Source organism: Treponema sp. B152, assembly GCF_024181665.1.
Lineage (GTDB): Bacteria > Spirochaetota > Spirochaetia > Treponematales > Treponemataceae > Treponema_B > Treponema_B denticola.
The window spans coordinates 1787565-2018250 of sequence record NZ_CP058668.1; the positions used below are offsets into that span (position 1 = coordinate 1787565).

224 protein-coding genes, 1 tRNA gene, 3 pseudogenes and 1 riboswitch (1 of these 229 running past the window's edge) are annotated in these 230686 nt (G+C 38.7%); of the genes and pseudogenes, 81 read left to right on the forward strand and 147 right to left on the reverse strand.

Features of this window, described 5'->3' with window-relative positions:
- From HYB91_RS08280 to eno, 4 genes are all read right to left on the reverse strand, one after another.
- A protein-coding gene (locus tag HYB91_RS08280; protein ID WP_002677386.1) for an ATP-binding cassette domain-containing protein crosses the window boundary here: on the reverse strand, window positions 1-1393 show its 5' portion. Its footprint begins 152 nt before the window's first position; 1393 of the gene's 1545 nt are visible here — the first part of the coding sequence; its start codon is at window positions 1391-1393; its stop codon lies beyond the left edge, outside the window.
- Between the two features lie 23 nt (window positions 1394-1416).
- On the reverse strand, window positions 1417-2454 hold the full coding sequence (locus tag HYB91_RS08285; protein WP_002677384.1) for a BMP family ABC transporter substrate-binding protein: 1038 nt from the start codon (window positions 2452-2454) through the stop codon (window positions 1417-1419).
- 327 nt (window positions 2455-2781) lie between these two features.
- A complete protein-coding gene (locus HYB91_RS08290; protein WP_002677382.1) occupies window positions 2782-3273 on the reverse strand; it encodes a hypothetical protein in 492 nt (163 codons plus the stop codon).
- Between the two features lie 84 nt (window positions 3274-3357).
- On the reverse strand, window positions 3358-4659 hold the full coding sequence (eno, locus tag HYB91_RS08295; protein ID WP_002670350.1) for a phosphopyruvate hydratase: 1302 nt from the start codon (window positions 4657-4659) through the stop codon (window positions 3358-3360).
- A 222-nt stretch (window positions 4660-4881) separates the two neighbouring features.
- Here eno and HYB91_RS13005 point away from each other — a divergent pair.
- Window positions 4882-5671, forward strand: a pseudogene (locus HYB91_RS13005) (hypothetical protein).
- Window positions 5672-5837: 166 nt separating this feature from the next.
- Window positions 5838-7916 carry an elongation factor G gene (gene fusA / locus HYB91_RS08310; RefSeq protein ID WP_002677376.1) on the forward strand — a complete coding sequence of 693 codons (2079 nt, stop codon included), beginning with the start codon at window positions 5838-5840 and terminating at the stop codon, window positions 7914-7916.
- 427 nt (window positions 7917-8343) lie between these two features.
- On the opposite strand, the gene HYB91_RS08315 is transcribed toward fusA, so the two are convergent.
- From HYB91_RS08315 to HYB91_RS08325, 3 genes are all read right to left on the reverse strand, one after another.
- On the reverse strand, window positions 8344-9432 hold the full coding sequence (locus HYB91_RS08315) for a formylglycine-generating enzyme family protein (protein WP_002670346.1): 1089 nt from the start codon (window positions 9430-9432) through the stop codon (window positions 8344-8346).
- A 170-nt stretch (window positions 9433-9602) separates the two neighbouring features.
- Entirely contained in the window at window positions 9603-10313 is a 711-nt protein-coding gene (locus HYB91_RS08320; RefSeq protein ID WP_002677374.1) for a DUF4469 domain-containing protein, read from the reverse strand.
- A 387-nt stretch (window positions 10314-10700) separates the two neighbouring features.
- Complete coding sequence (locus tag HYB91_RS08325) at window positions 10701-12428, reverse strand: AMP-dependent synthetase/ligase (RefSeq protein ID WP_002677373.1); 1728 nt, start codon at window positions 12426-12428, stop codon at window positions 10701-10703.
- Between the two features lie 79 nt (window positions 12429-12507).
- On the opposite strand from HYB91_RS08325, the gene HYB91_RS08330 reads away from it, so the two are divergent.
- Window positions 12508-12987, forward strand: a complete 480-nt coding sequence (locus tag HYB91_RS08330) for a C40 family peptidase (RefSeq protein ID WP_002670337.1) — start codon at window positions 12508-12510, stop codon at window positions 12985-12987.
- Window positions 12988-13004: 17 nt separating this feature from the next.
- Here the strand turns inward: HYB91_RS08330 and HYB91_RS08335 are convergent, their stop codons facing one another.
- Window positions 13005-13424, reverse strand: a complete 420-nt coding sequence (locus tag HYB91_RS08335; protein ID WP_002677371.1) for a hypothetical protein — start codon at window positions 13422-13424, stop codon at window positions 13005-13007.
- Window position 13425: 1 nt separating this feature from the next.
- Entirely contained in the window at window positions 13426-14361 is a 936-nt protein-coding gene (locus HYB91_RS08340; RefSeq protein ID WP_002677369.1) for a TraB/GumN family protein, read from the reverse strand.
- A 95-nt stretch (window positions 14362-14456) separates the two neighbouring features.
- Between HYB91_RS08340 and HYB91_RS08345 the strand changes: the two genes are divergently transcribed.
- Window positions 14457-15647 (forward strand): THUMP domain-containing class I SAM-dependent RNA methyltransferase, encoded by a 1191-nt coding sequence (locus HYB91_RS08345; protein ID WP_253680527.1) that lies wholly within the window; start codon window positions 14457-14459, stop codon window positions 15645-15647.
- A 101-nt stretch (window positions 15648-15748) separates the two neighbouring features.
- Here the strand turns inward: HYB91_RS08345 and HYB91_RS08350 are convergent, their stop codons facing one another.
- The gene (locus HYB91_RS08350) at window positions 15749-16609 is read right to left on the reverse strand and encodes a sigma-70 family RNA polymerase sigma factor (protein ID WP_002670326.1); all 861 of its coding nucleotides are present in this window, start codon (window positions 16607-16609) and stop codon (window positions 15749-15751) included.
- Between the two features lie 339 nt (window positions 16610-16948).
- On the opposite strand from HYB91_RS08350, the gene HYB91_RS08355 reads away from it, so the two are divergent.
- Window positions 16949-17215 carry a co-chaperone GroES gene (locus HYB91_RS08355; protein ID WP_002670325.1) on the forward strand — a complete coding sequence of 89 codons (267 nt, stop codon included), beginning with the start codon at window positions 16949-16951 and terminating at the stop codon, window positions 17213-17215.
- Between the two features lie 88 nt (window positions 17216-17303).
- On the opposite strand, the gene HYB91_RS08360 is transcribed toward HYB91_RS08355, so the two are convergent.
- The gene (locus HYB91_RS08360; protein ID WP_002677358.1) at window positions 17304-18497 is read right to left on the reverse strand and encodes an acetate/propionate family kinase; all 1194 of its coding nucleotides are present in this window, start codon (window positions 18495-18497) and stop codon (window positions 17304-17306) included.
- A 153-nt stretch (window positions 18498-18650) separates the two neighbouring features.
- Between HYB91_RS08360 and HYB91_RS08365 the strand changes: the two genes are divergently transcribed.
- From HYB91_RS08365 to HYB91_RS08390, 6 genes are all read left to right on the forward strand, one after another.
- A complete protein-coding gene (locus HYB91_RS08365; protein WP_002677357.1) occupies window positions 18651-21461 on the forward strand; it encodes a CHASE2 domain-containing protein in 2811 nt (936 codons plus the stop codon).
- A gap of 59 nt (window positions 21462-21520) precedes the next feature.
- Window positions 21521-22366 carry a YitT family protein gene (locus tag HYB91_RS08370; protein WP_044909831.1) on the forward strand — a complete coding sequence of 282 codons (846 nt, stop codon included), beginning with the start codon at window positions 21521-21523 and terminating at the stop codon, window positions 22364-22366.
- Between the two features lie 107 nt (window positions 22367-22473).
- Window positions 22474-23490, forward strand: a complete 1017-nt coding sequence (gene argF / locus HYB91_RS08375) for an ornithine carbamoyltransferase (RefSeq protein ID WP_002677353.1) — start codon at window positions 22474-22476, stop codon at window positions 23488-23490.
- A 78-nt stretch (window positions 23491-23568) separates the two neighbouring features.
- Entirely contained in the window at window positions 23569-24339 is a 771-nt protein-coding gene (gene phnC / locus HYB91_RS08380) for a phosphonate ABC transporter ATP-binding protein (RefSeq protein WP_002677351.1), read from the forward strand.
- Window positions 24336-25205 (forward strand): ABC transporter permease subunit, encoded by an 870-nt coding sequence (locus HYB91_RS08385; RefSeq protein WP_002677349.1) that lies wholly within the window; start codon window positions 24336-24338, stop codon window positions 25203-25205. Before phnC ends, HYB91_RS08385 begins: the two co-directional genes overlap by 4 nt.
- Window positions 25202-26017, forward strand: a complete 816-nt coding sequence (locus HYB91_RS08390; protein WP_002677347.1) for a PhnE/PtxC family ABC transporter permease — start codon at window positions 25202-25204, stop codon at window positions 26015-26017. Before HYB91_RS08385 ends, HYB91_RS08390 begins: the two co-directional genes overlap by 4 nt.
- 89 nt (window positions 26018-26106) lie before the next feature.
- Here HYB91_RS08390 and pepT read toward each other — a convergent pair whose 3' ends face one another.
- Window positions 26107-27312 carry a peptidase T gene (gene pepT / locus HYB91_RS08395; RefSeq protein WP_002677345.1) on the reverse strand — a complete coding sequence of 402 codons (1206 nt, stop codon included), beginning with the start codon at window positions 27310-27312 and terminating at the stop codon, window positions 26107-26109.
- A gap of 263 nt (window positions 27313-27575) precedes the next feature.
- On the opposite strand from pepT, the gene HYB91_RS08400 reads away from it, so the two are divergent.
- From HYB91_RS08400 to HYB91_RS08420, 5 genes are all read left to right on the forward strand, one after another.
- Window positions 27576-29459 carry an ABC transporter ATP-binding protein gene (locus HYB91_RS08400; protein ID WP_002677339.1) on the forward strand — a complete coding sequence of 628 codons (1884 nt, stop codon included), beginning with the start codon at window positions 27576-27578 and terminating at the stop codon, window positions 29457-29459.
- Between the two features lie 19 nt (window positions 29460-29478).
- Window positions 29479-31290: an ABC transporter ATP-binding protein gene (locus HYB91_RS08405; RefSeq protein ID WP_002677337.1), complete on the forward strand. Its 1812-nt coding sequence runs from the start codon at window positions 29479-29481 to the stop codon at window positions 31288-31290.
- A gap of 279 nt (window positions 31291-31569) precedes the next feature.
- A complete protein-coding gene (locus tag HYB91_RS08410) occupies window positions 31570-33363 on the forward strand; it encodes an ABC transporter ATP-binding protein (protein ID WP_002677335.1) in 1794 nt (597 codons plus the stop codon).
- The gene (locus HYB91_RS08415) at window positions 33353-35092 is read left to right on the forward strand and encodes an ABC transporter ATP-binding protein (RefSeq protein WP_002677333.1); all 1740 of its coding nucleotides are present in this window, start codon (window positions 33353-33355) and stop codon (window positions 35090-35092) included. Before HYB91_RS08410 ends, HYB91_RS08415 begins: the two co-directional genes overlap by 11 nt.
- 116 nt (window positions 35093-35208) lie before the next feature.
- The gene (locus tag HYB91_RS08420; protein ID WP_002672003.1) at window positions 35209-36150 is read left to right on the forward strand and encodes a helix-turn-helix domain-containing protein; all 942 of its coding nucleotides are present in this window, start codon (window positions 35209-35211) and stop codon (window positions 36148-36150) included.
- Between the two features lie 77 nt (window positions 36151-36227).
- Here HYB91_RS08420 and HYB91_RS08425 read toward each other — a convergent pair whose 3' ends face one another.
- From HYB91_RS08425 to HYB91_RS08445, 5 genes are all read right to left on the reverse strand, one after another.
- A complete protein-coding gene (locus HYB91_RS08425) occupies window positions 36228-37898 on the reverse strand; it encodes an ATP-binding protein (protein WP_002677332.1) in 1671 nt (556 codons plus the stop codon).
- Window positions 37885-39099 (reverse strand): SIR2 family protein, encoded by a 1215-nt coding sequence (locus tag HYB91_RS08430; RefSeq protein WP_002677329.1) that lies wholly within the window; start codon window positions 39097-39099, stop codon window positions 37885-37887. Before HYB91_RS08430 ends, HYB91_RS08425 begins: the two co-directional genes overlap by 14 nt.
- A 14-nt stretch (window positions 39100-39113) precedes the next feature.
- Window positions 39114-40592, reverse strand: coding sequence for a restriction endonuclease subunit S (locus tag HYB91_RS08435; RefSeq protein ID WP_002677328.1), 1479 nt, complete (start codon window positions 40590-40592; stop codon window positions 39114-39116).
- Window positions 40586-42601 (reverse strand): type I restriction-modification system subunit M, encoded by a 2016-nt coding sequence (locus HYB91_RS08440; protein ID WP_002677327.1) that lies wholly within the window; start codon window positions 42599-42601, stop codon window positions 40586-40588. Before HYB91_RS08440 ends, HYB91_RS08435 begins: the two co-directional genes overlap by 7 nt.
- Window positions 42602-42752: 151 nt before the next feature.
- Window positions 42753-44495 (reverse strand): ABC transporter ATP-binding protein, encoded by a 1743-nt coding sequence (locus tag HYB91_RS08445; protein ID WP_002677326.1) that lies wholly within the window; start codon window positions 44493-44495, stop codon window positions 42753-42755.
- Between the two features lie 660 nt (window positions 44496-45155).
- On the opposite strand from HYB91_RS08445, the gene HYB91_RS08450 reads away from it, so the two are divergent.
- Entirely contained in the window at window positions 45156-45863 is a 708-nt protein-coding gene (locus tag HYB91_RS08450) for a DNA-binding domain-containing protein (RefSeq protein ID WP_002677325.1), read from the forward strand.
- Between the two features lie 317 nt (window positions 45864-46180).
- Window positions 46181-47797, forward strand: a complete 1617-nt coding sequence (locus HYB91_RS08455; RefSeq protein ID WP_002677323.1) for an InlB B-repeat-containing protein — start codon at window positions 46181-46183, stop codon at window positions 47795-47797.
- Window positions 47798-48418: 621 nt separating this feature from the next.
- Here HYB91_RS08455 and HYB91_RS08460 read toward each other — a convergent pair.
- On the reverse strand, window positions 48419-50164 hold the full coding sequence (locus HYB91_RS08460; protein ID WP_002677321.1) for an ABC transporter ATP-binding protein: 1746 nt from the start codon (window positions 50162-50164) through the stop codon (window positions 48419-48421).
- Between the two features lie 186 nt (window positions 50165-50350).
- Between HYB91_RS08460 and HYB91_RS08465 the strand changes: the two genes are divergently transcribed.
- The 3 genes from HYB91_RS08465 to HYB91_RS08475 all read left to right on the forward strand — a co-directional run bounded on the left by HYB91_RS08465 (window position 50351) and on the right by HYB91_RS08475 (window position 54472).
- On the forward strand, window positions 50351-51151 hold the full coding sequence (locus HYB91_RS08465) for an Rpn family recombination-promoting nuclease/putative transposase (protein WP_002677319.1): 801 nt from the start codon (window positions 50351-50353) through the stop codon (window positions 51149-51151).
- A gap of 869 nt (window positions 51152-52020) precedes the next feature.
- Window positions 52021-53412 (forward strand): leucine-rich repeat protein, encoded by a 1392-nt coding sequence (locus HYB91_RS08470; RefSeq protein WP_002677313.1) that lies wholly within the window; start codon window positions 52021-52023, stop codon window positions 53410-53412.
- 349 nt (window positions 53413-53761) lie between these two features.
- Window positions 53762-54472 carry a DNA-binding domain-containing protein gene (locus tag HYB91_RS08475; protein ID WP_002677312.1) on the forward strand — a complete coding sequence of 237 codons (711 nt, stop codon included), beginning with the start codon at window positions 53762-53764 and terminating at the stop codon, window positions 54470-54472.
- Between the two features lie 342 nt (window positions 54473-54814).
- Here HYB91_RS08475 and HYB91_RS08480 read toward each other — a convergent pair whose 3' ends face one another.
- From HYB91_RS08480 to HYB91_RS08495, 4 genes are all read right to left on the reverse strand, one after another.
- Window positions 54815-55408, reverse strand: coding sequence for an MptD family putative ECF transporter S component (locus tag HYB91_RS08480; RefSeq protein WP_002677311.1), 594 nt, complete (start codon window positions 55406-55408; stop codon window positions 54815-54817).
- A gap of 132 nt (window positions 55409-55540) precedes the next feature.
- Window positions 55541-57013 (reverse strand): ABC transporter ATP-binding protein, encoded by a 1473-nt coding sequence (locus HYB91_RS08485; RefSeq protein WP_002677310.1) that lies wholly within the window; start codon window positions 57011-57013, stop codon window positions 55541-55543.
- Between the two features lie 15 nt (window positions 57014-57028).
- Window positions 57029-57745 (reverse strand): energy-coupling factor transporter transmembrane component T, encoded by a 717-nt coding sequence (locus HYB91_RS08490; RefSeq protein WP_002677308.1) that lies wholly within the window; start codon window positions 57743-57745, stop codon window positions 57029-57031.
- A 215-nt stretch (window positions 57746-57960) separates the two neighbouring features.
- The gene (locus tag HYB91_RS08495; RefSeq protein WP_002677306.1) at window positions 57961-59949 is read right to left on the reverse strand and encodes an ATP-dependent helicase; all 1989 of its coding nucleotides are present in this window, start codon (window positions 59947-59949) and stop codon (window positions 57961-57963) included.
- A gap of 145 nt (window positions 59950-60094) precedes the next feature.
- Here HYB91_RS08495 and HYB91_RS08500 point away from each other — a divergent pair, with 145 nt between their 5' ends.
- Entirely contained in the window at window positions 60095-60847 is a 753-nt protein-coding gene (locus tag HYB91_RS08500) for a head GIN domain-containing protein (RefSeq protein WP_002677304.1), read from the forward strand.
- A gap of 65 nt (window positions 60848-60912) precedes the next feature.
- Window positions 60913-61368: an HIT family protein gene (locus HYB91_RS08505; protein ID WP_002677303.1), complete on the forward strand. Its 456-nt coding sequence runs from the start codon at window positions 60913-60915 to the stop codon at window positions 61366-61368.
- A gap of 196 nt (window positions 61369-61564) precedes the next feature.
- Here HYB91_RS08505 and HYB91_RS08510 read toward each other — a convergent pair whose 3' ends face one another.
- The 5 genes from HYB91_RS08510 to HYB91_RS08530 are packed head-to-tail and all read right to left on the reverse strand — an operon-like array spanning window position 61565 to window position 67851.
- Window positions 61565-62989, reverse strand: a complete 1425-nt coding sequence (locus HYB91_RS08510; RefSeq protein ID WP_002677302.1) for an ABC transporter ATP-binding protein — start codon at window positions 62987-62989, stop codon at window positions 61565-61567.
- On the reverse strand, window positions 62980-63696 hold the full coding sequence (locus HYB91_RS08515; RefSeq protein ID WP_002677301.1) for an energy-coupling factor transporter transmembrane component T family protein: 717 nt from the start codon (window positions 63694-63696) through the stop codon (window positions 62980-62982). Before HYB91_RS08515 ends, HYB91_RS08510 begins: the two co-directional genes overlap by 10 nt.
- A 3-nt stretch (window positions 63697-63699) precedes the next feature.
- Entirely contained in the window at window positions 63700-64299 is a 600-nt protein-coding gene (locus HYB91_RS08520) for an MptD family putative ECF transporter S component (RefSeq protein ID WP_002677300.1), read from the reverse strand.
- 19 nt (window positions 64300-64318) lie between these two features.
- Complete coding sequence (locus tag HYB91_RS08525) at window positions 64319-66064, reverse strand: ABC transporter ATP-binding protein (protein WP_002677299.1); 1746 nt, start codon at window positions 66062-66064, stop codon at window positions 64319-64321.
- Window positions 66064-67851, reverse strand: a complete 1788-nt coding sequence (locus HYB91_RS08530) for an ABC transporter ATP-binding protein (protein ID WP_002677297.1) — start codon at window positions 67849-67851, stop codon at window positions 66064-66066. The genes HYB91_RS08525 and HYB91_RS08530 overlap by 1 nt, the downstream gene beginning before the upstream one ends.
- Window positions 67852-68050: 199 nt before the next feature.
- Between HYB91_RS08530 and HYB91_RS08535 the strand changes: the two genes are divergently transcribed.
- Window positions 68051-68998: a helix-turn-helix domain-containing protein gene (locus HYB91_RS08535; RefSeq protein ID WP_002677295.1), complete on the forward strand. Its 948-nt coding sequence runs from the start codon at window positions 68051-68053 to the stop codon at window positions 68996-68998.
- Window positions 68999-69015: 17 nt separating this feature from the next.
- Here HYB91_RS08535 and HYB91_RS08540 read toward each other — a convergent pair whose 3' ends face one another.
- The 14 genes from HYB91_RS08540 to HYB91_RS08605 all read right to left on the reverse strand — a co-directional run bounded on the left by HYB91_RS08540 (window position 69016) and on the right by HYB91_RS08605 (window position 80596).
- Window positions 69016-69807, reverse strand: a complete 792-nt coding sequence (locus HYB91_RS08540; protein WP_002677291.1) for an ABC transporter permease — start codon at window positions 69805-69807, stop codon at window positions 69016-69018.
- Window positions 69804-70835, reverse strand: a complete 1032-nt coding sequence (locus HYB91_RS08545) for an ABC transporter ATP-binding protein (protein ID WP_002677290.1) — start codon at window positions 70833-70835, stop codon at window positions 69804-69806. Before HYB91_RS08545 ends, HYB91_RS08540 begins: the two co-directional genes overlap by 4 nt.
- On the reverse strand, window positions 70816-71604 hold the full coding sequence (locus HYB91_RS08550) for an ABC transporter permease (protein ID WP_002677289.1): 789 nt from the start codon (window positions 71602-71604) through the stop codon (window positions 70816-70818). The genes HYB91_RS08545 and HYB91_RS08550 overlap by 20 nt, the downstream gene beginning before the upstream one ends.
- Window positions 71605-71663: 59 nt before the next feature.
- Window positions 71664-72584 (reverse strand): helix-turn-helix transcriptional regulator, encoded by a 921-nt coding sequence (locus HYB91_RS08555; RefSeq protein WP_002677288.1) that lies wholly within the window; start codon window positions 72582-72584, stop codon window positions 71664-71666.
- A 67-nt stretch (window positions 72585-72651) separates the two neighbouring features.
- A complete protein-coding gene (locus HYB91_RS08560; protein WP_002677287.1) occupies window positions 72652-74286 on the reverse strand; it encodes a hypothetical protein in 1635 nt (544 codons plus the stop codon).
- A gap of 155 nt (window positions 74287-74441) precedes the next feature.
- Complete coding sequence (locus tag HYB91_RS08565) at window positions 74442-75086, reverse strand: P13 family porin (protein WP_002670231.1); 645 nt, start codon at window positions 75084-75086, stop codon at window positions 74442-74444.
- Window positions 75087-75287: 201 nt separating this feature from the next.
- Entirely contained in the window at window positions 75288-76241 is a 954-nt protein-coding gene (locus HYB91_RS08570) for a hypothetical protein (RefSeq protein ID WP_002677278.1), read from the reverse strand.
- A gap of 36 nt (window positions 76242-76277) precedes the next feature.
- Entirely contained in the window at window positions 76278-76637 is a 360-nt protein-coding gene (gene rplS / locus HYB91_RS08575; RefSeq protein WP_002670222.1) for a 50S ribosomal protein L19, read from the reverse strand.
- Complete coding sequence (gene trmD / locus HYB91_RS08580) at window positions 76630-77361, reverse strand: tRNA (guanosine(37)-N1)-methyltransferase TrmD (protein ID WP_002677276.1); 732 nt, start codon at window positions 77359-77361, stop codon at window positions 76630-76632. The genes rplS and trmD overlap by 8 nt, the downstream gene beginning before the upstream one ends.
- Window positions 77358-77897, reverse strand: a complete 540-nt coding sequence (gene rimM / locus HYB91_RS08585; RefSeq protein WP_002670218.1) for a ribosome maturation factor RimM — start codon at window positions 77895-77897, stop codon at window positions 77358-77360. Before rimM ends, trmD begins: the two co-directional genes overlap by 4 nt.
- Before the next feature lie 2 nt (window positions 77898-77899).
- On the reverse strand, window positions 77900-78133 hold the full coding sequence (locus HYB91_RS08590; protein WP_002670215.1) for a KH domain-containing protein: 234 nt from the start codon (window positions 78131-78133) through the stop codon (window positions 77900-77902).
- A gap of 36 nt (window positions 78134-78169) precedes the next feature.
- The gene (gene rpsP, locus HYB91_RS08595; protein ID WP_002670213.1) at window positions 78170-78415 is read right to left on the reverse strand and encodes a 30S ribosomal protein S16; all 246 of its coding nucleotides are present in this window, start codon (window positions 78413-78415) and stop codon (window positions 78170-78172) included.
- 110 nt (window positions 78416-78525) lie between these two features.
- The gene (cobT, locus tag HYB91_RS08600) at window positions 78526-79608 is read right to left on the reverse strand and encodes a nicotinate-nucleotide--dimethylbenzimidazole phosphoribosyltransferase (RefSeq protein ID WP_002677274.1); all 1083 of its coding nucleotides are present in this window, start codon (window positions 79606-79608) and stop codon (window positions 78526-78528) included.
- A 37-nt stretch (window positions 79609-79645) separates the two neighbouring features.
- Window positions 79646-80596, reverse strand: a complete 951-nt coding sequence (locus HYB91_RS08605) for an alpha/beta hydrolase (RefSeq protein WP_002677272.1) — start codon at window positions 80594-80596, stop codon at window positions 79646-79648.
- A gap of 144 nt (window positions 80597-80740) precedes the next feature.
- On the opposite strand from HYB91_RS08605, the gene HYB91_RS08610 reads away from it, so the two are divergent.
- Window positions 80741-80896: a helix-turn-helix domain-containing protein gene (locus tag HYB91_RS08610; RefSeq protein ID WP_256489127.1), complete on the forward strand. Its 156-nt coding sequence runs from the start codon at window positions 80741-80743 to the stop codon at window positions 80894-80896.
- Here HYB91_RS08610 and HYB91_RS13010 read toward each other — a convergent pair.
- The 16 genes from HYB91_RS13010 to HYB91_RS08685 all read right to left on the reverse strand — a co-directional run bounded on the left by HYB91_RS13010 (window position 80893) and on the right by HYB91_RS08685 (window position 96514).
- The gene (locus HYB91_RS13010) at window positions 80893-80991 is read right to left on the reverse strand and encodes an ATP-binding cassette domain-containing protein (RefSeq protein ID WP_080612193.1); all 99 of its coding nucleotides are present in this window, start codon (window positions 80989-80991) and stop codon (window positions 80893-80895) included. The two genes, HYB91_RS08610 and HYB91_RS13010, sit on opposite strands and share 4 nt — an antisense overlap.
- Window positions 80992-81696 carry a pseudouridine synthase gene (locus tag HYB91_RS08615; protein WP_002677270.1) on the reverse strand — a complete coding sequence of 235 codons (705 nt, stop codon included), beginning with the start codon at window positions 81694-81696 and terminating at the stop codon, window positions 80992-80994.
- Window positions 81697-81730: 34 nt separating this feature from the next.
- The gene (scpB, locus tag HYB91_RS08620) at window positions 81731-82282 is read right to left on the reverse strand and encodes an SMC-Scp complex subunit ScpB (protein WP_002670201.1); all 552 of its coding nucleotides are present in this window, start codon (window positions 82280-82282) and stop codon (window positions 81731-81733) included.
- Window positions 82266-83042 (reverse strand): segregation and condensation protein A, encoded by a 777-nt coding sequence (locus HYB91_RS08625; RefSeq protein ID WP_002677267.1) that lies wholly within the window; start codon window positions 83040-83042, stop codon window positions 82266-82268. The genes scpB and HYB91_RS08625 overlap by 17 nt, the downstream gene beginning before the upstream one ends.
- A 57-nt stretch (window positions 83043-83099) precedes the next feature.
- On the reverse strand, window positions 83100-84344 hold the full coding sequence (recA, locus tag HYB91_RS08630; protein WP_002677266.1) for a recombinase RecA: 1245 nt from the start codon (window positions 84342-84344) through the stop codon (window positions 83100-83102).
- A gap of 242 nt (window positions 84345-84586) precedes the next feature.
- Window positions 84587-86485 carry a bifunctional metallophosphatase/5'-nucleotidase gene (locus tag HYB91_RS08635; RefSeq protein WP_044910017.1) on the reverse strand — a complete coding sequence of 633 codons (1899 nt, stop codon included), beginning with the start codon at window positions 86483-86485 and terminating at the stop codon, window positions 84587-84589.
- A gap of 115 nt (window positions 86486-86600) precedes the next feature.
- A complete protein-coding gene (locus tag HYB91_RS08640) occupies window positions 86601-87713 on the reverse strand; it encodes a YibE/F family protein (protein WP_002672074.1) in 1113 nt (370 codons plus the stop codon).
- A gap of 59 nt (window positions 87714-87772) precedes the next feature.
- Window positions 87773-88780 carry an NADH:flavin oxidoreductase gene (locus tag HYB91_RS08645; RefSeq protein ID WP_002677262.1) on the reverse strand — a complete coding sequence of 336 codons (1008 nt, stop codon included), beginning with the start codon at window positions 88778-88780 and terminating at the stop codon, window positions 87773-87775.
- A gap of 64 nt (window positions 88781-88844) precedes the next feature.
- The gene (locus tag HYB91_RS08650; protein ID WP_002677261.1) at window positions 88845-90623 is read right to left on the reverse strand and encodes a hypothetical protein; all 1779 of its coding nucleotides are present in this window, start codon (window positions 90621-90623) and stop codon (window positions 88845-88847) included.
- The gene (locus HYB91_RS08655; RefSeq protein ID WP_002677260.1) at window positions 90616-91551 is read right to left on the reverse strand and encodes a hypothetical protein; all 936 of its coding nucleotides are present in this window, start codon (window positions 91549-91551) and stop codon (window positions 90616-90618) included. Before HYB91_RS08655 ends, HYB91_RS08650 begins: the two co-directional genes overlap by 8 nt.
- A 94-nt stretch (window positions 91552-91645) precedes the next feature.
- Window positions 91646-92038, reverse strand: a complete 393-nt coding sequence (locus HYB91_RS08660) for a PUR family DNA/RNA-binding protein (RefSeq protein ID WP_002677258.1) — start codon at window positions 92036-92038, stop codon at window positions 91646-91648.
- A 38-nt stretch (window positions 92039-92076) separates the two neighbouring features.
- Entirely contained in the window at window positions 92077-93930 is a 1854-nt protein-coding gene (locus HYB91_RS08665; RefSeq protein WP_002677256.1) for a hypothetical protein, read from the reverse strand.
- Between the two features lie 34 nt (window positions 93931-93964).
- Window positions 93965-94648 carry an MgtC/SapB family protein gene (locus HYB91_RS08670; RefSeq protein WP_002677254.1) on the reverse strand — a complete coding sequence of 228 codons (684 nt, stop codon included), beginning with the start codon at window positions 94646-94648 and terminating at the stop codon, window positions 93965-93967.
- 39 nt (window positions 94649-94687) lie between these two features.
- Window positions 94688-94769: transfer RNA gene (locus tag HYB91_RS08675), tRNA-Leu, on the reverse strand.
- A gap of 61 nt (window positions 94770-94830) precedes the next feature.
- On the reverse strand, window positions 94831-95472 hold the full coding sequence (locus HYB91_RS08680; RefSeq protein WP_002677252.1) for a hypothetical protein: 642 nt from the start codon (window positions 95470-95472) through the stop codon (window positions 94831-94833).
- A gap of 187 nt (window positions 95473-95659) precedes the next feature.
- Entirely contained in the window at window positions 95660-96514 is an 855-nt protein-coding gene (locus HYB91_RS08685) for an Rpn family recombination-promoting nuclease/putative transposase (protein ID WP_002677250.1), read from the reverse strand.
- A 141-nt stretch (window positions 96515-96655) separates the two neighbouring features.
- On the opposite strand from HYB91_RS08685, the gene tyrS reads away from it, so the two are divergent.
- Window positions 96656-97876 (forward strand): tyrosine--tRNA ligase, encoded by a 1221-nt coding sequence (gene tyrS, locus HYB91_RS08690; RefSeq protein ID WP_002677248.1) that lies wholly within the window; start codon window positions 96656-96658, stop codon window positions 97874-97876.
- Between the two features lie 67 nt (window positions 97877-97943).
- On the opposite strand, the gene HYB91_RS08695 is transcribed toward tyrS, so the two are convergent.
- The 10 genes from HYB91_RS08695 to HYB91_RS08740 all read right to left on the reverse strand — a co-directional run bounded on the left by HYB91_RS08695 (window position 97944) and on the right by HYB91_RS08740 (window position 105014).
- Window positions 97944-98681 carry a 16S rRNA pseudouridine(516) synthase gene (locus HYB91_RS08695; RefSeq protein ID WP_002677245.1) on the reverse strand — a complete coding sequence of 246 codons (738 nt, stop codon included), beginning with the start codon at window positions 98679-98681 and terminating at the stop codon, window positions 97944-97946.
- Window positions 98678-99604 (reverse strand): alpha-hydroxy-acid oxidizing protein, encoded by a 927-nt coding sequence (locus tag HYB91_RS08700; protein ID WP_002677243.1) that lies wholly within the window; start codon window positions 99602-99604, stop codon window positions 98678-98680. The genes HYB91_RS08695 and HYB91_RS08700 overlap by 4 nt, the downstream gene beginning before the upstream one ends.
- Before the next feature lie 9 nt (window positions 99605-99613).
- Window positions 99614-100186, reverse strand: coding sequence for a hypothetical protein (locus HYB91_RS08705; protein WP_155116580.1), 573 nt, complete (start codon window positions 100184-100186; stop codon window positions 99614-99616).
- Complete coding sequence (locus HYB91_RS08710; RefSeq protein WP_002677239.1) at window positions 100183-101388, reverse strand: LIC_12708 family protein; 1206 nt, start codon at window positions 101386-101388, stop codon at window positions 100183-100185. The genes HYB91_RS08705 and HYB91_RS08710 overlap by 4 nt, the downstream gene beginning before the upstream one ends.
- A 14-nt stretch (window positions 101389-101402) precedes the next feature.
- On the reverse strand, window positions 101403-102590 hold the full coding sequence (locus HYB91_RS08715; RefSeq protein ID WP_002677238.1) for a class II aldolase/adducin family protein: 1188 nt from the start codon (window positions 102588-102590) through the stop codon (window positions 101403-101405).
- A 5-nt stretch (window positions 102591-102595) separates the two neighbouring features.
- A complete protein-coding gene (locus HYB91_RS08720; protein ID WP_002677237.1) occupies window positions 102596-103165 on the reverse strand; it encodes a response regulator in 570 nt (189 codons plus the stop codon).
- 54 nt (window positions 103166-103219) lie between these two features.
- Window positions 103220-103888, reverse strand: a complete 669-nt coding sequence (gene recX, locus HYB91_RS08725) for a recombination regulator RecX (protein ID WP_002677235.1) — start codon at window positions 103886-103888, stop codon at window positions 103220-103222.
- Window positions 103854-104243, reverse strand: coding sequence for a 30S ribosomal protein S9 (gene rpsI, locus HYB91_RS08730; protein ID WP_002670148.1), 390 nt, complete (start codon window positions 104241-104243; stop codon window positions 103854-103856). The genes recX and rpsI overlap by 35 nt, the downstream gene beginning before the upstream one ends.
- A 10-nt stretch (window positions 104244-104253) precedes the next feature.
- Entirely contained in the window at window positions 104254-104682 is a 429-nt protein-coding gene (gene rplM, locus HYB91_RS08735; protein ID WP_002672109.1) for a 50S ribosomal protein L13, read from the reverse strand.
- A gap of 98 nt (window positions 104683-104780) precedes the next feature.
- Entirely contained in the window at window positions 104781-105014 is a 234-nt protein-coding gene (locus HYB91_RS08740) for a hypothetical protein (RefSeq protein ID WP_002670146.1), read from the reverse strand.
- Between the two features lie 227 nt (window positions 105015-105241).
- On the opposite strand from HYB91_RS08740, the gene HYB91_RS08745 reads away from it, so the two are divergent.
- Window positions 105242-107407 (forward strand): methyl-accepting chemotaxis protein, encoded by a 2166-nt coding sequence (locus HYB91_RS08745; protein ID WP_002677233.1) that lies wholly within the window; start codon window positions 105242-105244, stop codon window positions 107405-107407.
- Window positions 107408-107487: 80 nt separating this feature from the next.
- Here HYB91_RS08745 and HYB91_RS08750 read toward each other — a convergent pair whose 3' ends face one another.
- From HYB91_RS08750 to cfpA, 7 genes are all read right to left on the reverse strand, one after another.
- A complete protein-coding gene (locus tag HYB91_RS08750) occupies window positions 107488-108201 on the reverse strand; it encodes a queuosine precursor transporter (protein ID WP_002670143.1) in 714 nt (237 codons plus the stop codon).
- A gap of 57 nt (window positions 108202-108258) precedes the next feature.
- On the reverse strand, window positions 108259-108945 hold the full coding sequence (locus HYB91_RS08755; protein ID WP_002677231.1) for a YkgJ family cysteine cluster protein: 687 nt from the start codon (window positions 108943-108945) through the stop codon (window positions 108259-108261).
- Window positions 108946-108951: 6 nt separating this feature from the next.
- Window positions 108952-111123 carry a DUF4954 family protein gene (locus HYB91_RS08760; RefSeq protein ID WP_002677227.1) on the reverse strand — a complete coding sequence of 724 codons (2172 nt, stop codon included), beginning with the start codon at window positions 111121-111123 and terminating at the stop codon, window positions 108952-108954.
- A gap of 144 nt (window positions 111124-111267) precedes the next feature.
- Window positions 111268-111942 carry a TIGR00266 family protein gene (locus tag HYB91_RS08765; protein ID WP_002677224.1) on the reverse strand — a complete coding sequence of 225 codons (675 nt, stop codon included), beginning with the start codon at window positions 111940-111942 and terminating at the stop codon, window positions 111268-111270.
- 105 nt (window positions 111943-112047) lie between these two features.
- Window positions 112048-114855 carry a putative PEP-binding protein gene (locus HYB91_RS08770; RefSeq protein ID WP_002677222.1) on the reverse strand — a complete coding sequence of 936 codons (2808 nt, stop codon included), beginning with the start codon at window positions 114853-114855 and terminating at the stop codon, window positions 112048-112050.
- 10 nt (window positions 114856-114865) lie between these two features.
- Window positions 114866-115891, reverse strand: a complete 1026-nt coding sequence (locus HYB91_RS08775; protein ID WP_002677219.1) for a hypothetical protein — start codon at window positions 115889-115891, stop codon at window positions 114866-114868.
- An 86-nt stretch (window positions 115892-115977) separates the two neighbouring features.
- Window positions 115978-118026, reverse strand: a complete 2049-nt coding sequence (gene cfpA / locus HYB91_RS08780) for a cytoplasmic filament protein CfpA (protein ID WP_002672116.1) — start codon at window positions 118024-118026, stop codon at window positions 115978-115980.
- Between the two features lie 166 nt (window positions 118027-118192).
- On the opposite strand from cfpA, the gene HYB91_RS08785 reads away from it, so the two are divergent.
- The 8 genes from HYB91_RS08785 (at window position 118193) to HYB91_RS08820 (ending at window position 125497) form a co-directional block, all read left to right on the forward strand.
- Complete coding sequence (locus HYB91_RS08785) at window positions 118193-118855, forward strand: vWA domain-containing protein (RefSeq protein WP_253719476.1); 663 nt, start codon at window positions 118193-118195, stop codon at window positions 118853-118855.
- Between the two features lie 41 nt (window positions 118856-118896).
- Complete coding sequence (locus tag HYB91_RS08790) at window positions 118897-120372, forward strand: pallilysin-related adhesin (RefSeq protein WP_253719477.1); 1476 nt, start codon at window positions 118897-118899, stop codon at window positions 120370-120372.
- Between the two features lie 77 nt (window positions 120373-120449).
- Complete coding sequence (locus tag HYB91_RS08795; protein WP_002677213.1) at window positions 120450-121154, forward strand: rhodanese-like domain-containing protein; 705 nt, start codon at window positions 120450-120452, stop codon at window positions 121152-121154.
- A gap of 82 nt (window positions 121155-121236) precedes the next feature.
- Window positions 121237-122679 carry an electron transport complex subunit RsxC gene (gene rsxC, locus HYB91_RS08800; protein WP_002677211.1) on the forward strand — a complete coding sequence of 481 codons (1443 nt, stop codon included), beginning with the start codon at window positions 121237-121239 and terminating at the stop codon, window positions 122677-122679.
- Complete coding sequence (locus HYB91_RS08805; RefSeq protein WP_002677210.1) at window positions 122679-123695, forward strand: RnfABCDGE type electron transport complex subunit D; 1017 nt, start codon at window positions 122679-122681, stop codon at window positions 123693-123695. The genes rsxC and HYB91_RS08805 overlap by 1 nt, the downstream gene beginning before the upstream one ends.
- A complete protein-coding gene (locus HYB91_RS08810; RefSeq protein WP_002677209.1) occupies window positions 123692-124261 on the forward strand; it encodes an RnfABCDGE type electron transport complex subunit G in 570 nt (189 codons plus the stop codon). The genes HYB91_RS08805 and HYB91_RS08810 overlap by 4 nt, the downstream gene beginning before the upstream one ends.
- Entirely contained in the window at window positions 124262-124921 is a 660-nt protein-coding gene (gene rsxE / locus HYB91_RS08815) for an electron transport complex subunit RsxE (RefSeq protein ID WP_002677207.1), read from the forward strand.
- Between the two features lie 3 nt (window positions 124922-124924).
- Window positions 124925-125497, forward strand: a complete 573-nt coding sequence (locus HYB91_RS08820; protein WP_002670118.1) for an electron transport complex protein RnfA — start codon at window positions 124925-124927, stop codon at window positions 125495-125497.
- Window positions 125498-125721: 224 nt separating this feature from the next.
- Here the strand turns inward: HYB91_RS08820 and HYB91_RS08825 are convergent, their stop codons facing one another.
- Both HYB91_RS08825 and HYB91_RS08830 read right to left on the reverse strand, forming a co-directional pair.
- The gene (locus tag HYB91_RS08825; RefSeq protein ID WP_002682092.1) at window positions 125722-126747 is read right to left on the reverse strand and encodes a formylglycine-generating enzyme family protein; all 1026 of its coding nucleotides are present in this window, start codon (window positions 126745-126747) and stop codon (window positions 125722-125724) included.
- The gene (locus HYB91_RS08830) at window positions 126744-127283 is read right to left on the reverse strand and encodes a hypothetical protein (protein WP_193328954.1); all 540 of its coding nucleotides are present in this window, start codon (window positions 127281-127283) and stop codon (window positions 126744-126746) included. The genes HYB91_RS08825 and HYB91_RS08830 overlap by 4 nt, the downstream gene beginning before the upstream one ends.
- A 266-nt stretch (window positions 127284-127549) precedes the next feature.
- Between HYB91_RS08830 and HYB91_RS08835 the strand changes: the two are divergent.
- From HYB91_RS08835 to mnmG, 3 genes and pseudogenes are all read left to right on the forward strand, one after another.
- Window positions 127550-127898 (forward strand): annotated as a pseudogene (locus HYB91_RS08835) (hypothetical protein); the annotation flags it as partial.
- A 131-nt stretch (window positions 127899-128029) separates the two neighbouring features.
- Complete coding sequence (locus HYB91_RS08840; RefSeq protein WP_002682090.1) at window positions 128030-129322, forward strand: M18 family aminopeptidase; 1293 nt, start codon at window positions 128030-128032, stop codon at window positions 129320-129322.
- A 15-nt stretch (window positions 129323-129337) separates the two neighbouring features.
- The gene (gene mnmG, locus HYB91_RS08845; RefSeq protein ID WP_253719478.1) at window positions 129338-131224 is read left to right on the forward strand and encodes a tRNA uridine-5-carboxymethylaminomethyl(34) synthesis enzyme MnmG; all 1887 of its coding nucleotides are present in this window, start codon (window positions 129338-129340) and stop codon (window positions 131222-131224) included.
- A gap of 451 nt (window positions 131225-131675) precedes the next feature.
- On the opposite strand, the gene HYB91_RS08850 is transcribed toward mnmG, so the two are convergent.
- Together HYB91_RS08850 and HYB91_RS08855 are read right to left on the reverse strand one after the other, a co-directional pair.
- The gene (locus HYB91_RS08850; RefSeq protein WP_002677201.1) at window positions 131676-131852 is read right to left on the reverse strand and encodes a YegP family protein; all 177 of its coding nucleotides are present in this window, start codon (window positions 131850-131852) and stop codon (window positions 131676-131678) included.
- Window positions 131853-131895: 43 nt separating this feature from the next.
- A complete protein-coding gene (locus HYB91_RS08855; protein ID WP_002677200.1) occupies window positions 131896-133557 on the reverse strand; it encodes a UDP-N-acetylmuramoyl-L-alanyl-D-glutamate--2,6-diaminopimelate ligase in 1662 nt (553 codons plus the stop codon).
- Window positions 133558-133629: 72 nt separating this feature from the next.
- On the opposite strand from HYB91_RS08855, the gene HYB91_RS08860 reads away from it, so the two are divergent.
- The gene (locus HYB91_RS08860) at window positions 133630-134280 is read left to right on the forward strand and encodes a CAP domain-containing protein (RefSeq protein WP_044909823.1); all 651 of its coding nucleotides are present in this window, start codon (window positions 133630-133632) and stop codon (window positions 134278-134280) included.
- A 3-nt stretch (window positions 134281-134283) separates the two neighbouring features.
- Here HYB91_RS08860 and fabZ read toward each other — a convergent pair whose 3' ends face one another.
- Entirely contained in the window at window positions 134284-134715 is a 432-nt protein-coding gene (gene fabZ, locus HYB91_RS08865; RefSeq protein ID WP_002670104.1) for a 3-hydroxyacyl-ACP dehydratase FabZ, read from the reverse strand.
- Window positions 134716-135123: 408 nt separating this feature from the next.
- Between fabZ and HYB91_RS08870 the strand changes: the two genes are divergently transcribed.
- The 3 genes from HYB91_RS08870 to HYB91_RS08880 all read left to right on the forward strand — a co-directional run bounded on the left by HYB91_RS08870 (window position 135124) and on the right by HYB91_RS08880 (window position 139580).
- On the forward strand, window positions 135124-135792 hold the full coding sequence (locus tag HYB91_RS08870; protein WP_002672140.1) for a TetR/AcrR family transcriptional regulator: 669 nt from the start codon (window positions 135124-135126) through the stop codon (window positions 135790-135792).
- Window positions 135793-136120: 328 nt separating this feature from the next.
- The gene (locus tag HYB91_RS08875; protein WP_002677196.1) at window positions 136121-137857 is read left to right on the forward strand and encodes an ABC transporter ATP-binding protein; all 1737 of its coding nucleotides are present in this window, start codon (window positions 136121-136123) and stop codon (window positions 137855-137857) included.
- Window position 137858: 1 nt separating this feature from the next.
- A complete protein-coding gene (locus HYB91_RS08880) occupies window positions 137859-139580 on the forward strand; it encodes an ABC transporter ATP-binding protein (protein ID WP_002694158.1) in 1722 nt (573 codons plus the stop codon).
- Window positions 139581-139650: 70 nt separating this feature from the next.
- Here HYB91_RS08880 and HYB91_RS08885 read toward each other — a convergent pair whose 3' ends face one another.
- Together HYB91_RS08885 and HYB91_RS08890 are read right to left on the reverse strand one after the other, a co-directional pair.
- Window positions 139651-141237, reverse strand: coding sequence for an ABC transporter transmembrane domain-containing protein (locus tag HYB91_RS08885; RefSeq protein WP_002677193.1), 1587 nt, complete (start codon window positions 141235-141237; stop codon window positions 139651-139653).
- Complete coding sequence (locus HYB91_RS08890) at window positions 141221-142834, reverse strand: ABC transporter transmembrane domain-containing protein (RefSeq protein WP_253719479.1); 1614 nt, start codon at window positions 142832-142834, stop codon at window positions 141221-141223. Before HYB91_RS08890 ends, HYB91_RS08885 begins: the two co-directional genes overlap by 17 nt.
- A gap of 145 nt (window positions 142835-142979) precedes the next feature.
- On the opposite strand from HYB91_RS08890, the pseudogene HYB91_RS13015 reads away from it, so the two are divergent.
- From HYB91_RS13015 to HYB91_RS08925, 6 genes and pseudogenes are all read left to right on the forward strand, one after another.
- Window positions 142980-144352: pseudogene (locus tag HYB91_RS13015) on the forward strand (MATE family efflux transporter).
- Complete coding sequence (locus HYB91_RS08905; RefSeq protein WP_002677185.1) at window positions 144331-144516, forward strand: hypothetical protein; 186 nt, start codon at window positions 144331-144333, stop codon at window positions 144514-144516. Before HYB91_RS13015 ends, HYB91_RS08905 begins: the two are co-directional and overlap by 22 nt.
- A gap of 27 nt (window positions 144517-144543) precedes the next feature.
- Complete coding sequence (locus HYB91_RS08910; protein WP_002677183.1) at window positions 144544-145689, forward strand: immunity 26/phosphotriesterase HocA family protein; 1146 nt, start codon at window positions 144544-144546, stop codon at window positions 145687-145689.
- Window positions 145679-146149, forward strand: coding sequence for a GNAT family N-acetyltransferase (locus HYB91_RS08915; RefSeq protein ID WP_002677181.1), 471 nt, complete (start codon window positions 145679-145681; stop codon window positions 146147-146149). The genes HYB91_RS08910 and HYB91_RS08915 overlap by 11 nt, the downstream gene beginning before the upstream one ends.
- A 71-nt stretch (window positions 146150-146220) precedes the next feature.
- Window positions 146221-146406, forward strand: a complete 186-nt coding sequence (locus HYB91_RS08920; protein ID WP_002677179.1) for a hypothetical protein — start codon at window positions 146221-146223, stop codon at window positions 146404-146406.
- A 34-nt stretch (window positions 146407-146440) separates the two neighbouring features.
- On the forward strand, window positions 146441-146989 hold the full coding sequence (locus HYB91_RS08925; protein WP_002677172.1) for a PH domain-containing protein: 549 nt from the start codon (window positions 146441-146443) through the stop codon (window positions 146987-146989).
- Window positions 146990-147228: 239 nt separating this feature from the next.
- Here the strand turns inward: HYB91_RS08925 and HYB91_RS08930 are convergent, their stop codons facing one another.
- Window positions 147229-147636, reverse strand: coding sequence for a hypothetical protein (locus HYB91_RS08930; protein WP_002677176.1), 408 nt, complete (start codon window positions 147634-147636; stop codon window positions 147229-147231).
- Between the two features lie 106 nt (window positions 147637-147742).
- On the opposite strand from HYB91_RS08930, the gene HYB91_RS08935 reads away from it, so the two are divergent.
- Window positions 147743-147928: a hypothetical protein gene (locus HYB91_RS08935; protein WP_002677174.1), complete on the forward strand. Its 186-nt coding sequence runs from the start codon at window positions 147743-147745 to the stop codon at window positions 147926-147928.
- Window positions 147929-147962: 34 nt separating this feature from the next.
- A complete protein-coding gene (locus HYB91_RS08940; RefSeq protein ID WP_002672164.1) occupies window positions 147963-148511 on the forward strand; it encodes a PH domain-containing protein in 549 nt (182 codons plus the stop codon).
- Window positions 148512-148750: 239 nt separating this feature from the next.
- Here the strand turns inward: HYB91_RS08940 and HYB91_RS08945 are convergent, their stop codons facing one another.
- Window positions 148751-149158, reverse strand: coding sequence for a hypothetical protein (locus tag HYB91_RS08945; protein ID WP_002677176.1), 408 nt, complete (start codon window positions 149156-149158; stop codon window positions 148751-148753).
- 106 nt (window positions 149159-149264) lie between these two features.
- On the opposite strand from HYB91_RS08945, the gene HYB91_RS08950 reads away from it, so the two are divergent.
- The 3 genes from HYB91_RS08950 to HYB91_RS08960 all read left to right on the forward strand — a co-directional run bounded on the left by HYB91_RS08950 (window position 149265) and on the right by HYB91_RS08960 (window position 151325).
- Window positions 149265-149450 carry a hypothetical protein gene (locus tag HYB91_RS08950; protein ID WP_002677179.1) on the forward strand — a complete coding sequence of 62 codons (186 nt, stop codon included), beginning with the start codon at window positions 149265-149267 and terminating at the stop codon, window positions 149448-149450.
- A gap of 34 nt (window positions 149451-149484) precedes the next feature.
- Window positions 149485-150033, forward strand: coding sequence for a PH domain-containing protein (locus HYB91_RS08955; RefSeq protein WP_253719480.1), 549 nt, complete (start codon window positions 149485-149487; stop codon window positions 150031-150033).
- Between the two features lie 164 nt (window positions 150034-150197).
- Entirely contained in the window at window positions 150198-151325 is a 1128-nt protein-coding gene (locus HYB91_RS08960; RefSeq protein ID WP_002677170.1) for an RtcB family protein, read from the forward strand.
- Window positions 151326-151352: 27 nt separating this feature from the next.
- On the opposite strand, the gene HYB91_RS08965 is transcribed toward HYB91_RS08960, so the two are convergent.
- A complete protein-coding gene (locus tag HYB91_RS08965; RefSeq protein ID WP_002677169.1) occupies window positions 151353-152831 on the reverse strand; it encodes a hypothetical protein in 1479 nt (492 codons plus the stop codon).
- A 259-nt stretch (window positions 152832-153090) separates the two neighbouring features.
- Between HYB91_RS08965 and HYB91_RS08970 the strand changes: the two genes are divergently transcribed.
- The 3 genes from HYB91_RS08970 to HYB91_RS08980 all read left to right on the forward strand — a co-directional run bounded on the left by HYB91_RS08970 (window position 153091) and on the right by HYB91_RS08980 (window position 154766).
- On the forward strand, window positions 153091-153726 hold the full coding sequence (locus HYB91_RS08970; protein WP_002677168.1) for an SDR family oxidoreductase: 636 nt from the start codon (window positions 153091-153093) through the stop codon (window positions 153724-153726).
- A 112-nt stretch (window positions 153727-153838) separates the two neighbouring features.
- Complete coding sequence (locus HYB91_RS08975) at window positions 153839-154273, forward strand: Rrf2 family transcriptional regulator (protein ID WP_002677166.1); 435 nt, start codon at window positions 153839-153841, stop codon at window positions 154271-154273.
- Between the two features lie 37 nt (window positions 154274-154310).
- Entirely contained in the window at window positions 154311-154766 is a 456-nt protein-coding gene (locus HYB91_RS08980) for a GNAT family N-acetyltransferase (protein ID WP_002677164.1), read from the forward strand.
- 18 nt (window positions 154767-154784) lie between these two features.
- Here the strand turns inward: HYB91_RS08980 and HYB91_RS08985 are convergent, their stop codons facing one another.
- The gene (locus tag HYB91_RS08985; RefSeq protein ID WP_002677158.1) at window positions 154785-155564 is read right to left on the reverse strand and encodes a glycerophosphodiester phosphodiesterase; all 780 of its coding nucleotides are present in this window, start codon (window positions 155562-155564) and stop codon (window positions 154785-154787) included.
- Window positions 155565-155665: 101 nt separating this feature from the next.
- On the opposite strand from HYB91_RS08985, the gene HYB91_RS08990 reads away from it, so the two are divergent.
- Entirely contained in the window at window positions 155666-156994 is a 1329-nt protein-coding gene (locus HYB91_RS08990; RefSeq protein ID WP_002677156.1) for an MFS transporter, read from the forward strand.
- Between the two features lie 31 nt (window positions 156995-157025).
- Here HYB91_RS08990 and HYB91_RS08995 read toward each other — a convergent pair whose 3' ends face one another.
- Complete coding sequence (locus tag HYB91_RS08995; protein WP_253719481.1) at window positions 157026-157310, reverse strand: acylphosphatase; 285 nt, start codon at window positions 157308-157310, stop codon at window positions 157026-157028.
- Window positions 157303-158112: a PHP domain-containing protein gene (locus tag HYB91_RS09000; RefSeq protein ID WP_002677152.1), complete on the reverse strand. Its 810-nt coding sequence runs from the start codon at window positions 158110-158112 to the stop codon at window positions 157303-157305. Before HYB91_RS09000 ends, HYB91_RS08995 begins: the two co-directional genes overlap by 8 nt.
- A 132-nt stretch (window positions 158113-158244) precedes the next feature.
- Here HYB91_RS09000 and HYB91_RS09005 point away from each other — a divergent pair, with 132 nt between their 5' ends.
- Window positions 158245-158631 (forward strand): YbgA family protein, encoded by a 387-nt coding sequence (locus tag HYB91_RS09005; RefSeq protein ID WP_002677150.1) that lies wholly within the window; start codon window positions 158245-158247, stop codon window positions 158629-158631.
- A gap of 1 nt (window position 158632) precedes the next feature.
- The gene (locus tag HYB91_RS09010) at window positions 158633-158995 is read left to right on the forward strand and encodes a TIGR02328 family protein (protein WP_002672197.1); all 363 of its coding nucleotides are present in this window, start codon (window positions 158633-158635) and stop codon (window positions 158993-158995) included.
- 48 nt (window positions 158996-159043) lie between these two features.
- On the opposite strand, the gene HYB91_RS09015 is transcribed toward HYB91_RS09010, so the two are convergent.
- The 29 genes from HYB91_RS09015 to tuf all read right to left on the reverse strand — a co-directional run bounded on the left by HYB91_RS09015 (window position 159044) and on the right by tuf (window position 173437).
- Window positions 159044-159259, reverse strand: a complete 216-nt coding sequence (locus HYB91_RS09015) for a hypothetical protein (protein ID WP_002672198.1) — start codon at window positions 159257-159259, stop codon at window positions 159044-159046.
- A complete protein-coding gene (gene rplQ / locus HYB91_RS09020) occupies window positions 159243-159782 on the reverse strand; it encodes a 50S ribosomal protein L17 (protein WP_002677148.1) in 540 nt (179 codons plus the stop codon). The genes HYB91_RS09015 and rplQ overlap by 17 nt, the downstream gene beginning before the upstream one ends.
- Entirely contained in the window at window positions 159772-160827 is a 1056-nt protein-coding gene (locus HYB91_RS09025) for a DNA-directed RNA polymerase subunit alpha (protein WP_002677147.1), read from the reverse strand. Before HYB91_RS09025 ends, rplQ begins: the two co-directional genes overlap by 11 nt.
- 10 nt (window positions 160828-160837) lie before the next feature.
- Window positions 160838-161218: a 30S ribosomal protein S11 gene (rpsK, locus tag HYB91_RS09030; RefSeq protein WP_002670039.1), complete on the reverse strand. Its 381-nt coding sequence runs from the start codon at window positions 161216-161218 to the stop codon at window positions 160838-160840.
- Window positions 161219-161241: 23 nt separating this feature from the next.
- A complete protein-coding gene (rpsM, locus tag HYB91_RS09035; RefSeq protein WP_002670034.1) occupies window positions 161242-161607 on the reverse strand; it encodes a 30S ribosomal protein S13 in 366 nt (121 codons plus the stop codon).
- 16 nt (window positions 161608-161623) lie between these two features.
- Window positions 161624-161737, reverse strand: a complete 114-nt coding sequence (rpmJ, locus tag HYB91_RS09040) for a 50S ribosomal protein L36 (RefSeq protein WP_002672206.1) — start codon at window positions 161735-161737, stop codon at window positions 161624-161626.
- A gap of 47 nt (window positions 161738-161784) precedes the next feature.
- Window positions 161785-163101, reverse strand: coding sequence for a preprotein translocase subunit SecY (secY, locus tag HYB91_RS09045; RefSeq protein ID WP_002670031.1), 1317 nt, complete (start codon window positions 163099-163101; stop codon window positions 161785-161787).
- Between the two features lie 13 nt (window positions 163102-163114).
- Window positions 163115-163567, reverse strand: coding sequence for a 50S ribosomal protein L15 (rplO, locus tag HYB91_RS09050; RefSeq protein ID WP_002670029.1), 453 nt, complete (start codon window positions 163565-163567; stop codon window positions 163115-163117).
- Window positions 163567-163752 (reverse strand): 50S ribosomal protein L30, encoded by a 186-nt coding sequence (gene rpmD, locus HYB91_RS09055; RefSeq protein ID WP_002670028.1) that lies wholly within the window; start codon window positions 163750-163752, stop codon window positions 163567-163569. The genes rplO and rpmD overlap by 1 nt, the downstream gene beginning before the upstream one ends.
- 4 nt (window positions 163753-163756) lie before the next feature.
- Window positions 163757-164278, reverse strand: a complete 522-nt coding sequence (rpsE, locus tag HYB91_RS09060; protein WP_002670027.1) for a 30S ribosomal protein S5 — start codon at window positions 164276-164278, stop codon at window positions 163757-163759.
- An 8-nt stretch (window positions 164279-164286) separates the two neighbouring features.
- Window positions 164287-164649 carry a 50S ribosomal protein L18 gene (gene rplR, locus HYB91_RS09065; RefSeq protein ID WP_002670026.1) on the reverse strand — a complete coding sequence of 121 codons (363 nt, stop codon included), beginning with the start codon at window positions 164647-164649 and terminating at the stop codon, window positions 164287-164289.
- 10 nt (window positions 164650-164659) lie between these two features.
- Window positions 164660-165199 (reverse strand): 50S ribosomal protein L6, encoded by a 540-nt coding sequence (rplF, locus tag HYB91_RS09070; protein ID WP_002670023.1) that lies wholly within the window; start codon window positions 165197-165199, stop codon window positions 164660-164662.
- Between the two features lie 10 nt (window positions 165200-165209).
- Window positions 165210-165608 carry a 30S ribosomal protein S8 gene (gene rpsH, locus HYB91_RS09075; RefSeq protein ID WP_002670022.1) on the reverse strand — a complete coding sequence of 133 codons (399 nt, stop codon included), beginning with the start codon at window positions 165606-165608 and terminating at the stop codon, window positions 165210-165212.
- An 11-nt stretch (window positions 165609-165619) separates the two neighbouring features.
- The gene (locus HYB91_RS09080) at window positions 165620-165805 is read right to left on the reverse strand and encodes a type Z 30S ribosomal protein S14 (protein WP_002670020.1); all 186 of its coding nucleotides are present in this window, start codon (window positions 165803-165805) and stop codon (window positions 165620-165622) included.
- An 11-nt stretch (window positions 165806-165816) separates the two neighbouring features.
- Window positions 165817-166368 (reverse strand): 50S ribosomal protein L5, encoded by a 552-nt coding sequence (rplE, locus tag HYB91_RS09085; protein WP_002670018.1) that lies wholly within the window; start codon window positions 166366-166368, stop codon window positions 165817-165819.
- Window positions 166368-166682, reverse strand: coding sequence for a 50S ribosomal protein L24 (gene rplX / locus HYB91_RS09090; RefSeq protein ID WP_002672211.1), 315 nt, complete (start codon window positions 166680-166682; stop codon window positions 166368-166370). The genes rplE and rplX overlap by 1 nt, the downstream gene beginning before the upstream one ends.
- A gap of 9 nt (window positions 166683-166691) precedes the next feature.
- Window positions 166692-167060, reverse strand: coding sequence for a 50S ribosomal protein L14 (gene rplN, locus HYB91_RS09095; protein WP_002670011.1), 369 nt, complete (start codon window positions 167058-167060; stop codon window positions 166692-166694).
- A gap of 18 nt (window positions 167061-167078) precedes the next feature.
- Window positions 167079-167351: a 30S ribosomal protein S17 gene (rpsQ, locus tag HYB91_RS09100; RefSeq protein ID WP_002670009.1), complete on the reverse strand. Its 273-nt coding sequence runs from the start codon at window positions 167349-167351 to the stop codon at window positions 167079-167081.
- A gap of 11 nt (window positions 167352-167362) precedes the next feature.
- A complete protein-coding gene (gene rpmC / locus HYB91_RS09105) occupies window positions 167363-167572 on the reverse strand; it encodes a 50S ribosomal protein L29 (RefSeq protein WP_002670007.1) in 210 nt (69 codons plus the stop codon).
- 12 nt (window positions 167573-167584) lie between these two features.
- Entirely contained in the window at window positions 167585-168004 is a 420-nt protein-coding gene (gene rplP, locus HYB91_RS09110) for a 50S ribosomal protein L16 (protein WP_002670003.1), read from the reverse strand.
- 2 nt (window positions 168005-168006) lie between these two features.
- Window positions 168007-168726 (reverse strand): 30S ribosomal protein S3, encoded by a 720-nt coding sequence (rpsC, locus tag HYB91_RS09115; RefSeq protein ID WP_002670002.1) that lies wholly within the window; start codon window positions 168724-168726, stop codon window positions 168007-168009.
- A 2-nt stretch (window positions 168727-168728) separates the two neighbouring features.
- A complete protein-coding gene (gene rplV / locus HYB91_RS09120) occupies window positions 168729-169091 on the reverse strand; it encodes a 50S ribosomal protein L22 (protein ID WP_002677141.1) in 363 nt (120 codons plus the stop codon).
- 4 nt (window positions 169092-169095) lie between these two features.
- Window positions 169096-169374 carry a 30S ribosomal protein S19 gene (rpsS, locus tag HYB91_RS09125; RefSeq protein WP_002669999.1) on the reverse strand — a complete coding sequence of 93 codons (279 nt, stop codon included), beginning with the start codon at window positions 169372-169374 and terminating at the stop codon, window positions 169096-169098.
- A gap of 12 nt (window positions 169375-169386) precedes the next feature.
- The gene (gene rplB, locus HYB91_RS09130; RefSeq protein ID WP_002669998.1) at window positions 169387-170217 is read right to left on the reverse strand and encodes a 50S ribosomal protein L2; all 831 of its coding nucleotides are present in this window, start codon (window positions 170215-170217) and stop codon (window positions 169387-169389) included.
- Window positions 170218-170250: 33 nt separating this feature from the next.
- A complete protein-coding gene (locus HYB91_RS09135) occupies window positions 170251-170535 on the reverse strand; it encodes a 50S ribosomal protein L23 (RefSeq protein WP_002672216.1) in 285 nt (94 codons plus the stop codon).
- Between the two features lie 2 nt (window positions 170536-170537).
- Window positions 170538-171173 (reverse strand): 50S ribosomal protein L4, encoded by a 636-nt coding sequence (rplD, locus tag HYB91_RS09140; protein WP_002677140.1) that lies wholly within the window; start codon window positions 171171-171173, stop codon window positions 170538-170540.
- Between the two features lie 14 nt (window positions 171174-171187).
- Window positions 171188-171814, reverse strand: coding sequence for a 50S ribosomal protein L3 (gene rplC / locus HYB91_RS09145; RefSeq protein WP_002672218.1), 627 nt, complete (start codon window positions 171812-171814; stop codon window positions 171188-171190).
- A 62-nt stretch (window positions 171815-171876) separates the two neighbouring features.
- Window positions 171877-172185, reverse strand: a complete 309-nt coding sequence (rpsJ, locus tag HYB91_RS09150; protein WP_002669994.1) for a 30S ribosomal protein S10 — start codon at window positions 172183-172185, stop codon at window positions 171877-171879.
- Window positions 172186-172249: 64 nt separating this feature from the next.
- On the reverse strand, window positions 172250-173437 hold the full coding sequence (gene tuf, locus HYB91_RS09155) for an elongation factor Tu (RefSeq protein WP_002669993.1): 1188 nt from the start codon (window positions 173435-173437) through the stop codon (window positions 172250-172252).
- Between the two features lie 251 nt (window positions 173438-173688).
- Between tuf and HYB91_RS09160 the strand changes: the two genes are divergently transcribed.
- Complete coding sequence (locus tag HYB91_RS09160) at window positions 173689-173838, forward strand: hypothetical protein (protein ID WP_010956814.1); 150 nt, start codon at window positions 173689-173691, stop codon at window positions 173836-173838.
- 125 nt (window positions 173839-173963) lie between these two features.
- On the opposite strand, the gene prtP is transcribed toward HYB91_RS09160, so the two are convergent.
- Genes prtP through prcB form a run of 3 tightly spaced genes read right to left on the reverse strand, consistent with a single transcriptional unit; the run spans window position 173964 to window position 178847 of the window.
- Window positions 173964-176294 (reverse strand): dentilisin complex serine proteinase subunit PrtP, encoded by a 2331-nt coding sequence (gene prtP, locus HYB91_RS09165; protein WP_002677139.1) that lies wholly within the window; start codon window positions 176292-176294, stop codon window positions 173964-173966.
- Between the two features lie 13 nt (window positions 176295-176307).
- The gene (gene prcA / locus HYB91_RS09170) at window positions 176308-178206 is read right to left on the reverse strand and encodes a dentilisin complex subunit PrcA (protein ID WP_253719482.1); all 1899 of its coding nucleotides are present in this window, start codon (window positions 178204-178206) and stop codon (window positions 176308-176310) included.
- A 35-nt stretch (window positions 178207-178241) separates the two neighbouring features.
- Window positions 178242-178847, reverse strand: coding sequence for a dentilisin complex subunit PrcB (gene prcB, locus HYB91_RS09175; protein ID WP_002677132.1), 606 nt, complete (start codon window positions 178845-178847; stop codon window positions 178242-178244).
- Between the two features lie 109 nt (window positions 178848-178956).
- Window positions 178957-179138, forward strand: a riboswitch (cobalamin riboswitch).
- A gap of 161 nt (window positions 179139-179299) precedes the next feature.
- Here prcB and HYB91_RS09180 point away from each other — a divergent pair.
- The 4 genes from HYB91_RS09180 (at window position 179300) to HYB91_RS09195 (ending at window position 183690) form a co-directional block, all read left to right on the forward strand.
- Window positions 179300-180295 (forward strand): ABC transporter substrate-binding protein, encoded by a 996-nt coding sequence (locus HYB91_RS09180; protein WP_002677126.1) that lies wholly within the window; start codon window positions 179300-179302, stop codon window positions 180293-180295.
- Between the two features lies 1 nt (window position 180296).
- Window positions 180297-181364, forward strand: coding sequence for a FecCD family ABC transporter permease (locus HYB91_RS09185; RefSeq protein WP_002669987.1), 1068 nt, complete (start codon window positions 180297-180299; stop codon window positions 181362-181364).
- Window positions 181364-182125, forward strand: a complete 762-nt coding sequence (locus HYB91_RS09190; protein ID WP_010691505.1) for an ABC transporter ATP-binding protein — start codon at window positions 181364-181366, stop codon at window positions 182123-182125. The genes HYB91_RS09185 and HYB91_RS09190 overlap by 1 nt, the downstream gene beginning before the upstream one ends.
- 89 nt (window positions 182126-182214) lie before the next feature.
- Window positions 182215-183690 (forward strand): Na+/H+ antiporter NhaC family protein, encoded by a 1476-nt coding sequence (locus tag HYB91_RS09195; protein WP_002669985.1) that lies wholly within the window; start codon window positions 182215-182217, stop codon window positions 183688-183690.
- Window positions 183691-183745: 55 nt separating this feature from the next.
- Here HYB91_RS09195 and HYB91_RS09200 read toward each other — a convergent pair whose 3' ends face one another.
- From HYB91_RS09200 to trxB, 6 genes are all read right to left on the reverse strand, one after another.
- Complete coding sequence (locus HYB91_RS09200) at window positions 183746-184351, reverse strand: hypothetical protein (RefSeq protein WP_002677123.1); 606 nt, start codon at window positions 184349-184351, stop codon at window positions 183746-183748.
- Window positions 184335-184973 carry a hypothetical protein gene (locus HYB91_RS09205; protein ID WP_002672235.1) on the reverse strand — a complete coding sequence of 213 codons (639 nt, stop codon included), beginning with the start codon at window positions 184971-184973 and terminating at the stop codon, window positions 184335-184337. The genes HYB91_RS09200 and HYB91_RS09205 overlap by 17 nt, the downstream gene beginning before the upstream one ends.
- 17 nt (window positions 184974-184990) lie before the next feature.
- Window positions 184991-186820, reverse strand: a complete 1830-nt coding sequence (locus HYB91_RS09210) for a S1 family peptidase (RefSeq protein WP_253719483.1) — start codon at window positions 186818-186820, stop codon at window positions 184991-184993.
- 141 nt (window positions 186821-186961) lie between these two features.
- Complete coding sequence (gene grdA / locus HYB91_RS09215) at window positions 186962-187435, reverse strand: glycine/sarcosine/betaine reductase complex selenoprotein A (protein ID WP_080612538.1); 474 nt, start codon at window positions 187433-187435, stop codon at window positions 186962-186964.
- Window positions 187436-187561: 126 nt separating this feature from the next.
- Complete coding sequence (locus tag HYB91_RS09220) at window positions 187562-187879, reverse strand: thioredoxin TrxA (RefSeq protein ID WP_002669980.1); 318 nt, start codon at window positions 187877-187879, stop codon at window positions 187562-187564.
- Window positions 187880-188057: 178 nt separating this feature from the next.
- The gene (gene trxB, locus HYB91_RS09225) at window positions 188058-189011 is read right to left on the reverse strand and encodes a thioredoxin-disulfide reductase (protein WP_253698944.1); all 954 of its coding nucleotides are present in this window, start codon (window positions 189009-189011) and stop codon (window positions 188058-188060) included.
- 191 nt (window positions 189012-189202) lie between these two features.
- Between trxB and HYB91_RS09230 the strand changes: the two genes are divergently transcribed.
- From HYB91_RS09230 to holA, 5 genes are all read left to right on the forward strand, one after another.
- Entirely contained in the window at window positions 189203-190519 is a 1317-nt protein-coding gene (locus HYB91_RS09230; protein WP_253719484.1) for a hypothetical protein, read from the forward strand.
- A 19-nt stretch (window positions 190520-190538) separates the two neighbouring features.
- On the forward strand, window positions 190539-191861 hold the full coding sequence (locus HYB91_RS09235) for an aldehyde dehydrogenase family protein (RefSeq protein WP_253719485.1): 1323 nt from the start codon (window positions 190539-190541) through the stop codon (window positions 191859-191861).
- Window positions 191862-191921: 60 nt separating this feature from the next.
- Window positions 191922-192578 carry a hypothetical protein gene (locus tag HYB91_RS09240; RefSeq protein WP_002677115.1) on the forward strand — a complete coding sequence of 219 codons (657 nt, stop codon included), beginning with the start codon at window positions 191922-191924 and terminating at the stop codon, window positions 192576-192578.
- Window positions 192579-192681: 103 nt separating this feature from the next.
- On the forward strand, window positions 192682-194079 hold the full coding sequence (locus HYB91_RS09245) for a hypothetical protein (protein WP_002677114.1): 1398 nt from the start codon (window positions 192682-192684) through the stop codon (window positions 194077-194079).
- A gap of 72 nt (window positions 194080-194151) precedes the next feature.
- The gene (gene holA, locus HYB91_RS09250) at window positions 194152-195168 is read left to right on the forward strand and encodes a DNA polymerase III subunit delta (RefSeq protein WP_002677113.1); all 1017 of its coding nucleotides are present in this window, start codon (window positions 194152-194154) and stop codon (window positions 195166-195168) included.
- A 5-nt stretch (window positions 195169-195173) separates the two neighbouring features.
- Here holA and HYB91_RS09255 read toward each other — a convergent pair whose 3' ends face one another.
- The 9 genes from HYB91_RS09255 to loaP form a co-directional block, all read right to left on the reverse strand.
- Window positions 195174-196019 (reverse strand): FAD binding domain-containing protein, encoded by an 846-nt coding sequence (locus HYB91_RS09255; RefSeq protein ID WP_002677112.1) that lies wholly within the window; start codon window positions 196017-196019, stop codon window positions 195174-195176.
- A gap of 5 nt (window positions 196020-196024) precedes the next feature.
- On the reverse strand, window positions 196025-196504 hold the full coding sequence (locus HYB91_RS09260; RefSeq protein ID WP_002669971.1) for a (2Fe-2S)-binding protein: 480 nt from the start codon (window positions 196502-196504) through the stop codon (window positions 196025-196027).
- Window positions 196494-198581 carry a xanthine dehydrogenase family protein molybdopterin-binding subunit gene (locus HYB91_RS09265; RefSeq protein ID WP_002677111.1) on the reverse strand — a complete coding sequence of 696 codons (2088 nt, stop codon included), beginning with the start codon at window positions 198579-198581 and terminating at the stop codon, window positions 196494-196496. Before HYB91_RS09265 ends, HYB91_RS09260 begins: the two co-directional genes overlap by 11 nt.
- 3 nt (window positions 198582-198584) lie before the next feature.
- Complete coding sequence (locus HYB91_RS09270) at window positions 198585-199760, reverse strand: DegT/DnrJ/EryC1/StrS family aminotransferase (RefSeq protein WP_002677110.1); 1176 nt, start codon at window positions 199758-199760, stop codon at window positions 198585-198587.
- A gap of 315 nt (window positions 199761-200075) precedes the next feature.
- A complete protein-coding gene (locus tag HYB91_RS09275) occupies window positions 200076-201317 on the reverse strand; it encodes a S41 family peptidase (RefSeq protein ID WP_252508187.1) in 1242 nt (413 codons plus the stop codon).
- A 209-nt stretch (window positions 201318-201526) separates the two neighbouring features.
- Window positions 201527-202855 carry a S41 family peptidase gene (locus tag HYB91_RS09280; protein WP_002677107.1) on the reverse strand — a complete coding sequence of 443 codons (1329 nt, stop codon included), beginning with the start codon at window positions 202853-202855 and terminating at the stop codon, window positions 201527-201529.
- A gap of 322 nt (window positions 202856-203177) precedes the next feature.
- Entirely contained in the window at window positions 203178-204509 is a 1332-nt protein-coding gene (locus HYB91_RS09285; RefSeq protein WP_002677105.1) for a S41 family peptidase, read from the reverse strand.
- Between the two features lie 6 nt (window positions 204510-204515).
- Window positions 204516-206003, reverse strand: a complete 1488-nt coding sequence (locus HYB91_RS09290; protein ID WP_002677103.1) for a polysaccharide biosynthesis protein — start codon at window positions 206001-206003, stop codon at window positions 204516-204518.
- Window positions 206000-206527, reverse strand: coding sequence for an antiterminator LoaP (loaP, locus tag HYB91_RS09295; RefSeq protein WP_002672265.1), 528 nt, complete (start codon window positions 206525-206527; stop codon window positions 206000-206002). The genes HYB91_RS09290 and loaP overlap by 4 nt, the downstream gene beginning before the upstream one ends.
- Before the next feature lie 207 nt (window positions 206528-206734).
- Here loaP and HYB91_RS09300 point away from each other — a divergent pair, with 207 nt between their 5' ends.
- From HYB91_RS09300 to msrB, 3 genes are all read left to right on the forward strand, one after another.
- A complete protein-coding gene (locus tag HYB91_RS09300) occupies window positions 206735-207505 on the forward strand; it encodes a threonine/serine exporter family protein (RefSeq protein WP_002672268.1) in 771 nt (256 codons plus the stop codon).
- Complete coding sequence (locus HYB91_RS09305) at window positions 207505-207957, forward strand: threonine/serine exporter family protein (RefSeq protein WP_002677098.1); 453 nt, start codon at window positions 207505-207507, stop codon at window positions 207955-207957. The genes HYB91_RS09300 and HYB91_RS09305 overlap by 1 nt, the downstream gene beginning before the upstream one ends.
- Before the next feature lie 68 nt (window positions 207958-208025).
- Window positions 208026-209090 carry a peptide-methionine (R)-S-oxide reductase MsrB gene (msrB, locus tag HYB91_RS09310; RefSeq protein ID WP_002677096.1) on the forward strand — a complete coding sequence of 355 codons (1065 nt, stop codon included), beginning with the start codon at window positions 208026-208028 and terminating at the stop codon, window positions 209088-209090.
- A gap of 15 nt (window positions 209091-209105) precedes the next feature.
- Here the strand turns inward: msrB and HYB91_RS09315 are convergent, their stop codons facing one another.
- From HYB91_RS09315 to HYB91_RS09325, 3 genes are read right to left on the reverse strand one after another with little or no spacing between them, the layout of a single operon-like run.
- On the reverse strand, window positions 209106-209621 hold the full coding sequence (locus tag HYB91_RS09315; protein ID WP_010698746.1) for a nitroreductase family protein: 516 nt from the start codon (window positions 209619-209621) through the stop codon (window positions 209106-209108).
- 37 nt (window positions 209622-209658) lie between these two features.
- Window positions 209659-211971 (reverse strand): MFS transporter, encoded by a 2313-nt coding sequence (locus HYB91_RS09320; RefSeq protein ID WP_002677094.1) that lies wholly within the window; start codon window positions 211969-211971, stop codon window positions 209659-209661.
- A 15-nt stretch (window positions 211972-211986) separates the two neighbouring features.
- Window positions 211987-213099, reverse strand: a complete 1113-nt coding sequence (locus HYB91_RS09325) for a DNA adenine methylase (protein WP_002677093.1) — start codon at window positions 213097-213099, stop codon at window positions 211987-211989.
- 200 nt (window positions 213100-213299) lie between these two features.
- Here HYB91_RS09325 and HYB91_RS09330 point away from each other — a divergent pair, with 200 nt between their 5' ends.
- The 9 genes from HYB91_RS09330 to HYB91_RS12965 all read left to right on the forward strand — a co-directional run bounded on the left by HYB91_RS09330 (window position 213300) and on the right by HYB91_RS12965 (window position 219357).
- Entirely contained in the window at window positions 213300-214229 is a 930-nt protein-coding gene (locus HYB91_RS09330; protein ID WP_002669950.1) for an SPFH domain-containing protein, read from the forward strand.
- Window positions 214222-215139 (forward strand): SPFH domain-containing protein, encoded by a 918-nt coding sequence (locus HYB91_RS09335; protein ID WP_002677091.1) that lies wholly within the window; start codon window positions 214222-214224, stop codon window positions 215137-215139. Before HYB91_RS09330 ends, HYB91_RS09335 begins: the two co-directional genes overlap by 8 nt.
- Before the next feature lie 241 nt (window positions 215140-215380).
- Window positions 215381-215605, forward strand: coding sequence for an AbrB/MazE/SpoVT family DNA-binding domain-containing protein (locus HYB91_RS09340; protein ID WP_002672276.1), 225 nt, complete (start codon window positions 215381-215383; stop codon window positions 215603-215605).
- Window positions 215602-216327 (forward strand): ABC transporter ATP-binding protein, encoded by a 726-nt coding sequence (locus HYB91_RS09345; protein WP_002677086.1) that lies wholly within the window; start codon window positions 215602-215604, stop codon window positions 216325-216327. Before HYB91_RS09340 ends, HYB91_RS09345 begins: the two co-directional genes overlap by 4 nt.
- Window positions 216324-217073, forward strand: coding sequence for an ABC transporter permease (locus HYB91_RS09350; RefSeq protein WP_002677084.1), 750 nt, complete (start codon window positions 216324-216326; stop codon window positions 217071-217073). Before HYB91_RS09345 ends, HYB91_RS09350 begins: the two co-directional genes overlap by 4 nt.
- 93 nt (window positions 217074-217166) lie before the next feature.
- Window positions 217167-218234, forward strand: coding sequence for a hypothetical protein (locus tag HYB91_RS09355; RefSeq protein WP_002677082.1), 1068 nt, complete (start codon window positions 217167-217169; stop codon window positions 218232-218234).
- A 78-nt stretch (window positions 218235-218312) separates the two neighbouring features.
- Window positions 218313-218546, forward strand: a complete 234-nt coding sequence (locus HYB91_RS09360; protein WP_002669944.1) for a hypothetical protein — start codon at window positions 218313-218315, stop codon at window positions 218544-218546.
- Complete coding sequence (locus HYB91_RS09365; RefSeq protein ID WP_002669943.1) at window positions 218530-218943, forward strand: PIN domain-containing protein; 414 nt, start codon at window positions 218530-218532, stop codon at window positions 218941-218943. The genes HYB91_RS09360 and HYB91_RS09365 overlap by 17 nt, the downstream gene beginning before the upstream one ends.
- A 132-nt stretch (window positions 218944-219075) precedes the next feature.
- On the forward strand, window positions 219076-219357 hold the full coding sequence (locus HYB91_RS12965; RefSeq protein WP_289779853.1) for a CC/Se motif family (seleno)protein: 282 nt from the start codon (window positions 219076-219078) through the stop codon (window positions 219355-219357).
- Between the two features lie 39 nt (window positions 219358-219396).
- On the opposite strand, the gene HYB91_RS09375 is transcribed toward HYB91_RS12965, so the two are convergent.
- From HYB91_RS09375 to HYB91_RS09420, 10 genes are all read right to left on the reverse strand, one after another.
- Window positions 219397-220563 carry an ABC transporter permease gene (locus tag HYB91_RS09375; RefSeq protein WP_002677078.1) on the reverse strand — a complete coding sequence of 389 codons (1167 nt, stop codon included), beginning with the start codon at window positions 220561-220563 and terminating at the stop codon, window positions 219397-219399.
- On the reverse strand, window positions 220550-221605 hold the full coding sequence (locus tag HYB91_RS09380) for an ABC transporter permease (RefSeq protein ID WP_002677077.1): 1056 nt from the start codon (window positions 221603-221605) through the stop codon (window positions 220550-220552). The genes HYB91_RS09375 and HYB91_RS09380 overlap by 14 nt, the downstream gene beginning before the upstream one ends.
- Window positions 221605-222537, reverse strand: a complete 933-nt coding sequence (locus HYB91_RS09385) for an ABC transporter ATP-binding protein (RefSeq protein ID WP_002677076.1) — start codon at window positions 222535-222537, stop codon at window positions 221605-221607. The genes HYB91_RS09380 and HYB91_RS09385 overlap by 1 nt, the downstream gene beginning before the upstream one ends.
- Before the next feature lie 237 nt (window positions 222538-222774).
- Window positions 222775-223584, reverse strand: coding sequence for a bifunctional hydroxymethylpyrimidine kinase/phosphomethylpyrimidine kinase (gene thiD / locus HYB91_RS09390; RefSeq protein ID WP_002677075.1), 810 nt, complete (start codon window positions 223582-223584; stop codon window positions 222775-222777).
- A gap of 74 nt (window positions 223585-223658) precedes the next feature.
- Window positions 223659-225245, reverse strand: coding sequence for an ABC transporter transmembrane domain-containing protein (locus HYB91_RS09395; RefSeq protein ID WP_002677074.1), 1587 nt, complete (start codon window positions 225243-225245; stop codon window positions 223659-223661).
- Window positions 225246-225297: 52 nt separating this feature from the next.
- Entirely contained in the window at window positions 225298-226398 is a 1101-nt protein-coding gene (mnmA, locus tag HYB91_RS09400; protein ID WP_002677073.1) for a tRNA 2-thiouridine(34) synthase MnmA, read from the reverse strand.
- Between the two features lie 5 nt (window positions 226399-226403).
- Window positions 226404-227606 carry an S-methyl-5-thioribose kinase gene (gene mtnK / locus HYB91_RS09405; protein WP_002677070.1) on the reverse strand — a complete coding sequence of 401 codons (1203 nt, stop codon included), beginning with the start codon at window positions 227604-227606 and terminating at the stop codon, window positions 226404-226406.
- 12 nt (window positions 227607-227618) lie between these two features.
- Entirely contained in the window at window positions 227619-229127 is a 1509-nt protein-coding gene (locus HYB91_RS09410) for a hypothetical protein (protein ID WP_002677069.1), read from the reverse strand.
- Between the two features lie 18 nt (window positions 229128-229145).
- Complete coding sequence (gene purE, locus HYB91_RS09415) at window positions 229146-229625, reverse strand: phosphoribosylaminoimidazole carboxylase (RefSeq protein WP_002672293.1); 480 nt, start codon at window positions 229623-229625, stop codon at window positions 229146-229148.
- A complete protein-coding gene (locus HYB91_RS09420; RefSeq protein WP_002677068.1) occupies window positions 229622-230572 on the reverse strand; it encodes a phosphoribosylaminoimidazolesuccinocarboxamide synthase in 951 nt (316 codons plus the stop codon). The genes purE and HYB91_RS09420 overlap by 4 nt, the downstream gene beginning before the upstream one ends.
- Window positions 230573-230686: the final 114 nt, after the last annotated feature.

The following is a 230686-nucleotide window of genomic DNA, read 5'->3' on the forward strand; positions in this document are numbered from 1 at the left end:
CCCATGCAGGTTCTGCAGCTATTATGATTTCAGGATTTTCAGCAAGACAGCGGGACAATATCAGACGCTGGAGCTGTCCGCCTGAAAGCGTACCCGCTAAACGGTTTTTATCGGCAGCTATATTTTCAGTCTTCAATAACGATAAAATAAATTCATCGGAATTTTTTTTATCAAAAAAATTATTTTTAAAGCGGTAACAATTTAAAACTTCTTCGATTGAAAGATTTACATCAGCACCGCGTAAATTTCTATCCGAGGGAATAAAGCCAATTTTATTTTTTAAAAGAAGGGATGGAGTTATTTTTTCGCAGCTAAAAACTTTTTTTTCCGTTTCAGGATTTTCAATTACTATGTTTCCGGTATGGTACCTTTTATTTATAGCGTTATTCTTACCCATAGCCATTCCTGAAAGAATATCCTCCAAGTATTCGATAGCGCTGTTAGGAAAGCCTACAAGTCCGGTAATCTTTCCGCGTTCAGCTTTAACCTGAAAATTTTTTATTTCGGAACCGAATCCCGAATTAAAAGAAATACAAAATTCAAAACCGCAACCGGAATCCGATTTGTTTTCTTCCATATTCTTATCATGGGATTTTTCTTTTTCGCTCTTTAAAAATTTATCTCCTGAAAATATTTGTTTTTTTATAAAAAGCTCGGCTTCATCATCGGTTCCCAAATCTTCAGTTAAAAAAGAGCCCTGCATTTTTCCGTTTTTTAAAACCGAAATCCTATCTGCAAAGTTTAGGGCTTCTTCGACCTTATGAGTAATTAAAATAATGCCTATTTTTTCTTCCGCACATGTTTTTTTTAATACCGAAAAAAAAGTTTGCCGCTCTTTATCCGTAAAAACGGAAGCAGGTTCATCTAAAATTAAAAATTTCGGATTAGTATAAAGAGCCGAAAACATTGCAGTATAAAATCTTTTATCTGCAGATAGATTTTTTATTTTGGCATTTAAATCCAAATCTAAATTCCATTTGGATTTTAAAGTTTCTATTTTTTGTTTTTCGGAATGAAGATTTATAAGCGATAAGAAACCTCCGTGTTTTGTTCCTATCATTATGTTTTCAAAAACGCTTGCATTTGCGGCAAGGCGGGGACGCTGATGAACAATCGCAACGCCGGCATTTAAAGCATCATTCGGGGAATTAAAATTAAAAACCTTATTCGCTATTTTTATTGAACCCTTTGTCGGAGAAAGAAGCCCCGAAAAAATATTTACCAAAGTAGATTTTCCGGCTCCGTTTTCTCCGAGAAGGGCATGAATTTCGGAAGTGTAAAATTCTATGTTAACATCAGTTAAAGCGGCATTTTTATAGATCTCGCCGGTTTGATTATTTTCCGTTTCATAAATCTTATAAATACCGCTTAACTCGGCCGTAGTCTTTTTCACTTCACAAAATCCGATTTTAAAATTTATTTTACCGACAAGTCCAAAGAACCGTCAACTATTTTCTTTAAAATTTCATCTTGTTGTTTTCTGATTTCTTCGGGAACTGTTTGAATATAAATCTCATCATCCGAAACAAAATTTACATAACCTTCTTTGATACCTAGGGTAGAAGCTGTTCCTTCCTGTAATTTTCCGTCGATGAAGTTTAAAATTTGCTCGTATGCAAGTTTTTTTTGTTTCATTTCGGAACTTGAAATTACATAGCCTTTCGCTTTTGCATAACCGTTATCATCAAACCATGAAACATAAAAGCCCAACTCCTTGGCAGCCGCAAGAACTCCTTGATTTGCACCGCCCGAAATAGGCATAATTACATCCGCCCCGTTTTTATACATTGCACGGGCAAGCTCGGCTCCCTTTGCTGCATCATACCAGTTTCCTACAATTTTAAAATCGACTGTAAATTCGGGATCGACGGCCTTAGCTCCTTCAATAAAAGCAGGCAAAATTATATTCATCATTGCAGGATATTCTTGTCCTGCTATGAGTCCGATTTTCTTTTCGGGATTTGCAAATTCCATCTTGCTTAAACTTACCAAGGCAGAAATATGTCCCGCTATATAAGCTTGCTCTCTTTGATTGTATCTAAAGGTAGTAATCATAGGATTCCCTTCGGCATAGGCATCCAAGAGCAAAAATTTTTGATTGGGGAATTGTTTGGAAATAGGAGCTGCGATGCCGGGCATAGCGGGATTGGAAGAAACAATCAAATCATATTTTCCGTCCACGGCCAGAGAAGTAAGTTTTGTTCCCCATTCCGCCTGATTGGTTCCGGCTTCTAAAATCTTTAAACTTACTTTTTTGCCGTTTCCGATTGCAGAAGCAACGGCTTCTTCTACGCCGGAAGACAACATATCATAGACAGGACTTTCAGCCCTGACACCGGGAACAAAAACCGCAATAGCGATTTCTTTTTCTTTTTGCATATTTTCAGTTTTTGCACATGAAAAAACAGCTAAAAGAAAAGAAACAAATAAAATAAAATTAATAATCTTTCTCATGGCTGACAATATAGCAAAAAAAAGAGGAGAATGCAAGATGGGAAGATTATTTTTATAATCCGTTTACCTACGCCCTCAAATATAAATATAAGATCTTTATCATTGTAAATATCAAAATACACACCTTTCCTATCAGGCATCCGTAAATGCCTTAAAAGTTTTTGACTTGTATGTCCATAGTTCTCCGTAAGGTTTCAATCGCTGTCCGAAAGAGATAGTTGAACTGTGAATAAATGCAAAGTTTTGTTTTCATTTTATCATTTATCTCAACTCAATAATTTTTTGTAAAAATATTGTCAAATTGTATATTCGATTTTATACAACAATTTAATAAAATATTTTACGTGTCTCTTCCTTTATAAAATTACCATTGATATCATATAAGTCAGAAGTATATGTATCAACAACTTCTAACATATAATTTATTTTCATAAAATAATGTCTTTTACCTTCATGCGTTATATGGAACCATATCATAAAATTAGGATCATCAGGTCTGCTTACATCACTTATAAAGTGCAAAGTAATATTATCAACTTCATAGTAATGACAGGATATTACTCCACGTTTTGGAGGTTGTTGATACACAAGATAATATATAGTTTCAAGAATATCACGAAAATCAGGATCATAATTAACTTCTGACCATCCATTCGACTTCATATATTTTTTAAAATTTTCATATTTTTTTCTTTGGGAAAATGTAGAGCATGAAACCATCATAAATCCTAACACAACAATCAATAGTAAACTAATTTTCTTTTTCACTTTTTTATCTCCCATATTATTTATATCTGTAACCATCGATAACACCATCATTATCGATAAAAATATACAATCCCCATATAATAAAAATCCGGCAAGGCTTTGATAAACCGTGCCGGTTAAAAGTCTAGTATCCTTTTATTTTTTTATCAGGTTTGCAAAGGTTGCCATGCCGGCATAGCGGGCGTTGTAGCCGAGCTCATCTTCGATCCTCATAAGCTGGTTATACTTTGCGATGCGGTCACTGCGGCTCATTGAACCGGTTTTAATTTGTCCGGTCTCAAGGGCGACGGCCAAGTCTGCAATAAATGCATCTTCGGTCTCGCCTGAGCGGTGCGAAATAACGGCAGTGTAGCCTGCCTTTTGAGCCATTCTTACGGCATCGATTGTTTCGGTAACGGTTCCGATTTGGTTGAGCTTTATCAAAATAGAATTGCAGGCTCCTTCTTCAATACCGCGGGCAAGCCGTTTTGTGTTTGTTACAAAAAAGTCGTCGCCCACAATCTGAATCTGATTTCCCAATTCCTTTGTCATCTTTGCATAGCCTTCCCAATCGTTTTGATCGAGCGGGTCTTCAATAGAAACAATCGGATATTTGCTTATCCAATCCTTAAAAAGGTCAACCATCTCATCGGCATTTAAAATTTTAGAAGGTGCCGACTTCCAGAACTTGTAGCCCTTTCTATCTCCTGCATCAAAGAGCTCGGAAGAAGCGCAGTCCAAAGCTATCACCACATCCTTTCCGGGTTTGTAGCCTGCTTTTTCGATAGCCTTCATTATATAATCCAAGGCTTGAACATTTTCGATATTGGGAGCAAAACCGCCCTCATCGCCTACAGCCGTAACATGGCCTTCCTTCTTTAGAATATCCTTTAAGGCATGGAAAACCTCGGCAGTCATTCTTATGCCTTCACGGATTGACGGAGCACCGACGGGCATAATCATATACTCCTGAAAATCTATCTTGTTGTCGGAGTGGCGGCCGCCGTTTATGATATTCGCCATGGGAACTGGCATCTGCATTGCATGAACGCCTCCCAAATAGCGGTAAAGCGGCAAACCTAAACTGTCGGCAGCGGCACGGGCTACAGCCATCGAAACACCGAGCATAGCATTTGCTCCGAGCTTGGATTTATTTTCGGTGCCGTCAAGATTTATAAGCATATTATCTATTTCGGCCTGATCCAAAGCATCAGCCCCGTCAAGTTCTTCGGCAATAACCGTATTAACTTGGTCAACAGCCTTTAAAACACCCTTTCCCATGTAGCGGCTTTTATCGCCGTCCCTCATTTCCAAAGCTTCATATTCTCCCGTAGAAGCCCCCGAAGGAACACAGGCCCGGCCGTAGCTAAAATCGCTTAACTGAACCTCAACTTCTACAGTAGGATTTCCCCGCGAATCCAAAATCTCGCGGCCTTCAATATAAATAATATCAGACATATTAACCCCCTTAAGATAAGCCGATATTTAATTTTACTCTTATTCCAAAATAAAATCAAGGTCGAAAATGTTTATTCAAATCCAAGTTTTTTACACACAATTCATGATATCCCTCACCGTTTTCAAAAGAAAAGGGGGTGAAAATCCGAGGTCAAATAAAAAAAATATTCTCTTACAAAATTGCTGCAAGTGTGATATAATACAACCAATGAGGAAACAGTTATGAGTACTTCAAACAGAAAATACAAAGATTCAGTATTTGTAGACCTTTTTAGTGAAGACGAAAGGGCTAAGGAGAATTTTTTATCTCTTTACAATGCTTTGCATGGTACAAATCTACCGATGTCTTGTCCTGTAGAAAATATAAGGCTCGATAATGTTATGTATATGAACATAATAAACGATGTTTCCTGCCTTGTAGATGGTAAAATTATTATTCTTGCTGAACACCAGTCTACAATAAACGAGAATATGCCAAGCCAAGGAATATACTTCCGTGTACATTCCTTGGCTTCGAGTTTTAGGCTTACAGCCTAAAACATCGTGTACTTGCGGCTTCTGCGGTGTCCGTGCCATAGTGCCGTAACCTTAATTAAAGAAGACCGGGTTCTTAGGGCGGAGCCATAAGCAGTGCGGGAAGAAGAGAGAGGGTTTTAGGGAGAGAGAGGAAACCTTGCTCTGAACGAGGTGTCCTCTCTCTCCCTAATAGAACGGCTTTAAAAATGCAATAAAAATATGTATAGAAAAAGGGATCTTAAAAGAATACTTAATGAGAAAATCACGGGAGGTAATAAACATGTTAGTAGCAGAATATGATTATGATACGGACATTGCAGTACAAAGGGAAGAAAGTCTAAGAATTGGTATAGAACAAGGAATACGGCAAGGCTTTTCTGATGGAGCATACCAAAAAGCCATCGAAACAGCTAAGGCTTTTAAGCAGTTTGGATTTGATATTGATAAAATAGCTGAAGGAACCGGCTTAAGCCGTGAAGAAATCGAAAAACTGTAACAAAGTGCAAATGTCAAAGTATGAGGTTCAAATGCTGTGGGCATTTTTTGCAATTTTGCATTCTTAACCTTGCAATTTTTAAAAATATAGTGTATCCTTATTCTGTGATCAAACTTATTCTGTGATCAAATTTAAGCTTTTAGGCTTTATATAAAAAGGAGTTTTTATGGGATTTACAACGGATAAAATCAGAACCATCGCCGTTGCCGGACACGGACAATCGGGCAAAACCAGTCTTGTGGAACACTTGCTCTATGTTTCTGGCCTTATCGCTAAGGCAGAATCGGTAGACTCGGGAAAAACCGTGACGGACTACAGTCAGGAAGAAATCGATCGAAAAATATCTATTTACTCAACCTTAGTTAATTTACAAAAAGACGATAAGCTCATAAATATTTGGGACACTCCCGGAGCTTCTGATTTTATCGGTGAGGTAATAGCTGCTTTCCGCTCATCCGAAGCAGCCCTCATAGTTTTGGACGGAAGATCGGGCGTACAAATTGAAACAATCAAGTACTGGCGCGACCTTGACAGAAGAAACAAGCCCCGCCTTGTTTTTGCAAACAAGATGGACGAAGCCAGAGCCGACTTCGATAACTGTATAGCCGATGTTAAAAAGCAGTTTCAGGTAGATGTCTTCCCTGTAAGCTTTCCCATGGGAACTGGAGATAATTTTAAGGGCGTTGTAGACGTTCTTCACGGCAAGGCCTATAAAATCGAGGGCGAAAAAGAAATCGAAACGGAAATCCCTGCAGAATATCAGGATAAATACAAGGACGCTCTGGAGGTTTTGGCCGGAGCTGCCGCCGAAGGCGATGAAGAACTACTCGTAAAATTTATAGATGAAGGAGAACTCTCTCCTGAAGAAATAAGCCGAGGTCTTACCCTCGCTATGGCCGATAATAGAATTGTTCCTCTTTTTGCAGGCTCTGCAATAAATAATTCAGGCCTTAATTCTCTTTTACGCTTTATAAGCGAAATTCTTCCCTCTCCTGAAGGAGCCCTGGAAAGAGGAGTTACAAAGGAAGGAGAAGAAATTTCCGTTAAACTGGATCCTTCAGCCCCTCTTTCGGCCATTGTAGTAAAAACCTCCAACGACCAATTTTCAGGTAGACTTTCCTATGTGAAAGTTATTACGGGAACTCTCTCAGCCGATTCCGAGGTCTACAATCTTAGAGAAGAAAAAAAGGAAAGAGTCGGTAAAATTTATAAGACATTGGGTAAAAAACTTACGGAAGTAAAAGAAATTGCAGCAGGCGATATAGGCGTTTTGGTAAAGCTTACAAGCACAAAGACAAACGATACCTTAGCAGCCTCAGCCGATGTAATACCCTTTGTAAGGCTTAGAACTCCCGAACCCATCTATTCGTTGGCGGTTTCCGCAATCGACAAAAAGAATGACGATAAGGTCAGCGAGCAGCTGTTTAAGGCCTGTGAAGAAGACATGACTCTCTCCTTTGCCTTCAATGCCGAAACAAAGCAAAACGTTCTATCGGGCATGGGCGATTTACATACAAGCATAGTTTTGGATAAGGTTAAAAATCAATCCAAGATAGAAATTCAAACCTCCATTCCCCGAATTGCCTATAGAGAAACGATTCAGCGTAAATCTCAAGCCGAATACACGCATAAAAAGCAGTCGGGCGGCCACGGACAATTCGGCAGGGTTGTTTTGGCAATCGAACCCCTCCCCAGAGGCGAAAAATACAAATTTACCAATGCGGTTTTCGGAGGAGCTATCTCCAAGGGCTACATACCCGGCGTTGAAAAGGGTGTTATTGAGGCTATGGAAAAAGGCGTTTCTGCAGGCTACCCCGTAGTAGATGTTGCCGTAACCGTTCTTGACGGTAAAGAACACCCCGTAGACTCATCGGAAATGGCCTTTAAGATTGCAGCCCGAAATGCCTTTAAGGATGCAATGAGAAATGCAGGCCCGATCCTTCTTGAGCCCATTATGAACCTAACCGTATTTGTCGAAAACTCATATCTCGGAGATATAATGAGCGACCTTTCTTCACGCCGAGGCAGAATCCTAGGCCAGTCCTCTCCCGCCAGCGGCATTGAAGAAATCAGGGCACAGGTTCCCCACAAAGAGCTTTTGCGCTATGCAATAGACCTCCGCTCGATGACAAGCGGTACGGGTTCTTTTGAAATGTCCTTCGACCACTATGATCCGATTTCCGGTAAGATTGCCGATGAGATAATAGCCGAAGCCAAGGCCTTTATGGAAGAACAAGAAGAATAGGCTAAAGCCTAAATAAAAAAACTCCACGCCGGACAATCCGGTGTGGAGTTTTTTTTTATTTAAATGCGGCATTTTAACTTGCTGCATACCGAAAGCGAAGAGCGGAAACCTGTTGACATGATAGTGGATTGGTAAAGGGAGCACAATCAAATCAACAACTCCAATACTCTGCCTCGAAGTTGTTGATTTGAAAAACTTGATACTGTTTAAAGCCATTGACATTCGGCCGGCAGCATTACCGGCATAAAACTCTATTACAATACGTTCTGCACCACAAAACACATTTTGCCTATTCGGTTTCACCGCTTTACCGCCACGGACGGCGGTGGTTACATTCTTGCGATGTTTTGCCGAAAGGCAAAACTCGAAACTCAAAATCGGACAAGGACGTCCGATTTTGAGTACCTCTCCGGCAAAATGTGTGAACTCAAGGCCGGCAAGCCAAGCGGAAGCCAAGATAGAAGCTCCAGTAGTCAGGACTGTAGTAGCCCCGTACGCCTACAGTGCAGTAGTGCGCGTAGAAGTACCAACTGCCGCCGCGTAGGACGCGGTAAGAACCCGACGCACCACCCTGAGGATCGGTAACTGTGTTAGCCTCTATATCGTCGTACCAATCAAAACACCATTCCCAGACATTACCGCTCATATCGTGTAAACCGAGTGCATTCGCTCTCCTTTCTCCGACCGGATGAGTTTTTCCTCCTGAATTACCACTATACCACGCAACCGCTCCTGTTTCCGCAGCATCATTCCAGTCAGCTTTCGCTCCGCTTGCACTGTTTAATTTGGTAAGGTACACATCGCTGTATTGCACCGCATTTGTTGTATCGCTTCCCTGCCGGCGAGCCGCATATTCCCACTCGGCTTCTGTCGGAAGTCTAAAGCCTTTTTTACCCATCTCAGCATACGCTGCATCACAATCAGCTGTTGCCGTCGCGTCTTTTAATACAACCGTATGATCGTCCTTTTTGCGGTATACGCATTCGGTATCGGCTTTACCTTCAGCCTTCATTTGAGTATACGCATTACACCACACAATGCAGTCCCTCCAGCTTATAGTCGTTACAGGCTCATCGTCAGTTCCGCTTCCGTCTTTACCTTTTACTCCCGGATTGGCAAATGTATATCCATGACCAGTCGCCCAGTCGTAAACTTCTTTCCACAGTTTATAGGTTACCTCTGTTTTGCCGAGCTTGTAGGGGCTTAATTTTACCTTACGGTCTTTAATAAATACGCCTTTCCACCAAGCTTCACTTCCGGGTAAGGCGTAGTTAGGGGCAACGCCTACAATGCCGTTTGCAGGAGGGGTTATTTTTATAAAGCCATCGCCTGTGTCTTCAACAGAACCTACATTGGGCGGCGAACCGCCTCCGCCCGCATTATTCGGGCAGCCGGTCATTCCAAATAGCGCTATAGGCGCCACCAACGCGGCTATGATGAGCGCCGCGGCTCTTTTCAGTGCACAGAGCCTGCCGCTTGAAGCGGCTGAGCTCTTGTTCAAATTTAATTTTATCATATATTTTCTCCTAAAAAATGATATGCTGTTTATAAAGGAAAAATCCATTAATTCTGAATAAGGTCTTCACCGTACAGTAAACCGGTCATTCCCCGCTCGGGGAAGGGGGGCTTCCCTGTACGGGGAATGAACCCTTCCCTTAGCGGGGAAAATGCCTTTCCTAAAACTTCCTATGCCTTTGCCTTGCAAGGATAGCCATATACTATTTCGCGTATTTGCAAAAGAGTTTTATTGCCAGTGCTGAATTTAGTCCGCACCATTACTTCTACCTTTCCTTCCGGTACTTCTTTAGGCACGCGGGCGATGATTTGGCTAGGGTTATTAACCGAAAGCCGGCGGTTAGTCTTGTATTCGGTGCCGTCTGCGGCTTTAAAAAACACGCCTTGAGCCGGATCGGTTTCGTCTACCTTGATTTTGCTTCCCTCGATTATAATATCATCGCCGATTGTGAGAGAACCGTCTTTTAAGCCCGTTGCAGTATCGGTTATTTCGGTAATGCGGGCAGTTTCTTCTTTTGCACCCAGCACTTTAACACCAATTGCATCAAGGGTTGTGCGTAAATCCGCAGTCGGGATTAGGTCGACGGTACGCTTGTGTATTTTTTCATCGTAAGAAGAATTTTCCGTCTCCCATACACCCGATACACGCGGGCTAATTTGTACAAGACCGTCCATAAAACTCAAACCTTCTTGGATAAGGTCTTTTACAGCCTTATCCCTCATGTTGAGAATGTTGATAATTGTTTCCTTGCTGAATTCCGAGCGTTCTTTGGTGATCATTTCCGCAATGTCCTCATTTCTCTGCGTAGCAGCATGTGCATGAACATCCGCTATGCAGTCCCTGTCGTTGTCCTTGGTCAAGGTGTTGGGGCGTAAGTGCACTTCCTAATGACTTTTTTAATTTAACCGCGGAGCACGCCAAGGACGCAAAGAGATTTAAGGGAGTCTTTGTAAGGACATCCTTAATAATCCTCTGCGAAGTTGAGCGAAGCTCAACGCTTTGCGTGCCTTGCGGTGTAATATAAAAAACGCATAAAAGCGTACTACGGCCCTTATGCGGTACTTTATGTCAAGAGCTTTTTCAAAACTTTTTGTAATTTTTTTGTGAGAATGTTTATAACTGCCGGCGATGCGTTTCCATATCATTGGTGTTTAGTATACACGGTTTTGCTGCATATTGCAAGGCCCATTTCAAACATCTTTCCATCTTATAAAGATATGGGAACCTCTAAAAAACTGAAGCTCTTAGAGGTTCCTTTTTATAACTACCTACTTCTTAAAACGCTTTACTTTTTTGGTAGTAGTCATTTCCAAGGGTTCGGATAGATAAGTTGTCTTTGTAATCCGCTGATAAGGTAAAAGCTTTTTATTTACGGTTTCGATGATGGCATCGATTTCTTTTTGAACGGCTGCATCGCCTTCGCCTGTGCCGCGTGTCATATTGAGCTTTTTATAAAGTTCATCGGCAGGATAAACAAGAGCTTCGACTTCTTCGCCTTCTTCAGCCTGATAGCCTGCAGCGGTAATCTGTTCAATCTCGTTATAATAAAGCTGGAACATATTTTCGATTTCTTCGGGAAAGACGTTTTTTCCTCCGGCAGTAACTATGAGGTTTTTAGCCCTTCCGCAGAGGTAGAGATAACCCTCATCGTCAAGCCAGCCGAGGTCTCCTGTCTTTAACCAGCCGTCGGGAGAAAGAACTTCGGCTGTTTCTTCGGGCATATTGTAATAGCCCTGCATAACCATCGGCCCCTTTACGGCAACCTCACCTATTCCCTTTTCATCAGGATCGAGAATCTTCATTTCCATACAAGAAATAAAGTACTGTCCGACACTGGCGATTTTAAAGTGTTCTTTCGGATTAAGAGCAATAATGGGAGAGGTTTCGGTCAAACCGTAACCTTGAACAAAGTCGATACCGAATTCGTTATAAGCCCTGCATACGTTGGGCGCAAGGGGGCCGCCTCCGCATATGGCGATACGGACATTTCCTAAACTGGCCTTATCCAAGATGCCGTGGAAGAGCTTGCTTCCTATATTAACCTTAAAGACCTTTTTAAAGAAGTAAGAGATACCCATCAAGGTCTTGATAATACCGAAAACTACAATACCTTTTGCCTTAATGCCCTTAAAAATACCTGCAAGAAGCTTGTTAAATAAGAGCGGAACACCTAAAAGCATTGTGATTTTTCCGGCTTTAAGCTCGGCAAGCATTTTTGATACGGCAAGGGTCTTACCGAATACCAATTCGGCACCGACCGAGAGGGCTTCGATAAATACCGCAAGCATCGTATAAGAGTGATGAAGCGGTAAAAGAGCATAGAATACGTCCGTATGGTAAATGTTAAGGTTGGACTGGGCTATATAGCAGTCCGAAACAAAGTTTTTGTGACTGAGCATAACCCCCTTGGGATTTCCTGTCGTACCTGAGGTAAAAAGAATTGCAGCCGTATCGTTTTCTTGAGCCTTTGCAAGCTCAGGACTTCCGGCCGGCTTTAGATTATAAACATAAATTTCAGGATGTTTTTTACTTAAAGAATAAAGAGAACCTATATAACTCTCGGTTTTTGCTTTTTCTGCAAAAAAGTCAAACTTTTCTTCATCCACAAAAAATAATTTAGGTTTCGCCGTTTTTAAAAGAGTTTCAATCTCTTCATTATGAAGACCATAGTCTATCGGAATTATTATTCCTCCTGCAAAAAGGCTTGCCAAGTATACGACAGCCCATTCCGGGGAGTTTTTGCCTGAAACGGCAACATGAGTTCCCTTCGTAACACCGTTTTCGGTCATCCAATAAGCCAAGTCTTTTACTACTTTTAGACTTTCCGAATAAGAAAGGGTAACACGATCCGGTTCAAAGACCGTAAAACAATTCCTGTCAGGGTACCGTTCCGCAGTAATTTCAAACATTTCGGGGAGGGTCGGCCATTCGCCTTTAAACTTTGAGCCTCTCCATTCATCTAAAAATGCCCAGGGCTTTTTATTAAGATTTGCCATAAGATCTTCCTTTTATAAATAAATTTAGCTAAATTCTCTTATAGTTAGACCCGATAAGAGATAGGAGGTTGCAGAATTTATGAAAAAAATATTTATTTTTGTTCTTTTAAGCTTTTTTTTAAACGGATGTATGACTTTTGGAGCTCAGCCGCCCGAATCTCCGCGTCTCGATTTTATAAATGCTGCATATAAATACCTAAAAACTCCATATAAATATGCAGGCACTACTAAGGCCGGAATGGATTGTTCAGGTTTTGTATATAGGGCAGCTCTTGACGCTCTCGAAATTAGCGTTCCCAGAAGCACAAAGGGTCTTGCAGACTTTGCTAAACGGATCTCGGACAAAGAAGTTCAACCCGGCGATCTTTTATTTTTTTATACCGTGGGAAACAAAGTATCACACGTAGGAATTTACATAGGTAACAGGGAATTCATCCATTCCGCTTCGCAGGGTAAACATACCGGTGTAATAATTTCTTCCCTTGATGAAAAATATTGGAAAGACACGTACCGCTTTGCCGGCCGTATTTTGGATCCGGAAGATATTTTTAACGAATAAGGTTCAAAAATAAAGGCCTATAATTCGATATTAAAAACATTCAAGATTATTATCAGCTGCATTCCTTTGACTGGCTCAAGGTCGATATTGAATTCCTGTGTCAAGGATTTGGGTTTTATTTTAAGTTTTCTTATTATTGAAAACTCTTCCTTTGCCAAAAGTTTTCCCTTAGGTCTTTTGTAATCCGAAAAATCATAGACAACTTTGGTTATTATACGGCCCTCAATGACTTGAACTACAACCTTTCCGTCTTCATTCGTAAGATGTTTTTCCTCAGTCCCATCCGAAAAAAAGACAGTACATGGAAGGTCCTTAAAAGAGATTTGAGCCTTGTCGGTAAGCTGTATATAAGCTCCTTCAATTTTAGGCTGAATTTGCTTTGTCTTGCATGACAAAAAGCAAAGCATTAAAACTACAAAAACAAGCAACTTTTTCATTCTATTCTAAAATTCCTTTGATCCTCATTTGTTCAAATACGCTGTCCTCTCCTAAAAAGTGAGCAAGGCCTGCAAACACAAAGGTTGTTCCGCCTTTATTAAGATATTCTTCAAATTTGTCAGCCCAAACAATATTTCGATCTTTTAAAAGAGCATCTTGAGATATACCGTCGCTCATATCCAAAAGAGAACCTATAAAATCTTTTAATTCCTCGGTATTGTTTTCCAAATAAAGCTTTTTTAACTTTGTAAGCCAGTCAATGGCTTTATCCGTATTTTGTAATTCGTTTATAGTTTCTTTAAGAGCCTTTAACTGTTCTTCAAAAGTTCCCGAAGATAAGAGATCCAGCTGTTCGTCGATACTTTCAAGGGCTTCAATTTTTTTCTTACCGGCGCGGTTTAAAAGATGCATATCTATACCGTTTTGAGGATCTAATCCGGCCTTTGTATACAGTACTTGATTTAAAGCGATTGTAAGAATCCATGGATTAAATTTAAATAGAGGAACGGCAATGTTTTCTCCCAATTCTTGTTTAACAACGTTTATTTTATCTTCGGACAAAAAATTAGACAAATCTTTTTCGGGACTAATATTAAAATGTTGAAGCATCTTAATTTGTAATTTTTCCTGAACCATTTCCATTTCTTTTTTGCCGCCCAATTCACTGACCCGTATATCGGCCTTATCGAAGGCTTCCAGTATCTTATCTTCCAATGGATAAAAATCCTTGTCTGCAACATGGATTGTACCCAAAACATAGATTGAAGCATCTCCTTTTTTTACTTCCCAAAACATCCTTTCAGGATGTTTTATTAAAACGGCTTTCGATTCACCGTCAGCCTGCGAATTTGAATCCTTTGTTTTACAAGAGACTAAAAAAGAAAAAATAAGCAAAAAAGCCAAAGCGGCTGTCAAGATTTTTTTAAGGTTTTTCATATATTCTCCAATTTAATTAGATTATTTTATAACGATTATTTTATAATTTACAGTATATAAAAAATTTTAAAAAAATGCTATACTGCAAAACACTTATGAATGATTTTATTGCACTATGCGCCGTAGGTGCAGAACCTGTACTTACAAGGGAACTAAAACTTTTAGGTTTTAAACCTTACAATAGGTTACCCGGAAGGGTATTTTTTACTTCAGCCGAAGCCGAACCTCTTTTAGTTTTTTTTAAGGCAAATTATTTTTTACGCACAGCCGACAGGGTTTTTATGCTTATAAATACCGCAAAGGCCGAAAATTTTGATGATCTTTTTGATTTGGTCTTTTCGATAGACTGGCATAACTATTTTCCTCGTGATGCCCGAATTACAATCGACAAGGTGCGTACCTATAAGTCAAAGCTTTCTTCGGAACATGCCGTTCAATCCATCGTCCACAAGGCTGTTTGCGACAAGCTCTGCAAAAAATGGAATATGCATTCCCTGCCCGAAACCGGAACCCGTTTTATGATCCGCATTTATATAGAAAACAACAATGTCTATGTCTGTCTGGACTTATCCGGGGAACCTCTTTATAGAAGGGGTTACCGTTTAAGCGGAGGGGCCGCCCCTATGAGAGAAACCTTGGCAGCCGTCTTAATTCAGCTAATGCAGTGGAAAAGAAAAATCCCCCTCCACGATGCTTTTTGCGGCTCCGGGACTATTCCGATTGAAGCCGCTTGGTATGCCTATAACATTCCGCCCGGGATTGCCCGTCACTTTGCCTTTGAAAACTTCATTTGTTTTGAAAAAGAAAAAATAGAAGCCGTTTTAAAGGAAGAAAAAGAAAGGGCAGCCTCGGAGGTACGCACCGACTGCCTTGCAAGGATAACGGGCTCGGATATTTCGGAAGAAGCAGTTTCTCTTTCAAAGGCCAATGCCGAAAGGGCCTGCATCATCGCAGGAAGGGAACTCCATGCAGCAGGCATTACCCATCACATAGAGCGTCCCGACTTTATCCAATCGGACTTTTCGGAACTGGAAGCCCCATACGAAAGCGGCATCCTTTTATCGAATCCGCCCTACGGCGAAAGGCTCGGAAGCGAGGAAGAAGCTTTTGAGCTTTATAAACGGATGGCCGAAATACCTCAACACTTTCCGGACTGGAAGCTGGGCTTTATCACAAGCAAAAAAGAATTCGAAAAAATATTCTGCAAGCAAAATAAGGATGCCGTCTTAAAAAAACACAGCCTGCGAGGCGGCAATATGGAAACCGTCTTGTACATTATGGAGTAAAATCCGGTTTAGCTTACAAAAAAGGGCTGCTTTTCAGCAGCCCTAATTTAATCGCATGGAACCAATTTTTATATAAAGCGCGTTTATGCGACGTAAATTGTTTACGCAACGTAAACGGCAAGTTTTTGTTTTTCGGCAGGCTTTTTAAGCTGCTGCAGGGCTTTTTTTTCAATCTGGCGTATTCTTTCTTTTGTAAGATTAAAGATAAGCCCCACCTCTTTTAACGAAAGAGGAGCATAACCGCCAAGCCCAAAACGATAACGGATTATTTCCGCTTCCCTATCGTCAAGGTTTTTCAGAAGCTCGTTTACTTCATCTCTAAGGCTCATATCCATTGCGTAGTCTTCAGGCATTTGGTGAGTTTCGTCCTGTAAAAAGTCGTTTACACTGGAGCTTCCGGGCTCATCAAAAACGGGAGCATCTATGGAAATAGGCTCTCTGGCAGCATTCATAATTGTGTGAACCATAGAATTGTCCATATTTAAGATACCTGCAATCTCATTGAGTTCCTTAGTTTCGTTTCCCGAAAAGTCGATTTCTTTTTTAGCCTTTTCTATTTGAACAAGCTCGTTTGCCCTGTTTAAGGGAAGGCGTATCATCCTTGATTTTTCGCAAATAGCTTTTAAGATAGATTGTTTAATCCACCAAACAGCGTAAGAAATAAATTTATAACCCTTTGAAACATCGAATCTTTCGGCGGCATTCATCAAACCTATGTTTCCTTCGCTGATAAGATCCATAAGGGGAAGCCCTTGGTTTTGATATTTTTTTGCTACATTTACAACAAAGCGGAGGTTTGAATTTACCAACATATTTTTGGCATCTTCATCTCCCTTTTCGGCGAGTTTAGCATATTTTATTTCTTCCTCAGCTGTTAAAAGCGGTATCTGATTGATTTCTTTTAAATAAGTAGCCAACGAGTTCATTTCTGCATCATAATTATTTTTTGTCCTGTTATACATAACTTAACTCCTTGTATAAAACTGGGAAGTCTTTTTGACCTCCGGTATATACAAGCAAAAACTATGCTAAAAGCCGAATATTCAAAAAAATATTTTTAAACCATCAAAAAAAAGGACTTAAAACTATAAGTTTATATTAGATATAGACTTATAAAATTTAACATCCGGCACCGAAAATGAGCAAAACCTATTGCCTTTTTAGCTCTTTTTTCTTATATTTTATGGTATTCGGGACTTATGTATTGAAATGACACAACCCGAAATAAAACACAAAAAAGAGTGCCAAAAAGGCACAAATACTGCTTTTTGTGTTCTTTTAATTTTTCAGGAGGTCTTTTGATGAAAGTTAAACCCTTAGGAGACAGAGTTTTAGTAAAACCGGATGCCGTAGAAACAAAAACTGCCGGCGGAATCATCATTCCCGACACAGCTCAAGAAAAAACACAAAGAGGTGTTGTTGTAGCTGTAGGTGACGACAAAGAAAAGATTAAGGTTTCAGTCGGTCAAAAAGTTATTCACGACAAATATGCCGGAACTCAAATTCAAATTGACGGTGTAGATCATTTGATTTTAAAATCAAATGATTTGGTTGCTGTTGTAGAATAAGGTTTAGCGTTTTTATCTTACAGATAAAAGCTGATTAAAAAACGGCGGGTTTTAAACAAAACCTGCCGTTTTTTTACTTGAAAGAGCTTTATTTTACCAATGCCATCGTATCCTTAGCAATCATAAGTTCTTCATTTGTAGGAATGATAAGAACCTTGACCTTTGATGAGGCCTTGCTTGCATCGGTAAGTTTTCCTCTTACCTTGTTTTTCTCGGAATCGAGTTCAACACCGAGGAATTCCAAACCGTGACAGATTTTTTCTCTAAGCTCGATAGAGTTTTCACCTATACCGGCTGTAAATACCAGAGCATCCACTCCGCCGAGCTGGGCGGCATAAGAAGCTATGTATTTTCTAACCCTGTTGCAGAATACATCCAAGGCAAGCTGAGCCCTCTTGTTTCCTTCTTTTGCAGCGGTTTCAATATCACGGAAGTCGCTGCTTACACCCGAAATACCCAAAACGCCGGATTTTTTGTTTAAAACATTGCTCATATCATCGGCTGAAAGTTTTTCCTTGTTCATAATAAAGGGAAGAATTGCAGGGTCTAGGTCTCCTGAGCGGGTTCCCATGACTAAACCTTCAAGGGGGGTAAGTCCCATCGAGGTATCTACACATTTTCCGCCCTTGATAGCGGCCAAGCTGGAACCGTTTCCTAAGTGGCAGGTAATAACCTTAAAATCGGCCGAATTATTTTTGAGGGTTTCGGAGGCTTTTTCCGAAACAAAGCGGTGTGATGTTCCGTGGAAACCGTAGCGGCGTATCTTATATTTTTCGTAATACTCGTAGGGAAGAGCATAGATATAGTTTTCTGCCGGCATTGTTTGATGGAAGGCCGTATCAAAAACCGCAACCATCGGAGTTTTCGGCATAAGAGCCTTACAAGCCTCGATTCCCATAATATTTGCAGGGTTGTGTAAGGGAGCAAGGTCGATACATTCTTTGATACCGGCCATTACCCTGTCATCCAAAAGAACGGACTTATTGAATTCTTCTCCGCCGTGAACAACTCTGTGACCTACAGCCGTAATCTCATCCATGGATTTTACTACACCGTGATTTTTATCGATGAGGGCTTCCAAAACAAGCTGAATGGCCCTTTTGTGGTCATTCATTTTTTCTTCAATTAAAACGGCATCCATTCCTTTTTTTTCGTGTTTAATACGTGAACCTTCAATACCGATTCTTTCGACAAGGCCTTTTACCAAAACATCTTCGTTAGTCATATCAATTAGCTGATACTTTAAAGAAGAGCTTCCGCAGTTGATAACCAATATCTTCATTATATATCTCCTTAAAAATGTGAAGTGATCTTACTTTGTATAATACCCTAAAATATAAGAAAAGTCTATCGATATAAAGGCTTGTTTTTTAATAATTTTTAGATTATAATTGAACTTGCCGATTTTATGTAAAATAAAGAAAAGAGGAAAGCCATGGTCGAAAAAGAAAAAAATAAATCTGCATTTATAGTTTTTTTACAAAAAAATCTTAATTTTATAATAGCAATAGTTGTATTTTTAATTTTTACCGCCTTTAGTTTTATTAAATTTGGAAGAAATATAGAAAATCAAGTCTACGATGCCATGCTAAAACTTAAGCCCGAAATCAAGGAAAAAAGCGAAATTCTCCTTTTAAATGTCGATGACTTTTCTATAGAACAAATCGGCTCTTGGCCTTGGTCAAGGGACGTCTTAGCCGATGTTTTAATCCGCTTAAAAGAATCAGGCGGTAAGGCGGCGGTTTTCGATATTGAGTACCTGTCTGCAGGAAGGATGGGAGCAAATAATACTTATGTAGAACATGAATTGCCGAAAGAATATACAGCCGTGCGTCAGGAATTCGGAGAATATATAAAAGAATTTTCGGATGCGGTGGCCGGTAAAAACATTCCGCTTTCCGAAGTAAAAACAATAGGACAGGATATGTCCGACTATTTTAAATCAAGAATTGATGAACTTTCCGATTCAATTAAACAAAATGTTTTTAGAGATAATGATGCCTACATGGGAGCTGCTGTAGGCTTTTTTGAAAATGCTTTTTTAACCATAAATGCGGTAAATATAAACATAGGCGGCGAAACAAAGGAACTAAAAGATTTTGCCTACAATAATTTTTTGTTTACCAATGTAGAAGATAAAACAGGGCTTTTTAAAAAGGAAACATTAGCAAACCGCAAGGCGGCAAATGAAGAATACGGAATGGCTCCGACGATTATGCCCATACTGCAATACGCAAGAGGAGCAGGTTTTCCGAACGTGGTTATAGACGAAGACGGTGTACGCCGCCGCATTTCTCTTTTAACCGAATACGAAGGAAGGTACGTAGGCCAGCTGGTCTTTACTCCCATTCTTCACATCCTTGAACCCGAAAAAATTATCCGGTCGGGAAGGAAGCTGATTTTAAAAAATGCCAAAGATCCGTCCGATTTGGAAAAAAGAAAAGACCTTACAATTCCTCTGGATGAAGAAGGAAACCTTTTAATAAACTGGCTAAAAAAACGCTTTGCCGACACTGAAAATCCGGAAAACGGCAGCTTTAAAAGCTTATCGGTTTATGCCCTAACCTACGCCGACATAATGGAAAAGAATTTAATTTCACTTTTAGAAGCTATAAAAGATTTGCAAATCAGAACTGCAGACGGCTATCTTTCTTATCACAATGCGGTTAGTTCTTTAGAAAGTGAATACTCAAGGCTTGACCAATGGAAAAAAGAACTTCTAAATAAGGACAAGCAGGATTTTAAAGAATACTTTGCGGCCCGTAATTCCTTTTTTGATAATTACAGTAAATTTTTAAGCGGAAACTTCGATAAAGAAATACACAGCCTTTTTGCAAAAATAAAAGAGCAGAGCGGCTCAAACCAATATGACGATATAGATGCCTATGTTACCGAACTTTTTAAAAATGCAAAAGAAGAATATAAAAACTATTCGGAACATATAAACTATATAAACGGCTTTTGCAACAATGCCTTTGCAATAATAGGATACAGCGGTGTAGGTACCTCCGATTTAGGTGTAAACCCTTTTTGGAAATCTTATCCCAATGTAGGTACCCATGCCAATATTTATAACACAATTATGAATGAGGACTTTATAAGACCTCTTCCAAAATGGGTTTCAATAATACTTGCCTTTGTAATAGCAATATTTACAGCCTTTATGATGAAAAAGATAGAAAGAGGATTTATAAAGGTTCTTCTTGGAATCGTTTTATTGAGCTTAACTCTTTCTATAGGAATTCTTTTATTCGTATTCGGGAAAATATACTTACAGCTATTTCTTCCGGTTATAACGGTGGTCATAAGTTTTATAGTTATCCTTTTACTAAACTTTATTTTCAGCGAAAAAGAAAAGGGCTTTTTAAGAAAGGCCTTCGGTGTTTATCTTTCGGACGATGTTGTAAATGAAATTATTGCCGACCCCGACAAGCTCACTCTCGGAGGAGAACAAAAAAGAATTACGGCTCTGTTTACCGATATAAAATCTTTTTCTACCCTTTCGGAAAAAATTACGCCCGAACACTTGGTTTCGGTTTTAAACGTTTACCTCACACAAATGAGCGATTTAATTCTACAAGAAAAAGGCACGATTGACAAATACATAGGAGACGCCATCGTTTCTTTTTTCGGAGCACCGATAGATTTGCCCGACCATGCTTACAGGGCATGTCTTGCGGCCATCAGAATGAAACAGGCTGAAGCCGAACTAAATAAACAGCTTTATGATGCAGGCGACATTCCCATGCCCATCTTTACACGCATAGGAATAAATACCGGCGAAATGGTTGTCGGAAACATGGGCACCGAAAAAAAAATGAACTACACAATTATGGGAAATGACGTAAACCTTGCAGCCCGTCTTGAAGGCGTAAACAAAAAATATGGCACATGGATTTTAGCTTCAGAATCTACATGGAGCGAAACAAATGATGCCTTCCTTGGCCGCCGCCTCGACCGCGTAAGGGTTGTGGGTATCAATACCCCTGTTCAGCTTTACAATGTTATGGCAGTCAAATCCGAAGCCTCTGCGGAAATGGTACAGCTCGTAGGCATATTTGAAAACGCAATAGATTTTTACCGCCAAAGAGAATATCAAAAAGCCCTTAATCTTTTTAACAAGTGTTTGGAAGTCTCTCCCGATGACGAGCCTTCAAAGATGTATGTTGAAAGAATGAAGATGCTTCTTGCAGATGCTGAAACGGCGGCAACACACAGCGATATTGTAAACATGACAAGTAAATAAATCTCTTTAAAAAGATTCAAATTCAAATAAATTCTATTTTTTTTTATAAGGGAAAAAAAATGAAAGAAAAATTATTAAGTTTTTTTTACATTGTTTGCGGAGTTTTGATGATAGCATCAGGTATTCATTTTTTCTTGCTGCCTTCAAAATTATCCTTGGGCGGGGCTACAGGAATGGCCTTGGTATTGTCAAAATACCTTCCGCTTTCTACAGGAGCCTTACTTGTTGTAGTAAACATTTTTCTGTTTGCTCTCGGCTTTTTAATCATCGGAAACAAATTCGGCCTTAAAACGGTTTGTGCGAGCCTTGGGCTTTCAGGAGCCGTATGGCTTTTGGAAATCTTTGTTCCATTGCAGGGGCCGATTGTAAGCGACAAATTCTTACAGCTGGTAATTGCCGTCATCCTTTACGGGGGAGGCGTAGGCATAGTTTTAAATCAGTATGCATCAACCGGAGGAAGCGATATCTTTGCAATGATTCTGCAAAAATATTTCGGTCTCGACTTGGGAAAGGGCTGCTTAATTACGGACTTTACCATTACAGTTTTTGCGGGCTTTGCTTACGGCCCGGAAATAGCCTTGTTTTCGTTGGTGGGTGTAATCATAAACGGGCTCGTAATCGACTCCACAATCGACGGCCTTAACATGAGTAAATACTGCGTTATAAATACGGATAAGCCCGATGAGCTTTGCCGATTTATGGTGGAACTAGGCCGCTCTGCAAATGTATATAAGGCAACGGGGGCTTACACAAGAGCCGAACGCTCGGTCATTCAAACCGTTATGAGCCGCAGGGACTTTGTAAAGTTAAAAAGCTATCTTGCCGCAAACGATCCTAAAGCCTTTATGGTTGTAACAAACGCCCACTCCGTATTCGGCTGGCATTGGAGAAGGATAGGCGAATAAAATCAGCTTAAAACAAGAAAAGTACAATCTTAAAAGGTACTGGATTATTTTTGCAAAAGCTGATATATTGTTCCCATTCATCAATAGCATCTTAAGGAGTTAAAACTATGCTTAAAGAAATTCGCGGAAAGAGCGCAAAAAACTTGCGCGGAAGAAGCTTTCTAAAATTGTTGGATTTTACTACAGACGAAATCCGCTATTTACTTGACCTTTCAAAAAATTTTAAAGACATGAAAAGGGCCGGAATTCCTCACAGATACCTAGAAGGAAAAAACATCGTTCTTCTTTTTGAAAAAACCTCTACAAGAACACGATGCTCTTTTGAAGTTGCAGGTTATGACCTTGGAATGGGCGTTACCTACCTTGATCCCAATTCTTCACAGATGGGACATAAAGAATCTATCGAAGACACAGCCCGTGTTTTAGGAAGAATGTATGACGGCATCGAGTACAGAGGCTTCAGCCAAGAGCTTGTAGAAACATTGGCCGAATATTCAGGCGTTCCCGTATGGAACGGATTAACCGATCTCTTCCACCCGACTCAAATGCTTGCAGACCTTCTTACAATCGAAGAAAACTTCGGTTATTTGAAGGGGCTTAAATTTACGTACATGGGAGATGCCCGAAACAATGTAGCCAACTCCCTCATGATAGCCTGCGTAAAAATGGGGATGCACTTTACAGCATGTTCGCCCAAGCACCTTTTCCCCACTGAAGACTTGGTAGCCGAAGCAAAGAAAATCGCAGCCCAAACAGGCGGAAGCGTAACCCTTACCGAAAATGTAAACGAAGGCACAAAGGGTGCTCATGTTCTTTATACCGACATTTGGGTATCTATGGGAGAACCCGACAGCGTATGGGAAGAACGCATTAAGCTCTTAAAGCCCTATCAGGTAAACAAGGCTGCTATGGACAATGCAGACAAGGATGCAATCTTCTTGCACTGCCTCCCCTCCTTCCATGACCTAAAGACAACTAAGGGTCAGGAGATTCACAAAAAGTTCGGTCTTCCCGAAATGGAAGTTACAAACGAGGTTTTTGAATCTCATAAATCAGTTGTTTTTGATGAAGCCGAAAACCGCATGCATACAATTAAGGCTGTTATGTATGCCACAATGTGCTAATCTTTTTTATATTTGCTAACCTGAGACTCTTTCTAAAAACTTTAGGAAGAGTCTTTAATTTTTTTGGAGGGAAGCCTTGTGATTCTTGAACTTAAAAACATTTCAAAAACTTATCCTTCGGGACGAAGGGCCTTACAAAGCATTTCTTTTAAAATAGAAGAAGGAGAAATTCTTGCAATAATAGGCCTATCGGGAGCCGGAAAATCTACAATGCTTAGATGTATAAACCGCTTGGTTGAGCCGGATGAAGGAGAAGTTATTTTTTTAGGAGAAAAAATAAACAAGCTTAAAGGAAAAAAATTAAGACAATACCGCTCAAAGATAGGAATGATTTTTCAAAATTATAATCTGGTCGAGCGTCTTAATGCAGTTGAAAATGTTTTGCATGGCTGCCTCGGCTCAATCCCTTCTTACCGCGGGGCACTAGGCCTTTATACCGAAGAAGAAAAAGAAAAAGCCTTTGCTCTTTTACAAACCGTAGGCATGGAAGAATTTGCCTTTCAAAGATGCAGCGAATTAAGCGGAGGTCAAAAACAAAGAATAGGCATTGCAAGAGCCTTAATGCAAAACCCGAAGCTTTTATTATGCGATGAGCCCATAGCCTCCCTTGACCCGCAGTCGGCAGAAACGGTTTTAAATTATATAAAAGAATTTGCAGTAAACAAAAACATCGCCTGTCTTATAAGTTTACACCAAATGGAAGCGGCAAAAAAATATGCCGACAGAATCATCGCTCTCAATAACGGGAAAATAGTTTTTGACGGAAGACCCGATTCCTTAAACGATGAAGTCTTGCACAAAGAAATTTTTACAAGCGTTTCTATGGACAGCGGAGAAAAAGTTCTATGAAGTTCGATTTAAAAATTTACTCTGATGACAAAAAAAAGAAAAGACATTATCATAAAAAAGAAACTTCATACTCTTGGGAAAAAAGACAAATCTTTTTTGCGAAGAAAAAACTAAAGGCAATTATTATTCTTTTAAGTCTTATTTTAATATATTATTTTGCATCAAATATAACCGGCTTTAAAGACCTTAAAGCAATTTTTAAATTTCCCCTTGCAATAGCTTGGCTTATAAAAAACTTTATACCCGACAATGAAAGTTTAAAACATATTTCGATTATAATAAAAACCTTAGGAGAAACCTGTGTAATAGCGGCCTCGGCAACTACCGCAGCGGCTTTTTTTGCCCTTATCTTAGCCCTCCTCGGTTCTCAAACCACAGGAATAAATAAGCCCTTTAAAATAATCCTTACCCTTATAGCTTCGTTTTTAAGAAACATTCCGCTGGTAGCTTGGGCAATGCTTTTATTGTTTTCGTTTAAACAAAATAATTTTACCGGTTTTTTAGCCCTCTTTATAATTACCTTGGGTCATCTGGTAAGGGTTTTTAAGGAAATGATAGAAGAAACGAGCGAAGAATCTTTTACGGCGTTACGGGCTGCAGGCGTTCCGTATTTTCCGGCCCTCTTTAATGCCGTATTCCCAAGCATAGCACCCGGCCTTGTTTCGTGGCTCTTATACACGGTAGAAACAAATGTAAGGGACTCGGCTCTGATAGGAATTCTAACCGGAACGGGAATAGGTTTTTTATTTAACCTTTATTTTAAAAGTTTCCGTTATAACAGTGCAGGCTTAATTATTTTATGCCTTGTAATCATAGTTTTACTTATCGATATTCTTTCAAACAAAATAAGGCGGATTCTTTTATGATTGGAACAACAAACAAAATAAAAATAAGAAAATTCTCAAAGCAAAGATTATTAATTTTATTTGTTCTTATTTTTTTATCCTGCCTTACAATTATAAGTTTATTTCAAATGGAAAAGCCCGACTATGGAATTCAAAAGGCTTTTTTGCAATTTACGGAATATTCAAAGGATTTATTTTTTCACCCTAAACTCTCGCAAAAATATTCTTATGCGGAAATATTTTTTTCTCTTTTGGTAAGTTTAAGCCTTGCCCTTTTAACCACCGTGTTCGGAGTAGTGCTTGCTTTCTTTTTAGGGATAGCCGCCTCGGAAAATCTTTCAAACAAGTATCTTGTAAAAATCATAAGAACGGCAATGTCCCTTATCCGCTCCGTGCCTACAATTATTTGGGTTTTAATATTTTCGGTAGTTGCAAACATAGGAGCAGAGGCCGCCATCCTCGGTATGAGCTTTCACAGCACAGCCTATCTCGTAAAGGGCTTTTCGGAAAGCTTTGACGGCATAGACAAAAAAACGATTGAGGCCTTAAAAGCCTGCGGGGCAAGCTACATCGAAATTATAAGTCAGGCAGTTCTCCCCGCTTCGATAAACAATCTAATCTCGTGGAGCTTTTTCAGATTTGAAATTAACTTCGGAAATGCGGTTGCCGTAGGAGCTGCGGCAGGAGCCGGCGGAATAGGTTACGAGCTTTTTATGGCAGGTTCCTTAAACTTTAATATGAGTGAAGTCGGCTTTATATCCTATCTTATTTTCGGAACGGCTATTATTTTGGAAATATCTTCGACAAGGATAAGAAACAGGATTAGACATTAGGCTTTTAAATTTAAAGAGGCAGGAAAAATCAAAAGAGTTTTTTTCTCCTGCCACGCTAAACATTCCGTTAAAACTTTTAAACAAAAGAACTACTTGGCGTTGTTCTCTGCAATTTTTACAACAAGCTCAATTCCCTTTTCGATTGATTTTGTGGGAATGAGCTCGAAGCGGCCGTGAAAATTATAACCGCCTGCAAAAAGGTTCGGACAGGGAAGCCCCATAAAAGAAAGGCGGGCTCCGTCAGTCCCTCCCCTGACCGGGACTATATGGGGTTCAATACCGACATCAGTCATAGATTTTTTTGCAAGCTCAATTATTTCCATGTGCGGTTCGATTTTTTCTTTCATGTTGTAATAGGAATCTTTTATTTCCATCTTGATTATGTTGCCGTATTTTTTATTTAAAAAATTGACAGCAGTCTTCATAAGTTCTTTTTTGTGAAGGAAGCTTTCCATAAAGTGATCGCGGATAATATAAGACATCTTTGTAAAATCAACGCTCCCTTCAATGGAAGTTAAATGAATAAAACCTTCATAGCCTTCGGTATATTCCGGCTTTTGTTCTTCGGGAAGCATGTTCTCCAATTCTCTTGCTGCAGAAAGAGAATTAACCATCATATTTTTTGCAGAACCCGGATGCACATTCTTTCCTTGAATTTCTATCTTAACGCTTGCGGCATTAAAGTTTTCGTATTCGAGTTCACCCAAGGGGCCGCCGTCTACGGTATAGGCAAAGTCCGCTCCGAAGTTTTTTACATCAAAAAGATCGGCACCTCTTCCGATTTCCTCATCGGGAGTAAAACCGATTTTTATTTCGCCGTGTTTAATTTCGGGATGTGCCAAAAGATATTCTATAGCGCCCATGATGATTGTAATACCGGCCTTATCGTCTGCACCCAAGAGGGTTGTTCCATCGGTTGTAATAATCTCCTGACCTTCAAGCTCTTTTAAGAAGGGAAAATCTTTGACGGTCATGGTGTACTCATCGTTGAGTTTAATATCCCCGCCCTTGTACACAAAAACTTTCGGATTTACGCACTTGCCGTCCAAATCGGGAGCCGTATCCATGTGGGCTATAAAACCGATTGCGGGAACTTTTTTATCGGTATTAGCAGGAATGGCCGAATAAACATAACCGTGCTTATCCTGCTCGGCCTTTAAACCCATATCGGTCAATTCTTTTACAAGGTATTTTCCCAACTCAAGCTGCCCGGGAGTACTGGGACAACATTCATTTTCTTCGTTGGACTTAGTGTCCATCGAAATGTATTTTTGAAATCTTTTAAGATAATCCATAATGTCTCCTGTAAAAATATTATAGTTTACGATGAACAGCCTAACACTTTTGCAGCCTTGTGTAAAGTGGGGAAAAATTTCCACACCGTCTTTTGACACAAAGTATCTAAAGTGCTTGACAATCCGTTTTTGTTTGTATATATTTTTTTATCAAATAAGTGACGGCACCGTCATCTTGACAAAACCGTTAAGATTGTATAACATATAGTATGTTTACTATGGCTAATTTTTTAGGATAAAAATAATTAAATGGAGGATTCTCTATGAATGATAAACAAAACCGGCCGGCACAGCAAAATACTGAACGAGACCCGGCAAAGCAGCAGGCGGAACGAAACCCTGCAAAACAGAAAACCATCAAGCGACTTTTAAGCTACGCGGGAAAAAGCAGAGGGCTTTTGCCACTGTCGCTTATGCTTTCAGGCTTGAGTGCCCTTGTGAGCTTTGTGCCGTACATTATGGTGTTCTTTGTAATGCGCGATGTAATTGCCGCCGCCGTAGCAAAAGAAGCGGTAAACGCCGCCTCCCTTACACGCTACGGACTGTGGGCAGTCGGCTCCGCGGCGGCGGGCTTTGTGCTGTATTATGCAGCGCTCATGCTTTCGCATGCGACGGCATTTACCATTCAGGAAAACCTTTCGATACGGATGGCCGAAGCGCTGGCGGAACTTCCCATCGGATGGCATATCACGCACGTAAGCGGCAAGGTGCGCAAGGTGTTTGAAAAAAACGTCAATCAACTTGAAACGCTGATAGCTCATAACCTGCCCGATACGGCACAGAACATGGTGTCTCCTTTTGCGATACTCGCGCTCATGTTGGTATTCGATTGGCGGCTCGGACTTATTTCCCTATTGCCGCTTGTGCTTGCTTTCGTGCTGCAAGCGGTTTTAATGCAAATCAGTTCAAATTCCGGCTTTATGCAAAAGTACGAAAATGCACTTGAGCAGATGAACAATGCGGGCACTGAATACGTACGCGGCATTTCAGTTATCAAAACCTTTAATCAGTCCGTGTATTATTTCAAAAACTTTTACACTTCGATTATGAACTACAAAGAATTTGTGTATAAATATTCGCTGTCGTGGGAAAACGGCTATTCGATTTTCCTCGCACTCGTTAAAGCGGGCTTTCTATTCCTGCTGCCTGCCGCTCTGTTGATAGCGGGCAGTGCGACGCTCGATCCTCGCTTTTTTTACAGTTTTGTGTTTTATCTTGCCTTTGCACCGGTTACCTACACCATGCTGATGAAAGTTATGTATGCAAATTCATTCAATCAGCGCTCAAACGATGCGCTCAACCGTATTGAAGATATCTTGCAAGCGCCGCTGACCAAAGAACCGGAAAAGTCCGTATTGCCCGAAAAATACGATATAGAATTTAGAGACGTAGTGTTTTCTTATAAAACGGAAACGGCGGGATCTGCGGAAACGGACACAGGGAACAAGGGCCGCGCCACAGTGAACGGCATCAGTTTGCATATTCCCGAACATTCGCTTACCGCTCTTGTCGGACCTTCAGGTGGAGGCAAAACGACCCTCGTCAATTTGCTCGGCCGCTTTTGGGAAATTGATTCAGGGGAAATCAGTATCGGCGGTGTCGATATCCGCGACATTAAAACAAGCGACCTTTTGCACACCGTCGGCTTTGTGTTTCAAGAAAATAAGCTCTTTAAAGAAAGTATTTTTGAAAACATCCGCTACGGCAAAAAAGACGCAAGCCGAGAAGAAGTGATGGAAGCCCTCCGTAAAGCTGAGTGCATGGACATCATTGAAAAACTGCCTGCCGGTATCGACACCGTGTACGGAACTAAGGGCACATACGTATCAGGCGGAGAAGCACAGAGGCTTGCCATTGCCCGCGCCCTCTTGCAGGACGCACCGATTATCGTGCTGGACGAAGCAACCGCCTTTGCCGACGCCGAAAACGAACACAAAATCAAAAAGACATTCGACGTGCTGCTCAAAGATAAAACCGTCATCATGATCGCCCACCGCCTCTCTTCGGTTGTAAACGCCGATAAAATCTGTGTCATCAACGAGGGCAAAATTGAAGAAGAAGGCACGCACAATGAACTGCTTGAGCGCAAAGGTCTTTATGCCGGTATGTGGGAAAATTTCCAAAAAGGCATCGAGTGGAAGGTATAGATAATTTGGGGAGGTTTTTATGTTAAAAAGATTTTTTGCTTTATCTGATGCGGGAACGCGTAATTTACGTTCGTCGATTACGCTCGGGGTTATTATCAATTTATTTTTGATGGTGCCGCTGGGACTTTCGCTGTATGTGCTGCAGTATTTTTTGGCGCGCATCATGCAACAAGGTTTTCAAGTACCGAATGTGTGGGCGGTGTCTGCAGCCGCTCTTGCGATTATTGTTGTACTGTTCATCCTCGAAAAACTGAAGTACGGCAGGATGTACAACGGTGCATATGAAGAAGCGGCGAATGTGCGTATTTCGCTTGCAGAATCGCTTAGAAAGCTCCCGCTGTCCTACTTCGGCAGGCAGGATTTGTCGTATTTAACCTCGACTCTTTTGAACGATGTTACGACGATTGAAGAAGCGCTTTCCAATGTCGTGCCGGAGATGTTCAGCGGTATTATTTCGATTTTGATTGCAGCCGGTCTTCTTGCCCTTTTGGATTGGCGGATGACCATTGCGTTGTTTGTTTGTGCCTTTGCAGGATTTTTTATCGTCGTCGGCTGCCGCAGGCTTTCGGAAAGAAAGATGAAAAGCGTCATAGTCCGCAAAGATTCGATATACGATTCCCTCCAGCAGATGATCGAGAACGTCAAAGTATTGAAGTCTTCCGATAAAAAAGCGGAGTATGTACAGAAGCTCAAAACCGATATTACCGAAGCGACAGGAGCTGCGCTCAAATCGGAAGCGTCGATCGGAGCGCTTATGTTCGGTGTGGCGATGTTTATCCGCTTCGGCTTTCCGCTGGTTATTTCCTATGGGGCGTTTTTGCTGGTGCAGGGGCAAATTGAACTGTTGACATATATCGTCTTTTTGCTGGTCTCCTGCCGTATCTTCGATCCGCTGACAACGGTGTTTATGCTGCTCGCAGAATTCTTTTATACGCTGATTGCAGTTGAACGGAAGCAGGCGATTGTCAATTATCCGGCGCAGACGGGAAGCGAAACATTCAATCCTAACGGTTACGACATTTCCTATGATAATGTTTCATTCTCGTATAATGAATCGATCAGAAAAGGTGCAGGCGGCATAGGCGGGAGCTCCGACGATAATTCAATGGCAGACAGTACAGCAAACAATACCGAAGAAGATACGGTCAGAGGAATAAGCTTTACCGCAAAGCAGGGCGAAATTACCGCCCTCGTCGGGCACTCAGGCTGCGGAAAGTCCACAATTGCCCGCTTGGCTGCACGCTTCTGGGATGCCTCATCGGGCACGGTCAGAATCGGCGGTGTCGATGTTTCCACGGTGGAACCTGAAACTCTGCTCGGAGCTTTTTCAATTGTGTTTCAAGATGTCGTACTCTTCAATGACACGGTATACAACAATATTTTAATCGGCAATCGAAACGCTACAAGAGAACAAGTGCTTGCTGCCGCAAAAGCCGCACAGTGCGATTCGTTCATCGAAAAACTACCGCAAGGCTATGACACGGAAATCGGCGAAAACGGCTATACCCTTTCAGGCGGAGAACGCCAGCGGCTTTCCATCGCACGAGCTCTTTTAAAGGACGCGCCGATTATCCTCTTGGATGAAGCAACTGCCGCCCTCGATCCCGAAAATGAAACGCTCATCCAGCATGCCATCAGCACGCTGATAAAAAATAAAACCGTTATCGTCATCGCTCACAGACTGCGAACGGTAGAAACTGCCGACAAGATTATAGTGCTTAACAAGGGAACCATTGCCGAAACAGGTACCCACTCCGAGTTGATGGAAAAGGACGGTATTTACCGGGAGATGTATCGGCTGCAAAGAGAAAGCGATCAATGGTCGGCATAACTTACAAATATGCGGGCATCTGTTCCGCCTATTTGCAAGTTGAGTAGATTACTCCCTCTATTTACGTCGCCGGATGTGTCAGTACCGACATGGAGGTCGGTGGTTCTAAGCAGCAGCGATGTTTTTGCGCGCTCCTAGCATCTGTTCCGCCTATTTGTAAGTTAAGAATATTCTCCTTTATTAATAAAAAATATCTAAACTATTGACAATATTGGTTCCGATATATTATACTCTTTTGTAAGATTAAGCTTACAATATTTTAGAGACATCGGAGTAGTTATGTTTAAGATACAAAAGGAAGCCGAAGAGATTTTTAAATCTATCAGGCTTAAAAGAATGTTCGGAGGTTTCTTTTTACTTTCGGATGAGTTTTTGACGGTCGTGCCGGGATACTACATAGGTCTTGCCGTAGATGAATTAAAAAATGCTACTATGACACAAAGTGCCCTTATTGCGTATGTGGTAAAAATAATTTTTTTCACCTGTATGGGATATTTTTTTTCTTCCATGTTTATGTTTTTTATTCACAATTCGGGAAACAGGGCGGCTTATCTTTTTAGAAAAAAAATAATTTCGTCGGTTTTAAAAAAGACTCCGCCGTTTTTTAAAAAATATACTTCAGGCGATATTTTGGCTCGCACCTCAAATGATGTCACAGCCGTAGAAAATTATTTTGCTAACGGTTTTATAATGCTGATGGATTCCTTTGCCTATCCTGGAGCTGCAATTTTTATGATGTCGGTTTTAATTTCATGGAAGTTAACCCTTGCAGTTGTCCTCCCAATACCGCTTATAACTATTATTTATTTTTCTTTAGGTAAAGCAATAAAAGATAGAACGGGTAAAACCTATGCGGAATTTTCCAAGGTCAACCAAGGTATTTTGGAGCTCGCTGAAGGAATAAAACTTATACGCTGTTACGTGAATGAGCAAGTCAGGTTAAAAAAACTTTCTTCCATTGTTAAAAATTATTTTTCGGTTCTTTATGCACAAGTTAAACTAACCTCTATTTTGCAGCCATGTACAGCCTTTATTACAAATCTTTGTATCATAATAGCCTTTTGCTACGGCGGTTACCTTGTACACATAGGAGAAATTACTTCAGGGAATCTTGTTTCGTTTTTTGTTTTTGTCGGAATGATTGCATGGAGCGGAATGGCAAGCGGCTTTTACTTACAAATTCAGAAGTCGGCAGATGCAGCGATCGACAGAATAAACGCTCTTATAAGAGATAACAATGAATTTCCGCCCATGGAAAACAAAGAGAAAATTGAAAGAATAGAAAAAATTTCTTTTAAAAATTTCAGCTTTGCATATTCCGATTCCGAAAAGAAAGTTTTACAGGATATTTCCTTTGAAATTTCACAAGGAGAAATTTTAGGAATTACCGGAAAAACCGGTTCGGGTAAAACAAGTTTGATAAAACAATTTTTCAGCCTCTATCCTCAAAATGAAAATATCTTCATAAATAATATTCCCTTAAAAAATTGCGATATTTTTTCTTTTAGAAACAAGACCGCTTATGTAAGTCAGCGTCCTCAACTTTTATCGGGAACCGTTTGTGAAAACTTATGCTTTTATGAAAAAGAAGTTGAAAAAGAAAAAATGCTAAAAGCTTTGGAAGCCGCTGACGTAAAAAGAGACATCGAAAAACTTACAAACGGGATCGATACAAAAATAGGAGAAAAAGGTGTTATGCTTTCAGGAGGGCAAAGGCAACGAATTGCCCTTGCCCGTGCTCTTCTTAAAGAACCGGAAGTTTTGATTTTGGATGATGCCATTTCTGCCGTCGATGCGGACACTGAAGTTAAGATAATCGAAAACCTAAAAAAATCTTCTTCATTTAATATCTGTATTATATCGGCACACCGTCTTTCGGCTGTTCAGCATGCAGACAAAATAATTGTGCTGGATGACGGTAAAATTATTCAGCAAGGAACGCACGAAAAACTTATAAAAGAAGGCGGCTGGTATGCGGAGCAGTTTGAATACCAGCACAGCCATTCTGCGGAACTTATGCAAGCTGAAGATGCAGACCTACAAATTGACGGAGGAAAAAAAGATGAAAGATAAGACCAATAAACTCAAAGTAAATTATAGATTTTTTCTCTCGTACCTAAAATACTGCAAGACTTATGTCTTAGCAGCCTTTGTTGTAGTAGGAATTTTTATTGCATCTTCAGCCTATCTTCCTACAATTACGGCAAGCGTTATAAATGCCGACCTTGTAAATATGCCCGGCTTAAAAAATTTTTTAATTAAACATGCCCTTTTGTTTTTGGGGACTGCCCTTTTATTTTTTTTATCGATGTATGTAAAAACATTGCTTTTTAGAAAAATTGCAAATACCGCCTGTGAACATATTCAAATGGATATGGCCGGTCATCTTTTAAATTTAAAGATGAAACATTTTGATGAAATGACTTCGGGAAATATAATGAGCCGTTTTTCTTCCGATGTAAATGCAGTAGGCGATTTATACTTTTTGGTTTTGGGCGAGGTATTTAGTGTAATTTTATTATGTATAGTTTTATATATCCGTTTGGCACTTATGAGTTCCTATCTTTTTGGGGCTAGTTTTGCCTATCTGCCGGTTGTTTATTTTCTTGCTCGGTATTATTTAAAAAAGAGCGACAAGCCGACACGGGATTATAGAAATTCAATCGGAGAATTAAACGGATTTTTTAACGAAAGCATTAATTCTATTGAAACCGTGCAAGCTTTTTGTGCAGAGGAAAAAATAGAAAAAGAGTTCGATAAATTTAATCTCCCGGCATATACTTCAAAACGAAAAATGGTTTTACTCTCGGGGCTTTTTTCTTGGAATATTATTGCAAGAATTAGAACCTTAATTTACGCCGCCCTTTTGGGAGTGTTCGGATATCTGTATTTTCAGGGAGCTCATTTTCTTGTCGGTACTCTTGTAATCGTTATAAGTTATAATAAGGAAATAACCGATGTCTTTTTAAAATTATTTATGCAGATAAATATTTACAAAAACGCTTTTGTTGCGGCGGGAAGAGTTTCGGAGATAATCAATTTTGAACATGAAAGAACAAACGGCACTCCTCATTCTCCCATGGGAGATATAAAATTTTCAAACACTCAATTTGAATACAAAGAAGGCATTCCAATTTTAAAAGGACTTGATTTTAATGCGGAAGACGGGATGACCATAGCCTTTGTCGGAAAGACCGGCTGCGGAAAATCTACGATTATGAATTTGATTTTAGGTTTTTATGAAAATTCCGGCGGTAAGGTTTTAATTGACGGGCAGGATATACGCTCTCTTGAATTAAAAACCCTGCGTTCCAAAATTGCAGTGGTCTTGCAGGAACCCTATCTTTTTAGCGGAACGATTTTTGACAACATAAATTTAAACGATCCTCTTATAAATAGAGAATCTTGCGAAAAAGCTTTAAAGGCTGTAGGCGGCACAAATCTTATAGAACATTCGAAAAAAGGTTTGGATGCTGAAGTGAACGAAAACGGAAAAAACTTTTCGGAAGGAGAGAGGCAGATTATCTGTTTTGCCCGTGCCATGGTAAGAGATCCTAAAATTCTAATCTTAGATGAGGCTACGGCAAACATTGATACCGAAACCGAAAAACTTATAAATGCAGGTATTGAAGTTTTAAAGAAGGGACGCACCACACTTATAATCGCACACCGTCTTTCTACAGTAAAAAATGCCGATATAATAAATGTAATCGATGACGGCAAATTATTGGAATCGGGAACTCATGAAGAACTTATTGCCCTAAATTCCAAATACGCCGAATGGTACAGACTGCAAAAGTAGGAATAAGTTTTCTGAAAATGTAAGCTATAGCTTAAAATTTATTTTTATTGTATACTAGGGCATTTCTAAAAACTGAAGTTTTTAGAAATGCCCACTAATGATTGGAGTGTTAAATTATGCAAAAAAGTTATTACGCTTTTTTAAACCATACTAATTCTGATATCGTAAAAAAAGATAATCCGTATCCGCATTTTAAAACCTATGCATTTTCTTCCGAAATAGGAAGAGGCTATTCTGCTATTTATGATGTAGGCTCTTATGCACATATTTGTATTGCCGATCATCTTTACTATGAGGATTTTAAATATACGGTACCATCGGATGAAGGTATTTATCTTCAGCAATATGATTCTATTGCTTCCGACAAAAAATATCCTGCAGGAAGGGTATATGCCGGAATGCAATACATTCAACATTACACTAAAGTCAAAGCGGTTCAGTATGTTATAAAAAAGGAAACCCCTGCATGTATTATCGGGCTTCAATTAAACCCCGAATATTACGGTGCATATTTAAAAAACACTTTCGGCATTACGGAAGAAAATTTTTGCACAAAAATTTCTCTTTTGCCGAAAGAAAACTATATCCCTGAAATTTCTTTTATATTGAATCAGATACGGAAATTCTCAGGAACCGAAGTGAGTGCAAAACTTTTTTTTAAAAGCAAAGTTGATGAAATAGCAGCCCTTCTTTTACGAAGAACCGAAAACATACAAAAAGCGGAACACTCCGTTTTTTCAGCCGACCATGCAGCTATTATGCAAACGATTGAGTTCATAAATAAAAACTTACACAAAAGACTTCCGCTTGAAACGCTTGCAAAAATGTCGTATATGAGCCCCTCAAAATTTAAATATGTTTTTAAAGCTGTTACCGGTTTTCCGCTTACCGATTATCTTGTTAATAAAAAGATGGAAAAGGCCTGCTCCCTGCTTTTAAATACTAATATGTATGTTGCAAACATCGCCCAAAATCTTGGCTACCGCAGCACCGGCTATTTTTCCGCCTGCTTTGAAAAGTACACAGGGATGCTTCCGAATGAATATAGAAAGAGGTGAAAGATTAGTTTTCTTCGGTGTAATACGGTTTGTAGAATTTACCTTTTGTGTCCGTACCTTGTTCGATGTTTTGAGTTTTATTTTCTTCTAAGTTTTGGTGTTTCAGAATCAGGTCTGTTTTTAGGCTCATCGATTTTTAGTAGTAAAGGCATAGGAAAATCGACCCCAACAAGTAATGCTTCTCCTTCGCCAAGTATGGGTAAAAATGATAGAACATTTCTATTTGCAGAAGAAGCGGCATTCTCCACCGCTTTTTTATCCAAATCATTAATCAGGCGATGAACAATAAAAGTTCCCATTTGGCTTAATGTTCCAACAGGAATGTCTCTCGGCATTTGTGTAGATAAACAGAGAAATAAGCCGTATTTACGAGCCTCTTTAGCAATCAAATCAAATGCATCAAGTGAGTGTATCTCAAAAAATTCATCTTTCACACCTTTATTTAAAAATTGATGTGCCTCATCTAAAAATAATACAACAGGATTTTTTACGAAGTCTTTACTTCTTGCTTTCTGTAACAGATATGTTGCCAAGGCATTCGAAACAATCTCTTTAGCAGAAAAAGATGATGGAATATCTTCAAAGCTGATCCGTAATATTCCGCCTGTTGATGAAGATAAAAAGTCATCTATAATATTAATTATTGAAGAAATATTTCCTGGTATATTATTAAATCCGAGTAATTTTTTAAAAATATCTGTATTCAGAAGATCTGTTATACGTGCAATAAGAGAAGTCTGATAATCGTATGTTTTAGCATCATAATCACCCCATTTTGTTTGATCCTTATTATAATTTGCTCCTTGATACACACATTCTTCTTTTATTTGCTGGACTAATAAATTAATATCAAAATTGCATAAATTGTTTTCTATATCTTTAATATATGTTTCATAAGCAGCTTTATAAATAGATTTAAGAGTATTAGTTTTTACATATGTACTATTTTCTCCTTGTAAGTGTTTTATTTTTAAAGACCTAATCGCTTCTAATAGAATAGGTCGTTGTGATTGCCCTGTCGGTCTTAATAAATAGAATAAATCAGGAATAGACAGTTCTTGATATGGAAAATAAGAATCCACACCTAAAATATATGAATTATTTGTTAGATTTTTATATTCTCCTGTTGCATCGATCAAAATGACTTTATTATTTGTATATTCAGTTATTCCTTCTATTAGTTTTGCTACTGTCCAGCTCTTTCCTCCACCTGTAGTACCGATAACAGCGCAATGACGTCCGAATAAAGAATCCAAAGAGACATTACAGAGAGCATCATTTGCAGTGAGTTTTCCTATTGGTGCATATACGGCATCTATATTGTTCTCTTTTTTGCCGAATTCCTTAATATATTTTGAAATCTGCTCATCAGAACAGGCATATACTTTTGCTCCTATATGAGGATAATTGGAGACGGTTTTCTGTGTTTTATTTGGTTCAAATAGATTAAATGTTAAAAGCAATTCCGCCTTACCGGATGGATGAAATAATGTTGTATCATCGTATATTGCTTTTTCGTTTATTTCTTTTCGTTCACTATCCGGTAAATTTAATTCAGTAATACGTGCAAGGAAGCCGTATTCTTCTCCTTCAATTACGATAAACTTACCGACATTTCCACCTGTAAAATTTAATCCTTCATGATAGAATGTATGTAATAAATTAGAAGAAGGAAAATGAATCTTTACATATTGAGCTGTAATTTCATTGATATATCCTAGAAAATAGTTATGATTAAACGGTTTCATTTTTATCACCTTCGTATTTTTCGGAATACGTTTCATTTTCTGGATAATTATTAGAAAAATTTTTAAATGAATCAAATATAATTGTCACATTTCTTTTAATTATTTTATGTTCATCGTCCTCAAAAAAATCTTTTAGGCCTTCTCTATCAATTGTTCCATCTTCAGTACCGCTATAATTAATAATCACTAATTGAAAACTGGGGTTTTGATTTACTGCTTCTAAAATTACATTTTGGATATGTTTATCTTTAAAGCCGAAACCAATAACGATTAATAAAATATTTTCTTTCCGTAGCGCTTGTTGGAATCTTGACATCATTTCAAAATAAGGTTGTTCGTAGGAACTCTCATACTTATTTGAAGCCGGATAAATAATTAAAGGCTGCTCTGGGTTTGCAGTTTGTATAATTTTTCCCCCTGTTTTCTCCCAATTCAAGGAACCGTGTAATTTATATAAATGAAAAACTCTTGAAACAAAACTGTCTTCTTGTTTTAATCTTGTTCTTTCCCTATTTACAATATCATAATCAAAATATCGTCCTGAAAATTCTCTTGGTTCGGTAAATGAAAAACCGTCTATAATTACAAAGCCTCCGGTTTGGGCGGCTTGTTCAAATAGGGTGTCATAATTCGTAGTAAATAGCTGAATCCGTGAATCACTTGATTTCCGGGCAGTAATTTTATCTAAAAAAAGTTTATGAGGAGCCCCTTCCTGTAACGTTAATGTACAAGCTTCCGCTATTTTCTTTTCAAGAGCAGTAATTTTATCTGAAAATGCTTCATTTGAGCTATTAAGTTTTTTATATAAGATAATATGAGATAATAAATTTTCAATATCTTTATGCTTATAGAAATCTCTTTCCTTTAAATCCGTTATATCATTTATAAAAGCAGCAATTTCATCTTTGCAATATTCCCAAAGTCCGTCACGTATTTTGCCACGCTTCGTTTCATCAGCTCCATTATCCAAAGAGGTTCCTGCTGCAGATAATATGACAATATTCTGAAAATGTCTTTTAAAAAAATTATTATAAAACTTGAGTTTTTCTTTATTAGCCTGTTCGATTGGAGTGGAGATATTGGTTATCAATTCAAGTCCATCAGTATTATTATCTGTAGAAGAGATAACTTGATCGTCCACATAACAATGTTCATCATCATACGCTATTGTTTTATCTTTTCGAATGACTATTTCTTTCATTTGTTTTCTCCATACTAAAATCTTATGATTTTACCTTCAATAACATCGTCCATCATCTTAATGGCTTCTTGTTCTTTTAAGTAAGCCTGATAACGAAGAGCATTGGCTTGTAATACCATATTGTTTATCTCTTGTTGTTTCAATTCATTTTTTAGTAGTGGTACTTTGATTTTTGACACACTATTGTTATCAATCATATCAATTACTGAACCATAAATTTCTTTTTTAATTAAAACTTGACCATAATCTGAATTTAAAAAACAATATAAGTAACCTGCAATATCATTATTAATAGGGATCACCTTAATAATATTTTGTGAAACAGCCCATCTCTCCCAATGTTTAGGAACAATTTGTACTTTTCCAATAGTACCTCTATCTGAAATAAGTATATAGTTTTCAAAAACTTCTAACTCTTGTTTAATTCTATTATCATGTTTCGTTTTAGATAAATATTTTTCGACTTGAGGATTAAGTTGGGTAATATCTCGTCCTCCTAAAAAAGGAATTCCATTATTTTTATCTACATAAATTCTTTTAAATACTCCTGCTAAAATTATGTTTTTCGAAATATCGTCAATAGTTACTATCTCTTTACTATATTTTGTCATTACTTTTTCTACTAAATGTATGAGTGGTACATGATACGAACAATCCAATCTCAAATCCAAACTGCTCAGCCGAGTAGTGTAATTACGCAGGTCAACGGTTTTATCAAAATAGGTTGGCTTTAGCTCTTCTATCGGCGGTAGTTGTAACTCTTGATAAAGCATTTTTTCTGCATTTTCAATAAGGTCATTTGATTGATCCCGTAAATTAAATGAGGTAATAATTAAGTCATGTATATCCTGTTTTATACTTTCTGGTGCATCGGGAATAATGATATTTTTTAAGTGTTCAGGTTCTATTTCATCAATGACAGCACCAAAGGTATTTGCTTTAATAAGCGTTTTACCAATTGTTGTTTTCAAATAAGAATAAATATATCCGCCAAAAGCAATAGGTTCAATTCTTATTGCATGTTCGCTAACTAATAGTTTTGATAATGTTTTATTAACAAACGTAACATTACCTATAGTACCTGAACGAGAAAGCAGTATACACCCCTCTTTAACAGAAAATTGAGAAGATTCACTTTTTATTAGAAACTTAACTGGTCTAGGATTAATATCTAACATTTCTGAACTTCCTATAAAGCCTTGCGAACCTATTACAGTTCGACTAACATAATTACGTTTTTTACGATTTCCGTAAAACGCTTCTTTCACTAATCCATCGTCTCCCCAAAGATGTACATATCCGTATAGACAATGCTCTACTTTTGATTTTGCTGCTTTAGCATTAAGGTTAAAAGCGCTTGCTTCAAGACGGAGTTTATTATATTGAACTTCAGATAAAGAAACAGAAGTGTATTGTAATGATGTAGGAGAAAGCGGATTTTCAATCGGGGTTTCTTCATAAAACCTGTTTACAGCTAAGTTATCGGCTACCATGTAATGCCTTCCTGCTTTTTCCATTTAGCAAAAACATCGGCAACCAAAACGGTCTGATCATTTACGCCTTTTACCTGCCGTGTTTCTCTGCGGTATACTACATTTCCTTCCGAATCTTTTTCGGCAATAGTTTCTTCTTTCTCTAGCATAATAAGATTACCTTTTTCGTCCCGCTTAAAAATAGTATTGCCGCGCTTGTCGTGTCCGATATGGTCTATCATGGTCATAAATATGCTGTAATCAATTATCTGTCCGTTCTTTTCTTCTTCGTCAATTTCTTTTTGTGTTTTCTTTTGAAGAAAGAGAATCGAACATTGAGTTCCGTTACGCGGCTGAAATGCATCGGCATGCAAGTCTATACTTGCAATAATGCGTGTTTTACAAATCAACCACTGACGGATATACTCCAATCCGGGAGCGCCGAGAATGCTGTCGGGCAGCACGATTGCACAACGCCCTCCCTCTTTGAGCAATTGCAATATGCGTTCGATAAATAATTGCTCGGGCGGTACGCTACTTTGCAAGCGTGCGGTTTTATGCCAGTTACCTTTTTCATCTTTTTGCCAGATATGTCCTAAATCAAATTGCCCCAATATCTGGGTATCCTGTATGGGAATCTTGGAACCGAAGGGCGGATTTGTAACAATCACATCGAAAAGACCGATTGTTTTATGGTTGAGAATAGTTTTAGAATCTACTTCGAGCGCTGTTGCCAGATATTTTTTTGTTTCTTCTGCCCATTCTTGCGGCGGAAGCAAGGTATTGAGTTGTACAATATTACCGCTGCCGTCATTATTCATCACCATATTCATTTTAGTAGCTTTTACAAGGTCAGGATTAATATCAAAGCCGAAGAAGTTTTTTGCAGCTGTTTCTGAAATCTTCTCATTGTAAGCCTTTAGAATATCATGATTCCATTTTGCTTTTTTGCCATACTGTTCTATAAACCGTTTTTGCAGGCGTTCAATTACTTTATTCATTGCTGTAACTACAAACCCGCCCGTACCGCAGCTGCTATCCAAAACTTTTTCGGTATCTTGAGGGTTAATCATGTCAACTGCCATTTTCATTACATTGCGCGGAGTAAAAAACTCTCCGCGGTCACCCCGTAAGTTTGCTCCCACAATTTCTTCATACGCTTTTCCTTTAATATCGATGTTCGTATTGAGTAAGGCATATTTTTGGAGTTCTGCTACAAGAAAAGTAAGTGTACGCGGCGTAAGTTTTATGCTGTCATTCTGATCAAATATCTGAGCATGTTTCTTTTTTACAGCTTCAAATATTTTCTCAATCCGTTTATACACGGTCGCTTGACCATCTTTATAATTCCGCTCTTTTGAAGTTGTATAGAACTCAATGGGATCAAGAACATTGTGTTCGTCATGAATTTTACAAAAAATAACTTTTAAAAATTCAAAAAAAGCTGGTTGTTTTTGGAGTCCTTCATATACATAAATAATATTATGACAAGTACGGAAAGTAAACAAGAGATTATCATCAAAAGCCTTTTTTAATGTATTGCGGTTGGGTCTTTCATTTTCATCAGCGCTTCCATCTGCTGAAGGAATATCATTATATTCATCCCATACAAACGAGCCTTTTTCGTCAATAGTTTTTCTGTAAACGGTTTTATGCAGTCCATTTGTCCACATACCCCACTCACAGTTGCTGCAAGAAGACATATAGCTTTTTAACTGTTCAATACCGTTGTCTTTATCTGTCGGTTTTACAGATTCCTTTTTACACTCAATAATGAGAGAAACATGTTGTTGGTCTTTTTTTTCATCGGCAGTGGTGCCATCAGGAAAAATAACAATATCAGCGCGTTTCCTGCCTGATCCCATTCGTATTGAATATTCAATAGCTATGCGGTTTTTTGCATATTTATGCTCATTTACTAATCGTTTTTCAACTGTTTGACGTACATACTCTTCAGGAGTATCGTTTCGAATTGTTCCGTCTACATAGTCACGTATTTTCCCTTCAGGAATAATTATTATCTTTTCCATAATATGTCAAATCTTATCCTAGAATAAAATGCCCAATTTAGTGCATTATACCCGTTTTATGCAAAAAAACAAAGAGGGTATGATGTGCGATTTTGACAGTAAGACAGAAATACCGGTTTTTATCGATGCATTTACAAACAAAGAACGGCCGTCAGTTTTTAGAATCTTCCCACAATTTTCTATATAAACCTTCTTTTATCAGCTCCTCGTGTGTGCCGCACTGGGCGATGTGCCCGTTTTCGATAACCAAAATTTGGCCGGCGTTGCGGAGGCTTGCCAGCTTGTGGGCAATCATGATGACGGTTTTATCTTTGAGCAGTTCCTGTAAGGCTGCTTGTATTTTGGCTTCGTTTTCGGCATCGACATTGGCGGTAACCTCGTCCAAGAGCACAATCGGGGCGTTTTTAAGAAAGGCACGGGCAATCGAAATGCGCTGTTTTTCTCCACCCGAAAGCCGCAAGCCCGCCTCTCCGATAACCGTGTCGTAGCCCTTTTCACTTTGCATAATAAAATCGGTGCAGCCCGTACGCTCAGCCGCCTGATACACTTCCTCCAAAGAAGCGTCTTCCCGACCGAGTCTGATATTATTCAATATCGTGTCGTTAAACAAAAACACATCCTGAAACACAAAGCTGATATTGTGCAAAAGGTTTTCGTAATTGAGTTCTTTAATATCGGTGCCGCCGATACTGATGCGCCCCTTTTTTATATCCCAAAAACGGGCAAGCAGATTCACAATAGTCGTCTTGCCGCTTCCCGAAAGACCTGCAAGAGCGGTTACCGTTTTTTCGGGAACTGAAAGGCTGATATTGTGCAGCACCTCTTTTTCGGCGTAGGCAAAAGAAACATCTTCAAATTGAATATCGAAGGCGTGCTGTTTTTGAGGATCGAGCAGCAGGTTCCCTGAAAGGTTTTGCATTTCCGGAACCGCTTTGATGGCATTCATACGGTCGATTGACTGCTGAGTCATTTTAGAAAAGATACTGAAAATCCCCATCGCTTCAATACCGCTAAACAAACTGAAAGAGGCGGTCATCAGCAAAAAGATTTGTGCAAAAGAAAGTGTTCCCCGTAAAAAAAGCAGGGCGGAAGAAAAAACTATTCCCGCCGTAACAAGCCGTAAGCAAAACTGAAAAAGAGAGACGACAGGAATATGAGCGAGTTCCGCGCGGACGGAAAAATCCCGTAAATTCTTTACCGCTTCAGCCGTTTTTGAAAACCGCTTTTCCGCCATGTTGTATATTTTAAGCACATGGAGTCCGTTGATAAATTCAACAATATCAGCGGTAACTTTTCCGATAAAGTCCTGCCGGTTTATTTTTAATCTGTCCTGCAATGTAGATAATTTTCTGTACATGTACCATACCGGAATAAACAAAAAAGCGGTGAGCAAAAAGATGCGGTAATCGAAGACAAGCAAGACAGTAAGTCCGATAGCAAAAACAGGAATACCCACAGCGATTTTTTCGATAACGACCATGCCTTCAATTTCCAAAAACGCCGCATCGGAAGTAATGGTCGAAACCAAGTCGCCCGTGTTTTTTTCATTGAGAAAGCCGAGCGATACCTTTCGTAATCGTGTTCCTAAGTTTTTACGCTCGCGGCACATTGCCTTATAACCTGCCCCGCCGCGGAAATAGAGCGTAAAGTAACGCAGTACAATTCTAATAAAAACCGCTGCCGCCATAATGCCGATGTACCGATACATAGTACGGACATCAAGCGTTCCCGAAGCGGCGGGATTAAAAAGCGGTATGTCGTTTACGATTTTAAAGGCGATGATAAAAGGTATCATTATAAAAAAACCGTCGATAAAACTTAATACAACGGAAAAAACAATTTCCTTTTTTTGATTTTGCATAAGAGCCAAAAAAGCCTTCACCGTTTTTAGCATGGATCCTCCTACAGGTTACTCCAATTTTAATTATTCTCCCGCCCGGCGTCCATACAATAAACGAAACATTGTCTACCGGCGATATCTTTTGGCTGAAAACGAAGACGGGGGAACAGCCACGGAAATCAATACGGTTAAATAATAAAACCGCGAAACCCGCAAGGAACGCCAAGGTAAATTAAAGAATATGTCATCAAAACACCATCAAAACTCCTTCAGGCGTGCTTTTTGCACGTCGAGGATTGTTTTTTTGAAGCAACGCAGAAGATGCCCGTATATTTTTAAAAGAAACATTGAAACTTATAAAAAACCGTGCTATACTGTACACTAATGACAGAAAAACACACTGATAACACCAAATACAAACATTCTCACCAAAAGAATGCAAAAAGTATGCATAAGCACTTGACACGCAGCAGTGTGCCTGACACAATTTTTAGCAACAAGCAACAAGCAACAAGCAACAAGCAACAAGCAACAAGCAACAAGCAACAAGCAACATAAAAACCCGCTCCGCTCAAACAAATTCACAATTAAATACAAATTTTCTCACAGCACCCCGCACGCACAAGAGCAAATCCCCATCCTTGTGCGTTTTTTAAATTACACATTCAATAAAACCGCAAGCGGTTAAATTAAAAAATATAAGGAGGCTTATAAATGCTAAAGTATTCACTACGAGAAAACTTACTGACGCCTGCACCCGATGATTACATGGCGCAAGTTACTGATGTGCGCTCGTACACTCTTGACGAGATTATCGACCTGATGATGGAAAAAGGTACCACGCTCACGCGTGCGGATGTGGCGGCAACCTTGCAAGTCTACGGAGAGGTAGTAAGTGCCATTATCAAAGACGGCTCGGCTGTTAACACACCGCTTATGAACACCTCGATGAGTATATCGGGCGTATTTGACGGAGCAAACGACAGCTTCGACAAAAAACGGCACACGGTCAACTTGAACATAACCGCAGGTACGCTCCTTCGCGATGCGGTTACCAAAGTCAAGTGCGAAAAAACCGAAGGAGTAAGCACCGACCCCTACATTACCGAAGTAACCGACATCGTATCGGGCAAGGTAAACGAAGTACTCACTAAAGGCGGGGTCGTACAGCTGGTAGGAAGCCGCCTCAAATTCGATGCCAAAGATACCGCCCAAGGCATTTTCTTTGTGCCGGAAACGGGAAATCCCGTGCGTGCCGCCGTCATCGCCGAAAACAAGCCCGCCCGACTTATGGCAATCATTCCGGCCGACTTGGCGGCCGGCACCTACTACATCGAAGTACGGACAAAGTATGCCAATGCGACAAAACAGCTTAAAACGCTGAAAGTCGGTAGATTTGCCAAACCTCTTACCATTACATAGGGTGCGAAAAACTTATTGCAGAGTAAGCCGGACTTACCGCATAAGGTAATCTCGGCTTACCGCGTAGGGTAAGTCAAACTTACTGCGTAAGGTAAGCAGGGCTTACCGCATAAGGTAACTGTAGAAACAGGTCCTACGGATTGGGACTAATTCAATCCAAAAAACAGAATACCCCGAAGCCTTGAATTCGACGGTTTCTTAGGGCAGAGCCCTAAGCAGCGCGGGAGAGAGAGGGGTGGAGAGAGAACCCTGCTCTGACTTGAAAAGCCCGTAAGGGAACGGGGTGCTCTCTCCCCCTAATTAAGGAGGTTTTCAAGATGAAAACAAGTAATTCAAACAACAAAGCATTTGCTTTGAAAACGAAGGGAGCCGCGGCGCTCATCACAGCCGCAGTTTTAACGCTGGCACTGCTTTTTACCGCCTGTCCGAACAATGCGGGCGGAGGCGGAACGCCCACGCCCAAACACGCCGTAACCTTTAGCGTAGAAGGCGGAAACGGCACGCTTAAAGCTGAAGTTGACGGCACTGAAATCAATTCGGGCGATAAGGTAGAACAGGGTAAAACGATTGTCTTTACGGCGACACCTGATTCGGGCTTTCATGTAAAAGGCTGGACGCTTGACGGCAAGCCCGTTGCCGAAGCTGGCATAAACACGGAGTACAAGCTCACTGTAACCAAGCCTGCAATAGTCAAAGTGAGCTTTGAAAGCAACGGCACAACGCCTCCACCGCCGACCAAATACACGGTAACGCTCAATCAGACTGAACACGGCAAAGTAAAAGCATCGCCTGCAATCCCTCAAGACGGAAAGGTAGATGAAAACACTGTAATCACCTTCACGGCAAAGGCTGACGACGGCTATAAGGTAGACAAGTGGACGGTAACACCCGCCGAAGCACTACAAACAGGAACAGGAGCTGACGAAAGCGAGACAGCAGAGGTCAAAATCACAGCCGACACAACGGTCAGCGTGAGCTTTATTAAAAAAACCTACGCCATCACTTTTAGCGTGGAAGGTGGCATTGGTGGCACGCTTGAAGCAAAAGTTGACGGAAAAGAAATCAGCTCAGGCGACATGGTTGAACACGGCAAAGAGGTAAATTTCACACCTAAAGCGGAGAAAGGCTATAGGCTGAAAAACTGGACGCTTGACGGCGAGAACATAGGTGGCACAGCGTATTTCACGCTCGGAGTAAGCAAACCTGCAACAGTTACCGTGAGCTTTGAAGTTACCTCTGTCAGAGGCGGAGCTGTACTCATATTGAGCCCAGACAAGCTCAACATCAAAGTTAAGGCTAAGACGGCGGACGGTTCTGCTATAACAGTGGAAGGTTGCAACGAGGAAACGCTTGCAAGCAACACAGAAACCACACTCACCGCAACAGGCACAACAGTCATCCTTAAAGGCAAAATCACCGAGCTTGATGTTAGCGGTGCTTACGGCAATAAGCAACCACTCGTTGCCCTCAATGTGCAAGGCTTAATCTATTTGCAAACGCTTGGCTGTGAGTACAATCAGCTCACTGAGCTCAACGTGGAAGGTTGCACTTCTTTGAAAGGGCTTGGCTGTGGAGATAATAAGCTCACAAGCCTTAACTTGCGAGGCTTAACCTCTTTGCAAACGCTTTTCTGCGGAAGCAATCAGCTCACCAGCCTTAACGTGCAAGACTTAACCGCATTGCAAAGGCTTTACTGCCCCGGCAACCAGCTTAACGCCCAAGCGATGACAAAGCTATTGAAAGGATTGCCTTCTCGTGCAGCAAGCGATGATGCAAGGGCGGTGCTTTACACTGAGGAGACGGACAAGACCGAAGGCAACTGCAAAGACTTCACCAATCCGCCTGAATTGAAAGCCGCCTTTGATGAGGCAAAGACAAACAAGCACTGGAAGCTACAGAAAATAGATGCAAGCGAAAGCAATGTAGACCTTTAAGATTACACCCCAGCAACGACTGGGGGTCTCGGGGGCAAGCCCAAAATCCGCAAAGCGGACTTTGGGCGGCGAGTTTCGGCAGACCTGCTGAAACATCGCACTCTGAAACCAGCGGCGGACAGGACATCCGCCCAAAACAAACCGTACGAGTTTGCGCTTGTCGCAAACTCGTACGGTTTGTTTTGGCGACTGCCAAGCGCTTAAGGGCGTTGTACTCAAGTACAAAAACGGTAATTACAACTACACTTTCGAGCACTGCAAAAAGTTAGAGGACGGCGGTATAAAGGTTCCGCTGCGTACTATGATGACTACACCGCTGAGGATGCTCTTAATGCAATGAAAGTTCCCGGCGACGATGCTAACGCAAAAAAGGCTAAGTTTGCCCCATACACACCCTAAGGTAAATCGGTTCATTGCCCCTCGCGGCAAAACTTAACCAGCCCGCCCTTTAACGCGGTATCGCCCCCTCAAGTTGGAGGAAACTTCGGCTTGGGGCGTTTTTTTTGATAAGAGCTATCCCAAAAACAAAGCTATTTTCCGCTCAAGAGTTCTTCTACAATGTCATCATCGCTCATACAGTGTATATCCGAAATTCCTTCGCTTCATATAAGATTGAACCGTCTATCCCTTTCCCCACAGCTTTGCATACAGCGGTGATTGCTCCAACAATTCCGTATGTGTACCTTGAGCCTCTACCCGTCCATTTTCCATAACGATGATTGAATCGCTTTCTTTGACGGTGGAAAGGTTGTGGTCTATCGTGATGACGGTTTTATTTTTGCACAGTTCCTGTAATGAAAGCTGAAGCTGCCGGCGATTTTCCGCATCGGTGTGAGTGGTTGCTTCATCTAAGATAAGCACCGGTGCATTACGCAAAATTGCACGGGCAATGATAATGCGCTGCCGCTGCCCGCCGGACAATTTTGTTCCTTCATTACCTGCATAAGTGTTCCAGCCCTTTTCAAGCCGTTCGATAAAATCCGAACACTGTGCAAGACGGGCAGCTTCTTTTACTTCTTCATCGGAGGCGGCGGGCTTACCCATTCGGATATTTTCCAAAATACTCATATTGAATAAAAAAGTGTCCTGCGTAACATAGTTGACATGTTCCATTAATTGCGCAAGAGTCATATCTTTGTAATCGATTCCGCCGATTGTGATAAAACCCTTTGAAACATCCCAAAAGCGGGCAATCAAATTGGCTATTGTTGACTTACCCGAACCGGAGTGCCCGACAATCGCCGTCTTTTTCCCCTCTTTAAAAGTGAGAGATACATCGTGAAGCACATTCCCCTTAGGAGCATTGTTCTCATTGCCGGTTTTATCGGCAGCCGTAATTTCATTGTATGAAAAGCACACATTATGAAACACAATTTCGTTATTCGGAATATGCTGAGCAGCTGCTGCGGCAGTTTCTTCCAATTCGGGAGCGGACAGCACTTCTTCAATCAGCTTTTTACCGTTTCTTATGTGATAAAAGTTGTCCATAAATTCGGTGAACTTTAAAAGCGAAACTCCCAAGCCCTCTGCAATGATGACGGCAAAAAGGTAGAGCGGCGCTTCAATCAAACCGGAAGTAAAGAGCAGTCCGCCGACTGAAAGCACGCTTACCGTAATCGACGACAAAAGTACAAAGGCCGGAGCGCTTACAAAATACATTTTATTGTACAGCTTTAAGGTTGACTTTTCGTAATTGTCGATGGAATCTTCAAACTGAGAATAGGCCTTTGCTTCGGTGCCGAATATTTTGATTTCCTTGTTTCCGCGGATATATTCGATAACCCTGCCGTTCATGTTTTCGAGGGCGGCATAATAGGTGTTTGCAAAATCGTTCATAATGCCGATATACATCGGAAGATAAAAAACCAAGGTTGCTGCAGCGGGTACCAAAACGGCAAGGGCAAGCCGCCAATCCGCTGCAAAAAGCATCGCAGTAATGCTTAAAGGAATGAGGATATTCGAGGTGGTTTCAGGCAGTGCGTGTGCAAGCGGAAATTCAAGCCGTTCAATACTGTCGATGAGCATTCCGTGAAAATAGCCGGCGCCCTTGTTCCGCGTAAAACCCAGCGGCATCTTTATCATCTTTTCGGTAAGAGCAAGCCTTATTTTTTCCAAAACGGAAAAGGCTGTCTTGTGCGAAATCGCCGTCGATATGCTGTGCAGCACCAGTTGAAAAGCAAAGGCTGCAATGATGACGCCTACATAAGCCGACACTTCTGCAAGGGAAGTTCCGCCTTTTGCCAAACGCATAAGAAGACGGTGCACCGTGATATACGGCACCATCCCGCAGCCGCCCCCCAGCACCGCAAGACTTACGGACACCGTATACGCAGTAATATTCGGCACAATAAAATCTTTAAATCGCATGGTTTGTTTATATATCTTTTTGAAGAAGCTGTCTGTAAAACCGGTAAAAGTTTGTCCGATAGCGATATATTTTGTCTGAAAACGAAGGCGGGGAAACAACCACGGAAATCAACGCGGTTAAATTAAAAAACAGCTCTTACAAAATTGAGGTAATTGTGGTATAATACAAACCAGGAGGGGGTGCCGATGAAAAAAAGCTTTGACGAACTGACCATTGCAGACGATTTTATGTTTTGCAAGGTAATGCAGGACGAAGGTATTTGTAAAGAGTTTCTCGAAATGGTCTTGGCAGATAAAATCGGGAAAATTACCTATCTGTCGTCCCAAGATGCCGTCTTTACCGGCTCGGAATCCAAATCAGTACGCCTCGATCTGCTTGTAAAGGACGAAGCCGGCAAATCTTACGACATCGAAATACAAGTGGCGAACGAACATAATATCCCCAAGCGTATGCGTTATTATCAGGCAGCAATCGACATCGCATTCTTAGACAAGGGTACTCACTACAAAGCCTTGAACGAAAGCTATATTATTTTCGTTTGTCTTTTCGACGCTATCGGGAAAGGCAAGCCGCTCTACACATTTGAAAATATGTGCCTTGAAGACCGGCAAACACCCTTACGAGACGGAACAAAAAAGGTTATAATCAATGCGGAAGCATTCGGCAAAGCCGAAGATGCGGAACTCAAAGGCTTTTTGGAATACCTCAAGACAGGTACAATCAACACGGAATATACAGGGAGGATAGAAACAATGATACAGGCAGTAAAACACAACGAACAGGCACGCAAGGAATACCGCTTTATGTCGGGCTTTGAAATGGACGCACGGGAAGAAGGCATACAACAAGGTAAATCGCTCGGTATTGCTGAAGGTTCCCGTCAAAAAGCTCTTGAAACGGCAAAGATATTAAAACAGCTCGGTGATTCCGTAAAAAAGATAATGCAAGCGACCGGCCTAACTCAAGAAGAAGTGGAAAACATTTGAGACGCCTGCTATCTTGAGGCAATTTTGAATAGCCTTTTTGCAAATACCCGGAGTAGATGTACAATAAAACCGCCAAGCCCGCAAGGAACGCCAAGGAAAATGAAAGAATATGTCATCAAAACATCATTAAAAATTCCTTTGCGCTCTTAGCGCCCCCTGCGGTTAAATAAAAAAAACTTTCCCAAAACATTGAAATCCGCACAAAACCGTGCTATACTGTACAGTAATGACAGATAAACACACCGCCAGCAGCTACAACCATTCTCAAACAAAAACGCATAAAAGTTTAGCAAAGTACTTGACACGCGGCAGTGTGCCTGACACAATTTTTAGCGACAAGCGACAAGCGACAAGCGACAAGCGACAAGCGACAAGCGACAAGCGACAAGCGACAAGCGACAAGCGACAAGCGACAAGCGACAAGCGACAAGCGACAAGCAACAAGCAACAAGCAACAAGCAACAAGCAACAAAGCGGCATAAGCGCGCAATCTGCCCGCGTAAATTTTCACACACAACAATACAATTTTACTCAAAACAACCTTGGTTTAGTAAAGGGGGCACCCCCCTTAAACCCCCAGCTTTTTGTAGGGGGAAAGAGAGACACTTGTCAGACGCAAGTTTCCCTCTTTCCCCCTACGACCCCCTATCTCCTTTTCAACGCTGCCAAAGGGGACACCCCTTTGGAAACCCCATCCGTAAACAGAAAGGCATACAAACAAAGATTTCCAAAGAGCTGCGGCGGTATGAAAATCGGACATCCTGTCCGATTTTCAACCCGAGTTTGCTCCGCAAACTCGCATACAGTTGGCAGTGACCGCACATCCTGTGCGGTGGCTATATTTCAAATATTTTATAGGAGGAATTACTATGAAAACATGTAATTCAAAGATAAAGGCACCTGCCTTTTTGGGAGCAGCTCTCATGCTGCTCATCGCACTTATATTTACAGCCTGCCCGCAAAGGGCAAAACCTAAGGCAGAGGAGCCGCCTCCGGGACCGCAAAAGGTAACCTTTAGTGTAGAAGGCACACCTGCAAACGGCGAGCTTAAAGCAATGGCCGGCAGTACCGAAATTACTTCGGGCAGCAAGGTTCCGTACGGCACAACCGTAACCTTTACCGCAACGGTAACAGCTGCCGAGCATTACGCCGATGAATGGACTATTAAAGGCGGTTCGTTTAAAACAGGAGGCAAGGACGGCGATACTACCGCAACGGTACAAATTACCGGCGAAACGGAGGTAAAGGTAAACTTTAGCCGGTATAAAAGCGTTGCATTCGGCACAGACGGCGCAGACTTGGCTGCTTATCTAAACAGCGGTACACCGGCAGCCGACGGCATCTATTACATCAAAGTAACCGGTCTTCAGGCGGAACACTTAAAAGGAAATCTCGATATGCACGAATCGAGTCTGCTTGCAAAAATACTGCAAGCTCAGCCGGCTAAAAAAGTTGCGCTTAAGTTCGGTAAACTGCCCGCCGTTACTGATATAAACAGCTGCTTTAGAGACTGCAAAAACCTTGTGAGCGCGGCGGCAATACCCAAAGGCGTTACAACTATGGAAGACTGCTTTAGAGAGTGCAAAAAACTTACCCAAGCGCCTATGCTTCCTGCAGGCGTTACAAATCTGCGTGACTGCTTTTTCAACTGCGAAGGCTTAACCCAAGCGCCTGAAATACCCGAAAGCGTTACAAATATGAATAGCTGCTTTAACGGCTGCAAAAACCTTACACAGATTTCCCCTTTTCCTGCAAACGCAAAGGTTACAAATATGAATGGCTGCTTTGTCGAGTGCGAAAACCTTACACAAGTTCCCTCTCTTCCTGCTTCCGTTACGGATATAACCAACTGTTTTAGTAAGTGCAAAAACCTTACACAGGCGCCCGAAATTCCTGCTTCCGTTACGCAGATGACCGGCTGCTTTTACGAATGCGTAAAGCTTACAAAAGCTCCTTCTACAATACCTAAAGGCGTTACAACTATGCACTCTTGCTTTTTCAACTGCAGAAAGCTTACAAAGGCTCCCGTCATTCCTAAAAGCGTTACGTATATGAAATACTGCTTTAAATTTTGCGGAGAACTTACAGAGGTTACGCTAGAATGTAATTACGGCGGCAGTAACGACTTTAAGGAGGCTTTCTTTTCCTGCGATAAGCTGACCGCAGGCACCATAAAGGTTCCGGCGGACCAGGTTGATGCATATAAAGCCGGCGCCGACGATATGGGCACACAGCCAGACAGGTTTGTTGCCGCACCATAGCTAGCGGATACGCACCGTACATCCTGTACGGCATACATTAGGTCTTACGGATTGAGACCCGTCAATCCAAATTAGGGGAGGAACGGCACTTTTTCGGATAAAAGTTTCCTTTCCTCCCCTATGACCCCACCTTTCTTCAAAAGAACCGCTTAGGGGCTCTGCCCCTAAGAACCCCGCCTATAAACGGGGTTTCCAAAGGGGTGTCCCCTTTGGCAGCGCGGGAAGGAGAGAGAGGGTTTTAGGGAGAGAGAGGAAACCTTGCTCTGAACGAGGTGTCCTCTCTCTCCCTAAGAAAACCGAGGGGTCTAAGGGGATACTTCCCCTTAAAAAACATTTTTAGGAGGAAACTATGCTAAAATATTCTTTACGCGAAAACTTACTCACGCCTGCGCCGGACGACTACATGGCGCAGGCGCAGGACGTGCGCTCGTACACGCTTGACGAGATTATCGACCTTATGATGGACAAGGGCACCACCATTACGCGTGCAGACGTAGCCGCCACGCTGCAAGTCTACGGCGAAGTCTGCGCAAGCCTTATCAAAGACGGTTCGGCGCTCAACACGCCTTTATTCAACACCGCTTTGACTATTGCGGGCGTATTCAACGGGGCAAACGACGCCTTCGACAAAAAACGGCACACGGTCAACTTGAACATGACCGCAGGTACGCTCCTTCGCGACGCTGTAACCAAGGTCAAATGCGAAAAGACCGAAGCCGCCGGCACCGACCCCTACATAACCGAAGTTACCGACATCGTTTCCGGCAAAACGAACGAAGTGCTGACCAAAGGCGGCATTGTACAAATTACCGGAAGCCGCCTCAAGTTCGACGCCAAAGACGCCTCTCAAGGCATTTTCTTTGTGCCGGAAACGGGAAACCCCGTCCGTGCCTCCGTCATCGCCGAAAACAAACCCGCCCGCCTTATGGCCATCATTCCCGCAGATTTGGCGGCAGGAACGTATTACATCGAGGTACGAACGAAGATAATCGGTTCATCGCAAAAAAGCAAAACCCTTAAAACGGGCAAATTTGATAAACCGCTCACTCCGGCCGCATAACAACGGCTCTACGGCAGGCAAAGCCCCTCGTCTACGTCAGCCGTAGAGCATAGTCTACGACAGCCGTAGAGCATAACCTACGCCGGCCGTAGTGCATAGTCTATGTCAGTCGTAGTGCATAGCCCGAGCCGGCCGAATTACAAATTACAAATTACACATTACACATTACACATTACCAATTACCAATTGAGTTACACATTACCAATTAAATCGACCGCTCTCAAGTTGGAGAAAGCTCCGGCTTCGGGGGCGGTTTTTTTGTGTCCGGGTGTTTCTTACAAACTTTTGCTCATAACCGGCTTTACAAAACCTGCCTCGACTATCTCGTAATCATCTACGGTTTTACCGCTCCTTAAAATGCCGTTTTAAGATGAGCTTTCCGATATAGACGCCTGCAATACCGAAAACGATAGCGGATACTATGCCGATGACGGCGAAGGTTCCGGTAAAATATTTCACATATTCAAGTATCTCTTCCCGGCTCATTCCCATTTCCTGCCACTTTGCCAATTCCCGTTCCAAAAAGAAAAGGAAAGGGAACACGCCTCCGGTAAAATATGCAGCCTGCGTAAGTCCGTGACCGATACCGACCGAAAGCGTTTTGAACCTTGTTTTTGTAATAATCACATCGGCTATCAAACCTGCAATGACAACAAAAATCAGACAGTTAATACTTCCCATTCCGGTCAGCGTAAAAAGCGCAACGCCTAAACCTGCAAGCAGCGTCAACACGCCGAATCTCCGAACAGTCTTTACAACAAAAAGAACAATAGGCCCCATCAAAAGTCCCGTCATACCGGGCGCAAACACATGCATAACGGGGATAGTAACGGCTGTCAACATTCCGACCCCATAAATAACGGCTGCATAAATTGCTGCCATTAAACCGATTAAAACAAAATAACTGATTTTCCAGTGATTGGTTTTTGTTTCCATACCTTTATAACCTCTCTTTAAGAACAAACCTGTTCAGAAACTTCAGTTTCTGAACAGGTTACCTTGTAATGCGATGTTCTAAATCGTACTATTTGTGCGATTTAGAACTCGTCGACCTGTTCGACAACAAAGTTATCGAACAGGTCTAATATATTCCAACTGCATCGTGCCGTTCAATTGAAAATCTTCCTTTATTTGTCCGTCTTCCAAAAGAACCGCTCTATTGCAGGTGTTTAAAATGAACTCATAATCATGCGTGATAATAACAGAGGCGTTTGTCTTGCCCGTTATCGAATCGATTAACGCACAGACATTTTGCATACTACCGTAATCCAAACCGCTTGTCGGTTCGTCAAAAATAGTGAGCCGCTTCTTTTGCAAAAATGATGCGGCGACTACCAAGCGCTGTTTTTGTCCCATCGACAGTGTTGTCGGGTGTTGTTCTCGCAAGGCCGAAAGACTGAGCTTTTCAAGCACTGTTTGTATTCGGTTTTCTTTGTCGGGCAGTGCTTCGTTACCGAGCAGTAAATCATCATAGACGCTGCACCCGAAAAGCTGAAAGTCTACATTTTGCATCACATATCCGACGGTCTTACTGCGCACCCTTGCAGGGAATGCTCTTCCGTCCAGCAAAACAGTACCGCTCTGTTCCTTTTTTAATCCGCACAGGATTTTCCCCAGCGTTGTTTTTCCGCATCCGTTTTTACCGATTAAAGCGACCTTGTCTCCGGGATATATTGAAAGATGTATTCCTTTTAAAACCTCAGTGTTTTTCCGATAGCCAAAATGAATATCGTGCAGTACAACCAAGGCTTCGTCTGTATGTTGCCGCTGCGTAACGGGCAGCGTATTGCTGTTGTTTTGAAATAAATGCAAACAGCGAAGACCTTGTTTGTGGAGCTCATCATTACCGATAGTGCGTAACGAATCTTTTTCATATTCCCGTACTATGGTTCCGTTTTCCATTACGATGAGCCGGTCGCAGAGTTCCGCCAAATAATGCAGCCGGTGTTCGATGATGAGTATCGTGTAACCTTTTGATTTTAGCTGTGCAAGTATTTGTGTAAGCAATTCGACGGATTGATAATCGAGATTGGAAGACGGCTCGTCCATCAGTACAACGCGCGTGTCCAACATTAAAACCGAAGCGATTGCAATTTTTTGTTTTTCACCTCCGGAGAGTTCCGAAAGCTTTCTGTTCAAAAGCGGTTCCAGCGATAACAGTTTTGTAACACGGTACAGCCGCTCTTGTATTTCCTCTTTTTCTATACCGCAATTTTCGCATGGGTACACAAGATCGGAAAGCACATCGGTTGTAAAAAACTGGCTTTCAGGATTTTGAAAAACGGACGCTGCAATGTTTGATATATCGCATATACGCATCGACGAAAGAACTTTGCCGTTTAATGTAAGACTTCCGGTTATTTCTCCTTCATAAAAACGGGGACACAGTCCGTTCATACAGCGGAAGACAGTTGTTTTTCCGCAGCCGCTTTTTCCGGTAATAACAACCAATTCTCCTTTTTTTACGGACAGAGATATATGTTGAATTGCCTGTGCCGCAGCATCGTTATATTTGTAGCTTACATCATTCAGATTGATCATACGCGAGACTCTCATTCAAAATAATTTTGCGTACATACTTGCCGTCAACACTGTGATTGCAGCAAGCGAAAACACGGCATCTACCGGCCGGAGTTTGACATCAAAGTACGATGTTTTTTTACCGGTGTTTTCAATGCCCTTAACCAATGCTGCACAGGAAAGTTCTTCCGCTGTCTTGAAACTTTTAAACAGCATCGGAACAAGCACAAATTCCATCGTCCGTATCGGATGGAGAATAGCCGCACATTTTGAAGTGTATAGACCTTTCAGTTTCATCGCATCGATAATAACCAGAAAATCATCTTTTATTGCAGGAAAATAACGGAACATTACCGCTATGCTGAGGATAACGCCTCGCGGCAGCCTCATACATTCGAGCGCCATTGTAATTTCCGAAATATTTTTTTGCTTTTGAATTACCGTTCCCAGCAGCATAAAGGGAATAATCCGCTGCACGATAAAAGCGAGTATTCCTATAACGGAAAAGGCCGCGGATTGAAACATCGGAAAATGCAAATGCAAAATCAGTTGATAATAGGAAAAAAGTACTGCAAACAAAACAGTGTAGCACAATAAGACACCGTATAATCCCGTTATGACCGGCACAGCAGCCGCAACGATAAAAGAGCAGAGCGTTACCTCCGCCTTTCCGGAAATCAGCATAAAAACCATAATCACTATGTCTAAAAAAAGAAGCGTTCTAACATCAACGGTGGTTTTAATCTTTTGCATATAGTAAAACTTTCCCTTATTTGTATGAAGATTTTACAATAGCGAGAGGTTTTTGTCTTAAAAACAGCTAAAAGATTGGCTAAGATTGACGGCTTTTGGCTTGAATTTTCATCGTTTCTTATACAAAAGTTTCTGCTTATAAAAACATTTCCGCCTTACCGAAAAAAATATGTTGTGATTGTATCGCAGACCGGAACCGCGTAGATCGCTCTTCCCTACATCGAAAACTTTTTTTTCATTTGGCTGAAGATATCGGCGATGCGTTCTTCTTCGGCTTGGGCATCGGGCTCGTGGTATTCGACAAGGTCGGCAGGAATCTCATCCAAAAAAGGAGACGGAGCACATTCGGTTATGCCGCCCTGTTTCCGTCTTTGCCTGCAGCTTGTGATAAAAAGTTTTTGCTGGGCTCTGGTGATGGCCACATAGAAAAGGCGGCGCTCTTCTTCGACATCTCCGTCATTTTCTTCTACACTCCTTGCATGGGGAATAAGGCCGTCTTCCGCTCCCGCAATAAAAACCACAGGAAACTCCAAGCCCTTTGAAGAATGAATGGTCATAATGTTTACTTCGCCTTTTTCTTCTTCAGTATCATCGCGGGTTAAAAGGGTAATGCGGTTAAGATAATCGTAAAGGCTTCCGTCCCAATTGTCGGGATTGTTTTCCCAATCGTCCATCGAGTGCAAAAAACTTTCGATATTCATCATTTTAAATTGAGCAGCCTTTTCACTTTTTTGGTATTCGGCGATAAGGTATTCGTTATAGGCGATGTCGTCCAAAAGTTTTCTAACCTTTTGAGCAAGACCCTTCCCCGAAAGAAGCTGAGTGCGGTGTGCGCTTATAAGCTCGGCAAATTCTTTTAAATCCTCGATGCTCTTTCCCCTCATATCCTCAGGCGGGTTTTCAAGAAGAAGGCGGATTGCTGTCCGCATCGAACAGGAATTTTCCGTTGCAAGAGCGGAGAGGGTTTCAAGAGTTTTTTTGCCTATGCCTCGCCTCGGTGTGTTGATAATGCGCAGAAGGTTTACATCATCGTCGGGGTTTGCAACAACACGCAGATAGCTTATAAGATCTTTTATTTCTTTACGCTGAAAAAAACTTGTACCCCCCGACATTCTATACGGAATGTTTACTTCCAAAAAGGATTCTTCCAATGGACGGCTTAAACTGTTGGCACGGATTAAAACTCCGAAGTCGGAATACTTAAAACCTTCTCTTTGCTTTAAGCTTAAAATCATGTCCGAAATAAAATCGGCTTCCGCTGCTTCGTTTTCGGGAATAAAAATTTCGATGGGGCGGCCCGAATCTTTTTCTGACCAAAGAGCTTTTACCTTGCGGTTTACGTTATGAGAAATTACACCGTTTGCAGCGGCCAAAATTGTCCCTGTTGAACGGTAGTTTTGTTCAAGTTTTATTTCAATCATTTCGGGAAAGTCTTTTTCAAAATTGCGGATATTTTCAAAACTGGCACCTCGCCAAGAATAAATAGATTGATCGTCATCGCCTACTACGCAGATATTTTTGTCGGCGATGAGCTTCATAAAATTATATTGCTGTGTGCTGGTATCCTGAAATTCGTCAACCATTATATACCGGTATCTTTCGCGGTACTCCGCCAAGACTTCGGGATGTTCTTTAAATATTTTTATGGGAAGCATTATAAGGTCGTCAAAGTCTACTGCATTATAAAGTTTAAGCCCCTCCTGATATTCTTTATAAAGAGCCTTGTACGAATCATGCTCGTTTGTCCAATCCTTTCTTCCCATTTTGATATTGGAAAAAAGAATGCCTACCTTATAAACATCCAAGGCATCTGCCGAGAATTTAAGTTCTCTTCCACATTCTTTAATCAGCTGATTGCGGTCGGTTTCGTCATAAATACTGAAATTACTTCTCCAGCCTATTTTGTCTATATGAGAACGCAGAACCTTAACTCCAAAAGCGTGAAAGGTGCTGACAGTCAGGTTTTGAAGTTTTTTGCCGGTAAGCTCTTTTATCCGATCCGCCATTTCCTTGGCAGCCTTATTGGTAAAGGTAAGAGCCAAAATCTGAGACTGGGGAATCCCCTTGTCGAGCATGTGTGCAATTCTAAAAGTGATAACGCGTGTTTTCCCCGAACCTGCTCCCGCTATTATAAGAACGGGCCCGTTAATCGTAGTAACGGCTTTAAACTGTTCGGGATTAAGACCTTCAGTAAATTCATTCATAGGAGAGGTGAGTATATCAAAAAACGAGGAATTTGGCAAGGAGCGGTAGGTTAAACAGCTTGTTACAAAAGTTTTTCAGCATTGACATGTCCGAGGCTTTAAAGTATTATTATAAAGAAAAAGAAACTTATATAAAGGAGTTTTTATGAATAAAGTCAAACTAATCGGTATTGTAAAAGCTGCCGTGATAACAGCTCTTTTGGTTATTTGTATCGGCTGCCAATCTTTTTCCGGTTCGGACGAAGTCATTAAAGGAAACGGAAAGATAGAAACTAAATCATTCCCAGAAAGCGATTTTAATGCTGTTTGCATCAAGGGCGGCTGGACTGCCGATATAAGGTATAGCGAAACCTTTTCCATTCAAATTGAAACGGATGAAAATATTTTCCCCTATTTGGATATATCACTTACAGGTACCACTCTTAACATCGGTTTTAAGTCTGGATACAGATACGGCATATCACCGACTCGCCGTAAAGTCTTTATTACAATGCCTTCTTTAATAAAGTTGCAGACGTTCGGTTCACTTACCAGTACCATTTCATCATTCAATATGCCTAAAGATTCAATGTCGATAGATATCGCAGGCAGCAGTAATATTACTGCACGCGATATTATGGTAAACACTCTAAAAGTGGACGTATCCGGCTCAGCTGATTTTTCCGCAACGGGAAAAGCCGAAAATATGATAGCGGATATCTCCGGTTCAGGGGATATAAAAACAACCGATTTTGAAACCGAAAAGGCGGATATTTCAATTTCAGGCTCCTGTTCTGCAAAAGTATGGGTTACACGGCATTTAAAAGCCGATATCCGCGGCTCCGGTTCCTTCCGTTATAAGGGTAATCCTGCAATTGAAATAAAAAGCTCAGGCAGCGGCCGTATATCTTCTCTTTAAAAAGTTATAATAATTTATAGTTGTAATAAATATTTTTTATAAAAAACAAGTATTTGGAGACAAACATGTGCTTAATATGCAAAAGAATTGAAATGATAAAAAATGGAAATAATCCGTATTATGTAAAAGAACTTGAAACCGGTTATGTAGTTATTGGTGATCATCAACATTTTAAAGGGTATACTTTATTTCTTTGCAAAGAACATAAGACCGAAATATTTCAGCTTGAAAATAATTTTAAAATGAAGTTCTTAGAAGAAATGTCAATTATAGCTGAAGCGGTTTATAAAGCTTTCCATGCTGAAAAAATGAATTACGAATTATTAGGAAATGGCGATACTCATTTACATTGGCATTTATTCCCAAGAATAAACGGAGATTTAGAAGGACATGGGCTTCATGGTAAGGGGCCTGTATGGTGGTACCCAATAGATAAAATGTATGATGCTGCAAACCGTCCTACATCAGAAGAATTATATGATATGAAAGTAAAACTATTAGAACATCTTAAAAAAGCTTAATCATTTTTTTATAAATATACTAAATAAAATATACCGTAAATCATTATAATTTATACATGCTTGAAAATTATTCTCATCAATTGTTCTTAAGTTAATCATTGAATCTTACTATATATTCAAAACATGTATCTATCAAGACGAGGTTTTATCGTCCGCATGAAAACTTAAAGCACTTCGCAAGTTGAACATACTTACATCATCGATTTTCATTCGTAATATATTTATGATACTGTATTTTCCCCTTACTCATGTATATAATGGTATCAGCGACTTCTGCGGTAAACTCGATGTCATGTGTGATGACAATAATAGTTTTTCCTTTTTCTGCAAGATACCGGAACAAATCAGCAATGATTTTCATGTGGAACCCATCAAGCCCGCTGGTAGGCTCATCAAAGACAATAATATCCCGTCCGCTCAGATAAGCTATTCCAATAAGCAATCTTTGTTTTTGCCCTCCTGAAAGAACCTGAGGATTTGTATCAAGGGAAATTTTTAAATGTAGTTCATCAAGGCAAGCTTTTATTTTTTCATCGGTAAGCCTTTTATTTCCGATTTGAAATTCGTTTCTTATGGAGTAACCGTATAGCTGATAATCTATGTCCTGTCCTACAAAAAAGGTTCTTTGTAATCGCTCTTTTTTCTTTACCGGTGCCGTATCGATATACATACCGCCTTCCGTTTGCTTGTATAAACCGGTAATGATTTTGCAAAGACTGCTTTTCCCAGCCCCGTTTTCTCCTACAATAACATGAACCTTTCCGCTTTCTAAATTGAGGTCAACAGTTTCTAATATGCGATAACAATTTTTTATATAAACAATCCCTTTGCAAGCAGCGAAAGAATTATCCCCATTAACCTTTTTATCTACATTTATTTTAGGTAAATTAAATTGCCTCAGTCCAAGGTTTCTCAAATCAAAATTATTTAAAGAATGTATTTCATGCTTTGACATGTCTTTTATAATTTGTCCGTCTTTCATTATAATTAAGCGATCTATTAATTTTTTTAAATAATGTAAACGGTGTTCGGAAATAACAACCGTACAGCCTTTTTCTTTGACTCTTTTTAAAAATTCGGCTAATCCGCTTGTCGCCGCACTATCTAAATTCGCAGAGGGTTCATCTAACACGAAGCCTTTAGGTTGTGTACAAAATACGGAGCCTATTGCAACTTTTTGCTTTTCTCCGCTTGAAAGATACATCATATCAGTATCTAAAATCTTTTCTATTTCGAGCTCCCTTGCGGCTTCTTCAAGCTTATTCTTCATCAAAACCCTATCTTCACAAGCATTTTCCATAGCAATGACTAATTCATCTTTCACTTTTCTTGCTAAAAATTGACTTCGCGGATCTTGAAACACAGAGCCCCAATATTTTGAAAGCTCACCAATGCTCATATTCTTGGCATCTTTACCATATAACTCATATCTTCCCTGTACCGTACCGGAATAAAAATGCGGGCACAGTCCGTTTAATACACGTATAAGGGTCGTTTTTCCGCAGCCTGAAAGACCGGTAATGACAACAAACTCACCTTGATTGACTTTTATATTTATATTATTCAAAATCTGTGTTCTACCGTCATAGGAAAAAGAATAATTTTGCAGTTCTACCGCCATTTCCAACCCCATTTTATTTCTATAATTTTTAGGCAGATAAAACCGGCTAATAACATTACCAATGCAACGCTATCCTTTTTTGTCCACCGAACTTCCGAAAAACTGACAATAGCATTGTTCACCTCAATTCCGCGAGTAAGTGCTGCCGCTGTTATTTCATCCGAAATACGCACGGTTCTGATAAGCAGCGGTATCAATGTTAAATAAAAATTTTTTGGTGAGTGAAAAACCGTGTTTAATAGCGATATTCCTATTCCCCTAAACTTTAAGGCACCTCGTATCGCTTTTAATTCATACTTAATCGTGGGTAAAAATCGTAATAACACAATAACTGAAATACCGAACCCTTTCGGTAAATGCAGCCGATGAAAAACTTCGAGAAGCATTCCCGGAGGTCTATCCGAAATTCCCGACACAAGAGAAAGCGGGATTAAAAGATGCCTTGTAACGGCTGCGAATAGCCATAAGGTTTGAAGTTTTGTTATTCCGACCGTAAGGTGAGAAAACAAAAAGAGCAGCAAAAAAATTAAAACAAAGGTGAATGCCTTTTTGTATTCTCTTTGAACTAAAATAAAAACTATGGAAACAGCAAACGCTGCTATAAAAGTAATTTCATTTTTATAGGTCAAAACGGCTATACTGCCGGCAACGGCAAGAAAGAGGTTTACTCTTATATCGGGAATATATTTTTTGTTTTCTGCCGGCATACCTTATTTTTCTACCATTCCGCCGGAAATAAAATATCTATTCAATACTCGATACCCGATTTGCGTACCCGCAATGGAGCCGATAGCAGTAAGAAGCATACCGATGCCTATATTTTCAGCACTATAAACTGCGAATATCGAATCAATATATTCTTGTGTCAATCCATTTGCCTGTAATCCTGCAATCATCGCATCTTTTTGCAAAAAAATAAGCACATTGGGAGCCAGCATTATTATCAAACCGAATAGTGCATACGCAATAGTTGCTTTTATTTTATTCTTATAGCCGTTGTTCCACAGGATAAGTTCCATAACCAAGCCTGCACCGGCTATCATTGCACTGATGATAATCATACTGTTTACAAAAAAATAGTACACGGCAAAAATAAACGAGAATATAAAAGCCGTTCCCAATTTAGGAGCCTTTGCTATCATCAAACAATAAATGATGCCGCACAATACCCCATCGATTCCGCCTACAAACCAAATAACAAATTTTAGATTTGTTATAAACGGCATTAATACTACCGTTTGTATGCCGATCATAATGGCGGTAAGCAATGTAATAAGGACAATATCCTTTAATCCGATTTTCTTATTCATTTGTATTCCTCCCGAAGCTCTATAATGAAATTTTCCATTCTTTTGATTTATTTTGTAGATGCCATAGCCGTGCGTACAGGCCTTGCTTCTCCAACAGTTCGGAGTGCCTGCCTTCTTCCACAATGCGGCCCTTATCCAATACGATAATCTTGTCGGCGTTCTTTATGGTTTTTAAGCGATGGGCAATCATGATGACGGTTTTATCTTTAACCAGGTTTGATATAGCTTTTTGAACCAATACTTCATTTTTTGAGTCTAAGCTCGCTGTAGGTTCATCAAGTAATAAAATCGGTGCGTTTTTAAGAATTGCTCTGGCAATTGAAATCCTTTGCTTTTCACCGCCCGATAAGGTGGAACCGCCCTCACCTACAATGGTGTTATATCCTTCAGGCAGTTTTTCTATAAACTCATGACAGCCTGCTAATTTTGAAGCGCGAATCATATCTTCTTCCGTTGCGTTTTTGTTTCCGAACATAATGTTTTCTCTTATGGTGTCATGGAAAAGATAGACCTCTTGCAGTACCATTGAAATATGTTTAAGCCAGTGATCGGGGTTTATTTCATTGAGTGAAACACCGCCGATTTTTATACTTCCCGAGTTTACATCCCAAAACCGTGCGATAAGTTTTAATATGGTGGATTTTCCTCCGCCGCTCGGCCCCACAATGGCGGTAAGCGAGTTTTTCTTAAAAGTGCAGGATATATCATCAATAACATTTTTCCCTTGTAAATATGAAAAACTCGTATGCGCAAACTCAATATCGCCCAAATCTTTTACTTGTATTGACTTTTCACCGCTTAATTCTTTTTTCTTCATAGCATTGTCGATTCTTGTTGCACTGACATACTGCATTCTAAGAACGGCGGTGTACCGAATCCATGTAAGAAGCGGACTTATAATTTTGGTGCCGATAATAATGATACTTAAAAATTCGGTTAAGCCTATTTCGCCGCCGACAATAAGATAGGTTCCGGCAAAACACATAAGCGGAAGCCCTGCCCGAGCAAAGGTTAAGGCAAAACCTAAAAAGGAGCCGCCCAATGTTTCTCCCCTTATGCTGATATCTTTTAGGTTTTTGTAGGCATCTTCAAGTTTGGAAAAACCCTTTCCTATTTGATTGTAGCTCCTAAGTATTTTCATACCGGAAAGATATTCATTGAGCGCTTCTGCAGTATTATCTTTTGCCGCTCTTGAGCTCACAATTAAATTTCCCAATACCTTAAAAGAAATTAAAATAATAATCGCAGAAATCGGGAGTGCAATATAAAAGGCAAGTGCCATTTTCCAATTAAACCAAAACATAAAAACCGACGTTAAGATGCAGGAAAAAACAACACCGAACAATCCCGTAAAAGAGCCGACCATACCCTGCTCAATCGCTAAAAAATCTCCGGTAAATGTATTGATAAGTTCTCCGGAACGGGTTTTAGAAAAAAAACCGAGCGGTAATCTTTTTATTTTTTGAATAAAGTCTTTTTTGTTCTGTGCAGAGTTACGGGCACCGGGAAGAAAGGTTTTTAAAAAGGTAACCGTACTGACCGTCAACTGCAAAAGGAAAAACCCTGCAAGCCAGAGGGCTATATTCCAATATCCCTTATCAAAGATGATTGAAGGATTGTTAAAATATGTAATAAAAAGATTAATTGCAAAATAAACCGCTACTGCCGGAAAACCGACGGTAAAGCCTTCCAAAAAATACCATATCACCGGTTCCGTCATTTGTTTGGGATGCCCCATTGTAAATTTTCTTATCAGTTCTTTCATTACAGTTCACCTCCCTTGCTTGCTATTTCCCATGTTTCCGCTTCAAACTGTAAATCCCACAGCATTTTATATGCTCCGTCTTTTTCCATAAGGCTTTTGTGCGTGCCCTCTTCTATAATTTTTCCTTCTCTTAAAACGATAATCTTATCCGCATCCATAATGCTTTTCAGCCGGTGCGCAATGACAATGACCGTTTTATCTTTGATAAGATTTCTAATTGCTTCCTGTATCAAGTTTTCATTTTCCGCATCGGTATAGGCCAAGGCTTCGTCCAAAATAACTATTTTAGAATCTTTTAAAAAAGCCCGTGCTATCGAAATTCGTTGAGCTTCTCCGCCTGACAGCTTTATATTCCCCGAACCGATTAGGGTGTCATATTTATCGGGAAGGTTCATAATAAAATCGTGGCATCTCGCCTTTTTCGCCGCTTCGATTATCGTTTCATCGGAGCAGTTTTTATTCATCGAAATATTGTTTCGTACCGTATCCGAAAAGATATGGGTGTCTTGGAAAACAAAGGCGATTTTTTCCATTAAGTCTTCCGTATCAAAGCTCTTTATATCCTTTCCTCCGATCTTTATACTTCCTTCATGCACATCCCAAAAGCGCAAAAGCAGTTGCCCTATGGTGGATTTTCCGCTTCCCGATTCTCCGACCAAAGCAGTCATTTCATTTTCGTTGCAAGTAAATGAAACGGTATCAAGAGCTTGCTTCCGTAAGGGGTCTGCCTCACTTTGATACGAAAATGAAACCGAATCAAAATGCACTGATGCCCCCTTTTCTTTTTCTTCATTGTTTTTTGCTTTAAAAACGGGCTCATTTAAAATACCGTCTATCTGCGCAAGACCTGCTTTTGCAAAATTGATTTGATTTGCATAATCTATACAGGTTAAAAGCGGGTCGTACAGTGCAGGCACGATAATCAATGCCATAATAACCGATAAAACCGTATCTCCTGCAGGATTTTTAAAAATCAAAAAACCGCCGATCGGAACGACAAAGCTAAGAAGAGATAGGATAATACTTTTATACATGCTCATAAAAAAAGCGGATCTTTTATAATTGGTTATTTCCCAGTCAAGACATCCGTCAAGGCTGTGCTCCAAATTTTTTGATATGCCGCCTGCCCGTCCAAACAGTTTTACTTCCGCCATTCCTTTTACATACTCTGAAAAATGACCGGTAATATCGGCTGAAAGTTTCATATAGTTTGCATATCTTTCTTTTGCTTTTTCTCCGCCAAAAATTAAAGCCTGAAAGAAAAAGGCAAGCACCAACGAAATGAGCACCGTAATTGCCATAAGCCAATTAAGATAGGCAATTCCTAATAAGAGTAACACCAGCACAACAAAGGAACCCGTCAAATCAGGCAACATGTGAGCGATAACCCCTTCTAATTTTTCGATATTTTCATCCATTATTTTTTGAATGGAGCCGCTTGTGTTTTTGGAAAAAAAACCGAGCGGTAATTTTCCTAAATGTTCCATCAGCTTAATTCGATACCTATATAAAATTTTAAACGCCACCCTATGGCAGCCCAAACTGCCTAAAAATGAAAAAATTAAATTACATAAAACGGCAGCACCTGCAACCATTATCCAAAAGAAAACACCGTCCCTTTCTCCGCCGGTTAAAAATATTTTGCCTATAAAATATACCGATATATATGGAACGGCATTGCATAACATTCCTACCGTAGATAAAAAAATGCTTGCAATAAGAAACGGTTTTCCTTCATTTGAATAATAAAAAACACTGTCGAATATTCCTTTTGATTTTTTATTCATAAAATGCTCCATTTCAAAAAACCCGGTTAGTCATCACTAACTTATTTTACTACCTTATTCTAGCTGTCATAAGAATTTTTGTCAATAAAAATTTCTTCAAATAAGAAAGAAAATATAAAAATACTTGACTTTTTAAGTCAAATATACTATTATAATCTTCAAATAGAACAGAAAAACTTTAAAAAGAGAAGAGGTAAACATGCGTACGGTTGAAGATTATTGGGAGGACTTTGAACATTTCGGCTTTATCAAGCATTTAAAAGATGGAAGAAGGGATTATATATTGGATGAAGAAAAAGGCTCAGGCGGTTTTTCCATCTTGGGAGATACCGAAACGGCTGTGGTGACTATTTCCGATTGTACACTGTACCGGCCTCTTGTTATCAAGGCGGATAATGTAAATGAAAGAATTATCGAACTTGGGCAATATTACACCGGGCTCGCCTCCTATTATGAAAAAAAAGAAAAGTCTTGCGAATTTGAATACGGGCTTAATGCCTATGTCAATACTTTTAGTTTTTACGGATATAAGAGGATTGAACCTCATGTACGGTTTATCAATATAGGTTTCGGCTTTCGGGAAAAGTTTTTTTCTTCTTTACCTATCACATTGGAAGAGGATTTTTTTGAAAGAGCAGCATGCGTACTTAATCCCGAGCCGATTGTCATTCCGAAAATAACCGCGATTTGCAACAGCCTTAAAGAATGTACATTGGAAGGAGGAGCTTTAAAGCTCTATATTCAAGGTAAATGTTTGGAAGTTTTTTCTCTTCTATACGATTATATTTATAAAGCAAAACCGGCAATAAATGTGCACCTTTCTCAAAAAGACAAGGCCGTCCTTAAAGAAGTAAAAACTTTTATAGAAGAACACTTTGCGGATCATGTTACGATTGCCGAACTTGCCAAAAAGTTTGCCATCAATCAGCAAAAACTGGTAACCGGTTTTAAAGATTGTTTTAACGCAACGATAAACGGATACACTCAAAAAATAAGAATGACAAAGGCCCTCGAACTCCTTTATGATGATACCTTATCCATTATAGAAATAGCACAAGCGGTCGGTTATTACGGAGACGGCTATTTTCAAAAAGCCTTTAAGGAAACCTACGGCATTACGCCAAGCCGGATGCGGAGGGATTTGTAATTTGATTTTTATACATACTAGCCCCCATAGGCGGAATAGATTTTCATTCCCTTTTTCCATACTACTGCACAGAAAACAGCAAGCAGCGTTATCCAGCCTAAACTTTTACATAAGGAAATAAAAGCGGTGCATAGAGGAACATCATCGAGTAAAAGACTTACCGGAACATGGGAAATAAAGGCAAAGGGTAAGTTCTTTAAAAGACTAAACACCGATTCGGGTAAAAGGACAAGCGGGAAAATAATACCGGCGGAAATATTTTTAAGTACCCGTATCGATGTATAGAGTGAAGAAACACGCGAAAAATAAAAACTATAGAGTGCTATCAAAAAATCGATAAAAAAATTGATGAGATAACCTGCGATCAAAAAGAGCACAAAAAATAAAGCCTTCCATAATGATAGTGTAAACACAAAATATCTTTGCAGTAAAAAATATAAAACCGTGATCGGAACCGCATTCATAACAATGAAAATAAAACGATGAGGCAAATCGGAAGCAAGTTGATACAGCGCATAATTATACGGTTTTATAAGATACTGATTGAGTGTGCCGAGCCTTATATCATCGGAAATTTTAAATACGGAAACCGTTGAAGTAATATTGTAGGTTATCAAAGTCAAAAAGTAATACGATACTATACCGTCTGCTTTAAAAGGCATATCTTTACTTTGATAACTGACGGCAATCCATAACAATACATTAACTGTAAAAGGAAAGAGTGAAAATAAAAATCCGGAAATAAAATTAACTCTATATTCCAATTGATTTGCCAAACTTATTTTAAAAACTTTGTAATATGCATTCATAGTATGGACTCACTCGATGTATACAATCTTCTGATAACATCTTCCATCGAAATATTTTCAATGGTAATATCGCTTAACTCTTCAATAAAATCATTGGAAATATTTTTTAATATATCCAAACTCGCAGTTGAGTCCGCAGAAATTTTAACCGTATCTTCTGCAGTTTTTTCTGCAAAAAAATTACCTTTTTCTTGCAAGGTTTTTATAATTTTATCCGCTTTCAATAATTTTAATTTTAATATAAAATATTTTTTATTTAAAAATTCATTTTTAAAGTTAATAAAAGAATCGGAATATATTTTTTCTCCCTTATTTATTAAAATCAATTCCGTACAAAGGGAAACAATATCGTTAAAATTATGACTTGTCAGTATGAGACTTGCATGATATTTATTGCAATAATGTTTTAGAAAATCCCTTATATTATATTGCGTAATTATATCAAGCCCTATCGTCGGTTCATCAAGAAAAATAAGTTTCGGTTTGTGAATTAAAGCCGCTATCAATTCCATTTTCATTCTCTCTCCTAAAGACAGTCTTCTCACCTGAACATTCACCTGTTTTTGTACACCGAGTATTTCAATCATTGTGTAAAGCGTTTTTTTATAATCGGCATCTTCAACTTCATAAATGGTTTTATTAAGTTCAAAGGAATCAACGGCAGGCAAATCCCACCAGAGCTGACTCTTGTTTCCCATCACCATTGAAATTTGCCTGAGGTATTCTTTTTTCTTTTCAAAAGGATTGTGCTGTAAGACGGTAAGGCTTCCTTTCGTCGGCAATATCAAACCGGATAACATTTTAAGTGTTGTCGTTTTGCCTGCACCGTTTAAACCGATTAAACCCGTTATCGAACCTTGAGCAATTTCAAAGGAAAGATTTTTAACCGCAGATTTATATAGTTTTTTACGTTTAAACAAATTTTTGATACTGCCTTTAAGTCCTGCATCTTTTTGATAATATGCATAACTTTTGCAGATATTTTCTGCAACAATAATTTTTTCGTTACTAGCTGCCTGATCCGACATAACGCCTTACTCCTTTTTTAAAAATAAAATTCGATAATAAAAAAAATATAAAACTTGCTGCAAAAGAATAGAGAATATAACTCACAGATAAGTCCTTAACGGCAAACAAAATAGGAAAATTAAAACATACAAACAGCGGAATGGCAAAGATAAGAATTTTTTGAAGCAGCTGCGGATATATCTGCATAGGTTTATTTCCGATGGTAATCAGCTCGGAACCTATGCCCATAACAATATCCATCCGCATAAACCAAAAAGCCAAACTCATCAATATAAACATAATCGAATAAATCAAAAAAAAGCCGTTCATCGAAAGTAAAATATACAGTAATAATTTTAAAGGAGTCATCCGTATATTCAGTTTTATAAAACAATATGTCAAACCGGTAATATTTATGATAATATTTTTTATCTGCGGAATATCAAACTCATTAAATGAAATAGTAAAACGCTGATTCAATGGTTTTAATAATATAAAATCCAAGGTGCCGGTATTAATCATTTCGGGCAATCTTTTTAATCCAGGCACTATCAAAAAAGTAAAAACGGAATCCATAAGTCCGCCTTGAAAGGTCAGCATCAACATTCGGTACTTATCCCAGCTGTTTACCGTTTCGGTATGAATAAAAATCGTATCGATAAAAACGAGATACATAAAAAGCCATACAAGTTCAAAGGTTCCGCCGCTTATAAAATTGAACTTATATTCCATTAAGTTCATAAGAGAACCTTTAAAATAGGCTTTTAATATTAAAAGATATTTTTTCATCGCACTGTATCCGTCCAAAAATAATCCATACCTAATACATTATCACAGGACAGCGACAGCTATATGTCGTAATTAGATAAAAAAGTTCCAGCGGTTTTTATAAGCTCTTCTTTATAATCTTTTGGAGAAACTACGGTTACAGCATCTCCGAAGCTAAGGAGTAAGGCCTTCCACAGCCGTTCTTTTGCAGGAACATGAATATGGGTTTTATATTTTTGTGAAGAAAGTTTTTCGATAACGGAGTCGGGAAAATACTCTTCGATGAGCGGAATTTCTTTTTCGGAAAAAATGATTTCTATATCGATGCAAGTTTTATAATACGCTAGCTCGGCTTCTTTCATCTTTTGTTGTATATCGCCGTGTTTTATAAAAGATCTTTCTTTTGCGAGGACTAGGTTTTGCATCCGAGCAACCTTAAAGGTTCGATACTCTTTTGTTTCTTTAAGGTATGCAAACAAATACCATGCATACCATTTATAATGAATTGCAAGGGGCTCCGCACAAACATGCGAACTTTTTCCTTCGGAATTGCGGTAATCGAAAACGATATAGTTCTTACCGCCGATGGCTTTTTCCAAAAGCATATTGGAATCTTGCACCTTTTTATTTTCTTTTGTAACGCTAAAATCCCAAAAAACTTTTTGCCCGCCCTCCTTTTCGATAATGGCATTATATTTTTCGATTAAAGAATTGAGCTTGTCATTTGTATATGAAGTTGCAAGACTTTCCAAAGCGCTTATAATAATTTGCTGTTCGCTGTTTTTGATGTTGATGTTTTTTATTTTATAATTTTCCAAAACGGCATAGCCGCCGTATCTTCCGCCCAAAGTATATACGGGTATACCGGCTTCGGCTATGCTTACCATATCACGCTGAATAGTCCTGACCGACACATCAAAATACTCTGCCAAATATTTTGCGGAAACCTTTTCATGGTTCAATAAGTATATAATTATTTCGAGAATCCGTTCAAGTTTCATTTTCTAAATATATAAATTTTATACGCCCAGAATATAAGAAAAACACACAGTTGTCAATATACCGTTTCTAAAACTTAAGTCCCTTAATCCAATCTGCTATAATCGGCTCCAAGGTTTTTATGTCGAAGCCTAATTTTAATACTTGAACTCTCTGTTCTGAGATGCCCCAATTTTGGTAGGGGTTATCGTAGTTTTGATCAAAGAAATCGTAGATATAGTTCTCGGCATCGTTTTGCTCATTACCGAACATTGAAATCTTTTGAACGGCGGACTTTTCGAGCACCTTCCTGATTGAAGGCCTTATCCCTTCAAAAAAAAGACCTTTATGAATTTGATATTTATCTCCCCTCATAGTCTTAATCATTTCCGATATTGAACCTGAAGGATTCATCTCAAGTTTAGGCCTTTCAAAATGAGCCTCCGATTTTGATTCTTCTTTTGGAACTTCTACAAGGTTTTCTTTTTTTATGCTATCGTTTTTAAGTTCTTCATTTTTAAGTTTGTTTTTTTCAAGTTTCGACTTTTTAAGTTTATCCGTTTTTTTGTCGGGTAAAGATTCTTTGTTTTGTGATTTATTTTCTAAATTTAATTCTTCCGTTTTAGCTTTCTTTGTTTCAAAAACAGCATCTTTTTGAACCGGTTTTTTAAGATCTACATTTTCAGCTTTTTTACTGGAAGTCTTTTTTTCTTTTTTGGGTTTTACTTTTTTTTCTAAAACAGCCTCTGCATCGGAAACATCATCAATAAGTTCTTCTTTCTTTTTTACAGGTTCTATCGAAACTTTTACCCTAGCCCATTCCCGTTGAAGATAAAGATCGCCGCTTATGCTGTAGTAATAACCGTTTACTAAATTCAACAGGACTGCTTGTAAGATTTCTTCATCCCTCCAGCTTCTAAATCTTCCGATTTTTACGGCCTGAAAAATATTAAAGTTATTGGTCCTATATTTCCGGCTGTACAATAAAACGATATTTTCAAATCCGCCGTCAGCATAAACAGGCCAATACTTTAAAGTGTAAGCAATAACTTGATCTTCAACCCGTTTAATATCGGGAGAAATAATTATTGAATCTACTTGCTCTTTTGTAAAAATAATCTTAGAAAAGTCAAGGGTAGTGGGAGGCCTGTAGGCAGCCCGTTCTCTTTTTTGGCGGGATAATATTTCATCCTGTTCATCTCTATAAGCTTTTACCGATGAAAGGGTATCGGTTACATAGAGGCGGATAAGCTCTGCCGATTTTTTCATTGCAACCTGTTTAAACCCTATGATGTCGGCATAGCGTGCATATTTTTCGGTAAACGAAATAGAAGCAAATCTATCGGAAGAAACCGCCGATACTATTTTTTCACATTCTTGAATAACATTGTAGACATCATTTGTATCGAGATTGGCTATCTTTTCGGTAATAAACCCTATAACCTGCTTAATCTGCATTATAGTTTTTTGGGCAAGGTTGATTAAATTTTCAGTAAGCAATTCCTGAAACCTATGCGATCTCCGTCTATACGAAGACATCAGTTCATACCGCATAGAATCATCCGGATATTTACGCTTTAATTTTCCATTGTACAATAAAAGAGCTTCATTCAAATGCCCTGTTTTTCTCAGTTCAAAATACCTTTCAATATCAAGATCTTCCGAAAGGCTCACCTGAGGATATTCTTGTTTTAAGACTTGTTTTTCAAGTTCCGTTATTTCCATAAAAAGCCGCCGATTTTAGTCAAAAATCATAGCTTAATAATATAGCAAAAAAAGAAAAAAAACAAGTATGAAAGCACCATCAAGAAATTTAGGCGATTTTAAATCGGCAAGAATTCAAGTCTTTACACCGGAACAATACTTTATGCCAAAATAATCTAAAATCTTATATTCAAAGCAAGCCCTACTCCCTCAGGACTAATGACAGGAACAGGAGTAAATGAAACCTTAGGTATCTTTTTTATTAACACATCATTTAAGGTTTGATTATACCTTTTTACATATAAGCTCGCTGTAATTAATGAAGCAATACGGTTAACAAGCATAATACTTCCGGCTGAATAGGCCACATAACTGAATATCTTCATTCTCCTATCAATATTGGCTATAGATGCCAGAGGGTCTGAACTAGTGGTGGAAAATAGATCTACCAAATTAATAAATTGCATAGTAAGCATAGATAATACCGATAAACCGTCGATAGCGGCATGAATGCCTCCGCCCAGCATATCTCCGCAAGCAAAATTACCGCTGCCGAACCCTACAAATCCATTTAACAAAAGAGGCACAGCCAAGTCTTTTTGGTATTTTTTTTGAATCAATAAAATTTGCTCATTATTTAATTTTTGAGAATATTCAGAGATTAAATCTTTGTTTTTAAAAAGGTTTTTACTTATAAGTTGATTCACAGTTAAATAATAAGAAAAACTTTCATCATCTTCCTTAGTTTGTTTCACAGTCTCTTCGGAATACAAATAAAAACCTATAAGCAAAAGCACTGTAACCATAAACATCTTTTTCATAACACTACCTCCGGTTATAGTATAATTCTAAGCCAGCCCTAAGATTTTGTCAAGCCTACGAAAATAAATCTGACAAAAATACGATCAAAAAAGTTATCCCTAGAATAATTTTATATTGACTATCTAATTTCAAGAAATCTAGGCGATTTTAAATCGGCAAGAGTTCAAGTCTTTACGCCGGAACAATTCTTTATAAAAGTATCAAACTCTTAAATCGACTGAAAGAGGAGGTTCATATTTTGACGGCTCTCCATAGCGGACAAAAACTGAAGCCGTATCCGAATCGAAAAAGCCTGTTTCCGTTAAGCAGGAAGTAAAAAGCTTTTCCAAATCCGTTTTTTCTTTTTGGGAAAGCTCGATGTCTTCACACATAAATGTAAACTCTTTATCCTGCAAAGAAAAAATCCAAGATTCGTCTTCGCCGGAACTTTTAAAATTGCAGCGAAGTACCAGAGACTTAAGTTTTTTTAAACTTATATCCAATAGAAGAGCCAACGAGCCTGAGGCCTTGGAAGAATCAAATTCTCTGTCAAAGGGGAGGATTATCCAATGAAGCCCCTCACCTTTTAAGTGATTTATCATCTCCAAAACTTCATCATCATTTTTTTCACTGCCGCCTCCGAAAATAGCTTCATAGATTTGCGAAAAAAGCTCATCAGAAAGTTCAATGCCCTTGCTTTCGATAAGAGAGGCGGCAAAGGCGCTTTTTTCCTTTTCTTTTAAAGAGTCTCGGTCTGATGCCTTACCTGCCGTTTTTTTGTGCAAAAAGTTAAAAATGCGGTTTATCGATTTTTCATCAAGGCGGCTTTCTATCGCCGTAAAAAAGGCAAGAATACTTGAAGTCAATTCGTTTTGCGGAAGTCCAAGTTTAGAAAAGATGTCCTTTGAAGAAGAAGCGTCATCTCCTTTTTCGGGAATGAGAAGAACTCTATCAGAATCGATGACAACTCTCATTTTAAGACTGTCGCCTTCCTTTAGGCTTCCTGAAACATTTCCCTCAAAAATATTTCCGTTAAAAAAAATACGGGCTGCCCCGTCCGTCTTTAAGCTTAAAATTTTAGCGTTTACAATATCGCCGTTTTTTAAGCTCATCGAACCTGAGGCAGCCCGTCTTGAGGCGGTAAAAAAAACTTTTGTACCGTCCGTATAAATCACAAATTTTTTGCCGATTTAAAAGTTTAAACTCGAAATTTATGAGTTCTTTTTGGTGATAAGGGTCTTAATCTTAGCAGCCTTACCTACCTTATCCCTGATATAGTAAAGTTTAGCTCGGCGTACCTTTCCTGGGCGTACAACTTCAACCTTAGCAATTCGAGGTGAATGAAGGGGGAAAACTCGTTCAACCCCTACACCGTAAGAATTTTTTCGTACGGTAAATGTTCTTCCGATTCCGGAATTTTTAAAACAGATTACCAAGCCCTCATAAACCTGAATTCGCTCGGTCTTTCCTTCAACGATTTTAAAGTGAACTTTAACCGTATCTCCTACACGGAAAACGGGAGGGTTTTCAGCCTTTTGCTGAGCTTCAATTTTCATAATCAGATCACTCATTTTCAAACTCCTTAAGTATTTTTTCTGCATCCTTTGTCCACATCCCGCAATTTCTTGCCTTTTCGATAAGATCGGGCCTCGTTTTAAGCGTTTTTTCGATACGCTTTTTTAGCCTCCACTTATGGATATTTAGATGGTGTCCTGAAAGGAGCACTTCGGGAACCTCTTTTCCCTTAAAATTTCTTGGTCTTGTATATTGCGGGTACTCAAGCAAAAATCCTGAAAAACTTTCTTCTTCAAGCGACTCGCCGGAAATAACTCCGTCTATCAGGCGGTAAACCGCATCGATTATCACTAGGGCTGCAAGCTCGCCTGAGGACATAACATAGTCGCCGACCGAGATTTCATCATCAACATATTCATCGATTATTCTCTGATCGATTCCTTCATATCGTCCGCAGACAAAGACGAGAGCTTCTTCTGACGAAAGCTCTTTTGCCAACTCTTGACTAAAAGGCCTCCCTGACGGGGTAACATATATTACCCGTTTTGAAGAAGCATTAACCGAGTCCAATGCTAGGCTCAAAGGTTCCGGTAAGAGTAACATTCCGGCCCCTCCGCCGTAAACGATGTCATCGCATGAGCGGTGCTTGTCGAAAGCAAAGTCTCTGATGTTTACCAAGTTGCAGCTAATAATTCCCTTTTCTACAGCCTTGGCCATAATCGAAGTTTTAAAAAAAGCTTCGGGTATTTCAGGGAATAAGGTCAGCACATCGAATCTCATTCAAGAATCCAGCGGTGCATGAGCTCCACGGTTTTGGCTTTTAAGTCGATTTTTCCGATAAATTCCTTATTAAAGGGAACATAAAAGCTCGATTCCGCAGCAGCCTCGGAGGTTTTGCCGGCTATTTCTAAGAGGTAACCGCCTCCGCCTTCTGCTACACTTGTTATTTTTCCAACAAGAGTTCCTTCGCATACAAGATTACAATTACAAAGATCATGGACATAAACTTCGCCCTCATCAAGGGGGGCGGCCTTGTCCCTAGGAATAAACAATTCCGAACCCGTCAAACACTTGGCGGCTTCGGGGTTGTCTATCCCCTTAAATTTTACAAGAGCATCGGCCTTTCTTAAATTAACTTCTTCAATTTCAAACCAGCCGTCTTTATATTTTTGCTCTCTTAATTTTTCCTTAAGAATACTTAAAAAAACTCTGTCAAAACCTAAAAAATGCTCGTATTCTCCGGAAAAACTTTCAACTTTTACAAACCCTTCGATCCCGAAGGTACCGCGGATTCGTCCTGTTGCAAGCAAATCCATTATTAGTCTACAATTTCAAGCGAATAACGCTTTCCCGACTTTCCTGCACTTGCGCTCAGCAAGGTTCTGATCGACTTTGCGATTCTTCCCTGCTTTCCGATTACCTTGCCGATGTCGCCTGAGGCTACTTTAAGCTCAATGACCGTCCCTTTTTCGTTTTCACTTTCCGATACCGTTACGGCGGAAGGATCGTCAACGAGGGATTTGGCAATGTATTCTATTAAATCTTTTTGCATTTTGTTTTCCTTTTCACCTGTCAAGTGATTTTACACTTATAGAGTGAATTCTTTTTTGTTAAGTAAGCGTCTAACTGTGTCGGTAGGCTGTGCACCTTTTCCCAACCAGTTTCTAACCTTATCGGCATCAAAAGAAATCTGTTTTTCTGCCGTTTCGATCGGATGATAAATGCCGACTTCATCGATGGTTTTGCCGTTTCGGGGTTCTCTTACATCCTGAACAACAATTCGATAATAAGGGCGTTTTTTAGTTCCGAGTCTTTTTAGTCTGATTTTTACCACGTAAACCTCCCGGGATTAACCCAAAATTTCAATATAAAACCCGTGTTTCAATGAAAATACGAGTAAGAAAGCATAATACTATAAAGAAGAGAATTAGTCAATAGGGAATTTTAAGGATTTGTCTGCTTTCGGATATCCACTAAATCGGCTCCGTCTATCATGGTTTCGGTAAATTTTCCCATATTTTGCATGGTAAAGACAGCTCCTTCAAGCATCTTAAACAAGAGAGGACAGCCGCTTCCTTCTCCTAAACGCATTTTCATACTTAAGACTGGCTCGATTCCAAGCTCAGAAGTACATATCTTAGCTCCCCTTTCTTCCGACTTATGAGAAGCAAAAAGGTAATCCCTTACGCGAGGATTTAAGTTTACGGCACAGAGGGCTGCAAGGCTCGAAATATAGCCGTCGATTACGGCAGGAATTCCGCGGGCGGCAAGGCCTATGTAACAACCGCACATTGCCGCAATATCAAAGCCCCCGACTTTCGAAATACAATCGATTGAATCGCCTTTTTTGGGGGCGTTTATTTCGATAGCTTTTTTTACGGTCTTAATCTTGAGCTCATACATAGCCTCTGTCGTAGAAGCCCCGCGGCCGACAGTCAGTTCAGGCTCTACTCCGCAAAGGCCTGAAAGCACAGCCGCCGTTGTGGTAGTATTGCAAATACCCAGCTCCCCTATTCCTGCAATATCGAAGCCTTCATCAGCTATTTCAAAGGCCGCCTCTATTCCGGTTTCAATCATGCGGATACAGTCTTCCCTGCTCATCGCAGGGCCTTGGGCTATGTTTTCCGTACCTAATTTTATCTTTTTATTGATAACATCTTTCCGTTCACTTGTTTTTATCATTCCGACATCGTAAACCCTAATACCGCTTTCTGCCCATTTTGAAATTGTTCCCAAACCTGTTTTTCCCGTGTGCATAATCTCGGCAAGCAAGAAGGTGGTTATCTGGGGCTGGGAGGTAATTTTTTCTGCATAAACTCCGTTATCCGCACAAAAGACAGCCGTTATTTTTTTATCGATTTTTAAATTGTCAAAGCCCTTGATTTTTGCAAGCCTTACCGTCATCTCTTCAAGAGCCCCCAAAGAACCCGGCGGATGAGCAAGGCTGTCCCAAAAAAGCTTGGCCTTTTTTCCTTCTTCTTCCGAAACGGATTTAATCGAATTCAATGTGTTTTCTAAAATATTCATAAAGTTCTCTCTCGCATAAAAAGTTTTTTAGGCTGTTTTAATTTTTATTGACAAACTCCGTAATGGCTAAAAGTAAATCCTTTGAAATCGGATAAGACGGATCTATATAAGTTTTCATTTGTTCCTGAGGAGAATTAATTTCTTTTAAGGTATGAGTCATCTTTTCGATAATTTTTAATTCTATACCCTCTTTTGCAGAGCTTAAAAGCTTTGAATCTTCAACTCCTACCTGAATGTCACTTCCGCCCTGAATAACCAAAACAGGTATTTTCAATTGAGCAATTTCTTTTTTGGGTTCATACTTAAACCAAGAAATCAAATAGGGCTGAACCGATTTTCTAAATAAGCTGTTTAAAACAAGCGGAACATTTTCTTCCATTTTACCGCTTTTTAGTTTTTCTATAATCTGTTTGGAAGAGTTTATCAAAGCCTTAGGATTAGCGGGATTTTTTTCGATTTGTTCCAAAATAAGGTCTGCAGAATTTTTTCCTACCCCTGCAATCGAAATAAAACCGTCAACTTTTTCAGTCTTTGCACAAAGAATGGAAACCAGAGAACCTTCACTATGGCCTATTAAAAAAATCTTTTTAAATTTTTTAAGACTTTTTAGATGAGAAATTATAGCCTTTAAATCTTGAACATTTGTTTCAAATCTAATGTCTTCTTCTTTAAATTGAGCCGGAAGACTTTTACCGGCACCGCGCTTATCATATCGAAAAGAAGCTATTCCGTTTTCGGCTAGTCCCTCTGCTAAGAGTTTATAAGTATCGGCTCTTAGATTAAAGCCGCTGTTTCCGTCTCGGTCTATAGGCCCTGAACCGGGAACTATGATACAAACGGAGACGGCTTTTTCTGCCTTAGGAAAAAGCAAAGTCCCCGCAAGAACAGTTTCCTCAGCTTTTATTTCCAAATCAGCCCCATATAGACTAAGAGCTGAAAATAAAAATAACACAGCTGTTATGAATCTAAAATTTTTAAACCTAAACATATTGAAAATCCTCCCGGTATTTAAAAAAATCTTAAACCGATTTCGCATACGAATACATTCTTATCGTTTCAAATTCCTTAAAATGTTTATTTTCTTCTTCTAGGTAATATACTAACGCAAAACGGAAATATTTGTCAAGATTTTATAGTAAATCTAACACAAAAACAAGTATCTGAAAAACTCGGAATGAAAAATGTATACAGCTATCAGCGTTTGGAAAAAAAATCAAATCCGTCTTTACAAATGATAAAAAAAATAACCTCAATTTTTCCTGCAATAAAACTTGAAATGCTTTTTTAGTTTTTATCTATACCTGCAATTATATTTAAAAGGCTTGATTTTCCGCAGCCCGATGGCCCCAAAATAAAACTTATTTTTCCGGAATAAAAGCACACCTACCCCAACAACCCTTTAATCTCTTCAGAAGTTAAGGGACGGTGTTTGCCGGAGGGAAGGTCTGATAGGTGCACGCAGCCTATTCTGACCCGCGTCAGTTTTTTTATTTTGATATTAAAGAATTTTAAGACTCGGCGGATTTCGCGGTTTTTGCCTTCAATCAAAACTATACGCATTTTGTTTTTGGATATGCGTTCTGCCAAAAGAGCCTTATAAAAAACGCCTTCGATACGCACCCCTCTTAAAAATTTTTGGAGGATTTCATCTGGGTATTCAAAGACGGTTATTACCTCATATTCTTTTTCAATTTCGGAAGAAGGATGCTCAACCTTTGCGGAAAAATCTCCGTCATTTGTAAAAAGGATGACTCCTCCCGAAAGCATATCCAAGCGGCCTATATTGTAAAGCCTCTCGGTATAGGTATCTTTTAAAAGGGAGGCGGCGATGGGTCTGTCTTTTTCATCGGCCAATGAACAAACATAGCCTTCGGGTTTATTCAATAGAATATACCGTTTTTCGGCCTCGGGGAAAATTTGTTTTCCGTCAAGACAGATTTTTTCTTTACCCGAAACTTTTGTACCGAGTTCGGTTACTATTTTACCGTCAACGCTTACCCTTCCGTTTAAGATGAGATTTTCAGAGGCTCGTCTTGAAGCAACTCCGCAGCGGGCTAAATAAACTTGAAGTCTTATTTCGTCTATCATAAAAACTAAAAAATTCTCTTAATCGAAGGTTCTCTTATCGAGCAAGCTCGAACCGTTCTCTTTCGGTTTCATCGAGTTTAGGCAGGTCGGCAATACTGTTAAGCCTGAAGATTTTTAAAAATTCCTTTGTGGTACCGAACATTGCAGGCTTACCGGGGACATCTTTTTTGCCGACTTCTTTTATAAGGTCCTTTTCAATAAGGAGGCGAATCATATTGTCGGCGGAAACGCCGCGGATAGCTTCAATCTCGGCCCTTGTTACCGGCTGGGAATAAGCGATTATAGAAAGGGTTTCCATTGCGGCACGGGAAAGGCGGCCTTCATTTTTTTTGCCGTAGCGGTCTTTTAAATGTTCCCACAAATCTTTTTTCGGCATTATCACCCAGCCGCCCATCATTTTGGCAAGTTCGATTCCGCTTTGGGGAGAAGCATAGGATTCCTGCAAAGCCTTGATGGCATCACCCACGATTTCCGGCGAAAGCCCTGAAATTTTACAAAGAGCTTCATCGGTTAAAGGGTCGCCTTCCAAATAGAGGATAGCTTCAACCAAGGAGATTTCTTTTTCCAAATTATAATTCTGAACCATTATCCTGCTCCCACGGGCGTATTTTTATATCGCCGAACATTCTGTTTTGCCAGATGCTTGCCATCTTAAATTTAACGGCTTCTAAAATTGCCATAAAGGCACAGACCACATCCATTAAATTACCTTTGCGCACAATCAAGTCGGTAAACATACACTCACCCTTCTTTTCCAAAAATTCGTTCATAAGGGTAATCTTCTCGTTTACCGAAACTTCTTCATAAAGGTCTAAGATGTGTTCGGCCTTATAATTGGACATTAGCTGAGAAAAGGTTTTTAAAAGATCCCAAGTATCGACCCGCTCCCAAAGTTCTTCTTCTCCAAAAGGCAGGGCATGCTGAATCTTTTTTCTTTCAAAAAACCATTCCGCTTCGCTTTCTTTTTCTTCCATCAATTCGGAAAGTTTTTTATACTTTTGATATTCGATGAGCTTATCGACCAGCTCGGAACGCGGGTCTTCGATGTCTTCATCATCAACCGAAACCTCAACCGGCAAAAGCATTCTGCTTTTTATATAAATTAAATTAGCGGCCATCGAATAAAAATCGACAAGGTTATCCAAATCGGGTTCAATTGCATAATCAAGGTATTCCAGATATTGCTCGGTTATTTCTGCAATCGGAATATCGTAGATATTTACCTCGTTTTTATTTATCAAAAAAAGAAGAAGGTCTAAGGGGCCTTCAAAATTATGCACCCTAAATTCCGTATTGGAATAACTTACTTCCTGCGTATCAATCTGACTTAAAGCTTGTGTACTCATTATGCCGCTCCTCTTTTATTGTTCGGCATTTTTTTAAAAAACTCAAATTTTTAAAACTTAAAAAAGACTGTCGTCAGCCGGAAGGCCTACAGTTTCAGTTTTTTTTGTCTTTGAAGCAGCAGATTTTTCTTCGGCAGCATCATCCGCTTCTTCTTTTTTAGCTTTGGAAGCTGCGTCCTTTGAGACTTCTTCTTTTTTAAGAGCTTCTACGGCCTTTTCTTGGGCTTCTTTTTGTTCCTTTGTTTTTTCTACAAAACTTGAAACAAAGGGCCTGCCCGGGAAAAGTTTTTCTCTCAATTCTTTTTCAATCTTCTGAGCTATGTCTATGTTTTCTTCCAAGAATTTTACGGCATTGGGCCTGCCTTGCCCGATTTTATCGTCCCCATAAGAATACCATGAGCCACTCTTGCCTATTATCTCTTGTTTTACGGCAGAATCCAAGAGGCTTCCATATGGACAAACTCCTTTCCCGAAAAGGATTTCCATTTCTACCTTTCTAAAAGGAGGAGCAACCTTGTTTTTTACAACCTTTACGCGTATTTTATTTCCCCATGCTTCATCCTCGTCCTTACCGAGAGTTTCAATTTTCCGCACATCCAATCTGACGGAGGCGTAAAATTTAAGGGCATTTCCTCCCGTTGTTGTTTCGGGGCTTCCGAACATAACGCCTATCTTCATTCGGATTTGGTTGATAAAGATTATCATACAGTTGGACTTGCCTATAATAGCAGTGAGTTTTCTCAAGGCTTGGCTCATCAAGCGGGCCTGTAAACCCATATGAGAGTCTCCCATTTCTCCGGCAATTTCTGCCTGAGGCGTTAGGGCTGCGACCGAGTCAATTACTATTATGTCCACTGCTCCGGAGCGTACAAGGCTTTCTGCTATTTCAAGGGCCTGTTCTCCGGTATCGGGTTGTGAAACCCAAAGCTCATCAATGTTTACTCCCAAGGCTTTTGCATATTGGGGATCCAAGGCATGTTCGGCATCGATAAAGGCGGCTATGCCTCCCTGTTTTTGTGCCTCGGCGACGGCATGAAGAGCTATCGTAGTCTTACCCGAAGATTCGGGGCCGAATATTTCGATAATTCTGCCGCGGGGATAACCGCCGATTCCCAGAGCTTCATCCAAAAGAATGCTTCCCGAAGGAATAATTTCTATGTTTCCGATAGCGGAATTATTCCCCAACTTCATCAAAGAGCCTTGCCCGAATTGTTTTTCGATTTGAAGGCGGGCAGCCTCCAGAGCCTTTAACTTATCATCCGGGTTTCCAACTGCCGGTGTTTCATTTTTTGCTTTTGCCACAATATTCTCCTATAAAAAGTTTTCTTGTTCTACTAATATTGTATAAATAAAAAAGATTCTTTCTCCTTTTTTTAAAAAAAAGTTTTAATTTTTTGACCAAATGCGGCCAATATGAAGAACCGCTAAAGGATTATTTATTATATAGAATTTTTAGGCAAAAAGCAAGAAGCCTTTATTGTTTTGCTACAGAAAAAAAAAGCTCCGGCCGCCCAAAAGACAGCCGGAACTTTAAATTATTTTATTTATTTTAATTCATAGATATTTATTGATTTTACATTCGGGGTTCTTCCATCCTCCGATTTAGGAATCTTTATCTCGCCCGATCTAATCTTGTTTAAGATTTCTTCCTTGCCCTTGACATCGGGATCAAAGCCTATAATCTTCCAGTTATTGTTTGTTACAGGTTTAATAACACCCTTTGAAACTTCCTTAACATATTTTACTATCAAGTCTCTTATACGTCCTGCATCCTGCATTTTCATATAGGAGTCGTAATAAACATCTTTTTCGCTTATAAGACCAAGTTTTGTCAAAGTTCCGAAACGGTAGTTATTTACAGCCAACTTGTACGTCTTTTTCGGATCGATGGGCTTTCCTTTTATCCTTGCATTTTTAATCCTGTTTTCAGGTGCTTGAGAGATATCAATATCATAGGTCAAACCCTCAAACATATCGTAATTATAGCTTCGGATCTTAGGATCAAAAGAAATTGTTACATCACCTTTTTTGGTAGTATTATAATAGGAAGCTGACCATTCCATATATTTTAAAAGGTTCTCACCGGTTATATTTACTCCCATCAAGGTATTTGCATACTTATAAATAAAGGCTACATCTTTTTTCTTAAAAAGACCGGCCTTTAAATTCATATCCGAACGGAAGGCCGCAGCAGACGATACATCGGCCTTGGTATAATACAGCTGAACGGTATTTATAAGGTCTATTAGGGCAGTATCCTCCAACTGTATTGTAGGCATTGTAGTAACCTTATCCTCGCCCGTAATATAATCGACACGCTTTATAAAATCCTCGGTTATATTCCCTATTACGGTATTTGCATCGCTTAAAGAAGTTTGATGAACAAATTTGAATTCTTCTTCCATCGGTTTATTAGGCAGAACATTTTTTGTTTCTCGGTTCTCAGCCTTTACCGAAACGACCTTCCACTTGTCCTTTTCTTTTTTAACTTTTATCTCTCCGACAGCCAAGGCCCAACCATAGGCACCGGGCTCTATTATCCATGTCTTATCTCCGTCCGCGCCGTCAACTATACTTGCATACCTTGCATGTTCATGGCCTCCGAAAATTATATCGAATTCGGGGATTTGTTTGGCAATTTCGATAACTCCGCCTGTAGAACCGTATTCGGCATTTCGGCCTAAGTGAAAGGCGCCTACCAAAACATCATATTGACCTTTTAAAGAATCAACGGTACGGCGGGCAGCATCCAAGGGCTCTTCAAAGGTTAGCCCTTTGAAGTGAGAGGGAGAAGAAGATTCCCACATCGGAATATGGGGCGGAATAAGACCTACAACAGCGACCCTAACCCCTTCAACTTCCAATAACTGGTAAGGCAAAACAAAAAAGCTCTTATCCTTTTCATTCCTGATATTTGCGCTCAAAACTGCCCCATTAAAATTGCGGATATTACGTGTAAGAAATTCTTTTTCAAAATTGAATTCGTGATTACCTAAAACCCAAATATCATAGTTCATGTAGTTCAGAGCCTGAATCATTGGGTGGGTTTCCAAATCGTTAAAAAGCTCGGCATTGTTATCCTGAACGGTATCGCCTACATCAATGAGAACAGTGTTTGGATTTTCCTTTCTTAGCTCTTGAGCCAAGGTAAATGTTTTTGAAAAACCCGCACCCGGTACCTCTTCGCAAACGGCATATTCAAAAGGATAAAGTCTGCCGTGAACATCTCCGGTTACACCGAAGGTCAAGGTTACATTGTCCTTTCCCGCTTCACCCTTTCTAATTACTGCATGAGTTAACTTAACCTCATCCGACTGCTTGCCTGTTGCAAGCATTTCCCTCTTTGACCTTATACCGCTTTCTTTTACACGGGTCTCCAAACACGATGTAAAAGAAAAAATAACAAAGACGGAAATCAAAATAAACGTCAATCGTTTTTTCATAGGTTCTCCTCCCATAAAAACTTTTTTCGAGAAGTCTTGCCTTTGCAAAACTACATACAACCACGATAAACAGTTGGGATAAATTTCTACCGAACTGTTTATCATACCTCCCTGCTTATTTACGCGGAAGCATTGCCGCAAAAAATGCCGTACACGGAACAGATGTTATTATGCCCATGCTGCCGGCAAGCCCTTGTACAATATGTATTACAATTTTTGGTATATTTATAAATTGCCTTAAACTCATGCCATATCCCCAGATCATCATTATCAGGGGTAGAGATGTTCCTGCAAAGGCCAGAATAAGAGTATTACTCATAGTTCCGGTTATATCCTTTCCTACATTTAGGCCTGATTTAAATAATTTCTTTTTTTCGATTGTAGGATCTATTGTTAATATTTCGTGCATTGAAGAGGAGACGGACATACTTACATCCATTACAGCCCCAAGAGAAGCAATTAAAATAGAAATAAAAAGAAGCCCGTTTAATTTTAGATTATAATCAGGGGCAATATTCAAAAGCTGTTCTCCTCCTTCCATATTCACACCTGAAAGATTTGCCGTATAGGAAACTATTATCGAAATAAGCCCTGCTATACTTATTCCGCAAATGGTACCGAGTATTGCCGCATAGGTCTTACGGGAAAAACCGCTTACCAAAATAAAACTTACGAAAGTAACTACCGAAACAAGTAAAATGGAAATAGGAATAGGTGCAAAGCCCGCAAATAAAGCAGGAACTAAAAGGCTCACAATAACGGTACATGTAAAAACCAAACCCAGTAAAGACTTAAGCCCCTGCCTTTTGCCGAGAAAAATTAAAGAAAGAGCAAAGAGCAAGACTAAGATATAAATATGGGTATCCCGTTTTTGATTGTACAACCAAATACTTTCTTTTCCGTCTTGAACCCTGATTGTAAAGACAGCCTTTAAATCCTTATAGGCCCTTGTATTATGCAGAGCACTTAAAGTATTATATGTCTCATAAACATTATTTTTTTTACTGCCATCCAAAATTTTCACTGAAATTTTTTGTATTCCTCGATAACGTCCGGTAACTATGGGATCCTCAGTAAGATCTTCTTCTAGGACATCTTGAACCACTCCTACAGCAAACTCTTGACTAAACATAGGCCTTTGCCCTAAGCTGTCCCGAATTTGAGGCATAAATATAAATAAAAGGATAGTAATTAAAAATATAATTACCGCAAAGATTTTATCACGCATACTCCGATAAAATTATACTATGGGTATGTGCATCTGTCAATGATTAATAATTTATTTATTTAGCTTTCCAATTTTTGTTTTGCCTTTTTAGGCCAGTCGGAATCATTTAGAAGAGCCCGTCCTACACCGATTAGATCGGCTTTTTCTTCCTGTAGAATTTTTTCGGCAGCTTCGGGGCTTACAATTCCTCCGGTGAGAATTACAGGCGCTCCTACTTTTTCTTTTACGGCTTGAGTTATACGGCTAAACCATCCTTCTTCTTCAAGTTCGGGATTAGTATATCCGCAAAAACCTCCCGAAATATCAAGTAAGTCAACTCCGGCTTTTTTAAAAAGAAGGCAAGCCTCTACTGAATCTTCAAGAGAACTTCCTCCGGAAATATAATCACAGGCCCCCAAACGGACTGCAATTAAAAAATCGGGGCCGGTTATTTTACGAATGGCCTCTATAATTTCTATATGAAGTTTTGTTCTGCCTTCAATGGAAGATCCGTTATATTTGTCTGTGCGTTTATTCATAATAGGTGAAAAAAACTGGTTCAATAAATAGCCGTGGGCAGAATGTATTTCCACGCCGTCAAGGCCGGCTTCCTTCGCACGCCTTGCGGCCTGAACAAAATCGTTTATAACCTTATTTATATCATCCTGCGTCATCGCACGAGGCAGTTCATAATCAGGAGCTTTACGCGGAATCATAACGGAACTTGAACTTAACACATCATATCCTGTTATTTTATGTCTTGCAGCAGCTCCTGCATGGGAAATCTGGGCTATTACCTTCGCTCCGTTTTTATGCAAAACGGAAGCCAGTTTTTTAAAACCTTCTATTGTAGAATCATCTGAAATAGAAAGCTGACCGGCACTGGCCTTTCCTTGGGGACTTACATAAGAGTGTTCTATTATTACAAGCCCGATATAAGAACCTTTCGTTTTTTCATCATAATAATCGCAAAGGGCTTGGCTCACAATTCCGCCGGCATCAGCCTTTTCGGAAGCCATAGGAGGCATTACCAATTTTGTGTTAAGCTCTATATTTTTAATTTTAAAACTAGAAAACAATAAAGACATTTTAAAGCCTCCCTAAAATTATATTCGGTATTCTATCATAGTTTTGAAAGAATTGTAAGGCCTTTTACTCCGAACGCTGATATACAAGCGTAATAATCAGAAAAATAAGGGCTATGATAGGCAAACCAAAAACTATAAGAGATACATACCGCGGTGTCAAACAAACAAAAAAGGCAATTTGAAGTTTGAAGATATATCTAAGAGTTTCCATCAAGATGTAAGATAAAAACGGACAAAGGGGTGAAAATAAAAATAAGCGTTTATTTAACCGCCTACCCGGCGAAACTCTAAACCGCCAAGCCAATATAAGCACAAGTAAAGAAACTATCAATAATAAAAGGGGTTCAGTCAAGCGGTATAGCACCTCGCTCAAATAGGCTTCTTTTTTTAAACCGTACTTTTCAGCTATCAAACTAAAATAGTACAAATCCGATATCTTCATAGCCGAGGGTCCGCTTATAGACTTTTCAATTAAAATAAAATCGGTCATGGTCATGGGGAGCAAAATATTATGAGCATTTTCCCTTGGGATTTCTCCGGACAAAACCTTGGGATAAACGGTATTTTCTTCAGAATATCTATCAACCGAACAAATCTGAAGCATTAACCTGTTTTTTCCTTCATCGTCTACAACTTCTATAAGTTTTGCATAAGGAATAATTATAGACCATTTTTCGGCATTGGATATTCCTAAACGTGTATATAAAACATTCATAAGATATATTTCATTACGTAAAGTGGAGCTTCCATGAGAGATTCCGTGTATTTTTATTACGGCACACTCATGGCTATGCTCTCCGACAGTAAAACTTATGTCCCCCCTCATTATAAAGTTGGGAATATTTTTAAGCTCGTCGGTAAAAAAGACATTTTTTTCAAGCTCAACCCTAGATAGATTTAAAAACCGTTCAACCTCAGGATCTTTTTTATCGGGATTTGAAGCCCGCATAGATGAATCAATTTGCAAAAAGGAATAATAAGCCTTTATATAATCTCCTCTCTGTAAAGTTTCATAGGCAGCCTTTTTACTTTTATATAAGGCAATGGAGGGAGCATCTTTATATGAAGCCAAACCTTTTTCTACCTCGGCCCAAGCCCGCACCGCAAGATTTTCGGCATCAATTTTTAAAGGATTGCCATCCTGAAAAGTTTGCATAGCGAGTTTTGCATAATAGTGAGCCGTATAAAAATCAAATGCAAGAGCAGCCATTTCCGCTCTTTTTAAGGCCGCCTCGGCAGTCATGCTTATATTATCTTCCTCTGAAATATTTTTCCTTAAAACGGAATCGGTCTTATCAAGAGAAAGTTTTTCTCCGGCAATCTTAATCATCTCGTTTAGTTTCATGGCATCTTCCGACTGAGGCCATATGCTTAAAGCCCTATCGATATGATCTCCGGCTTGGCTATAATCATTCCTGTCATAGGCTTCTTTTGCAAGTTTAGTATATTCTTTATGTGTAAGAGCTTGATAAACGGATCGCGATTGGTATTCCATTAAAATAGGCTTAACGGCCTCGGCCAAAACCACATAGAAAGATAAAACAGCAAGAGAAAAAATAAAAAAATGCTGAATAAAGCGAATCATAGCGGATGACCGCCTCTGCATTTTTGCCGGTCCGAATTTCCCGAAAATAATAGGATAAGCAAAGATTAATGCAGACGTATAGATAAAGGGAAAATAAAAAATAAACAATAATATCGATTCACGAATCTTCCATGAGAATAAAGATACCGGCAGAACGGTTTCTTTTATAGGCATAAAAAAAACATAAGCAAAGGAAGCAATCAGACCAAGTAAAAAATGAACAAAAAGGTAAGGGAAAAATTTTGAAATTTTATGCATCAATATCCGCCTCGCTAAAGTCTCCTAAATTATCGGGAATAAATGTCTCAAATTCTTCTTTTATTTTTTCGCCTTTTTTAGGCTTAACGGGTTTCGGCATTTTAATTTTAGGAGCCTTAGACTTCTTTACTTTAGGGGCCTTTATTTTTTGTTTTTTAATCTTTTGTTTTTTAGGCATTTTTTTTGCACGCCTTACAAGCAGCAACATCATTGTATAAATATAGATTAATAATGCTGCAAGACAAAACAAAATAGGCCTTATCCAAAACTTCGGAATTGCAAAAGTAAGCACATCCTCTATGCTCAGGATAAAGTCATCAGTCCGTATATAACTATAAGCATAAAGTATTAAGATTAATAAAAGCGGTAAAAAAGTAAAATTGACTATCTTCCATTCCGTTATTGTTGTAAATACCCAAAGTGAAAATATAAGCAAAAAAATCGAGCCCGAAAAAATAAGATAGGATGTGTAAGAAGCTTTATACTGTTCATATATATCATGAACAAAGGGGCGGACTATGCTGCCTGCTGCCTGTACAAAGACAGGCCGTTCTATAAAAGTTTCCAGGTGCTTATCATCAATTGATACCTTTTCTTTTGAGTTAAAAGCCTGATTGATTTTTTCTCCCTGAGAGTATACAAGCGGAATAATTAAAGCAAAAAATAAAGCAAATGTTATAATCAAGGCTAAAAAAGAAAGGCCCCGCTTTTCGGAATGCCTCATCATAAAAACATAGACTGCGAATATCGAAATAATACAGGCTATGGGAAGTATCAGATAAAGGCAATGTAAAAAGGAAGAGAAAAATATGCCCGATACATCTCCATACATCAGCGACTGCCAAATTCCAACCGGTATAGAAAATGCTAAAACAGCCAAGACAAAATTTAAGATAAACACTAAAGGTACAAGCAGCCAATTTTTCATATAATGTTTATTTTATCATAAAACAGGCGATATAACAAGATACAAGTAACTCAAATATAAAATTACAGACCAACTTTCTGTCAGCTTAACAGCCTCAGCGGGGCTTCTTTTTTATTATTTTTTTTACCCTTGATTTTTCCCCGTCTTTCTTTTCAGCACTTTGGCCTTTGGAAGCACGAGGCTTTGCAGGCTTATCGCTTTTTTCGGCAGCTTTTTTTGCATCGCTAACCTTCTTCGCCTTAGCCTTTGCTTTTTCCTTTCTGTTTTTTTCGATAAATTCTATACATTTATCCAGCCCCTGCAAAAAAGGCCTCATTTCATCTTCAAATACGACAACGGCATGGCGGTCAAAGCCAAGCCCCTCGGAAACCTTGCTTTCGACAACCTGTAAAAAAACGTCGCCCTTTGTATTTTCTTTAACATTAAAAAAATAAGTCCGGTTTTCCGCCGAAACCTGAGTTGTAAAAAGTTCACCTCTAATTCCCATAATTTTCTCCAATAAAAACAATAATAATTCTTTTTAAACTATGCGCCTAAATCGGCACGCCTTACCATCTCACCCTGCCATTCAACCAAGTATTTTTCATCTTCAAGCGACAAACCTTTTATATCGGCCATTATTCTGAATATGGGTTCCGTTCCAGAACCCCTCATCCAGATAAAACCTAAAGGCTCATCTTTTGAATTATAAAATTGAATCTTAAGGCCGCCCTTACCCGAAACGGAAAAGTCTTTAAGGTCTTCAGTCTGCTTTGTTCCGTTATTTGAAAAACTGCGGAATCTTACAATACCGAATCTGCTTTTAAGTTCATCTTTCTTTTTAGCCCATTCTTCTTCAAATATCTTTTGGTACCTGCCCTTTAGAACGGAATGATCCTCAGTACGGATTTTTAAAATAGCTCTTTTTTCTCCGGTGGGAGTTGTTGTATATTGCGGCAAGGTTTTTAAAATATCGGTCAAGGTAAAATCGGGTTTATATTTATCCATTTGTTTTGACTTTTCGCACCAAATATGGAAAAGCCCTTTTTTTATAAACTCCGTTTTTATTAAAAGGAGCTTTAAAATTGCAAAAATAGTATTTATCGGATCCCTTACCTTTGCAGGGTGAGTAATGTTTCCTCCGTTTGAACCCTCTCCTAAAATTCTAACATCATAATTTTTTCCCTGCAATTCGGCGGCTAGATTAACCACATTAGCCTCGCCTACTTCAGCTCTAAAAATCTCGGCACCAAAACAGGCTGCAGCTTCTTCAATCCGCAAGGATGTAGGACCGTTTACAACAATAGCGGGCTTTTTATTACCTCGCTTACAATAGAAAGAATAAGCCGTCTCTGCAATCACCGAAAGAGCAAATACTTCTTGAGCTTCAAGAGGAACAGCCTTATTAAGCTCCTCATTCCAATAGATAATATTTCCTCTGTCGCCGTCACAATCAGGCATATAACCTAAAAAGCAGTTTTTATCCAACGGGCTTGCATCCGGATCCAAGTGAAGATGTTCCATTTTTTTTGCACAAAAATCCAGATTAGCTCCTTCAGGCAATATCCCGTGTACGATATTTCCGGGTACTTCGTCTATACCGATTAATGCTATTTCATTGTCCGTAAAAAACTGTCTGTCAATGGATGCAGCTCTTGCACTTCCGTTAAAATCGGCAACTATAGAAATAGGATGACCTTCTTTTTTTGCAGCATTAACTGCCTGTTTTATTTTATCAAAAAATTTATTTTGTGTTTTAGGGTCAGCCGAATTTGTAATTACAGCCTTAGAATAATTATAATAAGCATCCAAGGCTTCTTTTTTTACATAGACTGTCTGCTTTCTTATATCTTGCATTTTTTTTAAATTATAATCATGCAGGAATTTTAAAGCAGTATCTTCGGCATCATCGGCTTTAAGCCTCTCTTTAAACATGTTGATTAAGGTTTTAGCTTGATCTCCGTCAAGAACGCCCCCTGAGTCCAAGCCGAATTTAAGACCGTTATGTCCTATCGGGTTATGACTGGCGGAAATATAAGCAAAGGCCGCACCTATCGATCTTGCATAAGCCATGATTTCGGGAGCAGCCGTACAACCTACAACCTTTAAATCATAAGAAGTTGAAATAAGAGTTTTTATAAACACTTCTTCGATAGCAACGCCTGTAGGCCGGCTGTCCCTACCGATTACTATCGTCTTTATTTTAGGAAAATTTGTCTTTAAAAATTCAGCGAAGGCCATGGCCGCATGGCACAATAATATGGAATCTTCATATTTTATATCAGGATTTATATCTTCCTCTTTGCCAGAGTCGGCAAAAACCTTCCTCCATCCTGAGGCGGATAATATCATTTTGGATAATTCAGCATTTATACTTATGCTGTTGTTTGTGTCTTTCAATTAACAATACCTCTTGTTTTACCCTAAGAATTTTTTAAGTTATTTTTTCTCGCAGTACTATTGTATCTACTTCTTCTATTTTTTGAAAGTCTTCGGTCATCTTGGAAATATCCAGCCTCTTAGGAACATTTATAAAAAGAACGACCTTAGAATGTTCCTTGGACGATTTTGACGAGCGGACATTTGTAGATACAATGGATGCAGAGTAATCCGATAAAACATTTATTATCTCCGTCATTGGAGGTTTATTTCCGTGAAAATATATTTCTAAAAATTTATTTTGTCTTACAGGGAAAATTTTAAGCTCAAGCCTGTTTACAAGTGAAAGAGTCACTAAAGAAATAACGGTCATCACTATTCCGGCCGTATATAGTCCGCTTCCTATAGCCAAGCCTATTCCGGCAATTACCCATATTGAAGCCGCTGTTGTGAGCCCCTTTACATTGGCCCCTATCTTCAAAATAGCTCCGGCACCTAAAAAACCCATGCCCGAAACAACCTGAGCGGCGATCCTGGCCGTATCGCCCTTACCGCTCATTTGAGGAAGCCATATGGATATCAGCATCATCCCGCATGCTCCCACACAAATTAAGATATGAGTGCGTAAGCCCGCTACCTGCCTTTTACCGGAACGCTCCATACCTATACAACAACCTGCTAAAAAGCTTAAAAGTAAACGAATAATAATTATTTTGTCTGTTAAAGCTCCGGCATCCATAAAAAATCCTTATGACGGTCATTGTAGGTTTTGAAGTTTTGCCCTGAGGGGGACTTGAACCCCCATGCCGTTAAGCACTAGTACCTGAAACTAGCGTGTCTACCAATTCCACCATCGGGGCAAACGAAGGTTTATTATAGCAAAAAAGGCGGAGAGTGTCAATTATATTGAATTTAATAATTTTAAGGTCTAATTTTTTTCTTTTGTTTCAGCTTTCGGACATACTCTTTTTCTCCCTCATTTAAAGCTTCAAATGAATCATAAGCTCGCCCGTCTTTTGCGTATGGAATTACTGCAACTACATAATTACCGGCAAGGGGTTTATGTTTTATAAGGGGGCCTGAAAGTTTTATCATATGCAAAGGAAGAGTTCTATTCCATATAGCGACAGATTCATCATAATTCAGTTTTACCGTTTCACTATCTTCAAAATCAAGCTCAAAACATACATCAACTATTGCATTATTAGCAAGTTTACCCATATACCTTGTATGCAATTTATAGTTATTGTCAGATACTTTTATAATTTTCAATACTTTATATCTATCCCACATTTCCTGTACATATAAAGATTCATTATCATAAACATCAATTTGAATAAGAGTTCTAAATGTATCTGTAATACCCGGACCCCAAGAAAATTCGGTCTCGACCCAAAATAGAAATCCTTTTCGGTCTTTTTCCATATATGTACCAAGAATATTTTCAATATCATGCTCTGAAACATTGTAATTATTTGCATATTTTATATATGGCAATTTTTCGCAATATACTTCAAAAACAATAAGACATATAAATACAAAATATAAAATATTTTTTTTCATTTTATCACACCAATAATTATTCTTTTTGGCTTAAACTTCCGTCCGAGAAAGGTAATTAAACCCAGCGAATAAAGGTTAAGTTTTGGTTCTAATATTTTTCTAATACATCATTAAACTGTGGAAAGACAATCCGACAGAACAGCTTTGCCTTGAAGCTGCATTGGTTGTAGTCCATTCCCAAAATTTATTATAGTTTCTCTATCTCTTCTTTGCTAAGACCGGTCATTTGTATGATAAAGTCAACTTCACAATTTGCTTTTTTCATAAGATTTGCCGTTTCGAGAGCTTTTTGGTGAGCACCTTTATCAATACCTTGGCGATAACCTTCACTTATACATGATGCTCTATCGTGTTCATATTTCATACGGGAATCATAAAGCCATTTATCTCTAGGACTCATTTCCATTACAGAAATAGCGGTATTTGCTTTTGCCATCATCGGCGATTCTTGTGCCAGCATATTATGCACCTCCCTGTCATCAGTTTCGATAAATTTCAGCCAGTTTAATAAGCGTTTAGTTTTATTATTTTTATATTGACCTTCCTTTAAGAGCCTTGCCTTTTCAAGGTTCAATATATGAATCTCAAGTTTTGAAACTAAAGGCTCTTTTGTGTCTTGTTCTAAAACAAGATATTTGTTGTGCAAACGCTTATTTTTATTAAAGCCTTTTCCTATCAAATTTATTGTAATACACTTTGGCAGTTTTGTATAGTCTTGACCTTGTTTTATGTTTTCATTGTACATCTTAGACCAATAATATAAGGTTCTTTCAGGAAAATCAAAATGCCAGTTGTTTTGAATTTCAATATCGACAAAGGTTCCGTCGTTTAGTCTTAACTTGATATCCAAAATACCTAGCTTTTCACTTAAAAGCTCTTTCTGAAACTCCTTATCCAAAAGTTCCAAGCCCGCGATTGTTTCAGGCGGAATGTCTAGGATACATTCCAGCAAGTCCTGTAGAACATCTTTGTTTTCCTCTACTCCGAAGACTCGTTTAAAAGCATAGTCATTGCGGAGGGTTATTTTAAATAGTTTTTCCATAGCAAACTCCATGACAAATTATTTATAAAGAGAAATTTTCCCCCTTTCATAATTATTATAGAAATTGTTTGCAATAAATAGCAAAATTTTAATCCTAATAAATCTGTTGACCTAAGCTAAAAATTATTGTATAGTCAAAACATGAACAAAGCATTAAAAATATTACAGGAGAGGGGCTTTATTCAGCAATGTACCGATTTGAAAGCCCTTTCCGATAGAATGGACAAGGGGCAAATCGCCTTTTACACAGGAACCGACCCGACAGGGCCCAGCTTGCACATAGGGCACATGGTTCCGATTTTTGCCCTAAAGCATTTATGCCGTGAGGGGCACAAGGGTGTCGTTTTAGTCGGCGGAGGTACTTCGCGAATAGGAGACCCGTCGGGCAAAACAGAAATGCGTAAGATGCTTTCTTATGATGAACTCGATAAAAATGCAGTCTCAATTCAAAACCAGATTGAAAAATTTTTAGCGGAAGATATTAAGAATGTCCGCTTTGTCAACAACAAGGATTGGCTTGCCGATTTAAATTACATCGATTTTTTACGCGATATAGGTTCTCACTTTTCGGTCAACAAAATGCTCAGCTTTGAAGCCTACAAAAAAAGAATGGAAACGGGGCTTTCCTTTTTGGAATTCAATTATCAGCTTTTGCAAAGCTACGACTTTTTAATGCTCAATCAAAACTACAATGTCGAACTACAAATAGGCGGTGATGACCAGTGGGGAAACATGGTTGCAGGGAGCGACCTTATCCGCAGAAAGGGAGGAGGTGAAGTTTTTGCCCTCACCTTCCCTCTGGTTACAAGAGCCGACGGTCAAAAAATGGGAAAGAGCGAAAAGGGTGCTCTGTTCTTGGATCCGACCCTTGTTTCTCCCTACGATTTTTTCCAATATTGGAGAAACACAGCCGATGCCGATGTCGAAAAGTTTATGCTGCTTTTTACATTCCTCTCTATAGAAGAAATAAAAGCTGCTTGTGCAGGAGACATAAACAAGGCTAAAGAAAGATTAGCCTTTGAAGTTACAGCCCTTATTCACGGAAAAGAAGAAGCGGAAAAAGCCTTGGAAGGAGCAAGGGCGGCTTTTTCGGGCGGAGGAAATAAGGATGCCATGCCCACGGCAAATTTGAGTCTTTCAAAATTAAATGAGGGCATCGGTATTATTGACCTCTTTGCCGAAGCAGGACTTGCCTCCACCAAAAGCGATGCCCGCCGTCTTGTCGAGCAGGGAGGAGCCTTTATAAACGAAGAAAAAATTTCGGACATCAAGGCTATAATCGGAAAAGAAAAACTCGACAAGGACAACGAGATGATTTTGCGTGCCGGTAAAAAACGCTTTATGAGGATAATTTTCAGCTAAAAGGATTACTCTCTAAAAACCGATGTTTTTAGAGACTCTATAAAATCCGATGCTTTTAGCGAGGCTCTCAATAATTTCTGAGCGAATCTATCTCTTCGGCGGAAAGCTCGCGGTATTCTCCGGTCTTCAAGGTCTCATCTAAGACTATTGAACCGACTGCAATACGGCGCAGGTAACAAAGTTCGTTCCCTGCGCTTAAGCACATTTTTTTAACTTGATGGAATTTTCCTTCGGTTATGTGCATTAAAAATCCGCTTCTAAAAGAACCGGTTTTGTTTTCACATTTTTCGAATTTTGCAGGAAGACACTTATAACCATTTTTTAACACAATTCCTTTTTCAAACTCTTCACAGTAATTTTTAAACTCTTCATCGGAGGGCTCTCGGCTTAATTCCAGATAATAAGTCTTTACCGTTCCCGACTTAGGCGAGGTAATCTTGTGGGTAATCTCGCCGTCATCGGTAATAATCAAAAGGCCTTCGGTGTCTATATCCAGCCGGCCGATAGGGAACAGCGCCATCCTGTCAAAGGGAGCTTTTATATAATCCATTACGGTTTTGTGTACGGGATCACTTGTCGAAGTTACACAGCCTTGAGGCTTATTAAACATAAGATAAACATTTGTCCTCAACACAAGAGGCTCCCCGTCTATAGTTATTTTATTTAGGTCAGTGTCTAAAATAAAGGAAGGCGAAACAATACGCACCCCGTCGACGCAGCAGTTTTTTTTGCGTATCATTTTTTTTACATCACTTCGGGAGCCTAGGCCGCTAAGGGCCAATATTCTATCCAAACGGGTTTTCAAGGTTTTTCAAAGCTCCTTAAAGGGCCGCTCCCTAAGGAGCCGCAAGCTTCTTTATTTAAATCTTTACCTAAAATAGAATCGATAAAATTTTTTATTCCATTCTCCTTGTCTCTAAGGAGGGCGGTAATACAGGGGCGGCCTATTAAAACTTCTTCAACGCCTAAAGAAGAAGCAGCTATAAAATCTTCTCTTTTACGTAAGCCGCCGTCAGCCCAAACCTCGCCTGAATATTTTTTTATCTCTTTTAAATGAGAGTGAACAAATGAGGCAACGCTCCCCCTATCGGTTTCGATACGGCCGCCGTGATTTGAAATGATGGCAATGTCGGGTTTTAGCTCCTTCACAACTTCAATATCATAGGAGGTAAAAATACCCTTAACGGCAAATGGGAGCTTGGCATATTTTTTTAAAGCAGCCAAATCTTTTGCGCTCTTTTTTTCAAGGTGAACAAGATTCCGCATAGTTACAATATTATAAGCATCCGTATCTACCCCGATAATTTCCGCCGACTCCAGTGAGGCCTCAATTCTTTCAAAAAGCTTCATCTGCGGATATGGTTTTAAAAAGACCGCTCCCTTTTTTTTAACATCCCTTAAGGCTTCGATCCCTGAAAAAAGTTTTAAGTCGGGATAGCCGTCCCCTATGCTTAAAGCCAGGCCGGCCTTAACCGATGCCCTTATAAGGTCAAAATAAAACTGCCTTTCGTCCTCATAGCCGACATTTTCTACGGCTCCCGTCATAGGAGTAAGGCGGAGCCTCGGCAGAGGATAGGAATCAGATGTATAATAATTTTTCCACTCGGCACAGTTTAAAATAAAATTAGCACTTTCAAAGACACCTCCCATTCCGGGAAGCTCTCCTATGCAGGCTTTTCCGTTACATTCCTTACATAATCGGCACTTATATTTTTTGTTCACACTCATTTTATTTTCTCATTTTATTTTTGACGATAAAACCAAAAGTTTTTCTTTAATATAAATTTCGGCTTGAACCTTTTTTGCATTGCCCGATTCATTTTGAGAAGAAAACCTAAGCTCTCCTCCCGTATAAATACCGGTCTGCAGCGAAGACGATAATTTGTTTCCCTTATCATCTAAAAAAATAAAGTTTACTCTTACCAGGGCTCCGTCTTTTTCTTCACTCTCTTTTAAACTTTCTAAAAATTTAGTATTTTCACTCAAACGCAAATTTGCCAAGGCCCTATCTTGGTAAATAAAGGACTTTAGCTCAGTTTTTATTCCATAAATACGGCCGCTATTTCTGTCGGAACGGGTAATAAAAAAGGCTATGTTAATACTTACAAGAACAACTATAACAAAAAACACCGACCTTAAGCCCCGGTTTTCGGTTACACTTTTTATAAAACTTCTTTTTCTTACAAAATCAGGATCGTGTAATTGTCTTACCTTTTCTGAGGCATTTTTAATTCTTTCTTCCCTATTATAGCGGGTAAAAACTTCACGCGGAGAAGAATCCCTTGTTTCAAATAAATCATCACTCATTATTTATCCCCGATAATTTTATCGGCACGCCACCATACAATTAAGGCCTTGTCTTCTCGGGCAAGAATGGCCGAAATAATTCCCTTAGAGGAAACATGGAAAGTATTATAAAATGTTTCATCGTTTGAAACAATCAAATCTTTTTTATATTTTTTTTGAGATTTTAAATTCATCATTTGAAGTGCATAGCCTTTAGTGGTAGGAGTCAACAAGTAACACCAATTACTTTCCGTAATGCCCATCATTTCATAAACCTTTTTAAAAGTAAAAGTTTCGGTTCCCGATGTTTCAATTTCCTCATAAGCATCTATATCCATTTTTTTATCATACTTACCTGTTTTAATATTTAAAAAATACAAACAGCTTTTATCGTAACTTACCCCAAGGTTTGCCCTAGTCGCGGCATCCTTTTCTTCAACATAGTAATCAATTTTAATGTATAAATAAAGATCATTAAAGTCGGGAATTATCTTATCTATCGAAGAAAATATTTTATTGGAACCTTCATAAGGGCCGGGTACTGCATTAAAAAAGATGGGTATCTTATACAGCAAGTCACCCTTGCTGTTATACCAATAAATTTTTAAACTCGTCTGTGTTCGGCAAACAACTATTATATCGTTTGAAGAATTCGTATGGATACCTTCAATAGACGGAAAAGGCGTTCCGCCAAAACCTTCCTGTCCCAGATAATCTATAAAAGTTCCGTTTTCGTCGAAATGCAGGATTATATCCCTTAAGGCTAAATTTTCCTCATGATCGTACTCGATTCTTTCATCCAAAACGGAATCTACAACAAAGAGATGCTTGGAAGAGTTTACGGTTAAAAGAGCAGGATGATTAAAGGGATATTTTATGGCTCCTCTTGTAGTTGCCTTAACATCCTGAGAATCGTTTTGCATAAAGGAAGGTTCCATGTTTGACTCGGGGTTATAAAAAAAGGTAAGTAAGTCCCCGAATGACGAAAGCTTTAAAATTTTTTGTCCGCCCGAATTAACTATGTAAAATATACCTTCTTTCATCAAAATCTGTGTATCAGGACGTGAATAAGTACTGTTTAAATTAAAAAGATTGAGCTCATTTTCAAAAAGCCCGTAATTAAGGCTGAACTTTTCTTCTCTCTCAAGCTCTAAAGACGTTTCGCGTCTACAGCCGAATAAAAGGCCGACAAAAACCACAAGCAATATTTTTTTTATATTTTTCATCTTAATTTAATCCCCTAAATTTGTAAATTCATTTTGGAATATCCTCCGATATAACCTCTTCTCATTCTTTGAGCACTCCTACGGCTTATCGGAAAATAATTTTTAAATTTCCATGAAAGAACAAGGGCCAAAAGATTTTTTTCCAAGATTTCTTTTAAGGCGCCGATATCATTCTTATCGGAAACACAACAAAGGGCTCCGCTTTCATTTACCAAAACGCAAGAGCGGTTTTTTAAAGCATCTACAATTTCCGTGCTCATCTCTTCAGCCCGGTTCTCAAAAAATGGAAACAAAAAAACATTTTCGCCGGCAATCTGAGCAAAATCATCCAAAAAAGCCGGTATGCAGTTGTCTATGTTCATTTTTTTTGAAACAAAAAGAGCTGCCGGCAGAGAGCTTTGCTCTATAAAGTTAATATCCGGATAGGTATCATATATATGTCTATGTAAATCGGCTTGAAAATCAAAAAGGCCTTCAGTTATATTTCCGGATTTTATATCCATCTTGCAAATGGTAATATCGGTATTTTTATCGTAAACGGTGCATGAGTCGCCTTCACGGCAGCTTGCGTAAAAATTAATCAAGGGCTGTAAGGCTTTTCTTTCATATCGCCGGTAAGCAAGGGCCAGGGCCGGAACTTCAGCAAAAATCAAATTACGGCAAAGGTCTTCCAGAGCCTCGGCTTGGGCAAAGGCTTCCGCCGCATCAGCACCGAAACAGACAGCACCATGTTGGGCCATTATTATTGCTCCGGCAGGTTTTGTTAAACATTTTACAATATGGCGGGCTATTCTTTTTGTGCCCGCTGGAGCATACCTTGCAACAGGTACGGCTTCCCCTAAGACGGAATGAAGCTCCTCATTTTCAACAGGTATGGAAGAAAAACATCCTGAAACAGCAGAGGCAAATTTCTGATGTGTATGGATTATAAACTTTATATTTTGGTCGGCCTTGTAAAGGCTTGCATGAACAAAACGTTCTGAAGAGGGTTTGACAGGTCCGGAACTTTCAGGCCTATTTATTTTAAGAACAACTATATGTTCAGGCTTTAAATTCTCATAACCATAGCCGGAAGGGGTAATAGCAAAAGTATCGGCATCTATACGGGCGCTTACATTTCCCCATGTACGTACCGTCAGACCGGACGTTAAAAGCCTCTTTCCCGTCTCTATTATGATACTTTTTGCTTCATCAAGGGTCATCAGCTCTAGCTCACAACCTCGTTGATCTCTCTTAATATAGCATTAAAATCTATGGGCTTCCTAAAGAAAGAGTCGGCACCCAAATCTTTCATCTGCTTTTCTAAAGATTCGTCATCCAGTCCTGTAATAACAATTATATAAGGCTGCCCAAAAAAAGGATCGGTCTTTATTTTTTTGCATATTTCCTTGCCGTTGACTCCTGGAAGGTCTATATCCAAAATCACAAAGCCGGGTTTATACTTTACAAGTTGAGCGCCTGCATCAAAGCCGTCAAGGGATTTATATACAGTCAAGTTAGGAAGATTTTTGTTTAAAAATGAAGATATAGCCTCATTTAAAACAGCATCATCATCTATAACTATGATAGAATTCCAATGAGCATCATCCAATGAATCCTGCAGCTCAGGAGGAATTTTCATTCCTCTTTCTTTTATAAAAAGGAGCAGGTCTTCATAATATACCCTATATTGGCCGCCCGGTGTATTAAAAGCTTTTAAATAACCGTTTCTAATCCAGTTAATGGCAGTCTGATTTACAACTCCGCAGATATTTGCAACTTCAAGAGCGGAGTACATTTTAACTCGTCTTCTACTTTCGCTTTTTCCCATAGTATAACAATTAAACAAACCTCAAAAAGAGTCGGTAATGTTTTCAAGTCCCTCCAAACATATATTCACAGTGCTAACGGAAAAGCCCAGTCTATACATTTTACGCATTAACCGAGACTTATCCACCCTATTTATCAGTTGTTTTTCCAAAGCCTCTCGGCAAATATCTTCTTCCGAATGCTCCGAAAAAAACTCATTAAGCACATCTTCCACAATTTTAAAGCTTACTCCTCTTTGAGCAAGCTCGGAGGCCAATCTATTACGGCCTTCTTTTTTACTTATAACTCTGGTATTAAGCCAAGCTCTGGCAAACCGCTCATCATCAAGCAAACCTATCCCCATAAGATAGTCGAGTGCCGGATTAATCTCAAAAGCTAAAAAGCCTTTTTTTTTGAGCTTCAATTCCAACTGAAAACGGGAATGCTCAGCTCTGTATAAATAGGCCGAAGCGGTACACTCAGCCTCATAAATTCTTACTGCATTAAGCAGTGCCTCAAGCGATTCATCGCTTATAGGACAACCGCACTCACCAACAAGGCCGTCAAAATCATCTTCATCAAAATAATCAGGCCGTGTTACAAAAGACACCCCTTCAGAATTGATGATTTTCACCAAATCTGAAGAAGTGCTGCATATATCCGCAATAGAAAAAGGATTAACGTTTGCTGAACTGGAATCTTCGTCTTGCACCGCGCTGACCGAATTTTTTTCGTTCAACCATTCGTGAATCACGTGTAAGCAATCCGTTAGCCTTTAAAGATGCATGATTTGATGCATCTACTTGGGCTAAAGCTCTTGCAATTCCGTGAGAGCACGCACCGGCTTGGCCTGTAAGACCTCCGCCTCGTACAGTGATTATAATATCATACTTAGATTCACCCGCAGTAACCATTAATGGTTCTTTTGCTTTTTGGACTTGTTCCGGAGTGGCAAAGTACTCGTTAATATCCTTATCATTGACCATTAACTGACCTTTTCCATCCCGAATGTATACTCGCGCCACTGAAGTTTTTCGTCGGCCTGTTCCCATTCCAATATTTTTCACTTTACGCTCCTTATACTTCAACCGCTATGGGGTTCTGTGCTTGGTGAGGATGTTCGGGGCCTGCATAGACCTTAACATTCGTTAAAAGCTTTCTTCCAAGGGGGCCCTTAGGAAGCATACCTTTAATTGCAATCATCAAGGGCTCAGCCGGTTTTTTAGCGATTAAGCCGTTAAAGTTGATGGACTTTAAACCGCCTACATAACCGGAGTGAGTATAGTACATCTTATCCTTAGCCTTATTTCCTGTTACGGCTACTTTTTCGGCATTAATAATAACGACATAATCACCGATTTCCTGATGAGGTGCAAAACCTACCTTGTGCTTTCCTCTCAGCATAGCTGCAGTCTTAGCAGCAACGCGTCCAAGCGGCTTCCCGGCGGCATCAATAACGTACCAAGAGCGCGGCGCTTCATGTTCTTTTAAAAAAATAGTTTTCATTTAATGTATACCTTCTACAAACAATATATGCAGATAATGTGGGTTCTGATATTATAACTAAATATGGAATAAGTGTCAATAACTTAAGGCGATGACAATTATTCGGCTTTATTTTCGGCAGCCTTCATAGCTGCTTCTTCTTTTCTTGCATCTTGCTTGTCTTTAATATCGGCAATTCCTATAAATACGGAAATAAGGCCGACAAAAGCTGCAAAAATAGGTAAACCGCCTCTTAAAAATAAGAGAATATCCTGTCCCCAAGCCAAGCCCATGGGGAGGGCTGCAATAACCGTAAAAGCGATTAAAACAATACCAATAATAAGTGCTAGCATTTAAAGCCTCCTAATATGAATTTATTATTACATATTTAAACACTTTCGTCAACCGGAGTGTTCGTACTCAAAAAATAAGCGAAATAAGGTTTTTAGAGATAGCCTATAAATCGTTAAAAATTTAAATATAAAATCTTGCATTATTTACAATACTGATGTAAACTATTTATAGGACAAAATTAAAAGTTATAGTACATAATCAAAAGTGTATTTTTTAGGAGGAAAAAATGAAGGATAAAGAATTGGTTGTTGCAAAACCCGCCGTAAAAAAAGAATTAGTTATGCAAAAAAGTGTATCGGAAGATAAGATTTTTTCAATAGGTAAAAAACTTCTTATTCTTTTCGCTTCGATTGTTGTTATTTCCGTATCTACACAGGGAATAATAGGAGCCGTCATGTCAAAAAGAGCAATCCTTGAAAAAGTAGAGGTACATTTGAAAGACAAGGCCACAGACACTGCCGATCTGATCGATTCAATGGTCAACTCTTTTTTGAATTTTGTTTCGAGTGCTTCCAGAGCATCCGAGTTAAGAGATATAGACGCACCCTACTCAGACAAGATAGCCTATTTAAAAAAAGAAGCGGCTTTTAATCCCAGAATAATAGAGTTTTCAATAACGGATACAAATGGGAAATGTCACGCACTTGACGGACGGATATTTGATGTAAATGATAGAGAATGGTTTAAAAGAGCTTTAACAGGAGAACAATTCGTAAGCGAGCCGTACGGTTCAAAAACCGATGGAACACTAGTAAATACCATTTCAGTTCCCATATACGACTATGAAAATAACATAATCGGTGTACTCGCAGCAGATACACCCGGAACAAAGCTTTCAGAAGACATAGACCATATCACAGTAGGAAGAACCGGCTACTGTTTTATCTTAGGTAAAACAGGAAATGCCATAGCCCACCGCAACAGAGCGCTGGTTCTGAATCAAGATAATTTTCAAGAAAATGCCAAAACAAATCCTGCATTGGTATCACTTGCAAATTTTGCAAAACAGGCAATGCAGTCAAACAAACCTTCCATAGGTTATTATACATTTAACGGAGAAAAAAATATCGGTTCATATGCCATTATGCAGTCAACCGGCTGGATGGTAATAGTAAGGGCTCCTGTAAACGATTTTTTGGACACCGTAGAAAGCCTGCAACACGTAATGATCTTAACCGGATTTACACTTTTGGGTGTCGCCCTAGTATCGACATTTTTTCTAACACGCAGAATGATCTTGCCCCTGCAAAAAGTTGTTCTGGCTTTAAAAGATATTTCCCAAGGCGAAGGAGATTTAACGGTAAGGCTGCCTGTAACAAGCAATTATGAAGTTACCCTTTTGTCAAAATATTTTAACCAGACTATTGAGAAGATAGGCAATTCCATTAAATCAGTAGAAACAAATACAAATACCATGCAGTTTATCGGAGATGAACTTGCAAGCAATATGACCGAAACGGCAAGCGCCGTAGAAGAGATCAACTCAAATATCGATAACATAAAAGATCAGGCCTTAACTCAGGCTGCAAGCGTAACCGAAACGGCAGCAACAGTTGAGGAAATCATACGCACAATAAAACAGCTTAACAACAGTATAGAAACACAGGCAGCAAGCGTTGCCGAATCCTCTTCATCTATTGAACAAATGGTTGCAAATATTGCATCGATTACACAAACATTGGGTAAGAGCGATAATATCATAAGGGAACTGGCCGATGCTACAGCAGAGGGAAAAGGCAAGGTTTCTACGGCAAGTGAGGTAACCCAAAAAATAGCCGAAGAATCGGGAAGTTTGATGGAGGCTTCCAATGTTATACAGCATATTGCAAGCCAAACAAACCTCTTGGCGATGAATGCGGCAATTGAGGCGGCACACGCAGGAGAAGCCGGAAAAGGTTTTGCAGTAGTAGCGGACGAAATAAGGAAGCTTGCAGAAGAATCAAGTGCCCAAGGAAAGACCATCACCTCTACACTTAAAAACCTTTCGGGCGAGATAGAGCTCTTGGCTGAATCGGCTAGAAGCGTTGAAGGAAAATTTAACTCAATTTTCACCCTTGCAGAAAACGTAAAAGAGATGAGTAACAGCATCATGGAAGCAATGAGTGAACAGGAAAACGGCAGCAAAGAAGTCTTAACTGCAATCCGAAATATCAACACTGTAACGCAGGAGGTCAAACAAGGTTCATCGGAGATGTTAAAAGGAGGAGAAGGTATAGCTCAGGAAATGAGCAAACTTGATGAGCTTACCCGTACAATTACCAACCGCATGAACGAAATGGCATCAGGAGCATTACAAATAAATAATGCAGTTCAAGAAGTTCAAGGTATAACCCAAAAGAATAAAAAAAGCATAGAAGGCTTGGCTGGTGAGGTAATGAAATTTAAGGTTTAGCATAAAATTAAAAATCATCAAGTAAGAAAGTTATGAGTTTGCCCCATCCTTAAAAAATTAAGGATGGGTATTTTTTTAACCTATTTTCCCGGAAGGGGATTATAACTTACATTGTAGTCATAAACATCTATCTGTTCATGTTTTTTTACAAAGGCAACTATCTTGTAAGTGAGAGGCGTAAATATAACTTCGATAAAAGTTTTAAAAAGATAGTTTGAAAAAGCCATTATAATAAGAATATCTATGCTGTAAAGGCCTAAAAAAGAAACGGCAACAAAAACGGAACTGTCCAAAAATTCTCCAACCAATGTCGAGCTTATAGTTCTAAGCCATAAGTACTTGCCCTTTGTTATTACTTTTAACTTAGACAAAACAACCGAGTTGGAATACTCTCCAATAAAATAACCGAAAAGGCTGCCGGCGCAAATGCGGGGCATCTGTAAAAGAATGTTATCAAAGTCTTTTTGAAATATCCACTCAGCCTCGGCAGGAAGAACGCTTATAAGCCAGATATTGAGGCTCATAATGAGAAGCATAAAAAAACCGGTCCAGATAACCTTTCTTGAAGCCTTATAACCATAGACTTCAGCCAAAACATCTCCAAAAATATAAGAAAAAGGAAAAAGAAGAGTGCCTCCGTCAAAAACGAAGGGCCCAAGCTGTACCATCTTTGCCGCAAGAATATTCGACAAAACCAAAATGCCTACAAAGAGTCCGGAAATTACCGGCAAGAAATTCGTTTTCTTAATGGAGTCCGTTTCAAGGGCTCCTTGATTTAACTGTGAATTTTCCATGACCGCGATACTAACACAAAGAGGAAAAAAAGGGAATAAGGTTTCAACCGATTTATTTTAAGAAGCCAGAGGCGGAGTTTCAGGATCAGTATCAGGTTCAAATTCCGGATTGTTGGAATATCGTTCAAGCATGAGAATTTTAGAAATTGCAGCAGGTAAAGCCTCCCGAAGCGGAAGGGTATGAGACGCCTGTTCAGTCATAAAACACAATATCCGTGAAGAAAAATCGCTCATAACCGGAGGCAGTGTACCAAAAACATTGAGCAAATCTTCTTGTGAGTATTGTTTAATGGTTGAAGCAGAAAGATTTTTATCCATGGAAACCAGATATTTGCACGGACGCCAGCGCACGGTTCGGTCTTTGCCGTGATCTCCGGAATAACCGAAAAGACGGCATATTAAACAACGGCCGTCATATACGGTACAATGATAAGGATTATCTATATCGAATAGGAGGCATCCGTTTTTTTTATCTAAAACATTTTCATTAAAACGGCCTTCCAGTATTTGCAAGGCCCGTTCTCTTTGATGAAAGAGAAGCCAAGATGCAAGATAAAGAGCCTCAATCTCATAAACATCCGGTTCAAAATGAACACAGCAGGCTCCGCACCCGTCTATACACTTAATAGGACATTTTGACATCCACTCCTTCTCGGCTTCTTCAATTTCTTTATAGACCTTGTCCAAAAGCAAAATCATTTCGGCTGTTTTTGTTCCTTTAAAACTTTCGACTTCTTTTTCCATTTTTATCTAAGCCTTATGCCTTTCAAAAAGTTTAAGATAATATTCCGTATCTTTTTTTGATTCAATAATTAAGGCGTTATCTTCTACGCTTCCCAAAACAGCTTTTCTTTCTTCAGAATTCCGGTAAGTTATATCCCTAAAATGATTATTATAATCCTTATTTTTTGTATAGAATATTTGTTCTTCAATATATTTTCTTATTGTTGCAGCTTTTTCCAAGAGTCTATTCCAAAGGACCTTATCTATCTTTTCGACATTCATAAGCTCGCAAAGAACAGCATAAGCGTTTTCAGCCTTATCATGGCAATAAGAATCATGGGCATAATCATAAGATTTATGAATATCTTGCCAAGTGTTAAGTTTACCGGCCTTTATGTCTTCTTTAATTGAATTGAGTTTTTTTTCGGGGATTAACTGACCGCCCATATTTACCCAGTTAAAATCAAAATCTTTTGAAAGTTTAAACTCTTCAATACTCATTCCAATCTTATCCAAACCCTTATCAAAATACTCGGCTAAAGTTGTAACCCCATACCATATCAGCATGTCCCGATAAGCCTCATAAGATTCTACCGCCTTGATTATCTTTACCCTGCGTTTAGACCTTTCGATATTTTCACCCTTTACAAAAAGATTCTTTGCCTCATCTTTTTTATCCCTTATAATTTCATCTATGCTTAAAGCTTTATTTCCGGCCTCAATCCAAGCTGCGCATATCCATTTTTCAAGAAGAGTGCGGGCATTTAAAATTTCGCCAGCTGTATCGGGAGCAAGATAGGCGGTTTCAATATGCTGGGTCTTTGTTATTCTCTTATCCCGTTTTAAGAATTTTTTATTGTTGCGTTCAAGAGCGTACATATTGTACATCCAATAATAGGCAGGCATAATTTCAAGCCTATCCTCATGCGGATCATTTAAAACCAAACTAAAAGGAAAAGGAATATCAAGCTCTGCCGGATAATTCGCCTTTGCCAAAATAACAAATGAAGCAAAACGGCAATTATGTTTTAGAGTTGAAGAAAGCCCCGGCCAAAATCCCCGGCCTGCTATAATCTCGCCATCGTTTCCTCTTGTGTTGTGATTGGAACCTACAGTAGCCCCTGCAGCCATATTGGACTGCCCCTGAATCATCGCTGCAACCAAAAAAGAATTATTGTGATGCTGCTCATGGTACGGGAAGATAAGAGCATTGAGAACTTCACAGCAGGAAATGGTAGAGTTATCTCCAACTATGGAATGAATAAGCCGTGTACCGTATTTTAATTCGCAGTTATTGCCGAGAACAAAACGCACTGCCTTTACTCCATAAAACACTCTGGAACCAAAGCCTATTATACCGTTTACAAGCTCTACTCCCTCCCCTATCTGCGAGGGCTCTTCAGCCGTTGATTTTACGGTTAAGTTTTTAAGCTTATTTGCTCCCTTCACATATACCGAAGAACCGAAATTAACATCCTTTATGATACGGCAGCTCTTTATTGCGGAATCGGAACCAACCTCACCGTAATAACCTCTGCTTGAATCTTTAGAATTTTGAGTTATTTCTTCACACTTTTTTATAAGCTTGTCATCATCCCTATACCTTGCCCATAAAAATGCATCAGCCGTAATCATATCATAAAAGGGGTAAACCTCCCTTCCGCCGGCTTCATTGACCGTGTCTATCGTTACCCTAACCTGTTCATCTTCTCCGTCTTTTACTAAACCTTCTCCGAATTTTGAATGGTTGGTCGTACACATCTCATCAATGCGGCTTAAAATAACCCTGTCTCCTATTATATAATGTGAAAGATAGGCACAATAATGAATTGCACAGTTTTCCCCTATATCGCAGGAAATAATCTTGCTGTTTGTAATCCCGACCGGAACCGTAAAATCATGATATTTTAAGTAAAAATTTTGAGTTGAAGCAATTCGAACCAAACCGGCAAAAAGACTGTTTGTTATTAAATCGGTGTCAAAGGGATCTTCAACCAAGACCATCGACCAATCAGTACTGGAATTTCCGTTTTTTATCAGACGCTCAATTTCATCCGAATTCAATTGACGGTATTTACGATTTTGATGATTAGTTTGATTAAATCTTATATAATACTCGTCTTTACCGTTCGGTAAATATTTACCATCAATAAAATCATAGCCGAAATCTTCGGCTTTTATTATTTGCATTTTAGCCATAGGATTCTCCAAATTAAGCGTTTGTAAAAACACAAAGATTAAGTTAACGTTACAAAATAACTATAAGGACATCTCTCGGCGAAGCCGGTGAGCATCGCTTACCGGCTAATAAAAATGGGCTTTAGAGCCCGGCTTTAAAGCCGGTTATTTTCCATGTGGTAAAAACGGAATCAAAGATTGAGCAACCGCATGAATAGGCATTGTCTGTACAATTATTTTTCCGGGACCGGTAACTTTTGTGTTAAATAAACCCTCTCCGCCGAAAAGGATATTTTTTACACCCTTTATCATCTCTACTTCCATCTTACAGGTTTCTTCCATTGCTGCAAGATATCCCGTATCCAAAAGCATTGTTTCACCGGCACCCAAAGTATACTCTACTGCAGAACCGTCAATTTCAAGAAAAACCGTTCCATTTCCTGAAAGTTTTTGCATTATAAAACCTTCGCCTCCGAAAAAGCCTGCTCCCAGTTTTTTCTGAAAATGAATCGAAAGGTCAACACCTTCAGTTGAAGCTAAAAAAGCGGTTTTTTGTGCAATCAGGGAAGAGCCCGAAGTGATTTCAAATGCTTTTATAGCACCGGGGAACCTTGAGGCAAAAGAGATTTCTCCATCGGTATTTGCCGTGTATTTATTTAAGAATAAACTTTCTCCCGAAAACATCCTTCCGAGGGCTTTACCTACTCCGCCGGCAGATGTTTCCATAGAAATCCCTGAACTCATCCATGCCATTCCGCCGGATTGAGTTATCATTTTCTCCCCTGCTCTAAGTTTACAAACAACGGCAGGAAAAGCATCTCCAATAATTTTGTATTCCATAAAAAAACTCCTTAAAAAAGATTAAGATAAGAATACCTGCAAAAATTCACATTTTTGCAGGCTTTCATAAACCTCTAAAACGGCTCCAAGCGGAGCCGTATAAAACTACTTGGATTTTTTTGCAGTCTTCTTCTTGGCAGAAGAAGCTTTTTTAGCTGATGCAGGCTTTGCCTTTACAGCTTTTTTTTCGGGTGCCTGCTTTTTTGCGGCCGATTTAGGTACTGCAGAAGAAGGCTTTCTCGAAACATGAGCTTTAGGCTCAAGCTTTATCCCGGCTTTTTCCGCATTCTCCAACTCAGCCTGTGCAATCGAAAGGAGGGCAATAGGTACGGAATATGACGAACATGAAACATAGTCCAGTCCGGCATCCATACAGAAGCGTACGTTTTCGGGACGGGCACCGTGTTCACCGCAAAGACCGAGATGCAAATCGGGTCTGGTAAGTTTTCCTCGCTGAATTGCAATTTCGATTAAGTCCCTTACCCTGCTGTCAAGCACGGCAAATGGGTTTCCGTCGATAAGGTCGTACATGGTGTAGTCCGGCATAAAGCTGTTAAAATCGTCGCGTGAAAGGCCTAAAGTAGTCTGAGTCAAGTCATTTGTTCCAAAAGAGAAGAACTGTGCATACTTTGCAATTTCATCGGCACTTAGGGCAGAAGCCGGAAGCTCGATCATAGTTCCAACCTTGTAATCAAGGTCTCCGCCTTTTACGGCAGCCTTAACCTCGTCGGCAATAGCATCAATACCTAAATAAGTATGGCCCTCAATCTTCTTTCCGTAAATAATTTGCTTTAATTCTCTAAAGTTCATTATAAGAGGAATCATAATTTCAGGTTTTACATCTACTTTTTCTTTTTTAAGCTTGTATGCGGCTTCAAAAATAGCCCTTATCTGCATAGCATAAATTTCAGGATAGCTTATGGCAATTCGGCAGCCCCTGTGACCAAGCATAGGGTTGATTTCGGAAAGTTTTTCGATTTCCGCAGTTAAATCCTTTTTGCTTACTTTCTTCTTTTGAGCCGTCAAGTATTTTACAAAGCCGTCAAGCTCAAGGTCATTATGAGGCAGGAATTCGTGGAGAGGAGCATCCAACAATCGGATAGTAACCTCTTTGCCGTTCATAGTCTTAAAGATTCCGTAGAAATCTTCCGTTTGTACTTTTTGAAGTTTATCAAGAACCTTTTTCCTTTCAGCTTCACTTGGAGCTAAAATCATTTCGCGGAAGGTATTTATTCTCTTTTCATTAAAGAACATGTGTTCGGTTCGGCAAAGACCTATACCCTCAGCACCGAAATCCAAAGCAAGCTGAGCATCACGAGGACTGTCGGCATTGGCTCTTACATGGAAATTGGACAGGAAGCTTTTTGCAAGGCCTATAAAGTCCAAAAGACCTGATGTTTCGGGATCGGGTTCAATCAGTTTTGCTTCACCGAAATAAACCGTAGAGTCTCCGTAATAAGGAACATTGAGCGTAATATAATCGCCTTCATTTATTGTAACACCTTCAATAACGGCCTTGTTTCCGCTTATTTTCATATCGGGGCGTACAAGAGATATTTTACCGTACTGTCGGGCAACAACGGAAGCATGGGCCGAATAGCCGCCTTCGTTCGATATAACACCTGTAGAAACCTCTATGCCCTTTACGTCTCCTGCATAGGTTGCAGGCATACATAGAATGCATCTTGTGTCCAACCCCTGAAGTTTTGCAGCTCTTTGAGCTTCGATAAGGGAATCGGCAGTAAAATAGACTCTGCCCACTGCGGCTCCCGGAGCACCGGCTATACCGCCCTTTGATGATTTCATACCCTTTGTACTCATGATGTCTATAACGGGGTGGAGAATCTCATTCAACTGACCGGGTTTAACGGCACGCACAACATATTCGGCATCTACTATCTTTCTGTTGTATAAATCCAGCAAAATCTGAACCATCGAGATGGTGCTCTTAGCTTCAACCGATTTTTGTTCGATAAGCCAGAGTCTTCCGGCCTCGATTGTAAATCGAATATTGCGGATATCCTTTGTATAATCTTCAAGCTGCCATGCAATCTGCTGGAGATGCTTTAGGTATTCAGGCTTGATGGAGTTAATATCTTTACCTTCGGCATTTACCTCATTGAATTTTTCGGCAAAGAACTGACCCTGTAATTTCTTCTCACCATTTACAATATTTCGGCTAAAGAAAGAACCGGAATATGAGTCTTTACTGTAATTTCCATAAACCATGGGCTGAATCAAAAGAGCCACATCATGATCCGAATCTTCTTCAAGGGTTAAAAGACGGGCGATAAGGCGGATTGACTCTTCAAGCTGAACTTTACAATCATCAAAAAAATGTTTAGGTAAAAACTTGGAATATTTATCCATGATGGCTCCCGGTTTTAAACCGATTTTACCCATCTTCATTGATTCTTTTATGTCATGCAAGGCTTTTTCCAAATCTTTAACTTTTTGTTCATTTTTTTCCAACTCTTCGATTTTTAGCACAACTGTTAAAATTCCGTTAAGCAAAAACAGAACTTCATTTGCAGCAAAATCTTCGCCTACATTCTCTTGAAATCCTATTACAGTATCCTTGGTAAGACCGAAGTTATGCAGGGTGGGATAGCTTGTAATAAGCATATTGGGCGAAATAACTAATTTTAAAAGCAATGGAGAGCCGGCGTCGCCGTATGTTTTTTTTACTTCTGAGCCGAATTTGCTTAAATAGGGAGAAATTTCGGAATATATCTTTATATCGCCCAGATCCTGCGCCACAGAAGCATCAATTATAATACCCGGCAAGATTGGAAGCTTTAGTTCTGCAAATTCGTTTGCCTGTCTTCCTCGGATACCCAATAAATTCTTGTCAACTTTTTTACCGACGATTTCTTTACTATTAAAAAAGTGTATATTGTTTGAAATTTTCATTTTTTACTCCTTAAAATAGATTTAATACGGTATCCGGAGATCCGCGCAAAAATGCTTCAAACATGGGACTGGCTCCCTGCCTAAAATATTTTGACAACTTTGAAAGGTCGTTTATTTCTGCTGCAGAAACGGCAAATTGGATTGTACTTCCGTGTTTAACCTTTCCCCACTTAAATAAGGTATTTATATCTACAATACGCTCTCCGTCATAGTATACCATAACTTCGGCATCTTGGTATTTTGCAGTATAACTTCGTATAATTCTCTTCCATGCTTCAACATTTCCATTATGGAAGAGCTCATTTGAAACAGGAACAGAAACAAGCTGCGACATCTTTTTGGGTCCTGTGGCCACGGCAGATGGGCGCTCCAAATGTGAAGGAACGGAACTTGCCTGAACCTTAACAGGAGCTGAAGCAGCCTTAATTTTTTTACCGGGCTTTTTGGTAACAGCCTTTTTAACTTTTACAGGAGCAGCTTTTTTCGGTTCAACATATACAAAGGGCCCTGCTTTTACGGATGCAGGAACCGAGCAAGTTTTCTTTTCAAATAGTTTATGAATAGCAGAAATAACGGAATCGGCAAGACCGGCATCAACAGAGCCCCTGTCTTGTTTTCCGACAAATATTAGGAGAAGCTCATTTTTTCTAAATCCCTGAATAACTTGGGCAGCAGCAGGATTTTTCGGGTTTATAACGATAAAACCCAAATCCGGATGATCATAGCCGAAAACCAAATCAATACCGGACCATTTGGCAACCTCAGCAACAAAAGAGGAGGCATCATCCAAAATAAATTTCAAATTTTCAGATACAACTTTATAATTCCATTTATCAAGCAGAGAAACCGAAAGAATGGACCTAACCTGCTCCGGCTTTATCGTCTGTTCTCTTATCATAAGATTTATCTTGTCCGCAATATTTTCTTTGGGATCACAATCCTCTAAAATTTCTATAACAGACTGAATATGTTTAACGGAAACATTAAAATCAGTCTTTTTAGCAAGCGGAACAAAAAAATTAGTCATATTAACCATAATTACTCCTTTTTTTAAACAAAAGCCCCCGAAACGGGGTTGTTCCAGGGGCTTAATTTTGAATCAGTTAAGCTCTAAAATCCTAATTAAATTTCTTTAATTCCTGACTTAGCCTTTCGTCGGCCTCGTCCTGCATCAACAGAGCCTGTCTTTCTTGCCTTAGAGGCACTCTTTTTGGGTCCTCTGCGTTTAGCCGGAGAGCTTACAGACTCGGCTGCAGGAGCTGCAATGGCGGGAGTGCTGTTCAGCATATCGATAAACTGAGAGCGGCCTGCAGCTCCACTGGCTTTGGGATCATCATCTTCGGCAGCAGCAAAGCTCTGTGCAATGTCGGCACGAACTGTGGATCGTCGGCGGCTGAACGAAGCAAATGCTGCGTCGGCAAAGCCCTTTGATACACCGTGCAAGAATTCGTTGAGCACGTTGGCCATTCCGTCCAATGTAGCCTTCTTTCTCTTGATAGATGTAATATCGATATCAAGCAAGAGACCGGGTTGGATATGGAAGGGATTGATTAAATAATCGAATTTGTTGAATTCTGCTTCTATGAACGAAAGTCTGTCTTCGATAACGCGTCTTTCGATAGGATATTGATAATCATACAAATCCTTCATTCTCTTGCGCATGATAATAAGCTTCTTGCGGAGCTTGTCTTTTTCGTAGACATAGGTTCTGTTCATCTTTTCAACTTCAGTTTCCGGAGCTTTAACAAAGGAGATTTCATCCCAAACCTTAGCGGTATCTTCGTATACGGGCTCACCGGACGGATCCTTGTACTTTCGTTTGATGAATTTCCTGTAATTTGCAGCCAAATCGTTAAAGTCTGTGATTTTGGTCATAAACTTGGATTTGTCGTATGTAGTGCGTACTACATCCCACAAGTGCTGAATTTCAGTTTCGAAAGAGCTCATCATTACTTCATAAGCCTGTCGCTCTGCGAGCAACTGAGCATTGTCATAATACTTGAGGCGGATTTGATACCTTTCATCAGGAAGGTTGGCGATATCGGTGTCATCATATTCTCGCAAGATAAGCTCACGGGCATTCTTTAAGTTTTCGATATACTGATATCCCATCTTTGAGGTATCAAGGATTGAGGTAATCGAGTTGATAGCCGTATTAAATCCGCGGTTTCTGATGTTTTCAAGGTCGATGATCTTTTTAATGTTTTCTCTGATATTAAGCTGATCAAAGGTCTCAGGATCGATTTCAGCTCTTAAGTTATTGATTCTTTCCATGAGTTTCTTTGATACTACATCGTATCTCTTGCTCTTGGGATTCTCAACATCATCATCAGTAATACCATCTACCTTATCGATTTTTGCGAAAATGATTTCGCCGTCAGACAATTCATCCAATCCCTGATCAATTCTCTTGTCCTTTATCTTCTCAATTTCCTTGTCAATTACATCCATATAGTGATTTGACAAGAGGTCTTTGATAAGATATTCGACTGTTGATTGATATTGGAAGATCGGGCTGATAAGTTCCGTATCAAGAATGTTTACGGAAAGCTTAACATCGGTTACAGTCTTTGGTTTGTAGAGGTTGTCTTTAAATGCACACTTTACGATTGAGTATGCGTTTTCACCTCGAACGAAGGCACCTACGTCCGTCTTCTGCCTTAACAATGAGTTTGTTAAGGTTTCCAAATCATTAACACCGCGCTGTACGTGACCCTGTAAGTGTCCGTACATGTTTACAATCGATTTTTCGATTTCGCCTGTGTTAAACTTGTCAGCACCGCCAACTGCATCAAGAAGGGTAGCGATTTCTTTCGGAGTATAGCGGTCTAAAACCTTCATTTCTTCCCGATCGATAAATCCTCGTACCTTTTTGAGCATTTCATCTTCAGCCGTTACCATGTATCGGTTGAACATGTTCTGGTAGTTCTGGTTAAAGTAGTTATACAGCTTTTCCTTAACGCCGCCCATTACGTCCAATCTTTCAAGGACTTCTTTGGGAAGCTTTGTGGTCAAGTGGTGTAACACTTTATTTGTTTCTTCTTCAATCAGCTGATTAACTTCTTTCTGCTGATCTCGATAGTCTTGAGCCAATGAGTTTCTCGAACCGACAGCACTGGGCTTCTCGGGATGGAATACATTCGGGCTCTGTGGTAGATCTAAATTTGCCATTCCTAACTCTCCTTACTTTTAGCAATTTTGTTAATTACAATATATATCACTATTATATAATTATAAACATATTTTGCATAATGTAAAGAGTTTTTATTTAAAGTTGATGATTTTTTTTCAAATATGTTGTATAATACTGTATATAAAGCATAAAAAAGGAGTATTTATGAAAATTAAAAAGGTTATTTTTATATTTTTGCTTTTAGCGGGAGTTTTATTTAATTTAAATTCAGGCGAAAGAACAATGCCTGTTGACATGATTATTATGATTGACAAGTCATTATCCATGGAGGATCCGGGAAAATTTGAGAGCTTAAAACGATGGGTTCTTGATGAATTGATAGACCAAATTATCATCACCGGCGATTGGATAAGCATTTATCAGTTTTATGAAAGTCCCGAACATTTGATTTCAATTGAAATAAAGAGCAAAGAAGACACCGACAAGATAATTAAAACGGTAAATAAAATAAGCCCGAACGGAAGGTTTACCGATGTAGGAAGGGCTCTCGATAAAATACAGGAAGCCGTAAACCAAAGAGGCGAAAACGGAAGGTATAAGGTTCTTTTTATGTTGACGGACCTTGAACAAGATGCTCCTATGACATCCAAATACAGCGGGAAACAAAAAAAGTTTTCAAGTCCTTATTTAGTTGAATCAAGAATTATAAAACACGATAATTGGTATGAAATTACGGTTGATATGGGACTTGAAGACAGGGTTGTAAAAACAAGCAAGGCTCTTTTTTCCGATATAATAAAAAATAACGATAAAGAAAGGGTTCAATCCGACGAAAACAAAGCCTTAATCAAAAAAGATAATCCGTAACCATTAGTAACCATAATTACGGATAAGGATTTAAACAAAGTATGTTCAAACGCATAATGTATATTATTTCGGCTCTTATTGTTTTGGCTGTATTAAGCTTTTTAATTTATTTAAAGTTTATACGGTCAAATACAAAAGGTGAAGAAAAAATTGTTACACAAACAATAATCCCCATAGTTTCTTCACAAATAGACAACAAAGATAAAAAAAACGAAAATTATTCAGCGAATACTGAAACAAGAATATTTTTGGAGTTATTCAATGATGAAACCTTTGTTGATGCTATTTCGGATGATTTAAATGAAGACGGTGTAGAAGACCAAATTATTGCCGTAAAAAAACTATTGGATCCTTTTTTATACCTGATTATTTCAATTCAAAACCCGATAACTCAAAAATGGGAGAGGGTTGAAGAAATAAGAACAACGATAACACAACCTAAGTCTCTTACATTCTACATTATGAATTTGACGCAAGATCCCAAATCCCTTATTTATTCCGGAATGACATCGGATAATAGGCAGGTCTTATCCATACATACTATCAAAAAGGACAAAGGCGGAAATGTTGAGCTTGCCCAAATAGCCGACTTACATGCGGATATGCAGATTCAGATCAAAGAAATTGAAACTCAAGACGAAGTCCCTGTTAGCCTATCTTCATATCGTATATACACTTACGACTCCGACCCGGCGGCCCCCAACACTCTAAACCAAATTGAGACCGAATATACATGGAATGTGAAGACAAAAAAATATGAAGAAGGTTTAAAAAAGACAATTCCGGGTGAAAAAATAGAAATTCAGCTTTTAAGAAAACTTCAAAGCGGAAATATGGAATCCTTTATAGACTTTTTGTCCGGATTATGGTTTCAAGAAGAAGGGAATAAAGAAACAGGCAGAAGTGTTTATTTTGATAAAAACGACAGTCATATTATTTTTAATTTAGACAATGTTGAAGAAATCTATGAAATAAAAACAACCTTGCCTCGAAGGTACGGTTTATTTTTTACAACAAACAATAAGTCGATTCCGAATATAATAAGAAGAGTCGAAATTGAAATTAAAGGGCTTGATGAAATACAGGTGCGTGTAATAGAAGACGTTTTAAGAATTAAATTCGGAACTGCATCTCTTTGGAACGGAAAGTATAAAAAAAATACAAATTTACTTTTAAATAACACAAACGAAAAAGAAAGCAATGCGGAAAAAGCAAAAAGAATTTTATCAAAATCTTCAAATCAGTGGAAATCGGCAAATAACGTTTTTTTAGACCTTTTAGGAAATTCTTATACACTTCAACAATCTGAAGATATTGAAAAAGGTTATTTTAACATATTGGAAATAAACGAAAAAATCATAATGCAAATGAAATCCGAAAAAGATACAACTAAATTTTATCTGCTTGAAATAAGTGAAAAGAAAAATATGCAGCGGATGGTTTTAACAAAAATTAAGTTGAGTATAAATGATGCAATACCTACAGGTGATGAACCCATTGTCTTTGAAAGAGAATGAGTATCGGCCCTTTTGACAATGAGAGTAAAAATCATTATAATAAATTCAGAGTATTTAAGTTTTTTGGAGATTAAATTATGAAAATAAGGTTTTTGCTTTTTATAGTTTTAATTGTGAATATATCGTTAATTTCGTGCGGTATAGAAGTAGAAGTTGAAGATGTTAAAGGCTCAAGACTTGAATATTTAAATTCCGATTCAAATAAAGATTCTATATTGGTAATTGATGTCAGGCCCTATGATAAATATAAGCAAGGTCATCTTTTACACGCTATAAATATACCTTTAAACGAAATAAAAAACCGCCTAAGAGAAATAACCGATTGGAAAGACAAACCGGTATATGTATATTCCGAAACTAACGATGAAAGTTTTAAAGCAGCAGAGATATTGGTAGGAAACAGATTTTCTCAAATTTATAACGCAGAAGGAGTTAATCAATATAATTATAAAACCGTCACTTATAACTCTGTAAGGGGAATAGTTTTTGAAGAGATGCTAAAAGACCCCGATGCTTTAATCCTTGACTGCAGAACCAAATCGTTTTATGACATAGGACACATAGAAGGAGCCATATCGTTCCCCATATTTGAAATAGAAAATAATCTTGACAAAATACCGGACAAAAATAAAAAATTGCTTTTATATTGTAATGTAGGTACGGCATCTTCAAGAGCAGCCTATGAACTGTCAAATCTGGGCTACACGAAAATCTATAACTCTATTGACGGAGTTGCCGAATATCCTTTTAAGCTTGTAAGAGAAGAAGAAGATAAAAATTAATTTTATATAAGGTGCAAAATGTATTGCCCTAAAATGATTTTATCCTCTTGAAAGTTTCATTACTTATGTATAAAATACAGGTATGGGTATAAAATCATTTAAAGGCGGAGTGCATCCGCCCGAGCGAAAGGCGGTCTCACCTAGCGACAGCGTCATTAGGGTATTACCGTCAAATAAATCAGTTTGGATTCCTATTACGCAGGGAGGCATGCCTAATACACCTCTTGTAAGCGTAGGGGATTTGGTTGCCAGAGGGCAAAAGATAGCCGAAACCGATAAATTTATGTCGGCCCCCGTCCATTCTTCCGTTTCAGGAAAGGTAAAAAAGATAGAACCTCATCTTGTAACCGGAAATACGGAAAATCTTTGTTTTTTAATCGAAATCGATGAAGAAAATAGGGAAGAATTTATGCCTCCCCTTGACCCTTTTACATGCACAAAGGAAGAAGCTCTTAAAAGAGTACGGGATGCGGGCATTACGGGCATGGGAGGAGCATCATTTCCTACTCATGTAAAATTAAGCCCTCCTCCCGATGCAAAAATCGAGTATGTAATCGCAAACGGAGCGGAATGTGAACCCTATCTTTGCACGGATGCTGCCACAATTTTTAACGATTCGGATAGCATTGTCGACGGCCTTGCCATCACTATGCGCATAGTAGGCGCAAAACAAGGAATTATAGCCCTTGAAGACAATAAAAAAGATTTGGTTCCGGTTTTGGAAAAGGCTATTTCAAAAATCAAAGCAAATCCGATTGCCGCAGGTGCTTACGATATAAGCGTTCAACTTTGTAAAACAAAATATCCGCAAGGCGGAGAAAAAACTCTTACGGATGCAGTCGTAAACAGGGAAATCCCTTCAGGAGGCCTTCCCTTCCAAATAGGCTGCGTTATCCAAAACGTAGGAACCTTAAAAGCCATTTCAGAAGCCTTCCGTTTGGGTAAACCCCTTATCGACAGAGCCTTAACCATAGGCGGCGGGGCCTGCGAAAAGCCCTTAAACGTAATAGCCCCTATAGGAACCTGCGTCGGGGACCTTATTCCAAGCGTAGTTTCCCTTAAACCGGGAGTCGTAAAAATAATCTCAGGCGGCCCGATGATGGGCTTTGCCATGAAAAATGCAGACTTCCCTATTCAAAAAAATACCTCAGGTGTACTTTTTTTGACAAAGGAAGAAATTTCCTTAGAAGAAGAAAGCCCATGTATAGGTTGCGGTAAGTGTATTGACGTATGCAGCTGTCACCTTTCTCCCGTTTTAATCGTTAGAGCATTAAATGCCGGAAATACCGAAGAAGCTATCCGCTGCGGTCTTTTAGACTGTGTAGAATGCGGAACCTGCGCTTATACCTGCCCTGCCCGCATTAAACTCGTTCAAAGAGTTAAGATTGGTAAGCAGATAGCAAGGGAAGAAAAGCAAAAAAGAGATGCCAAAGCTGCAGCGAAGGCCGCAGCAGCAGAAAAAAAAGCAGCTGAAGCTCAAAAACAAGAGCCTGAGGCTAAAAAAACCGAAGAAGGAGGCAAATAATGGCAGAATCCGATAAAAACGAAATTTTTATGTCTCCGGCTCCCCATGTTGTAACACCGGTCAAGACTCAAACCTTAATGCTGGATGTAATTATAGCCCTGCTGCCTTTAACAGCCTATGGAATCTATCTTTTTTCGATACCTGCATTAGTTAGAATCATAGTTTCGGTTCTTTGCTGTGTAGGATTTGAAAGCTTATTTAGAAAAATATGCAGGCTGGATATAAGAGTAAAAGACCTTTCAGCCGTTATTACAGGCCTTCTGCTTGCCCTTGTAATTCCGCCGAATCTTCCGATATGGATGCTTATCCTAGGCTGTTTTTTTGCAATAGTTGTAGCCAAGGAATTTTTCGGGGGACTTGGTGCAAACGTATTTAACCCTGCCTTGGTAGGAAGAGCCTTTATGTTTGCAAGCTTTTCGGGAGCAATGACCAGCTGGATACAACCCGGAAACTCCATCTTTGATGCTGTGAGCACTGCGACGCCTTTAAAGCTCATAAACGCAAAGGAAGGCATTGCACTGAGTGCATCCGAAATAGCCAAAACTTTAAATTTGAGTTCAAGCACTGACCTTTATACTCAGCTTATTTTGGGAAACCATGCGGGCTGTATAGGCGAAACAAGCATACTCCTGATTTTTTTAGGTTTTGCATATCTTCTATTTAAAAAGGTCATCGACTGGAGAACGCCCGTTACTATGATGGCAACAGCAGTCATAATTACCTCAATCGCAGGTATAAACCCTATTTTAACCCTGACTTCGGGAGGTTTAGCCTTCGGAGCCGTCTTTATGGCAACCGATTATGTAACAAGCCCCGTAACGCCAAAAGGTAAACTCCTTTTCGGTGCAGGCTGCGGCCTTATAACCGGCCTTATCCGCTTATTTTCAGGTATGCCCGAAGGTGTTATGTACAGTATTCTTATAATGAATGCCGTAGTTCCGTTTTTGAACAAAATTATACCCGTAAAATACGGCTATGTAAAACCGCCCAAAAAGAACAAGGAGGCTGCAAAATGAAACAGATGATAAAGTTAGCCCTTACCCTTTCGGCTTATGCGGTTATAGCATGCTTAGCCCTTGCGGCAGTTTACAACTTTACGGCTCCGCGAATTGCTGAAGTAAAGATAGAAAAGACAAACAGGGCATTAAAAGCCGTTTTTCCTGAAGCTGAAGACTTTAAAGAAATAAGTGCGGAAATCCCCGAAGGCTTAAATAAAACCACGTTTTTAAATGCTTATACGGCAATAAAAAACGGAAAAACCGTAGGCCTTACCATAACCGCTAAGGGGCCCACCTATGCAAGTGCAACCATATTGATAGCCATGGACCTAAGCAAGACAATACGCAAGATAGAATTCTTAGAGCTTACCGATACACCCAGCTTAGGAAGCAAGGCTGCGGACGAGCCCTTTGCCGGACAGTTTAACGGAAAGGCTCTTGATTCGGCCTTTGAAGTAAATGCCGATATAAATGCAATCGGAGGAGCTACAATAACCTCGAGGGGTGTTGCAGCCATCGTGAAAGATGCTTCCGTTACGGCAATAGAATATATGGCCAAAAATAACTTGGAGGAGGAAAAATAAATGAAAAACTTAAATATTTTCACAAACGGAATTATCCGAAACAATCCCCTTTTGGTTTTAATGATAGGCCTCTGTTCTTCTCTGGCTGTTACAACAAATATCCTAAACGGCCTTGGAATGGGACTTGCAATGACCTTTGTTATCGTTATGAGCGAGTTAATCATAAGTATTTTTAGAAAACTAATTCCTCAGGACATAAGAATTCCGGTTTTTATCATAGTAATAGCCTCTTTTACGACCATTGTAGACCTATTGATGCAGGCCTATACCCCTGCCCTAGCGGATGCAATGGGACTTTTTATTAAGCTGATCGTTGTAAACTGTATTATTATGGGAAGAGTCGAATCCTTTGCTTCAAAAGAAAGCCCCGGAAAATCCGTTTTAGACGCTCTGGGAATGGGAGTCGGCTATACGATAGTTCTTGTGCTTATTTCGGCTATAAGAGAAATCTTAGGCTCGGGATCCTTGGCTGGAAACGTCTTTATACCCGAAGCCTATCATATACGCTTTTTTGCAAATGCACCCGGCGGCTTTTTTGTATTCGGTATTATGATTTCGATAAACCTCTTTGCAAAAAAGCTTTTAGAAAGACCTAAGAAAAAAATTCAAAGTTCGCCTGCTCCGCAAACCGAGCCGGAAGCTAAAAAAGAGGAGGAGTAAAAAATGCCCGAAACACTTAGTATTTTTCTTTCTGCAATCCTTGTAAAAAACGTAGTTTTAATGCGCTTTTTAGCCCTTTGCCCCTTTATAGGAATGTCCTCCGACGTAAAAAAATCGGTAGGCATGGGCTGGGCCGTACTCTTCGTTACTCTTTTGGCCACAGCCGTAACCTATCCCATATACAATTACGTATTGATAGGAAACCTCGAATTCCTTCAGACCCTTATCTTTATCTTGGTAATTGCAAGCTTGGTTCAGCTGGTAGAATTCTATCTAAAAAAAGCGGCTCCTGCCCTTTACAGCTCGATGGGGGTTTATTTGGCCCTGATTACGACAAACTGTGCAATCCTTGCAGTTACAATCGATGCCATTGATGAAGGCTATACCTTTGTACAAGCCCTTGTTCATGCTGCAGGTTCAGCTTTCGGCTTTATGATTTCGCTCTTGCTTTTGGCAGGCTTAAGACAAAGAATAGATAATGCCCCTGTTCCGAAATTCTTAAAAGGAACGCCCATTCTCTTTATTGCTGCAGCCCTTCTATCCATGGCATTTGAAGGTTTCAAAGGACTGATTTAACCGCTGAAAAATGTACGTCCTTGTACATTTTTCAGCTTCGAGTATTTTTGCTTCGCAAAAAACTCGTAAGTTTAAACCACCGGCATCCGTGCCGGTCGTGAAATGTACGTCCAGAGTACATTTTTCAGCTTCGAGTATTTTTGCTTCGCAAAAAACTCGTAAGTTTAAACCACCGGCATCCGTGCCGGTTGTGAAATTTACGCCCTTTTATATTTTTCAGAGCCTCACGGTCGGCAAGCCACACGGAAGCCGAGAGCGTCGCCCTTCCCATAAGGGGTGCTGTAGTTTCGAAGACCTACAGTGCAGAACTTCGCCTCACAGTTCCAACGGCCGCCGCGTACAACACGGCCGGGGCCCGACGTAGCACCTTGAGGATCAGAAACCTCTCCTGCTACTATGCTGGCATACCAATCAAAACACAATTCCAAGACATTTCCTGACATGTCATGTAAACCGAGAGCATTCTTCCGTTTTTTTCCTACAGGATTGGTTTTACTACCTGAATTACCAGAATACCATGCAACCTCTCCCGTTTCAGCCGTGTCCCACTTGTCTGTTGCTCCGCTTGCACTGTACAGTTTGGTCAGCCATACATCGCCGTATTGAACCGCATTTGTTTCTACACTTCCCTGCCAGCGGGCAGCATACTCCCATTCGGCTTCGGTTGGAAGGCGAAAGCCTCTTTTCTTCATATCGGCATAGGCAGCATCGCAAGCAGCCCCGGCTGAGTCCCTTGAGTCTTTTAATACGGTAGAATCGCTTTTGCGGTATACGCATTCATTTTCATCCATCTTCATTTCCGTATAAGCATTACACCACACAATGCAGTCCCGCCAGCTTACTTTAGTTACAGGTTGTTCTTTGTCATTTCCGGTTCCGGAACTGCCTTTTGTCCCCGGATGAGCAAACTGATACCCTTTTCCAGTAGCCCAATCATAGACTTCTTTCCAAAGTTTATAGGTTACCTCTGTCTTGCCCAGCTTGTAGGGGCTTAATTTTACTTTGCGGCCGGCAATAAATACGCCCTTCCACTTAGCTTCATTTCCGGGTAAGGTAGCGGGGTCAGGCTCAACGCCTGCGATGCCGTTTGCAGGCGGGATTATTTTTACAAAGTCGCCTGCATCTTCAAAAGAGCCTAGATCAGGCTTTACTGTATCATCCTCAACCAACATCTTTTTTAAAAAAGGGTTTGTACAAGATAAAACCGATACCAAAAGTACCGCTAAAAATATAACTAAAGTCTTTTTCATATTCTAAATCCTCCGCTTATTCCGGCGGCCCATATTACAGGATAACCGCCTCTTATGTAGGGCTCTATAAAAAAGTTTTTTACTGTAAAACGGTAGCCGAACGCCGCTTCCCCCAAACCGAACACAAAGGGTTTTGAAGCCTTGCGGTTCCAGCCTAAGGAAAGGCCTCCTTCCGCTTGGAAAAAAAAGCCCGAATCTACTTTTTTTAATTTTTCAAAGTCATAAAAATTCCAACGGAACAAAAGCGCCGTATCAAGCAAACTATATCTTTTAAATCCAGTCGAATACAAAAGCTTTGCTCCGGCCGAAAACCTGCCGACCTTTACCCAATCAGGCAGAACAACCATTCCGTAAAGCCCCGTGCCCAAGGCACAGTCTTTCGGCACATTCATATTTCCTTCAAGCAAAAGCCCCAAAGACCAATGAAGCCGGTCTTTTTGCATCTTAGGCTCCTCATTCGTTTCTTGAGCAAAAAGAAATAAACCTCTTAAAAATACCATAACAAAGAGTGCTGCTTTTATGCAATTCTTTTTCATACTATAAATATATCAAACAAAAAAACTTAAAGTCAAGGGTCAAAATATCAATTTTGTTAAATTTGTAGAATAATTAGTTTAAGTATAAAAAACTATCAATCAAATTAGTCACATAAATTCGTCACAAATTTTTTATAATTTACTCTTTTTTTCAAATAACTCTTATAAACATAATGGGGAGAGGGAATTTAAAAAATTAATAGGAGAAAAGAAGTGGTAAAAAGATTTGAAGATTTAACATTGCAAGACGATTTCATGTTTTGTAAGATAAAAATATATCTTTACACGATGGAACAAAAAAGGTTACAATAAACGCAGAAGCCTTTAATGATACTAAAAATAAGGAATTAAAGGAATTTTTAGAATACCTTAAAACAGGTAAAGCAAAGAGTAAATTTACAAGGAGGATAGACGCTATGATACAAACAATAAAAAATAATGAACAAGCAAGACAGGAATACAGATTAATGTCTACTTTTGAAATGGATGCTATTGGATAGAGGAGCTTATAAAACTAAGAGAGAAACAGCTATACTTATGAAACAGCGAGGCTATCCAACTTCTGAAATTTTGTTAATGACAGGCCTTCCCGAATCAGAAATAGAAAAACTGTAATTTTTTACTTTAACATAGTAGATGTTTATCGTAATTATACCGCACTTACAGCATTTTTGTAGGGGAACGCATTGCCTTGAATTCCATATTCTGATATAATCCTCAATACATCAGAATAAGGAGCTTAGAATATGAAAAAAGCGGAAGCGTTGATGAAATTCATCGACAAAAGCCCATCGGTTTACCATGCAATAAAAAATGCAGGCGAATTTTTAGAAGCAAAGGGCTTTGTTCATTTAAACAGAGAAGACACATTTGAGTTAAAGCCTCAAGGAAGATATTTTGTAACAAATAATGGAAGCGCTTTAATAGCATGGCAGATGCCTAAGTCGGGCAATGCCGAAAACGGTTTTAGGATTGTAGGAAGCCACAGCGATTCTCCTACTTTCCGAATAAAGCCCAATCCCGAAATTAAAGTAAACAATCACTATCTAAAACTAAACACAGAAGGTTACGGAGGGGTAATCCTTTCAACATGGTTTGATAGGCCCCTTTCGGCTGCAGGAAGGGTTATCATAAAAACCGGCGATCTTTTAAAACCCGAAGTAAAACTTATCAACTTTGATAAAAACCTTTTGACAATTCCGAGCCTTGCCATTCACATGAATAGGGAAATAAATGACGGCTATAAATTTAACAAGCAAAAAGACACCCTCCCGCTAATCGCTTTAATAAACGAAAAACTTGAAGAAAAAGGCTTTTTGATGAACCTTATCGCCGAAGAAGCCGGAGTAACGGTTGACAAGATTTTGGACTTTGACCTCTACCTCTATGACAGACAGCCCGGCTGCTTTATCGGAGCAAACGATGAGTTCTTTTCTGTAGGAAGAATAGATAACCTTGGAATGGCCTGTGCCTCCATCGATGCCCTAGGCGATGCCCTCCCTTCAAATTTTGTGCAGGTTGCCGCTATCTTTGACAACGAAGAAGTCGGCTCAAGGACAGCCCAAGGAGCGGGCAGCCCCTTCCTCCACGATACATTGCAAAGAATAATCGTAAGCACCTCAAAGGGAAATGCTTTTGAAGAATTGCAAAAAGCCTTGGCTAAATCCTTTTTAATCTCTGCGGATCAGGCACATGCCCTTCATCCCAACTATACGGAAAAAAACGATATTACAAACTTCCCGCTTATGAACAAGGGGCCCGCAATTAAGGTAGCTGCTTCCATGAGCTATACTACAGACGGCATATCGGCTGCAATCTTTAGGGATATCTGTGCAAGGGCAAAGGTTCCCTGTCAAAACTTCGTAAACCGCTCCGATATGGCCGGCGGCTCGACGATAGGCCCGATTTCCGTTTCTAACCTTAACATAAAGAGTGTCGATATCGGAAACCCCATCCTGGGTATGCATTCGGTGCGTGAATTGGGAGGCACCGAAGATCAGGAATATATTACAAAGGCCTTTGCAGAATTTTACAAATAAGAGTTTTACAAGAAAATGTATAGATTTTCCGATTATGATGTAATCGTCGTAGGTGCAGGACATGCAGGCATTGAAGCCGCCCTAGCTTCCGCCAGAATGGGGGAAGCTGTCCTGCTGATTACCCAGACTCTCGACAGCGCGGGCCGCCTTTCATGCAATCCTTCGATAGGCGGCATCTCCAAGGGAAACATAGTCCGCGAGATAGACGCTCTCGGCGGCGAAATGGGGAAACTTGCAGATGCCTCGATGATTCAGTACAGGCTTTTAAACAAGAGCCGAGGGCCGGCAGTTCAGGCGCCGAGGGTTCAAGCCGACAAATTTCTTTATTCTCAACTGGCAAAGCACGCAATAGAGCTTGAAAAGAACCTCCATGTTTTTCAGGACACCGTTATCGATATAGTTTCCTCAAACACAAATGAATCGGGTTATGTAGAAAAGGGATGCATTCAGTATGTAAAGACGGAAAGAGGTAGGGAATTTTCGGCTAAGGCGGTAGTCCTTGCGACCGGCACCTTTATGGAAGGCAAGATTTACATAGGCGAATACGAATCTCCCGACGGAAGGCTTGGCGAAAGAGCAGCCATAGGCCTCGGCCCCGCCCTTGCAAAGAAGGGCTTTACCGTGGGCAGACTTAAAACGGGAACGCCCATGCGTATCCTCCGCCGCTCCTTCGATTCTTCCCTTACCGAAGAGCAGGAAGCCGATGAGATTATGCGTCCCTTTTCTTTTGCAAATGCGGAAATACACAGGCCCTATGCAAAATGCTATATAACTCATACCAATCAGGAAACCCACAATATAATAAGGGAGAACCTTCACAGGGCAGCCCTTTTTTCGGGCAAAATTACAGGAACGGGAGCCCGCTACTGCCCCTCCATCGAAGATAAAATTAAAAAATTCCCCGAGCGGGACCGCCACCATGTCTACATAGAACCGGAAGGCTTAAACACGGAAGAGCTTTATATAAACGGGCTTTCTTCCTCTCTTCCCGAAGACGTGCAGGACAGAATGATAAGAACCATTCCTTGCTTTAAGGAGGTAATAATTACACGTCCTGCCTATGCCGTAGACTATGCCTATGTTTCGCCGATCCAGCTTTCATCGGATCTTCAGACACGGCGGATTGAAGGCCTCTTTTTGGCAGGGCAGATAAACGGAACCTCGGGTTATGAAGAAGCCGGAGGCCAGGGCATAATCGCCGGTATAAACGCAGCCCTTTTTTCACGCTCTCTAAAATTTAAAGATGAAAAATATATTCCCTTTGTGCTAAAGAGGGATGAGGCCTACATAGGTGTTATGATAGACGACCTTGTAACTCAGGGAGTGGATGAGCCTTACCGAATGTTTACGGCCCGTGCAGAATACAGGCTGAACCTCAGGCATGACACGGCCGATGAAAGGCTCACGGAAAGGGCTTATCAAATAGGGCTTCAAACCAAGGAGGCTTCTGACCGCCTAAAGGAAAAACTTTTAACCAGAGAAAGAATAATATCGCTATGGAAGGATATAAAGATTACGAGGGAACTCATTGCAAAAAATCCCGAACTTAAAAACCATATCGGGAAGAGCCTTGCCGATGCCCTCCATGACCCTCAAGTTTCCCTTGAATGTATATGCTCAATAGATGAAAATTCCAAGGATTACAGCGCAGAACTTTTGGAATCGGCCGAGCTTGAAATAAGGTATGAACACTACATCGCCGTTCAAAACAGGAAGATAGCCAAGGTGAAACGTATGGAAAACACTAAAATTCCGGCCGACTTTGACTATGATGCAGTTTCCGGCCTTTCTACCGAGTCGAGAACCCGCCTAAAAGAAATACGCCCCGAAACCATAGGGCAGGCAAGCCGAATTAGGGGGATTAGGCCTTCGGATATTATGTTGTTATCCATACTCTTATAAATAATTTAGGGGAAAGGACAAACCCCCGTTCAGAGCAGGGGTTTTTCCCTTCCCCTATAACCCCATCCCTTTTCCTCGCGCTGCTTAGGGCTATGCCCTAAGAACCCGGACTATTGTGCAATGTTTAAATACGTTCTTTAGTTAAGTATTAAAAACAAATGATTTAAGCAAATTTAAAGGTTGGGATATGCAAAGTAGTATAAAAATATATTCTGCAAAAAGCACGACTGCGGGTGTTTTTTGTTCGTGCCTTGTATCTGCCTCGCCTATTTACAAGAGGCTGATTCAAAAATTGCCAAAGGACTTGCCGCCCTTTGGAATCCGGCATTGTTACGAAGTTTTCGGTTTATTCTTTAGACAAGGTAAAAAAAATGGATTGGGATAAATTTAAAGGGGCTGCCGTAAATAGCCTAACTTTTAAGACAGCCCGTGGGATTAAAAATCAGTTGTTTTAAACTTCAACAACTGTAGCATCAGGTGCATTTTTGCGCACGGATTCTATGCCGCTTAAACAACCGGCTTTTGATTCATAAGCTTCACCTACAGCAATTACTTCACCGTTTCCTGCTTTTAATCTAAAGCGGAATTTGTTTGATTTGTCTTTGTAAATTTCAAATTTTCCTGCCATAATAGACTCCTTATAATTATGTTACTGTTATTGTATCCAATATTTACGGATTTGTACAGTCTGCGTCGATTAATAATTTTCTTGCCGTTGTTTCTTCATCGTAGGGCATGGTTCTATCTTTAAAGATGATGGAGTTTTCGTGTCCCTTTCCCAAAAGGAGGACTGCATCGTTTTTGTCGGCAAGACTGAAAGCTTTTTTGATTGCAGAGGGGCGGTCGGGGATTATAAAGAGTTCTTCTCCGCGTTTTTTTTCGGGACAGCCCGCGGCTATCATTTCCAAAAGTTCAAGAGAGTCCTCCCCGCGAGGGTCTTCGTCTGCAAGAATTACAATATCGGAATATAGGGCTGCAATCCTTCCCTGTTCGGGTCTCTTTTTTACATCTCTTTCTCCGCCTGAACCGAAAAGACTTATAACCTTCCCTCCCGATTTTTTTATGCGTTCTTTTATTGAAGGAAAAATTGTCATAAAGGAAGAAGGGGTGTGAGCATAATCGATAAGCACTTCAAAATCCTGTCCCTCATCTATCAGCATCATTCTTCCCTTTACAGGTTTTACAAGAGGAAGTTTTTCGATTATGCACGCGATATCAAGGCCCGTAATTCTTTGTACTGCCAAGACCGAGGCGAGAATATTTTTTACATTAAAGATTCCTGCAAGTTTTAATTCGCACCCGTATTCTTTTTTTGAGGAAAAATCGCAAAGCGTAAATTTAATTCCGCTTGAAGACTCTTCAATATTCTTTGCAAAAAGGCCTTCATATTCTTCAATTTTTTTTAGGTCTTTAAGCTCGGTGCTAAAAGGGTAGACATTTTTTTGAGTTGCTTCCATAAAATAAGGAGCGGACGGGTCTTCATAGTTTACTATTCCGAATATGGGAAATCCTTTTCCCTGATTTTTATCCAGAGCTCTAAAAAGGTTTGCCTTGTCATATCGGTACTGCTCAATGGTTCCATGAAATTCCAAGTGCTCCTGAGTTACATTCATAAAAACACCTGCATCAAAAATCACATCTTCAAGACGGGCAGTCCTAGGGGAAAGACCGTGCGACGAGGCTTCAACTACGGCATAGCTGCAGCCTGAATCCCTCATTTGAGCCAGACGCAGCTGAACGACATTAGATTCGGGAGTAGTCTGATGTTCCGGGTTCGGAATTACATTTCCGTCTATGGAATATTCGACGGTAGAAAAAAAGCCGGCTTTTTTCCCGCAAAGGTTTAAAAGCTGAAAGATAAAAGAAACAGTGCTGCTCTTCCCTTCGGTTCCGGTAACACCTATTACGCCTAGTGTCCTTGACGGTTCATCATAAAGAAGGGCAGAAACCTTGGACATGGTTTTGCGCACATCGTTCACCTGAACAAAACAAATTTCATCACAAGAATGATTATTTAAATCTCCCTCATAAAAAATACAGACGGCTCCGTTTTCGATTGCAGAATTTATAAATTTTTTCCCGTCGGTATGAATCCCGGGCAGAGCAAAAAAGGCGGACCCTTTTTTTAAGTCCGTCTTATCGTCATAACTGTAAGCCCTAACCTTACGTGAATCATACTCTACAGAATTGATAAGAGATTTATCGTTTCCAAAACAATTTACAACTTCAATAGCTTTGATGCATTCCGCAATCGATTTTGTGTATTCCATGTTAAAAAGTATAATTGATAAAATAAAAATTATCAAGTAATATTGATATAAGACATAATTCATGCTATAATTATTCGTTTAATTTGTTTTATTCAATTATGGTAATTATACATTTAATTTTGCGGAGGTAAGGATATAAAAAACAAGTTATTTGCACTTTGGCTCTTTGCAATCTTTATTTTGTTAAGTTCATGTGAAAATCTTTTTTTAGGTAAACCCAAAAATGTTCATATTGTAAATGAAATTCTAACTGAACTTAACAGAGTGAGAAGTGACCCTAAAAAATATGCAGAAGAGGAGCTTAAGCCCCGACTGAAATATTTTGACGGAAAACTCTATAAAGTTCCGGGACAAATTCCTTTACAAACAAATGAGGGGGCACCGGCAGTACAAGAATGTATTGATGTTTTGATAAATACAAACCCCATGGAAACTTTAGCGCTTGAAAACGGCCTGTGTCTTTCTGCCCAGTGGCTTGCCGATGACCAGGCTAATACGGGAAAAATAGGTCATAACGGCAGCGATGGGTCTTCTCCGTTTGACCGTATGAACCGTTATGGAAAGTGGCTTATAAAGGCAGGTGAAAACTGTGCATACGGCACTAAAACGGGGAAAGAAATTGTAGCACAGCTTTTAATCGACGATGGAGTTATGAACCGTGGACACCGCAAAAATATTCTCAACCCGATATTTAAGAAGGTAGGTATCGGTTATAACGATGAGGGCAAAGCCCCCTACGGTGCCGTAAGCGTTATGGACTTTGCAGGGGGCTATGTTTCAAAATAGGCTTTAAGCTTCTTTGCCGACGAGGCACATCCATTCGGCTTCGGCGGCAAGGGTGTCTCCTACATAAGCCTTTCCTGCCTGTTTAATCATTCGGGGAGATACACGTAAATTTGTAACCTCCATTCTAACCTTGTCGCCGGGCTTAACCTGAGATCGGAATTTAACCTTATCGACTGTAGCCAAGAAAAATAAAGAGCCTTCTTCAAAAATCTTTTGAAAACTCAAAGCAGCTCCTCCGGCCTGTGCCATTGTTTCTACAAGGATAACTCCCGGCACAACAGGGTATTCGGGGAAGTGCCCCTTAAAAAAGAATTCGTCTTGGGTAAAGACGTGTTCGCTCACACTACCGTTTTCGTCAGCGCTGATAATCTCGTCCACAAACAAAAAAGGCTTTCTGTGGGGGATTAAGCTTTCAATATCTTTTGTAACACTCATATATTTCTCCTTATCTTCCATAAAAATAATATCTTAATATGGCAATCAATATTTGTAATACCTCAATTTTACACAAAATACCAAGATTAAACAAGGACTACAAGGAAACGTATCGACTTTAAAGGATTTAATCAAGATTGGTATTTTTCCGTTATCTATTTTGTAGGATTTTTTGTATGTCAAATTCATGAACTGAAGAAAACTGATTGATGGTAAAAGTTTGGCCTGATATTACAGTAATTACGGCATCGAGTAAAACATATTTAGATTTCATTTTGGAACAGTTATCGGAATAATAACACTGCTCGATGTTTCCTTTTCATATCCGAATTTTGCATTATGATAATTACCCCTGCTTGACATTTTCAGCTCTTTTTAGTAACATTGTTATTGATTAGTAGAAGGGTTATGAAAAATATGGATAACAATACGGAAAAGATATTCGCCGATAAGGATGAGCTAAACACACGGACAAAAATTTTGCATGCGGCAAAGCAGGAATTTTTGAACAAGGAGTTTGCAGATACTAACGTGCGCGCCATCGCCGAAAAGGCAGGGGTTACGACAGGGGCGCTATATAACCTTTTTGATAACAAAGACGGCATATTCGAAGCTCTTGTGAGCGGCGTGTTCGACGAATTCTTAGACATAGTAGCGCATCGCGATGTATTCGACGCTGAAAATTTCGGTATGAAAACAAGCGATCTTTCAGCAATTATCGAACTATCGCAACGCCGGTTCTTAAAAATGGTGGATTTTTTTTACGATAATTGGGATGCGATGAAACTGATTGTCTGCTGTTCGAAGGGAAGCTCCTATGAGCGCATTTTTGATAAAGCAATCGATTTAATCGACCGTAAAACACTTCAATGGCTGAAACAAGACGGCGTTAAACTGTCGCGTCGCATACGGTTTTTTATTCACGTCATGGTAACGATCAGCTTTGAAAATTTAAAAGAGATTTTTTATCATAACTTAAAAAAAACAGAAGCAGTGGATTATGTGCTCGATTTTAACGTATACCATTGCGCCGGCTGGAAACAATATTGGATGGAACAAGTAAAGGGTAATGGATAATTTGTAGTTGGTAATGAAACTATTATTCCGACGATTAATTCCGTGAATAAGCCTTTTGCAAATAGACGGTGCAGATACGATGCATGAGCAAAAATTACCCGCAGGTGTGTTGAAAAGCGTACCTCCGTGTACACTTTTCAACGACGAGTTTTTCTAACGAAAAACTTGCTACTGCTTGGCACTACCGCCATCCGTGGCGGTTCTGATACGGTGATTATGTATATTTTAGCAACGTCATAGAGGTTGCTTATGATAAATGGAATAAACATTTTTGAAAATAGGTGGAGCAGATGCCCGCATATTTTCAAAAAATAAAGGAGGTGTCACTGTGGACACATACAAAAGATTATTGAAATATACACCTGAAAAAAAACACTGCGTGTATATTTCCATTATTTGCTCCGCTTTAGGCGTTGCTTGCCAAATGGGAGCATTTTGGTACTTATGGAAGTTTTTGTACGCCTTTTTGGTTACAAAAAGCGTTACGGACGGATCGTTTTATGCAACGGTGATTGTAGCTCTTATGCTCGGCTACTCGGTTGTGTATTTCGCGTCCCTATGGGCATCGCATGTCTTGGGTTTCCGTCTTGAATCGAATTTACGAAAAGAGGCAATCAAACATTTGATGAATGCATCCTTTGCTTTTTTCGATATAAACAATTCGGGAAAGATTCGCAAAATCATCGACGACAACGCGCAGGAAACGCACATGATTGTCGCTCACCTTATTCCCGACAACGTAGCCGCCCTTCTTACTCCGATTTTAATGTTCGTCATTGTTTTTATGGTAGACATAAAACTAGGTATCTTGCTTAGCATTATCGCGATAATCGGCGGTGTGCAGATGATGTTTATGATGGGCAATAAGAACTTTATGCAGAAATACATGGCAGCCTTGGAAAGGATGAACAGCGAAGCGGTGGAGTACGTACGCGGTATGCAGGTTGTAAAAATCTTTAATAGCACGGTAGAATCCTTCAAATCGTTTTACACGGCAATTATCGACTATTCCGATTTGGCATACAAGTACACGCTCAGCTGCCGAAGCCCTTATGTTATGTTTCAAGTGCTGTTCAATTTGTTTGCCGCCTTTACAATCCCTGCAGCAATTTATTATATGAATAAGGGTGCGGACGGAAATCTCATCATCGCAAAAATAGTATTTTATGTATGTTTTACAGGAATTCTCTTTGCTTCTTTTATGCGTGTTATGTATGTCGGCATGTACAACTTTCAGGCGAAGAGCGTTGTAGACAAACTGGAAAATCTTTTTACCGAAATGAGCAAGGATAACATAACCCACGGAACTGAAGAAAAATTCGACAACTTCGGTATTGAATTTAAAAATGTTTCGTTCGGTTACAATGAAGAAAAGATTTTGAAAAACGTGAGCTTTAAACTTGAACCGAATAAAACCTATGCACTCGTAGGATCATCGGGCGGAGGAAAGAGTACAATAGCAAAACTTATCTCAGGTTTTTATAGAATAAATGAAGGCGAAATTCTAATCGGCGGAAAAAATATTGCCTCGTACTCCAAAAACGCCTTAATGAAAAATATCGCCTTTGTGTTCCAAACATCTAAACTTTTTAAAACCAGTATTTTTGAAAATGTTAAAATGGGAAATAAGGATGCAAGCGATGAAGAAGTGATGAACGCACTCCGCCTTGCCAGATGTGAAGACATCTTGGATAAGTTTAAAGATAGAGAACACACTTTAATCGGCTCAAAAGGCGTACATTTATCCGGCGGAGAAATCCAGCGTATTGCAATCGCCAGAGCCATTTTAAAAAATGCGGACATCATTATTTTGGACGAAGCTTCAGCTGCCGCCGACCCTGAAAACGAATACGAGATTCAGCAGGCCTTTTCCAATCTGATGAAAAACAAAACGGTAATCATGATTGCTCACCGCTTAAGCTCGATTAAAAATGTCGATGAAATTTTGGTTGTCGAAGACGGAAACATAATAGAACGAGGCAGCGATAAAGAGCTTATGGAAAAAGGCGGAAAGTACAGCAAGCTGCAGAAACTGTATTCTAAGGCAAACGAGTGGAGAGTGTAAAATGAAAAAGAAATTACAAAAATTATTTGCAGTTACCGAGCATGGTGCTCGGGATTTGGTTACGGCTTCGGTATGGTCGGTGTTTTCTAACATCGCCTATATCCTGCCGATGTTTTTGATTATGTTTTTTTTGCAGGGCTACTTTGAAGGCTCGCTCAAAAGTGCTTACTTTTATACAGGCCTTATTGCGGCCATTGCGGTGGTAATGTACATTCTTTTACATGTAAATTATAACACGCTGTACACGGTAACTTTTAAAGAATGTAAGGAGCTGCGAATCGAAATTGCAAACCGCTTAAAAGCATTGCCGCTTGCATATTTTTCCAAACACGATATTTCCGATTTGTCGCAAGCCGTTATGGCGGATGTCGCAACTCTTGAACACGCATTGAGCCACGCCATTCCGCAAACAATAGGACTGGTAATTTATCTTTTAATTATCGGCACAATGATGATTATAGCCCATCCGGCCTTGGGGCTTTGTGTCTTTGCACCGATAGTAGTGAGCTTTATCCTGCTTATTTTATCAAAGAAGATTCAAGTGCGGGAAACCACAAGAGACTTCCACAAACAAAGACAACGTTCCGAGTTTTTCCAAGAAGCGATTGAGCTTCAACAGGAAATTAAAAGCTACGGCCGCACGGATACGGTTGCAGAAAAATTAAACCGCAATGTCGATGAAGCTGAAAAACTTCACCTATCGGTTGAAGCCCATCAAGCGATTCCGCTCAATATCGCACTTGCAGCACTAAAGTTTTCTGTCGGGATAACGGTCTTTTTCGGTTTAAAAATGTACTTAGCCGGAACCGCCTCTCTTCTGTACTTTATCGGCTATGTCATTGCCGCCTCGCGCATTATCGATGCAGTTGCAGCTGTCGAAGCAAACCTTGCAGAGATTATGTACATTGATTCACGCGTTAAGCGTATCAATGAGCTGCGAGAAACCGAAGTACAGGAAGGCTCTCCCGCAAACTTACAAAAATACGGCATCGAATTTAAAGATGTTGAGTTTTCTTATAATGACGGGCAAAAAATTATCGACGGCATTTCTTTTACGGCCGAACAAAATCAGGTTACGGCTCTTGTCGGTCCTTCGGGCTGCGGAAAGACAACCGTACTCCGTTTGGCCTCTCGTCTCTATGATTACAACAAGGGACAGATTCTCATCGATGGAAAGGACATTGCAAAAATCGACACGGACAGTCTTTTTGAAAAGATTTCGATTGTATTCCAAGATGTAGGTTTATTCAACACATCGATTATGGAAAATATCCGCGTCGGAAATAAAAATGCTACTGATGAAGAAGTAAAGGAAGCCGCCCGTCTTGCAAACTGTACCGAGTTTATCGAAGCCCTGCCCGAAAGCTGGAATACCTTTGTCGGAGAAAACGGCAGCCGTCTTTCAGGCGGAGAACGCCAGCGTCTTTCGATTGCCCGCGCCTTCTTAAAAAACGCCCCCATCATTATATTGGACGAAATCAGTGCATCCCTCGATGTCGAAAACGAAATGAAAATTCAGGAAAGTTTAAATAAACTTATCAAGGATAAAACAGTTATCATCATTTCGCACAGATTAAAGTCCATCGAAAATGCAGATAAAATTATTGTCATGAACGAAGGCAAAATAGAAGCGGAAGGCAAACACGCGGATCTTTTGCAAAAATCCGAATTGTACAAAAACATGATTGATAAGTCTACAGCCACGGAAAAATGGGTGTATTAGTTTAATCGGTTAATATTTAATTCGTAATGGATAATTACAATAAGACTGTAATTATCCATTACTCCAACCATCAAGCTCCTATCTTCCAGAGGGAAGAGGCTTTTTCTTTGATCCTTTCGTTAAGCTGATGGGTTACGATAAAAACTTTTTTATCATCTAGACTTAAAATAATGTCTTCGACTCTTTCTATATTTTGAGCATCTATATTTGCAAAGGGTTCGTCGAAAATTACTACAGGCGTATCCCTCAAGAGGGTGCGCACAAAGCTTAAACGCTTTAACTCACCGCCTGAAAATTTGTTTTCGATGTGGGTAAAGTCCATATTTAAGGCTTCCGTATTTGCGAATTTTTCCAAACCCAATTTTTCCATTAAGTCGAATATTTTTTCTTCTGCAATATCTTCGCCTAATGTTAAATTGTTTTTTAAGGTATCATCAAAGAAAACGGCTTCTTGGGCTAAAAACGAAATAAGATCTGACCTGTTTTTTATGGAATGAATATTTTTTCCATCCAATACTATGTTTCCGCCTTTAGGTTTTAATAGACCTAAAAGAATTTTCATCGCAGTAGATTTTCCGCTTCCACTTTCTCCGTAAATGATATGTATACCCTTGTCGGTAAATTTTTTATTTACATTTTGAAGAACAGGCAGCTCACTGTAAGCATAACTTACATCATTAAACGATATATCGCCCGAAGAAATATCGGCTTCAATCTTTTTTTCTTCCGGTTCCTTAACTATCAAGGTCTTATAACCTTCAAAAATAACCTTACTCATAATAAAGCGGTTCACATACATAGAGATATAATAAACTTGAGACCTTAGCTGTACAACCAAGCCGTTAGCCATCATAAACTCCGCTATGCTTAATTCATTTTTATTAATCATATAAACGCCGTAAAAAGCAACTGCAATTATACTTAATTGAGATGCAAAAAATGAAAGACTCTGTGATGCAACATTTGCTGCTGAAACCGAAAATTGTTTTTTTGCCAGCTTTTCTACCGATTTATTTAAGAGGTTTTGAAAACGGACTTCACTTCCGTAATTTTTTATTACCTCAAAGCCTTTTAACCAATCGGAAAATTCTCCCATGTGCTCATTTACGCTTTCTATGGATTCGGATTGAGTTTTATCCAAGAGCTTTTTAAAAACTTGAGGAATAATCGAAGTAATAAAAATAAAAAAGAGCCCCGCAATAGCCAATTTTATATTAACATATAAAAATAAGGCAGAAGCAAAAACCGTTTCCATAAGAATCTGTCCCATCCCATAGAAGGACTGATAGTATATTCCGTCGAGAGAAGGAAGCTGTTGTTGATAATAAGAAATTTTCTTCCCTTCTTCAATATTATAGAATTCTTCATAGTCGGCTTTTACCCAAGAATGAAAAAGACCTTGCCGTAAAAGTTTCAAACGGTTTGTTTTAAACCTGCCGAAAAAATAAGAATAAAGCCCGTGCGCTCCTCCCCTCACCAGTATTGCAACAAAATATGCAGATACAAAGATAATTATTTTTTCAATATCCTTGCTTACGGCAGAATCGGCTATTTTTCCGCTTAGCCATGAAAAAGCCGTAACGGCGGCTGTCGAAAAAATTAAAAATAGAAGAGCCAAAAATATAAACGATTTTTCAAGATTAGACAGCTTCTTCATATAATCTCCTTTCAATTGTATCAAATTTATAAATTCGATCAAACATTTTTTTTGTTTCTGCATCTGCAATGTGCGAAATAATTATTACGGTAGAATCCTTTATACCGAAAATTAATTTTTTTACCCGTTCAATATTTTCATCATCGATATTGGCAAGAGGTTCATCGAATATCATTATCGGGCGTTTATGCAAAACAGCTCTTGCAATACTTATGCGCTTTTTTTCTCCGCCTGAAAAACCGTAAGTTTCCCCTATGACGGTTTCCTTTAAATATTTATCTTGCGTGTACTTATTTAAACCTAAGGAATCAAGAACCTCTTTTACTCTTTCTTCGCTTATGTCTTTATCTAAAAACAAATTATCCAAGAGATTCATTTTAAAGATATAGGCTTCTTGTTGCTGAATCGAAATTATATCGGCAATATTTTTTATTTTTTTCGGAGCAGCTCCGCCTATTGTAAGCGAACCGGAATCCGGAGCATACATTCCCAAAAGGAGCCGCATTATCGTAGACTTTCCTGAACCCGATTCTCCTAGGATCAAAATTTTTTCGTTTTGCTTAAATGTAAAATCGGTATTATTTAAAACCTTCTTTTCATTATATGAAAACGATAAGCCTACAGCATCAATGTTAAATCCGTTTAAGTTTCCTATTTCGCCTGTTTCCGTTTTAGCATCTATAAATTCAATCATTGCATCACGGACAGGACGGGAAGAAAAGAAAGTCTTTAATAAGTTCGCTGTCCAATACATGGGCCTGGACAGAATTGCGATTAGGCTCATTATGGTATAAAATTCTCCGATAGAAAAAATACCCTTATAAACATAATATGCACAATAAGCCGTCATAAGCAAATTAACGATAGCCGATACAAAAAAACTTACCCCTATCTCAAGACAACTTACATTTATGGAATCCATTTGTTTTTTTCTTAAAAATTCGTTTATCTTATCGTATCTGAAAATTATATATTGCTCACAAGAAAAAACTTTTATAATATCAATTCCTTTTAACCAAGTTCTCACAGCTGAAAAATGTTTTTCGACTGCCTCCATCTTTTCTTTTGAAACCTTAGCCAAAATCTTTTTTAAAACAGTCGGAACAATAAGAGGAATCATTAATAAGAGAACGGTAACAATGGCCGCCTGTATATTTATTGTCAAAAGGGTTATTACCGTTACCGAGAATATCAAGACACTGTCGGCCAAAGCCGTCCAAACATAAAAATACTGAGTACGTATCACATCTATCTTATCCGTATAATCGGCACTTATTTTTCCTTCAGGGATGTTGATATATTCTCCTATCGTTTTTTTAAGAAGGGCATCAAAATAAGTTTTCCGTAAATCGGCCTCGGCAGTTACCACAAGTTTCGATTTTACAAGACTGTAAAGATAAGAAAATAAAGAAGCAAAGACCATCGCTCCTAAACACAAGAGCATCAAGGTATAAAGAGAATAAGCGGTTTTCCCTAAGGCCGTATCAAGAAGCTGCCCCTTCCATAGTTGAAACTTCATCGTAAAAAACAAATCGATTCCGCTTAAAACAAAAAAAAGCACAAAATATACTTTTCGTTTTATGATAAACCTAAACAATTAAGGCCTCCTTTCGTAAGCATAAGCTAACATTTAGAATTATAACAGCTTATCTGACTATTGTCAAGAATTGATTTGAGAATAGAAAAAACTATTGACAAAGACAGCTAAATTCCGCATTATATGATTTAGGAATTTTTACAATATGGAAAATGAAAAGCAAAAAGAATTTATTTTAAACGGAAACTTGTGGAAGGTTATTTTTGATCTTTCATGGCCTGCCGTTATTGCAATGATTTTACTGGGAGCAAACAATGTACTGGACGGAATCTTTGTCGGACATTTTGCCGAAGAAGGAGCTTTTGCGGGTATCTCGGTAGCCCTGCCTCCAATCATAACGATAATAGGTTTAGGTATTCTCATAGGCTCGGGAGCCGGAACTTTGTTAAGTATTGCAATCGGTGCGGAAGATAAAAATATTCAAAAAAAGATTTTAGGCAATGTCAATTTTTTGACACTTATAATAAGTGTAATCGTAATGACTTTAGGATTTTTTTTTCGGAGCAAACTCTTTTTTTAATGGGCGGAAGAGGCAATGCCCTAATACATGGAGGCAAATACTACCGCACCATTTTATGGGGCACTCCGATTTGGATATATGCCATTGCTCTTAATAACCTCATCCGTTCCGAAGGAAAAATGAAAACCGCAGCGGCAATTATGGGGATAAGCCTGATTGTAAATGGATGTGCAAATTATACACTCATGGTGATTTTTAGTTTCGGCATAAAAGGTGCCGCCATAGGAACAAATATCGGTATGGCGGTACAAGCTATCATCAGTACCGTTTATTTTGCAAAAAAGAAAATCGATTCTCCTGTTTCCATATTTACAATCAGAATGGACGGAGAAATTATATCTAAGATTATTTCGATGGGGTTGGCGAGTTTTATAATGCAGTTTATGGGAACTATTCAAATGCTTTTAGTTTTAAATGTATTAAACCACTACGGTTCACAGGATGACATTGCCTTTTACGGAATCATTACCCGCATCTTTTCATTTATACTACAGCCGATAGGGGGCTTCATGATTGCCCTCTCTCCCATGATAGGAATAAATTTCGGAGCAGATAAAACGGAACGTCTTATTTCAGCTTTTAAGAGATTTGTATTTGCAGCCCTTATTTTGATAGCTCCATTATGGATTTTAATACTTATCTTCCCTCAAACATCGGTTTCCTTGATGATGAAAAATCCGCACTTAAGCATTCACAATATTTCCTATTTTAGGATTTACATGGCTCTCCTTCCGGTTATGCCCCTAGTCTTCTTTGCCCTAGCTTTTTTTCCTGCCGTCAACAAAGGAAAGCTCAGTTCAATATTGGGGATTTTACAGCAAATCGTGTTTTACATTCCGATAATGTTGATCCTTCCTATATTTATCGGTATCGCAGGGATCTATTATGGTACATTCCTCATTGAAATGCTGAGTGCAATACCCATATCTATTTTGATAATACGGGAATTCAGACTTTTGAGATCGGGCATAACAAAATGGCAAAAAAAATTGAAATGACCAGGCTTGTAGACATTTCTAAAAACATAAGCAATAATATGAATGCGATCAATCAAAAATCAAATCTTATTGCAAGCGAGATAGACAGAGCTATGAACATGACCGAAGAGAACAAGCAGGCCGTTTCTAAAATATTTTCATATCTGGAGAGACTGGTTATATAAAATTTTACCGGCTTGAGGAGGAAAAACATGACTAAACAATTTATTTTAACCAACGAGCAAAGAAAATATCTGGGTTTAAATCCGATTGAAGAGCACTGGGAAGTAATGGATATAAAAGGCACCCTCTATTACTTTGATGGCGATGTTATCAAAAAAGAAATATCGGCATCGGACTGTGAAGGCGAGGCTTTTTACTATAAGGAAAATGAGCTTAATATTGAAACCGCCGAAAACAGAACCATTGTACTTCCTAAAACGGCAAAAGGAAAACCGAAAAAATTAAACTTTACAGCAACTCAATCATTTAGAGGAATAGGCTTATATTTTTCATTTGGAAGCAGATATGTTTGCATAGGAAACTACACCACACAAAAAACATATTATTCCGAAAGGTTAGAAGAAAGCAAGGCTTCGGCTCTCAATTCTTGGATTGAAAAATGGATAAAGGAAACATCGAAAGAAGATTTAGCAGATTTGGAAAATTTTAAAAATGAAAAAAGAGAGCATCAAAAATATAAGGAAGGGGATATCTTTGCTTTTAAAATAGGAAGACGCCAATACGGCTTCGGTAAAATTTTAATCGATATTGTTAAATTAAGAAAAACACCCGAATTTAAAAAGAATAAAAACTACGGTCTTAACAATTTGATGGGCACAGCTTTAATTGTAAAGGTCTATCATAAAATAAGCGACAGCATCAACATTGATCTTGATGAATTGGAAAAAAACTTATCCCTCCCTGCTCAGCCCCTTATGGATAACAATATCTATTACGGCGAATATAAAATTATCGGAAACAAAAAAGTTACGTATCAAGACTTAAATGATGCTCCGATATCGACAAGCGAGAGTATAAATTATCAAGATAGAGATATTGCCTATCTTCAATACGGCTTGATATATAAAGAAATGTCTTTAAAAGAATATGCTCTATACGAGGATGAAGACTGGTATCATAAAAATTACAGAGCGGAATTAATAGGTTGTTTCTTGGAGATAGACAAATTGGAAGAATGTATAAAAGCAAAATCAAACACTCCATTTTATCCCGCAGCCGGCGGCAGCTTAAATAATCCGGCAAACAAAAAAGATAAGAATGCAATTTTCAAAGTCTTCGGTTTGGACGGCGATCTTGATTATGAAGGGAATTTAAAGCTGTCACATGAAAACTAACCACCCTACTCCCGATAATATTGAATTTAAAGAGGTTACTCCCGATAATTGGAGAATAATCAATTCTCTTTCCATAAAAGAAGAACAAAAAAATTTTGCAGCCTCAAACGTTACAATCCTTGCAAGAGCCTTTGTTTACAGAAAAGAAAATGCAAAAGTTTTTGCCGTATATCATTCGGATAAACCCATAGGTCTTATAATGCAGCGGGATTGGATTGACGGTGAAAAAATTGTCTGTATCATGGATCAATTTATGATAGATAAAAAAAGTCAAGGAAGAGGTTTAGGAAAAGCAGCTTTACAAAAATGGCTTTCAATGATAGAAGCCGAGAAAAAATATTCATGTATTCAGCTTTGCTATGTTGAAGGAGATATAGCTGCAAAACGCCTCTATGAAAATTTCGGCTTTTATGAAATCGACAAAGACGAAGATGAGATTATAATGCAGAAGGATTTATAAATAAAAATTAGTTTATACAATACTTATTCACAGCGATTGACAGAATAGATATTTTATGCTAAGGTCAGCTTATGATAGATTTTTTGAGTTTATATTTTTTAAAAAAATTCTCATTAAATGCTTTAGATAAAGAATTGATTATTCCTGACACACTACTTGAAATCGAGTTTTTCGGTAATAATATATTTTTAGGTACACAGCTTCCTCTTTTAACACAAAAAAAATTAAAACAGATGGGGTATACCGGGAAATTTTAGCATATAAAAAATATAGATAAGATGGAGAGATAAAATGAAAACATTGGAAGCAATACAAGCAGAAATTAAAGCTCTAGGCGATGTTGATTTATTTGGAACAAAAAAAGAGGTAACCTGCTTACCGGAAATAATGAAGGATTCTGAACATATTCTTTATCTTACTTCCGGTTTGATGGATGGAACCACATGGCTGATTGTTTGCACAGAAGAAAGAATAATCCTTTTAGATAAAGGAATGTTCTTTGGTATGAAGCAAACTGAAATGTCTTTGGATAAAATCAATTCAATATCATATAATAAGGGTTTGTTGTTTGGTTCAATTGAAATTTGGCATGGTGGAGCAAGAATGATAATTGAAAACTGTACTAAAGAATCAGTAAAACCTTTTGTTGATGCTGTCAATAATGCAATAGAAAACAGAAAGACTAGATCATCGGAAGCGAATGTTCAAAAAGCTGTACAAAATGGATCATCAACTATTGATATTGCAGATCAGCTAGAACGGCTTATTAGTATGGTTGAAAAAGGATTTCTTTCACAAGAAGAATTTGAAACTCAAAAACAGAAATTACTTAATAGTTAATATTCAAAAATATTTTTAATAATATGAACCGACCGGAGTTGATGAAATAGGAATGATGCCTTTTGTTTTATATGAAGCATACCGTAGTGTAAAAGGTAAGTAAAAATTAAAGCGAGCACATGAATTTCTGTGCCCGCTTTAATATGCAAATAAAACGAATCATTTCATAGGAGCAGTCCCATAAAAATCCGGCTAATTCTTTTTACAGGATTAGCCGAAAAATTTTAGCAGTTAAAAGATTAAGGCGAAACAGCAAACAGCTTTTCCGCCAAACCTACACCGCTTTTAGATAAAAATCCGTTTCCGCAAATAATAATCTCATTATCTTTTTGACTGAATAAATCCCTTACTGCATCGATTTGAGGATCGTGCTGAGACTGTACTACAAGCGAAACCGAAAGCTTTTTTAAGCTTTTGTTTACTTCCGCAGAAGGAGTAAACCGCAGGCACAGAGGCGGAGCATCGGCAGGTACCAAATGTGCCGATATGCCCGTATCCCGTTCATCAATCAAACTTATAAGATTTTCAAGACTGAGCATCTTATTACTGCGATGTACCCGACCATAAAATGATTCTCCCGTTTTATCAAAACGGTTCTTGTACAACACCATACTAACCCGGTGCTCGGGAGTTTGAAAATTTATCATTTAAAATTCTCCTTAATTAAAAGATAAAAGAGCAATGAGCTATAAAATTTCTTAATACATATTCACAGTGATTGACAGAATAGATATTTTATGCTAAGGTCAGCTTATGATAGATTTTTTAAATTTATATTTTTTAAAAAATTTCTCATCAAATGCTTTAGATAAAGAATTGATTATTCCTGACACACTACTTGAAATCGAGTTTTTCGGTAATAATATATTTTTAGGTACACAGCTTCCTCTTTTAACACAAAAAAAATTAAAACAGATGGGGTATACCGGGAAATTTTAGCATATAAAAAATATAGATAAGATGGAGAGATAAAATGAAAACATTGGAAGCAATACAAGCAGAAATTAAAGCTCTAGGCGATGTTGATTTATTTGGAACAAAAAAAGAGATAAACTGCTTACCGGAAATAATGAAGGATTCTGAACATATTCTTTATCTTACTTCCGGTTTGATGGATAGAACCACATGGCTGATTGTTTGCACAGAAGAAAGAATAATCCTTTTAGATAAAGGAATGTTCTTTGGTATGAAGCAAACTGAAATGTCTTTGGATAAAATCAATTCAATATCATATAATAAGGGTTTGTTGTTTGGTTCAATTGAAATTTGGCATGGTGGAGCAAGAATGATAATTGAAAACTGTACTAAAGAATCAGTAAAACCTTTTGTTGATGCTGTCAATAATGCAATAGAAAACAGAAAGACTAGATCATCGGAAGCGAATGTTCAAAAAGCTGTACAAAATGGATCATCAACTATTGATATTGCAGATCAGCTAGAACGGCTTATTAGTATGGTTGAAAAAGGATTTCTTTCACAAGAAGAATTTGAAACTCAAAAACAGAAATTACTTAATAGTTAATATTCAAAAATATTTTTAATAATATGAACCGACCGGAGTTGATGAAATAGGAATGATGCCTTTTGTTTTATATGAAGCATACCGTAGTGTAAAAGGTAAGTAAAAATTAAAGCGAGCACATGAATTTCTGTGCCCGCTTTAATATGCAAATAAAACGAATCATTTCATAGGAGCAGTCCCATAAAAATCCGGCTAATTCTTTTTACAGGATTAGCCGAAAAATTTTAGCAGTTAAAAGATTAAGGCGAAACAGCAAACAGCTTTTCCGCCAAACCTACACCGCTTTTAGATAAAAATCCGTTTCCGCAAATAATAATCTCATTATCTTTTTGACTGAATAAATCCCTTACTGCATCGATTTGAGGATCGTGCTGAGACTGTACTACAAGCGAAACCGAAAGCTTTTTTAAGCTTTTGTTTACTTCCGCAGAAGGAGTAAACCGCAGGCACAGAGGCGGAGCATCGGCAGGTACCAAATGTGCCGATATGCCCGTATCCCGTTCATCAATCAAACTTATAAGATTTTCAAGACTGAGCATCTTATTACTGCGATGTACCCGACCATAAAATGATTCTCCCGTTTTATCAAAACGGTTCTTGTACAACACCATACTAACCCGGTGCTCGGGAGTTTGAAAATTTATCATTTAAAATTCTCCTTAATTAAAAGATAAAAGAGCAATGAGCTATAAAATTTCTTAATACTTATTCACAGCGATTGACAGAATAGATATTTTATGCTAAGGTCAGCTTATGATAGATTTTTTGAGTTTATATTTTTTAAAAAAATTCTCATTAAATGCTTTAGATAAAGAATTGATTATTCCTGACACACTACTTGAAATCGAGTTTTTCGGTAATAATATATTTTTAGGTACACAGCTTCCTCTATTAACACAAAAAAAATTAAAACAGATGGGGTATACCGGGAAATTTTAGCATATAAAAAATATAGATAAGATGGAGAGATAAAATGAAAACATTGGAAGCAATACAAGCAGAAATTAAAGCTCTAGGCGATGTTGATTTATTTGGAACAAAAAAAGAGATAAACTGCTTACCGGAAATAATGAAGGATTCTGAACATATTCTTTATCTTACTTCCGGTTTGATGGATGGAACCACATGGCTGATTGTTTGCACAGAAGAAAGAATAATCCTTTTAGATAAAGGAATGTTCTTTGGTATGAAGCAAACTGAAATGTCTTTGGATAAAATCAATTCAATATCATATAATAAAGGTTTGTTGTTGGGTTCAATTGAAATTTGGCATGGTGGAGCAAGAATGATAATTGAAAACTGTACTAAAGAATCAGTAAAACCTTTTGTTGATGCTGTCAATAATGCAATAGAAAACAGAAAGACTAGATCATCGGAAGCGAATGTTCAAAAAGCTGTACAAAATGGATCATCAACTATTGATATTGCAGATCAGCTAGAACGGCTTATTAGTATGGTTGAAAAAGGATTTCTTTCACAAGAAGAATTTGAAACTCAAAAACAGAAATTGCTTAATAGTTAATATTCAAAAATATTTTTAATAATATGAACCGACCGAGCCGGACAGTTTTAGCAGTTAAAAGATTAAGGCGGAAACAGCAAAAAGCTTTTCCCTCACGCAATAGTCTTGTTGTTCTTCATAAAATCCAATTTGACTTTTTATCTCCCTTATGTTAAAATACACTTATGCAAGTAATTGAAGGAACATACAACAAAGCTAGTGTAATGATCGATTCAATCGATTCCGAAACCGAAAAACAAATTAAAACCTTTCTCAATCATAAGGCCTTTGAAGGCACAAATATAGCAATAATGCCGGACTGCCATGCGGGCAAGGGAGCCGTTATTGGTTTTACAATGAATATAGATAAATATATAATTCCAAACATTGTGGGAGTAGATATCGGCTGCGGGATTCTTTCAGCTCGGCTTAATATAAAAAATCCGGATCTTGCAGAACTGGACAGCTTTATCAAAAAAAATATTCCTCATGGAAAAGCCGTTCATAGGAACATAAAAATAGACAATAAAGAATTTGAAGAAGAAATTATAGAAGAATCAAAAAAGGTTCATATGGATGAGGACAGAGCTTTAAAAAGTATAGGGACTTTAGGAGGCGGAAATCATTTTATAGAGCTTGGAAAAGATTCTCAAGGAAGATTATGGCTCACGGTTCATTCGGGAAGCAGAAATTTAGGACTTCAGATTGCCGTCTTTTATCAAAAAAAAGCACAGCAGCTTTTAGATGAACAAAAACTCCTCACACCTGAAGATAAAAATTTGGAATACTTATTTACAGAAAGTGATGAGGGAAAAGCTTATCTAAGAGCAACCTATTTTGCTCAAAAATATGCAAAAGAAAACCGAAAAAAAATGATAGAATTAATCTTACAATTTTTAAATGCTGAAATTGAAGAAACTGTAGAATCGGTTCATAATTTTATAGGTGAGGACGGCATCATCCGAAAAGGAGCAACTTCAGCCGGATTAAATGAAAGGCTTATTATTCCTTTTAACATGCGTGACGGATTTGCATTTTGTGAAGGAAAAGGGAATAATGACTACAACCAATCGGCACCTCATGGAGCGGGAAGAATTATGTCCCGCTCCAAAGCATTTAATGAACTTTCACTAAAAGACTTTCAGAAGGAAATGAAAAGTGCCGGAATATTTACAACAACTGCAACAAAAAATACCTTAGATGAAGCGCCCTCCGCTTATAAAAATAAAAATCTAATTCTAAAACACATTAAGCCGACTGCCGATGTAAAAGATTTTGTAAAACCTATATATAACTTCAAAGCGCCTAATTAGAATAACCCTACAACTCCATAATCTTAATTACCTTCGCTCTATGTATTGCAGGTTTCTAATTACATTACATAATTCTTTTCCATATGAACTGAGAGAGCCGTAGTTATTAATCAAATTCATAGAATTTTTTTCATTCATCAATTCCGGAAAAAATCTTTTATATTGCCCTGATTCATATAAAAATCCGGGATCAAAATCTGTAGGTTTTGCTTCAGGCGCACCGCTATAATATCTTGCCGTAAAATTTTTAGACAATTTATTTGTTTCAGTGCTAAAATAACGCAGCTCTGTTTTTCTCCACGTTCTAATATCGTATAGGACAAAATCATTTTGAGCATAAACGGTAACAAGCTGACTTTGTTCCATTATTATACCGTTATATACAACTCCGTTTATAGTCTTTGATACGTTTTTATTTACAGGATATACAGGTCCGTATATCTCTTTAACCTTTCCATAGTTATCGGAAGGAATCAGAGCTAAATCTGCATCTCGAATATCAATAAGATTAAATATAGAATTAATACCGCCTCTGATAAAAGTTATTTCTATAATTTCTGGCCCTGAGTTTGCAGAAACAAGTTCGGAAGTTATTGCTCTCCGTATTCTATCCTCATCAGTATAATTATTATCCGGCTTCACAATAGCAAGTCTAACTGTAAGCTTACGGTTTACTTCTGCAATTTCTCTTGAAGCTATACCCGGAATTATTTTTTCCGCTTTTTTAAAAGAGGCTTTTGCATGGCGGAAAGCGGTATAATCTTTTAGCTTTAGGTTATAAGAACCTTCTTCAATATAAAAATAAGCAGCCTTTTCTTTTGCAAGCCGGCTTTTTTCCAAAGAGCCCCTATATCCCGAAATCCATGAATTTGCAAGCATATAGTATTCCGATGCTTGAAGAAGATTGTCGGGTTTATTTGTATAAGCCAGAGCTTCGGCCGCATTATAAGCCGTCTCTGCACCCAGCGAATCTATCTCATTATCCAGATGGTGGGAATATTTTTTTGCACGTTTTAAATTAGCTAATGCCTTAGAAATATTTTTAGGATCGTTCCCTGATATCTGCACAATGCGTAAAGCCTCATTGTAAAGAGCTTCCGTTGCTCTAGTATAAGCTGTATCCTTTAAATTGCTGTAATCTCTTGTCTCAAAAACAGCAAATTCTCTCTTTCCCCTTAAGCCTTCGGGATACATTCTTTGAAGAGTAGAAATACGGCTATAAAGCAGCATCCAATCGGAAATATTATCTGCAATATCGGCATAATATATATCGTTTCTTTCAGCCTTGCTAATCATATCCATAATCGATCGCTCAGCCTTAGAGACCTCGGTGTTATAAACCCGTATATAATCATCAGATACATTGCCGCCAATAAGGAGGTCGGCAGCAGATACAGCCCTTTGAACGGGAGTAGAACCGTGAATATACATACTCGCACAGCCTGTCAACAAAACAAACAGACTCACCAAAATTAAAAATAAAGAACATATTTTAGTAGTTTTCATATATACATTATATTAAAAAAAAGAGTATTAGTATACTACCGTTGAAAATCGGACATCCGTGTCAGATTTTCTACTTCGACATACCCGTGTAATTCATAATTTGTAAATAAAAAAAGGACTATATATAAATCTCAAATAAAATCTATAAAAGAATTTAGAAAATTTTAGTTGTAACCATTGACATTACATCTAAAAAAGCTTATACTATAGATGTAACAATAATAGTTACAACTATAGTATTAAAACATTGGAGGTTCTAATGAAAAAGATTGCAATTATTGGAGCAAATGGAAAACAAGGTCATTGTCTTACAAATGAAGCTGTAATGAGGGGCTTTGATGTAACTGCCATCATCCGACAGCCTTGTGCTAAAAACAAAAAGGCAAAGGTTCTACAAAAAGATTTATTTGATCTAAAACCTGAAGATTTGACAGGTTTTGATGCAGTTATCGATGCCTTTGGAGCGTGGACACCTGAAACCTTTGACCGGCACATCACTTCGTTAAGGCATTTATGTGATTGCGTAAAAAATACTAAAATCCGTCTTTTAATAGTCGGAGGAGCGGGTTGCCTCTACACAGATAAGGAGCACAAAACAATCTTACTTAATGCTCCCAATTTCCCTGAAGAATTCCGTCCTTTAGCACAGGCAGAAACGGATGCGTTTCTTGAATTAAAGGAAAGAAAAGATGTTTTGTGGACTTATTTATCACCGCCCTTAGATTTTAAAGCAGAAGGTAAACGTACCGGAAAATATAAACTTGCAGGTAAAGATCTCCCATTCAACTCGAATGGAGAGAGCACAATAAGCTATGCCGATTACGCCATCGCTATGATTGATGAAGTAGAAAATGGAAAATTCATTCAAGATAATTTTTCGGTTGTAAGTTTATAAAATAACGATTCAATAGCCGTCCTATTGTGAGTGTCTAAAAACATTAATTTGACCTATTGTATCTTATATAGTTTTAGTATAAGATGAAAAAGATATTCGGTTAGGACGGCTTATGCAAATAGGAACAAAATTTTCGGTTTCAATTCATATCCTACTCTGCGTTGAATTCTTTAAAGATAAGTATAAGGTAACGAGCGATTTTCTTGCCGAAAGTGTAAAGACAAATCCCGTAGTTATACGCAAACTTATGAGTGCATTAAAAAATGCAGGCCTTATAGAAATTACTCAGGGGACAGGCGGTATTGCACTAAAAAAAAAGGCAGCTCAAATCACCTTCCTCGATATCTTTAATGCAGTAGAATCAATAAAGGACGGAAAACTATTTAAAATACATGACACACCGCCGAATGAATGTCCTGTTGCACAAAAAATAAATTTCTTGCTTGACGGCTATTTTTTGGATGCTCAAGCCACCCTCGAAAAAAAATTAAATTCATTTACACTGCAAAGTATTTTAAACAAGATTAAAGACATTCAAATATCTTAATTGAGGCAAGTAACAGTTAATTTTAAGGAGCAACAAGATGCCGGACTGGATTAAATATCGAATACCTAAAAAACTTTCGGATAATAAAAATAAAAACATTAAAATCGAAGAATTTAATGAGTCTAAACATAAAGATATTATTCCTCAAATATATGCCGATGCCTTTTGCGATAAGGCATGGGAAAGTGATTGGTATAAAATAGATCTTTTTAATCCCGCCTCTTGTTTTATTGCAAAATATAATGAAGAGTACGCAGGTTTTATTATTTCTTTTATAAAAGAAAATTCGGCTTATATCAGTGTTATTGCGGTTCTAAAAAAATATCAAAAATGCGGAATCGGAATATCTCTTATAAATAGAGTTATAAATTATTTTAAAAATCAAGATTTGGAAATTTATCTTGATGTCGAATCAAAAAATAAAACGGCAATAAATTGGTACAACAAGCGCGGATTTATTCAAATTATCGAATCAACAATGACCATGGAGTAACCTATAAAAATGGAAGTCTTAATCTTGATTTAAATCCTGAGGGCGATTGGATATAATCCCCGTTACTCCTTTTTTGATAAGGACCTCGGCTTTTTCTTTATCGTCAACAGTCCAACACCAAGATTCTTTATCTTTCTTTTTCGTAAAGCATTTATAAGAAGGCTTTAAAATATCCGGCCTACAAAATAAAAGCCCCCTGCCCTTTTTTAAAAAAAAGAGATTATCGGGATGATTATCGTATATCAACGCCGTAGGAATATCCGAACATATCTTTGAAAAATATCTTATAGCAAATGGATTAAAAGAAGAAACCAAAAACCGGTGAGGATTGTCGGGTAAAATTTTTAAAATATCCTTTAAAACCTGATAAGTTTTTTCTACAACTCCCTTATATTTTAAGTTATCTATTTTTATTTCTATATCGACATAGATATCGGAGCCTAGAAGTTTTAGGACATCATAAAGTAAAGGAATTTTTTCGCCTTCATATTCTTTTGAAAACCAAATACCGAAGTCATATTTTTGTAATTCTTCCCAAGATAAATCTTCCACTTTTAGATCAGGAGCCTCAATAATTTTTCCGTTTTCATAAATTCTTCCTGTACGCTTAATTGAGGAATCATGAATAACCACAAGTTCTTCGGTTTTGGTTAAATGCACATCCAGCTCCACGCCTGGAATCCCCAGCTCTACAGCCTTTTTAAATGACGCAATCGTATTTTCAGGAGCTAAACTTGAAACTCCTCGATGACCAAAAAGAAGAGGTCTTTTTGCATTAGGCAAAATTTCTTTATGCATATTCCTTTTCCTCATAAATTAAATAATCTTTATTTTTACTATAGCTATTATAGCAAATATAGTTTATACTGTTAAGGTATTAAATAAATATTGGAGAAGCTATGAAACAAAAAGAAGGATTTAGAAAATACCTTCCGATAACTTTTTTAATCGGAGCAGGTTTTTTTACGATGGGACTCATGGATCCATTGTATGACAGTTATGTAACGATTTTTTTAAGCCGTTATATTCCTTTTAAATGGCTTGTCGGAATATTGATGTCTATCGATAATATTCTGGCAATATTATTAATCCCCATCGTTTCGGCATGGTCGGATAGAACCCGTACAAAAATAGGAAGACGAATGCCGTGGATTATAATTTTGCTTCCATTGTCGGCAATTACTTTTAGCTTTATTCCATATGCAGCAAAAAATTCTTTGGCGGCATTGATAATTATTCTTGCCCTTCTGAATTTATTTAAGCAATCGGTGCGTGGCCCCGTAATCGCCTTAATGCCGGACATTGTTCCTGCCGAGTTCCGCTCTCAAGGGAACGGAGTCATAAATACTATGGGAAACATTGCAGCAATAGTGGGAACCTTATTTTTAGCCCGTCTAATGGATGTAGATACTGTCCTTCCAATTATAGGGCATACAAAGGATGTCCTTTCATTTCCGGCAGCGGGTCTTTTAGTTATTCTTGCAACCCTAATGCTCTTTCTTTTTGTAAAAGAAAAAAATGTTCCGCCGCCAGATTCTTCTGAAAATGAAGAAGAAAAAAAAGTGCCGTTTATACAGGCAATGAAAACCGTATTGGCAGGTAGAAAAATCGAAGACGAGGAAAAGCCAGATAAGAGTGCTCTATTTGTTCTTGTTTCGCTTTTCTTATGGTTCCTAGGCTATCAGGGAATGCTGCCATACATCGCGGAGTACAGTATAAAACATTTCGGTGTATCGACAGGACAGGGAGCCTTTGCCGCAGGAATGGTAGGAATAGCCTCAGCCCTATCAGCCATTCCAATGGGCTATGCTGCAAGTAAGTGGGGACGAAAAAGAATGATAAGAATCGCATTGGTAGTTGTTGCGAGTTTGTGTTTGGCTCAATTTTTCTTAATCGAAATTGCAGGTATCTTAGGCCTTGCAGAAGGACAAATAAAATACCTGTTTTGGGGCTTAATGTTTGTATTCGGTATTTTTTGGATCTGTATAATAGCCAACTCCTTCCCCATGCTTTGGCAGATGGCGGGCTTTTCACACATAGGACTTTACACAGGCTTATACTATACATTTTCTCAAGGAGCTGCAATACTGGCCCCCTTCCTTGCAGGTCTTATAATCGACTTTGCAGGGCACAGAGCAGTCTTTGTATACTGTGCATGTTTTTTCCTCCTCGCATGGCTTATGATGGGAAAGGTTACCCGCGGAGAAAAGTACGATAAGGCAGAATAATTTTTTTACGAGGCACAATCGGCAGGTTTAGTTACACTTCAATCCGAAAGTCTGTATAACCTCTAGCCCTTACCTCTTCTGAATTTAGGCTTTCAACACGGGCATAAGGATGCTCGTGCTTGAGAGCATAAAGGAATTCTCCCAAAGTACCGGTATCGGCTTCGGCAATAATTTCAACAGAGTAATCGGCATGGTTTCGAACCCGTCCCTTTACATTGAGGCTCTTTGCAAGAGAACGGGTCCAATACCTGAATCCCACACCTTGAACCCTTCCTTTGACTATAACATGAAGAGCTCTCAAAGTTTCCTTATCCATTGATACTCCGGAAACCGAGGGCTTCGGCAGTATCCATAGGCTTAATCCCAATACTCTCTGCAAAGGCTATTGCATTCCTGCAGCCCAAAATAGTATGCTCGGGGAAATGAGCATCAGAATTACAGATAATCTTTGCCCCCATATCTGAAGCAAGTTCCCAAAATTGCCTAACCGGATAAATAAACTCATCGCGTCCGGCACGTACAATTTTTCTTTTAAAAGTACCGTAGCCGTTTATTTCTATAGGCACATCAAGATCAATTGCCGCCTGAATCAAGGTCTTTGAACAGGCCAGATGGTCTGAATCTATATTTGAAACATCAGCTAAAAAAAGATCGGGATGGGCTAAAAAATTATAAAGACCTGATGACATTCCTTCAATCGTAAAATCAATGTAACCGAAAAGCTCCTTTTTTGTAAGGGTCGGCGCATATTCCAAGCGGCCGTCTACATCATACCAGTGAGAACCCAAAACCAAAAAATCCGACTTCAGTTCCTCCCGCAAAAAATCCTTGTACCAGCTCTTATAGCGGGGATGCCATTCGCACTCAAAACCGAAATATACGGGAAAAGGCGCATCAATGGCAGCTTCTTCTACCATGCTCTTATAGAGGTTTACCTCATATTCCCCCATACGGCAATAATCCCACGAAGAATCGGGATAGGGACAATGGTCTGAAAAACCTAAGGCTGAACAGCCGGCCTTAATCGCTTCTTTTACATAATCGATCGGCTTCCCTTCAGCATGTTTACACAAATAAGTATGGGTGTGAAAATTGCTTATCAAATTATTCGTTTTCATCGGCCTTAATTTTATTTATTATAGAAGCCTTTGTCAATCGGCGAAACTATATACAAAAATATGGAATTTTGTGAAAAAATGCTTGAAAAAAAATGAATCCCATGCTACAGTTAAGCTTTAAAGATAAGATTAATGAATGATAATAAAAAAATCAGCCAAAAGCTCTGGGCGCAAAACAAGTATTTGGTTTTAAGCAAGTCTCAAAAAATTTATAAGGATATAAGAGAGCTTTTAAAAAAAGAAGACATAGCCCCTGATGAAGTGCAGCTCCTAATTGATCAAGCCATTAAACTTGAAGAAAACCCAAAAGAAGTAATCAATTCCCTTCAGCACATATGGGGCTATTTTAAAAATTGCGCAGAAAAAAACGCAAAAGAAAAATTTTTAAATATGATTGAACTATATAAATATGGAAAAATAAATAAAAAAGAAATTTTAATCTATCTTTTAACCTTGCTAAAAAAATATCCTAATAAATATTTAGAAGATTCAAATATTTTTAAGGAAGAGGAAAGTTAACATGAGACTATGGCATCAAAACCTGATAAACAGATTACCCGCACAACAGCTATTGGGGCAGCACAGAGAATGCTGTGCATTGCGAGGAAACGGCTGGGGCAAAAAGCATTCTGTTGTGGACTATGTATTTTTATACTCACCCTACAAACTTTTTCAATATCACGAACTGGTAATGGAAGAGATGAACAAAAGAGGGTATAAGGTTTCGGAAGAATGGTTAGATAAAAACTATCGAGGCAAAAAATGTCCTCCATACGCCGACCTAAAGAAAATAAAAAAGACAAGTCCTATTTACAAGGAGCATGATGAAAAATATATGCAGGAATGTATTACTAATCTCCGTGAAAAAAATATAGAGATATAAAAAACGCCCGCATCCAAGGCGGGCGTTGTGCAAAAAAGGCTTAAAAATTTATTCGGCTGATGCTTCAGCGGGTTTTTCTGCAGGGGCTTCTGCAGCCTTTTTATTCTTAATGTTTGCTCTGCATATTTTGCAGATCTTTGTTTTTGCACCGTTAATCTCTTGTTCGTACAAAACTTTGATTCCGGTTTTGTTACATACGGGGCATACCCCACGTCCGCGGTTTTGCTCTGCGCGGATTCCCTTACCTCTATGAGCCTTTGACACGGTTGTACCTCCGATTTGATGAACTATCTACTACCTGATCGGTATTTTTTTTGTGTTCTGATTCACCCTTTGACGATTTAAAACCTGCTTCTTTTTTGGAAGTCTTTTTGTCATCGGATTTTTTTGAATCATCTTTTTTCTTTGTATCCTTTTCCTTTTTTTCAAAGTCATAGTCTACAAGTTCCAAGATAGCAACATCAGCTGCATCGCCTTCACGGAAGCCGATTTTTAAGATACGGGTGTAACCGCCGTTTCTGTCTTTCATTCTAGGACCGATATCGCTGAATAGTTTTTTTACAATATCATCATCCCAGATATACTTTGCAGCATGACGCCTGTTGTTGAATGTATCAACCTTTGAGCGTGTAATCAATTTTTCCGCAGTTCGGCGTACTTCCATCGCTTTTTGTTTTGTTGTCGTAATCCGCTCGTACTTAAATAGCGATGTAACCATATTTCGGTGCAAAGCACGGCGATGTGCAGTTGTACGCGAAAGCGGATTAAAGCCGTTCTTATACTTCATCTGTTTCTTCCTTCTGTCTTGATACTTTTATCGTATTTTTTAGATGACTGTAATCAGTCATACCCAAGCGCAAATTGTATTCCGCCAATTTAGCATGAATTTCATTTAAAGTCATTCTGCCGACATTGCGCATACTTTCGATCTCATCTTCCGACTTCTGAGCCAGTTCGCCGAGAGTTTTAATACCGGCCGAGTCCAAGCAATTTTTAGCCCGAACGGAAAAATCTAGAGTATTAATCGAAGTTGCTAAAAGCTGTTTAATTACCGCTTCTTCATTATCATCTTCATCTTCACCGAGATAATCATTTTCGTTAAAATTAATAAAGATGGAAAAATGATCTTTTGCAATTTTTGCAGCTTCGCCCAAAACATCTTCAGGTCTGACCGTACTGTCAGTCCAAATTTCAAGAATGAGCTTATCGTAATCGTTTCTTTGTCCTACTCTGCAAGGCTCAATAGCATAGCTTACCTTTAAAACAGGACCGTAGATTGCGTCCATCGGAATAGTTCCGACAATTTCAATGTATTTTTCATTAACTTCTGCCGGTACATAACCTCGGCCGAAATCTACTTGAACATCAAACGAAACATTAGCACCCTTCATAAGTTCCATAACATGAAAAGGTTCGCCTAAAATTTCAAGCTGTCCTTCAACGGCAAAATCTTTGCTGGTTATCGACGCAGGCCCCTTAAATTCAAAATGAAAGTCACCTTGTTCCGACTCATCCGATAAACGGAGGCGGATCTGCTTTAGTTTATTTAAAATTTCCAGCGTATCTTCGGAGACGTTCGGAATATTTTCAAACTCACTTGAAATTGTGTGGGGTACGCCGTCGGCATCATGCGAGGTTATAAGCACTGCCGATATGGCATAACCTTGAATTGAGGACAATAAAATTCTCCTCAAACAATTTCCGATTGTTGTTCCAAAACCGGTCTCAAAAGGGGATGCCGTAAACTTACCATAGCTTTCGGTTGATTCTTGCTGAGCAAATTCCAAGCCTTTCGGCTTCTTAAATCCTTTTAAAAGATTTTTACGGGCCATTCACGTCTCCTTATATTCGGCGCGTCTTCTTGGGACGGCAGCCGTTGTGCGGAATGGGAGTTACATCGCTGATTGAGCGAACCTTTAATCCCATTGTTCCAAGCGTTCTGATAGCCGATTCGCGGCCGACTCCGGGACCTTTTACAAAAACATGAACCTCATGCAAGCCGTAGGGCTGGCACTTTTGTACAGCTGTTTCTGCAACGGTCTGAGCCGCAAAGGGTGTCGATTTTTTGGCACCGGCAAAGCCTAAGCCGCCTGAAGATGCCCATGAAAGAACATTTCCCTTTAAGTCGGTTATCGTAATAATTGTGTTATTAAAGGTTGCTTGAATATAAACATTGCCTTCATATATGCTTTTCTTTTCTTTTCTTTTCTTTACAGTAGCCATGTTTTAATTACCTCCAACCACGATTATTTCTTCTTACCGGCAACGGTCTTCTTCTTACCCTTGCGTGTTCTGGCATTTGTCCTAGTTCTCTGTCCGCGTACCGGGAGACCCTTTCTGTGTCTTTGACCGCGGTAGCATCCGATATCCTGAAGACGCTTGATATTTAAAGCCACTTCGGTTCGAAGGCGGCCTTCTACCTTGTACTCTCTGTCAATCACTTCACGGATTGCAGCTAACTCGGCTTCATCCAAATCATTCATTTTTTTCATCGGATCAACCTTTGTAGCTTCACAAATTTTGTTTGCCGATGAAGTCGAAATTCCATAAATGTATGTTAATGAAACATTAACATGTTTGTTAGGGAGGTCAACTCCCGCAATACGAGCCATTATCCAGTGTCCTCCGTTAACCTTGTCTCTGTTTATGCTTAGGATTTGTACAGATTATCCGTACTATTCCGTTGCGCTTAATAACCTTACATTTATCACAAATAGGTTTTACACTTGTTCTAACCTTCATATTCACTCCTTCAAAGAATGTATTTTATATCATTCTTAAAAAAAATTCTATAGGTTCCTTGATCTAATCTTGCCTTTTTTAAGCAAGCCGTCATGATGGTGCATTTTAAGCAGAGCTTCAACTTGGCTCATTGTATCCAAGTCAACACCAACCAAAATAAGCAATGAAGTTCCTCCCATCAACATAGAAATATTTCTGGGGAAACTAAATGCCCATTGAATTACAGTAGGAAGTACTGCAATCGCAGCCAAATAAAGCGAACCGGGCAATATCAATCTGTTTAAAATCTTCTGCAAATATTCTTCGGTTTTGTCGGTTCTAATTCCCGGAATCGAGCCGCCGTTTTCCCTTATTTGTTTTGCTATTTCCGTGGGATTAAGTGCAACCTGTGTGTAAAAGTAAGCAAAGAAAATAATCAAAACAACATACAGAACGTTATACCCCCAGCCGTCCGAGCGCAAAAATCTTGCAACTGAAGCCAACCAAGAAACATTCGAGCCCCACATCTGCGAAAGCATGAGGGGAAAGGTCAAAAACGATGAAGCAAAAATGATGGGAATAACACCCGAGGGGTTAATCTTAAACGGAATATAGGTATTCTGTCCGCCATACATTTTTCGGCCGATAACGCGCTTTGCATAATGAACCGGTATTTTGCGCTGGCCTTGTTGTTCGTAAACAACCAAGGCTATAATTCCTACAAACATCGCAAAAGCAATAATTACAAAAACAAGGTTTAATTCGTTATTGCTTACAAGCTTGATCAATTCCCAAACAGCCTGAGGAAGACGGGCAACGATACCTGCAAAAATCAACATCGAAATACCGTTTCCGATACCTCTTGCAGTTATCTGTTCACCCATCCAAACGGTAATCATAGTACCTGTCGTTACCGTAACCATCGTAATAAACAAGTGCAAAACAGGACTTGAAATTACAACAGCACCGGGTATTGCTCTGGCCCATGTACCTACAGCGGAAGATTGAAGAAGGGCAACAAAGACGGTAACTATTCTTGTCCAAACCTGAATCTTTTTGCGTCCTCCGTCTTCTTCCGCTATTTTTTTAAGGCGCGGGAAAATAATCATGGCAAGCTGCATCAATATCTGAGTCGAAATATAGGGCATTACACCGAGCATAAATACCGAAAAGTTCGAAAACGCTCCTCCGACAAAGAAGTCCATGTGATCTGCAAAAGCATTTCCCTGGCCTTGTCGGAAATATATTGTAAGAGCCCCAGGATCGATACCGGGGATGGTGAGTACCGAACCTAAGCGGAAAACTGCTAAAACTATGATCGTAAAGAAAATACGGCTTCGTAAATCCTTTATTTTGAACATATTTGCAAATACATTATTAGCCATTTTTTACCGCCTTTTATGCTTCAGACTGAACTATTGTTCCGCCTGCCTTTTCTATTTTTTCCTTAGCAGATGCCGAAATTCTATCGACATCAACCGTCAATTTTTTTGTTATATCTCCTGTTCCCAAAACTTTAACATAAAGAGAACCTTTTCGGAGAAGACCTTTTTGCATTAAGGATTCTTTGTTGACAGTCTCACCATCGCTGTACTTTGTTTCGAGCATGGCAAGGTTTACAACATAGAATTCCTTTTTAAAAGGATAGTTTGAAAATCCTTTTTTTGCAACACGGCGGTACAAGGGCATCTGACCGCCTTCAAAGCCGGCATAAACCTTGCCGCCTGAACGGGCTTGCTGTCCCTTATGTCCCTTTCCGGAAGTTTTTCCCCAACCGGAAGAAGAACCGCGTCCTACAATCTTCTTTTTATGAGTTGCTCCTGCAGGAACAGTTAAATTAAATTCGGACATTAGTTTAACTCCTTAACTTCAACCAAGTGAGCAACGCGTTTTACCATACCTAATACGGCAGGATTTGCATCATGCTCAACTGTGGAATTAAGCTTTTTTAATCCCAAAGAGCGGATAGTCGAACAAACCGGCTGCTTTTGACCGATTGTACTTTTTACTAATTTTACACTAATTCTCTTTGCCATTTACTTACCCCCATACATCCAAAAGGGTTTTTCCGCGGCTCTTAGCAATTTTTTTGCCGTCCATCAAAAGACTTGCGGCATCAAAGGTTGCCTTAACTACGTTTACTGCGGAGCTTGATCCCAATGACTTTGAAAGCAAGTCGGTTGCACCGGCAGCTTCCATAATAGCACGGATTGTACCGCCTGCGATAATTCCCGTACCGGAACAAGCAGGGCGCAAAAGAACCGACGAACCCTTGAACTTGCCTTGAACCTCATGAGGAATCGTGCCGTTTTTAAGCGGAAAGGTTACCATATTGGCTTTTGCCTTTTCGATACTCTTTCGAATAGCATCGCTTACGTCATTTGCCTTACCGAAACCGTATCCTACTCGTCCTTTTTGATCGCCGACAACAGTTAGAGCAGAAAAGGAGAACCTGCGTCCGCCCTTTACAACCTTAGCTGTTCGGTTCAATTTAACAAGCTTTTCAACATATTCTTTATCGGTATGCTGGTTATCCCGTTTTGATTCTTTTTGATGACTCATAACCTCTCCTAAAACTTAATTCCTGTTTTTCTTGCACCGTCGGCAACGGCCTTTACAACACCGTGGTAAAGATATCCGTTCCTGTCAAAAACAACAGTGTCAATATTTTTTTCCTTGAGGCGCTTGCCGATTTCTTCACCGACCTTTGCCCCAGATTCAACATTAACCTTAAGCGATCGAAGAGCTTCTTCCATTGTAGAAACGGCAGCCAATGTCTTGCCCTCTACATCGTCAATAACCTGAACCGAAATGCGCTTATTGCTTCGGAACACGGTCATGCGCGGACGTTCTGCAGTACCGAAAATAGACTTTCGAATGTGCATCTTTCGCTTAAATCTTTTTCTATCTTTATCATTACGTTTTTTGTCCATAATACTACCCTTACTTTACACCGGACTTACCGACTTTTCGTTTGATGATTTCGTCTTCGTAACGAATTCCCTTGCCCTTATAGGGTTCAGGGCCTCTCAACTTTCGTACCTGTGAAGCAAACTGTCCGACCGCTTCTTTTGAAGCTCCCGAAATAATAACTTTCAGCTGGTCAACCTTTACTTCAATTCCTTCGGGAATAATAACGGAAAAGTCGTTTGAATAACCCAAAGCCATTACAAGGAGTTTGCCTTGAACTTCGGCTCTGTAACCTACACCATTGATTACCAAGGTCTTTGTAAAGCCTGTGCTTACGCCGGTTACCATGTTGTTAAGAAGACTTCGGTATAAACCGTGATAAGCCCTTGTCTGAAGTTCATCATCTTTTCTTGTTACAAGAACATGATCGCCTTCAATCTTAAAATCAACAGCCTCAGTGTGATAATCTTGTGAAAGTTTTCCCTTGGGGCCTTCAACGGTAAAGATACCGTTTGCAACGTTCACTTTTACACCTGCAGGAATAGCAACAGGCATTTTTCCAACTCTTGACATATTGCTCCTCCTACCAAACCTTGCAAATAAGCTCGCCGCCTACTTGGCTTTCGCCGGCTGCTTTTCCGGTAATGATACCCTTTGAAGTCGATACAATAAGAGTACCGTAGCCGTTAAAAACCCTCGGTAAGCTCTTATAACCTAAATATACTCGGCGGCCGGGTGTGGAAACTCTTTCGATTCCGTGAATAACCGAAGATTCTTTATCATCGTATTTTAGGAATACGCGGATATTGCCGGCACCTTCCTGGGTCATTTTTTTAAAGTTTTTAATATACCCTTCCGATTTAAGAATACTGATAATTTCCCACTTCATTTTTGAAGAAGGAACATCAACCGATTCGTGACCGGCTGAAGCAGCATTTCTAATTTTAGTAAGCATATCTGCTATTGGATCTGAAACACTCATTATCGTTCCTCCTACCAACTTGACTTTGTAACGCCGGGGATTTGCCCTTCGCTTGCCAATTTTCTAAAACAAACACGGCACATTTTGAACTTTCGCAGATAACCTCTGGGGCGTCCGCAAACCTTGCATCTGTTATACTGCCGTGTCGGATACTTCGCTTTTCTGTTAGCTTGATTAATTTTTGCAACTGTAGCCATGAAATCCTCTCTTACTTCCTAAAGGGCATACCAAACTTTGCAAGAAGCGATCTTGCCTCTTGATCAGTCTCGGCAGAAGTTACTACGTTCACATTCAATCCTGAAATGCGTTCGATTTTATCGAAGTCGATTTCGGGGAAGATGATCTGCTCGGTAATACCCACTGAATAGTTTCCGCGACCGTCAAAACCGTTCGGGTTAACTCCGCGGAAATCCTTAACACGCGGCAAAGCAACATTAATAAAGCGGTCTAAGAATTCATACATTCTAGCACCGCGCAAAGTTACCATTGCCCCAATCTCATTTCCCTCACGAAGTTTAAAGTTTGCTATACTCTTTCTTGCCTTTGTTTTCACAGCTTTTTGACCGGTGATTGTTTCAAGGTCAGTTACTGCAGCATCAAGTAGTTTCCTATTCGTGAGAGCTACACCAACGCCCATGCTTACTACGACTTTTTTAAGCCGAGGAATTTGCATAACGGAACTGTAGTTAAATTCCTTTTTAAGCTCGGGCATGATTTGTTCTGTATAGACTTTCTTAAGCCGAGGTACGTAATTACTCATTATAACGCTTCTCCACACTTACGGCAAATTCTTATTTTTTTGCCGTCCTTTATTTCATATGCAATACGGGTCTTTCCGCATTTTTTGCATATAACCATAACATTGGATGCAGATATCGGAGCTTCAATTTCTACAATTCCGCCCTGATCCTGCTGGCTTCTTTTGCGCATGGCTTTTTTGATCATATTAAGCCCGCCGACGATAACCTTGTTATCTTCCTGCAAGACCTTTACGACTTCGCCCCGCTTGCCCCTTTCCTTGCCTGCAATAATTTCAACACTATCATTGCGGCGAATCTTCATCTTTCCTGCCATAAACTCTCCTTAAAGAACTTCCGGAGCAAGAGAAACTATCTTCATGAAATCATGATCACGAAGCTCTCTGGCTACAGGGCCGAAAATACGTTTTCCCTTAGGGTTTTTATTATCGTCAACAATTACGCAAGCGTTATCGTCAAAACGAATATAAGTTCCGTCGGGACGGCGGTATTCTTTTGAAACACGCACAATAACGGCTTTTTCTACCGTACCTTTTTTAATAACCGATGTGGGCAAGGCTTCTTTTACTGCCACAACGATTATATCCCCAATACCTGCGTATCTGCGTTTTGATCCGCCGATAACCTTAATACATTCGACGAGTTTAGCGCCTGAGTTATCGGCAACGTTTAATCTTGTTTCAACCTGTATCATTTACCTTAACTCCTTGCCTTACTTAGCCCGCTCAATAACTTCAGTAAGCATCCAAGCCTTATCCTTACTGATGGGCTTATGCTCTACAATTCTTACGGTATCGCCGATGTGAGCTGTATTCTCTTCATCGTGAGCCTTGTATTTTTTACTGCTCGATACGTATTTTTTGTAAAGCTTATGAAGCTTTTTGGTTCGGACTTCAACGACGATGGTTTTATTCATCTTGTCGCTTGTTACGATTCCGACAAACTCGCGCTTCCCGATTTTTTTTGTATTTTCTGTTGTTTCCACGGGTTAAGCTCCTAATTTGCACCTTCTCCGGCCAATTCTTTTTGGCGGATAAAGGTATTTAACATCGCTATTTCACGACGCATACTTCTCTTTTCAAGCGGGTTGTCCAAATGGCCTACCACAGCTTGAAATCTCAAATCCATGTATTTTTGCTTTAGATCATTGCGTTTTGAAACAAGTTCCTTATATGACATTTCTCTGTACTTTGACTTATTTTTCATTTTAAACGCTCCTTAGTCGGCCTGAATCTGCTCGGCAAACCTTGTCTTAAAGGGAAGTTTGCTTCCTGCCAAGGTCATAGCTTGTTCGGCCAAATTCTTATCAACACCGGCTAATTCAAAAATAATAGTTCCGGGTTTTACAACCGCTACCCAGTATTCGGGGGCTCCTTTTCCGCCGCCCATTCGAACTTCAGCGGGTTTCTTTGAATAGGGTTTATCCGGAAAAACTCGAATCCACAATTTTCCGCCTCGCTTAATCTTACGATTTAAAGCAACACGGGCAGCTTCAATTTGTCTGTTTGTAAGCAAAAAAGGCTCAAGAGAAACTAAGGCGTAATCGCCGAAATCGATGTTGTTGCATCGTGTAGCTTCGCCCTTGATTCTACCGCGCTGAACCTTTCTATGTTTTACACGTTTGGGACTGAATGCCATAATTATTGCCTCCCTGCTTGAGCGGGCTTTTCAGTGCGGGGTCTTCTTTGCTTTTTGAGCAAGGCACCTGCATCTTCTTTTTGTTCTCCGCCAAACATCATTCCGCTGTAAAGCCATACCTTAACACCTATCTTTCCATAGGTTGTATCCGCTTCAGCAAAACCGTAGTCTATATCTGCCCGAAGTGTGTGAAGAGGAACGCGTCCTTCCTTCATTTCTTCGGTTCGCGACATTTCAGCACCGCCTAAGCGTCCTGAAATTCTAATCTTTATACCTTGAGCACCGGACCGCATCGTATTAAAACAAGCCTGCTTTAATACCTTTCGGAAAGAAGCTCTTCCGGCAAGCTGGCGTGCAACGTTTTGAGCAACTAAAGCAGCCCTTAATTCGGCTCTCTTTACTTCCTTAATTTTGATTTGCACTTTTTTGCCGAGCTTTTTCTGTATAATAGCTCCGATATTTTCGATATTGGCACCTTTTACACCGATTATAACGCCGGGACGAGCCGTGTGAATCATAATCGTAATCCTTTGGGGATGACGGATGATTTCAACTTCGGCAATGTCGGCATTTTTACATTCAGGGATTTCCTGAATCATAGCTCGAATCTTTAAATCCTCAAGCAACAAGTCGGCATAATTTCGGGGGCCTGCATACCAGCGAGACGACCAAGTTTTGTTTATACCAAGTCTTAATCCTGTAGGGTTTACTTTCTGTCCCATATCTACTCTCCTGCTCTCTCGTCAACGACAACTGTGATATGACACATTCGCTTTAAGAGAATGTCCGCACGGCCCTTGCCGCGACACCAAATTCTTTTTAGCCTGGGCCCTTCGTCAATCATAATTTCCTTAACAAAGAGCATATCTTCATCAAGCTGCTTATTTTTGTAAAGAGCATTTGAGGCAGCCGATTTCATAGTCTGAGAAATTAAGCCGGCTCCCTTTTGAGGCATATTTTCCAAAATAGCCATTGCTTCCGGATAAGGCTTGTTCTTTACGACGTTTGCCACCGGTCTTACCTTGGTAGGTGATGCAATAAGAAATTTCGTTGTTGCTCGATATCCTGTTCTTTCAGTCATCTTCATTCACCTATTTTCCAACCTTCTTGTCAGAGTTTGCATGCTTGCGGAATGTGCGCGTAGGAGCAAACTCTCCAAGTTTATGTCCAACAAGATTCTCGGTTATATAAACCGGAATCCACGTCTTGCCGTTATGTACCGAAATAGTGTTACCGACCATTTCAGGTATAATTGTAGAACAGCGGGAATAAGTCTTAATCGGTTTCTTCTTACCCGATCTGTTCATCTCGTTTACATTCTTAAAAAGACTCTTTGCAATAAAAGGTCCTTTTTTAACTGATCTTGACACTTGTGCAGCCCCCTAATTCTTCTTCTTTCGTCTTGAGACAATGAAGCTATCCGAAGGATTGCGCTTCTTGCGGGTCTTATAACCCTTACAAGGCTGTCCCCAAGGAGTAACGGGATGTCGTCCCTTTCCTCGTCCTTCACCACCGCCGAGGGGGTGATCAATCGGGTTCATAGCCATACCGCGAACGGTGGGTCTGATTCCAAGCCATCTTGATCGACCGGCTTTGCCAAGACTTGTATTCATGTGATCTTCATTGCCGACTTCGCCTATTGTTGCATAACATTTTTTGTTTACCAAGCGAGTTTCTCCGGAAGGCAATCTTATGGTAACATATTCGCCTTCTTTTGCAGCAACCAATGCGCCGGCACCTGCCGAACGCGCCATTTGTCCGCCTCTTCCGATCGTAAGCTCAATATTATGCACGGTAAAGCCGACGGGAATTGCTTCCAAAGGAAGAGCATTTGCAACATCCAATGTAGCCATTTCGCCGCTCATAATCTTTTGACCGATTTTTAAGCCTTTGGGAGCGATAATGTATCGTTTTTCTCCGTCAGCGTAAAAAATCAATGCAATATTTGCACTGCGGTTAGGATCATACTCGATTGTCCTTACAGTGCCCGGAATACCATATTTGTTTCGCTTAAAATCGATTTGTCGGTATTTCTGTTTATGTCCGCCGCCTTGGCCTCGAACTGAAATGCGTCCTCTTGAATCGCGTCCTGCTCTGTTCTTTTTGCCTGTAGTCAAAGACTTTTCAGGCTTTTGAGCTGTAATTTCATCTTTTCGCAAATCAATTCGTCCGCGCAATCCGGGCGTCATCGGCTTATATTCTTTTAGAGCCATTTTGCTATCCCCTTAGCATAAGCACATTAAGGCTTACGCACCTTCAAAAATCTTAATTGTCTCGCCCTTAGCAAGCTTTACGGTTGCCTTTTTCCAAGATGAAGTTTTACCTTCCTTGTAGCGGAGACGCTTAGTCTTTCCTCGAACATTAACAACAGTACAATCGGTAACTTTTACATTGAACAATCTTCGTACTGCTTCCTTTATCTGAATCTTGGTAGCCTTAGGCGCTACTTTGAAAACATATTTGCCCTGCTCGCGAAGTTCTGTGCTTTTTTCCGTAAGAACAGGCGCGATAAGTATATCATTGTATTCCATTATTATTCGGCCTCCTTACATCCGTAAAATTCAGAAAGATTTTTTGCGGCAGATTCAAGCATGATAACTTTTCGGCCGTAGAATAAATCGTGAGCTCGAAGGCGGTTATATGCCAAGAATGAAAGATGCGGAATATTGCGTCCTGCTCTTTTTACCAAAGAATCATCGTCCTTTAGAATAATAACAGCGCGCTCGCCCTTTGCAAAGTTATTTAAAATCTTTACAAGGTCGCGGGTTTTTCCGCTTTCTACCGTAAAATCTTCTACAACCACTAACCTGTCGTTTTGAGCTTTAAGGCTCAAAATTGACTTCATTGCCAATCTTTTTGCTTTTTTAGGCATAGAATAGCTGAAATCTCTCGGTTTAGGTCCAAAAATAGTTCCTCCTCCGACTAAAAGAGGAGATTTTTTATCACCGCGTCGTGCACGTCCTGTACCTTTTTGGCTGTAAGGCTTGGAATTTGAACCGTGAACCTCAGCTCTGCCCTTTGTACAAGCCGTTCCGACTCGTTTATTGGCTAGTTCATTATTGATGGCGTAGTAAATAACATCATCATTTACGGGAAGACCGAACACCTTGTCATCAAGATTAATTGTCCTCAATTCTTTACCATCGACTGAATAGACTTTCTTTTCCATGTCTTCTACCGTCCTTATTTAGCCCGCTTTACTGCGGATTTTAAGAATACAGTTGCATCCTTTTTACCCGGAACAGAACCGCGAACCATTATAACACCCAATTCAGGATCAATCTTTACGATTTGCAAATTTTGAACGGTAACCTTGTCAAAACCCATTCTTCCGGGCATTGTCGTATTTTTAAAAGAACGACCCGGAGTTGTACAGTGTCCCGTCGAACCTGCTTCACGGTGGAACTTAGAACCATGGCTTGCTCTACCGCCTCCATAGCCCCATCGCTTCATAACACCCTGAAAACCTTTACCTTTTGAAATTGCCGTAATGTCTAAATACGGAACCTTTTCAAAAACCTCTACACCGAGCTTATCACCTACTGCGACTTCTTTGTCAAAATCACGGAATTCCTTTAAAAGTTTTAAAGGCTTGAGGTCTCCGCTGAACTGTCCTGCATAGGGTTTGCTGGTGTGCTTTTCTTTGAGTCCACCCAAACCGAGCACTACTGAAGAGTATCCGAACTTTTCCTTGTCCTTTAGTGCAACAACGGTATTGGGTTCTACCTGAATAACCGTAACCGGCATAAGGTGACCGACTTCATTGAAGATTTGGGTCATGCCGATTTTTTTTCCAATCAGTCCAATCATTTAAATTCTCCTAAGGTACGCACCCCTGATTAAAGGCCGTCTACCATTGATTTGATTAAATCTTATTGTTTAATTTCTACATCAACACCGGCTGAAAGCTCCAATGCCAATAAAGCATTCATAACTTCTGCCGAAGGTTCGATAATATCGATTAACCTTTTGTGTGTCCGCATTTCAAACTGCTCACGCGACTTTTTATTTACGTGAGGCGAGCGAAGCACCGTAAACTTGTTAATCCGAGTGGGAAGCGGAATAGGACCGCAAACCTTTGCACCTGCTTTTTGAACAGCCTGTACAATAGCCTTTGAACTCTGATCAACCAACTCTACATCGAATCCGCGAAGCTTTACGCGAATCTTTTCCTTTGTCATCATTTCCTCCGAAAAAATGCAAACGGCACTTACAAAAAGCGCAAGCGCCGTTTTTTTGCATCATTTATTCGATAATGTTAGTTACCTGACCCGAAGCAATAGTTCGTCCGCCTTCGCGAATAGCGAGTTTAAGACCTTGATCCATAGCTATGGGGTGAATAAGTTCACCGATAATCTTTGTATTATCGCCGGGCTTAACCATGTCTGTTCCTTCAGGAAGGTTTACAGTTCCGGTAATATCGGTTGTTCTAAAATAGAACTGAGGTCTGTAACCTGAGAAGAAGGGACTGTGTCGTCCGCCTTCCTCTTTTGAAAGAACGTAAATCTGAGCTTCAAATTTGGTGTGAGGATGAATTGAACCGGGCTTGGCAAGAACCTGTCCGCGCTCAACTTCTTTCTTTTCAATACCTCGCAAGAGAAGACCTACGTTGTCTCCTGCTTCACCTTCATCAAGAAGCTTGTTGAACATTTCGATACCGGTAACAACGGTTTTCTTTGTGGGCTTAATACCTACAATTTCAACTTCTTCGTTCATCTTGATAACACCGCGTTCGATTCTTCCCGTAACAACGGTACCGCGTCCCTGAATTGTGAAGATATCTTCAATGGGAAGAAGGAAGGGCTTATCCGAATCGCGGACAGGATCCTTAAAGTATTCATCCATTGTTTTAAGAAGCTCCTCAATGCAAGCCGTATCTTCAGCAGTTGCACCCTCTTGAAGAGCCTTAAAAGCAGAACCCTTGATAATGGGTGTGTCTTCGGGGAAACCGTAAGATGTCAAGGTCTCTCTAACTTCTTCTTCTACCAATTCTACAAGTTCGGGATCATCAACAAGGTCAACCTTATTAAGGAAGACGATGATTGAAGGTACACCTACCTGACGGGCAAGAAGCAAGTGTTCTTTTGTCTGGGGCATAACCGAGTCCGGAGCAGAAACTACAAGAATAGCACCGTCCATCTGAGCAGCACCGGTGATCATGTTTTTAACATAGTCAGCGTGGCCGGGGCAGTCGATGTGTGCATAGTGTCTCTTATCGGACTGATATTCCAAGTGTCGGGTATTGATAGTAATACCGCGCTCTTTTTCTTCCGGAGCATTGTCGATCTCGTCATATTTTAGAAGCTTATCACCATACTTCTTTGCACAATACGTAGTGATCGCTGCCGAAAGAGTGGTCTTACCATGGTCAACGTGACCGATGGTACCAACATTCATGTGAACTTTCGTTCTGTTAAATTTTTCCTTTGCCATGAGATCCTCCTAAAAGACGTAGGCAAGTCTAATATTTCCCGCATTAAAAATGACGAGATTAAAAAGTTAACCGGTCTTTCGTAACCGAAAAACAAGCTTAACAAAGAAACAAACCGGAGAAACATAAGACAGTGATTAAAATCAGATAAGATTTAAGCATTTTCTTTAAAAGAAAAAAGCTTTTTATCCACCGCCCATAGGTTTTCGGACAGCATTCGGACCCACCTGATCACCTGTAAACCGTAACTCCGATGACTGGTTTGGCATCCTGCGAAGTTTTAAAGATTTCTTTCCTTATTTGCTTAAACAAGGACGGCATCCGCCTGCCTAAAAGGCTTTACGGCAATGCAAAACTTCTAAAGAATACCGATTTAAAGCCCTTTTTAGGCCATAAATCATAATTTCAATATCAGCGTTCCTTATACCATAAAGAATAAAAAATGTCAATAGGAAAATTTGTTTTATTTATCAAAAAAAAGAGCGGCGAACCTAAAAAGCGCGCCGCCCTAATTACCCATATTAACGTTTAATAAGGATATTCTACATAGAACCAATCCAAGTCAACATTCTTGGGTGGGGTACCGATAGGGTGAGCGACGAGATTGCAGCCCATCTCCTGCCCCCATGCATTGCCTTTTGACTTTGCATCGGCGGGAGTATCGTCAAAACCGGCGCCTTCGTGGCTGTCGTTCGTTGAAGCATTGTTGGGACTTCTTGCCGTATCGTCGATATCTACACCGTTAGAATTGAGGGGAGTCCTGTCAATTTTTAAGGCATAGTTGCCGCCTTGGAAGACACCCCCTTTCATAAAGCCGGTAATCAGCACATAGTATTTTGCGCCTGTCTCGGCCTCAAAATAGGTGGTATCAAGCTGATCTTGGTCATAGTTCACAATGGGCGTAGGATTGGTGCCAAGATTCAAATTGCCGCTTGCATCCGCTTTATAAACCACAATTTTAGTATCGGTGTCATCACCACCACTGTTATAGTGCAGGTTTGGTACGGTCGAAACCCATACGATTTTTTTGTTATACTGCAAGGTAATAGTTTTATTTGAGTCTGTCGCCGTAAAGGTTTCTTTTTGTGCATCACCTAAAAAGGCACCGTAAACGGAATAGCTTCTGCCCTTTATTAGACCCTTAAAGGCGGGAGGATTGGACTCATCACCTGCGACATAGGCCAAAGGAGCATGTGTTTCCTCATCGACAAGCGTAATTTTACAAGGGACAATGTCATTGCTATGCCCGTCATTGTTTTTAACCTCAACTTTTACTTCCGCTTCGGTATAAATATCGTTTGCAGGAGGAATATTGCCGTCCTTTATAGCCTTTGCCGCCTTATATACGTTTACTCGGCCATGGCCCAAGCTGTCGGTAAAGCCTGTTGCTCCATCAACTTTATCCGCCGTTTTTTCAAGCAGAGCCTTAATTTGATAAGGAGTCAAATCATGAGCTTCAGTGAAGGAAAGAAGATAGGCGATTGTACCTGTTACAAAGGGGGTTGCCATTGAGGTACCGCTCATCGTTTCATAGCTGTCGTCGCCGTATATGCCGCAGGATTTAATACCGTCGCCAGGGGCGGAAACACTTATCCATGCACCGGAATTGCTGAAATGAATTTTTTTGTCTTTGCCGTTGGTAGCTCCAACCGCCAATACGCCCGGGAAGGCTGCAGGATAGGCTGCCGTGTAACGGCCTTCGTTACCCATAGCAATTACCGGGAGTATATTGTGTTTTACTGCATTGGTTAAAACCGCAAATGCAAATTCGGAGCCGTAAGAGCCTCCCAAGCTCATGTTTACGGGAACCGTTTTTTGGGTAATTTGAAAATCGGTAGTTTGCAGATAGCTGGGCAAAGCAGCAATCTCCGCCGGACTTCTATCAGCCTTAGCTTTACGCAAAATCTCAACAATGTTTGTAAGATCGAGCAGGGCGCCGTAAACCGACCATGTGTCTCCACCGAATTGGCCATTTAAACCGGCATTGAGCGATTGGTACGAAATAAGCTTTGTGTTTTTCCATGCGACACCGGCGATACCGATATTATTATTGCCGCGGGCAGCGATAGTACCAGAACAGTGCGTACCGTGCGCTCCCTTATCCCAGTTTAGTCCGATAGGAATTTCGGTAAACGGATGACCTGGGGTGATGGCGGTACCGTTTTCTGCAGTAACACAGGATTTCGCATACAGCACTATCGAATCCCCATTTTCATCTTTAAAATCTTTATGCTTCATATTAATGCCGGTGTCGATGATGCCTGCAACAACAGTCTCGGTACCGTAACCTATTTCACTGTAGGCTTTCAGTGCCTCGGTTATCGAAAGCCCGTAATCGGCATTATTTGCCTCAGGGTCGTCCAAATAATTTCCTTTTGTTAGATCGTAAGTTTCTGCATTGAAAGGGTCTACAGGGCCATCGTTTTGATTCGGAGCCTTGCTTCCGTCCGGTTCTACAACCTTATAATCGTGTTCTACCGAAAGAACTCCCTCTATCGAAGCCGCGCGCAGTAGATTCTTTTTATTATTTCCTTCCTTATTAAGATACCAGTAAGTAAAACCCGTATCTGTAAGGGAAATCTTTCCTTTAACAATAAAACCTTTTTTTTCAAAAAGAGTCTTGTCAAAGCCGTCTTTTGTCTTAACGATAAAATAACCGTCAACTATATCCTTGTCGTCGGGCTTATAATTTGCACCATTCGGTAATTCAACCGACGATGAATTTCCTAATCCTCCCGTATACCCGTTTAAAACTGCTCCATTATCTTTATTACCGATAACGGCAGTATTCATACCGAAATTACAGGAAGAAACAATCAAAACTATTGTCATTAAAAAGAATAATATTTTTTTCTTCATCTTAAAGACCTCCTTATTCAATTACAAAGGTAAATCTGCCGTTTACGGCGTTGGAGCCGCTTGAGCTGTTATTTCCCATTGTGCGAGATTGATTTGAATCATACATTTTAACAATCCTAAGAGCCCTGTCATCTCTTAAACTGATCGCACTCTTTCCCCAGTCCTGAATATCCCACTGATAGTTTACACCCGATTGGTATTCCATCGGGGTACCGGCAGCTACGTTAAATTGTGCTATCTTTACAAATTTATCGGTAATTGTGATAATGCCTGTGGAAGAGTCAACGGTTATAAGGTCTTCAAGTTTGTTGATATTGTAATAGGTCTGCAATGGTGTTGCGAGCTGCTTTTTATATGAAAAGCGCTTAACACCTGAACCGAACCCTATAGTATCAATCAGTAAATCGGGGCCGGTAGTAGTATTAGCACCGCCTATACCGACAGTAACACCATCAAAGACATAGCGGAATTTTGAACCGAAAACAGGTTGTCCCTGTCCGTCGAGGATCAATAGGCCTAAGTCGCACCAATCGGCTTCTTCCTTGGTCAGCAGCTTTTTATTGCTTATTGTGCACGAATACGACATGTTTGCAGCATCGGCCGCCGAAATCTTTTTACGGTTTTCAGGAGCTTTAAGGGAATAGGTGAAGGCTTCCATAACCTTGCCCGTAAATACGGGAGACTCAAGTGTATCCGTTGCAGTAAACGCTTTAATTGTATACACGTACTCTTTACCTTCTTCAAGTTCTGAAGATGTATCAAAACCTTGATGTGCGCCCCAGCCGGGGTTTGTTTCGGTTTTAGGCTCATCGTAGTGAGTTCTGCTTACAAATTTAGGGGTATCGGTGCTGCCCTTTTCTTTTCGGAATACATCAAAGCCCATAATAGGAACGGAAGTAGTCGGAGTGGTTTTATCTACAACGCCGAAGACGAAGACCGCCATATATGAAGAATTGTGTCCTTCAACGGGGTTTAAAGCCTGCGGCATCACTTCGTGTCCGCTGTCTAACTGCACAAGTCCCTGTCCGGGTTCGGTTGAGAATGTATTGTTTGTAAAGGGAACCCTTTCTATTATCATAAAAGCACTTCCAAATTTAGCATTCGAAAGGGGAGCTGCTGCCGAGGTTTTACTGAATTTTACGGGGATGCGTTTTTCGACCCTGTTGTTTGCAACGTCGTAGCCTACTATTATAAGCTCTGTTTTGTCGTCAGGCATTGCCGCATGTTCTATATCAAAAACGTATTTCGATGTAAAAATACCGTCACCGGGAGTATTATCGGGAGTGTAAACCCCATCAATACCTTCATAACTTGTCGGCATCATACCGAAACCGAGTTTTGCACCGAAACCGTTCCACGCAACATCTTCCACTGCACCCACTTTAGAGGTGAATTCTACATAAACTTTTTTTTCAGCGTTTCCGATGTCATAATTGTCCGTTATATCAACACCGGATGCATTTTCAATTGTTACCTTGTCGATATGGGGGGGGGTAACATCTCTTGTTATTTGCCCGTGCGCAAATTGGAGCATCATAACTCCTTTGAGGCCCTCTTCGGGTACATAATAGTCCTGCAGCCTAGAGCCCGCCCATGTACCTTTTTTGCCTAAAAGAACAAAGTCATACTTCTTTTTAGGGCTTACCTTTGCAGTAACTTTTCCTTTCCTGACAGTAAGCTGATTAGTAACCTGTTTGCCATCAGAATCAAAAACTACCAGCTTTGTTCCATCCACTACAGTGCCGCTTACCGAATCCGAAACGGTAATTTCAACACTCACGGCATCAGCCGGAATGGGATACGGATCCTTTTCGGGTTCACTTGCCGACTTTTGCTGCGGACAAGAACCGAATAAAAACGCCAATAAAAGGATACACCATAACGCCGCAGCGTTCCATCTTTTTTTTGACATACTCGTCCTCCTATAAATTTATTAAATTATAGATTTTAAAAATCTAATTTGCCGTTTTTAGCATCCCCATTGATTTCAATAAAAATCTCGGTATCCGGTTCGGCATCTACCGAAACTATTACATAAGGGCGGGTAAAAGCCTGCGTAACCATATCCTTAGGTCCGGGACTTTTTACCTCAAAAACCAAATTGATGATCTTCCCTGTCTTTATTGCAGAAACAGGCACAATGGAATATCCGCCCGTATTAAAAGGTCCTGCGGCAGCAATAACAACCGCTTTCTTCGAAAAATCTATCACCGGTGCTTTTAAGGAATTTCCATACAAAACGGAATAAAGGGTCTGCAAATCTTCTTGGCTTTTGACAATAGATGGTAAACCGGTTTTAAAATTATTCCCTTGAGTCAAAATTTCATAAGCAGCCTGCATAGACTCCGGCGGACTGCTCAAAATTTCAGGATTTTTAAAAGAAGAACCCAGATTTCCTTCCGCCCCTTTATCAGGCACAGTAGGGACTTTGTCATCAGGCACGGAATGGAATTCCCCGGCGGGTTGTTTAGGAAGCGTTTTACAACCTAAAAAAGTTACACAACAGATAAATAATAAAATTACACAAAACCTCATAGTACTTAAGTATATCATATTAATTGGATTTAGCAAGACTTATTTTTATAAATTTTGTAAATTTTCGAAAAAAAACAAAAAAAATGCCGGCTTGACATTAATTTACAAAAGTTTTAGAATTACTTCACAATTTTCAAACCATACAGGTGCCGAGATTCGGTTAAAAGGGAAGCACGGTGTAATTCCGTCACGGTCCCGCCGCTGTAAGAGAATAGTCTTTTTAAAATATGTCACTCGGGAAATCGGGGAAGGCTTAAAAAGATGATGAAGCTCGAAGTCAGAATACCTGCCTGTAAAGGACTAAGCCTTGTGCTTTACGAGCGATAAAGTACGGGACACTTAAGGAACTTATAACATCTTTGTTTTCTCTATAACTTAATAAGATCCCAAAAGTATCTTTGTACCCGCTGCATAAACTTATACCTTTTAGTTTGAAGGCGTAAAATAAACACACTATTTTGGGGGAAGATATGAAAAAGATTTTTTTTCACTCAATGCTGCTATTATTGGCAGTTTCAGTTTTTTTAGGATGCAGTCCTAAGGAAGATCAATCACAAAATTCGGGCAAAACAATGCCTAAAACGGAAGGAGCCCATTATCCTGTAACAATTACTACATATAATTATGCGGGGGAACCTGTAGACCTTACATTTGAAAAAGCCCCGGAAAAGGTTGCAGCCTTTTACCAAAGCCCTATCGAAACAATGCTCGCTCTCGGTCTTTCCGATAAGCTTATTCTTGCAGTCGGACTTGATGATCCGGTTAAAGACGAGTTTAAAGAAGCTTTCAGCAAAGTAAACTATCGCGATAAGCGTCCTGAGAAAGAAGAAATTATCGACATGGAACCGGATTTTATTTTTGCATGGACATCATTATTCGGTGAAAAGCGTTATGGAGACGTAAAATTCTGGCATGACAGAGGTACAAAAACCTATATTTGGCAAAACTCAGGTTTAAAAAAAGAAGATGCTCTCGAAAACGAATATCAGGATATTCTAAATATAGGTAAAATTTTCAATGTAGAAGACAAGGCTCAAGAAATTGTCGATAAGATGAAAACTGAAATTGCCGCAGCAAAAAAACACGTCGAAGGCAAAACAAAGGTAAAGGCCATAATAATTGAAGTAGAAAAAGAAGGCCAGTACCGTGTTTATGGGGAAAGAACTATCGGCGGGCAAATTGCAATGCAGGTCGGTGCCGATCTTGTAGGTAAGGATAAAAAAGGAATAGGCAAGGAAGAATTAATCGAGCTTAATCCCGATGTTATCTTTACGGTTTACTTCGGCGACTATATTGAAAAAGACCAATCTATAGAAATGCTCACAAAAGATAATGCTTTACAAAGCATAGCAGCACTTCAAAACAAAAAAGTTTTTCCGATTAATTTAAGCGAAGTTTATGCCAGCGGCATAAGAACCTATGACGGAATAAAGACAATTATCTCAGGTTTATATCCTGACCTATAATATGCAAAACAATAAAAACAAGGTGCTGAAAATAGTTTTTCTATCTTCAGCACTTCTTTTTCTTTTGGCGGGACTTTTAATTTCCATAGTTCTATCGGTAGGATTCGGAGCCGTACGCATAGCTCCCGCCGAAATCTTAAAAATCGCTCAATTTAAAATCTTAGGTGCCGGAAGCCTTGAAGGAATTAAAAAGTCGGCTATCGACATAGTTTGGATTGTCCGTATGCCTAGGATACTTTTAGCCTGTCTTACCGGAATGGGCTTAGCCGTAACCGGAGTTGTCATGCAGGCAATAGTACAAAACTCATTGGCAGACCCTTATATATTGGGCATTTCGTCGGGAGCTTCTCTCGGGGCAACCCTTGCAATCGCTTTGGGCGTGGGTGCGAAACTGGGGCCTAATTATGTGGGCCTGTGCGCCTGCTTTTCAGCCTTTGGAACAGCCTTAATCGTAATAAATGCCGCCAACATAAAAGGCAGAGCCAATTCCGCAAAATTACTTATGGCAGGTATTGCCATAAGCACGATTTTTTCAGCCTTTTCTTCGTTTATAGTCTTTACTACAAAAAACCGGGAAGCTATAAGAAGCATTACCTTTTGGCTTATGGGAGGCTTCGGCGGAGCAAAGTGGGAAAACCTAGGACTCCTTGCAGGAGTGATATTTTTAGGAATCTTCTTTTTTATGACGCAATACCGTACCCTTAACCTGATGCTCCTCGGAGACAGCGTATCAATTACTTTAGGAAAGGACTTGCATATTTACCGCCAAGTCTATCTTTTGATATGTTCCGCCATTGTAGGTTTTTTAGTATACAACGCAGGAATAATCGGCTTTATAGGCTTAATAATTCCGCATATTTCAAGGATATTTTGGGGAACAAATCATAAAAACATAATTCCGTCATCCGTATTGATAGGAGCCATAATTCTTATATGGGCAGACGTACTGGCACGCTCCGTTTCCAGCCTAGGTGAAATACCCGTAGGAGTTGTAATCTCTCTTATAGGTTCGCCGGTATTTTTATATTTATTGATAAATAAAGAATACGGGTTTGGGGGTAAAGCATAATGGTTCTCGACATCAGCTCTCTTTCATTTAACTTCGGAAGCAAAAATATTTTAGCCGATATTGACCTTTCAATTAAAGATAACGGAATTGTAGGCATAATCGGTCCCAACGGTTCGGGAAAAAGCACCCTGCTCAAATGTATATACCGAGTTCTTAAACCCAAAACCGGCACCATATTTATCGACGGTAAGAACATAAATGACTATCAGTTTAAAGAAACGGCAAAAAAGATGGCTGTAGTTGCCCAGCATAATGACACCCATTTTGACTTTAACGTGCTTGAGATGGTTTTAATCGGCCGCTCGCCTCATAAAAAATTTATGGAGAGGGATTCAGCCGAGGATATCGAACTGGCGTACAAGGCTCTTGAACAAGTGAATATGAAAGATTTTGCCGACCGCAATTTTTCAAGCCTGTCGGGTGGAGAAAAGCAAAGAATTATTTTAGCCCGTGCCTTAGTACAAAACACGGATTGCCTCATCCTCGACGAGCCTACAAATCATCTGGACATAAAACATCAGCTGCACTTTATGAGCCTTGCAAAAGATTTAAAAATAACCGTTATATCGGCAATCCATGATCTTAACATAGCTGCAATGTATTGCGATAAAATATACGCTTTAAAAGAAGGACAAATTATCGCCTCAGGCAGTGTAAATGAGGTTATCACAGAAGAAGTAATTAAGACCTTATATGATGTGGAGGCCAAAATCATTTATGATGAAGAAAAAAAGCCCCATGTAATATTTAAAAACATTTAACCGGCTTTTTTCTTTAATAACCAAACCTATACACTTTTTTTTACGAATATGATACACTGGCACCCTTATTTTACATAAAAGGAGACTTTATGCGCGCTTTTTTTAAGCTCTCTCCGGTCTTATTACTTGCAGGTTTGATGATGATTTCAAACATAGAATCTTTTTCAAATGCCTTGGGATTTAAGCTGGACATTTTAATCATAGCCCCTATAGCCGTAATCTATGCTTCCATAGTCGCTATGATAACCGAAAAATTCAAATTCAACGATATTTTAAACTCTGCCGTAGACAATGTTAAGGAAATGCAGCTGGTATTTTTTATCCTTATGTTTGCCTATGCGATGGCCGATGCCTTTATGTCTACAGGAGTCGGAGCCTCGATTATAACTTTAAGCCTAAACATAGGCATTTCCGCCAGAACAGTAGCCCTTGTTGCCTTTTTGGTTTCCTCCGTATTGTCGGTTGCTACGGGAACCTCATGGGGAACCTTTGCAGCCTGTGCTCCTATCTTCTTGTGGATGACCCATATTTTAAACGGAAACTTGGTTTTAAGCATTGCAGCTATTGCAGGCGGCTCATGCTTCGGCGATAACCTCGGTCTTATCTCGGACACAACGGTCGTAAGCTCAGGCATTCACAGGGTTGAAGTTACTCACCGTATGAAAAATCAGGGGCTTTGGTCTCTGGTGTGTTTGATTATAGCCGGAGGCTTATTTTTAATTGCAGGCTTAAGCCTCCCGGGAGATGCCGTAAGTCCGCAAAAAGCCATCGAAGCCATTCCCCAAGAAGTTTGGACAAAATTAGCTGAAGAAAAACCGGTCGCAGTTGACCTTCTCAATCAGGTACAGCACGGAGTCCCCGTTTACATGGTAATTCCGCTCATTCTGGTCATAGGGATTGCCTTAAAAGGCTACTCTACCCTCCTTTGCCTTGGAGCAGGTATAGTTTCATGCTTTATCTTAGGCCGCTTTGCAGGAACGGTTTCAGGCCTTCTTGCCTTTTTTGACATAGTGTATAACGGCTTTGTCGGTGCCGGCTCGTGGGTTATCATAATGATGATGTGGGTCGCAGCCTTCGGCGGAATCATGTCGAAGATGGATGCCTTTAGGCCTCTATCAAACCTTGCCGTAAAACTTTCCCGAAATGTAAGACAGCTGATGTTCTGGAACGGTATTATCTCTTTATTAGGAAACGCAGCCCTTGCCGACGAGATGGCGCAAATAGTTACCGTCGGCCCGATTATCAGAGACATCACGGAAGAAAATGTAGAAGGCGATGAAAAAGACCTTTATTCTTTAAAATTGAGAAACGCAACCTTCTCCTCAGCCCTAGGCATCTTCGGATCCCAGCTGATTCCTTGGCATGTTTATTTAAGCTTTTTTATAGGAATTGCAGGCACAGTCTATCCTCTTTACCAATTCAGTCAGACCCAGATAATAAAGTATAACTTTATGGCCCATATCTCGGTCATAACCATTCTATTATTTACCCTGTTCGGTATCGACAGAATCTTCCCCAAATTCGGCATCGCAAGCGAACCGAAAGTAAGGTTAAAGAAAAAATAAGAGCAAAAAAAGCTGCACTGAGGGTAAAACACAGTGCAGCTTTTTTAATTAAAAATTATTTTTTATCAATAGAGGTCATGGCAGCTCGAACGAGTTCCGCATTTTCACCGTACCGTTTTTTTATTATGGGTACTACTACATCATAGTTATCATGTTTTTTTACATCAACAATTTCATACTCCATACCGCCCTTCCTCTTGTACTCCAAGTGCCCCAAATAATAATACTTAAAATCAGGCTGTACTTTTATTTTTACAGCAAAAGGTAAAAAGAACCTAAAAGCAGTTCCCTTAAAAAAGTTATATGTGCAAAAAGTTAAAACTATCTCACCGGACCTGGGAACGGGAACTTTTATTGAAATAATTTCCTCAACATCCGATACAGCAGTAGGTTTATCAAGCTTATCGTCTCCTTCACAATATAAGGATATTGAATCACCAGGATCATTGCTGACAGGTCTGCCGGTCTCATTGATTATTAAATCAGACATGGGCATTGAGGGAATACTCAGATACTCCTTAAAAAACTCTCTGTTAACCGAAGGTCTAATCTCCACCGAAAAAACCAAAACAACCTCATTTCTTCCTGGTTTGGAATAATTTTGTGCAAAAGCAGCACAACTCAACAAAAAAATAAATATTATACTAATTGCTTTTTTCATTTTGAAGCTCCTCAATTCTTTTCTCTATAACGGTTTCCCAAGAAGTACCTTTGTAATATGCTTTAATACCCTCTAAAGCAGAAAGTTCATTTTTAGCAGAATCCTTTTCCATATCTTTTTTATATCCCGATTTTGTGCGGATATAAGAACCTATGTATTGCAGCCCCGGCTTTTTACATGAAAACCACAGAGTACTTGATTCGGGCCAGCCTAAAAACGGCCAAAACTGATAGACTGTTGTGTGGGTATAATTTCCATAAAACCTCATTATAGAATATCTTGAAAACATAAGTCTCAAATTTACTCCGGGCTCCATCGGATAAAAGGACATAACCGAACCTTGAAAATAAATAGGTAAAAAGATTAACGGCTCTTTTTCAGGATTCATCTGAATGTACTCCTGATAATCTTTAGCGGTATTATTAACCGGTAAATGCAATGGAGCATCTTCAACATCCATATGACCGAACATCAATGTATGAGTTTCAGGCGGTCCGAATTCTTTTTTGTTCAACGTCTTTCCATTAACATAGCCGCCGATACTGGAGCATGAAGAAAAGAGAACCAAGGATAAAGATAACAACAAAAAAATATATTTTTTGTTTAGTTTAAATTTTATCATAAATACCTCCGTAAAATTTAAAATGAATATCCAATACTTACACCAAATCCGTGTAAAAACATTCTATCTTTGTTAAATTTTGCATATCTTCCGGCATAAGCAGCCCCAATCATAAGTTTTTTACCATTAATATCAAAAACAAATCTTATACCCGGAGAGATTTTTACATGAAGACCAATAAAATCAGAGCTAAACATCGGAGTTCCCAATCCAACTCCTGTTTGTAAATAAGGCATTATAGTAACCTTATTATTTACAGAGATAGGAAGATTCGGTTCAATAAACGCTAAAACTGAACCTGCAATCGAATCAAAGAAACTAAAAAATCCGGAATCTTTAAATTCAGACTCTTTAAATTTTGACCGCTTATTAGGAAATTTATGGCGTTGATTTATATTTAGCATAACGCCAAAACCAAAAAACCTATAATTCCAAATTGACCCAATCGAGCCTCCGGAATATAAACCATAAGGAGAGAAAATACCATTATATTCAATAAAGGGCATACTATTATAAGGCGATGCAAAAAGGATTGCTGAAGAGTTTCCAGATTTTTTTTCTCTATTTTTCTTCTTTTCTTGTTTATTTTTGGAAGCTTCACCAACTTTTTCATCGGTAAGTTCATTATTTAGTGAAAAATCGGATATCCTCCAGTTTTTATTTTCAACTATCCAAAGTGAATATAATTTATCTTCGTTATTATTTTTAAATACTATGTATTTTCCTCCGGCATTTTTTGAATCAGACATGTTTTCTACCGAAGAGAATGTTTTATAATCATTTATATCTTTTTCAAGATTATATGCAACCGCAAATTTTAACGAATCGATAGGAAAAGAAAATATTATTCTTTCTATAAGAGCATCCCGTACATAGGAAGGTCCCCTGAGAAGAGCATCCTTTAGTTTATCCAGTCCATTTTTTTTGGCATAGTCAGTACTTATAAAAGAAGCAAGCGTATAGATGCGCCTTAGTCTATCTTCAACTTCTTTTTCATCGGAAAGTGTTTCTTTGGGATACGAAGCCTGCTCCAAAAAGACGGCTTCAGCTTTTTTTAACATTTTCTCGGTTTCAGCAGCATTTAAATTAGAAAAACCCAATTTAAAAAAAGAATTTACCGTAGAAAAAGGTATTGCAAAGTTTGTAGTTTCCCGTTTGCGGGCTTTTGCTTTATTCACACCGATTACTTCATATTCTTCTGCACCATTTTTAGATGTTACCAAAAGAGGCCCGCCTGAATTTCCTGCATCTATCGGAGCCGAATGCTGTAAAAAAAAGCTGTCTTTCGGATAGAGCGGATCATCAAATTTGATTTTTTTATTGGTTAATGTTCCTTTTCCCAATTGCCATGATGGTTTACCGCCTAATCCGGGATAGCCTGCAGACCATACATCTATACCTTCACGCAAAGCACCTTGATAAAGACCTAAGCCTTTTTTTATCCCTGCATCTGCCGGAATTTCGGCAATAGCAAGGTCATCCTCAGCACTGTTTGCAATAATCTTGCAGTTTTCAACTTTTTTTATGGTTTTACCATCCGCATCCATCATTTCTATAGAAACAGAATCGGCATATGCACAAACATGATTGTTTGTAACAACATAACTTTTTCCATTAAAGATATAAATAAAACCGGATCCGAATGAGTTATCTTTTTCAACTCTTAGCTTAAATATTTCTGCAAAATCTGCATAGCCCATATCTTCTAAAGTATCTGCAGCTTCGTTCACACAATCAACAACATCTTCTTTGTAGTTAGGCCTTACAATGCAAACATAGTCTCGCAAGTCGGCAAAACACAAAAAATTCAAAACAGAAAAACAAAGAAATATAAATATCTTTTTCACACTTGACCTCCTATAAAACAAAAAAAGCGGTGCAGCTACAAAAATGCTCCATTTTAAGGAATGGTGTCATTCTTGTATTACCACACCGCCGACTAACACGAAAGAAGCCTACGGTGTAAAACGCATAAGCTCCGAAAGGCATTACAGGAATTTGCAGCCTTTATTTCGGTATTCCGAAACTTCCGCGATAATAGCATCGACGTCCATAACCATTTCCATCATGCCTACCTGCGCTTCATAGACCGCAGGGTCTATTTGGCTCTTAATTTCCGGTTCTGCCACGTGATAGCACAAGAGTCCCAACGAGACTCCAGCCAACGGACCTGCAAAAGTCGGGTCGCCTACTGTAACAGTTTCGCAGGCTAAACCTGAAGATTCGGCTTCTGCACCGCCCAAAAGAACAATTACATTCTCAGGACCGTATTTTTCAGCTAAATCTTTGACTCGCTTTTGGTTTTCCAAGTCCATTGCTCCTGCGCTTGTTCAGACAAAGCATTCGGTTGCAGCATATACAACCTCAGCACCTGCCGATTCTGCACAGAGCTTAATAGCCTCCCCGGGAACGCCGTCTCTGTCACCAATGATGATGACTTTTTTAGTTTTCAAATCAACCATAGCATCCTCCTAGGATAAATTTTTTAAGGCAGGATAACCTGCCTCACGGTTTATTAAACCGTATCTTTAAAAAGCCGTTAAGAAAACTTATCGTCTTTTTTCCGGCTTAAAAGATTAACACTTACGTTAGATGTATTTTTTTACCATATCTTCGATTTGATTAATTGTCAAATCGCTTCCGGTAACGCCGTCTTTTCGCACTCCATCAATATAGATGAGCATTGTAGGAAGACCTAAAACCTGCTCTTTCATGGCAACGCGTCTTGCACCATCAATATTGAATGAGCAAAATTTTGCCTTTCCGGCATGGCGTTCTGCCATTGCGTGAACATCCGGCATTAATTGTTTACAGGGAACGCATCCGTCCGACCAAAAATCTACAAAGGTTACGCCCTTTGACTGATGAACTTCTTGTTCAAAATTTTCTTTTGTCAATTCAATCATTTTTTTCTCCTATAAAAACTTTTTGCAGGAAACCTCAGTTTCCGAAAAAAGTTTTTTCAAGCGGTTTGTTTACAAACCGCATATAATAATGCGATGTTTTGTACCTTTGGTACAAAACTCGATAGATAAACAGTGAGGCAGAATTCCTGCCGAACTGTTTATCGTATCTCCTATAGGTTTATTTTTTCATAGCCATTTTGGCTTTGATATCGTCGATGTAGTGGCCTGCCCAGATACCGGCAAGAGCACCGTCGGCTGCAGCTGTAACAACCTGACGTGATTCTTTTTGAATAACGTCGCCTACGCCGTAAATACCGGGTACGTTTGTTTCCATCTTTCCGTTTGTGAGGATGTAGCCGTTTTCATCAAGATCAACCAAGCCCTGAATAAAGGCGGTTTGAGGATTGTGTCCGATAAATACGAATACGCCTTCGGTATCGAATTTGGAGGTTTCGCCTGTTTTTGTATCTTTTAAGATAACGCTGTCTACAAGGCCGTCTCCGCAAACTTCTTCAACAACGGCATTCCATTTAAAGGCCATTTTGGGGTTGGCAAAGGCTTTTTCCTGAATGGATTTTGCAGCTCTAAGTTCATCCCTTCGGTGAATGATAGTTACCTTGTCGGCAAATTTTGTAAGATACATAGCTTCTTCAACAGCAGAGTCTCCGCCGCCGATAACTACGATTTCGCACTCTTCAAAGAAGGCACCGTCGCATGTTGCGCAGTATGAAACACCCTTTCCCCAGTGTTCTTTTTCGCCCTTACAGCCAAGCTCTCTGGCACTTGCACCTGTTGCAACAACAACAGCCAAGCATTCATACTTTACGCCGTCACTTCCGTGAACAATGCGGGTAGGTGAATTGGGAACAAGTTCGATTTTTTCGGCCCTTGCTCTTTTGAATTCAACGCCGAATTTTTCTGCATGTTTTTTAAAGGCTTCGGTCAGAGCAGGACCTGAAGATTCGGGGAAACCGGGGTAGTTTTCGATTTCTTCAGTGATATAGCACTGTCCGCCTTGATTGGGCTTTTCTTCAAGAATAACCGTCTTTAATTTTGAACGGGCTGCATAAATTCCTGCGGCCATACCGCCGGGACCGCCTCCAATTATAACCAAATCATATTTTTCTGACATAAAGTCCTCCTAAATATCTCTGGTTTAATATACCAATTTTTTCTATTTTAATCAAGATGTACATCTAAACTATGGAAGAACTTAGATAGATTCAAATTCCTTTCACTTGAAAAGACCCGATAAATCGTATATATTAGCAATGAGATACTAATAATAAACTAAGGAGAAAGGCAAAAATCCCCTTAAAAGAAATGAATAAAAAACTTTTTTTTGTCATTTTAATCATATTTTTTTTCTCAAGGCCTTTTTATGCTCAAAAAGTCAGCGAAAAAAAGGATATTGCCGTCTTTGCAACTTCCTATTACGGCCGGCATATTTCAAACGATTTCATTGAAATGATTGATGAAGCGGTTATGAATGTTTTTTTTAACCTTGAACGTTTTAATATAATAGGCTTGGAATACAGACTTGCCTCAACAGATGTAGATATATTTATTGCGATTATAAACCGCTCGCGAGAAGAAAACACAGAACTGCCCGAATCCGTTTTAATGGGCCTGGAAGCCTTTACAAAAGCAGACTGGGAAAAAACAGTCAATTCTTATTATGTAGTGATGCCTGTAATTACAGATTATTCAGTTTCGATGGAACGATATGATGATTTGTTTTTGGGAGAAACGGACGGATATAGGGTAGAAATTGCTTTGGAATTCTACATATATTCTTCAAAAGAAGATTTAAGAGAAAAAATTGATATAAAAATAAGCTCTATTGACAAAACCTATGAGAAAGCATACAACACGGCACTTAAAAGTCTATCGAAAAAATTAGATCTTGAGCTGCGTAAGATCGAAGCATTTACCATAAAAACAGGCATAATCAAGGCAGAAAAAGGAACCGTTCACTTTGAACTCGGTAAAAAAATGGGCGTAAAACTTGGAGATGAATATGTTGTTTTAAGTGAAGACGGAAGAAGAGAAATAGGCTTAATTGTTGTTACCGAAACGGAAAGTGATTTTTCGAAAGGATTAATACTTTATTCGAAAAAGCCATTAAATTTAGGGGATGCTATTAAAGAGGTCCCTCACGGGCCTTTCGAATACAGGGCCTATGCCCTGGGTGAGTTCGGCCTTTTCTTTGCCGAAAGAGGTTTATATGACGGAGGCGGAACATTCGGCATTAATGTTTCGGGAACAAGAGGGTTTTACCGCTTTAGACCCTGCTTCGGAGTCGAGATGACATTTGACTCTCAAAGTCCTAAAATCCTTTCTATAGGAGCACCTATAACCATATTCGGAGGTGCAGAAATAGGAAATACATATCTTAGGCGTTTACAAATCTTGCCTACAATTCAATTTTATTATACAATGATTGTAACCGATTCTAAAAAAAGTATTCCGATTCCTGCAGGAGCCGGGCTTAAAGCCTTTGTACATACAAGTTTTCTTGTAACAAAGAATTTTAAAATAGGAGGCGACGTGGGCGTAAAAACGGGAGCAACCTTTTATAACGGGATAGGAGGAATCCTAAGATTTATCGCCGGAATCGGCTTTACAATAAAATTATAATTTTTATGGGAGAAATACAATGAAAAAAAATTTACTTTTTTTGTTTTTAACTGCATCTTTCTTCTTTTTTTCCTGTGCAAGCCTTGAAGATGCCTTAGACGTAAAGAAGCCTGCTTATAAGGAAACAAAAGAATATACTTCAATGGGAGAGGCTTCTTCCTTTTTGCAGGCTATAAATAAGGCAAAAGTTGGAGCGATCAGGCAAGGAGTCATAGATATCATCGGTTCAGAAGCCGAAAAAAACAACTATGAACGAATTGAAGAAGAACTTTACAATACCGAATATCCGAATAAGTATGTAGTAAACGAAAAAATGGACGTACTACAAAAATCAAAAAACGGAGGAGTATACATAATTAAAATTAAAATCCCCGTAAAAATGAATGAGGTTTCATCAGCTCTTTCTAAAGCAGGTATTTTTTATCAAAAAAATTCAAGCAATAAAACTATGGATGATATAGTTTTCGGAAACGGCAAGACTCAAGAAAGTTTTAATGCTGCACAAAAACCTAAGGATGCAGACCTTATTTTAAAAGAAGCCCAAGCTTCTGCCGAAGGCAAAAAAAATCTTCAATTTTTAAATAATTATATCGAAAATATGACCTACATGGTTTTTGATGCCGAAGAATCAGACGCCGACAGATTTTTACTTAAAGCCGCAGTAGAAACGGGAAATGCCTTTCTTTTAAAGCAGGGGTATAGAGCAATAGACTCAAAAGAGGTCGAAAAGCTAAAAAAAGATAATGCCCTCATTTACCAAGAAAGCACCGATGAAGGAATGTCGGCCATTCAGTTAATAGCCCAAAAGTTAAATGCAGATGTATATATGGAAATTGACGCGGTAACCGAAGGCGGTTATGAAACAAGCGGTTATTACGGCTCGGCAAAAATCACCTTAAAAATATTCAATCCGTCTACAGGAGAGTTACTCGGTTCTGTTCCATACACAAGCCAAAAAACTTTCAGCCGAGTAAGCAGCTATGATGCCCAGTCGAACGCGATTCAATCCGCAGTAAACAAGGCCCTGCCCATGGCTGTCGATCAGGCAAAGATTCTTTTAGCCAAAGCCTATTCACGAGGTATAAGATATGAGATTATCATAAACGAAACACCTGACAGCAAGAGCATGGCACGTTTTAGAAAAGCTTTAAGCCAAAACCTCAATGATATAAAAACTTTATATCAGTCCTCAGCTCAAACAAAATATGCAGTTTCATTTTTCGGAACTATTGATGACCTCGAAGCCGCTATTTACGAGATTGCAGATTCGGTTCCGGGTTTTGAAAATATAAAATTGGTAATGCTAAGGGGTAAGGCCTTAACATTTAAATCGGGCTTTTAAATTGGACGTAGATTACGCCCAATTTTAAAAATATATTTGCATTATTTTAGGAGGCAAGATATGAAAAAAGCAATTAAGATTATGTTCCTTGCAGCAGTCGCAGTTATAGCCTTAGCAGGCTGTGCAAACAAATTAAAGCCGCTTGGAACAGTATCGAGCAAGGTTAAAAAACCTGAAATGCTCGACCACAAAAACCTTAAATGGGATAAGCCTGTTCCCGGCTGGGTTGCAGAAGAACCAAATGTCATCGAAAAAACTGATGACTATAAGGGTAAGGATGTTTATCTTTTTAAATTTGAGTCGCCCAGATCAAAGAGCTTGGAGGGAGCCGAGCTGTGGACAAGAGATTTTTCGGTCCCTTCCGAAATGGCCAGAATGATTAAGGTAAGAGTAGAAAGCAAGGCAGCCGCTGCTGCTGCAGGCGATAAGGATAAGATTGAAGGTTATCTTGAAGATATAGTCAAAACGATTACCTCGACAAAACTTTCCGGCTTTAAAAAAGAAACCGATTATTGGGTTCAGATGAGATACTTTGATGCCGATGGAAATCCTGATGGAGATGACTATACCTATTTAGTTTTATACAGCATCTCCAAAAAAACATTGGATAAACTCATCCAAAACGCAATCAGCGGAGCAGATGAAGATAAGCCTAAGACCGAAGAAGAGAGAACTGTACGTCAAAGAGTAAAAGAAGCTCTTTCAGAAGGTCTGTAAATCTTTTAAAAATACGGAAGAAAGAAAGGCCTTTATTAAAAGCTATAAAATTTCTTTCTTCCGTTTATCGCTTAAAAATCATCTATAAATAAACACAAAGACTATGCAGAAAAAACAACTATTAAAAAAAATACTTTTACCGATTTTAACTTTAGCTTTATTCTCATGTGCAAGTTATAAAAACAAAACCGAAGAACAGGTACCTGCTTGGATAGAAAAGGTGCCGGCAAGCGATGCAAATTACGAATACTTTACAGCCTCAGGAACAAATAAAAATTTTACCCTTGCAGAGGCGGACGCAAAAAATAATCTTATAAACGAAATAATACGGTATTTAGGAGTTTCAATAAAAACCGAAACGACAACAATAGCCTTAGGCTCCGTCGAAAGCCTTGAAAAAATATTAAAATCGGAAATTTCTCAGTCTTCGGCTGCTAATATAGAAAAATTAAAAATCAAAAACCGCTATACCCAAAAAAGCAAAGACAGCCTTACCGTTTATCTTTTGGCCGAATACGATAAAAATGAACTCCGTAAAGAAAGAAACCGCTTATTAAAAATTGCGGAAGAAAAAATTTTATCTGTAAGCGAACCCGAAAAAAAAGCTGATGAATTTTTTAAGAGTAAAAAATATTATTCTGCAGCCCTTTATTACGCTAAGGCTGCCTCTGCCGCATTGAGTTCCGGCATAGAAAACGGGGATATAAAATTTAAACAAAATATTTCAAATGCAAAAGAAAGTTTAAAAAAGATTAAGCTTAATTTGCAAGAAGACAGCCTTGAAGATTCTTTAAACGAAACTTTAATTCCCATAAACATCGGAACAACTGAAGAAAATGTTCCCTTATTAGTCAGCTACAAAACAAAGGTAAAGAATAGTACCACCATCATAATTGAAGGAATTGAAACAGATCAAAACGGAACCGCAAATTTTATTTTACATGATGAAAAAATTGAACCCAAAGCCCGCATAAGAATAGAGTTGGATATTTCCGAAATAAAACAAATACTCGGCTCTAAAGATTTTGATGAATATCAAGAAGCCGTTAAGGAGCTTCAGCAAATTATTTTTAAACAGGTGATAAATTTTGAATTTAAAAAACCGGAAAATAAAATAAAAAAGGGAAAAGAACAAAAAGGAACCGTTTCACTTTTTATCGAACAAACTGACAGTAAAAACTCAATCGTTGGAGAAAAAATCTCCGATATTTTAAAAGATATGAATTTTAAAACCATATTCGCAAAAAACGAAAACCAGTCCACAGATTTTTTTATTTATGCAAGGATAGAAACTGATGAAGCTTCAAAAGCTGCCGATGGATTTTTAGTGCGGCTTAATGCAGATATAGAAATAAAAAATCTGAACACACAAGAAATTCTTTATAAAAAAAATATAAGCAAAAGGGGTGCTGGTTTTACCGAAAGCGAAGCTCAGAGATCGGCTTCAATTGCTATAGCAAAGGCAATAGCCTTAGCCTTTAGCAGAATCGTCGACGAATAATAGAGCAGCTGACAAAGTTCTATATTTATTGTATACTTATATTCATAAACATGTTTTTTTAAGGAGAAACAATTGACGAGTCCTGTTTGGCTTTTTATGGGTCCTGAAATCGGAGAAAGAAATACAGCCGTTGACACGGTATTAAAAACCCTTTCAAAACAATACGGTGATATTGAAACACATACCGTCTATGCAGGAGATACGGGCATGGGAGATATAATTTCTCTCCTGCAAAACGCATCTCTTTTTTCTTCTGCAAAACTTCTTATATTAAAATCCGCAGAGCTTATAAAAAAGAAAGAGGATATAGACCTGCTTACCGACTGGATTCAATCGGTTTCAAAAAAAGAAAATACAAGCGATTCTTTTTTAATTTTAATTTCCGATGAAACATCAATTGCAAAAAAAATAAGCGATACCGTTCCTAAAACTCAGCAAAAAATATTTTGGGAGCTCTTTGAAAATAAAAAACAAGAATGGGTGCGTTCATTTCTTTTTAGGGAGGGCATTGAGATTGAAGATGAGGCAGTCGATGAGCTTTTGGAATTGGTAGAAAACAATACCGATGCTTTAAAAACGGCCTGTTCTCATTTAGTGCTCTATTTTCAAAAAGGTTCACATATAGACCAAGAGAATATCGAAAAACTTTTTGCACACAATAAAGAAGAAACACCCTTCAGCCTTTTTAATGCCTTAACAATGGGAAGCCTTGAAACAGCCTTGTCCATAAGCCAAAAGATAATACTTTCAAAAAATTCTTCGCCGGTTCAGATTATTGCAGGCTTAAGCTACTGCTTTAGACGCTTACAGGACTGGCATAAAATACATAGAGATAATGAATACTTGGATGATTTTGCTTTGAAACGTTTCGGTTTCTCGGGAAAAACCGCATTAGCACAATACAAAAGAGCTGCAAAACTATGGAATGAGGTTCAGTGCGTAAAAATAATCGCTCTTTTATCGGAAACGGATTTAGAGTTACGATCCTTAGGCACGGGCCTTCAAAATATAGTTATGGATATGTGCTTATATGAAATAGCTTGCAAATCCGGAAATAAAATAGAAAAATATACCGCAGATAATATTTAAAAGTCTTAGGTTAGGTTGTATAAATTATCCTCAAGTAAATTATAAAAACAAGAATTGTGAAACTCCGAAGAAAATTGTTCAGGAGTAAAAATCTGTTTTGCTTTTTGCATAATCACCGGAACATCAGATTGAGAAAGAGGCAGAGTTCTTCCTAAAAGCAAGTTATCAAATTCCTTATTTCTTATAAGTTCATCCGATGCAAAAAACAATCTCATATCGGATAATATATTTTTTTGAATGAGAATTAAAAATAAAAATGAAGCCGTATCACTTCCTATATATCCCGGAGTGCCCAGCCTTGTATAAAAACTTTTTGTCCATGTCTCGTTGGGAATTCTAATTCGGCTGATAATAAACTTTTCTTCTCTCTTTTCGGCATAGCTTTTATCAATGTATTTTGCAAACGGCACCCATTCAATATTTTCAGCAGTTCTGATTTCCAACTTTGCATCAAGGGCGAGCATCGGCAAAAAAGTGCCTGAAAGCGGATTCGCCGTTGCTATGTTGCCGCCTATTGTTGCAAGAGAGCGTATGGCATTGTTTGCTATCTTTTCGATAGAATAATATAAGGAAGGAGGAATATTTTTTTTACCCAAATCCAAAATTTCATTTAATGTAACGGCAGCACCGAATTCGAAATAACGCTCGGTTTTTGAAATAACTTTTAATTCAGGTAAAAAATTTAAATCCAAAATATGTTCAGGTAAATAGATCATCTCATCAGTCTGATGATTTAAAAAACCTGTTGCGCCGGCAATAGGTTTTATATTTGAAATATTTTTTAAAATAGTCTGCATTTCCTGCATGTAGCGAGCTCTATAGACAATGCTATTTTTAGTTAATTCAGTCATAAGTTCTATTTTCTCCGTTGATTTTTACTTATTTTTTCAATAGCCGAAAATAAATCTTCAAAGCTTGTACACCGGCACATTGTACTCGAATAATATTTTCTTATACTGTCTTCGGCATCAGGAGCATCAATATCTATATTGGAATTTAAAATTGCATATGTAAAAAATATTTTTCCTGCATCGCAAAAGCCGCACATTTCAACACCGGCTTGATCAAAGCCTGCTGCAATTATTTTATATTCTTCGGTTGTTTTAAAATACTCCAAGGTTATTATATTTTTTCCTTCAACATTAAAAACGGGAATAAAACATGCAGGTACGGGTTTATCGTTCATTAAAACAGTACACGACCCGCACTGACCGCTTAAGCATGAACTTTTTAAGCTTAAAAGATTAAACTCTCTTCTTAGCACCGATAAAAGTCTTTCATTTGCAGGAGCATCAATCTGAACTGCGGTTTTATTTAAATTAAAACTAATCTTCATCTACAGCCTCACTTTTTGTAACGGCATTAAAAATATCTTCAGTAAAAACAGGTAAAAAATCAATACGCTTGTGGTTAATCATAATTTGGTTCAGTGCAGAAATATACGCTGCAGGTACAAGGCTCTCGGCTAACTCTCCCAAACCTCGAGTTTTTAATTCGCTGTCTAAAACAAAATCTCTTATGGGAGGAATAGCTCCTGTTGCAATTATTTTATAATTGGAAGGGAGCAAATTATTTTCTCTAATGTCTTCTACGGAAATATTTGAAACTGCATTTGCAATTGTCTTATGAATATTTCTATGTACCATTTTTTTTGAATATATTTTTCCGGGATCACAAGCAAACCAAATACCCCTTACAATAATTTGATAGGTACTAGGATCAAGTTCAAGCTCAATAACACAGGCACCGGGAGTTTCAGAAATAAAAGGATTGCCCATTAAAGTTTCGTTATCCCAATCTTTAGAACGCGGCAGTTTGTAGGTTTTACTTACGGTAATTGGAAGAGGTTTTCTAAATCTTTGATTTTTTATTCCCGTACAGCATTTTTCAATAAGGTCGGGTAAGATACTTATACCGCAAGAAGCAGTTGCAGCACCGGTAGGAATCATCTCATCGGTTGAAGTGCCTAAAAAAATAATTTGGTTGTCTTCAACTTCCAATTCTTTTGCAATCTGTTTTTTTAAAATACGCTTTAATCCCTCCGAGGTAGGTTCTGCCTTAACCAATACCTTATCGTCTTTCGTTAAAGTTATTTCTGCACTATAATTCATTCCCGATTTTACAAGAATATGTAAACCGTTATATTGACAACCTACGGAAACTCCTATACCTCTCCAGTTTCCGTCATAACGATTTTTACGTCCCTTATTCATTAACCTATAAGCATAAAATTTTCTATAAAAATCGCTGGTGTTACAAACAGCCTTTAAGATATTTTCAAAAACAAAATCTTCTTCTTTTTTTATTCCCGTAATTGTTTTTTGACCTACTTTCAAATTATTTTGAAGTCTAAATTGAATCGGACATAAATCCAGTTGCTCTACTATTTCGCTTATATGTTTTTCCAGCGCAGAGCTTACATAAGAGTCGCCCCAACCTGAAAATAAGCCCGTCAAACCTTTTTCAGTCTTTATTGCAACAGCACTAATCATATAAACAGGCAAATGATAAATACCGGCAGCAGTTACCACCATTTGCTTAAGCATCTGAGTTATAAAGGGATTAAATGAACCGGCGTCCACAATTATCGAAACATCCATAGCCGTAATTTTTCCCAATTCGGAAACGGATGTTTTATGTTGAATCATAACAATGGGAGTCTTTATTGTATATAAAAAATCTTCTTGACGTGAAAATTCAATTACTATATTTTTTTTTGTCAAAAAAGATGCGACAGAAACTTGTGCAGCAAGTAGAGCAGGAAACCAAATTCTTCCGTCAAGGGATTCGGCTTCTGCATGTGAAACTACATTTATCTTTTCTTTAGGTACATCCAAAACATTACAAACAGAAGTTAAAACCTGATAGGGCCATTGAGTTGCAAGATGAATTTCAAGTCTGTCATCAACCCAATTTGTTTTAACGCAAGCTGTTTCCGCATGATAATGATATCTTTGCTTAAAAGAAAAAGTAGAATAAACTACTTGTGAACTTTTTTCAAAAACCTCTTCAGCGTTTCCCGAACTTAAACTTTCCCGAGAGACTATAGGATAGTCAAAATAATTTTTTTCTTCTTCTTCAAAAGTAAATTGAGCTTTGGGGCGTGAAAGATACTGGGTTTTGATTTGAAAAAGGCTTGAAAGCTCTAAAAGCTTTTTTTTATCGGGACCCGTCAAAATCCCTACAGCTTGGCCTGCATATTCTATTTTTTCATCGGCAAAAACAGGCACTTCTGTTTTTAAAAAACCTATTGAATTTTTTCCCACAATATCCTTTGCAGAAAAAAAAGAAAAGCCTTCAGGCAAATCGGGAATTTCTATATCTATAATTTTAGCATCTACATCAGAAGAACGTATAAGACATGCCCATTCCTGATTTTCAAATTCCAAATCTGAAACAAAAGTTTTATCCATAAATTAACGCCTATTCAATTTTGCAAGTTTAATTACCGTTTCGATAACATAATCGGAATCGTCTTCACTCATTGAAGGATAAAAGGGCAAACTCAAACTTTGCAAATATTTTTTATTCGATTCCGGAAAATCGGAACTATTTAAACCGTATCTTTCTTTTATATAAGACATTTCAAAATGAGGTATAAAGTGCATCGAAATACCCAAACCTTTTTCTTGTAAGGCTTGACCAAACTCGTCTCTTCCTATTTTTAAAGCTTCAAGGTTAAGCCGTAAAATATAAAGATGCCAAGCATTTCCTTCTCCATCGGGAGGAAGAATAAAAGAATCGTTCCCTGCAAATGCTGCATTATATTTTTGGGCAATTTTTTTACGCTGCTCAAAAAAAGTTTTAGCCTTTTTAAGCTGCACCCTTCCTATTGCAGAAAGAATATCGGGTAGGTTACATTTCCAGCCCTCAGCCGTAACATCGTACTTCCATGAAGCCTTTGTGTCGGTGTACCTGTCCCAGATTGTGCGGTTTATACCGTGGGAACGCATAAGTTTTACACGCTCTGCGATTTTTTCATCGTTGGTACAAATCATTCCGCCCTCGCCTGTCGTAATCGTCTTTGTTGCATAAAAAGAAAAAACGCCGCAGGTACCGAGAGTTCCGGCATAACCTTCTTTAGTCTTTGAAGGAAAAGCATGAGCCGCATCTTCTATCACGGCAACGGAATATTTTTTTGCAAGGTCATTTATCGCCTTCATATTACAAACATTTCCCGCAATATGAATCGGAACAATGGCCTTTACACTCTTATCTTTTTTTAATATAGTTTCGATTTTTTCGGGGTCTATACTGTAAGAATCTTTTTCGATATCGGCATAAACTACATCGCCGCCTAAGTGCAGGGCAGAGGTTGCAGTCGAAATAAAGGTATATGGACTTGTCAAGATTTTGGTTCCGCTCTTTATACCGCAGGCATCCATTGCAAGCATGAGCCCGCTTGAAGCCGAGTTGACGGCAAGGGCTGTCTTACTTCCCGTAAAGGAAGCAAATTCTTTTTCAAACTCAAGGGTTTCCTTTCCCGTAGTAAGCCATCCGGAGCGGAGTACCCTCATCAAAGCTTTTTCTTCTTCTTCAGAAAAGGAAGGAGTAAAAAAAGGAATTGTTTTTTTAGCCTGAACATCTTGCATACATTTTAGTCCTTTGCCGTATAAAATCAACAATAAAGTATACTAAAATTTTAATAATTATGCAATAAGACGAATTTCTTGCGGTTAAATTAAACACCGATCGAAATAAACCGCAGTGAACGCCAAGCGTTGAGCTAACGCTCAACTTCGCAAAGGGAAAAGATTATTAAGAAAAACCGCAGGTTTGTCTTAATGACAATCCATACCTCTAACTTAGGGGAGATTTTTAAGAGGGGGAGCTAAAAAATGTTCCCCTCTTAAATGGCGTTTTGAAAAGATGAGGGGTTATAGGGGAGAAGAAAAACTTTTGCTCCATCAAAAGTTTGTCCTCTCCCCTAATTTTCTTATCTCTTCCAAGCAGGTCTCTAAGGCATCTTTTCCAGGCAAATTATAAATATCGGGAGCGGTACCGAATTCGGCATTTGATGTACCATCTTCGTTAAGCCCATATCCATAATCATATCTTATTACCAAGCCGCTATTGGGCAGAACCATTCTTTGAGGTCCGATAAAAGGGCTATTCAAACCTGAACCTCCCGTGTTCTCACCTATAATAGTTGCAAATCCGCTTTGCTTACAAATATAGGCAAAACTATCTGAAGCAGAAAAAGAACCTCCATTTACAAGAAGCCAAAACTTTTTATCTTTACACGGTTTATAATAATTTAACGGACAATATATGATTATATTTTCAAAAACAAAAGCTTTATCATTTCTCAAAGTACCGCAATTTTTTACTCCTTTAATATTTTTTTTAGATATTAATTTTATGTAAGTTGTTTTAAATATATCCTCTATATGGAGTTTTGTATATTTATTATCATTATATAAAACATATTGTTTAATTTTTAAATTCTTTCCGCCTGTATTCGGTTGAATGATAATAGTGTAGTTATCTAAATATCCTCCGCCGTTATCACGGATATCAATTATTATATGTTTATAGCTGGCTGTATTTCTAAGAAAATTCCATATATCTATAGCATATTGCTTATAGTGCTGCCGATCTAGCGTATAAAATGAATCTATTTTAAGATACACTATTTTTTCGGGTTCAACTATTTTATAAGAAATATAAGAAGGTCTTAGTTTAAAAAAATCTTTTTCATCTTGCGTTGCTCCCAATCTTTTATAAAAACTATTTATAATAAGGCGGTATTTACGCAATTTTTCAGTATTTTGCTCAAACTCTCGAATGTAAGAATCATAACTCATTACTAAAAGATGACCTATATTCTTACCAGATGTTATTTCTGTACATAAATTTTTATAAAAATCATAATACTCTCTTTCAGTACTTAAATTTGATAGTTTTTTATAGTTTTCTTCCTGTATCATTTTTAAATTTGCACCAACTCGTTCACAAACCTCTTTAAAAGGATAACCGTTATAAATAAAATCCCAAAAATATTTATAATCAGCCTCTTTATTATTTTGTGATAATCGAGTATCAAATACCATATCATTATTTTTAGACACTATAATAGCTGCTATTATAAATGAAATGATAATAATAAATTTAATAATTTTAATTAGTAATTTTTTCTTCGTCATCATATTATTTATATTTATAAAAAGGACTAACATAACTAATAAAAGTCATGCAGTCCTTTCGTTGAATCATATTACCTTACTGATTGGAATACGAATTACCTCAAGTCTTTTAAAAAGGCCTTACTTTAAGTGTACCATACTTTTGCAATATGTCAAGAAGAAAAACTTTTGCTCCATCAAAAGTTTTTCTTCTCCCCTAATTTTTTTATTTATCAATTCCTTTTTAGCTGACTTTCAATTAAATGTATTTCAGCCAAGCAAGTCTCTAAAGCATCTTTATCGGGGAGATTTTTTATATGAGGAGATGTTCCCGTCTCACTGTTACATGAACCGTCAGGATTAAAACCGTAGCCCATATCGCTTTGAATGAGCATATGACTTTGAGGAAGTTTTAAGTAAAGGCGGTTTGGTAAAAGATTGAGACCCTCACCTCCAGTGTTTTCACCGACTACTGTAGCAAAATTTATATAGGCATCATTTTTACATTTTGCAAAATATGCAAACTGATCTCCAGCTGAAATAGTGTCAGGGCCTATCAATATCCATACTCTGCCTTGGAAATTTATTCTTTCTTCAGAAGGCCTTATAGTACGGACATAATCAATATATGAATCAAATTCTTTTCTATCTTCCTTATTTAAATTAGCAAAATCACTATCATCTATATTGTCCTTTGTTCCGAAAGGCTTATCAAAAAAATTATCTTCAAGTATTTTATAAAATTTATTTTTGCTGTTATAAGCAATTGGAATAAAATATTCAATAGGCTCTTTAATAAGAGGAGCAACTATGTACTTGCGCCATAGATAGGAATGACCGCCTGAATTTTCACGCAAATCTATAATAAGATGTTTATATCCTTCAAAAGATTTTAATATACCGGTTAAATTTTGAATATAAGCATCATGAGCTCCATAGGGTGAAAAACTTTTTATATTGAGATAAGCTATTGCTTTATCTTCAATTATTCGGCTTTCAAGCATTGCGGCATTTGCCTCGTCAAAGCTGCGTTTATCTACAGGTATCTCGACTCCATATTTTTTTTCTAAGCCTCCGAGCTTATCTTGTTTTAGAGATTGAACCATATTCATTACAGCTTTTTCATAAAAACGGTTTACTTCATCATCTGTATCGTAAATACGTGTGTTTTGAACTTTTCTTGTTTTAGTATCTGTTTGATTAGGGTCATAAATGCTTAGATGCCCTATCTGTCTATTGCCTGTTATTCTATTAAACATACCGAGATAAAATAAACAATACTCATATTCATTTCTAGGTTCGTTAAGACGATTCAAATACTCTTCCTTAATAGTTTGTAAATCGGCTCCGGCTCTGATACATACATTTTTAAAAGGATAACCGTTTTCAACGAAGTCCCAAACATAATCAAAATCATCTTGCATCTTCTGTTTAGGCATAAAAGTATCTTTATATAAAGCATATTCCTTTTGATATGGAATATAATAAATAAAGATAACGCAAGCTGCAATTCCGGCAAGAACTAAAACTGTGATGAGTGTAGATAATGTTCTTTTATTCATATAAAACCTTTTTTTATAGACCTATAAGCAAATAAATTCAATATTATTTTCTATAAAAAAGTATAGCATACTTTATTTATTTGTCAACTAATGTTTATAAATATGTTTTTATTTATTTTTAATAAACCGCAGCGAACGCAAAGGGAAAAGATTATTAAGAAAAACCGTAGGTTTGTCTTAATGACAATCCATACCTCTAACTTAGGGGAGATTTTTAAGAGGGGAGCTAAAAAATGTTCCCCTCTTAAATGGCGTTTTGAAAAGATGAGGGGTTATAGGGGAGAAGAAAAACTTTTGCTCCATCAAAAGTTTGTCCTCTCCCCTAATTTGTCTTTTCCCCTAATTTTCTTATAGTTTCCAAACAAGTTCCAAGGGCACTTTTGCCGGGGAGATTATAAATATCGGGAGCAGTACCAAACTCATCCGTGCAATAACCGTCATCGGTTAAACCATACATAAAATCAAACTTTATCAATAAACCGCTGTTGGGAAGAACGATGTACATAGGCGATTTACCGTTTGTTCCGGAACCTCCCGTATTAGTTCCGACAACTGTTGCAAAGCCGATTTTTTTACAGATATAAGTAAAACGATCGGCTTCAGAATATACGCCGCTATCTACAAGAAGCCAAAATTTTTTATCTTCACAAGGCTTGTATCCGTTAATAGGACGAGCTTGAATTATCTCTTCCAATCTATAGGCCTTATCGTTTTTTACAGTACTGCAATTTTCTATATAAGGAACTTCATGCCGATTTATTTTTTCTGGTTTATAATTTTTAAAAAACATATCCAAATAAGTATTCGTATATTTATTTTCGTTATAAAGTCCGTAAGAAATTACATTTATATCTTTGTTTATATTGGGAGATATTATTGCTTCATAGTTGTCAGAATGCCCGCCTCCATTATTTTGTATATCTATTATTATGTGCTTATAATTTGCAGTTTCAATAAAAAAATCTTCCAAGGTTTTTAGATACTCTTGTTTTTCTTCTACTTCTGTTGTAAGAAAAGATTTAATTTCTATATATGCAATATAATCGGTCTCAATAATCTGCATAAATGGCTTTGAATATTTGCGCGTTCCTATTAATGGAGAAATTCTATTGCTAAAATTACCGATATTTTTCTCACTGAGAACTTCTGCTTGATGTATATGAAAATAAAAAACATCTATCAAACCCCGCTTATTAATTAATGAAGTCTGAGCGGCATCATTTTTAAATATTTTTTCATAATCAAAATAATCTGAAGGGTAAAGATGACCTATATATCTATTTCCGGTAATTTTTCTGCATAAATCTTTGTAAAAAAAATAATATCCATACTGCATCATGGGATCCGCTAAATATCTATATCCTGTCTGTTTTATTTGTTCTAAATTAACTCCTTTGCGTTCACATACTTCGGTAAATGGATAGCCCTTATAAATGAAATTCCAAAAATATTCATAGTCGGCCTTCATTTTTTCGGCAGAAATAAAACCCGATATTATATCATTTTTTTTCGATACATTAAGAGCTATTACAACAAACACGGAAACAAAAATAAATATTATAAGGCTGATTATTAATTTTTTCATATTAATTTTTTTGATCATTTGACGAAATTTTATTTTTATTATCTCATAGATGAACAAAAAATTATGCACTTTTTATTACTCCTTTTTATAAATTAATAATTTATTTTCTTCCAAAACCTTGCGCATTTTTTCTTTGTTACGGAAGTTGTCTTTGTGTTCTTCACTATAAAAACAAAACGGATAAAGGGTATTTAAAATTTCGTTTAAATTTTTAGAATCGAATTCTTTTTTATCACACAGACGCATGATTTTTTCATAATCAGTTTTTTCAAGATATTCGGTTGATGCCCAAAGAGGTTCTTCCAAACGCTCCCCCTCTCTGGGGCCGATTATTTCTATCTTAATATCCTTCTCAGGTTCAAAGCCCATGTAGCTTATCAACTGCTTCGCCGTCTCATAAATATTGACTGGTTCTCCCATATCGAGAAGATAGGACTCCCCCGATTTTCCGACACCTCCCGTCTGCAATACTAATGAACAAGCCTCGGGAATCGTCATAAAAAAGCGGATCATCTTTTTATCGGTTACGGTTACGGGGCCTCCGTTTTGTATCTGCTCTACAAAAAGCGGAAAGATAGACCCCCTCGAACCTAAAACATTTCCGAAGCGGACAAACATGTAGGCCGAATCTTTTTTTTCTTTTACGGTTTCGGCAGCCTGCAATACCAATTTTTCGCTTAATAGTTTTGAAACACCGTAAACCGAAACAGGCTCAACAGCCTTATCCGTCGAAATTAAAACAAAACGTTTTACTCCGAATTCGATACAGGCATCCAAAAGATTTTTTGTTCCGAAAACATTGTTTTCGATAACCGCAACAGGATTTTCTTCCATCAAAGGAACATGTTTATAAGCTGCCGTATGAAAAACCGCATCGCATTTTAATTGCTTAATGATGTAGCGCATGTACTCGCGGTCTTTTAACTCTCCTATAACCGGAACAATTGTAGCCTTGTCGCCGACACCGCCTGCCTGCAATATTTTAAGCTCTTTATAAATTTGGTAAATGGAATTTTCTCCATGACCGAAAAGATAGAGGCGTTCGGCACCGCCCGATAAAAGCTGCCGGCAGAGTTCGCTTCCGATAGAACCTCCGGCGCCGGTAATTAGAACTCGCTTTCCGCGTAGATAAGCCAAACTCTTTTTTAAAGAAATGGTAACGGGGGTTCGGGTAAGTAAATCCTGCGGATCTATTTCGCGGGCTTGTACCAAATGGGCTGAACCGTCAATGATTTGCGAAATTGCGGGCAGAAGTTTTATTTTTGAAAAACCGGCCGATTTTAAAAGCTCATATATTTCACGCAAACGCTCGGAGCGCATGCTGGGAATTGCAATCAGAGCCTCATCCCCTGCATCTATCCTTATCAGATGAACCGTTTCACTTATAGGCCCGAATACCGGAATCCCGTCAATCTTAGTTCCGATTTTTTTGGGGTCATCGTCTAAGAATGCGGCAACCTTACCGAATATGTTTTTTTCAGAAATTTCATGTGCAATCATAGTTCCGGCCAGACCTGCGCCTACTATATATATAGAAGTTTTTTGTTTAATAGGACGATTCATCTTTTTTCTTCCTTATTTAGTATTTCAAATCCTAAGTCTATAGAAAAAGCTGTTTGACACATATCCAGACAAACGGTAGCTCTTCCCTTCCTCTTATTTACTCTTACAATATAACCTTCAAGCCCGCTCAAAGGTCCTTCGATAACTTTTATTCTATCATTTTCATCAAATACAACTTGTGAAATTTTTGCAAGGCCTCCGAAGGAAATAAATTGATTAAGAATTTCAAAATCCCTTCCTTCTAAAAACTTCGGTTCTTGATTATTAGGTAAAAATCTATAAAAGCCCTTACATTTTCTAAGATGTTGATACAAGTCTTTGGAAATTTCATCAGTACCTATAAACAAATATCCTGCAAAAACAGGCAACTGTTTTTCCGTTACCTTACCGGCCTTTCTTATCTTTAAAATCCTCTGAGGAAAAACTATAGAATAAGAAAGCTCATCAAATTTATTTTTAAATTCCGCATCTTCAATAAAATTCTTTTCTTTGCCTGTACTTACCTGAACTACATAATAATCCATACACAAACAATTATATCATAAAACCTTCATTGAATCAACTTACCCAGACGCAAGCGTCGGGGTATTAAAGCCTCCGCACGAATAAAGTACTCGCCTTTAATTTATTTTGCCCTAAAATAAAACCATTAAAAGGATTACTTGTTTTTTTAAATCTCCTGTGCTATATTCTTTTTTAGAATTTAAAATCATTATTAAATGAGGAAAATAATGGAAGAAGAAAAAAACTCGGCATTAATTTTTAGAATAGCCTTGGCGGCAGGAGAGCTTCTAATAAAAAACGGAGCAGAGATGCATAGAACGGAAGAAACTATTTTAAGAATATGCTCTTCACACGGTATTACCGGTCTTGCCGTTTTTATAACTCCGACAGTAATATTAATAGGAAATGACAAGAAGGAAGGCTCAACTTATATTAAAAACATAAAAGTCAGAGGCAGCAATATACACAAAATTTCCTTGGTCAACGAATTTTCAAGAAACTTTACTCAAGGTAAAATTTCTGAAAATGAAGCCCTTGAGATTTTAAAAAATATTGATGCAGAAAAAAATTATCCGTATTGGCTTGTATTAACCACCTCCGGAATAGGCTGCGGTCTTTTTTCTGTTTTGCTCGGCGGAACATTAAATGATTTTATAGTTACTTTTATTGCCACCTTTGCAGCCGTTTTTTTAAATGATAGAATTACGCAGTTTTCCAAAACGGTATTTTTAGGAAACTTTATAGCGGGCTTTTTTGTCGGTATAATAACAATTCTTTTTTATCATATAGGCTTTGTAAAAAATCTTGACATGATAATAGTTGGAGCCGTTTTATCCCTTGTACCAGGGGTAGCCTTTACATCAGGTATACGGGATTTCATTTTGGGAGACTTAGTTTCCGGAATTGCCCGTACCAGTGAGGCCGTACTCATAGCCGTTGCAATAGCCTTCGGTATAGGTTCTGTTCTTTTCAGTTATTCTCTTTTGGGAGGAATATAATGCCGCTTTACATACATACGATCGCATCATTTATCGCAAGTTTTTGTTTTTGTTTTTTGTTTTCGGTTCCGAAAAGGAATACCTATTTAAGTGCTCTATGCGGAAGTGTCTCTTGGACAATCCTCATATTTTTTCAGAGCATCGGCATAAATTATATATTTGCAACCTTGGCAGGAGCATTGGCCGTAGGCCTCCTGGCAGATTTATTTGCGGTACTCCAAAAAACACCGGTTACATGTTTTATAGTTATAGGCACGATTCCTTTAGTTCCCGGATTTAAGGTTTATAAGACCATGCTTTTTTTTGTTACCGACAAATTGGAAAAAGGAGTGAGCGAGGGCGTTCAAGCCGCTTTTATCGCAATAGCGATATCCGTAGGTTTAATTATTTCTGCATCGGTAACCCGCCTTATCAAGGCTCTTAAGAAAAAAACGACGGAGAAAAAAAAATAAATAAATTTTATCAAATCTCTTGTTTTTTATAAAAAAAAGAAGTACATTTTTTTCGAGAGGAATTAGATATGAAGAATAAAAACATTTTATTCCACTTGAGTTTTTTAATGATGATAGTTTTATTTCTATCATGTACAAAGGCTCAGGCAGAACAAAAATTACCCATTGGAGGAAAAGGAATGATTAAAGAAATATATCTTGCAGGCGGCTGCTTCTGGGGCGTTGAAGGATATTTTCGCCAAATTCCCGGTGTTAAAGAAACGGACACGGGTTATGCAAACGGAAAAAACGATTCTGCAAACTACAAGGGATTACATCAGAGCGATCATGCCGAGACTGTTAAGATAGTTTATGATTCTTCGGTAGTAAGTTTACAGGAATTATTGGCTCATTATTTTAGAATAATAGACCCCACATCTTTAAACAAACAGGGAAACGATGCAGGCCGTCAATACAGAACAGGTATTTATTATGTAGATGATTCTATGATTAAAGAAATAAATAGTTTTGTAAAGTTTATGCAAAAAAAATATTCGAGGCCCATTGTTGTTGAGGTAGAAAAACTTAAGCATTTTATTCTTGCAGAAGACTATCATCAAGACTATCTTCAAAAAAATCCCGGAGGATATTGCCACATAGACTTAACCCTTGCTTTAAAACCTCTTTATGATGAAAGTAAATTTAAAGTACCGTCAAAAGAAGAATTAAAAAAATCCTTAAAACCGATACAGTTTTCGGTTACACAAGAAAAGGCAACGGAAAGCCCCTTTACAAGCGAATATGATAAATTCGATGCTGAAGGAATTTATGTTGATATTACCACAGGGAAACCTCTTTTTTCTTCATTAAATAAATATGATGCAGGCTGCGGATGGCCATCATTTACAAAGGCTATTACAACACAGGCCCTTCAATATTTGGAAGACAAAAGCCTCGGCATGAACAGAACTGAAGTCGTATCAAAAACAGGCGGAGCTCACCTAGGCCACGTCTTTGATGACGGCCCTGCCGATGCAGGAGGCTTACGCTATTGCATTAACGGTGCGGCCTTACGCTTTATCCCCTACGATAAAATGGAAAAAGAAGGCTACGGCGATTATCTTCCCTATGTAAAACCTACGGGGAATTTTTAACATCGCCTATAAAACTTAATTTATAAACTCCACAGGTTCGGTACGGGTTTTAGGTTCGGGATGTTCTGCAGGATAACCGATAGCCGATATTCCGCAGACTACGTGATTTTTAGGAATATTAAAAGAATCTAAAACCCGTCTTATCTCCGGTGAATTGCATTTTTCTCTCAACTGATTTATCCAAACGGAACCCAATCCCAAAGCATGAGCCGCAAGATAGATATTCTCAATTGCAACCGAAGAATCACAATAACCGAAACGGTCATCTTCTTCAAAGCTGATGAGTATCAAAGCATCACAATCATAAATTCTATAATTCGGAATATCGAGTACGGAAGAAACAGCCCTTGCAAGTTCCTGTATCTTTTCCCGATTATGCACAACAGTGAATTTCCTCATCTGTCTGTTTTTACCTGTCGGAGAAGCCTTGGCACATTCTACAATTGTTTTAAGTTTTTCGTCTTCGACCCTCTCAGCCGTAAACTTACGGACACTCACACGCGTAAGCATGTTCTTAATAATCTCATTCATCTCCTACCTCCTAAGATATATCTCATAAAAATATCTTTTAAATTTCAGCCAACTTAGGTTCCATAAAAATAGACACAGCCCAATAGCATAAGAAAAATCTAAAGGACTTGTTTGTAACCATATCGACATCCATTATAACACTTAAAAGCAAAGCAGAGTTTACTCCTAAAAATTTTTCTGCCAAATCCAAAAACCATTTTATAAATTCGGTATCATTTGAAGCCTCGCTTATAAATGTTAAAATTATCTTTTTAAATTCAAGATCCGATTTTTTTCTTTTTGCAAAAGCTTCATCAAGCATGTCGGTAAAAATCGACCCCGTATCTCGCGCCTCGTTTTTAAATCTATCATAAGCAAAATAAAAACCGCCTTCAACCTTCATCATTGAAGCCAAACTTAAATAGGCCTCATCTTCTACCAAAGAAGGAAGACCTTCCCTGCGAAGTAAGTCGATTATAAACGGAATGGAATTTACCGATCTGTAAGTTTCCATCGCTTTAATTCCGGAAAGCAATATTTTAGGATTTTTTGTTTCGGATAAAATTTGTGAAATCTTAAATTGCGAAGCTTCATCTTTAAGATGAGCAAGGGCAATCATCGCCTCCCCTGACAAAAGATAATCTTTACTTTCAAGAGCTTTCCGCAAAGGTTCAACAGCTTGATGCACATTAAAATGAGCAAGAGTTTTTGCAGCAAGAGCGGCCGTAGTAAATTCTCCCTTATTCAATTCTTCTAAAAGAGTTTCTCTATTTTTTGCAGAAAGTTTTTCTAAAGAATTCAAAGCCTCCATTGCAGAGTACCTGATAGAAAAACGCGGAGACCTCATATACTGATTTAACTTATCGGCCGATTCTTGAGAAGCCGTTGCCGTAAGCTCGTGCAAAATTTTTTCTTCGGTCTGGAGACTCTCACTTGAATCAAGTTTATACAAAAGGTTTAAGGCCTTCATATCACGCGGAGAAAAAATAACTGCAAGAGCATCTTTTACAAGCCGGCCTCCAAGGTTCAAAAGCCTAATCTGAAAAATCATTCCGAAAAGAATACAGATTACTACTCCCGAAAAAAACAAACGATACATACTTAAGTTGGAAAGCCCTGAAGTTTGAAGCATATCCAAAATACGGCCTCCCAAGATTGAACCCAAGGCTCCCGTAATACCCATCACAAAAAAATTGAGCATACTTAAATCCATCAAGGACTTTGACGGCACTATCCCAAAAAAGTAAGCTTGCGATGCATCCATTTGAGCGGAAAAGCCCATATTTGTTATCATTGAAAATACAATCAAAAAGATAAAGGCAATCAAGTACATTTCTCTGGCAGGTGCTATAATTGCAGGGATCAAGGCTGCCGCACTAAGAGCCGTAAAAATAACATACATCGGCTTTGCCCCCATCCTGTCTATCAAGAGGCGCATTAAAAGTCCAACCAAAAGAGAGCCCATGGTTGAAGCAAGAGAAAAAATTATTACCAAATTATCGGGGATAGAATAAACGGCCTTACCGTAAACAATTATAAAGGGACGGGCTAAACTTATTCCGAATTGAATTATAAAAAACGAAAAAATATAGAGCTTAAAATTTTTATCGCCAAAGGCTTCTTTTGAAGCCGAGAAAAAAGAACCCTTTTGAAGATTTTGATTTCCCCTCTTTAGCTTTCTTATTTCCTTTTGACTTCTTCCCTCTGCCCTAGCTTCTTTCACAGCCTCCATTCTTCTTTCAAAATCGGGATCCGGAAGTTTAAGCAAAAGAGCAGATGCAGCAAATCCCGTAATAATTCCTATAATTGCAGTTATATTATATGTAGAAACTATATCGATTCCAAACCTTGGAGAAAACCATAAAAAGACGGTTAAAAATATTATGGCTGCGAGCGCGGCCGTATTGTTTGTCAATGATATTTTAACTATATAAGAATTCCGGTCCTTGCCGGGAGCCAAAAGACTTATGACAGGATTATTCGCAACTATGCCGGCTCCTCTAAAAAAATTAAAAAGAGCTACCGCAAGTAAAAGCATAAAGATGGCAGCTTCATTTTCGTCTCTAAAATAAAAGAATGGAATAAACAAGATAGGTAAAAGCGAGGCGTTGCGCAAAAACCAAGTATAGGCAAAGGTCTTTACGATAGTAAAACGACGAGCCATAAGCTTTCCTAAAGGAATTGTAAAATAGCACATGTACATGAAGGCTGTAAGCAAACCTATAACGGTGCTGTTGGCTTTTAAAGCAAGAGCATAAAGAGTAATTGTGTTTCCGGTAACGAGTGCAAACGAAAATGAATTGATTCCATTGTATGCATTAAAAACACTGCGTCCCTGTTTGATTCTAAAGTTCGATAATTGTTCTTCCATTAATGTTATTTTAATCTATTTTTTTAAAACAAACAAGTATTCCGAAACATGAATATTTCTCTTGTTAAGATTTCGGCTCCCCCGAAAAGTATTATATTTTATTTCGACGGTTTTTAATTCTCCGTATTTCTGTAACATATTTGTCATCTCTTCAAAAGAAATAAAACCTTCCGAGTTGTAGGAGATGACGGCATACCTTGCATCAAGAGAAGAGATAATTTCTTCCATAGATTTTAGAGCAAGATAAGGTTTATTAAAAACGGAACGATTCCATCCTTGGGTAATTCCGCTGACGGGACTTATATGAACATCAAGTTTATTTTTAAGAATTAAATTAAGCATAAAATAATTTGAACCATAGGGGTGCTGATTATAAGGAGGGTCGATATAAACCATATCAACATTCTTTATTTCTTTTGAAAGAAGAACTGCATCCTTAGTAAAAATTTCAAGTTCGGAATTAAAATTACTAAAGACCGGTTCTTTTAATTCTACTTCGCCCAATATTCTTGTTAAGGCATTTTTTCCGCTGGCACCGAAACAGCCTATCCCCGTATTCTTATCCTTATAAAAGCCCTTAAATACACCGCTCGTATTTACGTGAATTGAAGCTTCGGTAATTAATGGAGCTAAAAAAAATTTTTTTAAATTTTCTTCTCTAACAATTTTATCGATAAGATTTCTGTATGTGTCGATTAAAAGAGCATTCTTATGTGTATAAAAAACTCTTTCTCCTTTTTCGATTTTGTTGTCATCCTTAGGAGCATAGTTTTCGTTAATTATGCCGGGAGTTTTTTTCTTTAAAGAAGAAGATATAATTTCATCTCGTAATTCATTACAAAGTTTTTTAGGATATTCTTCTTTGTTTGTAAGATAGCAGGAGTTTATCACAAATGAATAATTTTCCAAATCATTAACGATTATTTTTGAAGCATATTTTTTTAACATGCGGGCAACTATACCGGAACCAGAAAAAATATCCGCACAGATAAGTTTTTCCTTGTTTAAGCACTTCGAAATAAGTTTTACCTCTTCTTCTATTTTATCTATCAAAGATCTTTTATTTCCGAGGTATGTAATTATCTGTGTGGTAAGAAAGTCCTTATTTTCTTCTCGCTGCTCTTTCATCGATTTAATGCTTCCTTAAACTAAAGAAAGCTCATACTACTATAAAGATGAGAAACTTACAAGAAGATAAAAAAAATTGATATAAGCAAATTCATCATGTTAAAACTATAGACAAATCTTACAAAACAAGTTACAATCAATTATAAGTTATTAAAATATCAATTTTATTAACCTAAAAATCAAATTAGGAGGTCGCTCTGATGATAGCTTTATATGTTGCTCTGGTAGTAGCGGTTATTATTTTGTTTTCGATAGCCGTTGTAGTTCCGGAACAAGAAAGTTATGTTATTGAAAGGCTTGGAAAATATTCGCGGACTCTTACTGCGGGTTTCCATATCTTAACCCCATTTATCGACAGGATTGCTTATAAGCAAAATCTAAAGGAAGAAGCCTTGGACGTAGATCCTCAAGTTTGTATCACGGCCGATAACGTTCAGGTACAGGTTGACGGAATTCTTTATCTAAAAATATTCGATCCGGTTAAGGCAAGCTATGGAATCGATAATTACCGCTATGCAGTCGCCCAGCTTGCAAAAACAACTATGCGAAGCGAAATAGGAAAACTGGAACTTGATAAAACTTTTTGCGGAAGAGAAGGCTTAAACGACAATATAGTAAAGGCCCTCGATGAAGCTTCCGACAACTGGGGCATAAAGGTTACCCGCTACGAAATACGGGATATTACGCCTACCCGCACAATCCTCGAAGCCATGGAAAGGCAGATGAGGGCCGAAAGAGAAAAGCGGGCTAATATTCTTTCGAGTGAAGGAAAACAGCAGTCCCGAATAAATATTTCTTTGGGTAAAAAGAAAGAAGCTATAAACAAGGCTATGGGCGAAAAGCAGCGAAGAATCAATCTTGCCGAAGGCCGCTCAAAGGCTATAGAGATAACGAGTAATGCGACAGCCGAAGGCTTGCGTTTAATTGCAGATGCGCTTTCTCAACCGGGAGGAAGAACGGCTATGGGCATCCGTCTTGCCGAAAACTATATTCAAAGGTTCGAGCATATTATTAAAAAATCAAATGTTTCGGTTTACCCCGAAAACATTGCAGGCCTTGCAGCCTTTAGCGATATCATTAAAAATGCAGGAAAAGAAGTGAAGGTCATACAGGGAGGTCAAAATGCTTAATTTTATAATCCCGATTGTTATTGCGGCAATCATTGCCATAGTTTTTATTGTTGCTCTTTTTAGAAGCATTCGAATTGTTCCGCATAAGGTTGCCCTGATTGTAGAACGCTTAGGCAAGTATCACACAACCTTGGATGCCGGTTTTCATATTCTATTTCCGTTTTTGGATAGAGTAAAGTATAAGCAAAATCTAAAGGAACAGGCCATAGATGTTCCCGCCCAAGACTGTTTTACCAAGGACAACGTTCAGGTACGCATTGACGGAATCCTCTATCTTCAAGTCTTTGATCCGATTAAGGCAAGCTACGGTATACGCGATTACCGCTATGCAACTATTTTGCTTGCACAGACGACCATGCGCTCTGTAGTAGGACAGCTGGATTTGGATGACACCTTTGAAGCAAGGGAACAGATAAATGCTCAGGTTGTAAAAGCCGTAGATGAAGCTTCGGATCCTTGGGGCGTAAAAGTTACCCGTTACGAAATTCAGAACATAAGAGTTTCCGATTCTATTATGGATGCCATGGAAAACCAGATGAAGGCCGAAAGAGAAAAACGAGCAGAAATAGCCCACTCGGTCGGAGAGATGGAAACGGTTATCAACCTTTCAAGAGCGGCTTATGAAGAAGCCGTAAACATAAGCGAAGGTGAAAAAGAAAGAATGATAAATGAGGCGGAAGGTCAGGCCCGCGAAATTGTTGCCGTTGCCGAAGCCACTGCCGACGGTATTAAAAAAATTGCAGCTTCTACCCAAATTCAAGGCGGTATGGAAGCTGCAAAACTCACCGTTTCGCAAGAATGGATAAACGCTTTAAGTTCTATAGATGAAAATACAAAGATAATTATGTCCGCAGATTTTACAGACATAAAAAAGATGACCATCGACATGGCCGAAGAAATAATCCAATAATTTTTATGCACTGCAAAACTTTTGCAGTGCATTTTTTTCTTATTCCGGCTTAATTCCCTTGCCTTTCAAATTCTCGACACACTCAAGATAGTAGTTATCATCGTGTTCGGCATAGATGGGTTTCCCTACTTTAACAGCCTTCAAATTATCATAGCCGATAGCTTATTGACATGAAAAGTAAATTATGTTATATTTATACTATAAATCATACAAATCATACTTTATGTTTGGAGGTGAGAAAATGGGTTATCCAAAAGGAAAATATGCTTGGACGGTTAAGGTTGGAGAGAAAGGGCAGTTTGTTATACCTAAAGAAGCCCGTGATGTTTTCAACATTAATCCCGGTGATACCTTGATTGTTTTGGGAGATATAAATCAAGGCATTGCCATTCCGCCTAAAAATATGTTCACAAGTATTATTGACAATATTTTCGGAGGTAATGTACCAAAGGAGGACGAAGAATGAGTGCCATTGTAGCTGCACAGCTTACAAAAAAATACGGCGGTATAACTGCTGTAGATAATCTTAATTTAACTGTTGAGCAGGGTGAATTATTTGCCTTACTCGGTGTGAACGGAGCCGGAAAAACCACAACAATTAAAATGCTTTCTTGTCTAATAAAACCCACGAGCGGTGATGCCTTGTTGCTTGGCAACAGTATTATTTCAGCATCCCATGCAATAAAGAAAAAAATAAATATTTCTCCTCAGGAAACGGCGGTAGCCGCTAATTTGTCGGTTCTAGAGAACTTGGAACTTATTGCGGGAATCTACGGACAAGACAGTAAAACAGCAAAGAAAAATGCTTACGAGATAGCTCAAAAGTTCAAATTGGAAAATGAATTGAACAAAAAAGCAAAACACTTATCGGGAGGTATGCAGAGGCGCCTTTCTATTGCAATGGCACTGATTTCAGATCCGCAGATTTTATTTCTCGATGAACCTACCCTGGGGCTTGATGTATTGGCTCGCCGTGAGTTATGGGCATCCATTAAAGAGTTAAAAGGAAAAGTGACAATTATACTCACAACTCATTACATGGATGAAGTTGAAACGCTGTCCGACCGTGTCGGAATAATGTCAAAAGGCAAGTTAAAAGCGATGGGTACGGTACAGGAATTAACTATGCAAACAGATACTGTCAAGCTGGAGGACGCTTTTGTTATACTTTCCGGAGGTGTGTTATGAGGATACTTTTATTTGCAAGAAGAAATACAAAAGAAGTTTTGCGTGATCCCATAAATTTCTTTTTCGGTTTGGGATTTCCTATCATATTGTTGATTCTTCTATCCATTATTAATGCTGCCATTCCGCCTGAAGCCGAAAATCCTATGTTTGAAATAAGGAATCTTGCACCCGGCTTAGCGATGTTTGGGAGCGTATTTATGGCATTATTCTCCGGTATGCTGCTATCAAAAGACCGTACTTCATCTTTTTTAATGCGCCTGTTTACTTCTCCTATGACTTCCGTAGATTTTATCTTGGGATACACTTTACCTATGCTGGCTATGACAATAGTGCAGGCGGCGATAACCTTATTGGCGGCGGGAGCTTTTGGTCTTGAAATAACTATTAACTTCCTGTTTGCGGTGATTGTGACAGCTTTAACCTCTCTACTATTCGTGGGAACAGGCCTGCTCTTCGGCAGTCTTATGAATGATAAAGCAGTCGGAGGAGTTTGCGGAGCCTTGTTAACAAATGTCGCCGGATGGTTATCCGGAGTATTTATTCCGATTGATTTAATAGGCGGAGCTTTTAAAAAAATAACAAATATCCTGCCATTTTATCATAGTGCGGAAGCAATAAAATCAACCTTAAGCGGTAATTTCGGTCATGCCCTTTCTCATCTGACTGTTGTAATGATCTATACAATAGTCATCTTCGTTCTTGCTATTATTGTCTTTCAACGTAGGATGAACGGTGAGAAAGTATAAAATAGTTTATTGACATGAAAAGTAAATTAGCTTATATTTATATTATAAATCACACAAATTATACTTTAAAGATGGATTATCCAAAAGGAAAATATGTTTAACCTAAGAAAAGTTTATTTTATTCTTTTTACATTAATTTTTATATCTTCTTGTTCAAAACAAAATCCCGAATTTACAGGAAAATATTTAACCTACACAAATACGGAAGCAGGTTATGAAATCGATTACCCTTCAGAAATTTTAAGACCTATAGACGGCGCTCCTGCAGAACAAGTATTTACGAGTAATGACGGAGAGGTGAGTTTATCGGTTTCCGTTTCGGACTTAAAAGATTTAAGCCCCGAGTTTATTTTTAAAACTGCTGACCTTTACGAAAAAAAAGAAGCGGAAAAATTTACGGTAAGCGATAAAAATATGGGCCGTGACGGCTTTATTTTAAAAGGCTATTCAAAGGACAAGATGTTTTTTTGTCAGGCCCTTGCTATAAATGAAAAGTTTTATATAATCAGATTTGAATATAACAAAAAAGAGTATGATACATATAGGGATATTTTAACTCATATAATAGATTCTTTTGAGCTGACTTCGGCATCAGTTTCTCAAGAAGGGATTGAAGATGAAAAATCTTATGATGAGGGGAACCTCATTTCCTTTGCTTTTTCTTTTTTATCGAATGTGTATTGGGAAAATAACTTTAATCTTCTTTTAAAAAATTCAAGCCCAAAATTAGCCGATTTTGTTCACCCTGATTACGGCATAAGGCGTTTTTATAATCCCGGTGCAGCTCCACTTCTTTTTTCGGCAGAGGATGGTTTCGGCTTTGATGAAAGCGCCGATTTTTCTACCAAACCCTCGGCCAATAAATTCGGAGGCTCCATCCCCTTTTATAATAGAATGCCTGACGGCGGTTTTTGTGAAGAGTCTAAAGATAAAGACGGCGTATATTGTGCCATTGTCAAAGAAATCCCCGAGGCCGTCGATCCTGCAAGTTTTGAAAGCGATGAAATAAAGAACTTAAAAATAAACTTACCAAAAAACTATAAGGCAATCTTAAAAATAGTTGTCTTAGACGACGGCTTCATAAAAAAGACCTTTTACTTTTTCGATATTGCCGATAATTGGTTTTTGCTCTTTGTAGATGACTGTGATTGTTCGGCTTAAGGGTAGAAAGATTTAAAAAAGGGCTGTAAATTTTTCTTTAAAAATGATATAATAATCATGACATGGAGGGGTAAGTATATGCTGGAAACTGTAAAAGGTTATTACAATGGAACTCAAATAGTTTTAGATTCTCCTGTAAAACTCCGGCAAGGTCAGGAGGTGGTTATAACTTATAGAGTTTTTAAGTCTAATTTAAGACAAACATCTAAAATAAATCTTATAAAATCTCTAGTCGGTGCAATTCCCTATACAGGAAAATCCCTTGATGATTACAGGAAAGAGAGATTAAAAAAATATGAAAGTCCTAATTGATACAAATGTCATACTGGATGTGTTATTAAATAGAGCTTCATTTGTACAAGATGCTATTGCTGTATTAGAACTTACATGTGGGAATATTCAGGCATATGTTTCTGCATCGGCGATTACGGATATTTACTATATAGCTTATAAAGAATTGAGGGACAAAATCAGAGTTAAAAACCTTATAAAAACTCTTCTACAGATTATAACAGTGGCAGGTATTTCCGATAAGGAAATTATGTCAGCAATCGACTCAGATTGGGCTGATTTTGAAGATTCTTTACAAAATGCAGTAGCTGAATCGCATGATTGTAGTATGATTATTACCAGAAATATATCTGATTTTAATGGTTCGAATTTACAAATAATTTCTCCAAAAGACTTTATAGTCCAATTTACTCATTAATCATATCAAAAAACTTTCTTAAATTTCTTGACTTTCATTCAAAAAGTTTTTATCTTAGGTTTGTAAGAGCCTTGAAACAATTCATAAAGGTGTTGATAAAGGTAGATTACAATTATTTTTTGGAGGCCAAAAATGAATATCATAGTTGAAGATTCTGCTAGAGACAAAATTAAAGCAAAAAACGCGGATACGGTTCACTGTATGCTTAATATGTGTGCTTCGTGAGGAGGGACAACTTTAGATCCGGCCGTGTATGTCGGAATGCCGCGAAATATCGATCACTTCAATAAATTTGAAAATAACGGAATTACCGTTTATGTTAAAAAGGGAACTCCCTCCGTTAACGGAACCTTAACGATTACAGTCGGAGCATTTTTATGGTTCGAAAAGCTGATGGTTGAAGGAATGATTTAAACAAGAAAGCCGATAAGATAAAAATCTTACCGGCTTTTTTTATTGCTGAGCAAATTCTATCTTGCTTTGCGACCTTCCTAATTTTGAAAAGTAAGTTCCAACAGTAAAATAAAGAAATAAGAATAAAAAGAGCATTCCGATATTTTTCCAATCAATCGATAAATTAACTTGAGTAAATTCGTTTGCCATTATATAATAATAGGTCGGGAAAAGGCGGGAGATATTTACAATAAAATCCGGAAGCAATTCTTGTTCAACAAAGATACCCGAAATAAAGGCTAATGAAAGAGGAAGAACAGTGCCGACTATACCCATAACAGAGCCTTTTTTTAAAAAAGAATTAAGCATAAAAGTTAAACTTAAAATAACAGCCGTGTACATTAAGGCATTAAATGTATATAATAAAAGAGGGATTTTTTCCAATCTCGTTATATTTGTAATAATAGCAAAACCTATCAATATTGAAAGAATAAAAATTACTATCGTTAATTGAGCCAAAAAGTTTTCACAAACAAAGCGAAAAGTCGATACCGGAGAAACATTATTCCGCATTTTTAAGCGTTCGTTATTTAACTCGAACATCGCCCAGCCTACAGAATTAAGAACAACCGAAAAAACTATCCAGCCTAAAAAGTTAAAAAATATTTTAAACCAAATATTTACCGAAGTATTCTCCTGAAAACTAATCTTATTCACCTTTGTGTTTACTTTAAGAGCTTTTTCGATTCTCTGAAAATCGAAATATCCTTGAGTCTTTTTTACACTTGAAGCAAATGTTAAATATGTATTAAGCTGTAAATCCATATAAAAGCCCGACTTTTTTCTGTCATCTTTAAAAGTTATAAGGGCCTTTTTACCGTTCATTACATTTTCTTCCATATGTTTATTTATAATAATCCCAGCATGTATTCTTTGCAGAGAAATATCTTTTTTTAACTCGCGTAAAATTTCTTCATCGGTCTTGCCTTTTTCGTCTATAATAATAACATCATGTTTTGACTTCAAATAGGAAATTAAATGTTTCGATAGTTCGGAGCCGTCCCTATCGATTATATTTACGGTTAAAGGTGTTTCTGCGAATTCGCTTACCTGAGAATTTTGAGACTTTAATGTCATAAAACTGATGAACAAAAAAATAACAACATAAATAATAGTACTTATTACTTTTGTACAAATTAATCTTAAAAAGTTTTTATAAACTATCATATTGCACCTTCCTTGAGTTAATAAATGAAAGAGATAAAAGAATTACGATACCTATTGTGTAGACAATAAAAAATAACGGTACCGCATTATATTCACCCAAAATATTTATGTTGTAAAGATTGGTAGTAAAAATAGCTATAGGATTTATTGTCCCTAAAATCGGTATTGCTTTTTCAATGGACATTTTTACCTCAGGTCCCATCATACCGGATAGAAAGGCTAAAAAAAGACTTGTAAAAACACATATCATATTTTTTGACCGAATATCTCCAATAGATGTTGAGCCTATAAATAAGCCGAGAGCTGCTCCAAAAAAATTCGCATATATCAAGAGTAAAAGAGTAATTTTAAAATCGGTAATAAAGGGTATCTTTAAAACAAAGAGCACAAAGGAAATATATATGAGATTGGCTGTAAGGTTAAAGATAATGTAAAATATAATTCCTGCAAGATAAGAATAAAAGCGTTTAATGGGAGTTGTACAAATTCTTGCTCCGATTTTTGAAATATTACCCTGTATTTTTACGGCTATATCTATCGAGCCGAACATTGTATAAATCGAAACCATTGCCAAAAGAGAATAGAACAATATAATGCTTAAACTCATTTTTTCGTTTTTACTTTCGACATAGTTTTTACCATATTCAAAAGAATTCATTGGAATATTAAGGGCTTTGATTTGTTTTATTTGATCCAGCACGGTTTTTGTTATTGTCTGAGATAATCCGTCTTCGCTCAGCCTCAAAGATTGATCGGCTTCAACAAAGGCTTTTATTTTTTTTGTACGAAGCATCTCATTTGCCGATGTCTCATCTATTATTTTTGTATTGAACATCCCTGTAAATTTAAGCGGATAATAAACAGGATTGTCTTTTTCAATTCCTATTTCTATTTTACCGGTATCGGAATTACCTACGGCCGAAAATATCGTAAAGAACAGTCCAGCCATAAGAATAGGATATAAAAGAGTCCAAAACATTCCGTCTAAAGAATAAAACATTCCGATACTATAATATTTTATTTCGCGTAAAAAGAATTTCATCAGTCTCTTAACTCCTTTCCCGTAAGCTCCAAGAAAATATCGTTTAAGCTGGGTAACTCCGAATATAATTTGGTATAAGCCAAACTATTATTATTGATAAATAAAATAAGTTCGTTTAAGTTGTTAATCGAATTTTCAAAACTGATTAAAAACTCGTTTCCGTTTTTGGTAACTTCCAGAACATGAGGGATTTTTTTTAGTTCTTCTTGCAGGTTATCCTTAGTTTCAACAAATTCAACAACCATTTTTTCGCTTGTGCGGATCAGCTTGTGCAATTCTTCTAAGGTGCCGTTTGCTATATCTCTTCCCTCATCCATGATAATGATTCTATCGCAAAGCTCTTCCACTTCTTCAAGATAATGGGTAGTATACACGATGGTGCTTCCTCTTTTTGCCAGTTCCTTTATTCCTGAAAGAATAAAGTTTCGGCTTTGGGCATCGACGGCAACTGTGGGCTCATCCAAAAAAATCAGCTCAGGTTTATGTGCTATGCCGCATGCAATATTGAGCCGGCGGAGAAGGCCTCCTGAAAGTTTTTTTGCACGGAATGAAGCATAATTGTTTAAGCCTACAAAATCGATTGCTTCATCTACCAGCTTTTTTCTTTCTTGAGTATTGTTTACATAGAGGCCGCAAAAATAATCTATGTTTTGTTTTACGGTAAAATCATAGAAAACCGAAACCTCTTGAGGAACAAGGCCTATTCTTTTTTTTATGTGCAGGGCGTTAGGTTTCATTTCTTCGCCGAAAATGATGATTTCACCCTTGCCGTGTTTTAAAAGGGAAAGCATACAGTTTATGGCTGTAGTTTTTCCGCATCCGTTAGGGCCCAAAAGGCCCAGAATCTCGCCTTCTTTAACTTCCATATTAAAGTGATCAAGTGCCGTTTTTTCATTGTACCGTTTTACAAGATTTTTTACCGTTAAAATCATAACTTCCTCCGATATCTTTTATAGATAATTATACCTTTTTTTTGGAATTTTAAAACTGAAAATTGTCATATTTTTTGGAGTTTAAATATGACATTTGTCATAGGAAAAAGTTTAAACTTTTTTTAAAGAAGGGTTAAAAATTAAAAATGGGTAATCAACAACCCCGACGCAAGCGTCGGGGTATTAAACCCTCCGCACGAATAAGCGGCTTACTCATTACCTATCAGGAATTACAAATTAATTAAAGCTCTTCCGCCATGCGGCAGGGTTGCCTGGGCCGACCCATTTATTAAGCTGGAATCCGTTTTGAAGGCTTAAAGTGATAAACTTTTTTGCTCTTCTTACGGCTTCGTATGGTTCAAGACCTATGCCTAAACCTGCAGCGATGGCAGCAGCTGTTGTGCAGCCTGCTCCATGTGTCCATCTTGTATCGATGAGCCCGCCTTCCACTTTTAAAAATTGCTTGCCGTCATAAAAAATATCTATAGCCGATTGTTCCTCATTCAACTTGGCACCGCCCTTTATAAAGACATAGGGAACACCCATTCCGTGAATAATCTTACAGGCTTCTTTTATTTCTTCGATTGTAGAAGGTGTCGGCATTTTTGCAATCTGTCCCGCTTCAAAAAGATTCGGCGTAATAACTCTCGCTAAAGGCAAAAGTTTTTTTATAATGAGATTATTAAGCTCGGGGTTTAAGGCAAGGTCTCCGCCCTTACATACCATTACAGGGTCCAGTACATAATTTTCTACATTATATTTTTTTAAGTATTCGGCAGAAAGCTCAACTGCATAATTTGTTGCAAGCATTCCCGTTTTTGCAGCGTTAACGCCTATGCCCTTAAAAATTGTTTCAAGCTGGGCTCTTATGGTTTGCTCGTCGAGAGGGAAAACTTCATGTCCCCACTCTTTATCGGGATTCATCGTTGCAATTACCGTAACGGCAGCCATTCCATATACACCGTACTCCTGAAATGTTTTTAAGTCGGCTTCCAAGCCGGCCCCTCCGGATGCATCCGATCCGGCAATTGTTGCAAGTTTTATCATAGTAATCTCCTATCTCCTAGTGGGTGGAATTATAACATTTTTTTTGAAGTTTGTCTTGAGGCTAAGAAATTCAATTATCCTTCTTTAAATTCAAAAACCTTATCGCAAAGAGCAAAAGATTTTTTGCGGTGGGTTATAAAAAGGATAATTGAATGAGGGAAAGCCTTACGCAATGCTTCGATAGACTGCGTTTCCCTTATTTCATCAAGGCCCGAAAGGGCTTCATCTAATATGATAATTTTAGGTTCTTCTTTAAGGGCAAAAAACCTTAACAACACCACCCTTTGTTTTTGTCCCAACGAAATATTTGTTCCTTCAGTTTCCAAATTAGTTTCAAGCGAAAGATTATCGCTTTCATCAAAAATAGAATCAAAGACTTCTTTTGTAATATGAGCATCTTCGGTAAGTTCGGCATTTTCTTTAACCGTACCTTGAAAAATTATAGACTTATCGTTTATGTAAAAAATATTTCCGTTAAGAGAATCGGGGTTTAAGGTTTTGACATCCTTACCTCCGATATAAGCGGCAGCCGTTTCGGAATATAAAAGTCCTGAAAGAATTTTTAAGGCAGTACTTTTACCTAAACCTGATGGGGCGGAAATACCGTAAAGACCCGCCGATGAAATATCTACATCGGTTTTAATGTTTATGTCCTTACTTTCAAAAGAATGTTTTATATCCTTTAATAAAATGGAATTAAAGTTTTCAGCTTTATTGTGCCCTGCCAAATCGGCGGCAAATTCTTTTTTTATCTCATCAACCAGTTTCTTTTTTTCGTTAGAATTTAAAATTGCCATACGCAGGTCGGCAAGATTTTGTACCGGTTCAATGAAATGTCCTACATACATATAAAACGAAATTATAGCACCCAATGTAGTTTTTCCGTATTTCATTAGTATAAAACCGGCGACTAAATTTACAAGAGGTAAAGAGGTGTACAAAAATCCGTTTATGTCCCGATAAAGCCGCTGATAAAATTCTTCCGATTTTTCCACCTTTAACATATCTCTTCTTACCTTTGTTAAGGATGTTTTTATTTTCTTTTCGGCAGAAAAAATTTTTATATCCGAAAAACCTTTTAAGGCTTCACCTAAATGCAAAAGAAATTTTTCGGAGGCTAAAGAACTTTCTTTCGAATACTTCATAATGTTTTTTCTTACAAAGCAGCCTATAAGATATATCAGCGGAATAAAAAGAGAAGTTAAAAGTAAGAGCTGCCAATTTAAATATAAAAGAACACAAACAGCCACTACAAACATCATAATATTATTGACAAGCATTACAGGGCTTACCCCATAAAGAGAACCCAATTTATAAGGTTCATTGGCTATACGGTTTAAAAGTTTTTCATTATTAAATGTGCCGGCTAAATTAGACTTTGCACTTAAAAACTCGTCAAGAAGAATTTCGGTTTCTGCAGCAGCAACAATATTTTTTGCCGTATTAAAATTATAGTTCCAAACAAAATTAAAAATTTTTTGAACAAAGATAATGATAAAACAAATTATTATGGTTCTAAATACTTCGGGTGAAAACCCCTTGTTTAAGTCATCTATTATTTTCCCTAAAAGCAATGGAATCGCAGCAGAACATGCAAGCGGAATAATTGAAAGTAAGACAATTTTAGCATGTAATTTAAAATAAGATTTTTTATACAACATAGACAGCTCCTGTTATATTATATTATATTATATAGTGTTGTCAAGCTCATTTTTAAAGTATTCCCAGCCTCTCAACCGATTCTATTATGCCGCCGCCGATGATATAATTGCCGGCATAAAAAACTGCGGCTTGTCCTTCGGCGACGGCTTTTTCAGGCTCTATAAATTCTACCTTAAATTTCCCTGTATGTTTAAAGTCCTCATTTTTAAGCGGAATCAATTTTGCCTTTTTCTTTTGTTGGCGGTATCGTGTTTTTACCTCAATATCGATTTCTTTATCTATTGTTTTTTTTGAGATTATATTTACATCTGAGGCGGTGAGACTTTCAGCAAAGAGTTCTTCATCCTTGCCTACGGTAACCGTGTTCGCCTTTGCATCTTTTTTTACAACATAGACGGGATAACCCATTGCGATTGCAAGACCGCGCCTTTGACCTATGGTATAATATTGAAGCCCTTTGTGGCGGCCTATTTCATTTCCCATTGTATCAACAAATTTTCCCTCTTTAAAAGAATCCGCAGCAAGGGCGTTTATTACCCTTGTATAATCGTCATCTGGAACAAAACAGATGTCTTGGCTGTCGGGGCGGTGAGCATTTATAAGGCCTGCATCTTCGGCTATGCTTCTCACTTTTTCTTTGGTAAAATCACCTAAAGGAAAAATAGAACGGGAAAGCTGTTCTTGAGTAAGAAGGGCTAAAAAATAGCTTTGGTCTTTTTGAGCATCCTCAGCCTGCCTTAGTAAAAATCTTTCCTCGCCTTCAATTTCGGTTTTTTCTATTTTTGCATAATGGCCTGTTGCAATTTTATCGAAGCCGTCCTTTAAGGCTTGTTCCAAAAAAAGACCGAATTTTATTTTGCTGTTACATATAAAGCAGGGATTCGGCGTTCTTCCTTGTTTATACTCTTCTACAAAATAGTCGATGATTTCAGCCTTAAAAGTTTCCCTCATATCGTATACAATGTGCTTTATACCGAGCTTGGCTGCAACTTTTTTTGCATCGTCAATATCATCAGTCTGCTCTTTATAAATGCCTGATAGTTTCGGTAAAAGCTGCATCGTAAGGCCTGTAACATCATAACCTTGATCTATCAATAGTTTTGCCGCAACAGCGGAATCAACGCCTCCGCTCAAACCCACAAGCACCTTCATCAAGTTTAAAATCCTCTTAAAATTTCTTCGGGGTTTAAAATCATGGCACATCCCAGTTCGGCTAAATCCCTTTCAAGGGCAATACGGTTTTCGATTTTTTTTATGCTTGTAATTTCGGCTGTTTTTGCAGAACCGATTATCCTTCTGTTTAACTCGGTACCGCAAAAAGAAACGGCATCAATTTTTATTTTTTCGATGTAGTTGTCAATAAAAATTTCGTTTTGATAAACAGGATCCTTTATATTTTTAATAAGAAAATCTTTTGCAAAGATATGGAAGAATTTAAATAGATTGTTTTTTGCATTTTCAAGCCAAGATAAAAAGTCAGTTCTTTGCTTTTCTTCATCAACAAAAAGAGGCGAATATTTTGCATAGCCTTGAGCAAAAATAAAATGAGCAAGGACATTCCCAAGATCATAGGCTATTGGGCCGTAAAAAGCAAATTCGGGATCGATTATTTTTATCTTTATTTCTTCATTTTCATTTTTTACAAAGATAGAACCCGAATGCAGATCCCCATGAATAAGCCCTTGAGGATAGTTATTGAATTTTTCTTTTAAGGCTGCAACCCTTGCAATGAGATCTGAATCTTCATAGAACTTTTTTTTAAGCCAGTCGGCATTTTCGGGGAGCAAAATATTTCTTTGCCTTACATCCTTATAAGGATGAGTAAAAACCAAGTCTTCAGTAATCTTACAAAGATCGGGATTATAAAATTTGGCTGCTGCTTTAAATTTTTTTTGATAAGCTAAAACCAAATCTGTGGAAGGCAGGCTTGCGTCTACGATAAACCGAACAATCAGCTTTTCGATTCCGTAAAATATTTTTCCGGCCATTAATTCCGTTCTTAAATTAGAATAAGAACCGATGTCTTCCATTATGATTGCAGCCATAACCGGATCGGCATAAATTATTTTCGGAGAAAAACCGGGAGCACATTCGTTATACAGTTTTAAAACTTCAGCTTCACGGATGCTCCTATCCGGGTTTAAATATCCGTCGGGACGCACCCTTGTTTGAACATCAGCTTGTTTTAAAATAAGAGATTTTTTTGTGTTCGTGTCAAAAATGCGATAGACATAGTTTATATTTCCGTCCCCTATTTCTTCGCAAACTAAATTTTCATTCGAATCAAAAAAATTACTGTGCTCAAAGACGTAATCGATTATATCATCGCCTTCCATTTTGTAATGGGAACTAAACCGCATTCTGCCTCCGTTTTAATAATGCAGCCCTATTCCGATAAAAATTTCGGAAACAGGTTTACCGTCACGTTTTGCATAACCGTCTTTATTTTTTATTTCTCTTAAATCATGTCCGTAACTTATTCGTGCATAAATACTGCGCATTTTTATCGGATACATTATTATTTCAAAGCCACCCGAATACCAGCCGTGTTTTGGATTGTAATAGGTATCGGTATTTTTATCATGAACCAAGGCCATATCAAAAAACGGTGTTATGTGCAGCTCAAAGCCGAAGAAACGAGTCCATTCAACTCCGGTAATTTCTTCCCATTTAAAAACGCCTATTTTTATAGGTACATCAAAATTAAAACTAAAAGCTGTATCCGTTTCAATTCTCTTATTTAAAATACCCCGCAAAATTTTTCCGGTATGCTCGCTTGATGTTTTTCCGAATAGATTGTAAAAAAAATCGAACCTGCCGTATAAACCTACTCGCTCTAAAAAAGAATAAAAGCCCTTCGTTTGCAAATTAAAAGAAACATCTACATTACCTTTTTTATAAGTGTTATATTTATAGCTATTATCAATATTTACCGTAAAGCCTTGTCTAAAATTATTTATCCAGTTTACCTTGCCCATTCCAAAACTATGTGACCAATTAATATTTAGACCTTTTTTTTCTTCATTGGTCATTTCTTTAAATTTCCAATTACCGTCTATACCAAAATAAGGAGTCCATGTGATTGTGCCCAATGTTTGATCTTTATATATATCAAATACCAGTGATGTATAAAATCCGTTTGTAAGATAATAGTCTTTTTCCGACGGAGAAGCAGAGACCTTTATATCTTGAGTTATCCCCGCCGCTAAAGTGAGCCAATCGACACCTAACTTATATGAAGCACTTAAGCCTGTGCCGAAATCAAAGCCGAATTTTTTATCTTCATCTATACTAATTTCCGCATTAGTGGTCCAAAGAAATTTAACCGGATTAATATGGAAAGGCAATGCAAATCCGGTACCAAACTCAAAAGAAGATTTGCCTTCATTATTTCTGTTATATATTAAATCCATTGTAAGCGGCTCAAGCGAACCTAAAAAATTAAAATCCTTTAATTTAAGCTTAAACTGAAGTCCGCGGTTTGAATCAAAACTCGGATAAGGCAAGGCTATAATATTCCATGTATCTTTAACATATATTTTAAGCTTTACCGGAGTAATATTATTCTGAGGCTCCAAAAAATCGAAAGTAATTTCATAGCTTTCAATTGTTCTCATGTTATGGAATTCGGTATTAAGCTCTGCAATATATGCGTCGAATTCTTCACGTGAAAAAAATATTCGTTTTTTATCTATTGGTATTTTTGATGATAATGGCCGTTCTTTGGTAAAGCCTTTTATATTGTATTCAACACTTTCAATCTTATAAGCCGGAGTATCCATCTGTTTTTCGGCTTCTAACTTTTCATCAGTGTTTTGAGTATAAAGATTAATTACAAAAAAGCAGCATAGTGCAGCCATTAAAAAAAATCGTTTGTACATTTTATTCCACCATAAATTCTATCTTTTTAATTTGGAATCGTCTTCAATTATTTTTTGAGCATTTGATTCCATATAAGATTTGACCGAATCCGCTATTTCTTTATCATAAAGTGAAAAAATTCTTGCAGCAAGGAGAGCCGCATTTTTAGGCTCCAGCACCAAGGCCGGCGAAATACCAGAGGGCATCCTAAGAGAAGAATAAATGTCTGCTCCTGCAAAGCTGTCGGATGGAGGAGGACAAGCAATTGTAGCCCCCTTTACAAAACCGTCCACAAAGCCGGAAAGAGCATTGCTTCTTCCTGCAATAGTAATATAAAGTTTCGGCCTATCAAGAGCCTCATATTCTTTTAGCATAGAAACAACATGCTCCGCAGTTTTATGGGCCGAGCCTATTCTTATAGCATACTCGATTCCAAAGCTCTTTAACTCCGAAGCTATTTTTTCTGCATGGCCCATATCCGAAGATGAACCCATAAGTATTATTACAAGAGGTCTCACATTAAGCCTGCCTTTTTTAAGTTCTTTACTATGCGATCTTCAACCGGATATTCTCCCGGAACAAATTTAGATTTTGTCAATTTTTCGTAAGCAGTAATATAAAGCTGAATAGCCTCATTCCAGACATTTTCATCGAGTTCGGGGATTTCTCCGTCGCCTCGGTAACCCTTTGCTGCATAGGCCATTCTCACAAATTCCTTGTCAAAGTTTTCGGGTTCCTTTCCTTCCTTCAATCTTTGTTCGTAAGTATCGAGTTTCCAATAGCGTGAAGAATCGGGGGTATGAACCTCATCTATTAAAAGAATATTATTATCCTTATCTACACCGAATTCGTATTTTGTATCAACTAAAATCAAGCCCGCTTCTTTTGCACTTTTTTGACCGCGCGCAAAAAGGGCAAGGGCTGCTTTTTGTACAAAGCCCCATTCTTCTTTTGACAGATAGCCTTGCGAAACAACCTCATCGCAGGTAAGTCTTTCATCATGGCCTGTAGGACCGCCCTTTGTAGTGGGAGTTATAATCGGCTTGAGTAAGGCCTGATTTTTTTTCAAGCCTTCAGGAAAATCATATCCGTATATATTTCTTTCACCTAAAGAATATCTGTACCAAAGAGCCGTAGATGTTACGCCTGTGATATAGCCCCTTACGATGACCTCTATCGGAAGAGGTTTTACTTCAGTTACGATAATGCAGTTAGGATCCGGACAAGATATTATATGATTTTTGATTATATCCTTGGTATTTTCAAACCACCAAAGCGAAAGCTGGTTTAAAACCTGTCCTTTGTATGGAAGGGCTGTAAGAACCCTGTCAAAGGCAGAAATTCTGTCTGTAGTTACAATCAAGCGTTTCCCTTCTTCGGGTGAGTACCAATCCCTTACCTTTCCGGTTTGTTTTGAAGGGAGAGGTAAATTAGATTCTCTAAAAGCTGCATTTCGTGAAATCATTTTAAACTCCTCAGGTCAATTTATATCGACCAAGTATATATGAAGATTTAGAAATTTTCAAGTATTCACATATATTTCTAAATTTTCCGATAGAAGAAAAAAAGAATTTTGTCT

What these genes read in the sequence shown, in the direction of transcription:
- HYB91_RS08995 (WP_253719481.1), bottom strand. Translation starts at nt 157,310, where the DNA reads ATGGATAAGGAAACTTTGAGAGCTCTTCATGTTATAGTCAAAGGAAGG.
- HYB91_RS08910 (WP_002677183.1), top strand. Translation starts at nt 144,544, where the DNA reads ATGACTAAACAATTTATTTTAACCAACGAGCAAAGAAAATATCTGGGT.
- HYB91_RS09200 (WP_002677123.1), bottom strand. Translation starts at nt 184,351, where the DNA reads ATGAAAAAAGCAATTAGTATAATATTTATTTTTTTGTTGAGTTGTGCT.
- rplD (WP_002677140.1), bottom strand. Translation starts at nt 171,173, where the DNA reads ATGGAAAAGAAAGTCTATTCAGTCGATGGTAAAGAATTGAGGACAATT.
- HYB91_RS08605 (WP_002677272.1), bottom strand. Translation starts at nt 80,596, where the DNA reads ATGTTTAGGTTTAAAAATTTTAGATTCATAACAGCTGTGTTATTTTTA.
- HYB91_RS08960 (WP_002677170.1), top strand. Translation starts at nt 150,198, where the DNA reads ATGCAAGTAATTGAAGGAACATACAACAAAGCTAGTGTAATGATCGAT.
- HYB91_RS08355 (WP_002670325.1), top strand. Translation starts at nt 16,949, where the DNA reads ATGAAAGTTAAACCCTTAGGAGACAGAGTTTTAGTAAAACCGGATGCC.
- HYB91_RS08700 (WP_002677243.1), bottom strand. Translation starts at nt 99,604, where the DNA reads ATGAGTGTGAACAAAAAATATAAGTGCCGATTATGTAAGGAATGTAAC.
- HYB91_RS08955 (WP_253719480.1), top strand. Translation starts at nt 149,485, where the DNA reads ATGAAAACATTGGAAGCAATACAAGCAGAAATTAAAGCTCTAGGCGAT.
- HYB91_RS09185 (WP_002669987.1), top strand. Translation starts at nt 180,297, where the DNA reads ATGCAAAACAATAAAAACAAGGTGCTGAAAATAGTTTTTCTATCTTCA.
- HYB91_RS08455 (WP_002677323.1), top strand. Translation starts at nt 46,181, where the DNA reads ATGAAAACAAGTAATTCAAACAACAAAGCATTTGCTTTGAAAACGAAG.
- eno (WP_002670350.1), bottom strand. Translation starts at nt 4,659, where the DNA reads ATGTCTGATATTATTTATATTGAAGGCCGCGAGATTTTGGATTCGCGG.
- HYB91_RS08335 (WP_002677371.1), bottom strand. Translation starts at nt 13,424, where the DNA reads ATGAAAAAGTTGCTTGTTTTTGTAGTTTTAATGCTTTGCTTTTTGTCA.
- HYB91_RS08515 (WP_002677301.1), bottom strand. Translation starts at nt 63,696, where the DNA reads ATGCCGGCAGAAAACAAAAAATATATTCCCGATATAAGAGTAAACCTC.
- HYB91_RS09005 (WP_002677150.1), top strand. Translation starts at nt 158,245, where the DNA reads ATGAATGATAATAAAAAAATCAGCCAAAAGCTCTGGGCGCAAAACAAG.
- HYB91_RS08975 (WP_002677166.1), top strand. Translation starts at nt 153,839, where the DNA reads ATGCAAATAGGAACAAAATTTTCGGTTTCAATTCATATCCTACTCTGC.
- HYB91_RS08850 (WP_002677201.1), bottom strand. Translation starts at nt 131,852, where the DNA reads ATGGCAGGAAAATTTGAAATTTACAAAGACAAATCAAACAAATTCCGC.
- HYB91_RS08430 (WP_002677329.1), bottom strand. Translation starts at nt 39,099, where the DNA reads ATGAAAGAAATAGTCATTCGAAAAGATAAAACAATAGCGTATGATGAT.
- rplC (WP_002672218.1), bottom strand. Translation starts at nt 171,814, where the DNA reads ATGATTGGACTGATTGGAAAAAAAATCGGCATGACCCAAATCTTCAAT.
- rsxC (WP_002677211.1), top strand. Translation starts at nt 121,237, where the DNA reads ATGGGTATAAAATCATTTAAAGGCGGAGTGCATCCGCCCGAGCGAAAG.
- rplO (WP_002670029.1), bottom strand. Translation starts at nt 163,567, where the DNA reads ATGTCCGAATTTAATTTAACTGTTCCTGCAGGAGCAACTCATAAAAAG.
- HYB91_RS09420 (WP_002677068.1), bottom strand. Translation starts at nt 230,572, where the DNA reads ATGATTTCACGAAATGCAGCTTTTAGAGAATCTAATTTACCTCTCCCT.
- HYB91_RS08740 (WP_002670146.1), bottom strand. Translation starts at nt 105,014, where the DNA reads ATGCTAGCACTTATTATTGGTATTGTTTTAATCGCTTTTACGGTTATT.
- rplR (WP_002670026.1), bottom strand. Translation starts at nt 164,649, where the DNA reads ATGGACAAAAAACGTAATGATAAAGATAGAAAAAGATTTAAGCGAAAG.
- HYB91_RS09190 (WP_010691505.1), top strand. Translation starts at nt 181,364, where the DNA reads ATGGTTCTCGACATCAGCTCTCTTTCATTTAACTTCGGAAGCAAAAAT.
- HYB91_RS08445 (WP_002677326.1), bottom strand. Translation starts at nt 44,495, where the DNA reads ATGCTAAAAACGGTGAAGGCTTTTTTGGCTCTTATGCAAAATCAAAAA.
- rplB (WP_002669998.1), bottom strand. Translation starts at nt 170,217, where the DNA reads ATGGCTCTAAAAGAATATAAGCCGATGACGCCCGGATTGCGCGGACGA.
- HYB91_RS08775 (WP_002677219.1), bottom strand. Translation starts at nt 115,891, where the DNA reads ATGGTTAATATGACTAATTTTTTTGTTCCGCTTGCTAAAAAGACTGAT.
- HYB91_RS08790 (WP_253719477.1), top strand. Translation starts at nt 118,897, where the DNA reads ATGTTCAAACGCATAATGTATATTATTTCGGCTCTTATTGTTTTGGCT.
- rpsE (WP_002670027.1), bottom strand. Translation starts at nt 164,278, where the DNA reads ATGAGTCATCAAAAAGAATCAAAACGGGATAACCAGCATACCGATAAA.
- HYB91_RS08685 (WP_002677250.1), bottom strand. Translation starts at nt 96,514, where the DNA reads ATGGAAAAACTATTTAAAATAACCCTCCGCAATGACTATGCTTTTAAA.
- HYB91_RS08370 (WP_044909831.1), top strand. Translation starts at nt 21,521, where the DNA reads ATGAAAGAAAAATTATTAAGTTTTTTTTACATTGTTTGCGGAGTTTTG.
- HYB91_RS08970 (WP_002677168.1), top strand. Translation starts at nt 153,091, where the DNA reads ATGAAAAAGATTGCAATTATTGGAGCAAATGGAAAACAAGGTCATTGT.
- HYB91_RS09410 (WP_002677069.1), bottom strand. Translation starts at nt 229,127, where the DNA reads ATGTACAAACGATTTTTTTTAATGGCTGCACTATGCTGCTTTTTTGTA.
- HYB91_RS08330 (WP_002670337.1), top strand. Translation starts at nt 12,508, where the DNA reads ATGAAAAAAATATTTATTTTTGTTCTTTTAAGCTTTTTTTTAAACGGA.
- HYB91_RS09305 (WP_002677098.1), top strand. Translation starts at nt 207,505, where the DNA reads ATGCCGCTTTACATACATACGATCGCATCATTTATCGCAAGTTTTTGT.
- HYB91_RS08935 (WP_002677174.1), top strand. Translation starts at nt 147,743, where the DNA reads ATGATAGATTTTTTAAATTTATATTTTTTAAAAAATTTCTCATCAAAT.
- HYB91_RS08965 (WP_002677169.1), bottom strand. Translation starts at nt 152,831, where the DNA reads ATGAAAACTACTAAAATATGTTCTTTATTTTTAATTTTGGTGAGTCTG.
- HYB91_RS09135 (WP_002672216.1), bottom strand. Translation starts at nt 170,535, where the DNA reads ATGGAATACAATGATATACTTATCGCGCCTGTTCTTACGGAAAAAAGC.
- fabZ (WP_002670104.1), bottom strand. Translation starts at nt 134,715, where the DNA reads ATGAGTGTTACAAAAGATATTGAAAGCTTAATCCCCCACAGAAAGCCT.
- HYB91_RS08945 (WP_002677176.1), bottom strand. Translation starts at nt 149,158, where the DNA reads ATGATAAATTTTCAAACTCCCGAGCACCGGGTTAGTATGGTGTTGTAC.
- pepT (WP_002677345.1), bottom strand. Translation starts at nt 27,312, where the DNA reads ATGGATTATCTTAAAAGATTTCAAAAATACATTTCGATGGACACTAAG.
- HYB91_RS08465 (WP_002677319.1), top strand. Translation starts at nt 50,351, where the DNA reads ATGAAAAAAAGCTTTGACGAACTGACCATTGCAGACGATTTTATGTTT.
- HYB91_RS08405 (WP_002677337.1), top strand. Translation starts at nt 29,479, where the DNA reads ATGTTAAAAAGATTTTTTGCTTTATCTGATGCGGGAACGCGTAATTTA.
- HYB91_RS08760 (WP_002677227.1), bottom strand. Translation starts at nt 111,123, where the DNA reads ATGGCTAAAATGCAAATAATAAAAGCCGAAGATTTCGGCTATGATTTT.
- HYB91_RS08930 (WP_002677176.1), bottom strand. Translation starts at nt 147,636, where the DNA reads ATGATAAATTTTCAAACTCCCGAGCACCGGGTTAGTATGGTGTTGTAC.
- HYB91_RS08540 (WP_002677291.1), bottom strand. Translation starts at nt 69,807, where the DNA reads ATGAATGCATATTACAAAGTTTTTAAAATAAGTTTGGCAAATCAATTG.
- HYB91_RS09320 (WP_002677094.1), bottom strand. Translation starts at nt 211,971, where the DNA reads ATGGAAGAACAATTATCGAACTTTAGAATCAAACAGGGACGCAGTGTT.
- rplM (WP_002672109.1), bottom strand. Translation starts at nt 104,682, where the DNA reads ATGAAAACTATTTTTTTAAAAGAACATGAAGCGCCGCGCTCTTGGTAC.
- HYB91_RS09395 (WP_002677074.1), bottom strand. Translation starts at nt 225,245, where the DNA reads ATGTTGTATAAAAAATCTTATTTTAAATTACATGCTAAAATTGTCTTA.
- HYB91_RS09255 (WP_002677112.1), bottom strand. Translation starts at nt 196,019, where the DNA reads ATGACTGAATTAACTAAAAATAGCATTGTCTATAGAGCTCGCTACATG.
- HYB91_RS08905 (WP_002677185.1), top strand. Translation starts at nt 144,331, where the DNA reads ATGGCAAAAAAAATTGAAATGACCAGGCTTGTAGACATTTCTAAAAAC.
- prcB (WP_002677132.1), bottom strand. Translation starts at nt 178,847, where the DNA reads ATGATATACTTAAGTACTATGAGGTTTTGTGTAATTTTATTATTTATC.
- HYB91_RS08500 (WP_002677304.1), top strand. Translation starts at nt 60,095, where the DNA reads ATGAATAAAGTCAAACTAATCGGTATTGTAAAAGCTGCCGTGATAACA.
- HYB91_RS08315 (WP_002670346.1), bottom strand. Translation starts at nt 9,432, where the DNA reads ATGATAAAATTAAATTTGAACAAGAGCTCAGCCGCTTCAAGCGGCAGG.
- HYB91_RS08755 (WP_002677231.1), bottom strand. Translation starts at nt 108,945, where the DNA reads ATGGAAAAAGAAGTCGAAAGTTTTAAAGGAACAAAAACAGCCGAAATG.
- HYB91_RS08520 (WP_002677300.1), bottom strand. Translation starts at nt 64,299, where the DNA reads ATGAATAAGAAAATCGGATTAAAGGATATTGTCCTTATTACATTGCTT.
- HYB91_RS09025 (WP_002677147.1), bottom strand. Translation starts at nt 160,827, where the DNA reads ATGGCCCGTAAAAATCTTTTAAAAGGATTTAAGAAGCCGAAAGGCTTG.
- tyrS (WP_002677248.1), top strand. Translation starts at nt 96,656, where the DNA reads ATGAACAAAGCATTAAAAATATTACAGGAGAGGGGCTTTATTCAGCAA.
- HYB91_RS09260 (WP_002669971.1), bottom strand. Translation starts at nt 196,504, where the DNA reads ATGAAGATTAGTTTTAATTTAAATAAAACCGCAGTTCAGATTGATGCT.
- HYB91_RS09340 (WP_002672276.1), top strand. Translation starts at nt 215,381, where the DNA reads ATGGGTTATCCAAAAGGAAAATATGCTTGGACGGTTAAGGTTGGAGAG.
- HYB91_RS08440 (WP_002677327.1), bottom strand. Translation starts at nt 42,601, where the DNA reads ATGGAAAAGATAATAATTATTCCTGAAGGGAAAATACGTGACTATGTA.
- argF (WP_002677353.1), top strand. Translation starts at nt 22,474, where the DNA reads ATGCTTAAAGAAATTCGCGGAAAGAGCGCAAAAAACTTGCGCGGAAGA.
- HYB91_RS08670 (WP_002677254.1), bottom strand. Translation starts at nt 94,648, where the DNA reads ATGGATGCCGGAGCTTTAACAGACAAAATAATTATTATTCGTTTACTT.
- HYB91_RS08425 (WP_002677332.1), bottom strand. Translation starts at nt 37,898, where the DNA reads ATGAAACCGTTTAATCATAACTATTTTCTAGGATATATCAATGAAATT.
- rplS (WP_002670222.1), bottom strand. Translation starts at nt 76,637, where the DNA reads ATGAGTGATCTGATTATGAAAATTGAAGCTCAGCAAAAGGCTGAAAAC.
- HYB91_RS08805 (WP_002677210.1), top strand. Translation starts at nt 122,679, where the DNA reads ATGGCAGAATCCGATAAAAACGAAATTTTTATGTCTCCGGCTCCCCAT.
- HYB91_RS08350 (WP_002670326.1), bottom strand. Translation starts at nt 16,609, where the DNA reads ATGTATAACAGGACAAAAAATAATTATGATGCAGAAATGAACTCGTTG.
- HYB91_RS08640 (WP_002672074.1), bottom strand. Translation starts at nt 87,713, where the DNA reads ATGCGTGATAAAATCTTTGCGGTAATTATATTTTTAATTACTATCCTT.
- HYB91_RS08525 (WP_002677299.1), bottom strand. Translation starts at nt 66,064, where the DNA reads ATGAAAGAACTGATAAGAAAATTTACAATGGGGCATCCCAAACAAATG.
- HYB91_RS08285 (WP_002677384.1), bottom strand. Translation starts at nt 2,454, where the DNA reads ATGAGAAAGATTATTAATTTTATTTTATTTGTTTCTTTTCTTTTAGCT.
- HYB91_RS09270 (WP_002677110.1), bottom strand. Translation starts at nt 199,760, where the DNA reads ATGCAAGATGTTCAGGCTAAAAAAACAATTCCTTTTTTTACTCCTTCC.
- HYB91_RS08530 (WP_002677297.1), bottom strand. Translation starts at nt 67,851, where the DNA reads ATGAATAAAAAATCAAAAGGAATATTCGACAGTGTTTTTTATTATTCA.
- HYB91_RS08460 (WP_002677321.1), bottom strand. Translation starts at nt 50,164, where the DNA reads ATGCGATTTAAAGATTTTATTGTGCCGAATATTACTGCGTATACGGTG.
- HYB91_RS09385 (WP_002677076.1), bottom strand. Translation starts at nt 222,537, where the DNA reads ATGATTTTAACGGTAAAAAATCTTGTAAAACGGTACAATGAAAAAACG.
- HYB91_RS08660 (WP_002677258.1), bottom strand. Translation starts at nt 92,038, where the DNA reads ATGGGAATTAGAGGTGAACTTTTTACAACTCAGGTTTCGGCGGAAAAC.
- HYB91_RS08795 (WP_002677213.1), top strand. Translation starts at nt 120,450, where the DNA reads ATGAAAATAAGGTTTTTGCTTTTTATAGTTTTAATTGTGAATATATCG.
- HYB91_RS09265 (WP_002677111.1), bottom strand. Translation starts at nt 198,581, where the DNA reads ATGGATAAAACTTTTGTTTCAGATTTGGAATTTGAAAATCAGGAATGG.
- HYB91_RS08830 (WP_193328954.1), bottom strand. Translation starts at nt 127,283, where the DNA reads ATGAAAAAGAATTGCATAAAAGCAGCACTCTTTGTTATGGTATTTTTA.
- HYB91_RS09235 (WP_253719485.1), top strand. Translation starts at nt 190,539, where the DNA reads ATGAAAAAAAATTTACTTTTTTTGTTTTTAACTGCATCTTTCTTCTTT.
- rplP (WP_002670003.1), bottom strand. Translation starts at nt 168,004, where the DNA reads ATGGCATTCAGTCCCAAACGTGTAAAACATAGAAAGGTTCAGCGCGGT.
- rimM (WP_002670218.1), bottom strand. Translation starts at nt 77,897, where the DNA reads ATGGATTTGCTTGCAACAGGACGAATCCGCGGTACCTTCGGGATCGAA.
- HYB91_RS08390 (WP_002677347.1), top strand. Translation starts at nt 25,202, where the DNA reads ATGATTGGAACAACAAACAAAATAAAAATAAGAAAATTCTCAAAGCAA.
- mnmG (WP_253719478.1), top strand. Translation starts at nt 129,338, where the DNA reads ATGTATAGATTTTCCGATTATGATGTAATCGTCGTAGGTGCAGGACAT.
- HYB91_RS08715 (WP_002677238.1), bottom strand. Translation starts at nt 102,590, where the DNA reads ATGACCCTTGATGAAGCAAAAAGTATCATAATAGAGACGGGAAAGAGG.
- rsxE (WP_002677207.1), top strand. Translation starts at nt 124,262, where the DNA reads ATGAAAAACTTAAATATTTTCACAAACGGAATTATCCGAAACAATCCC.
- HYB91_RS08385 (WP_002677349.1), top strand. Translation starts at nt 24,336, where the DNA reads ATGAAGTTCGATTTAAAAATTTACTCTGATGACAAAAAAAAGAAAAGA.
- HYB91_RS08475 (WP_002677312.1), top strand. Translation starts at nt 53,762, where the DNA reads ATGCTAAAATATTCTTTACGCGAAAACTTACTCACGCCTGCGCCGGAC.
- HYB91_RS08840 (WP_002682090.1), top strand. Translation starts at nt 128,030, where the DNA reads ATGAAAAAAGCGGAAGCGTTGATGAAATTCATCGACAAAAGCCCATCG.
- HYB91_RS08510 (WP_002677302.1), bottom strand. Translation starts at nt 62,989, where the DNA reads ATGGCGGTAGAACTGCAAAATTATTCTTTTTCCTATGACGGTAGAACA.
- cobT (WP_002677274.1), bottom strand. Translation starts at nt 79,608, where the DNA reads ATGAATATTTTAGAAAACACATTGAATTCGATTAAATCCGTTTCGGAA.
- HYB91_RS09195 (WP_002669985.1), top strand. Translation starts at nt 182,215, where the DNA reads ATGCGCGCTTTTTTTAAGCTCTCTCCGGTCTTATTACTTGCAGGTTTG.
- HYB91_RS08415 (WP_002677333.1), top strand. Translation starts at nt 33,353, where the DNA reads ATGAAAGATAAGACCAATAAACTCAAAGTAAATTATAGATTTTTTCTC.
- HYB91_RS09290 (WP_002677103.1), bottom strand. Translation starts at nt 206,003, where the DNA reads ATGAATCGTCCTATTAAACAAAAAACTTCTATATATATAGTAGGCGCA.
- HYB91_RS08870 (WP_002672140.1), top strand. Translation starts at nt 135,124, where the DNA reads ATGAAAAATATGGATAACAATACGGAAAAGATATTCGCCGATAAGGAT.
- HYB91_RS08555 (WP_002677288.1), bottom strand. Translation starts at nt 72,584, where the DNA reads ATGAAACTTGAACGGATTCTCGAAATAATTATATACTTATTGAACCAT.
- HYB91_RS08855 (WP_002677200.1), bottom strand. Translation starts at nt 133,557, where the DNA reads ATGAATTATGTCTTATATCAATATTACTTGATAATTTTTATTTTATCA.
- HYB91_RS08345 (WP_253680527.1), top strand. Translation starts at nt 14,457, where the DNA reads ATGAATGATTTTATTGCACTATGCGCCGTAGGTGCAGAACCTGTACTT.
- HYB91_RS08420 (WP_002672003.1), top strand. Translation starts at nt 35,209, where the DNA reads ATGCAAAAAAGTTATTACGCTTTTTTAAACCATACTAATTCTGATATC.
- rpsH (WP_002670022.1), bottom strand. Translation starts at nt 165,608, where the DNA reads ATGAGTGTTTCAGATCCAATAGCAGATATGCTTACTAAAATTAGAAAT.
- HYB91_RS08915 (WP_002677181.1), top strand. Translation starts at nt 145,679, where the DNA reads ATGAAAACTAACCACCCTACTCCCGATAATATTGAATTTAAAGAGGTT.
- HYB91_RS08400 (WP_002677339.1), top strand. Translation starts at nt 27,576, where the DNA reads ATGAATGATAAACAAAACCGGCCGGCACAGCAAAATACTGAACGAGAC.
- rpmD (WP_002670028.1), bottom strand. Translation starts at nt 163,752, where the DNA reads ATGGCAAAGAGAATTAGTGTAAAATTAGTAAAAAGTACAATCGGTCAA.
- HYB91_RS08645 (WP_002677262.1), bottom strand. Translation starts at nt 88,780, where the DNA reads ATGTCTTTATTGTTTTCTAGTTTTAAAATTAAAAATATAGAGCTTAAC.
- HYB91_RS09240 (WP_002677115.1), top strand. Translation starts at nt 191,922, where the DNA reads ATGAAAAAAGCAATTAAGATTATGTTCCTTGCAGCAGTCGCAGTTATA.
- HYB91_RS09000 (WP_002677152.1), bottom strand. Translation starts at nt 158,112, where the DNA reads ATGAAAACGAATAATTTGATAAGCAATTTTCACACCCATACTTATTTG.
- HYB91_RS08590 (WP_002670215.1), bottom strand. Translation starts at nt 78,133, where the DNA reads ATGCAAAAAGATTTAATAGAATACATTGCCAAATCCCTCGTTGACGAT.
- HYB91_RS08680 (WP_002677252.1), bottom strand. Translation starts at nt 95,472, where the DNA reads ATGAAAAAAAATATTTTATATTTTGTATTTATATGTCTTATTGTTTTT.
- HYB91_RS08560 (WP_002677287.1), bottom strand. Translation starts at nt 74,286, where the DNA reads ATGGAAATAACGGAACTTGAAAAACAAGTCTTAAAACAAGAATATCCT.
- HYB91_RS09280 (WP_002677107.1), bottom strand. Translation starts at nt 202,855, where the DNA reads ATGAATAAAAGAACATTATCTACACTCATCACAGTTTTAGTTCTTGCC.
- cfpA (WP_002672116.1), bottom strand. Translation starts at nt 118,026, where the DNA reads ATGGCAAATTTAGATCTACCACAGAGCCCGAATGTATTCCATCCCGAG.
- HYB91_RS08450 (WP_002677325.1), top strand. Translation starts at nt 45,156, where the DNA reads ATGCTAAAGTATTCACTACGAGAAAACTTACTGACGCCTGCACCCGAT.
- HYB91_RS08505 (WP_002677303.1), top strand. Translation starts at nt 60,913, where the DNA reads ATGTGCTTAATATGCAAAAGAATTGAAATGATAAAAAATGGAAATAAT.
- HYB91_RS08765 (WP_002677224.1), bottom strand. Translation starts at nt 111,942, where the DNA reads ATGGAATACAAAATTATTGGAGATGCTTTTCCTGCCGTTGTTTGTAAA.
- HYB91_RS08820 (WP_002670118.1), top strand. Translation starts at nt 124,925, where the DNA reads ATGCCCGAAACACTTAGTATTTTTCTTTCTGCAATCCTTGTAAAAAAC.
- rpmC (WP_002670007.1), bottom strand. Translation starts at nt 167,572, where the DNA reads ATGAAAAATAAGTCAAAGTACAGAGAAATGTCATATAAGGAACTTGTT.
- HYB91_RS08485 (WP_002677310.1), bottom strand. Translation starts at nt 57,013, where the DNA reads ATGATCAATCTGAATGATGTAAGCTACAAATATAACGATGCTGCGGCA.
- HYB91_RS08495 (WP_002677306.1), bottom strand. Translation starts at nt 59,949, where the DNA reads ATGAATGAATTTACTGAAGGTCTTAATCCCGAACAGTTTAAAGCCGTT.
- HYB91_RS08980 (WP_002677164.1), top strand. Translation starts at nt 154,311, where the DNA reads ATGCCGGACTGGATTAAATATCGAATACCTAAAAAACTTTCGGATAAT.
- HYB91_RS08535 (WP_002677295.1), top strand. Translation starts at nt 68,051, where the DNA reads ATGCGTACGGTTGAAGATTATTGGGAGGACTTTGAACATTTCGGCTTT.
- thiD (WP_002677075.1), bottom strand. Translation starts at nt 223,584, where the DNA reads ATGATAAAACTTGCAACAATTGCCGGATCGGATGCATCCGGAGGGGCC.
- HYB91_RS08710 (WP_002677239.1), bottom strand. Translation starts at nt 101,388, where the DNA reads ATGAAAAATATAAAAAAAATATTGCTTGTGGTTTTTGTCGGCCTTTTA.
- HYB91_RS08720 (WP_002677237.1), bottom strand. Translation starts at nt 103,165, where the DNA reads ATGTACTCCGCTCTTGAAGTTGCAAATATCTGCGGAGTTGTAAATCAG.
- rpsK (WP_002670039.1), bottom strand. Translation starts at nt 161,218, where the DNA reads ATGGCTACTGTAAAGAAAAGAAAAGAAAAGAAAAGCATATATGAAGGC.
- HYB91_RS09300 (WP_002672268.1), top strand. Translation starts at nt 206,735, where the DNA reads ATGGAAGAAGAAAAAAACTCGGCATTAATTTTTAGAATAGCCTTGGCG.
- HYB91_RS08410 (WP_002677335.1), top strand. Translation starts at nt 31,570, where the DNA reads ATGTTTAAGATACAAAAGGAAGCCGAAGAGATTTTTAAATCTATCAGG.
- HYB91_RS08615 (WP_002677270.1), bottom strand. Translation starts at nt 81,696, where the DNA reads ATGATAGACGAAATAAGACTTCAAGTTTATTTAGCCCGCTGCGGAGTT.
- secY (WP_002670031.1), bottom strand. Translation starts at nt 163,101, where the DNA reads ATGGCTAATAATGTATTTGCAAATATGTTCAAAATAAAGGATTTACGA.
- HYB91_RS08550 (WP_002677289.1), bottom strand. Translation starts at nt 71,604, where the DNA reads ATGAAAAAATATCTTTTAATATTAAAAGCCTATTTTAAAGGTTCTCTT.
- HYB91_RS08950 (WP_002677179.1), top strand. Translation starts at nt 149,265, where the DNA reads ATGATAGATTTTTTGAGTTTATATTTTTTAAAAAAATTCTCATTAAAT.
- HYB91_RS08985 (WP_002677158.1), bottom strand. Translation starts at nt 155,564, where the DNA reads ATGCATAAAGAAATTTTGCCTAATGCAAAAAGACCTCTTCTTTTTGGT.
- HYB91_RS09380 (WP_002677077.1), bottom strand. Translation starts at nt 221,605, where the DNA reads ATGAAATTCTTTTTACGCGAAATAAAATATTATAGTATCGGAATGTTT.
- HYB91_RS08990 (WP_002677156.1), top strand. Translation starts at nt 155,666, where the DNA reads ATGAAACAAAAAGAAGGATTTAGAAAATACCTTCCGATAACTTTTTTA.
- HYB91_RS08925 (WP_002677172.1), top strand. Translation starts at nt 146,441, where the DNA reads ATGAAAACATTGGAAGCAATACAAGCAGAAATTAAAGCTCTAGGCGAT.
- HYB91_RS08650 (WP_002677261.1), bottom strand. Translation starts at nt 90,623, where the DNA reads ATGCATAAAATTTCAAAATTTTTCCCTTACCTTTTTGTTCATTTTTTA.
- HYB91_RS09275 (WP_252508187.1), bottom strand. Translation starts at nt 201,317, where the DNA reads ATGATGACGAAGAAAAAATTACTAATTAAAATTATTAAATTTATTATT.
- HYB91_RS08490 (WP_002677308.1), bottom strand. Translation starts at nt 57,745, where the DNA reads ATGCAAAAGATTAAAACCACCGTTGATGTTAGAACGCTTCTTTTTTTA.
- HYB91_RS08545 (WP_002677290.1), bottom strand. Translation starts at nt 70,835, where the DNA reads ATGTCGGATCAGGCAGCTAGTAACGAAAAAATTATTGTTGCAGAAAAT.
- HYB91_RS08565 (WP_002670231.1), bottom strand. Translation starts at nt 75,086, where the DNA reads ATGAAAAAGATGTTTATGGTTACAGTGCTTTTGCTTATAGGTTTTTAT.
- HYB91_RS09325 (WP_002677093.1), bottom strand. Translation starts at nt 213,099, where the DNA reads ATGAAAGAGCAGCGAGAAGAAAATAAGGACTTTCTTACCACACAGATA.
- HYB91_RS09080 (WP_002670020.1), bottom strand. Translation starts at nt 165,805, where the DNA reads ATGGCTACAGTTGCAAAAATTAATCAAGCTAACAGAAAAGCGAAGTAT.
- prcA (WP_253719482.1), bottom strand. Translation starts at nt 178,206, where the DNA reads ATGTCAAAAAAAAGATGGAACGCTGCGGCGTTATGGTGTATCCTTTTA.
- HYB91_RS08750 (WP_002670143.1), bottom strand. Translation starts at nt 108,201, where the DNA reads ATGGAAAATTCACAGTTAAATCAAGGAGCCCTTGAAACGGACTCCATT.
- HYB91_RS09375 (WP_002677078.1), bottom strand. Translation starts at nt 220,563, where the DNA reads ATGATAGTTTATAAAAACTTTTTAAGATTAATTTGTACAAAAGTAATA.
- rpmJ (WP_002672206.1), bottom strand. Translation starts at nt 161,737, where the DNA reads ATGAAGGTTAGAACAAGTGTAAAACCTATTTGTGATAAATGTAAGGTT.
- HYB91_RS08480 (WP_002677311.1), bottom strand. Translation starts at nt 55,408, where the DNA reads ATGGAAACAAAAACCAATCACTGGAAAATCAGTTATTTTGTTTTAATC.
- HYB91_RS08435 (WP_002677328.1), bottom strand. Translation starts at nt 40,592, where the DNA reads ATGGTAGCCGATAACTTAGCTGTAAACAGGTTTTATGAAGAAACCCCG.
- HYB91_RS08360 (WP_002677358.1), bottom strand. Translation starts at nt 18,497, where the DNA reads ATGAAGATATTGGTTATCAACTGCGGAAGCTCTTCTTTAAAGTATCAG.
- HYB91_RS08825 (WP_002682092.1), bottom strand. Translation starts at nt 126,747, where the DNA reads ATGAAAAAGACTTTAGTTATATTTTTAGCGGTACTTTTGGTATCGGTT.
- rpsJ (WP_002669994.1), bottom strand. Translation starts at nt 172,185, where the DNA reads ATGACAAAGGAAAAGATTCGCGTAAAGCTTCGCGGATTCGATGTAGAG.
- HYB91_RS09335 (WP_002677091.1), top strand. Translation starts at nt 214,222, where the DNA reads ATGCTTAATTTTATAATCCCGATTGTTATTGCGGCAATCATTGCCATA.
- HYB91_RS09315 (WP_010698746.1), bottom strand. Translation starts at nt 209,621, where the DNA reads ATGAATGAGATTATTAAGAACATGCTTACGCGTGTGAGTGTCCGTAAG.
- HYB91_RS08470 (WP_002677313.1), top strand. Translation starts at nt 52,021, where the DNA reads ATGAAAACATGTAATTCAAAGATAAAGGCACCTGCCTTTTTGGGAGCA.
- rplQ (WP_002677148.1), bottom strand. Translation starts at nt 159,782, where the DNA reads ATGAAGTATAAGAACGGCTTTAATCCGCTTTCGCGTACAACTGCACAT.
- rplF (WP_002670023.1), bottom strand. Translation starts at nt 165,199, where the DNA reads ATGTCAAGAGTTGGAAAAATGCCTGTTGCTATTCCTGCAGGTGTAAAA.
- HYB91_RS09245 (WP_002677114.1), top strand. Translation starts at nt 192,682, where the DNA reads ATGCAGAAAAAACAACTATTAAAAAAAATACTTTTACCGATTTTAACT.
- HYB91_RS09220 (WP_002669980.1), bottom strand. Translation starts at nt 187,879, where the DNA reads ATGATTGAATTGACAAAAGAAAATTTTGAACAAGAAGTTCATCAGTCA.
- rpsM (WP_002670034.1), bottom strand. Translation starts at nt 161,607, where the DNA reads ATGGCTCGTATTGCGGGAGTTGACCTCCCTAACAAACATGTTAATGTT.
- HYB91_RS09180 (WP_002677126.1), top strand. Translation starts at nt 179,300, where the DNA reads ATGAAAAAGATTTTTTTTCACTCAATGCTGCTATTATTGGCAGTTTCA.
- HYB91_RS08340 (WP_002677369.1), bottom strand. Translation starts at nt 14,361, where the DNA reads ATGAAAAACCTTAAAAAAATCTTGACAGCCGCTTTGGCTTTTTTGCTT.
- HYB91_RS08290 (WP_002677382.1), bottom strand. Translation starts at nt 3,273, where the DNA reads ATGATGGTGTTATCGATGGTTACAGATATAAATAATATGGGAGATAAA.
- HYB91_RS08810 (WP_002677209.1), top strand. Translation starts at nt 123,692, where the DNA reads ATGAAACAGATGATAAAGTTAGCCCTTACCCTTTCGGCTTATGCGGTT.
- fusA (WP_002677376.1), top strand. Translation starts at nt 5,838, where the DNA reads ATGGGATTTACAACGGATAAAATCAGAACCATCGCCGTTGCCGGACAC.
- HYB91_RS08635 (WP_044910017.1), bottom strand. Translation starts at nt 86,485, where the DNA reads ATGAAAAAACGATTGACGTTTATTTTGATTTCCGTCTTTGTTATTTTT.
- HYB91_RS09160 (WP_010956814.1), top strand. Translation starts at nt 173,689, where the DNA reads ATGACTGGTTTGGCATCCTGCGAAGTTTTAAAGATTTCTTTCCTTATT.
- HYB91_RS08745 (WP_002677233.1), top strand. Translation starts at nt 105,242, where the DNA reads ATGAAGGATAAAGAATTGGTTGTTGCAAAACCCGCCGTAAAAAAAGAA.
- HYB91_RS08880 (WP_002694158.1), top strand. Translation starts at nt 137,859, where the DNA reads ATGAAAAAGAAATTACAAAAATTATTTGCAGTTACCGAGCATGGTGCT.
- mtnK (WP_002677070.1), bottom strand. Translation starts at nt 227,606, where the DNA reads ATGCGGTTTAGTTCCCATTACAAAATGGAAGGCGATGATATAATCGAT.
- HYB91_RS09355 (WP_002677082.1), top strand. Translation starts at nt 217,167, where the DNA reads ATGTTTAACCTAAGAAAAGTTTATTTTATTCTTTTTACATTAATTTTT.
- loaP (WP_002672265.1), bottom strand. Translation starts at nt 206,527, where the DNA reads ATGGATTATTATGTAGTTCAGGTAAGTACAGGCAAAGAAAAGAATTTT.
- rplV (WP_002677141.1), bottom strand. Translation starts at nt 169,091, where the DNA reads ATGAAGATGACTGAAAGAACAGGATATCGAGCAACAACGAAATTTCTT.
- HYB91_RS09360 (WP_002669944.1), top strand. Translation starts at nt 218,313, where the DNA reads ATGCTGGAAACTGTAAAAGGTTATTACAATGGAACTCAAATAGTTTTA.
- HYB91_RS08920 (WP_002677179.1), top strand. Translation starts at nt 146,221, where the DNA reads ATGATAGATTTTTTGAGTTTATATTTTTTAAAAAAATTCTCATTAAAT.
- tuf (WP_002669993.1), bottom strand. Translation starts at nt 173,437, where the DNA reads ATGGCAAAGGAAAAATTTAACAGAACGAAAGTTCACATGAATGTTGGT.
- HYB91_RS08940 (WP_002672164.1), top strand. Translation starts at nt 147,963, where the DNA reads ATGAAAACATTGGAAGCAATACAAGCAGAAATTAAAGCTCTAGGCGAT.
- HYB91_RS08770 (WP_002677222.1), bottom strand. Translation starts at nt 114,855, where the DNA reads ATGAAAATTTCAAACAATATACACTTTTTTAATAGTAAAGAAATCGTC.
- HYB91_RS09330 (WP_002669950.1), top strand. Translation starts at nt 213,300, where the DNA reads ATGATAGCTTTATATGTTGCTCTGGTAGTAGCGGTTATTATTTTGTTT.
- HYB91_RS09350 (WP_002677084.1), top strand. Translation starts at nt 216,324, where the DNA reads ATGAGGATACTTTTATTTGCAAGAAGAAATACAAAAGAAGTTTTGCGT.
- rplN (WP_002670011.1), bottom strand. Translation starts at nt 167,060, where the DNA reads ATGATACAGGTTGAAACAAGATTAAACGTTGCCGATAACTCAGGCGCT.
- trmD (WP_002677276.1), bottom strand. Translation starts at nt 77,361, where the DNA reads ATGAGATTCGATGTGCTGACCTTATTCCCTGAAATACCCGAAGCTTTT.
- rplE (WP_002670018.1), bottom strand. Translation starts at nt 166,368, where the DNA reads ATGAGTAATTACGTACCTCGGCTTAAGAAAGTCTATACAGAACAAATC.
- HYB91_RS08655 (WP_002677260.1), bottom strand. Translation starts at nt 91,551, where the DNA reads ATGAAAAATTGGCTGCTTGTACCTTTAGTGTTTATCTTAAATTTTGTC.
- HYB91_RS08365 (WP_002677357.1), top strand. Translation starts at nt 18,651, where the DNA reads ATGGTCGAAAAAGAAAAAAATAAATCTGCATTTATAGTTTTTTTACAA.
- scpB (WP_002670201.1), bottom strand. Translation starts at nt 82,282, where the DNA reads ATGGTTCAGAATTATAATTTGGAAAAAGAAATCTCCTTGGTTGAAGCT.
- HYB91_RS09345 (WP_002677086.1), top strand. Translation starts at nt 215,602, where the DNA reads ATGAGTGCCATTGTAGCTGCACAGCTTACAAAAAAATACGGCGGTATA.
- prtP (WP_002677139.1), bottom strand. Translation starts at nt 176,294, where the DNA reads ATGAAGAAAAAAATATTATTCTTTTTAATGACAATAGTTTTGATTGTT.
- HYB91_RS09365 (WP_002669943.1), top strand. Translation starts at nt 218,530, where the DNA reads ATGAAAGTCCTAATTGATACAAATGTCATACTGGATGTGTTATTAAAT.
- HYB91_RS09010 (WP_002672197.1), top strand. Translation starts at nt 158,633, where the DNA reads ATGAGACTATGGCATCAAAACCTGATAAACAGATTACCCGCACAACAG.
- HYB91_RS08785 (WP_253719476.1), top strand. Translation starts at nt 118,193, where the DNA reads ATGAAAATTAAAAAGGTTATTTTTATATTTTTGCTTTTAGCGGGAGTT.
- HYB91_RS08325 (WP_002677373.1), bottom strand. Translation starts at nt 12,428, where the DNA reads ATGGCAAATCTTAATAAAAAGCCCTGGGCATTTTTAGATGAATGGAGA.
- rplX (WP_002672211.1), bottom strand. Translation starts at nt 166,682, where the DNA reads ATGGCAGGAAAGATGAAGATTCGCCGCAATGATAGTGTTGAAATTATT.
- rpsC (WP_002670002.1), bottom strand. Translation starts at nt 168,726, where the DNA reads ATGGGACAGAAAGTAAACCCTACAGGATTAAGACTTGGTATAAACAAA.
- trxB (WP_253698944.1), bottom strand. Translation starts at nt 189,011, where the DNA reads ATGTCAGAAAAATATGATTTGGTTATAATTGGAGGCGGTCCCGGCGGT.
- mnmA (WP_002677073.1), bottom strand. Translation starts at nt 226,398, where the DNA reads ATGAAGGTGCTTGTGGGTTTGAGCGGAGGCGTTGATTCCGCTGTTGCG.
- HYB91_RS09230 (WP_253719484.1), top strand. Translation starts at nt 189,203, where the DNA reads ATGAATAAAAAACTTTTTTTTGTCATTTTAATCATATTTTTTTTCTCA.
- HYB91_RS09205 (WP_002672235.1), bottom strand. Translation starts at nt 184,973, where the DNA reads ATGATAAAATTTAAACTAAACAAAAAATATATTTTTTTGTTGTTATCT.
- HYB91_RS08625 (WP_002677267.1), bottom strand. Translation starts at nt 83,042, where the DNA reads ATGAGTACACAAGCTTTAAGTCAGATTGATACGCAGGAAGTAAGTTAT.
- HYB91_RS08885 (WP_002677193.1), bottom strand. Translation starts at nt 141,237, where the DNA reads ATGAAGAAGCTGTCTAATCTTGAAAAATCGTTTATATTTTTGGCTCTT.
- msrB (WP_002677096.1), top strand. Translation starts at nt 208,026, where the DNA reads ATGAAGAATAAAAACATTTTATTCCACTTGAGTTTTTTAATGATGATA.